Below are 230,686 nucleotides of genomic sequence, written 5' to 3'. Positions count from 1 at the left end.
GCCGGTGACCGATGTCACGTAGTTCGACTGAAAGCGTCGATCGATGCTGTCGCGATGCCCCGGTGCGCTGTCGCGTCGAATGTCGGCGATGACGCTGCGATGGTTCTTCGCCGCCGCCAAGAGGGTTTCGACGGCGGCGTTGACGCGCGCCGAACCGAGGAACGCGACCTGCTCGGCGAGCTCGAGCACGCTGTTCCATTCTCGATTCAGAGTCTCCGGCTCGCTCGGCCAGACCGGGATATTCGCCAATGCGCGACCCGCACCGGCCAAACGGGGATAGACATCGAGCTTGTCGTCCCTGGACAGCCGCAGCCGCTGGGTGCGATTGCTCAGCAGCGTCAGCAGGCTCGCGACGACAACGCCGAAGGCGGAACCGCCGAGCGCGATAATGCTTGTCCCCCACCAGGGCGCTGTGGATCCCACGGAGCTGGAATCTATCAAACCGCGGCGTGCCCACCGCCGTGGCAATCCGCCGGAAGTCCGCTCCGCCGTCGCCCGCATCGAACGCGCCGGAGGCCGATCCCGTGGAGGGCGTGCCCGCCGCTGAGACGCTGGATCGGGGCTCGCGGGAATATCGGCGGGCCCATAGCGGCTTGCACGTCCTGGGCCACTCGGAGAGAAATCGCGAAAACGGAGGTCATACCCCAAAGATGTGCAGGTCAGCGGTGGGATAGGCTGGTTCGGTCATGAAGTCGGGTTTCCCGGGTCCGGTCTACGGTGCTGCGCCCAAGACGGTCTACCTCGATCACGCGGCCACCACTCCGATGGTGCCTGCCGCCATCGAGGCGATGACGGCTGCGTTGGGGCTGGTCGGTAATGCGTCGTCGCTGCACGGTTCGGGACGGGCGGCGCGGCGGCGGGTCGAGGAGGCGCGCGAATCGATCGCCGCCGATCTGGGGGCGCGCCCGTCGGAGGTGATCTTCACCGGCGGCGGTACCGAAAGCGACAATCTCGCCGTCAAGGGCATCTACTGGGCGCGCCGCGATGCCGATCCGCGGTGTAACCGCATCATCGCGAGCGCGGTGGAGCATCATGCCGTGGTCGACGCCGTGGAATGGCTGGAACAGCACGAGGGCGCCCGGGTGACGTGGCTGCCCGTCGACGCCGACGGTGTGGTGTCGGTGACCGCGCTGCGGGCGGAGTTGGCCGCGCATCCGGGCGAGGTCGCGCTGGTGAGCGTCATGTGGGCCAACAACGAGGTCGGCACCATCGAGCCGATCGCCGAACTGTCCGCGGTGGCACAGGAATTCGGTGTGCCGATGCACAGCGATGCGGTGCAGGCCGTCGGGCAGGTGCCGATCGACTTCGGTGCCAGCGGACTCTCGGCGGCGAGTTTCGCCGGGCACAAGGTCGGCGGCCCGCACGGGATCGGCGTACTGCTGCTCGGCAGGCAGGTCCCGTGTGTGCCGCTGCTGCATGGCGGCGGGCACGAACGCGATCTGCGCTCGGGCACCGTCGATGTGGCGGGCGCGGTCGGCCTGGCCGCCGCGATGCACGAGGCCGTCGCCGAACTGCCCACGCGCACAATGGAACTGACCCGGCTGCGGGACGAACTGATATCCGGCGTCCGGGACCTGATACCCGACGTCGTGCTGAACGGTCCGCACGACGAGCGCAGACTGTCGGGCAACGCGCATTTCACCTTCTCCGGCTGCGAGGGTGATTCGCTGCTGATGCTGCTGGACGCCGCGGGCATCGAATGCTCGACCGGCTCGGCATGCAACGCGGGTGTCGCCTCACCGAGCCATGTCTTGATCGCGATGGGTGTCGAGCCGTGGCAGGCGCGGGGCTCATTGCGTTTTTCTTTGGGGCACACCACCACCGGCGCCGATATCGGCGCGCTGCTGGAAGTGTTGCCACAGGTGGTCGAACGAGCCAGGGCCGCTGGTCTGGCCGGTGCGAAGGGAGGTGTCTGATGCGGGTACTCGCCGCGATGAGCGGTGGTGTGGATTCGGCGGTGGCCGCGGCGCGCGCTGTCGAAGCCGGACACGATGTGGTCGGAGTCCATCTCGCCCTGTCGGCGACACCGGGCACGTTGCGCACCGGATCGCGCGGATGCTGCTCGAAGGAGGACGCCGGTGATGCCCGGCGGGCCGCCGATGTGCTCGGTATCCCGTTCTACGTCTGGGATTTCGCCGACCGTTTCAAAGAGGACGTCATCGACGATTTCGTCGCGGCCTATGCGGCGGGCGAGACCCCCAACCCGTGTCTGCGCTGCAACGAGAAGATCAAGTTCTCCGCGTTGGCCGACCGCGCGGTCGCGCTCGGTTTCGACGCCGTGGTCACCGGTCATTACGCCCGGCTGTCCGACGGCGTCCTGCGCCGTGCCGTCGACGCGGACAAGGATCAGTCCTATGTGCTTGCCGTGCTGACCGCCCAACAGCTCTCGCGCGCCATGTTCCCGGTCGGGGACACACCGAAGCCGCAGATCCGTGAGGAAGCCGCCGAACGCGGGCTCGCCGTGGCGAACAAGCCCGACAGCCACGACATCTGCTTCATTCCCTCCGGTGACACGCGTGCGTTCCTCGGCGCCAAGATCGGTATCCGGCCCGGTGCGGTCGTCGACGCCGACGGCACCGAGCTGGCGACACATGACGGTGTGCACGGGTTCACCATCGGCCAGCGCAAGGGCCTGGGCCTGCCCGGCCCCGCCGCCGACGGCAAGCCGCGCTACGTCACCGATATCGACCCCGACTCCGGCACCGTCCGGGTGGGGTCGGCCGATGAGTTGCAGGTGTGGACGATCGAGGCCGAACGCGCGATCTGGACCTCCGGTGCGGCGCCCGACGGCCCGATCGACTGCGTGGTGCAGGTGCGTGCGCACGGCGGCACCGCCCCGGCGGTCGCCGAGGCGGCGGGTTCGGGGCTGACGGTGCGGCTGCGCGAACCGCTGACCGGTGTGGCACGTGGCCAGGCGGTGGTGCTGTATCTGCCGGACGCGGCCGGTGATCAGGTGATCGGCAGCGGCACGATCTCGGCGACCGCGCGTACCGCGCCCTCCGGCGTGCACCGGTGACCGGAGCCGTTTCCCACCCGGTCGACTCCGTGTCGGGCGAGTTCGCGCAGTTCGGTGGCGCGGACAACGTGAGAGGGACGGCGTGAGCGCCGCGGCGGAGGATCGGCGGCTGCCGCAGGGTGTGGCGACCGCGATCGGATCCTGGCCCGGTACCGACGCGCGCGAGGCCGCCGCGATCGCCGTGGGGGAACTGCCGGGTCTGGCGCATCTGGTCGAGCTGCCCGCACGCGGTGTCGGCGCCGATACGATCGGCCGCGCCTCGGCGCTGCTGATCGATCTGCGCTTCGACACCACGCCGCGTGGCTACCGACTGGCGGATCGGCCGGGTGGCGTCTCACGGCGCGCCTGCGACCTGTTGCGCACCGATATCGACGCGCTCGACGAGGCATGGGAGACCGCTGGCCTGCGCGGATCGGGACGGGTGGTGAAAGTGCAGGCCGTCGGCCCGCTGACACTGGCGGCCGAGGTCGAACTGCGCGCCGGGCACCGCGCGCTCACCGATCGCGGCGCCGTGCGCGACCTGTCCGAATCGCTGGCCGAAGGTCTGTCCCGGCATGTGGCCGAGGTGGGTAAACGCCTCGATGCCCCGGTGGTGTTGCAGTTGGACGAACCCGATCTGACCGCGGTGCTCGACGGATCGCTACGCGGCGCCAGCGTCCTGAACACCGTCCGCGCGCTGCCCGAGCCCGAAGCCTTGGCACTGGTCGACGCCGTCATCGCCGCGCAGGACGTCCCGGTCCTGATCCACACCTGCGCCGCGCCGCCCGCGCTCGACTTCCTCCGCCGATCCACCGCATCGGCCGTGGGGTTCGATATGTCAACCATCGGTACCGCCGAGCTCGACGGCATCGGCGAAATCCTGGACGGCGGTAAGGATCTGGTGCTCGGTCTGGTGCCGACCACAGCTCCGGCCACTCCCGTCACCTGGCGCGATATCGCAGAACCCGGCGTCCGCCTCATCGACCGCCTCGGCTTCCCCCGACGCAGTCTCGGCACCCGGATCGCGGTGTCACCGGCCTGCGGTCTGGCCGGTGCGTCGACGGAATGGGCGCGGCGGGCGCTGCGGCTGGCCGTGGACGTGGCCGATGCGTACTCCGACGATCCGGACTCGTTGTCGTTCACCTGATTCGAAGGCCACCGGGCGATCCTTCCGTGATTCGTCACGGCCGGTGCCCTCGTCGGTGCCGCACCGCGCGAATGGGCCGGGCGATGGTGCCGACAGTGCGTGGACGTGCGGGAACGTCGCGAAGATTGTCGGTGGGCTCCGCTAATGTTCGAGTCGTGAGTGACACCGGAAGCCCCGCCACGTCAGCGCCCGAGGAGACCGTATCGGCGATGGATGCCGCCGCCACGGCCGCGGAGTCCGCTAGCTCGCATCAGCGGCTGGAATGGCAGCAGCTGGCCGACGAAGTACGCGAACACCAGTTCCGGTACTACGTGCGGGACGCGCCGATCATCTCCGACGGTGAGTTCGACGCGCTGTTCCAACGGTTGCTGGCCATGGAGGAGCAACACCCCGACCTGCGCACACCGGATTCGCCCACCCAGCTGGTCGGCGGTGGTTTCGCCACCGATTTCACCGCGGTCGACCATCTCGAGCGCATGCTGTCGCTGGACAATGTCTTCGACTTCGACGAGATGCGCGCCTGGGCCGCGCGCGTGGAGGCCGAAACCGGGTCCGGCCTGCACTATCTGTGCGAGGTGAAGATCGACGGTGTCGCGCTGAACCTGGTCTACGAGAAGGGCAGGCTGGTGCGCGGCGCCACCCGCGGCGACGGCCGCACCGGTGAGGACGTCACCCTCAACGCGCGCACCATCGACGACATCCCCGGTGAACTCACCGCACACCCCGATCACCCGATACCGGATCTGCTCGAGGTGCGCGGCGAAGTGTATTTCCGGCTGGAGGACTTCGAAACCCTGAACGCCGCGATCGTCGCCGAAGGTAAACCGCCGTACGCGAATCCGCGCAACACCGCCGCCGGTTCGCTGCGCCAGAAGGATCCGGCGGTCACCTCGCGTCGCCGGTTGCGGATGATCTGCCACGGCTTCGGCCGCATCGAGGGCTATACCCCCGCCTCGCAGCACGAGGCCTACCTGGCCCTGGACGCCTGGGGGCTTCCGGTGTCCTCGCACACCGCGTTGGTGCAGGGCGTCGACGCGGTCCTGGAACGGGTGGCCTACTGGGGCGAACATCGCCACGATATCGAGCATGAGATCGACGGCCTGGTGGTCAAGGTGGACGAGCGGTCGCTCCAACGCCGCCTCGGGTCCACCTCACGCGCCCCGCGCTGGGCGATCGCCTACAAGTACCCGCCCGAAGAAGCGACGACGAAGCTGCTCAATATCGAGGTGAACGTGGGGCGCACCGGCCGCGTCACCCCGTTCGCGGTGATGGAGCCCATCTCCATCGCCGGTTCCACCGTCGCCATGGCCACCCTGCACAATGCCTCGGAAGTGCAGCGTAAGGGTGTGCTGATCGGTGACACGGTCACCATCCGCAAGGCGGGCGATGTGATCCCCGAGGTCCTCGGCCCGGTCGTCGACGCCCGCACCGGCGACGAACGCGAGTTCGTGATGCCGACGCACTGTCCCGAATGCGGCACCGAACTCGCGCCCGAGAAGGAGGGCGACGCCGATATCCGCTGCCCGAACCAGCAGTTCTGCCCCGCGCAGCTGCGGGAGCGGGTGTTCCATACGGCCGGGCGCGGTGCCTTCGATATCGAGGCGCTCGGCTACGAGGCCGCCGTGGACCTGCTCAAATCCGGTGCCATCACCGATGAGGGCGATCTGTTCGATCTCACCGAGGAACGTCTGCTCACCACCTCGCTGTTCGTCAACAAGAACGGCACCCTGTCCACCAACGGGCGCAGGCTGCTCGACAATCTCGCCGCCGCGAAGGACCGCCCGCTGTGGCGGGTGCTCGTCGCACTGTCGATCCGCCACGTCGGGCCCACCGCCGCCCGTGCGCTGGCCGCCGAGTTCGGCAGTCTGGAGCGGATCAGCGAGGCCTCGCAGGAGGAGCTGTCGGCCACCGACGGTGTCGGCCCCACCATCGCGGTCGCTGTCACACAGTGGTTCACCGTCGACTGGCACCGCACCATCGTCGACAAATGGCGGGCCGCCGGTGTGCGGATGGAGGACGAACGCGACGAGTCCATCGAACGCAACCTCGAAGGGCTGTCCATCGTGGTCACCGGCTCGCTCGAAAGCTTCTCCCGCGACGGCGCCAAGGAAGCGATCCTCGTACGCGGCGGTAAGGCCGCGGGCTCGGTCTCGAAGAAGACGGCCTTCGTGGTGATCGGCGATTCACCGGGATCCAAAGCCGCCAAGGCCGAGGAACTCGGCGTCCCCATCCTCGACGAAGACGGTTTCCGCACCCTACTCGAACAGGGCCCCGACGCCGTCCGCCCCGAACCCGCCGAACCAGAGACACCCGCCGAATAACGCACGGTGGGGAAACGACCCGATGACCGAATCCGGCTGATCAGCCCGGTACCCGCACGCGCCGAACAGTTCTCGCCGGATTTCACCCGGTTGTGGGCCGCGTTCACCATCAGCCAGATCGGTAGCGCGCTGGCTGTTCTGGAACGCCATGGTTTTCGGCGGCTCCATCATGCTCGTCACACCACTGCTCACACTTCTCATGCTGCGTGAACTCGGTCTCGCGCCTCGGCGATACCGCCTCTCGCTCGGGCTGCCGTGCCTGGGTGGGCTGATCGGTTCACTATGCGCACCCAGGCGCGCTGCCGCTGTCGTCGTCGCGAGTTCGGTCCTGCTGCCGTGGAGGCACATCGAGCGCTCCGGGGTCGGCTGCTGATGTACGGCCGGTCGGTATCCGTTGTACGAGTGGTACTTCAGTGAGAGGGCTACTCGGTCGATGCGGCAGGCAGGTGCCGCTCGGCGTGGGGGTGGTGTTTGGGGGTGTTCGATCGGGCTCCCGCTGAACGGGCGGGTATCTGCTCGGGTCGATGTGCCGTATCTAGGGTGACCGGCACCATGCTGATGTTCAGTGTCGAGCACAGGAGGACCGGATGAGTGCACGTGTGCCTGTCACACCGATCGACGCAGCCGAAATCGAGGGCTATGACCATGACACCGATGTCCTGATCGTCGGTTACGGCTGTGCGGGCGCCTCCGCGGCGCTCGAGGCGGAGGCCGCGGGGGCTCGGGTGATTCTGCTCGAACGGCAGAGTGGTGGCGGGGGGTCGTCGGCGCTGTCGGGTGGGGAGATGTATCTCGGTGGCGGCACACCCATTCAGCAGGCCTGCGGGTTCGACGACGACGCCGAGGAGATGGAGAAGTTCCTGCTCGCCGCGCTCGGGCCCGACGCCGACCGGGAGAAGGTGGGGCTCTACAGCCGGGACAGCGTCGCGCACTATCAGTGGCTCGTCGGCCATGGTGTGCCCTTCAAACCGTCGCTGTGGGACTCGCCGACCTGGGTGCCGCCCACCGATGACGGGCTGATGTGGATGGGTGAGAACGCCTATCCGTTCCATGAGATCGCCACACCGGCTCCGCGCGGCCACCGCGTCACCTCCGACGGTTTCGGCGGCAAAGTCCTCATGGCGGTGCTGAGCGAAGCCGTCGCGAAGACGGGTATCGCGGTGCACACCGATACCGCTGCGCTGCGCCTGATCGTCGACGGCAACCGGGTGGTCGGCGTCGTGGCCAGACATTTCCAGCAGACCGTGACCTACCGCGCGCGCCGCGGCGTCGTCCTTACCACCGGCGGCTTCGCCGACAACGCCGAGATGCTGGCCCAGCATGCGCCGCAGCTGGTGGGGCTCGGCGTCAACAGCGACGGCGGCGACGACGGGCGCGGCATCGTCATCGCGCAGGCGGTCGGGGCCGCCGTCAAACACATGTCCGCTGGTCAGGTGGGTATCTCGCTGGTGCCGGGAATGATGGTGCGCGGCATGATCGTCAACGATGTGGGGCAGCGGTTCATCAACGAGGACGTCTACCCGGGTCTGGTCGGGCAGGCCGCCCTGTTCGAACACAATCTGCGGGTGTGGGTGATCCTCGATGAGCAGGCCTACGAGGAGGTGCCGGTCGAGGAACGCTGGGGCGTACAACCGCATGTCGTGGCCGAGACGCTTCAGGAACTCGAACACGAGATCGGTATGCCCGACGGCGCATTGCAGACCACCGTCGGCGAGTACAACCGCTTCGCCGCGCAGGGCATCGACCCGTACTTCCACAAGTCGGCCCGCTGGCTGCGGCCGCTGCGCCCGCCGTTCGCCGCGATCGATGTCCGCCGCGGTATGGCGCCACCCGAATACGGTGACGGCGGCACCGCTGGCGGTGGCGCGGAGGTATTCACCCTCGGTGGGCTGCGGACCGGCGTCGACGGCCACGTCCTCGACCTCGACGGCAACCCGATCCCCGGCCTCTTCGCCGCCGGGCGCGCGACGTCGGGGCTGCATTCATGGGGCTACATCAGTGGCACGTCCCTCGGTGACGGCACCTTCTTCGGCCGCCGCGCGGGTGTCGCTGCCGCGGGTGAATAGCGCGAACTGAACCCGCGCCGCCCTGGCGAGGCCGCCGACGGCTGGCCCATAGCGCCCCGGGCCAATCTGAACGCGCTTCACCCCGCAAGCCGCGGCGAACGCCTGGATGCGACCGGTCGGTGGAACCAGCAGCGCTGGTGTTCGCGGAATGTTAGGCGCCACCGCCGCCGGACCAGGTGGGAGGCGGTGTCGCGAGAACGGAGCGCAGCGGGAAGGATTACTTCCATGCTGCGGAGTTTTCAGGTCACCAATCATCGATCGCTGGCCGAACGGCAGGAGTTGCGGTTGAGCCGTGGCGCCGGGCCGGTCGCGGTGCCGGTGACAGCGGTGCACGGGGCCGCGGCGGCGGGGAAGACCAGTCTGATCGACGCGCTCGGCCGGATGCGTGAGGCCGTATTGCATTCGGTGACGGGCTGGGATCCGTATGCGGGCCCGGTGCGTTCACCGCATCTGGGGTTCGTGGAGCAGCCGACGGAGTTCGTCGCGTCCTTCGTCGCCGAGGGCTGCCCGTACACCTACGGATTCCAGCTCGACAATGCCGACGTCGTCGCGGAATGGCTGTACGCGCACCCCCGTTCCCGTAAACGGATCGTCTTCGAGCGGGCCGGTGAGCAGATCAAGATCGGGCCGATGTTCGAGGCCGCCCGCTACGGGATCGCGGCGCTGGCGCCGCTGGTGCGCCCGAATTCGCTGCTGCTGAGCCTGGCCGGGCAGATGTACGCCGAGGCGTTGGTGCCCGCGTATCGCTGGTTCGAGTCGATGCTCGAGGTGCAGCGTGGTCCGGTCGAGGCCGAGCGGGTCGAGCATCTGGTGGGCGGGCACATCTCCCGTTCGGCCGAGAACGCCGCCCGTCTGCTGATGCTGCTGCGCACCGCCGAACTGGGCATCACCGATCTGCTGATCGCCGAGAACGACCCGCTCTACGCCGACTACCTGCGCGAACTCGACGCCGATATCGCCGGTCTCACCGAACAGTCCGAACGCGCGGTGTCCTCGCCCGCCTATGCCGAGGCACTGCTCAGCGATAACGGCGTCACACCGGTGCTGCTCGAACGCGAGCTGACCAATCTGAAGAACGCCCGCGACGCCCTCTACCAGCGGATGGTGGCCCGGCGCGGGGTCGGGCTGCGGCTGGTGCACGAGGGCATCGGCAATCCGTTCCACATCGGCGACGAATCCACCGCGACCCTCACCCTGCTGCGCCTGCTGCCGACCATGCTCGACGCGCTCGACGCGGGCAAGGTACTTGCGGTGGACGATATCGGTGCGCAGCTGCCCGTCGAGGAAACCGATCGGCTCATCCAGCTGTTCCAGAACCCGGAAACCAATGCCCGTGGCGCCCAACTGATCTTCACCACCGGCAACCGCACCCTGATCGATCGCGGTAACGGCCGATCACACCGGACCCGCAGCTCGGTCTGGCAGTTGCGGCGCACCGAGCACGGCACCAGCGAACTCACCCCGCGCTGAACGCCGCCGCGGGTGCCGACCCGATTAGCATGGGGTAATGCTGGAATTCGCGATGCTGGTGATCATGATCGGCGCCCTGGCCGGGATGATCGCGCTGTACCTGCGCGGCCGCCGCGGAGTCCGGTTGTCCGAACCCGAGGTCGGCACGCTGTATGTCACCGGGGTGAGCCCGCGGCCGGATGATCTGACCGGCGAGCAGTACGTCACCATCACCGGCAATCTGACCGGGCCGATGGTGGAGGGCGCCGTGGTCTACGGCCGCTTCGCCTGGGACGTGCACAACTGGCCCGCGATCGGCGACACCTTCACCGTCGCGTACCCGCCGGGTAAACCCGACAAATGGCAGCTCTACAGCCCCGGCGCCTGACCCGGCACCGGCCGGTCCGGCGATGGCAGGATGCGGATATGGGTGTGAACGCCGAGCTGATCGTCCGGGACGCGCGGGCGACGGAGTACGAGACGGTGACGGAGCTGACGCTCGAGGTGTACGTCGGTGAGGGTTATGTCCCGCCGGACAACCCGTACGTCGATGAACTCGCCGATACGGCACGGCGCGCGGCCTCCGCGCAGGTATTGGTCGCGGTGCACGAGGACCTGGTGGTCGGCTCGTCGACGGTAGCCCGCGCCGGTACGCCGTACGCGGAGATCGCGCGGCCCGGCGAGTTGGAGTTCAGGATGCTCGCGGTCGCCAAGCGGGCCCGGGGCCTCGGCGTCGGCAGCACACTGGTGCGAACGGTGATCGATACGGCCGCGGCCGAAGGGCTCGACGCGGTGGTGCTGACCACCATGGCACCGATGGTCGACGCGCGCCGCATCTACGACCGGTTCGGTTTCGTCGCGGTGCCCGAACGGGATTGGCGCACCGACGACGGACAACCGCTCACCGTGCTGCGCTTACCGCTCGATTCCTGAACCTCAGCCGAGGACGGTGGCGACGATCCCTGCCAGATAGCCGAGGCGGGCGACCTCGGAGGGGCGGAAATCGGGTCCGCCGGGGCGGCCGAGCAGCAGCACCTTGCTGGAATCGCCCAACGGCGCCGCCGCGAGTTTGGTGTCCATATCGCGCCAGATCTCGGGCACCCAGTCGGCCTCCGGATCGAGCACGACCGGTTTGTTCAGCGGCATCCACGGCACCGAGGACGCCTGCGTCTCCGGCGCGCTCTGACTGCCGACCACCCGGTAGGCGCCCTGCGGACCCAGATCGAGGACGGTGCTCCAGCCCACGCGCAGCACCCGGGGCGCGCCGTCGACCAGCACCTGTAATCGATCGTCGCGCGCACCGGCGACCTGGTCGATCAGCTCCAGCTCACGATGGGTGTCGAGCACACCGGAGTACGGCCGGATCGAATCGACGACCACGTCACCGATCGATTCGGCGGCGGTGATCAGGGTGTCGGGCAATGCCCCTGGCGACACCTCGACAACGAGATCGTCGACCGCGAAGCCTGCCCCGCGTTCCACGACATCCAACGAGAGGATGTCGGCGCCCACGGAGCCGAGTGCGAGTGCGAGTGCACCGAGGCTTCCCGGACGATCCGGAAGTTGCACGCGGAGCAGGTAAGACACGTGCTGTCCTTTCCTTGGCGGCCGAGCCTGGCGAACGTATACCCGGTCTGGCAATCCTTACACCCTCGAGCGCCGGTTATCGAGTCGAAAGTCGGCGGGAACGGTGACATCGGCCGCCTGATCCCGTTCCCGGACGGTTATGCCGTGGGCCCGGTCAGCCGTGTCCGGGCTGATCGCTAGGCTGGGTGCGCTACTTGCGTATACGGGAGTCGTCTCCACTACACGCAACGCAAGTCATGTCGTCCACGCGCAACTTTCGAAAGGGGTCCGCGGTGCCCGCCATCTCCCGCGACGAGGTCGCACACCTCGCCCGGCTGTCCAGGCTCGCCCTGACCGAGGGCGAACTGGATCAGTTCGCCGGTCAGCTGGATTCGATCCTCAGCCATGTGCGGACCATCTCCGAGGTCGCCGCCGCGGACGTCCCCGCCACCGCCTCGCCGAATCCGGCGATCAATGTCACCCGCCCGGACGTGGTGGTTCCCGGCCTGACTCCCCACGAGGCGCTGTCGGGCGCTCCGGCGGAGGAAGAGCAGCGGTTCATGGTTCCGCAGATTCTGGGAGAAGCGGAATGACCGACCTGACGGCGCTGTCGGCGGCGGAACTGGCAGACAAGATCCACACCCGCGAGGTCACCTCCACCCGGGTCACCCAGGCGCATCTGGACCGCATCGCCGAGGTCGACGGCGAATACAACGCCTTCCTGCACGTGGCCGGTGAGCAGGCGCTCGCCGCCGCCGCGGCCGTGGACACCGCGCTGGATGCGGGCCAGGCGCCCGCCTCGCCGCTGGCGGGAGTTCCGTTGGCGCTCAAGGACGTGTTCACCACGACCGATATGCCGACCACCTGCGCATCGAAGATCCTCGAGGGCTGGGTCTCGCCCTATGACGCGACGCTGACCACGCGGCTGCGTGCGGCGGGTATCCCGATCCTCGGCAAGACCAATATGGACGAGTTCGCGATGGGGTCGTCCACCGAGAACTCCGCCTACGGCCCGACCAAGAACCCGTGGGACACCAGCCGTATCCCCGGCGGCTCCGGTGGTGGTTCGGCGGCAGCCCTCGCATCCAATCAGGCGCCGCTGGCGATCGGCACCGACACCGGTGGTTCGATCCGCCAGCCCGCCGCGGTGACGGCGACCGTCGGCACCAAACCGACCTACGGCACGGTATCTCGTTTCGGGCTAGTGGCCTGTGCGTCCTCGCTGGATCAGGGCGGGCCGTGTGGGCGCACGGTGCTCGATACCGCGCTGCTGCACGAGGTGATCGCGGGACACGATCCCCGCGACTCCACCTCCCGCGATGTCCCCGTGCCGCCGGTGGTGGCAGCGGCGCGTGCCGGTGCGGGCGGTGACCTGCGCGGGGTGAAGGTCGGCGTGGTCAAGGAACTGCATTCCGACAGCTACCAGCCCGGTGTGCTGGAGTCGTTCGACGCCGCCGTCGCGGTGCTGAAGGAACTGGGCGCCGAGGTGGTCGAGGTGTCCTGCCCGCACTTCGAATACGCGCTGGCCTCGTACTACCTGGTCATGCCGAGTGAGGTGTCGTCGAACCTGGCGCGTTTCGATGCCATGCGCTACGGCCTGCGCGTCGACGACGACGGTGCGCACAGCGCCGAGCAGGTGATGGCCGCGACGCGCGCCGCCGGGTTCGGCCCCGAGGTCAAGCGCCGCATCATGATCGGCACCTACGCGCTGTCGGCCGGGTACTACGACGAGTACTACGGGCAGGCGCTCAAGGTCCGCACGCTCATCGCTCGCGATTTCGACGCCGCCTACGAGCAGGTCGACGTGCTGGTCTCGCCGACGAGCCCGTTCACCCCGTGGAAGCTGGGTGAGAAGGTCGACGATCCGCTGGCCATGTACCTGTCGGACCTGTGCACCCTGCCCACCAACCTGGCCGGGCATCCGGCCATGTCGGTGCCGTCGGGGCTGAGCAAGGACGACGGGATGCCGGTCGGATTGCAGATCATGGCGCCCGCACTGGCCGACGATCGGCTGTACCGGGTCGGCGCGGCCTACGAGGCGGCGCGGGGACCGATCGCCTGGGGGTGAGGCCGGTCGCCTGAGTGGGGGCCGATCGTCGGAGGTCGTATCTCGCACCGGCTGGTTCTCCGGCCGGTGCGAGATCATCCGTCTTATCCATCGATACCGATGACGGCTCGGTTCACACCGTCCTCAGGAGGCGTGCAGGCTCTCCGACTGCCGCACGACACCATCGGTCATCCCGGTGAATCCGCGACGCAGCGCTGTGCCGAGCGCGAGTTCGACCGCGGGCTTCAGCCAGCCGCCGAGTTCGAAATGGGATTCGTAGCGGGTGCGGTCCGGGCCGAGGGCGGTGACGGTATGGGTGCGCCTGCTGTGCAGTGCGCCCAACGGCACCGGCTTCATCGAATAGCTGAACTCCCGGCCGGGGGTGTGGCTGCGAATGAATTCGCGCTGGCGTCGTGGTTTCGACCCCGTGAGATGCACGAGCATATCGATCGGTGCGCCGACCTCCAGGGTGGAGCGGCATTCGCTGACGAACGGATTCCACTGCCCGTACCGCTCGAATCCGGTGATCACACCCCACACGACATCGGCGGGTGCGGCTATCTCGACTGTTGCGTCCACGACAAACACACCCAAAACTAGAACCTGTTTCACAGTGGGGTCAACCCCTGCGGCTCAGCAGTCGGGCAGGGCGGTGCCCTGGTCCGCGCCGTACCGGTGTCCGTGCCCCGGCGGGGCGTCGAGAGCGGCGAGCAGATCGGCGGTGGCCTGCACGAACCCGACCACCGGCAGCCAGCGCGGTACCGGCGCGTCCACCCGTGCCCCGCGCAGATCCGGGGCACGCCACAGCAGCGACGGCGACCAATGCACCACCGGATCGGAGGTATTGGCCAGTACGGTCGCACCGGAGCGATGGACGGCGCCCGCCGGCGGACCTGCCCACAGCACCGAGCAGGTGCGACGGTCCTGATCGGCGGCGTCGGTGAAGATGGCGCTGCCGCCGAACGCGCCGAGACTCTGACCGTAGACATGCAGACGCGGCTTCACCTCGAGGGTGGCGATGCGCTGTTCGACGGCGGTGAACAGCGCGCGTGCGGAGCTGACGGCGGCTTCACGGCCGAAGACGAAGGTCGCCCAGCTCGGCGCGTAGGAATATTGCAGACCGACCAGCGCGACGTCACCGTGGAAACGTTGGTCGAGGCCCTCGATCGCGTTGGCGTCGATCCAGCCCGAACCGGTGGGCACCGCGATCACCAGATGAGAACGGCTCAACCCACCGGCCCGCTCCAGCTCCCGAACGGCAAGCGCGACTCGGGATTCCAGATCGGGCGCCGAGGCCAGCCCGACATACACCCGGACGGGCCCCTGTGGCGCGCCGGAGACGAAACGTCGGCCCTGCGCGCCGAGCGAGGGCCAGCTGACCGCCGACTCCGCGCTACCCGATCGCGTCGCCGATACCGGCCGCAGCACAGCGGGATCGATGGCGGCGTTGGCGGTGGCGTAGGTGTGGCGTCGCCAGTCCACGGCCGACGGCATACCGACCAGCCCAAGCACCGCGGCCGCCACGACACCGGCCGCAAGGGCGCGCGTGCGTCCGAGAGTGCGCAACACCCAGCCGATCCCACGGGCGAGGCCGTAGAGCACACCCGCGATCGCCGCCGCCCCGAGGGCGCACCACAGCCAGTAGTCCGGCCCGATGGCCGAGGTCCCCATCGCCGCCCGCAACTTGTTCTGCCAGTGACCGGCATGAGTGGCAGCGCCCACGATCAGCAGTGCTGCCGCGGCGAGTATCGGCGTTCGCCACGTGGGTCGAGTCGCTGTGACGCCGCATCGGCGCACGACGAACCGCACCATCCCGGCGAGGGCGAGCATCACTGCCACCAACAGTCCCGTCAGCACCGCCTGCGCCATCGGCGTGCGTGGCAGCAGACCGGGGGCGAGTGAGATCGCCACACCGAGGGTGATGGCGATCGTCGTGCCGACGCGTGGTGCGCGCGCCGACGCGCGATCCAACAGATCTCGCACTGTGCGACGTCGATGCTGGCCGCCCGCGTGCTCGATGGATCGAGTGGGGTGGGGCGCTGGGCGGTCCGGCCGGTGGAAGTCACGGTGGTCTTCCCGTTCGGCGACGGCGTGTTTCGTGTGGGAGTTCTTCTCGCGCCCACGCCACTCGGTGGATGCGCGCTTGCGGCGCCCGACCGCGGTCGCTTCGGTGCGCGTCCGCGATTGCCCCTCGCCCGGGTCGGGGCCATCTGCTTCGGCATTCGGTTGTTCCGAGACCCATGCCGTCGCGGGCTCCCGGTGGTCCGGCGCCTCCGGAACCGGGCAGCTGCCATTGCCAGGGTGGTCGAGTGTCGCGGAATCGCTCATCGTGAAACCTCTGCTGTGTCGATCGGTATTCGGCGGGCTATGCGCTGCCGCCGGGTGATTCGCGGTGTCGTGCGCCGGTCATCACGTCGCCGGGATGGTCGTGGCGACCCATGACCTGTGTTCGCCCGAGCCCCCCGACCTGCGTTCGCTCGACCGGCCGCGCGCCGCACGACGTCCACGGGTGAGCACGACCGCACCGGCGACGGCGGTGGCGGTCGCGGCGGCACCGCCGATCAACCAGGGGCGGGCATCGGAATCCACGGCCCCCGCACCGAGGAACGATTCGGTGACCGGCACGCCGTAGCCCTGGCGACGGGAGTTGAGGTCGACGACGGTGTCGGCGACGCCCGCCATCACGTGGCATCGGCCGCGGGCGAACGGGTCGGTGCGGGTATCGCAGGCCCGGCCCATGCGGTCGCCGAGTCTCCGGTCGATGGCCTGCCTGGCCCATGGGCCCAGCGATGCGCCCTGCCGATCCGCGTAGCGCAGCAGGTCGTAGCCGAGATCGTGTGCCTTGCAGGCGGTATCGAACTCGGCGGGCAGCGGCACCGGCGAGGAGCAGTCGCCGTGCGGGGCGACCAGCAGTCCGTCCACGACCGCGGGGCGATAGCCCATCACGCGGGCGAAATCATCCGGGATGGCCGCGGCGGATCCGGCGCCGGAGGACAGATCGGCGACGGCATCGGCGGCCGAGGTGTTGTCGGGAACCGGTGCGATATCGGCGGCGTGCGACGCGGGCGCCAGCATGACCGTCGCCGCCATGGTGGTCAACGCGGCGGCGGTCAGGGCGGCGACGCGGCCCATGCGTGGCCGGGTGGTCACAGCGGTCGGATCGGCGTGTTCGGCCGGACTCGACGGGCGGAAACCGCGACGGGTGCTGGTCGGTGTGCTCATGATCATCGACGCTAGGAACGGGCGATCCACCCGGGCGTCCCGCCGCGGAGCGGTTCGGCTCCCGTGCCTTCGGGGGAGCGGTGCGCTGCCCTACCACCGGGGTAGGGGGTCGGAATTCACCCGCGGGTATGAGGCCGCGGCGGGGCCATGGTTTCTAGTGTCGTAGCCATGACGGACCAGACTGTCGCGACGACCGACCTCACCCCCGCCGCCCGGCGCCGCGCCCGGCTGCGGCAGTTGAACGGCCGGATGTGGTTCGACCTGTTCACCGTGTTCACGGCGGTCGTACTGTTCACCGTGGCCTGGCCGACGCTGCACCTCACCCATGACGTGCCAGCGGCGGTACAACCGTTCCTCGCCGCGCTGGCGGCCTTCCCGGTGCTGCTGGTCCGGATCAACCCGTCCCTCGGCTGGGCGATCTCGGCCGGTTCGGCGCTGGTGATCGCGCTGGCCATTCCGCATCAGCCGGGCAATGAGATTCCCTTCCAGGTCGTGCACATCCTCACCCTGCACGTGCTGCTGTTCGCGGTGGCGTTGCGCGCATCGGTGCCGATGATCGCGGTGGTGTGGGGTGCGACCTCGCTGCTGCTCGGCACCACCATGTCCGACGACGGTGGTTTCCGCGAGTCGGTGTGGGCGTGGCCGCTGTCCTTCGGTGCGATCGTGCTGTTCGCCCTGCTGATCCGGTGGCTGATGCAATCGCGCAAACTGCTCACCCAGCAGGAGGAGGCCAACGAACTGGAGCGGGCGCGGCGCGCCATCCTGGAAGAGAAGGCCCGTATCGCGCGTGATCTGCACGATGTGGTGGCCCATCACATGTCGCTGGTGGTGGTCCAGGCCCAGACCGCACCGTATCGGGTGCAGGACGTGACGCCCGCCGCGCGCGAGGAATTCGAATCCATCGGTGCCACCGCCCGCGAAGCCCTCAACGAGATCCGGGGCATGCTCGGGGTGTTGCGCAGTGACGGGCAGCTGCCCGAACACGCGCCGCAGCCGACCGCCGCGGATGTGGAGGCGCTGTTCATCGGTGCCAGCCGCGCCGGAGTGCCGATCGAATGGCAGATCGACGGAGTGCTGTCGGCAGTGTCGGACAGCACCGGGCTCGCGCTGTATCGGATCGTGCAGGAATCGCTGTCCAACGCCTCACGGCACGCGCCCGGCGCCTCCGTCCGGGTACGGATCACCGTAGCGGCCGAGGTGGAGATCGTGGCGACCAATGATCCCGGCGCCACCCCAGCGCGTCCGGTCGGCAACGGCGGACACGGTGTCGCCGGTATGCGGGCACGGGCGCTGGCCGCCGGTGGGGAGCTGAGCGCCGGTCCGCGAGCCGACGGCGGTTTCGAGGTGCGTGCCCGCCTGCCGCTCGTCCCCGGTGGGGCGCTCGGAGCGGTGGACCCGAGCGGTATCCCCTCGGCCGGTTGATCCCGACGTCGGACGGGAGCGGTGGTCCCCGCTGGTGACAGCGGCTCGCCGAGGGGAATTAGGGTGGGCGCGTGGCTATAACGGTTCTGATCGCCGACGACCAGGCGATGGTGCGCCAGGGGTTCGGCGCCCTGCTCGCCGCGCAATCCGATATCAGCGTGATCGGTGACGCGCCCGACGGGAAGGTCGCGGTGGCGGAAGCGAAACGGCTGCGTCCGGATGTGGTGCTGATGGATGTGCGCATGCCCGAGATGAACGGCCTCGACGCGGCCCGCGCCATCCTCGCCGCCGGATTCGATCCACCGGTGCGGGTGCTGATGCTCACCACCTTCGATATCGACGATTACGTCTACGAGGCGCTGAGCATCGGCGCCAGCGGATTCCTGCTCAAGGACGCCCCCGCCGAAGAACTGGTCCGTGCGGTGCGGGTGGTGGCCGATGGTCAGGCCCTGCTCGCGCCGACCGTCACCCGCAGACTCATCGCCGATGTGACCAGCAGACGCGCCGCCACCCGCACCAAACCCACTCCCGCGCTGGCCGGGCTGACCCCGCGCGAACGGGAAGTGCTGGAACTGATTGCCAAGGGCATGTCGAATACCGAGATCGCCGAGGCGCTCTTCGTCGCCGAACAGACCGTGAAGACGCACGTATCGAAGGTGTTCGCCAAACTGGACCTGCGCGATCGGGCACAGGCGGTGGTGCTCGCGTATGAATCGGGGTTGGTCACCCCTGGCTGATCCGGTCGGGCCCGGTGGCGGAAGCGGTGCGTCCTCGGGTCGGTCGCGCGGGGACACTGCTGATCCGATCGAGCCGGAAGCGGTGGTGATGCGTCACCGTACGGGCCTCGGAGCAACGGCGAGCGGACACCGTGGATCCATGGGAACGCATCCGTCCCGATGCCCGGTAGGCTCACGGGGCCGTCTGTCACCGGAAGGGGGTCGCGTTGCTCAACAGCGGTGACGTATTCGCCGGATTCACCATTGAGCGAATGCTCGGCCAGGGGGGGATGGGATCGGTCTACCTGGCCCGCCATCCCCGGCTGGACAAGCAGACCGCGCTCAAACTGCTGAACCGGGACCTGTTCGCCGACGCCTCCGTGCGCGCGCGTTTCGAACGCGAGGCCGATTTGGCCGCGCAGCTCGACCACCCGAGCATCGTGGCCGTCTACGACCGCGGTACCGAGGCCGATCAGCAGTGGATCAGCATGCAATACATCGACGGCGCCGACGCGTCGTCGGTGAACGCGTTGACGCTGCCACCCGAGCGTGCGGTCCAGATCATCGACGGGGTGGCCGAGGCGCTGGACTACGCGCACGGCATCGGCGTACTGCACCGCGATGTGAAGCCCGCCAACGTTCTGCTGGCGCGCTCCGGCGGCGGACATGGGGAACGCGTGTTCCTCACCGACTTCGGGCTGGCCCGACTACGCGCGGAGACCACCCAACTCACCCAGCAGGGCATGTTCACCGCGACCCTCGCCTTCGCCTCACCCGAGCAGATGACCGGTTCGGCGCTCGATCCGCGCTCCGACCAGTATTCGCTGGCGTGCACGCTGTATTGGCTGCTCACGGGCATGGCGCCGTTCGATTCGCCGAATCCGGCCGACATCATCCACGGCAACCTGCAACTGGCCGCTCCGCCGCTGGCGGTCAAACGGCGCGGTCTGTCCCCGGCCTTGGACGCGGTCCTGGCGGTGGCGATGGCCAAACATCCCGCCCACCGCTTCGCCACCTGCGCCGAATTCGCCGCCGCCGCCCGCCATGCGCTCGGTAATCCGGCCTATCAGCCGGTGCCCACCCGTGGTGCGCCCCCGGCGGCCTATGCCGGATACCCGGCTGCGCCCGCGCCGCACGCTGGTGCGGCACCGGCAGGTGTGCCGATGCCGCAGTACCCGCAGCCCGGCACTCCGGGCCACCCGGATGCGCCGACCGGCCAAGGCACAGCGGGTGCTTCCACACCCGGAGCCGGCAACTTCGCCGCCGGTGCCGACGCGCCCCGTGTGGGCGATGGGATCGATACCGACTCGGTGGGTGGCGACACCGCAGACGATTCCGACGGTGTCGGTGGCGCCGGTGGTTCCGACGACGGCAGTGCACATCCGACCACTGTGACCGCGTACGCGGGCGCTGGGGGCTCGTCGCTGCTCATCAAAGGTGAGCAGGTGCAGCCGGTCCCGGCAGATGCTGGTGCGGCAGCGGGCGTCGGTTCGGCTGCCGCACCCACGATGGCACCTCCGCAAGGGCAGCCTCAGCAACCGCCCGCCGACGGCGGCGGGCAGGGGTACGGTGCCCCCGTGCCGCCCTACGGACCCAATCATGGTCTCGGCCATCGCTTTCCGGTGAAGCGCGGTGCCAGCCCCGCCATGATCGCGATATTCACGATCATCGGCCTGCTCGTGGTGCTGTTGGTGCTCGCGGTGGTGGTGATCGTGCTCGGCGGCGAGGACGGCGAGGAAGGCAGCGTCGCGGGCTCGGCCGCCTCGACCTTCACCCCGGCGAAAGACATCACCCCGCAGGAAGATCCGGTGGAACGCAGCAGGCGGATCTTCCCGAGCTTGCTGCCGCAGGGCACCGCCGAGAGCGGACAGGGCTACCAGGGTGCGATGTGCACCGCGTACGAACCCGACGATCAGGTGCGCATCGAGGACGACGCACTCTCCTCGCGTCCGTGGCAGACGGTCTGGGAATGCCGTCGCCGCGTCGAATCCGATACGCATATGAACTACACCATCGTGGTGTACAAGAGCGCCGACGACGCCCGTGCCGTACTCGGTGAACTTCCGCCCAGCTCCCGCAGCACCGGTGCGAAAAGCGGTGCACCGTATACCGCTTACCACTGGATCGAGCCGGAGCCGCCCGGTCCGCTCACCACCACCCATATGGTGGTCGGCTTCGGCGGCGGTGACCCCATCCGCGCGAACGCCCTGCTCACCGTGGGCTATGTGGGTCCGATCGCGGACGAATTCGGTAGCCTGTCCGGCGAGAACGCCGTCCTGCAATGGTGGGCCGACGCACCGCTGTAGCGCGGTCGGTGAGGGTGCTCCGGATACGAGTCGCCCCCGGTGCAAGGCTCGGCGCACCGGGGGCGATTCGATATCGACCTAGTCGACCGCCAGCGCCTCCACGATCGGCATCCGCGCCGCGCGCACGGCGGGCGGGATCGAGCCGAGCAGCGCGAGCAGCAGGGCGATGGTGCCGTACACCAGGAGCAGCGGACTCGGCTGCCAGATGATGTCGATGGTCATGGCGTGGCCGATGGCGGTGGTGGACAGGAACTGCACCACGACACCGACGACCAGCCCGATCGCGGCGCCCGTGATACCGATACCCGCCGCTTCGGCCAGCACCGAGCGCAGGAGGAACTTGCGTCCGGTGCCCATGGCGCGCAGGACGCCGAGTTCGCGGCGCCGGTCGAGCACCGACAGCATCAGGGTGTTCAGCAGCGCCACGGTGGCCACGAGCACCACGATCCAGAGAATGGCGTTGCTCATCGATGTGCCCTGGCGCAGGCTGGCCGAAATCGCCGCCACCGATTCCGCACCGGTCTGGATGCTCGTTCCCGGCGGAACCAGTGCGCCGATGGCGGCTTTCGCCGCGGCGGGGTCGGCGCCCGGTTTCAGATCGATGCCGATGATCGTCTCGCCCGGACGCTGATACCACTCGTGCAGCCGCGAAATATCCATTACGACGATGCCCGAGATGACCGAGAAGTACGGGATCACCTGCACCACCCGCACCGTATGGTCGCCGGTCGGGGTCGGCAGGGTCAGCTCGTCGCCGACCTCGGCGCCGAGCGAACGCGATACATCGCGGGAGAGCACCACGCCCGCACCGGAACCCATCTGTTCGGCGCTGTCCGGGCTGATCGAACTCTGCACCTGGGTGACGACATCGGAGGGATATCCCTGCAACATCACCCGTCCGGTGCCGAGGGTGGCGAACGCCATCTGCCCGGCACGGGCCTGCGCTACCTCGGGCAGCGCTGCGATCTGTTCCACCAGCCCCTCCGGCAGCAGCGGGCCGGTCGGGAACTGTTCCATCGATACCGGACTCACGTACAGGTCGGTATCACCGAGATCGTCGAACGAGGCGGTCGCCGAGTCGACCATATTGCTGGATGCCCCACCCATCGCGACCGTGGCGGCGACGCCGATCATCACCGTCATCATCGTGGCCCACACCCGGCGCGGCGCACGTTCGAGCGTCGTGGCGCCCAACGCGCCGGGTGCGCCGAACCAGCGCGCCACCGCCGCTGCCGCGCGCACGATCGGCCCGGTCGCGGCGAAACACAGTGCCACCGACGCGGCGAATGATATGGAGATGGCGGCCAGCGAGTAGCGGCCGAGATCGGTGCGCGCGATGATCACCGCCGCGACGGCAAGCAGCACACCGAGACCGGCTGCGCCCCAGCGCAATATCGGGCTCGCGGTGTCGCCGCGCCCCACACCGATCGGGACCAGCGCTTCGATCGGCTGCACCTTGTACACCTGACGTGCCGCGATGCCAGCGGCCGCGACACTGGCGAGCACACACGCCGCGATGGCCACCGGTACGGCGTAACCGGGCACCATGTATTCGGTGCGCGCCTCCACCGATTGCACGATGGCCGCTGGCAGCTGCTCGATCGAGACCCGGCCCATGAAGATGCCCACCACGGCGCCCACCGCGCCGCCGAGCAGCCCGAGCAGCGCCGCCTCGACCAGCAGATCACGGACCATGGGTGCGCGTTTGCCGCCGATGGCGCGCAGCAACGACAGGGTGGGTCGGCGCTGCGCCACCGCCATACTCATCGCGTTGTAGATCAGGAACGCCGAGACGATCAACGCCGCCGCCGAGGCCATCAGCGTCGAATAGCGCACGATCATCACCGCGCCACCGGCCTGCGCGGTGCGCAAGCCGGGATCGGCGACCACCGCCCGGCCGCCGACCGCATCGGTCAATGCCGTCCGCAGCGTATCGATATCGGTGCCGGGCGCGGCGAGGATCTGCACCGAGTCCAGGCGACCGGCCCGGTCGGTGATCTTCTGCGCGAGCGGCAGTGGCGCGACGATGATATGGCCGGAGTTGAGCTTGTCGGAGGTCTCGGCATCGAGTACGCCCGCGACGGTGACGGTGGTCGACCCCAGCGGGAACTGTTCACCTTCGGTACGGCCGATCGCGGAGCCGACCAGCACACCGCCGGGCACCGAGAGCAGTTTGCTCGCTTGGCCACTCATTGGTCCGGCGAGTTCGCTGTCGAGCGCGGCGGCCGAGGCGTCGGCGCCGATCAGCAGTGCGCGATCGTCACCGGCGCCGACTTGCGCGCGCACCATCGGCACCGCCCGGTCGACACCGGGTGTGGTGGCGATCGGGGCCAGCAGCACCTGCTCGAAACCGGCATCGGTGACACCGGTGATCTCGAGGACGGCATCGCCGCCGAGGCCACGGGTCAGCTGGTCGACCGATCCGGTGACCGAACCGGAGATGCTGAGCACCGATACCAGCAGACCGGCCGAGACCCCCATCACCGTCAGCGACATCAGGGTGCGGCCACGGTGGGCGAGTAGTTCGCCGATATTGAACAGCCGTAGACGATCCACGGCGGCGCGGATCATGCGTTGACCGTCCGCTCGGCGCGCTCGTCGGACCCGATCCTGCCGTCACGCAGGGTGATCACCCGATCGCAGTAGCGCACCGCGCCCATATCGTGGGTTACCATCACCACCGAGTTGCCCGCGGCGGCGACGTCGCCGAGAAGTTCCAGGATGGCGGCGCCGGTCTTGGAATCGAGGTTGCCGGTGGGCTCATCGGCCAGGATCAGCGGCGGATCCATGATGAGCGATCGGGCCACCGCCACCCGCTGCATCTGCCCGCCGGACAGCTCCGCGGGGCGATGTTCGGCGCGCTCCGACAAGCCCACTCGCTCCAGCAGTTCCAGTGCGCGTGGTTTGGCCTTGCGTAGCCCGGTGCCGTCGAGCAGCTTCGGAATGGCGACGTTCTCCCACGCCGACAGCGTCGGCAGCAGGTTGAAGAACTGGAAGACGAAACCGACGCGATGCCTGCGGAATTCGGACTGACGCTCCTCGTCGAGACTGCCGATCTCCTCGCCCTGGAAGCGGATCGAGCCCGCATCGGGGCTGTCGAGTGCACCGAGCAGATGCAGCAGAGTGCTCTTGCCCGAGCCGGACGGCCCGATGATCGAGGTGAACTCGCCCGCCGCGATATTCAGGCTGATCCCGTCGAGCGCACGTACGACCTGGTCACCGACCAGATACTCCTTGTTGACGTTCGACAGTTCCAGCACGGCTGGTGGTGTCATCGCGTTCCCCGCCCTCTCTCTGACGTTATTCCATTGGGTACGTGCGTCTTCGCTCGCACATCCGGCCTGGGCCGGTGCGACGCTACCGTGCCATCGCTGTCGGTGCGCTGGGGTGGCGTCGGTGCGCTCCCTCGAGCAGGGCGTGCAGTTCGGGTTGTTCGGCACACAATTCGAGGTACGCCTCGACTGACGACTGCCCACGTTCGAAGGCCTCGTCGAGCTTGGTTTCCAGGTGGAGGTTCCACCGGTTGCGCAAGGCCAGCAGCACCCCGGCCGGACCGCCGAAGAGGCGGTCGAGGTCGGGCAGGCCGTCGAACAGATCGTGCCGGTTCGGATCGGCCGCCGCGCGAGCGAGCACGGTGTGCATGATGTCGATGCGGGTGTGCTGGTCTTCCCAGGTCATGGCTTCTGGCCTTTCGTGAGCTGGGCCTTCGGACGGGCCGGTGTGGGAATTGGTCCACGCCACTCGAGAGCGTGGATTTCACGCTACAAACGCGGCTGCCGCGTTGTCGTCGTGCCAGGGACGAGAATCCTTCTCCTACCGTGGGCGGAGGCGAGGCCCGTTTCCGGGACGATGTACCGGGCGCGGTCGGGCGAATATCCTGACAGGATGAGTGCGAGCAGCGTCACACCACCACCGGGCTATGCCGGTGCGGTGGCGCCGTTCCGGGAGAGCGGACGCATCCGCGACCGGATCGCGGCCTTCGCGCGCAGTCCGCGGGCGGTGATCCGCCGCAATATCGACGAGTTGCCGTTCGACTACCCGCCCGCGGTGGTCATCAGTTCCGATCTGGCCTTCCTCGCCATCGGTATCGGCGCGTGTGTGCAGCGCCACGAGTACTTCCCCTCGGCGCTGCCGCTGCTCGCGCTGCTGCTGCTGTTCGTGTCCCTGCCGTTGTTCGCCTTCCTCGGCATCGTGCCCTCACCGCTGCAACTCGGCAGTACCGCGGTCGCGGCGACGGCGCTGTACCTCGTCCAACCGGTGCCCACCGATATCGCGCCGTTCGTGCTGGTCATCTCGGTGGGCGAGGTCGCGGCGATCTCATCGAAACGGGTGAGTGCGCCGTATGCCGCGCTCGCGATCGGTCTGCTCGTCGTCTACGACCTCTTCGGGCGAGTGGGCTGGGACGAGGATCCGCAGCCGCTCGAAGGGCTACCCATGTACTCCCTCGGCATCCTGCTGGGCTGGATGGTCGGCGTGATGCTCCAGTCGCAGCGCCGATTCCTCTATCAGGAACGCGAATACCAGGGCATCCGCGCCGCGCAGGCCGCTGCCGAGGAACGCAGGCGCATCGCGCGTGAGGTGCACGACGTCATCGCCCATTCGCTCAGCGTCACGCTGCTGCACCTCACCGCGGCGCGGCACGCGTTGCAGACCGACCGTGATGTCGACGAGGCCGTCGACGCGCTCACCGACGCCGAACGTCTCGGCAGACAGGCCATGGCCGATATCCGGCGCACTGTCGGCCTGCTCGACAGTGGGCCCACGAAACATCTGGCCGAGCCGAGCGCCGAGGACATCGCCGCGCTGGTCGACGATTTCGCGCGGGCCGGGCTGCCGATCGAGGCCGAGATCACCGGCGATCTCGGTGCGGTATCCGCGGCCGTAGGGCTGGCGCTCTACCGCATCGGGCAGGAGTCGCTGGCCAACGTCGCCAAGCACGCACCCGGCGCGACGGTGCGATTCCGCCTGGTGGTCGATCCGGCGACGGTCACGCTGCGGGTCGCCAACACCGTGCCCGCGGGCGCGCCCGCACAGCTGGGCGCCGGAATGGGCCTGACCGGTATGCGGCAACGGGCCGAACTGCTCGGCGGCCGCATGACCGCAGGCCACGACGACGGCGGCTGGGCGGTCGAGGTCCGATTCCCGCATACGCCCGTACGTAACGGCGCGTTGTGCGAATGGGTGGCCGGTGGGCTTCCGGTCGGCCCGGCGCGGAAAGGCCCTCCGGGCGTGATGTGGCGTTCGCCCAACCGGGCGTGATGAGACGGGAGAACGGGTGACCTCTGCGGCAACGGAGACCACGACGGCGGTGCTCGTGGTCGACGACCAGGAATTGGTGCGCGGCGGCCTGCGCCGCATCCTGCGCCGCCGGGACGGGTTCGTCATCACCGAATGCGCCGACGGCGACGAGGTGCTGTCCGCCCTCTCGGCCGGGCGTCCCGATGTGATCCTGATGGACCTGCGGATGAAACGCGTCGGCGGAATCGAGGCCACCCGGCTGGTCCGTGCTCGGTCCGATGCGCCTCCGGTCCTGGTGCTGACCACTTTCGACGACGATCAACTGCTCTCGGGGGCGCTGCGCGCCGGCGCGGCCGGGTTCATCCTCAAGGACTCACCGGCCGAAGATCTCATTCGCGCCGTGCGCACCGTGGCCGCCGGTGGTGCCTGGCTCGACCCCGCGGTGACCGGTCGGGTGCTGTCGGCCTATCGCACGGTGCGTCCCGCCGCGCCATCGGATGCCAGGCTGGCCGAGCTGACCGCCCGCGAACACGAGGTGCTCGCGCTGATCGGCCGCGGGCGGGTCAATGCGGAAATAGCTCGTGAACTCGGTATCTCCGAGGTGACCGTGAAAAGCCATGTCGGGCATATATTCGGCAAGCTGGATCTGCGTGACCGTGCGGCCGCGATCGTGTTCGCGTTTGACCACGGGGTGGTCTCACCAGGACAATCCACTGTTTGACGGGCAGGTTCCGGTCTCCGGCCGCGCGGTCGAGGCGACAGCGACCACTGCCCGGGAGCGGAGGAATGACACCGGTGGTGGCACCTGGGTCCGAAGTGGGAAAGCGGTTCGGACCGTACGAGTTGCGGTCGTTGCTTGGCAAGGGGGGTATGGGTGAGGTCTACGAGGCCTATGACACGGTCAAGGACCGGATAGTCGCGGTCAAGCTGCTCTCCGATGAGCTGGCACAGGACCCCGAGTATCAGGTCCGGTTCCGGCGCGAATCGCAGACGGCGGCGCGGTTGGCCGAACCGCATATCATCCCGATCCACGACTGGGGTGTGATCGACGGCCGGCTGTTCATCGATATGCGGCTGGTGCCCGGCCCGGACCTGCGCACCATCTTGCAGACCAGCGGCGCGCTGAACCCGCACCGCGCGGTCGCGATCATCGAGCAGATCGCCGCAGCCCTGGACGCCGCGCACGCCGACGGGCTCGTGCACCGCGACGTCAAACCGGCCAACATCCTGGTCACCGAGGCCGACTTCGCCTATCTCGCCGATTTCGGCATCGCCCACACCGAGGGCGACAGCGCCATCACCATGGTCGGCGTCGCCATCGGGTCCTATACCTATATGGCGCCGGAGCGCTTCGATATCGGCCCGGTGACCGGACGTGCCGATATCTACTCGCTGGCCTGTGTGCTGCACGAATGCCTCACCGGCGCGTCACCGTTCCCCGCGGGGAGCATGAGTGTGCTGATCCGATCCCACCTGGCCGAGCCGCCGCCACGTCCGAGTGTGCAGCGCGCCGGTGTGCCCGCGGCCCTGGACGCGGTGATCGCGCGCGGTATGGCCAAGGATCCGAAGGACCGGTATCCGACGGCGACGGAGCTGGCACGCGCCGCACGGGCCGCGCTACCGGCGGCGGGACCCGCTGGCGCCGGATCGGCTGGTGCCGGATCGGCTGGCGCCGCGTCGGCTCCCGCGACCGGTGGATTCGCGCGCCTCGTGGTGCGGCCGCCGGACCCCGCGCGGACCGGTGAGATGAGCGCGGTGACGCCGGAGGCGACCGGTGAACTCTCCCTGCCGGTCATCCGGCCGAGCGGACCGACCGAGGTCAGCCCGACCGAAACCCAGTTCACCCTGCCCACCCAGGAGATCCAGGTGCGGCCACCCGGCCCGCCCGGCACCGGTCCGGTGCCGCAGGTGCGCACCTTCCCGGACGCGCACCTGTACGAGGGTGCGCAACTGCATCCCGCCGTGGACCCGGCCGCGCGACCCGATGTGGACGACTATTCCGGTCCCGCCGCACCGACGCTCCTCGGCGCAGCTCAGTTCTCCGATGGCGGATCGGGAGGCGTCGGCCGTGACGACGCCGCGTATCCGCCCGGTGAGGCGACGCGAGTCTACGGCGCCGCCGAATCCGCGCCGACCACACGCCACACCGGAGCCGGTGCGCCCGGCGATCGCGAAGGCGGTGCGTATCCGGCCGACCAGCAGACACGGTTCTACGGCGCGGACGGATCCGGCGCTCGGTCCGAGGACGACGATCGCGGTACCGATGACGCGCCCGCCGGTGGCTATTCGGCCGATCAAGCGACCAGGATCTACGGCGCGCCCACACCACCCCCCGCCGGGCCCGCCTACGGCTCATCACCCGGCTACCCCCAGCCCGCCGGATACGGTGCACCACCGCCGAATCCGTACGGCGAACCCGCGCTCGGATACGGTGCCGCGCCCGATCCGCGGGCCGGGGGATACGGCGACGATCACGCGGCCGACCACGGCGGCTACGCCGCGGGCCCACCCGGCGGGTATCCACCTGCCGGTGCCGCCGGTTATCCCCCCGACCCGTATGCGCAGGATCCGTACGCCCGCGACCCGTATGCCACGCAGGGCCGTCGCCGTTCGGTCGTACTGCCCATCCTGATCGGTGTGCTGGTCGTCGCGGTCATCGCCGTGGGCGCCGTCGTCGGACTGCACATGTTCGGATCCGACGATTCGGAATCGACCACCGCCAGGACCACCGGCGCCGCCGCCACCTCGGCGGCACCGCGCACCGGTTCTGCGACGGCACCGTCGCGGACGGCGACACCATCGGCGACGCCGCGGCCCATCGCACTACCACCGGGCGCCCGGCCCTGCGGTGCGGCGCCGCCGGCCACCGTCGCGCTCGCCAACGCCGCGGCCGGCACCGAGATGACCAGTTGCGAGTTCGCCGAGGAAGTGCGAAAGGCCTACGCGGAGGCCGCCGGTGGCGGACGGGGCTCCGCGCCCGCCTCCGTGGTCGCCGCCAGCCCGATCACCGGACAGACGTACACGATGAACTGTTCGGAGCGGGACCGGTTGGTCACCTGCACCGGTGGGAACAACGCCGTGGTGTACGTGTACTGACCCCGGTGCGCGCCGCGCGTACCGGTCAGATGTCCAGAATCCGCGATAGGCACGGTCTGCGCTGCACAGGGCATATCGCCGCGAGTCCGAACACCGATCGCCGGTGCGCGATCGGTGTCAGGGCCGCTCGACCCGTGTACTCGCGCGCGTTGCCACCGCACCGAGATCGGTTGTGCGTAACCGGGTTCGGCCGCGCGTGATCGGGTATTCTCGGGCGCCCCGGGACGTCATCGCAGCGACGCAAGAGGCGGACCGGACATCGAACAAGTACGGTTCGGAGATGCTGCACCGACACCGAGACCGGGGGGAGATCGCAACCAGAATGTGTCGAAACATGTCAACTGAACAAGCGGAGCGCTTCCCTACGATGCGACGGAAGGCGGCCGTGTTCGTCGCCGCGGCGACGGCGCTACTCGTGGTCTCCTGCGGGAGCGAGTCCGAGCCCGCCACACCGGCGATGCCGAGTGTCACCGAGGCTGCGGCCAAGGCCGAACACGAAGGTCTGTCGATCACCGTTCCCGGAACGCTGGCCGCCGATATCGCCGACCTGAGGCAGAACCAGCAGGGACGGCTCGGCTTGGCGATCATGCCGGTCGGCGGGCAGAGTGTGGTGACCTTCGGTGATTGGACCACCGGCCCCGCCTGGTCGACGATGAAGGTTCCGCTGGCCATCGCCGCCCTGCGCAAGAGCCAAAGCCCGACGTACTCGACGACCGCGGCGATCACCGCGTCCGACAACTCCGCAGCGGACGCGCTGTGGCAGTCGCTGGGCAGCCCGCAGGAGGCGGCTCAGGCGGTGCAGGCGGTGCTGCGCGAAGGTGGGGACGCCGTCACCACCGTCCCCGCCACCAAGGCGCGGGCGGAATTCTCGGCATTCGGCCAGTCCCAATGGGCGCTGGCCGATCAGGTGCGTTTCGCCTCCCGGCTGCCGTGCCTGCCGGAGTCGGCGGATGTGGTGTCGCTGATGGGGCAGATCATTCCGAATCACCAGTGGGGACTCGGTTCGGTCTTCGACGCCGCCGACTTCAAGGGCGGCTGGGGTCCCGATGCCGAAGGCGCCTATCTGGTCCGGCAATTCGGCCTGGTCCCGGCGCCCGGCGGGCAGATCGCCATCGCGTTGGCCGCCGAACCCGCCTCGGGCAATTTCTCCGACGGGATGAGCACACTCAACAAGATGGCCACGTTGATCTCCCAGCATCTGGGCGAACTCAGCGGCGGGCAGTGTCCCGCCTGAGTCGTCAGGCCCGGAGGCGGTAGCGGAGCGTGGCCACGCAGGGCCCGGCTCAGGCGAAGTCCAATACAGCCTGAGTCGTCAGGCCTGGAGGCGGTAGCGGGGCGTGGCCACGCAGGGCCCGGCTCAGGCGAAATTGGATACCGCCTGAGTCGGACGGTCACTGTTACTCATCGTTCACGGGGGCGAAGCTTCCTCGCGCCCGAATGCCAGGCAAGATAGCGGCCATGCGCATCGGAGTCTTGACCGGAGGCGGAGACTGCCCAGGGCTGAATGCCGTGATCCGTGCCGTCGTACGCACCGCGAACGGGCGGTACGGTGACGCCGTCGTCGGCTTCCAGGACGGCTGGCGCGGCCTACTCGAAGATCGCAAGATCCAGATCCAGAACAATGACCGCACCGACCGGCTGCTCAACAAGGGCGGCACCATGCTCGGCACCGCCCGCACCAACCCCGACGTGCTGCGCGACGGGCTCGGCCGGATTCGACAGACCCTCGACGACAACGGCATCGAGGCCCTCATCCCGATCGGCGGCGAGGGAACGCTCACCGCGGCCAGCTGGCTGTCCGACGAAGGTGTGCCCGTTGTCGGCGTGCCCAAAACCATCGATAACGACATCGACTGCACCGACGTGACCTTCGGCCACGACACCGCGCTCGCCATCGCGACCGAGGCCATCGACCGGCTGCACACCACCGCGGAATCGCATCAGCGGGTCATGCTGGTCGAGGTCATGGGCAGACATGCGGGCTGGATCGCCGTCCACGCCGGTATGGCGGCGGGCGCGCATCTGACGCTGGTGCCCGAGGTTGCGTTCGATGTGCAGCAGGTGTGCGCGATGATCAAGCGCCGTTTCCAGCGCGGTGACAAACATTTCATCTGCGTGGTGGCCGAGGGTTCGCATCCCGCGCCCGATTCCGGGTTCACCCTGCGCGAGGGCGGGATCGACGAATTCGGGCATGAACGTTTCACCGGGGTGGCCCAGCAGCTCGGCGCCGAGATCGAACGCCGGATCGGCAAGGAAGTGCGCACCACGGTGCTCGGCCACGTCCAGCGCGGTGGCAGCCCCACCCCGTACGACCGGGTTCTCGCCACCCGGTTCGGCCTGCACGCGGCGGAGGCGGTGCACGCCGGGCACTTCGGGCAGATGGTGGCCTTGCGTGGCACCGAGATCGGCCTGGTCCCGCTGTCGGAGGCGACCAAGCAGCTCAAGCGGGTGCCCGCCGAGCGCTACCGCGAGGCCGAGGCGTTCTTCGGCTGATCCGGTCACTGCCCGACGCCGCTGCGACGGCATGATCGGCCGGGATCGGGCCGATGATCAGTACTGTGATACCCATGCGGGCTCGACGAGTAGCGATACTGGTGTTGTCGGTAGTGGCCGCGTTGGTGGTCGCCGGATGCTCGGACTCCGATTCCGGCTCGGCGACCGGCGACGAGAATCCGGTCCGCGGTGATTGGCACGGCAAGATCGATATCCCCGGCCAACCGCTCGAGGTCGGCGTGAACTTCCTGTCCGGTGACAGCGCCACCATCGACATCCCGGCGCAGAGCACCATCGATATGCCGCTCGGCGGTGTCGTGGCGGAACCGGATCGGGTGGAGTTCACCCTCCCCGACATTCCGGGCGATCCGAAGTTCCAGGGCCGCTACGACGCCGACCAGGGCAAGATCACCGGCGATTTCACCCAGTCCGGGCAGACGTTCGCGTTGAACATGGAGCCGGGCGCACTCCCGGCGCCGGCCCGGCCGCAGGAACCGAAACCGCCGTACCCGTACTCCTCCGAGGACGTCACCTACCCCAGCGGTGATATCACCATCGCGGGCACGCTCACCGAGCCCGAGGGTGCTGGCCCGTTTCCCGCGGTGCTGATGCTCACCGGCAGCGGCCCGCAGGATCGCAATGAGGAACTGTTCGGGCACAAGCCTTTCCTGCTGATCTCCGACACCCTGACCCGTGCGGGCTATGCCGTGCTCCGCGTCGACGATCGTGGAGTGGGTGGCACCGGCGGCAAGCTCGACGACGCCACCTACGACGACCTGGCTGCCGACGCGGCGGCCGGGCTGGCCTACCTGCGTACTCGCCCCGATATCGACCCCGCGCGTATCGGCCTGTTCGGCCACAGCGAGGGCGGCTATCTCGCACCCCTGATCGCCTCGAAACCCGACAGCGGTGTCGCGTTCGCCATCCTGATGGCGGGTCCGTCGGTCCCCGGCGGCGATGTGCTGATCGAACAGAACCGCGCGCTCGTCGCCGCCGGTGGCGCGCCCCCGGAGGAGGTCGACGCGCAGGTCGCCTACATCACCGAGCTCACCGCGGCCGTCCGTGCCGGTGATCGTGAAGGCGCGAAACAGATCGCCCGCACACGTAACGAGACGCTGCCCGAGGAACAACGGATGACCGAGGAACAGGTCGACGGATTGTTCACCCCGTCGATGACCTCGTTCATGACCTACGATCCAGCGCCCGCGCTGACGGCCCTGCGCATTCCGGTGCTCGCGTTCTTCGGCGGCAAGGATCTCCAGGTGCTGCCGAGCCAGAACGAGCAGCCGATGCGTGAGCTGCTCGCCGCTGATCCGGACGCCACCGTGCACACCTTTCCCGAACTCAACCACCTCATGCAGCCCGCCGGCATGGGCCTGCCCAGCGAATACGCGAGCATCGAGACCACGGTCTCGCCGGAGGTGCTCGACTACGTCGAGGCATGGCTGGCCCAGCGAGTTCCGACCAGCTGAGCGATGGCCGCGCCGGGGGTACCCGTCGTGGCGAAGCGGCACCCGGCCTTACCTAGACTGTTCGCCATGAGCGCACCTACCGTCGAGCTGATGGATTACGCCGATGTCGTGACCCGGTACGAGCCGGTGCTCGGCATGGAAGTTCACGTCGAGCTGTCCACCGCGACCAAGATGTTCTGCGGGTGCCCCACCGAGTTCGGCGCCGAACCGAATACCCAGGTGTGCCCGGTATGCCTCGGGCTGCCCGGATCGCTTCCGGTGGTCAACTCCGCGGCGGTCGAATCGGCCATCCGCATCGGTCTGGCGCTGAACTGTTCGATCACGCCGTGGGGCCGGTTCGCGCGCAAGAACTACTTCTACCCGGATCAGCCGAAGAACTATCAGATCAGTCAGTACGACGAGCCCATCGCCACCGAGGGACACCTCGATGTGGTGCTCGACGACGGCAGCATCTTCCGCGTCGACATCGAACGCGCGCATATGGAAGAGGACACCGGTAAATCGGTGCACGTCGGTGGCGCCACCGGACGCATCCACGGCGCCAGCCATTCGCTGCTCGACTACAACCGGGCCGGTGTGCCGCTCATCGAGATCGTCACCAAGCCGATCACCGGGGCGGGGCAGCGGGCGCCCGAGGTGGCCCGCGCCTACGTCACGGCGCTGCGTGATCTGCTGAAATCGCTCGGGGTCTCCGATGTGAAGATGGAGCAGGGTTCGCTGCGCTGCGATGCCAATGTCTCGCTCATGCCGGTCGGCGCCACCGCATTCGGTACCCGCACCGAAACCAAGAACGTCAACTCGCTGCGCAGTGTGGAGGTGGCGGTGCGGTACGAGATGCGCCGCCAGGCGGCCGTATTGGCCTCCGGCGGTTCGATCGTGCAGGAGACCAGGCATTTCCACGAGGCCGATGGCTCCACCTCGCCGGGCCGCCGCAAGGAGACCGCCGAGGACTACCGCTACTTCCCCGAACCCGATCTGCGTCCGGTCGCCCCCGAGGCCGAATGGGTCGAGCAGTTGCGCACCACGATCCCCGAGTACCCGTGGCTGCGCCGGGCGCGCATCCAGTCCGACTGGGGCCTGTCCGACGAGGTGATGCGTGACCTGGTGAACGCGGGCGCGCTCGATCTGATCATCGCCACCGTCGATGCGGGTGCTCCGGCCAACGAGGCGCGTTCCTGGTGGGTCGCCTACCTCACCGAGAAGGCCAAGGAGCGCGAGGTGGCGCTGGAGGATCTGCCGATCACTCCCGCGCAGGTGGCCGAGGTGATCGCACTGGTCGAGGCCAAGACGGTGAACAACAAGGTCGCCAAGCAGGTCGTCGACTTCGTCCTCGCCGGTGAAGGTGACCCCGCGCAGATCGTGGAGACCAAGGGGCTCGGCATGGTCAGCGATGAGGGCGCCCTCCAGGCCGAGGTCGACAAGGCGCTGGCCGCCAACCCCGATATCGCCGACAAGATCCGCTCCGGCAAGGTGCAGGCCGCGGGCAAGATCGTCGGCGACGTCATGAAGGCCACCCGAGGCCAGGCCGACGCCGCCCGCGTCCGCGAACTGGTGCTGGCCGCCTGCGGCGCCTGAGGTTCCGAAGGACGAACAACTCCCGCCCGCGAGTTTCGTGGGCGGGAGTTGTTGTTCTGTGGTCCACCGGGATCCGGCGATCTCCGATCACGACGCATCGCGCCGTGATCGGAGGGGAGCCGGGATCAGTCCGGTCCGCCACCACCGGCCGACGGCGGCGGGATACGCACCACGCGGTCGTCGAATGGGCCGGGCGCACCGCCCTCGTCCTTGTTGGCGGTGGAGACCCAGATGGTGCCGTCGCCGCCGGCGGCCGCGCCACTGAGGCGGCCGTACTTGTCCTGGGCGACAAGGGTGGGAGCCGCGGTGACCGCATTGGTGTCCGGATCGGTGACCGCCAGCGCCAGCGCCTTCGCACCCGTCAGCGAGATCGCCACCCCATCGGCGGCAGCCGCGCACCCCGCGACGCCGGGCCGATCCGGCCAGGTCCATGCCGTGCTGACCGCGCCGTCGGGAGCCAGCCGTTGCAGCCGATCCTCCACGGGGGTGCGGTCGGTGATCCAGACGCCGTTGCTGCTGTCGAGGCAGATATCGCCCGCGGTGCCGATACCGGAGACCACCACCTCGGGTGCCGCCGAACCGTTCGCACTGGGCGAATTCACCCGCAGCAGCTTGCCCGCCAGCGACGACTGCGCCGCACCCGCGCCGGGATCACCGGTATTGCCGGTCAGCACCAGCATCCGATCCGGTGCGGTGAACTCCACGGCACCGCGATTACCGGTGGCGCCCTTCGGGATTCCGGTCAGCACCGGCTTCGGTGGACCGCCGCCCTGGGCGATACGCACCACCCGGTTGTCGCTCGGGGTGGTGATGTAGGCGTAGAGCAGGCCGTCCTCACCGTAGGTGGGGGACAGGGCGAGGTCGGTGAGTCCGCCGTCGCCGGAACCGTCGACGTCGATCTGCGCGATCTCCACCGGCGGCTGTTCGGGCACCACCTTCATGATCCGTCCGGTGCGGCGTTCGGTGACCAGTGCCGAACCACCGAGGGAGATCAGCCCGCCGGTGGTGTCGAGGCAGGTGGCGACGACCGCCGGATCGGGGTCGATGCACGGTCCGCTCGGACGGGTCGTCGAGGTCGGTGGCTGACCGGGCTTCTTCGGGTCGATATTCGCCCCGTGCAGCGTCGGCTCCGGCGTGAACGGACTGGACGCGGAATCGTCGAACCGCGCGCAGCCACCCAGCAGCAACGAGCCGAGCACCACCCCCACCACCAAGCGCTTCACGCCAACCGACTTCATACCCCAAACGTAACGGAAACCTCCGCGGGCGCGCCTGCCGCGGGTCCACCCCGGTGTGGCCGAAACACGTCAATCGGACACGCCGTCGCGCGAGAGGGTTAACCGCGAGGCCCACGCGGCATAGGCTGAACGGGTGAGCGACAAGTCGAAAGACGAGCCCGAATCCGCCGCGAGCACGGCGGAACAGCGGGCGGTGTCATCATCGGAGGGCGCCGTCGGCAGTCCCTACGATTCACCGACCGGCGAGCTACCGACGGTGGACCGCGCGAAGATGACCAAGGAGATCCCGCGCACCGACGACGAGTTGGGCCTCGATCCCGACGTCGACGCGCAGACCACCACCGGCGCCGCGCCGAAGAGCACCGATCCGGATGCCACGTACGCCTATGCGAGCATCCCGCCCGCCGCCACTCCGCCCGCGGGCGGTGCGACCAACCGCACCCGCCGCCGCAACGGCGAGTACCGGCGCGGCACCCTCGATCTCGGTTTGTTCCTGCTGCGGTTGATCGTCGGCGGCACGTTCCTCTACCACGGCATGCAGAAGCTCGCGGGCTGGTTCGACGGCCCCGGTATCGACGGCACCCGCGACATGATGGAGAAGGGCGGCTGGGACCATCCGTCCCTGTCGGCGGCCATGCTCATCGCCGGTGAGGTCGGCGGCGGCCTGCTGCTGATCTTCGGCCTCGCCACCCCGCTGGCCGCCGGTGCGGTGCTGGCCGTCATCCTCGACGCCTGGGCCTGGAAGCAGGGCATGCACCGCGACTTCCAGTACTCCTCCGGCCCCGGCGCGGTGGAGATGGAGACGATTCTGGCGGGTACGGCCGCCGTCATCATCCTCACCGGCCCCGGCCGCTGGGCCCTCGACCGTAACCGCGGCTGGGCCACCCGCCCGGCATGGGGCTCGTTCGTGGTGCTGTTGCTGGCGATCGCCGCGGCCGCTGGCGCGTGGTGGTACCTGCACGGCGGCAACCCGCTCGTCGGCGTCGGCCCCTTCGACTGAGCCACAGAGAATCACCGAAAGAAGGCGTCCCCCGCAACCGTGCGGGGGACGCCTTCTTCTCGTGTGGCTCGTCTACTTCACGAACCGCACCGCACCCTTGTCGGCCGAGGTCGCCATGGCGGCGTAAGCGCGCAGCGCTGTCGTCACCGGACGTTCCCGCGCCACCGGCTGCCACGGGTGTTCCCGCGCTTCCATCTTGGCGCGGCGCTCGGCCAGCGCGGCGTCGTCGACCAGCAGTTCGAGGCTGCGGCTGGTGACATCGATGCGGATCCGGTCGCCGTTCTCCACCAATCCGATGACACCGCCGCTGGCCGCCTCGGGGGAGATGTGGCCGATGGACAGACCCGAGGTGCCGCCGGAGAAGCGGCCGTCGGTGATGAGCGCGCACTCCTTGCCGAGGCCCGCGCCCTTGAGGAATGCGGTGGGGTGCAGCATTTCCTGCATGCCGGGACCACCGGCGGGGCCCTCGTAGCGCACCACGATCACATCGCCGGGCTCGATCTTCTTGCCGAGGATCACCGACACGGCCTCCTCCTGGGATTCGACCACCACGGCCGGACCTTCGAAGGTGAACAGCTCCTCATCGATACCGGCGGTCTTGAGGATCGCGCCGTCGGGCGCGATATTGCCGCGCAGCACCACCAGCCCGCCCTCCTTGGTGTAGGCGTGCTCGATATCGCGGATGCAGCCGCCCTCGGCGTCGGTGTCCAGCGACGACCAGCGGTTCTCGGTGGAGAACGGTTCGGTGGTGCGCACGCCGCCGGGTGCGGCGTGGAACAGTTCGATCGCCTCGTCGGAAGCCTTGCCGGAGCGGATGTCCCAGGTGTCGAGCCATTCGTCGAAGCTCGCGGTGTGCACCGTGGTGACCTCGGTTTCCAGCAGCCCCGCGCGCCGCAGCTCACCGAGCAGCGCGGGGATGCCACCGGCCCGGTGCACATCCTCCATGTGGTAGTCGGAGTTCGGCGACACCTTCGACAGGGTCGGCACCCGGCGGCTGGTCTCCTCGATGGTGTGCAGATCGAAGTCGATCTCACCTTCCTGCGCGGCGGCAAGGGTGTGCAGCACCGTATTGGTGGAGCCGCCCATCGCCACATCCAGAGCCATCGCATTGCGGAAGGCCTTGGCATTGGCGACATTGCGCGGCAGCACCGAAGCGTCGTCCTCGCGGTACCAGCGGTTGGCGATATCGACGATGACCCGGCCCGCCCGCTCGAACAGGGCGCGGCGCGCGGCATGGGTGGCGAGGGTGGAACCGTTGCCCGGCAGGGCGAGGCCGAGTGCCTCGGTGAGGCAGTTCATCGAGTTCGCGGTGAACATGCCGGAGCAGGAACCACAGGTGGGGCAGGCGCTGCGTTCGACCTCGTCGAGGCCCGCATCGCTGACCGCGGAGTTGGCGCTGGCCGAGATCGCGGTGACGAGGTCGGTGGGCGCCTGTGCGACACCGCCCACGACGACGGCTTTACCGGCCTCCATCGGACCGCCGGAGACGAACACCGCGGGGATGTTGAGCCGCATGGCCGCATTGAGCATGCCGGGGGTGATCTTGTCGCAGTTGGAGATGCACACCAGCGCGTCGGCGGTATGCGCATTGGCCATGTACTCCACCGAATCGGCGATGATCTCGCGGCTCGGCAGCGAGTACAGCATGCCGCCGTGGCCCATCGCGATGCCGTCGTCGACGGCGATGGTGTGGAACTCACGCGGCACGCCGCCCGCGGCGCGCACGGCGTCGGCGACGATCTCGCCGACATTCTTCAGATGCACGTGGCCTGGCACGAACTGGGTGTAGGAGTTGGCGATGGCCACGATCGGCTTACCGAAATCGGAGTCGGTCATACCGGTGGCCCGCCACAGCGCGCGAGCGCCGGCGGCATTGCGGCCGATGGTGGTGGTGCGGGAACGAAGCGGTGGCATGGGTGTCCTCGGTCGGGTCGCGGGGGCTGATGTGCGACGACGCCGAGCGGTGTCGCGGTCCGGCCGGGGTGCCCGGCGGTCCGATGCGATGCGCGGCTCGGCGTGCCTTCACGTTACTCCCGCAGGTGGCACGGGCCGTGTGCCGGTGGCGGGAGCGAAATCAGTTGCCCGGTGTGCTGTCGGTATCGCGTGCGGCCGAGGTGTCGGCCTGGCTCGGCGTCGGTGTGTCGCCGCCCGTGGTCGGGTCGGCGCCCGAGGCGGGCTCGGTGGTGCCGGTGGTGGCGGCATCATCCGATTCGATCGGTTCGGCGGGTCCGGCGAACGGGTCGGGGATACGTCCACCCGAAGCGTCCACCAGTTCGCGCAACCGGTCATAGGTTACCGCCGGTAGTTTGGCCTCACTGTCGTCGTCGAGGTGAACCCGGATATAGCCACGCTTGGGAATGCGGATACCGCGTACCCGGGCCCAGTCGATGTGGCGTGCGCCGAACACCGTCCGCAGATCCAGCCCGGCGCCCGAGACCGTGGTCTGGGTGCGCAGGATCCACACCGATACCGCGATCGGGAGGGCGAACAGCCACCAGAACGCGGCGGGCCAGCCGACGAATGGGAAGAACACGCACAGTACGAGCACCAATACGCCGATGAAGTTCAGCCGTGTGATGCGGATGACACGCGCCGCGGTGTCCTGGCTCGCCCGACCACCCGTATCCGTCGTCGTGTCGGACGTGTGGGACGATTTAGCCGGTGGCACGGACTGATGCGGTGATGACACACCACCATCCTCGCATCATGGTGGACGGACTCGAGCACCCACTGTCGTCCCACATAATGGGACGGCCTTGGCTGGCGGTTTGACTCTTCACCTCACGCACAAATACCGTCATGCGCGTGAATCGAAACGAGTTGCTCGTACTCGGCCGGCGCGTCCAGCGTTGAGCCCGACTACCTGATACGTCAGCTCGCACTGCGACGCGCCACCCTCGAACAGCCCTGTGCTGTCGGGGGCTTTTTTGTGTTCGGACCATGACCGCTGTCCGGACGGGCAGGCACCGCCACACGCGGCTCGCCCGGGGTCATAACGACAAGAGGTAAGGAACCAAGACGGTGAGCGCACCAACCGCCCGGCCCGGGCCCTCGGCCCGCAGGCCCGCGCCTTCGGCGAACCAACCGGCAGCTGCCGGTACTCCCGCGACGAACACGGCCAACCGCCGCCAGCTCCCGCCCGAGCGGGTCACCGGCGCGCAGTCGGTCGTCCGCTCGCTCGAGGAGCTCGGCGTCGACACCGTATTCGGTATTCCCGGCGGGGCCATCCTGCCCGTCTACGATCCGCTGTTCGATTCGACGCGGGTGCGGCATGTGCTGGTGCGCCATGAGCAGGGCGCTGGCCACGCCGCGACCGGGTACGCCCAGGCCACCGGCAAGGTCGGTGTCTGTATGGCGACCTCGGGTCCCGGCGCCACCAACCTCGTCACCCCGATCGCCGACGCCCAGATGGATTCGGTGCCGATCGTCGCGATCACCGGCCAGGTCGGGCGCGGGCTGATCGGAACCGACGCGTTCCAGGAAGCCGATATCTCCGGCATCACCATGCCGATCACCAAGCACAACTTCCTGATCACCGACGGCCACGACATCCCGCGCATGATCGCCGAGGCGTTCTACCTGGCCGCCAGCGGACGTCCGGGCGCGGTGCTCGTCGACATCCCCAAGGACGTGCTGCAAGCGCAGACCACCTTCAGCTGGCCGCCGGAGATGCGGCTGCCCGGCTACCGTCCGGTCACCAAACCGCACGGTAAGCAGGTGCGTGAGGCCGCGCGGCTGATCGCCGAATCCAAGGCGCCGGTGCTCTACGTCGGCGGCGGTGTGATCAAGGCCGACGCCTCGGCCGAACTGCTGGAGCTGGCCGAACTGACCGGCATTCCCGTGGTGACCACCCTGATGGCGCGCGGCGCGTTCCCCGACAGCCACCGCCTGCACTGCGGTATGCCCGGTATGCACGGCTCGGTGGCCGCGGTGGCGGCATTGCAGAAATCGGATCTGCTGATCACCCTCGGCGCCCGCTTCGACGACCGGGTGACCGGGCAGCTGGATTCCTTCGCCCCCGGCGCCAAGGTCATCCACGCCGATATCGACCCCGCCGAGATCGGTAAGAACCGGCACGCCGACGTCCCGATCGTCGGTGACTGCCGTGAGGTGATCGTCGAGTTGATCGAGACCCTGAAGGCCGATCCGGCCCAGAACATGCCGTTCGCGCTCGGCGAATGGTGGACCTACCTCGACGGTATCCGCGACAGCTACCCGCTGGGCTGGTCCGCGCCGAGCGACGGATCGCTGTCGCCGGAATACGTCATCGACGCGCTCGGTCGCCTCGCCGGACCGGACGCCATCTACTGCGCGGGCGTCGGCCAGCACCAGATGTGGGCCGCCCAGTTCGTCAAGTACGAGAAGCCGCGCACCTGGCTCAACTCCGGTGGCCTCGGCACCATGGGCTACGCCGTTCCCGCCGCCATGGGCGCCAAGATGGGCGCGCCCGACAAGGAAGTGTGGGCGGTCGACGGTGACGGCTGTTTCCAGATGACCAACCAGGAGCTGGCCACCTGCGCGGTGGAGGGCGTGCCGATCAAGGTCGCGCTGATCAACAACGGCAACCTCGGCATGGTCCGGCAGTGGCAGACCCTGTTCTACGAACAGCGCTACTCCAACACCGATCTCGGCACGCACACCCTGCGCATCCCCGATTTCGTCAAGCTGGCCGAAGCCCTCGGCTGCCACGGCATCCGGGTGGAGAAGGAAGAAGACGTCGAGGCCGCGATCCGGGAGGCACAGTCGATCGACGACCGCCCGGTGGTCATCGATTTCATCGTCGGCAAGGACGCCCAGGTCTGGCCCATGGTCGCCGCGGGCACCAGCAATGACGAGATCATGGCCGCGCGCGGTATCCGGCCGCTGTTCGACGAGGACGAATCGGCCGCCGAACCCGCCGTCATCCATGAGGCACTGTCCCATGACCGGACCAAGGACCGTGCGAGCGAGGCCGCCGCATCGACCAGCGAGGGGACCACAGAATGAGCAGCACCCACACCCTCAGCGTCCTCGTCGAGGACAAGCCGGGCGTGCTGGCGCGAGTGGCGAGCCTGTTCTCTCGCCGCGGTTTCAATATCGAATCGCTGGCCGTCGGTGGCACCGAGGTCCCCGAGATCTCCCGGATGACCATCGTCGTCACCGTCGAGGACCTGCCGCTCGAGCAGGTCACCAAACAGCTCAACAAGCTGGTGAACGTCATCAAGATCGTCGAGCAGGACGCCGACGCGTCGGTGGCACGCGAGTTGATCCTGGTGAAGGTGCGCGCCGATGCCAGTGTGCGCACCCAGGTGATCGAGGCCGTTACGCTCTTCCGGGCGAAGGTCATCGACGTGTCCCCGGACGCGCTCACCGTCGAGGCGACCGGAACCCGGTCCAAGCTCGACGCGTTGCTGCGGATGCTGGAACCGTACGGTATCCGTGAGATCGTGCAGTCCGGTGTCGTGGCGGTCGGCCGCGGTCCCAAGTCGATCACGGCGACGCGTTAGCTTCCGGCGCTCGCCGATTCTCGTAATTCACATACTGTTCCCGCGTCGCGCGGGGACGATCCGTCAGAAGGGAACCCATCAAGTGGCAGTCGAGATGTTCTACGACGACGATGCCGATCTGTCGATCATCCAGGGCCGCAAGGTCGCCGTGATCGGATACGGCAGCCAGGGCCACGCGCACTCGCTGAGCCTGCGCGATTCCGGCGTCGAGGTCCGCGTCGGCCTCGCCGAGGGCTCGAAGTCGCGGCCGAAGGCCGAGGAAGCCGGACTGACCGTCGGCACCCCCGCCGAGGTTTCCGAGTGGGCCGACGTCATCATGGTGCTCGCCCCCGACACCGCGCAGGCGTCGATCTTCACCAATGACATCGAGCCGAACCTGAAAGACGGCGACGCGCTGTTCTTCGGCCACGGCCTCAATATCCACTTCGGCCTGATCAAGGCTCCGGCCGACGTCACCGTCGCAATGGTCGCGCCGAAGGGTCCCGGCCACCTGGTGCGCCGTCAGTTCGCCGACGGCAAGGGTGTCCCTGCCCTGATCGCGGTCGACCAGGACCCGAAGGGTGAGGGGCAGGCGCTGGCGCTGTCCTACGCCAAGGGCATCGGCGGCACCCGCGCCGGCGTCATCAAGACCACCTTCAAGGAAGAGACCGAGACCGACCTGTTCGGTGAGCAGGCCGTGCTCTGCGGTGGCACCGAGGAACTGGTCAAGACCGGTTTCGAGGTCATGGTCGAGGCCGGTTACGCGCCGGAGATGGCCTACTTCGAGGTGCTGCACGAGCTGAAGCTGATCGTCGACCTGATGTACGAGGGCGGCATCGCGCGGATGAACTACTCGGTCTCCGACACCGCCGAGTTCGGTGGCTACCTGTCGGGCCCGCGGGTCATCGACGCCGACACCAAGAAGCGGATGCAGGACATCCTCCGCGACATCCAGGACGGCACCTTCGTCAAGCGTCTGGTCGCCAATGTCGAGGGCGGCAACAAGGAGCTCGAGGCGCTGCGCAAGCAGAACGCCGAGCACCCGATCGAGGTCACCGGCGCCAAGCTGCGTGGTCTGATGAGCTGGGTCGATCGCCCGATCACCGAAACCGCATAGGGTTTCGTAGCTCGCGAAGGCCCGTCCGCCATCAGCGGACGGGCCTTCGTCTGTTGTCGGTCAGGCGACCGTGCGTGCGCGGCCCGGAGGATCGGCCGCATCGATATGCCAGCTGTGCACCCGGCGTGGGTGGATCCGGATGATGTCGTTGGAGAACCAGTCGGGGGCCACCGGTGGCACGTCGACGGTGAGAGTCTCGGCGACGCCGCGGATCTCGATACCGCGGCCCTTGCCCGGCACCAATTCACCGGGGCGATCCGGGGTCATATCGTCGAACAGCACGCTCACCTTCGGATTGGCGAGCACATTGCGGAAGCGCCTTGTGTTGGCGTGATTCGGTCCGCCGATGTCGATCGTGTCATCGTCGTTGAGTCGAAAGCTGAGCGGTACCGTCATCGGCTGTCCGTCCGGCGTGACAGTGGACAGCCGACACAGCCGGACGGTGTGCAGATAGTCGCGTTCTACGTCGGTGAGAATTCCCATGACCCGAACATAGAACCTCGACCATTGTTCAGGTCAAGCGTGCGGGCGGAACCCGCGGCGGCGATCTCCGCCGCGAGCCCGGCCGCCAACGGTCACCTACCGAACGAACCGCTCGGCGCCAGCTGCTGGAGCAGCCGCCACAGCGGATCCTGGCCGCGGTTGTGGTCCCACCTGCGGTCATGGTCCCATCTGCGGTCGTGATCCCAGCTCTTGTCGCGGTCCCACTTGCGGTCGTGGTCCCACTTGCGGTCGTGATCCCAATCGTTGCGATGGTCCCAGCCCCGCCCGGGACGATCGACCTGCGTGACATCCGGTGTGCCCGCCGCGGGGTCGGCCGCGGCCGGAACCGCTACCGCCGCCAACGGAAACACGGTGATCGCACCGGCAATGGCAACGCGTGCCGCAGTCCGGCGCAACGGTGTTGATGTGGTGTTCGTGAACAACTTCGTATCCTTTCCAGATCCCTGCGAACCGTCGGCCGCGGTCCCTGGCCATGATCAGCGCCTGGTCGGGTCGGGGAATCGGTCGAGCAGCGGTGATATGTCCACTCTCGCGCACTTCGGGGCAAACGTCACGGGTGCGGGCAGGTTTGCGTCCGAGGATCATTCGAATGGATGAGACGGCCCCGGATACGGGCATATCGGGCGGGCGGGCGCAATAGGGGAAACACCGGAGATTCGCCGGTGGTTGTCTGGTCGTCGCGGCGGGACAACACTGTGTAGATGACGAACACCGACGTCGTGGCCGCCCCATCGGGCAAGGATGGACGTGCGATTCGGCGCAAGGTGCCGCGGTCGTCGCTCGGGGAGCTGAAACTCGCACCGGACCGCGACCCGATCGCCATTCTGGAACGACAGGCGGCCACCCGCGTGCCCGAGCTGGTGCCGATCCGCTACGCGCGCATGGTGGCGGGCCGGTTCCCGTTCCTGCGTGGCGCCCCGGCCGTCATGGCCGCCGATCTGGCCGAGACTCCCGATACCGGGTTGACGGTTCAGCTGTGCGGTGACGCCCACCTGTCCAATTTCGGTGTCTTCGCGTCACCGGAACGGTCACTGGTCTTCGATCTGAATGATTTCGACGAAACCCTCCCCGGCCCGTTCGAATGGGATGTCAAACGATTGGCGGCGAGTATCGCGGTCGCCGCGCACAGCAATGGCTTCACCGATGACGAAGCGGATACGGCCGTGCGCGTCGCCGCCTCGTCCTATCGCGAATGTATGCGACGGCTGGCCGGTCTCGATTCGCTCGACGTCTGGTACGAGCAGGTGAACACCGACACCCTCGCCGGTCTGGTGATCACCCCGAAGCGGCGCCGGAATGTCGAGCGGACCCTCGACGCCGCCCGCAAGCGCACCAGCTTGCAGGCGCTGCGCAAGCTCACCGAAACCGGCCCGGACGGTGTCGCGCGGATCCGGCATCAGCCACCGCTGCTGGTGCCGATCCAGCCCGACGACGCCGCCGCCGTCGAAGAGGTCTTCGGCGCGTACCGGCGCACGCTGCCGGAGGAACGTCGAATCCTGGTGGATCGCTACCGAATGGTGGATTTCGCGCTCAAGGTGGTCGGTGTCGGCAGCGTCGGTACCCGGTGTTTCGTCGCGCTGCTCGTCGACCGTGACACCGGCGGTCCGCTGTTCCTCCAGGTCAAAGAGGCCGAGGAGTCGGTGCTGGCACCGCATCTGCGTGCGAGCGTGTTCCGCCATCCCGGCCATCGGGTGGTGCACGGTCAACGGTTGATGCAGACCTCCAGCGATATCTTCCTCGGCTGGGTCACCGGTCCGGGCGGACGCCATTTCTATCTGCGGCAGCTGCGAGATATGAAGGGCTCAGCCGATATCGATGCGATGACCCGCTCCGGTCTGCGCGACTACGCCGCGCTGTGCGGCCACACGCTGGCGCGGGCGCACGCCCGCTCGGGCGACCGTATCGCCATCGCCGACTATCTCGGTTCCGGTGACGCGTTCGACCGCGCGATGGCCGCGTTCGCGCTCGCCTATGCCGAGCAGACCGTCACCGATCATCGAGCGCTGGTCGAGGCCATCGAATCCGGACGCGTCGAAGCTGCGGCGAACCCGTACTGAACCGCGGGGTGCTCGGACCGCGCAGGCATTGCGCGGCGGTGCGGGTCGCGGTCTGGCGTGCGGTGAGGCCCGCCATGTCGAACTGATCCATCGCGGCGTCGAGATCGAACAGATCGTTGTCGCCGAAGACATTCGCCACGGTCTCATGGGTGACGGCGCCGATCTCGGCCGCGCAGATCAGCGTGATCGCATCGGCGCGCTGCGCATCGTTCGGGCGCCCGGTGGCCAGGCAGGTGAGCATCTCGGCGACCGTATCCGTCGTCCACACACCGGGCAGCGCCGCGGCCGCCTGCGCCACCGGCGGTGAGTCCGCCCGGTACCACCGTCCCGCGTCCCACCAGTAGCAGAACGTGATGAGGCCGGTGTCGGCGTGCGGGTTCAGCATCGGGTCGACGGCCCAGTCCGGCGGTTCGGGGTGCACGGGTGGCGGCCCGTCGATCTCGTGGCGTGCCGATCGCGCGATCCACACCCCGCCCGAGAGCACGGCGCGGCCGCCGGGCAGCGCGTACAGCGTCGACCCGCTCTTACCGGAGCTCTCGAACCAGGCCAGCGACGGCAACATCCGCGGGCCCCACTGCGATCCGGCCGCCGCGAATGCCGCGGACATCGCCGCCCACCGGGCCCACAGCTGCGGGAAGGGCGGTAGTTCGGTATCGGTTTCGGTCTCGGGGCAGATCTGCGTCGTGGCCATCAGATCGCCGCGGTCAACTCGAGATGGATACCGTCGGGGTCGTTGAAGCCGAGGATCGCGATGCCGAACTGGTCCATCTCCACGATCTCGCCGTGTTCGACGCCGGCCTCGTCGAAGCGGGCGATGGCCTTTTTCAGATCCTCGCGCGAGTCGACGGTGAAGCTGAGGTGGTCGAGCCCGACGCGTTCGGAATCGAAGTGGTCGTCCGGATCGGCGACCGGGCGCAGGCCGAGCAGCATGCCGCCGGGCGTTTGGAACACGACGCCGCCGTAGAGCTGGAAGCGATCGGCGCGCACCAGGGGATCGGCCGGGTTCCCCGGGGATTCGGCGGCGACCTCGAAGCCGAGCACCTCCTCGTAGAACTCACGCGAGCGGTGCAGATCGGTGACCGTCAGACGAATGTGATGGACGAGGCTGGTGGCGAGCGACATGCGGGGCTCCGATGGGGTGGGCGGTCGGCGGACGACGACTCGGTGCTGTCGCAGATGGACGAGCCGAACAGCTGTGCGAGACGTCACAAATAGTGACAATATGTTGCTGGTAGACGATTACCGAGTGTCGGAAACGACATCTTCAGTACCATTCCCGACATGGATGTCGGAGTGTTCGTGATCGACGGCGTAGCGGACTTCGGTCTCGCCGCATTGCTGGAGACGTTCAATACCGCCAATGCCGCCCGCGGCCAGCTGGAAGCCCCGCCCGAACCGTGGCGGGTGCGCACGCTGTCGTTCGGCGACAGTGTGACCTCCGGCAACGGGCACATCATCCCGACGACGCCGCTGCTCGGCAGCGATGTCCAACCCGACATGATGATCGTGCCCGCCGTGCAGGTCGTGGATCCCGAGCCGCTGGTCGAACTCGTGTCCTCGGCGCGCAGCCGTCCGGTACTCGACCGGATCCGGCAGGTGCACGACAGTGGCACACACGTCGCGGGCGCCTGCTCGGGCACGTTCTTCCTTGCCGAAGCGGGTGTGCTCGACGGCTCGTCGGCCACCACCAGCTGGTGGCTCGGACCCACCTTCCGCCGCCGCTATCCGCAGGTCGCGCTGGACGAGAGCCGGATCCTGTGCCGTGGCCCGCGGGTCAGCACGGCGGGCGCCTCGCTATCGCATATGGATCTCGCACTGGCGCTGGTGCATTCGGCCAGTCCCGCGCTGGCCGAACTCGCCAGCCGGTATCTGGTCGCGGGGAATCGGCGAAATCAGCGTGAGGTCGCGGTGGCCGAGGTCATCGCCCGTGGTAATTCGGTGACCGCCGCGTTCGAACGCTGGGTGCGCGACCATCTGGCCGAACAGTTCCTGATCTCCACCGCCGCCCAGGCGCTCGGCTTCACCGAACGCAGCCTGCAACGCGCCACCCACGCCGAGCTGGGCATGTCACCACGCGATTTCGTCAACGACATCCGCTTGGAACGAGCCGCGCACCTGCTGCGCACGACCGACCTCACCCTGGACGCGGTCGCGGCGCGGGTCGGCTACCTGAACGCCGGAACCTTACGTGGCCTGGTGAAACGACGCCGCGGTATATCGATCGCCGAACTGCGCGCATCCCCACTCCCGTGGTGATCGCGAGGTCGCGAGTGGTACCTGAGCGCGGGGTCGTCTCTCTGTTCGTCGCAGCCGGGTGCCACTCGCGCGGGTACGGCACCCGGCTGGGCGGGGGGATTGCGACTTACACTGTCTACCGATGAGTAACTTCTTTGCCTCGGTGGATGAGGTGACCCGCCGGTTGACCGATGTCGGTTATCTGCCGTCCACCGATATCGCCACCGCGGTGTTCCTGGCAGGGCATCTGGGCAAACCGCTGCTCATCGAGGGGCCCGCCGGTGTCGGCAAGACCGAACTGGCCAAGGCCATCGCCGCCACCGGCGCCGCCGAGCTGATCCGGTTGCAGTGCTACGAGGGCATCGATGAGGCGCGTGCACTCTACGAGTGGAACCACGCCAAGCAGTTACTGCGCATCACGGCCACCGATGGTGAGGGCTGGGACAGCACGCGCGAGCATGTCTTCACCGAGGAGTTCCTGCTCTCGCGTCCGCTGCTGGCCGCCATCCGCAATCCGGACCCCACCGTGCTGCTCATCGACGAACTCGACAAGGCGGATGTGGAACTCGAGGGGTTGTTGCTCGAGGTCCTCGGCGACTACCAGGTCAGCATCCCCGAACTCGGTACCGTCACCGCCGTCCGCAAGCCCTTCGTCCTGCTGACCTCCAATGCCAACCGCGAACTCTCCGAGGCATTGAAGCGGCGCTGCCTGTATCTGCATATCGACTATCCGACCGCCGAACTGGAACGCGCCATCGTGCGGTTGCGGGTACCCGAACTGGATGCCGCGCTGGCCGAACCGGTCGTCCGCACAGTCGGCGCACTCCGGCAATTGCCGTTGCGGAAGGCACCGTCGGTCGCGGAGACCGTCGATTGGGCCAGGACACTGGTCGCGTTGGGGGCGCGGCGGCTCACCGGCGGTGTGGTGCGCTCGACGCTCGGTGTGCTGTTGAAGCATCAGTCCGATCATCGGCTGGCGGTGCGGAAGCTGGAGCTGGACGCACCGGACCCGGTGGATTCGCCGTGACGGCGCCGGGGGAGTCGTAGCCGATGACCTCACCACGATCCGGTGTGCTCGGCACGGGCGAGGAACCGATGACCGACCGCCTCGTCGGCTTCGTCACCGTGCTGCGCGAATACGGCATCAACGCGGGCCCCAGCGAAACCATCGACGCCGCCGAGGCGATCGTCGCGCTCGGTACCGACGATCCCGACCGGCTGCGCTCCGGTCTCGCCGCGACTCTGCTGCGTCGCAACGGCCAACGCTCGGTCTTCGACCAACTCTTCGACCTCTACTTCCTCGGTCGTGCCGGATTCGGCGAAGTGCGCGAACCGAATTCCGCCGCCATCGAATCCTTGCGCGAGGAACTCGTCAGCACTCTCGCCGCCGACAACCCCGACGCGGCAACCGAACTCGCTCGCCGCGCCCTCACCGAACTCGGCGGATACGGCAGCGGGGGACAGGGCGCGGGCGCCTCAGGTGTCGTCACCACGGCGTCCGGTGCGGGCTGGTCGTCGTATCTGACCTCGAGGGCGTTGAGTCCCGAGGATCTGGTGCAGCGCATCGTCTCCCGAATGGGCGCCCCCACCGGCGAATTCGACACCGCCGTGTACACCATCGAGGCCGACCGCCGTCTGCGCGCCTTCCGCACGGCCCTGCAAACCGAGGCCCGTATCCGCTCCGCCGATCTCCGCGGCACCGATTACATCGCCCGCCGCGGCGTCGAATCCAGCACCGACCGCATTGATTTCCTCGGTGCCCGCGAACAGGACATGGCCGAGATGCGCCGCCTCGTCCATCCATTGGCCCGCAAACTCGCCACCCGCCTCGCCGTCCGCCGCCGCAGATCGGTCCGCGGCCGGATCGACCTGCGCCGCACCCTTCGCAGTTCCATGTCCACCGGTGGCGTTCCCATCGACCCCGTCCTCCGCGCTCGCCGACAGGGCCGCCCCGATCTGGTGGTGGTAGCCGATCTCTCCGGCTCCGTCACCGGCTTCGCCGAATTCACCCTGCACCTGGTCCAAGCCTTACAAGACCAGTTCAGTCGGGTCCGCAGTTTCGGTTTCATCGACACCTGCGCCGAGATCACCCCCTGGTTCATTCCCGGCACCCCACCCACCGCGGACCTGACCGCCCGCATCATCGGCGAATCCGGCGTGACCCGCTTCGGCAGCAGCAACTATGGCGAGGCCTTCGCGGGTTTCGTCCACGACCACCTCGACGCCTTGGGTCCCCGAACCTCCCTGCTCATCCTCGGTGACGCCCGAACCAACCGCACCGACCCCAACCTCGCCGCCTTACAGCTCATGGTCGAGAGGGCGAAGCATGCCTACTGGCTGAACCCCGAACCCGCCCGTTCGTGGTCATCGGGGGACTCCGCGGCCCAGGTGTACGCGGAGCGCATCACGATGCACGAATGCAGGAATGTGGTCCAGTTGACGGAGGTCGTATCGCGCCTGTTGCCCGCCTGACCGATGGGTGGCACACGTGATCATCCGGCGGCGCTGTACGCCGTGACACCCCCGTAACCTGGGCAATTGTCCACACTCCATAGTGGAATGTTGTGGGCGATAGTTACCTCACAGTTGTCTCTTTCAGGTGTGGAGGAATCGTGGAAACCATGGCATCGTTGTAGGCGAGACCGGGCTTGACATTTGCTCGGCTCATCTACAGGAAGTATGAAGTACAGAACATGGCTCAAGGCAGCGTGAAGTGGTTCAACAGCGAAAAGGGCTTCGGCTTTATCGCGCAAGACGGGGGCGGCCCTGACGTCTTCGTGCATTACTCGGCAGTTTCCGGGTCGGGTTTCCGGACCCTCGAAGAGGGTCAGCGTGTGGAGTTCGAGATCGGGCAGGGCCAGAAGGGCCCGCAGGCTCAGGACGTCCGCGCTATCTGAACAGCGTGACTTTCGCAAGCCCCGCACCGTACGGTGCGGGGCTTGCCCCTTTTTCGGAGCAGTCGCTGCCCAGTGTGCAGCAGTGCGTCGAGACGCATCGTGCCACCGGTTGTATATTGCAATCGGCAGGGCTGAACGGAAGAGGACGATATGCGTGAGGACGGACGCTCGGGCTGCCCGATCAACGCGACCATCGAGGTGATCGGCGACCGCTGGACACTGCTGGTGCTGCGCGATGTGATGTTCGGCAACCGCCGCCACTTTCGTGAACTCCTGGCCGGATCCGAGGAGGGCATCGCATCCAATATCCTCTCCGACCGGCTCAAACGGCTGGTGGCCGCCGGACTCCTCAGCCGGGAAGACGCCGGCCCCGGACGTAAAGCCGAATATCGGCTCACCGAAGCCGCCATCGAACTGGTGCCGATCATGGCCCAGCTGGGGTCATGGGGGCTGCGGCACCGCGAGACCACCCATCGGCTGAGGGTTCGCGCGCAGCTGCTGGAAGAGGGCGGACCGCAGCTGTGGCGGGAGTTCATGGACGAGCTGCGGGAGCTGCATCTCGGGACGCCACGACCCGATCCGACTGTGGCGCGCGCTAGTGAACGCCTGGCCGCCGCATATGCGGCCGCTGTGCGTGCGGAGAGCTGAGCCATGACCCGTGGCCGATTCCTTGTGCGCGAAAGCGTCAGGCTTCGGGCCGATCCGGCGCGGCGGCCCCGCGTCGGAGCAGGTAGGTGACCGCCCCGACGGCCGTCACCGCCGCGCCCGCGATGACGGCGTCTGCGGGGAGAGTGCACGCCAGGACCAGGCAGCCGATCATGCCGAACGCGGGGATGAGGCGTGGCGGGCGCCCCTCGTCCGGTCGGAGGGTCGCGGCTGAGGCGTTGGCGATGGCGTAGTAGACCAGCACGCCGAAGGATGAGAAACCGATGGCGGTACGGAGATCGGCCACCGCCACGGCTACGGCAACGATTGCGCCCACGGCGATTTCGGCGTGATGCGGAACGCCGGTCCGGGGATGGATTGCGGTGAGTGCAGGCGGTAGATAGCGGTCGCGTGCCATGGCCAATGTGGTCCGGGAGACCCCGAGGATCAGGGCGAGCAGCGATCCGAGCGCGGCGACGGCGGCGCCTGCTCGAACCAGGGGAGACAACCGATCGGCGCCGGCCACCTGCACCGCGGTCGACAGCGGGGCGGCGGATTCGGCGAGACGTTGCGGGCCGAGCACCAGCAGGACCGCCACCGCCACCGCGGCGTACACGATGAGGGCGATCGCCAGCGCGAGCGGAATGGCGCGGGGAATGGTGCGGGCCGGGTCGCGAACCTCCTCACCGAGTGTGGCGATCCTGGCGTAGCCCGCGAAGGCGAAGAACAGTAGGCCGGCGGCCTGGAGGACGCCGCCGACGGTGATGTCGGCGCCGAATTCGAGTCGTTGCGGATCCGCCTCTGCGGACGTGGCAGTGGCGATGACCACCGCAGCCAGCACCGCGAGGACGATGGCGACGATCACTCTCGTCGATGCCGCGGACTTCTGGACGCCGAGATAGTTCACCGTCGTCAACGCCACCACGGCGGCGACTCCCACCGCGTGCGCATGGCCGGGCCACACATACGTGCCAACCGTCAGCGCCATCGCCGCGCATGACGCGGTTTTGCCGACCACGAAACTCCACCCGGCCAGATAGCCCCAGAACGTGCCGAGCCGTTCGCGGCCGTAGACATAGGTGCCGCCGGAGTCGGGATAGCGGGCGGCCAGCCGCGCCGAAGAAGTGGCGTTGCAATAGGCAACAACCGCCGCGACGGCCAGTCCGAGCAGTAGTCCGCTACCCGCGGCTTTCGCGGCCGGTGCCAGGGCGGCGAAAATGCCAGCGCCGATCATCGAGCCCAGTCCGATCAGTACGGCGTCGCCCACACCCAACCGTCTGCGCAGGCGGTCCGGCTGCGGCTGGCCGGAGGAACCGGAGGTGGGCACGGCGACTCCTGGGTGCGGTCCTGAATCGTCGCTCACCCTAATCAGCGCGGTGCGCTGATGCCGGGCGAGCCGATATCGGCCTCGGCCGCTGTCGTCGCGGCGATGGTCTCTCGCACCCATGCGGCCGTCCGCGCTACCGCCGTCATTGCGACGAGTGTGGCCGGGTCGCAATTTCGAGGAGAATAGTTCCTGCTAATTGTTTTGCGATCGGCGGGCGTCGCGTATCCGGGTGACCGCTCATCTCGGTGTATTACTCGCGAAATCGCGCAGGGCATTCTAAGTAAATTCTCAGGTTTATCCGGCTGCATGCCGCACGGCGGTGTCGTGACCTCCCCGTGACCGGATCGATCGCATGTTTTGCCTGATAGAAGCCCTGCGTGACGGCGGTTCGGCTCACATGGCGCTGGTGTTTGTGTCCTGTGTCACTAAATCGTGATTTCCCGTAACCGATTCTCGTCACCCCTCGATGAGTCATGTGTCAGCCAGTTCCACTGGATTGAATTTCGACGAGAGGTATTTCATGATCCCCGTTATCATCGACACCGGTAGCGCCGCCGCGAACGGTCTTTTCGACACCCTGGGTGCGGCCCTGCACGGCCTGGTGAACACCCTGTGGACGGGCTCGTTCGGCGGCTGATCACACGCTGCGGTCGCGGACGCGACCAGACTCCTGCCCCGGTCTTCCTCGTAGAGACCGGGGCAGGTCCGTGTCCGGACGAGAAACGCCCTCCGATCCTGCCCACCCGCTCGACTGAGGACAGCCGCCTACCAGGCGGTAGGGGGCGCGGAAATCCGGCCAACTAAGCTTGACCCCGGTAACTGCCGCCCCCCTTTCTTCCCCAGGAGTAACCCACAGTGAGCCAAGCAGGCCGTCCTGTAGTTCTGATCGCCGACAAGCTCGCCCAGTCGACCGTCGACGCGCTCGGTGACGGTGTCGAGGTCCGCTGGGTCGACGGTCCCGACCGTCCGGCGCTGCTGGCCGCGGTTCCCGAGGCCGATGCGCTGCTGGTGCGTTCGGCCACCACGGTCGACGCCGAGGTGCTGGAAGCCGGTAAGAACCTGAAGATCGTCGCCCGCGCCGGCGTCGGCCTCGACAACGTCGACGTGCCCGCCGCCACCGAACGCGGCGTCATGGTCGTCAACGCGCCGACCTCCAATATCCACACCGCCGCCGAGCACGCCGTCACGCTGATGCTTGCCGCGGCCCGCCAGGTGCCCGCCGCCGACGCCACCCTGCGTGAGCGCACCTGGCAGCGCAGCAAGTTCAACGGTGTCGAGATCTTCGGCAAGACCGTCGGCGTTGTCGGGCTCGGTCGCATCGGCCAGCTGTTCGCGGCCCGCCTCGCGGCCTTCGAGACCCACGTCATCGCCTACGACCCCTACGTCTCCCCGGCCCGCGCCGCTCAGCTCGGTATCGAGCTGGTGACGCTGGAGGAGCTGCTCGGCCGCGCCGACCTCATCTCGGTGCACTTGCCCAAGACCCCGGAGACCAAGGGGCTGTTGAGCAAGGAGAAGCTGGCGCTCACCAAACCGGGCGTCATCATCGTCAACGCCGCCCGCGGTGGCCTGATCGACGAGCAGGCGCTCGCCGACGCCATCAAGTCCGGCCACGTGCGCGCCGCCGGCCTCGACGTGTTCGAGACCGAGCCCTGCACCGACAGCCCGCTGTTCGAGCTGCCGCAGGTCGTGGTGACCCCGCACCTGGGTGCCTCCACCTCCGAGGCGCAGGATCGCGCGGGCACCGATGTCGCCAAGTCGGTGCTGCTGGCGCTGGCGGGCGAGTTCGTGCCCGGCGCGGTGAACGTCACCGGTGGCGTCGTCGGCGATGAGGTCGCCCCGTGGCTGGACATCGTGCGCAAGCAGGGTGCCCTGCTCGGCGCGCTGTCGGACGAGCTGCCGGTGAGCCTGGAGATCCAGGTGCGCGGCGAGCTGGCCGCCAGCGAGGTCGGCGTGCTGGAACTGTCCGCGCTGCGAGGTGTCTTCTCCGCGCAGGTCGAGGATCAGGTGACCTTCGTCAACGCGCCCGCGCTGGCCACCGAGCGTGGCATCACCGCGGAGGTCACCACCGTGTCGGAGAGCCCGAGCCACCGCAGCGTCGTCGACCTGCGCGCCGTATTCGGCGACGGCCGCACCCTCAATGTGGCGGGCACGCTGACCGAGCCCGCCCAGGTGGAGAAGATCGTCAACATCAACGGCCGCAACTACGATATGCGCGCCGAGGGCCTGAACCTGGCCGTGCTCAACTACGAGGACAAGCCGGGCGCGCTGGGCAAGATCGGCATGAAGCTCGGCGAGGCCGAGGTCGACATCCTGGCCGCACAGCTGACCCAGGACGTGGACAAGGAAGGCGCCACCGTGATGCTGCGCGTCGGCAAGGAGGTTTCCGCCGAGGTGCAGAACGCGATCCGCGAATCGGTCGGCGCCACCAAGGTCGTGCTGGTCGATCTGTTCTGAGCCAGCGGGTTCACCGCACAGCGAACTCGACGTACCGAGCCCCGTTCCCCATTAGGGAGCGGGGCTCGGTCGTTCGGGTCTAGTGCTCGTATCCGTCGCGTGCTTCCACCGCCGCCTTCGCTTCCGCCAGGCCCACCTCCGGGTGCAGATCGCGGTACAGCTTGATCGCCTGGATCGTCTTGCCCCGGGCGAGCAATGCGTCGATCTCGGTGTAGGCGATGGTCGATGCCGGGTCCTCGATACCCAGATGGTGCATGATCAGGTCGATCTTTCGCTCGATCCGGCCGATCCGGTGCTCGAGCCCGCTGTTTCCGAACATGCGCCGAGGCTACCCACGGGCGCCGCAATCCCACTGTTCGGGAGAGTTCGCCCTGGTCGCGGCCGGGTTCGGGGCACCGGCTATCGTTGCGATGTTCACGGGCGCCATCATCGGAAACGGAGCACTGCTTTCATGAAACTCGCTGTCATCCCGGGCGACGGTATCGGTCCCGAAGTCATCGCCGAGGCCCTCAAGGTGCTCGATGTGGTGTCGCCGGGGGTCGAGAAGACCGAATACGACCTGGGTGCCAAGCGGTACCACCGCACCGGCGAGATCCTGCCCGAGTCGGTGCTGCCCGAACTGAAGCAGCACGACGCGATCCTGCTCGGCGCCATCGGCGACCCGTCGGTGCCCAGCGGTGTGCTCGAGCGTGGTCTGCTGCTGCACACCAGGTTCGCGCTCGACCATCACGTGAACCTGCGGCCGTCTAAGCTGTTCCCCGGTGTCACCAGCCCGCTCGCCGGCAACCCCGAGATCGACTTCGTCGTCGTCCGTGAGGGCACCGAAGGCCCCTACACCGGCACCGGCGGCGCCATCCGCGTGCAGACCCCGCACGAGGTCGCCACCGAGGTCAGCACCAACACCCGGTTCGGTATCGAGCGGGTCGTGCGCTACGCCTTCGCCAAGGCACAACAACGCCGTAAGCATCTGACCCTGGTGCACAAGACGAATGTGCTGAGCTTCGCCGGATCGCTGTGGCAGCGCACCGTCGACGAGGTCGGCACCGAATTCGGTGATGTCGAGGTCGCCTACCAGCACATCGACGCCGCTACCATCCATATGGTCAACGATCCGGGCCGCTTCGATGTGATCGTCACCGACAACCTGTTCGGCGACATCATCACCGATCTGGCGGCCGCGGTGAGCGGTGGCATCGGCCTCGCGGCCAGCGGCAATATCGACGCCTCCGGCACCAACCCGAGCATGTTCGAGCCGGTGCACGGCAGCGCCCCGGATATTGCCGGCCAGTCCAAGGCCGACCCGACTGCCGCGATCCTGTCGCTGTCGCTGCTGCTGAACCACCTCGGCGACACCGAGGCCGCCGCAAGGGTCGAGGCCGCGGTGGCCAAGGATCTGGCCTCGCGTACCGGCGCCGCCTCGACCGTGGAGGTCGGGGATCGGATCGCTGCCGCGGTCTGAGCCACAGCGTTTTCCGAAGGCCCCGTGCTCGCTCGAGTGCGGGGCCTTCTGCGTGGTGCTCGCTGCGGGGCTTGTGCCTGATGTTCGGTGGAGTGCGGGCGTTCTACCTGGTGTCCGGTGGAGTGCGGGTGTTCTGCCTGCCGGGTCGCGCTCGACCGGGTCTGGGCGCCGGGCCGAGCGAACCATGGTTCGCGGACCGAACTCGCCATGCGCTGTCCAATCGGAGGCGCTTGCGATCCTGATGACAGGTGATCGCCGAAACCGGGCCCGCGGCGGGCTGTTCCGGCTCACCGGGTGGGGGAGTCCTTGGGCACCAAGGGAATCGCGATGACCGCAAGCGCGGCCGCGGCCAGGTAGGTGGCCGGGAAACCGGCGTAGGTGATCAGGGCGCCGAAGACCGGCGGCACCGCTGCCAGTACCAGGTTCTGGCCGGTGTTCTGGATGCCGAGCCCGCGCCCACTCCAATACGGGCCGGCGATCTCGGCGACCGCGGTGAAGGCCAGCCCGTTATCGGACACCGTGACCACCGAGGCGATCACCAGTAGCGGAATGGCCAGCCACCACCATTCGGCCCACGCGGCCAGCGCCAGCGCGGCCATCGTCAGAACCGCGGCGATGGCGACCGACCGCAATGGTCCCAACCGACTGCCCACCCGGTCCGACCACGCGCCCGCACCGATCCGGCCCGCGGCGCCCAGCAATTGGGTCACGGTGACCAGCACCCCGGCCATCGGCAGCGACCAGCCGATATCCCGGTGCAGCCACAGCAGGGCGAATGTCCACACCGTCGCCTGCGGGAACACCAGCAGGATCGAGACCACGTGGATGCGCGGCAGGGTGGTGCTGCCGCGATACGGATTCGCCCGGTCGGCGGCCGAACCCGCCGGGCGGGGCGGATCGACGATCCCGGCCAGACAGCCCACCGCGGCGACCGCCGCCATGAGCGCGGGCACCAGAATCGCCGTTGCGACCCCGTGCGCGGCGGCCACCGCCGGAATCGCCACCGCGCCGATGCCGACGCCCAACGGCTGCGCGGTCTGCCGGATACCCATGGCGAGCCCACGCCGATGTGGCGGGAACCAGCCGACGATCACCCGGCCGCTGGCGCCATTGGTACTCGCCGCACCGACGCCGCCGAGCAGCAGCAGCACACCCAACGCCGGATAGCTCGAGGTGCTCGCCGCTGCCGTGCCGGCGACGAACATCAGCAGCGGCCCGCCGACCAGAACCTTGCGCTCGCCGATCCGGTCGACCACATAACCCCAGGCGATCAGCGTGCAGACCAGGCCGACGGTCGGCATGGCGACCAGCAGACCGGCCGTGGCCAACGGCATACCACCAGCGGTCAGCGCGGGCAGTAGAAACGGGACACCGTGCACGAAAACCGCGCTGGACGCTTGCGCGAAGACGCCGAGACCGAGCATCGACCACCGTCGGAACGCGTCGACCTGCGGTCCGGTTGCTACGGCAGCGTTCACACCCATCGGTGGCCCACCTCTCGAAATCTCAATATGTGGAACTAATATCTCAAGGAATGAACATCTGTGGGCTACCGTACACCCGGTGACGGTGCCGGTCGAACCGATATCGATGTCCGACGGCTCACATCTCGCGCCACCCACCCGCGCCCGTGGCATCGCGCACGCCCGGGATTCGGCCGTGGGCCGTCGGCGCTGTGGAGGACTCGACACGACCCCCCGAGGGGTGGCGTCAGACCGCCCGGTCGGGTGCGTTCGGGCAGGTGGAACCGGGTGGATAGACTCCGACTATGCGTCTAGGTCGAGTTGCCAGTCCGGATGGAGTCGCTTTCGTCAGCATCGAGGGTGACGGTGGTGACAGCATCGCCAAGGAGATCGCCGAACACCCCTTCGGCACCCCGACGTTCACCGGGCGCAGCTGGCCGCTGGCCGATGTGCGCCTGCTCGCGCCGATCCTGGCCAGCAAGGTGATCTGCATCGGCAAGAACTACGCCGCACACGCCGCCGAAATGGGCGGCACCGCGCCCGCCGATCCGGTCATCTTCATGAAGCCGAGCACCGCCATCGTCGGGCCCAATGCGCCGATCATCCTGCCGCCCAGCTCCTCTCAGGTCGACTACGAGGGCGAACTCGCCATCGTCATCGGCCGCCCCTGCAAGGATGTGCCCGCCGCCCGCGCGCACGATGTGATCCTCGGCTATACCGTCGCCAACGATGTCACCGCACGTGACCAACAGCGCCACGACGGCCAATGGACCCGCGCCAAGGGCTACGACAGCTTCTGCCCGCTCGGCCCGTGGATCGAAACCCAGCTCGACCCCGCGGATCTGGAGATCGTCACCGAACTCGACGGTGAGGTGCGTCAACGCAGCCGCACTTCGCTTCTGCTGCACGATATTCCGAAGCTCATCGAATGGGTGACCACCGTGATGACCCTGCTGCCGGGCGATGTCATCCTCACCGGCACCCCGGAGGGCGTCGGCCCGATGGTCGCGGGGCAGAACGTCGCCGTCACCGTGTCGGGCATCGGTACGCTCACCAATCCTGTTGCCGCCAAACGCTGATCGAAAGAGAGCCATGACTGAAGTACGGGTCCGTTTCTGCCCGTCACCCACCGGTACGCCGCATGTCGGCCTGATCCGGACGGCGCTGTTCAACTGGGCATACGCCCGCCACCACGGTGGCAGCTTCGTCTTCCGCATCGAAGACACCGACGCCGCACGCGATTCCGAGGAGTCCTACCGCGCGATCATCGACGCGCTGCGCTGGCTCGGACTGACCTGGGACGAGGGCCCCGAGGTCGGCGGTCCCTACGAGCCCTACCGGCAGTCCCAGCGCCGCGATCTGCACCTGGACGTGGTGCGGCGGCTGGTGGAAGCCGGTGAGGCCTATGAGTCCTTCTCCACGCCGGACGAAGTCGAGGCGCGCCACCTCGCCGCGGGCCGCGATCCCAAACTCGGCTACGACAACTACGACCGCGACCTGACCGCCGAACAGATCGAGGCCTACCGCGCCGAGGGCCGTGCCCCCGTGATCCGGTTGCGCATGCCCGACGCCGACCTCACCTGGAACGACCTGGTGCGCGGGGAAACCACCTTCAAGGCCGGTACCGTCCCCGACTTCGCGCTGACCCGCGGCACCGGAGCCCCGCTCTACACGCTGGTCAACCCCGTCGACGACGCGATGATGCGCATCACCCATGTGCTGCGCGGCGAAGACCTGCTCTCCTCGACCCCGCGTCAGCTCGCGCTCTACGCCGCGCTCCAGCGCATCGGCGTCGCGGAATTCACCCCGGAGTTCGGTCATCTGCCATTCGTGATGGGGCCGGGAAACAAGAAGCTGTCCAAACGTGATCCCGAGTCGGACCTGTTCGCCCACCGGGACCGCGGTTTCATCCCCGAGGGTTTGCTGAATTACCTGGCGTTACTCGGTTGGGGTATCGCCGACGACCGCGACGTCTTCTCCATGGCGGAGATGGTCGCGGCCTTCGACATTTCGACAGTGAATTCGAATCCGGCCCGTTTCGACCAGAAGAAGGCCGACGCGCTCAACGCCGAGCACATCCGTTTGCTGGAGGTGGGCGATTTCACCCACCGTTTGCGTGAGTACCTCACCGAACACGGACATATCGGCGCCGAAATCGACGAGAAGATGTTTGCCGCCGCCGCCGAACTCGTGCAGACCAGGATTGTCGTCCTGGCCGACGCCTGGGATCTGCTGCGTTTCCTGTTCGTCTCCGACGAACAGTTCTCGATCGACCCCGCCGCGGCCGCGAAGAATCTCGGCGCCGACGCCGCGCCGGTATTGGATGCCGCCATTGCCACGCTGGACTCGCTGACGGTCTGGAGCACCCCCGCTATCGAAGAGGCGCTGAAAACTGCGCTGATCGACGATATGGGGCTCAAACCGCGCAAGGCGTTCGCGCCGGTGCGGGTCGCGGTGACCGGCTCACATATCAGCCCGCCGCTCTACGAATCGCTCGAACTGCTCGGCCGCGACCGCACCATGACCCGGTTGCGCGCGGCGCTCGCGCACACCTCGGCCAGCTGATCGCGATAGTGGGCGGCTGCCTCGGAACAGCCGCCCACTGCCCGAAAACAGGGCTTTGACCAGGCGATTTGTAGTTTACCGCCGGTCGTTTGGTACTCTTCTTCTCGGCCGGAACACGGCCTCGGAGTCACCCAGACGCGAGGCCGAATGCGCTGGTCATTGGGGTATGGTGTAATTGGCAACACAGCTGATTCTGGTTCAGCCATTCTAGGTTCGAGTCCTGGTACCCCAGCGGAGAAAGCTCCGGCTTCGACTCATGCCCGAACGGGCCCGAGGAGAAACCCTCTCGCGACGGCGAGCAGGTTCGCCGGACTCTCATCCAGGCGATTTGGTCGCCGAGCTTCGGCCGGTTAAGCTTGCCGAGCCTGATCGAGAGATCAGACCGATCGAAAGATCACCGGATACACCTCAGCCAGAGGTTGATCCAAGTCCTGGCCCCGTCGTCTAGCGGCCTAGGACGCCGCCCTCTCAAGGCGGTAGCGCGGGTTCGAATCCCGTCGGGGCTACGCAGATGGAAGGCTCATGCTCACGGAGCGTGAGCCTTTTCTGCTTCGCATTGTTTTTGGGGGTGCAACCCCCAAACCCCGCCCGGAGGGCTTTGCCCCCGGACCCCCGCCCGGAGGCTTCGCCCCGGGGTCGCTGGGTGTGCGTTGTGTGGCGATGTCGCCTCGGGGGGGTGTTGGTTGTGCGGTGCGATCGATGTACTCGGGGCTTGCTGACGCCTATGGCTGCGACTGTCTACGGAAGTGTGACTGGTTGCAGCGGTTCGAGTGCCACGGTCGAATGCTCCGGCTGTGTGCCGGGTCGTGTCTTATGACGTGTGGTTCGTACCTTGATGAATCGTTCTCGGGCTGGGTGGTTGTCGGCCTGGGCTGGTTTCTGTGCCCAGGCCGACTGGTGTGCCTCTCTAGCCGCTCTTGCGGCGGAACTCCCGCTTGTGGCTGGCATTGGCGTGAGGGCCGGTTGCCTTGGAGCGGCCGTCCAGGTGGTCGGCCGAGCGGGCGTGGTGCTCGTTCTTGCGTTCCAGTGCCTCCCGGAATTTGCGCTTCACTTCATCCGCGCTGTCATGGGAACCACTCGATTCCGGCATGGTCTGCTCCTTGTGGTCGGGCCGAGACCACACCGGCGAACGGGGTGGACGGCGGCCGAAACGTGTCGAACAAAGTCGACGCTAGCCCGCCGGACAGGTCCTGTCAGGTGGAATACGGTCGCCGAGACCGGATCGGGCACAGGCGAGCATCAATCGTCGAGGGCGTTGGCGGTGGTGCCGCCCAGCGGCATCGCGGGCATACCCAGCTTGCGGTGATCCCAGCTGCGGATACGATCGGCCACCACCCGCACCGCCACCCGCTTGTTCAGCATGGTCTCCACGAACGGGCGCATCTCCTCGCTGTACGGGCCCGTATAGCGCTCCCAGACGCTCACGCCGACGGCGAAGAGCTGCTCCGGGTCATCGATGATCTCCGCACGACCCTCGATCGACACACCGCGCAATGTGTCATAGGTCTGGCCCGACTCCACCATGCACGTCACCCGCGGATCGCGGCGCATGTTCACGGCCTTCTGTGATTTGGCCTTGGTCTCGAACCACAGCTCGGGCCTGCCGTCGGGACCGTCGATCAGCGCGTACCACATGGCGGTCAGATGCGGCGCCCCGCTCGCACCGAGGGTGGCCAGCGTGGCCACCCGACTGCGCACCAGGAAATCGGTGATCTCGGTGTCGGACATGACGATCTGCGACCGTTGGTTGACTCCCATGGGGCAACTGTAGTGAGGGCGGGTGCCCTCGGGTAGGGCAAACGTGCCGGACGGTCGGTCAGCGGCCGTGGGACGGGGATTCAGAGCCGCTTGTGCAATGCGTCGGCCGCGGCCACCAGATCCGCCGCCCACCGCGCACCCGGCCTGCGGCCCATGCGATCGATCGGCCCGGACACCGACACCGCGGCCACCACCGCACCACCCGGATCCCGGACCGGAGCCGAAACACTCGCCACACCACTGGCCCGTTCCGCCGCACTCTGCGCCCAACCGCGCTTGCGCACCTCGGCGAGCGCGCGTTCGCCGTAGACGGCGTCGGCCAGAATCGCGCGCTGCAATTCGGGATCGGCCCAGGCGACCAAGACCTTGGCGGCCGAACCGGCGGTGAGCGGCAGCCGCGCACCGATCGGGACGGTATCGCGCAGCCCGGCGGGCGGCTCCAGGGCGAGGACGCAGACGCGCGCGTGACCGTCGCGGCAGTACAACTGGACGCTCTCGCCGGTGATCTCGCGCAGCCGGGGCAGAATGGCCGAGGCGGCATCGTGCAGCGGATCGCTCGCCCCGGAGGCCAGCTCCGCCAGTGCGGGACCGGCGCGCCAGGAACCGTTGTTGTCCCTGCTCAGCAGCCGATGCACCTCCAGGCCGACGGCCAGCCGATGCGCGGTGGCGCGGGGCAGGCCGGTGCGTTCGCACAGTTCGTTGAGGCCGCACGGTTGTTCGGCGACCGCATACAACACGGCCACCGCTTTGTCCAGGACGCCGATACCGCTATGCTGTCTCATAGAACGATATTAGCGTCTCGCATGCTGAGATTCCTAGCCGCCGGTTCCAGGTACCGGGAGTGCGTGGTCACGGGATCGCCGAATGCGAGGTCCCCCTCATGTCGCGCATCCGGTGCCGACAGCCCAGAGCGGCACACCGGATGCCAGCCCGAAAGGTGTTCGATACATGCCACGCACGCTGGCCGAGAAGGTATGGGAGCAGCACGTCGTTGCCCGAGGTGAGGGTGAAGGCGCCGCGCGGGAACCCGATCTGATCTACATCGATCTGCACCTGGTGCACGAAGTCACCAGCCCGCAGGCATTCGACGGACTGCGCGCCGCCGGACGGCCGGTGCGCCGCACCGACCTCACCATCGCCACCGAGGACCACAACGTCCCGACGATCGATATCGATAAACCCATTGCCGATCCGGTCTCGCGCACCCAGGTGGAAACGCTGCGGCGTAATTGCGAGGAATTCGGGGTACGCCTGCACCCGATGGGCGATCTCGATCAGGGCATCGTGCACGTGGTCGGCCCGCAGCTGGGCCTGACCCAGCCGGGAATGACGGTGGTGTGCGGCGACAGCCATACCTCCACCCACGGTGCGTTCGGCGCGCTGGCCATGGGAATCGGCACCAGCGAGGTCGAACACGTGCTGGCCACGCAGACATTGTCGCTGCGTCCGTTCAAGACGATGGCCATCACCGTCGACGGCACGCTGGCCCCCGGCGTCACGAGCAAGGACCTGATCCTGGCCGTGATCGCCCAGATCGGCACCGGCGGCGGCCAGGGCTATGTGCTGGAGTACCGCGGCGAAGCCATTCGGAAGCTGTCGATGGAAGCGCGGATGACCATCTGCAACATGTCCATCGAGGCGGGCGCACGGGCGGGCATGATCGCCCCGGACGAGACGACCTATGAATTCCTCAAAGGTCGTCCGCACGCGCCGCAGGGGGCCGACTGGGACGCCGCAGTGGCCGCCTGGGAGGCGCTGAAGACCGATGAGGGCGCGGTTTTCGACGCCGAGGTGCATATCGACGCCGATCAGTTGACCCCGTTCGTCACCTGGGGCACCAACCCCGGTCAGGGCGCGCCGCTGGGCGATCGGGTCCCCGATCCCGCCCAGATCGCCGATGACACCGCGCGCGAGTCCGCGGAGAAGGCGCTGCGATACATGGATCTGGCGCCGGGTACACCGCTGCGCGAGGTCGCGATCGACACCGTATTCGTCGGATCCTGCACCAACGGCCGGATCGAGGATTTGCGCGCGGTGGCCGATGTTTTGAAGGGCCGCCGGGTCGCCGACGGTGTCCGAATGATGGTCGTACCGGGTTCTATGCGGGTGCGGGCGCAGGCGGAAAAGGAAGGACTCGGCGAGATTTTCACCGCCGCCGGTGCGGAATGGCGCCAGGCCGGATGTTCGATGTGCCTGGGAATGAATCCCGATCAGCTCGCGCCGGGTCAGCGTTGCGCGTCCACCTCGAATCGAAACTTCGAAGGCAGACAGGGCAAGGGCGGTCGGACCCATCTGGTGTCGCCGCTGGTAGCGGCCGCCACCGCGGTGCGCGGAACGCTGTCCTCGCCTGCGGATCTGGACTGACCCGCGAGTAAGTCGCCCCCGTCGAAGCCGAATCAGACTCAGGAGAATCAGATGCAAGCCTTCACCGTGCACAAGGGGATCGGGGTTCCACTGCGCCGATCCAATGTCGATACCGATCAGATCATCCCGGCGGTCTATCTGAAGCGCGTCAGCCGAACCGGATTCGAGGACGGGCTCTTCGCGGCCTGGCGCACCGATCCCGACTTCATTTTGAACACCGAACCCTTCAATCAGGGCAGTGTGCTGGTGGCCGGTCCGGATTTCGGTACCGGATCCTCGCGTGAGCACGCGGTGTGGGCGCTGTCGGACTACGGCTTTCGAGTGGTCATCTCCTCGCGTTTCGCCGACATCTTCCGCGGCAATGCCGGTAAGGGCGGTCTGCTGGCCGCGCAGATGTCACAGAACGATGTCGAAATGCTCTGGAAGTTGCTCGAGGAACAGCCCGGACTGGAATTGGTGGTCGACCTCGAAGCGCGCACTGTGACGGCAGGAACCATCGTGTTGCCGTTCGATATTGATGACTACACCAGGTGGCGTCTGCTGGAAGGTTTGGACGACATCGGGCTGACTCTGCGGCGCGGCGAGCAGATCGACGAGTTCGAAAAGGTAAGGCCAAGTTGGAAACCCACAACCCTTCCGGCGCATATTTCGCAGACGTAATCACCTGTGTCGGTTAGCTGGGCTTAGACCGGGGCGGTAGCTGTACGTGTGCTAAACCACATGAATTTTGGCGTGGCACATAGACTCTTGCTCAAAGTGGGTTTACCGTGGTACCTAGTCGGTCCGACGACGGGCCATTAGTCTGCGGAGGATTCAATGAACAAGGCGGAACTGATCGACGTTCTGACCGAAAAGTTGGGTACTGACAGGCGCACGGCCACCGCGGCAGTCGAGCATGTGGTCGACACCATCGTGCGCGCGGTGCACAAAGGTCAAAGCGTCACCATCACCGGATTCGGAGTATTCGAACAGCGTAAGCGCGCGGCTCGCGTCGCGCGGAACCCGCGTACCGGCGAAACCGTCAAGGTCAAGCCCACTTCGGTGCCCGCGTTCCGTCCCGGCGCCCAGTTCAAGGCCGTCATTGCCGGTAAGCAAAAGCTCGCCGCCACCGGCCCCGCGGTCAAACGCGGTGTGAATGCGCCGGTGGCGGCCAAGAAAGCGGCCGCGAAGAAGACGGCGGCCAAACGCACCGCCGCCAAGAAGGCCACAGCCACCAAGGCGCCCGCCAAGACAACGGCACGTAAGGCAGCGACCAAGGCTCCGGCCAAGACCACCGCGCGCAAGACGACCGCCACCAAGGCGGCCGCGAAGAAGGCGCCCGCCAAGAAGACGACGGCGGCGGCCAAGAAGACCGTCGCGAAGAAGACCACGGTCGCGAAGAAGACCGCCACCAAGGCGGCAGCCAAGAAGGCCCCCGCCAAGAAGACCACGGCGGCCGCCAAGAAGACCACCGCCAAGAAGACCGCGGCGAAGAAGGCTCCGGCCCGTCGCTCGCGCTGATCCGGCGTCAGGCGCGTAACCCAGCCCGTCGCGCGCGGATGCCCGGCACAAGGGTGGATCACCTCCACCCGCGATACCGAACGTGAAACGGCCCCGGGAGATCCCCGGGGCCGTTCGCCGTACGGCGGCGGGTCTCACTCGGTGGCGGCGGGCCCCACATCGATCGACAACGAACGATCCAGATGATCGGCGGCCACCATTCGTCCCGCGACGAACGACACCACCCACACACTGCCCTTGCGATTGCGCGCGGGCGGCAGCGTCACACCGTCACGGTCGGCCCACCACCGCATCAGATCGGGGATCACCTCGCCCTGACTGCACAGCACCCGCACCGCGGTCTCGGAGACCAGGGCACGGGCACGCTCACGCGCCTGGTCCGTGGCCGCGGCATAACCGGATTCCGACAGCAGCGGCTCGAGGACGATCTCCACGCCCAATTCCTCGGCGAGCGGGGTCACCGTCTGCACACAGCGCACCGGATCGGCGGAATGGATCTGCGCCGCGCCGAATGCGCGCAGATTCGGTACGAGGGCCGCCGATTGCCTGCGTCCGGCACGTTCGAGCGGGCGTTGATCGTCCGGGCCGTGGAAACGGTCGCGGCGCCCGGCTTTCGCATGCCGGACCACCAATAGCGTGCTGGTTGCCGCGGGCAAGCGGGTGAATGCGCGCACGACCTGCCGATCCATCGGATACGACAGTTCGTCCATCACCCGATCCAGCCGCAGCCAGATCAACTCGTCGACCTCGGAATTGGCGGCGAACCCACCGTCGATCACCTCGGCGGCCCAGTAATAGACGCGCTTGAGCTTGCGGTGCCCCGGCACCGGATAGGTGACGTGGCCGAGATAGCGTCCGAGCTTGCAGCGCAGGCCCGTCTCCTCGGCGACCTCACGGACCGCGGCGAGCACCGGGGTCTCACCGGGATCCAATTTGCCCTTGGGCAGCGACCAATCCTCGTATTTGGGGCGGTGGATCACGGCGATCTCGATCGCACCGGAACCATCCGGGGCGTACCGCCACACCACCGCGCCCGCGGCGTGGATATTGGCCTGCATCCGGGAATCCCGGAACACTCCACCGCTGGTGGCGAAACCGGTCGTCGCGCTCACTGCTGATCCGGCCGACGCAATCGCATCAGATACGCCTGGTGGTCGCGCACCTGCGCGCCGTCCTCGGTGCCGGCGCGTTCGGGCCAGGCCTGCCAGCTGCCGTCCGGTTGCAGCACCCAGCACCGGGTCATCGGGTCGAGCGCGGAATCGAAAACCGAACCGAGCTGTTCGCGCAGCTTCGGATCCTTCACCTGGGCCATGACTTCCACCCGGCGGTCCAGATTACGGTGCATCATATCGGCGCTACCGATCCAGTACTCGTCCTGCGCCTGGAAATGCATGATCCGGGAATGCTCGAGGAAACGGCCGAGAATGGAACGCACCTCGATGTTGTCGCTCATCCCCGGCACACCGGGCCGCAATCCGCAGATACCGCGCACCACGACCTGCACCGGCACCCCTGCCTGCGACGCTCGATACAGCGCGTCGATGACCTGTTCGTCGACGATCGCATTGGCCTTCAGTCGGATTCGTCCCGGCTGTCCGTTCTGCGCCAACTCGATCTCACGCTGGATTCGCTCGATGATTCCGGCGCGCACCCCGGTCGGCGCGACGAGGATATTGCGGTAGTCGGACTTGCGGGAATAGCCGGTGAGCGAGTTGAACAGATCGGTCAGATCGGCGCCGATTTCCGGTGCGGCGGTGAGTAATCCGACGTCCTCGTAGAGTCGCGCGGTCTTCGGGTTGTAGTTGCCGGTGCCGATATGGCAGTAGCGGCGGATGGTCGCGCCCTCACGCCGCACCACCAGGCAGGTCTTGCAGTGGGTTTTGAGGCCGATCAGGCCGTACACGACGTGCACGCCCGCCTGCTCCAGCGTTCTGGCCCATTTGATGTTGGCCTGCTCGTCGAAACGCGCCTTGATCTCCACCAGTGCGACGACCTGCTTACCCGCCTCGGCCGCATCGATGAGCGCGTTGACGATCGGCGAATCACCGGAGGTGCGGTACAGGGTCTGCTTGATCGCCAGCACCTGCGGGTCGGCGGCGGCCTGTTCGATGAACCGCTGCACGCTGGTGGAGAACGAATCATAGGGATGGTGCACCAGCACATCGCCTTCGCGCAGCGCGGCGAAGACATTGCGCGGGGTCTCGCGTTCGCCGAACGCGGGCGGGGTGGCCGGAACGTACGGCGCGTCCTTGAGGCCCGGCCGGTCGACGCCGTACACCTGCCACAGGCACGACAGGTCGAGCAGACCCGGCACCTGGATCACATCGCCCGGATCCACTTCCAGCTCGCGCAGCAGCAGTTCGAGCATGTGCTCGGTCATATCGTCGGAGACCTCGAGCCGCACGGGCGAACCGAACCGGCGCCGGGCGAGTTCGCGTTCGAGCGCCTGGAGCAGATCCTCGTCGCGGTCCTCGTCGACCTCGAAATCGGCATTGCGGGTGATGCGGAAGGAATGGTGTTCGACCACCGCCATCCCCGGAAACAGTTGATCGAGATGGGCGGCGATGAGCGCCTCCATCGGCAGGAACGCCGCGACCGCGCCGGAACCGGAATCGGTGCGCCGCACCCGCACGAACCGGTCGACATTGTCGGGGACCTTGACGCGGGCGAAATGCTCGCCGCCGGTGGTCGCGTCCTGCACGGTCACCGCGAGGTTGAGGCTGAGACCGCTGATGTAGGGGAACGGATGCGCCGGATCCACCGCGAGCGGGGTGAGGACGGGGAAGACCTGATCCTGGAAATGCGCCGAGAGCCGCCTGCGTTCGGACTCGTCGAGATCGGCCCAGTCGATGATGGCGATGCCTTCGGCGGTGAGCGCGGGAAGAACGTCGTCGAGGAAGACCCTGGCATGCCGGTCGGCGATCTCCTGGGCCCTGGCGGCGATCAGCTCGAGCTGTTCGCTGGGGGAGCGGCCGTCGGCCGAGCGCACCGAAAGACCGGTCTCGGCACGGCGTTTGAGGCCCGCGACCCGGACCATATAGAACTCGTCGAGGTTGGAGGCGAAGATCGCCAGGAATTTGGCGCGCTCCAGCAACGGCAGCGAGGCGTCTTCGGCGAGGGCCAGCACCCTGGCGTTGAAGTCGAGCCAGCTCAATTCACGATTGAGGTAGCGATCGGCTGGCAAACGCTGCGCTGTCGAGCCGGGCTGCAAAGGTGCCGCCGCGGGCGGTGGGGTGGGAAGCACCTGCTGCTGCTTGACGGTTTCCGTATCGCTCACGCCAACGATCATCCCTCACAAACCAGGCGGTGTGCAGCCCGACACCGGGATTGCCACGGGAATCACCCCGGGCGTGGCGACCGGCTAGCACACATGCGGTACCGGCTCGTGAACACGGCCCTGCCAGCCGATGTCACACAGCACCGCGCGGGTCGCGGCGCCGGTGCCGAGCGCGATCGCGCGATCGAGATCGGCGGCGGTGTCGACGTCCAGGCGCAGCCCCGGCCAGTCGCCGTCGAGCCGCACCGCACCGGCGGCGATATGCCGGCGCGCCGAGTCGGGACCGAATCGCGGGTCCAGCGCGTGGGTCGCGGCGCGAGCCAGCAGCGCGGCCGTACCGCGACCCGCGTGATCGACCACGACCGACCGGGCGTCGGCCGGTGCCGTGGCGAGCATCTCGGCGAGTTCGGCCGAGCGTAGCGCGGGCAGATCCGCCTGCAAGGCCAGCAGATCGGCCGGACCGTGCCGCTGCCGCAGCCCGTCCGCGGCGGCGCGCAGGGCGGCGTTGAGGCCGTCGGGGTCACCGGGTTCGCCCGGATCCACGATCGGTTCGGGGTGCACCGCGGCGCCGAGTCGAACCGCGACCTCGGCGACCTCCTGATCCGGGGTGACAACGGTGACCGAGACGATCTGCGGCACCGCCGAGGCGGCCCGCACGGTGTCGGTGAGCATGGCCAGCACCAGGCGCGCACGCGCACGCGGCGGCAGTCGATCGGCCAGGCGGGACTTGGCTCGGTCGAGACTCTTCACCGCGATCACGGCGTGCACGGTGTGCGAACGCATGGCACCGATCTTTCCATGGCATATTGGGCTGATGGCGAGGGTGGCAGTGCTTGGCGCGGGATCGTGGGGAACCGCGTTCGCGAAGGTGTTGGCGGATGCGGGATCGGAGGTCACCATCTGGGCGCGGCGGCCCGAGGTGGCCGCGGCACTGAACACCCAGCATCGCAACCCCGACTATCTACCCGGCATACAGCTGCCGCCGGTGTCGGGCACCGACGATTTCCGGGTCGCACTCGACGGCGCCGAACTGATCGTGCTTGCCGTGCCGTCGCAGTCGCTGCGCGCCAACCTCGAGGTGTTCACACCCGCCATCGGGCCGGATGCCACACTGCTGAGCCTGGCCAAGGGCATCGAGACCGGGACACTGCTGCGGATGAGCCAGGTGATCTCCGAGGTCACCGGCGCCGATCCCGGCCGGGTCGCCGTGCTGTCCGGGCCGAACCTGGCCAAGGAGATCGCCGCCGGTCAGCCCGCGGCGACCGTGGTGGCCTGTACCGACGCCGACCGGGCGGTGGCCGTCCAGCAGGCCTGCGCCACCGGATACTTCCGGCCCTACACCAATACCGACGTCATCGGCTGTGAGATCGGCGGCGCCTGTAAGAACGTCATCGCCCTCGCCTGCGGGATCGCCGCCGGAATGGGATTGGGCGACAACTCCATCGCCAGCCTGATCACCCGTGGCCTGGCCGAGATCATCCGGCTCGGCGTCGCGCTCGGTGCGGAACCGGCCACCCTCGCCGGGCTGGCCGGCGTCGGCGATCTGGTGGCAACCTGCGCCTCACCGCTCTCGCGTAACCGGTCCTTCGGCGCGGTACTCGGCACCGGCGGATCCATGCAGGCCGCGCAGGACGCGACTCATGGCCAGGTCGCGGAGGGTGTGAAGTCGTGCACATCGGTGCGGGCGCTGGCCGCCGCGCACGATGTGGAGATGCCGCTGACCAACGCCGTGCACCAGGTCTGTCATGAAGGAATGCCGGTGCCGGAGGCCGTGGGCAAATTGCTCGGGCGGCGGATCAAACCGGAATAGTCCGACGCGTGTACCCGGTCCGGTAACGGGTACCGTTCCGTGCATGACGAACCGGATCAGGGTGGCTGTTGTGTTCGGCGGGCGCAGCAACGAGCACGCCGTCTCGTGTGTGTCGGCCGGTGCCGTCCTGCGCAACCTCGATCCGCAGCGTTATGAAGCTGTCCCGATCGGCATCACCCCCACCGGCACCTGGGTGCTCGGCGGCGCCGATATGTCCGCACTGGCCTTCGGTGAGCACAGCCTGCCCGCGGTGGACGGCACCGGCACCGAACTGCTGCTCGCCACCGATCCGAGCCGGTCCGGCGACCTCATTGCGCTCGACGATCCCGGCGCCGCGCTCGGAGCGGTGGATGTGGTGTTCCCGGTGCTGCACGGCCCTTTCGGTGAGGACGGCACGGTGCAGGGCATGCTCGAGTTGGCCGGCATCCCGTACGTCGGTCCGGGTGTGCTGGCCAGTGCGGCCGGTATGGACAAAGAATTCACCAAGAAACTTCTGGCGGCCGAAGGTCTGCCGATCGGAACGCAGGTGGTACTTCGCCCGCGCGAGGCCACGGTGAGCGAGGCCGACCGGGAACGGCTCGGGCTGCCGGTGTTCGTCAAACCCGCGCGCGGCGGATCTTCGATCGGCATCACGAAAGTCACCGCGTGGGCCGATCTGGACGCGGCGATCGCGACCGCGCGCGCCCATGATCCGAAGGTGATCGTGGAAGCGGGCATCATCGGACGCGAAGTCGAATGCGGTGTGCTGGAATTCCCCGACGGCCGCGTCGAGGCCAGCGTGGTGGCCGAGATCCGGATGCCGGAGGTCGACACCACCGCGCCCGAGTTCTACGACTTCGAGACCAAATATCTCGACGACGTCTGCGAATTCGACGTCCCGGCCAAGCTCGACGATGCCGTCAGCGACGAGATCCGGGCCCTGGCTGTGCGCGCCTTCGGTGCGCTCGACTGCCAGGGACTGGCCCGCGTCGACTTCTTCGTCACCGCCGACGGACCGGTGATCAACGAGATCAACACCATGCCGGGGTTCACCGCCATCTCGATGTATCCGCGCATGTGGGAAGCCACCGGAATCGACTACCGAGAATTGGTGTCCACCCTGATCGAGACGGCATCGGCTCGGGGCACCGGGCTGCGCTGAACCGCCCGCGCTCGACTCGCTGAATCGGTCCGGGCTCGGGTCAGTTGGGCAGCGGCCCCGGATCCAACGGCTGTGCGGGCAGATTCGCGGTGATCGTATCGGAGACCGCTTGCAGCGGCGTCGGACCGGAGCCGCCGGGCACGGTCAGCGCGATGTAGGTGCCGCGATCCACGGCGAACCAGGTGCTGGCATCGGCATCGGGATCGGGGATCTCGAACCACTGCACCTCGTTGACCATCTGAATGGGGGAGGCGCGGTTGAACTCCAGCGGCCGATCCAGGCCGCAGCGGAGCACGATCGGCTCACCGCCTTCGGGTCGCTGCCAGGCGCGGGTGGCCGGGGGCGCGGGTTCGACCAGCGTCGACTTGGTGAAATCACCCAGATCGGCGGGCAGCGCGGGTAACAGCGTCGTGCAGGCCGCGCTGTCGTGGGCGGGTGCCGGGACCGAGCCGAGGATCAGGGGCTCGCGGTCGACGGGCATATTGCGCGCCATGATCGCAGCGACAAGAACCGCGATCACCAGGGCCACCGGGAGGGCGACGGCGGTCGCTATCAATGCGGGCGGATAGCCGGAGGACGTCTCATCGGGGCCGGGTGCGGTGTCGTCGGCCGCGGGGTCGGTGTTGTCATTCGCTGGTTCGGCGTTGTCGTCTGTGGTCTCGGTGCCGGTCTCTGAGCGCGGCGCCTTCGGGGGCTCGGTGTCGGCCTTCGAGCGAGGCTCCTTTGCTGCCTCGGTGTCGGTATCCGAACGCGCTGCCTCCACCGCCTCGTCTCCGGTCGGCGCTCCTACGTGGCCCGCGGGTTGGTCGGCATCGGCCGCGGTACCCGATTCGCCGGTGTGCTCGGGTGAATCGTGGTCCGGCGTGCTCGCCATGCGCACCGATCCTTCCTTGTTCTCCACTGCCGTCGTCCGGTCGTGCCGTGGTGTGCCTGGCGGCGTGCTCCTGCCCGCCGCGGGTACCGGGCGGTAACCCGATGGTCCGTGCACAGGGTACCGTCGGGGCGAATCCGGCTCGGCAGCGCGCCCGCGCCGGACCGTACGGGTCGCGATCTCGGAAAGGGCCGGTCATCAGCAGCAGCACGCCGCCGCGCACAGTGGGCGAACTCGGGGAGTTCGCCCTGATCGAACGCATCAACACCGGGCGAAGCCAGGCGCCCGCGGTCCTGCTCGGTCCCGGCGACGATGCCGCGGTACTGTCCGCGCCCCGCGGCCGATTCGTGGTGACCACCGACATGCTGGTGCAGGACCGGCATTTCCGGCTCGACTGGTCGAGCCCCTATGACATCGGACGCAAGGCCATCGCGCAGAACGCCGCCGACGTCGTCGCCATGGGCGCCGTGCCGACCGCGTTCGTCGTCGCGCTCGGCTGCCCGGCGCAGACACCGGTGACCTCGGTGGACGCACTGGCCGACGGTATGTGGGACGAGGCCGCGGTCAGCGGCGGTTCGATCGCGGGCGGTGATCTGGTGCGTGACACCCATCTGGTCGTGTCGGTCACCGCGTTCGGCGATCCGCTCGGCCCGGAACCGATCCTGCGCAGCGGCGCCGGACCCGGCGACATGATCGCGGTGGCCGGGCGGCTCGGTTGGTCGGCGGCGGGACTGGCCGCATTGACCGCGGATGCGGGCGATCGCGCCGAGTACGCCGAAATCATTGCCGCGCACCGGGTTCCCCGGCCCCCGTACCGGGCGGTGCTCGATGCGGTGAGCGCGGGCGCGGTCCCGAACGCGCTCACCGATGTCTCCGATGGTCTGCTCGCCGATCTCGGTCACCTGGCCACGGCCTCGCAGGTCGCGATCGATCTCGACTCGGCCGCACTGGCCGACGCCGACCTCACCGCCTTCGCCGCCGCACTGGATGCCGATGCGGCCCAATGGGTTCTGACCGGTGGGGAGGATCATGCCTTCGCCGCGGCCTGGCCCGCTGACGCCGAGTTGCCGCCCGGCTGGGTCGGCATCGGGGTGGTCGGCGCTGGTCAGGGCGTCACCGTCGATGGTGTGCGCCCGGCGGGACGCGGAGGTTGGGAATCGTTCGCCGGGGCGGACTCGGCGCAACGGCCGCGATCACGATAGGTTGTCCGGTCATGGGCGCGAAACCACTGTCGGACGTCGTGGATCCGGGTTGGGCGAAAGCATTGGAACCGGTGACGGATCAGATCACCGCGATGGGCGAATTCCTGCGCGCGGAGAACGCGGCCGGACGCGGCTACCTGCCCGCGGGGGAGAACGTGCTGCGCGCCTTTCAGCGTCCGTTCGACGCGGTGCGGGTGCTCATCGTCGGCCAGGACCCCTACCCCACCCCCGGACATCCGATGGGACTGAGCTTCTCGGTGGCCCCCGATGTGTCACCGGTGCCGCGCAGCCTGGCGAACATCTTCGCCGAGTACAGCAAGGATCTCGGTCATCCCACACCGTCCTGCGGTGATCTGAGCCCGTGGTCGGACCAGGGTGTCCTGCTGTTGAACCGCGTGCTGACGGTATCGCCGGGCCAGCCCGCTTCGCACCGCGGCAAGGGGTGGGAAGCGGTCACCGATCAGGCCATCCGCGCGCTCGTCGCGCGAGACGAGCCGCTGGTGGCGATCCTGTGGGGCCGCGACGCCCAGACCCTGAAGCAGGCACTGACGGAGGCGGAGGTGCCCTATATCGAATCCGCACACCCCTCGCCGCTCTCGGCGTCGCGCGGATTCTTCGGTTCCCGCCCGTTCTCGCGGGTGAACGAGCTGCTCGACGAGCTGGGAGCCGAACCGGTCGATTGGCGTCTGCCCTGATCGGGCGCCGATGAACACACAAGTGAGGAGCTAGAGACATGCAGACCAGAACCGTCCGCGGCATTGTGCGCGGCACCACTGCCACGCTGGCCGTGTGCGCCGCGATCGCAGGCGGCGCGGCGAGCGCGGGTGCGGCGCCGTTGGCGCTCGAACCCGCCGCCGAGACCAGCTCCACGCAGGTCGCCGAGGAGTTCACCTCCTCCGGATCGTCCACGATTTCCGCGTCGGTGCACGCGAAGTTCGCCTGCGTGCTCTTCACCGGAACGTTGGGCTGCTGACACCCGTTCCAGAAAAGTCTGGGGCTCGTTCCGATACCGCCTGGTGACTGTGCGATCCTCAGATCGTGAGTAGTGCGAACAATCTCGTCGATCCCGTCCGACTGCGCTTGCGTGGTTCGGGCGGGATCGAACTCGCTGCCGACCAGTACGGACCCGCCGACGGTCCGCTGGTGCTGTTCCTGCACGGCGGCGGACAGACCCGCCACTCGTGGAAGCAGACCGGCGCCAAACTGGCCGCGACCGGCATGCGGGTCGTCACTCTCGACGCGCGCGGGCACGGCGACAGTCAGTGGTCGGCCGAGCGCGATTACCGGCGCGAAGCCATGGTCGATGATGTGCTCGAGGTGCTCGGGCAGCTCGGCGCTCCGGCCGTGGTGGTCGGGGCGAGCATGGGCGGCATCACCGGGCTGCTCGCCACCGCGGCGCCCGGCGGTGCACAGATCAGCGCGCTGGTGCTGGTCGATATCGTCACCCGTCCCGAACCCGAAGGTGTGCGGCGGGTACTCGATTTTCTCGGCAGGCACCGCGACGGCTTCGACAGCCTCGACGCGGTGGCCGATGCGGTCGCCGAGTACATGCCACACCGCCCCCGCCCGGACAACACCGATGGTCTGCGCCGCAATCTGCGTGAGCGCGACGGTCGCTGGTACTGGCATTGGGATCCGGACATGCTCGCCGACCGCGCCGAGGACCCGTCCGAGATCACCGGCCGGATGGAAGAGGTCGCCCGCGATCTCACCATTCCGGTGCTGCTGGTACGCGGTCTGCAATCGGATGTGGTCAGCGCCGAGGGCGCGGCGGCCTTCAAGGAACTCGTGCCGCACGCGAAGATGGTCGAGATCGGCGGCGCCGCCCACACCGCCGCGGGCGACGACAACGACGCCTTCACCGACGCGGTCGCCGAATTCATCCTCGGACTCGAGGACTGAACGGTTCAGTCGCCGGAGCTGCGCTCGGCCAGCAGCCGGGTCTGTTCCCAATGGACGTCGTAAACCATCTGTAGGAAGTCGAGAATCAGCGCGAGGGCGTCCTCGTCGTAGCGGGTCAATGCCCGCGCGCCCGCTTCGGCGACCGGTCGGAACAGCTCTGCGTCCACCGCTCGCGCCGCGTCGGTGGCGGTGACGAGCACGCGCCTGCGGTTGTCCGGATCCTGTGTGCGGGTGGCGAATCCCGCGCGAACCAGTCGATCGATGACCGTTGTCGTCGCGGCCGGACTCAGCCGTAGCGCCGCGCTCAGTTCACCCGCGGCGCTCGGGCCACGGCCGAGCACGAGGTCGAGGCAGCGCATATCCGTGCGGTTGAGGCCGACGTGCGCGGCCGCCGTCTCGTCGAACGTATCGAAGCTCTGCTGAAGCAGGCGCAACTGCTGAGCGATCGCGCCGATGCTTTCTTGTTTCGACATTCGAATCTTTCTGTTATCGTATATTTCGATCGTAGAAACGATAGCAGAGGGGATACCCGCAATGAACGAGACACTCACCCACGCCGCCGACGACACCGCGATCCGGGCGCTGTTCGAGGAGTTCAAACAGGCCTGGACCGACAATGACGCCGCCGCGTTCGGTGCGTTGTTCACCGAGGATTCCGACTACGTCTCCTACGACGGCACCCGGGCGAGCGGACGGGCCGAACACCAGGACAACCACGACAAACTCTTCCGCGGCGTGCTGGCAGGCTCCGCGCTGGTGGGTGAGGTCGAGTCGATCCGCCACCTCGCTCCCGATGTGGCGATCCTGTACGGCACCGGATCGGTGCTGATGCCGTGGCGTGCGCAGCTTCCCGAGCGCAGACTCTCGCGCCAGACGGTGGTGCTGGTGCGCACGTCGGCGGGCTGGCGGATCAGCGCCATCCACAACGGGCGTGTGCGGCCGGTGACCATCCCGGAGCCGGACGCGTTCCCGTCGAGGATGGCGCAGTTGATGGGCCGGTGGGCCCGGCGGCTCGGATTCGGTCGCGCTCAGGCGAGTCCGCGATAGTCGGGTGCGCGTTTGGCGACGAAGGCGTCGACGCCCTCGCGTCCGGCGGGGGTGCCCGCGGCCGCGGCGATGGCGTCGCGTTCGTCGTCGAGCTGATCGCTCAAGGTGGCCGTGGTCGAGCGGTTCAGCAGGGTCTTGATGCTCGCGTGGGTACTGCGCGGGCCGTTCGCCAGGGCGGTGGCGAGGGCGAGCGCTTCGTCGCGGACGGCGTCATCGTCGACCAGCCGGCTGAGGATGCCGAGTCGGACGGCGTCCTCGGCGCCGAGGACGGCATCGGTGAGCAGGATTTCTCTGGCGCGGCCGGTGCCGACGATGCGGGGCAGTGTCCACGACATGCCGCCGTCCGGGCTGAGGCCGACGCCGGGATAGGCGGGGCGTAGTTTGGTGGACGGGCCGCCGAGGGCGATATCGGTGGCGCAGACCAGGCTCATTCCGGCACCGGCGGCCCAGCCCTGTACACCCGCCACCACCGGGACGGTGGTCGCGTCCAGCGCGCGGACGAACGCGTGCAGCTGATCGGCGAGATCGTAGAGGTGGGCGCAACGATCCTCGGCGGCGGCGAAACCACGGACATTGCCACCGGCGCAGAAATTGGCGCCGGTGCCCGTCAACAGGACGGCCCCCACGGCCGGGTCGAGTGCGCGCAGGGCGGCGGTGCCCGCGGCAATGCCGATGAAGTCCAATGAGGTGCCGTTGGCGGCGGTGGCGATGGTGATCTGCAAGACGCCGTCGACAGTGCTCACGTATTCGGCTTGTTCGGTGGTGGCCATGGCCACGACCCTATCGCGCCCTCCGGACGCACCATTCGGACCTCGGTGACATTGGCGAAGAGTTCGGCGCGGGTGGCGCCGTCGGGAGTGAATCCGTATTTGCGGTAGAAGGCGATCGCGCGCGGATTCTGTTCGAAGACCCAGAGCGAGCACGGGGTTTCGGGGTCGAGGGCGTGCTGGATCAGATCGTCGGCGACGCCGGTGCCATGCCATCGGGCGCGGACGTAGAGGGCGTTGAGTTCGAGATCGGTCACCCTCGGGTGGTAGAGGGCAGGGCCGACGGTGATGAAGCCGATCACGGTGTCGGCTGCGGTGGCCACGATGGTGCGGCCGGGATGGTCGCTCAGTCGGCGGGCCCAGATCTCGGTCCGGTGGTCGATGTCGAAGCCGTCGAGCACATGGTCGGGGACCAGGCCGCGGTAGGCCTCGCGCCAGCACACGATATGGCATTCGGCGAGACCACGGGCATATCCGGCGTCCGCGGGTGCGATGCGGTGGGGACGCGCAGCGGTCATGACCTCATTGTGGCGCGGACTCGGCTCGCCACCGACACGACCGCGCCCCGGTGCACCGAAAAGGTGCCGGGGCGCGGTGGTCTGTATGTATCGGTGATGCGTCGGGCAGATCAGCCGCGAACGACCTTGCCCGCCTTCAGGCAGGAGGTGCAGACGTTCATCCGGCGGGTGTTGCCCGGCGCGACCTGCGCACGCACGGTCTGGATGTTCGGGTTCCAACGACGGTTGGTGCGCCGGTGCGAGTGCGAGACCGACTTCCCGAAGCCGGGGCCCTTGGCGCAGACGTCGCAGACGGCAGCCATAGTCGCGAACTCCTTCATGTCATAGGGGACCGCTGCATCACAACACAGCATGTCCGGAAACAATGTCGTAGCGCCTTGCCGACGGTGATCGGCGAGCGCAAGCCGAAGCGGCCGCGCGAGGCAACCCTGCAAGATTAACCGCCCGCCCCGCGATCCACCAAACCGGTCCCCTCCTGGCCCGGATCGGGTGTGGTGCGCCACGTCGACGTGCGGTCGCCGCGACCGCGGCGATGTCGGTGGATCCGGCTAACCTGGCCAGCAGTGGTGTCGGGTGTCGAGGTGGTGAGAGGAGGAGCCGCGTGCCGGAATCGTGGGAGGTGAGCGGGGCATACGCGGTGCCGAGACCGGATGCGGTCGACGGGACTGCGCTGATGCGGTGGGGCAGGCTCTGCCTCGACGAGCTGACCAACCGGCGCGAGGAGATCAACGCCCTCAACGTCTTCCCGGTCGCCGATTCCGATACCGGCACCAACCTGCTGGCCACCATGCGCGCGGCGGTCTCGTGCGCCGAGGTGGCAGTGCTGTCCGCGCACGGCGGGCCCTTTCCCGGCGGATCGCCGAGCGCGCCGGTGGCACCGGCCGCGCTGGTCGCGGCCGCGATGGCGCGTGGTGCGACCTCGGGCGCGCGCGGCAATTCCGGGATCATCCTGTCGCAGGTGCTGCGGGGCATCGCGGAGGCGACCCACGGCGGTCCGCTGGGCGCGATGTCGTTGCGGGTGGCGCTGGACCGGGCCGCGGTGCTGGTGCGGGAGGCGCTGAGCGTTCCCGTGGAGGGCACCATCCTCACGGTGCTCGAACGCGCGGCGGGTGAGGCCGCGGTCTGCGCCGATTCCGGGCTCGCGGAGGTCGCGCTCGCGGCCGCCGACGGCGCGGCGAAGGCGCTCGGTGAGACCCCGTCGCAGTTGACGGTGCTGCGGGCTGCCGGTGTGGTCGACGCGGGTGCGCGCGGCCTGGTGGTGTTGTTGGACTGCCTGGTCGAGGTGGTGACCGGTGCACGGCCCGCCCGGCCGGTGTATCCGCCCGCGGGTACCGCCTTCGATCCGGCGCCGGTCCTCGCTGCCGCGGCCCCGCCCCGCTACGAGGTGATGTACCGGCTCACCGACTCCGATCCGCACCGGATCGAGACGCTGCGGCATCGCCTCACCGAACTGGGCGATTCGGTGGTCGTCGTCGGTGACGGTGAACGCAGCTGGTCGGCGCATGTCCACTGCGTCGACGCGGGCGCCGCGGTCGAAGCCGGATTGGCGGCGGGGACGCTCGGCGGGGTGCGCGTCGAATCATTCGCCGTGGAGGCCACCGAACCGGATGCGCATCCGGCCGGTGCGGCTGCGGGCGACGGACGCTGCGGAGTCGCGCGGACTGCCGAATCCGGTCGATCGGCCGCGCACGACTCCGGTGCCGCGGGCTCGTCATCCGGCGAGCCGGGCGGGGCGTCGCTCGCCGAGGCCGCCGCGGACCGGGGCATCGTGGCGGTCGCGGCGGGTGAGGGCTCGATCGCGCTGTTCGAGGCCGCGGGCGCGATCGTGATTCCCGGCGAGCCGTTCGTCACCTCGGCGGCCCTGCTCGCCGCCATCCGGCGGATGCCCAACCGCGAGGTGCTGGTGCTGCCCAACGGCGCCCTGGCCGCGCAGGAATTGGTGGCCGTCGGCGTGGCCGCGCGGGAACGGCACCGTGATGTGCTGTTGCTGCCGAGCGGTTCGATGGTGCAGGGGCTGGCCGCGCTCGCGGTGCATGATCGCGGCCGGATCGCGGTGGACGACGCCTTCACCATGTCCGAGGCCGCCGCCGCCACCCGGTGGGGGTCGTTGCGCGCGGCCACCGAGCGCGCGTTGACAATGGTCGGCACCTGCGAACCCGGTGACGGTCTCGGCTTGGTCGGCCACGACGTCATCGTCATCGACGGTGATGTGCGCGCGGCCGGGCAGACACTGCTGGACCGGATGCTCGGCCTCGGTGGTGAACTGGTCACCCTGCTGGTCGGCGCCGCGGCGCCGGAAGGGTTGGCCGAGGAACTGGCCGCGCATATCGCGGAGGATTTTCCCGGGGTGGAGGTCATCGTGTATTCCGGTGGCCAGCATGCCGATCTGATCCAGATCGGAGTCGAATGACGGTGCGCAGTGCGGCGACGGCGCGGACGAAGGCGGCGGGAACGAGGTCATGGCAACACTGAGCGATCGGCTCGACCATCTACTCGGCGCGAAGGCGGCCGCCTCCCTGGCCGACGCGTTCGATATGCAGACCGTCGAGGATCTGCTGCGGCACTATCCACTGCGCTACGCCACCCAGGGCCAGCCCCTCACCGAGGAGGCGCCCGAGGACGGTTCGCACATCACCGTCATCGGCCGGATCACCAAGGCCGAACTCAAGCCGATGCGCCAGCGCCGTGGATCCTTGCTCAAGGTGGTGCTCGATACCGGCACCGGCCGCGGCGTGGATGTCACCTTCTTCAATGGCGACAAGGTGAAATACGTGGTCCGCGAGGGGGCACGGGCGATGATGTCGGGGACCGTCACCTATTGGCGGCCCGGCCAATGGAATCTGAGCCATCCCGGCTATCTGATCCTGCCCGAGAACACCGACGACGCGGAACCGACCCTGACCACGGTGCGCGGTGGCGGTGATCTGCGCGGTATCGCCCAGAGCGCGAAAGATGCGGGCGGGGTGGACATGTCGTTCTTCGAGCGCGAGTTCATCCCGGTCTATCCGGCGACGGCGAAGGTGCAGAGCTGGGAAATCCTGGCCTGTGTGCGGCAGGTGCTCGACCAGCTGGATCCGATCGATGATCCACTGCCGGAACGGATCCGCGAGGAGCGGGAACTGATGGCGGTGTCGGAGGCGCTGCGCAGAATCCACCTGCCGGAGCACAAACTCGATATCGAACAGGCCAAGCAGCGGCTGCGTTTCGATGAAGCCCTCGCCCTCCAGTTGGTGCTGGCCGAACGCCGCCATGAGGTGTCCGGTCGGACCGCGCGCCCGTGTCCGCCGCGCACCGACGGCATCGCCGCGGCTTTCGACAAGCGTCTGCCGTTCGAACTCACCGCCGGTCAGCGTCAGGTGATCGGCGAGATCTCCGCGGATCTGTCGCGTGAGCAGCCGATGCATCGCCTGCTCCAGGGTGAGGTGGGCTCCGGTAAGACCATCGTCGCGTTGCACGCCATGCTCCAGGTGATCGATGCCGGTCAACAGTGCGCGCTGCTCGCGCCCACCGAAGTGCTGGCCGCCCAGCACTATCGATCGCTGTGCGGCATGCTGGGCGAACTCGGCCGAGCCGGTGAACTCGGCGGCGCCGACACCGCGACCAGGGTGACGCTGGTGACCGGTTCGATGTCGTCCGCGACGAAACGCGCGGCGCTGCTCGCCGCGGTGACCGGTGAAGCGGGCATCGTGATCGGCACGCACGCGTTGATCCAGGACGCGGTGGAGTTCTTCGATCTCGGCATGGTGGTGGTCGACGAACAGCACCGCTTCGGCGTGGAACAGCGAGACGCGTTGCGTGCGAAGGCCAAGGCCGGTTCCACCCCGCATCTGCTGGTGATGACCGCGACGCCGATCCCACGCACCATCGCCATGACCACCCTCGGCGATCTGGAAACCTCCACCCTCACCGAACTTCCGCGCGGTCGTTCCCCCATCGCATCCAAGGTGGTGCCGCGCCGGGTGCATCCGAACTGGGTGGAGCGTGCCTGGGAGCGCATCGCCGAGGAGGTGCGCGAGGGCAGGCAGGCCTATGTGGTGTGCTCACGCATCGGCGACGACGAGGACGGCGCGGGTGGTGGCAAGTCACGTGGCGGGAAGTCCAAGGCCGCCGACGGCAAGGAGGGGCCGACGACCCAGGCGGTGCTGGACGTCTTCGATCAGCTGCGCACCGGGCCGCTGGCGCAGCTTCGGGTCGGGTTGCTGCACGGGCGCCTGCCGTCGGATGAAAAAGACCAGGTGATGCGCGAATTCAACGAGGGCGACATCGATGTGCTCGTCTGCACGACCGTCGTCGAGGTCGGCGTCGACGTGCCCAATGCCACCGTCATGGTGATCGTGGACGCGGACCGGTTCGGCGTCAGCCAGCTGCACCAGTTGCGCGGGCGCATCGGCCGCGGCAAACATCCGGGACTGTGTCTGCTGGTCACCGACGCGGCTCCGGGAGGTCCGGCGATGACGCGCCTGGAAGCCGTCGCCGCCACCACCGATGGTTTCGAACTGGCGGTACTGGATCTGCGGCAGCGCCGCGAAGGCGATGTGCTCGGTTCGGCGCAGTCGGGCACCGCGCGTTCGCTGCGGTTGCTCTCACTGCTCGACGACCTCGAGGTCATCACCGTGGCACAGGAACTCGCGCGTGAACTGGTCGAGGAGGATCCTGGCCTGTCCAGGCATCCGGGGCTGGCGGCGATGATGCACGCCGCCGTCGACTCCGAACGCCTGGAGTATCTGGCGAAATCCTGACTCACGCCCGTACGCGCGGATAGGGCAGATCCACCGATATCTCCTCGGTGACCGCCAGCGGGCTGCCGATCTGCGGGAACGCCCGCTGTGGACAGGACGGCCGATCGCAGACCTTGCATCCCGCGCCGATCGGTACCGCGGTGGCCGGATCATCGAGCTGAATGCCCTTGGAGTACACCAGCCGATCGGCGTACTCGATATCGCAGCCGAGGCCGATGGCGAAGTTCTTGGCCATGGTGCCGAACCCCTGCGGCGCCATCATGGCGGTACGCGCGATCCAGAAATACCGTCGCCCGTCGGGCATCTCGGACACCTGGGTGAGGATGCGGCCGGGATGGGCGAAGGCCTCGTGCACCACCCACAGCGGGCAGCTGCCGCCGACGCGGGAGAAGTGGAAGGCGGTGGCGGACTGTCGTTTCGAGATATTGCCCGCCCGGTCGGTGCGGACGAAGAAGAACGGAACGCCGCGCTGACCCTGCCGTTGCAGTGTGCTCAGCCGATGGCAGATGGTTTCGAAGCCGACCTCGAAACGCAGTCCGAGCAGGTCGATGTCGTAGCGCAGTTCCTCGGCCGAGCGCAGAAAGCGCCCGGTACGGCAATACGAGGGCGCCGGCGAAATAGTTGGCCAGTCCGATGCGCGCCAGTGTGCGGGATTCGCCGACCAGCGACGGCGCTTCGGCGAGTACCGCGTCGAGTTCGTTGCCGTAGAGCAGGAATGCCAGGGTGGTGGCGATCTGGAAGGCGCGCTGCCCCGGACGTAGCCGTCTGGCCAGAGTGAGGGTGCGGCTGTCGGGGTCGTAGCGGCGTTTGGGGACCGAGGAATCGGCGCCGTCGCCGCGTACCAGCACCGTCACGCCCGCGCGTTCCTCCGCCACCCGCGCCAGCTGGCGGTCCAGCGATCCGATCGACAGACCGCATTCGTCGAACAGTCGTTCCGCGGCCAGATCGAGGCGGCCGATGTGATTGTGGTGGTCGTAGAAGAAATCGCGCACATCCTCGTACGGCATCGGCATCCCGGCCGCGCCCGCCGGAGCGGCGACCCGCGCCGAGAACAGATCGAGCTGATCGGTGGCGGTACGCAACCGGCGATGCATCGCCACCACCAGGCGCGCGATCTCCGGCTGCCGGGTGGCCAGCTCCTCGATCTCGGTGAGCGGTGCGCTGTCTCCACCGGCGGCGTCGACGAGCACATCGTGTAGATCCGACACCAGCCGGGCATCGGAGTCGGCGGCGAAGAACTGCACATCCAGATCGAAGGTCGAGTTCAGTTTGAGCAGGACCGGGATGGTCAGCGGACGCTGATCGCGTTCCAGTTGATTGAGATAGCTCGGCGACAGGTCCAGCGATTTCGCGAGGGCGGCCTGGGTCATCCGCCGTTCTTCGCGCAGTCGTCGCAGCCGGGCTCCGGCGTACATCTTTCGCACGGCGAGCGATCGTACCGTGCATCTTCGCAACCATTGCAAGAACGCCGGTCGCCACGCACGAAATCTTACTGGTGCAAGGTTTTTCGCCGTAAAAATCGGATGCGTAGCATGCGAAGGATCGGCTGGGATCGCCGGATGCGCGCGGGCGGACGAAGAGCGATATCGTACGCGTTCGCGCCGCACCCGCGGCGGGTTTCGCGCGGGTGCGGCGCCGCCCGCGGCGCTGTCCGGGTGGACGCGGAGTCGGTCGAGGCGGACGACGCAACGCCGGAAACGATCATCGACCATCGACAGATCCATGCTCGTCGGCGTGTCGAGCGGCGTGTTGAAAGTTCTCGGGAGAAAGGGGAACCGAATCCCGCGGCCGGGCGTCCTACCTGGCAAAACGATGACTGTGATGTGTGAGGAGGGGTAGGCGCATGGAGCGGAATCAGGGGTGCCGGGCGGTGTGGCGTGGGGTGGCGGCGCCGGACTCGCGGGAGCGGCCGGTGTTGCGGGTCGCGCGACGATGCCAGGGCTGTGTGGACAAACGCGGACGGCGACGAGAGCCGGGGGCCGCCGGGGAGATGGAGGGCTGAGCAGGCGTGCGGGAGTGGGGGATACGGGGCCGGGCCGCACCCACAGGTGCGGCCCGGCCCGACAGATCCTGCCGATCAGCGCACAGCGCGCGCCGCGGCGACCATATTGCGCAGCGACGCCTCCACTTCGGCCTGCCCGCGGGTCTTCAAGCCGCAGTCCGGGTTGACCCAGAGGCGCTCGGCGGGAACGGCTTTCAATGCCGCACGCAGCGAAGCGGTGATCTCCTCGACGCCGGGGACGCGGGGCGAATGGATGTCGTAGACGCCGGGTCCCACACCGAGATCGAAACCGGCGGCGTTCAGATCATCGAGCACCTCCATGCGTGAACGCGCCGCCTCGATCGAGGTCACGTCGGCATCCAGTCCGGCGATCGCGTCGATCACCTCACCGAACTCCGAGTAGCACAGATGGGTGTGGATCTGGGTCGCGTCGGCGACACCGGAGGTCGCCAACCGGAACGCCTGCACCGACCAGTCCAGATAGGCCTGCTGATCGGCGGTGCGCAGCGGCAGCAACTCACGCAGCGCGGGCTCGTCCACCTGAACGATCCTGATTCCCGCATGCTGGAGATCCACCGTCTCGTCCCGGATGGCCAGCGCCACCTGCCTGGCCGAATCCGCCAGCGGCTGGTCATCGCGGACGAAGGACCAGGCCAGGATGGTGACCGGTCCGGTCAGCATGCCCTTGACCGGCTTATCGGTGAGCGACTGGGCGAAGGTGATCCAGCCGACCGTCATCGGCGCCGGACGGCTTACATCACCGAACAGGATCGGCGGACGCACGCACCGGGTGCCGTAGGACTGGACCCACCCCAGATCGGTCGCCGCGAACCCGTCGAGCTGCTCGGCGAAGTACTGCACCATATCGTTGCGTTCGGGCTCGCCGTGCACGAGCACGTCCAGTTCCAACTTCTCCTGCAACGCCACGACATCGGCGATCTCATCGCGCATCCGGCGCTCGTATTCGCTCTGGTCGATCTCGCCCGAGCGCAGTGCGGCGCGCGCCAGCCGGATGGCCGAGGTCTGCGGATAGGAACCGATGGTGGTGGTCGGCAGCGGCGGCAGTTGCAGCCGCTCCTGCTGTACGGCGCGCCGCTGTTCGGCCGGTGCGCGCCGGGCGGCATCGGGGCCGAGTGCGTCGAGCCGGGCACGAACCTGGGCGTTGTTGATCCGCGGATCGGCCTTGCGGCTCGCCGAAGCCGCACGCGCGGCGGCCAATTCGTCGGCGATCGTCTCGGTGCCGGAACCGAGGCCGGTGGCGAGCACCCGCACCTCGGCGACCTTCTCGGCGCCGAAGGCCAGCCAGGAGCGCAGCGCGTCGTCGAGCTGTGTCTCGACGGCGAGCGAGTACGGCACGTGCAGCAGCGAGCACGACGTCGACACCGCCACCGAACCCGCGGAACCGAGCAGGGTACCGAGGGTGGTCAGGGCGGCGTCCAGATCGGTCCGCCACACATTGCGGCCGTCCACCACACCGGCGACCAGCAGTTTGCTGGCCAACGACGGCACGGAGGCCACCTCGGCGATATCGGTGCCCGAGGTCAGATCGACGGCCACACCCTCGATATCGGTGCCCGCCAGCACCGACAGCGCCGCGGCGGGGGTACCGAAGTAGGTGGCGACCAGCACGGCCGGGCGCTGCTGCTGCGCCGACAGCTCGGTGTAGACCTGCCGCACCACGGCCAGCTCGTCCTCGGTCAGATCGGTGACCAGGGCGGGCTCATCGATCTGCACCCAGCTCGCACCGGCCTCGGCGAGCAGACCGAGCAGTTCCCGGTACAGCGGAATCAGTTCGCCGATGCGGTCGAGCGCGGCGGCGCCGTCGGTCTTGGACAGCTTCAGGAAGGTGACCGGACCGATGACCACCGGCCGGGCGGGCACTGCGAGATCGATCGCCTCGCGCAGTTGGTCGAGCAGCGCCTGCGGATTCAACGAGAAGGTGGTCTCGGCGCCGATTTCGGGAACCAGGTAGTGGTAGTTGGTGTCGAACCATTTGGTCATCTCCAGCGGCTCGACCGAATCGTTGCCGCGTGCCGCGGCGAAATAGCGGTCCAGCGGGTTCTCGATCCCGGCCACCCGCGGCGGCAGCGCGCCCAGCAGTACGGCGGTGTCGAGCACCTGGTCGTAGTAGGAGAAGGTACCGACCGGAATCGAGTCGAGTCCGGCCTCGAGCAGTTCGGCGTACTGTGCGCGGCGCAGTTCGCGAGCCGTCTCGTGCAGCTGATCGGCGTCGAGGCGCCCGGCCCAGTAGGACTCGGTGGCACGTTTGAGTTCCCGGCGCGGCCCCACCCGGGGGAGTCCGAGGACCGTTGCGGTGAACGGGCTTGGCGAAAGAGCAGTCACGGTGTTTCTCCAGTGCTGAAGTTCGACAGCCAGCGCCGTTTCCGGGTGCGCGGACACCGATGAGACCCCGAAGAACCCGGCACTGCGGCCGAGTCGAATGTCACCATTGGCGGCGGCGCCCGATCCACGAGGCGATGGCCGCCGGATACGGCGTATCCGGCACAACGGCAGGTCTTCGGACTCACGGGCACCGGCCGATTCGGCCGACCTACTGGCCGTCGCTTCCCAGGCTGTGCGCCCAGTGCTGATGACGGCGGTCGTTCCCGTTCACCGCTGCGGGACAGTCCCGGATTCCCACCGGGTTCCCTCTCACCCGCCGGGGGCGGGCTTCGACGCCGGCGCGGACGTTCGGGGCTCCTTGTCGTCCGGCCTGGCGAACCAGCTGCGTAGCCCACCTTAGTCGCCGCTTCTTCACCGGTGGCAAGCCGCCGTGTCCTGTCTTAGCCTGTGTGCCTGTTTCATGAGGGAAAGCAGGCAATCATCGTGCAGACAGCGAAGGCCCCGGCGATCTCGGTGGTCATCCCGGCCTACATCACCGGCGACGCCGGACTGGCCCAGCTCGACGAGCAGTTGGCGGCGCTGGCGGCGCAGGATCACGACGGCGAGTTCGAGGTGATCGTGGTGGACAACCACAACCTCACGGGCCTGGCCGGGCATCTGGAGGCACATGCCCATCGTGCCCGGTTGAATCTGCGCTATGTCGCGGCCGCGGAAATCCCGAGCGCGGCCTATGCCCGCAATGCGGGAGCCGAACAGGCCGCCGGTGAGCTGCTGCTGTTCTGCGATCACGATGATCGCGTGCATCCCGACTGGATGCGCCGCATGGTGGAATTCCTGGACGAGGGCTACGACCTGATCTGCTCGGCGGTGGAGGGCGCTTCGCTCAACGCGCAGCATCGGCGCGGGATCGCGGAGATTCCGGCGCCGGAGAACTTCCAGCCGGTGGGCGTTTTCGCGCCGGTGATCGTCGGCACGAGTATGGGCTGCCGCGCCGCGGTCTACCGCAAGCTCGGCGGTATGGACGTCACCTATCCGGCCAATGAGGATCTCGCCTTCGGCTGGCACGCCCATCGGGAGGGTTTCCGGACCGGATATCTGTCCGAAGCACTGGTCGCCTACCGCTATCGCCGCGGCTTTCTGCCCGGATTCCGGCAGGGCAGGGCCCGCGGTATCGGTCTGGCCCGGCTCGAGGCGGAGTTCCCGGAGAACGGACTGCCGCTGATCCGGCTGCCCGAGGTGTCGGTGCGCATCCTTCGTTTGGCGTTCACGCTCGGGTTGACCGGTGAGGAGCGCGGTCTGCTGATGGGCGTCGCGGTCGGTCAGCTCGGCGGTGGTCTGCGCTATCGCACCCTGCGCTGGCGGTAGCCCACGGTTAGCGACCGACCCTACCGACGGGTAGTCCGAACGGTGAGATGTGACGGCCCGATGAACGCAACTTCGCAACCGTGCCACACCCGGTTGTGAAGATTCCTGCGAAGTGGACTTCGGTGTCGGACCATGCCGCGGCGGCGGGTACGTTAGGCCAATGTTCTCGAAAGTTCTGGTTGCCAACCGCGGCGAAATCGCCATCCGCGCCTTCCGTGCGGCCTACGAACTCGGCATCGGGACCGTGGCCGTCTTCCCACACGAGGACCGCAACTCGGTGCACCGCCTGAAGGCGGACGAGGCCTATCAGATCGGTGAGGAAGGCCATCCGGTCCGGGCCTATCTGTCCATCGAGGCCATCATCGAGGCGGCCGAGACGGCAGGCGCGGACGCGATCTACCCCGGCTACGGCTTCCTGTCGGAGAACCCCGATCTGGCCGCCGCCTGCGCGCGTGCGGGCATCACCTTCATCGGGCCCTCCGCCGAGGTGCTCGAGCTGGCCGGTAACAAGGCGCGCGCCATCGCCGCGGCCAAGGCGGCCGGACTTCCGGTCCTCAACTCCAGCGAACCCTCGGCGAATGTCGAGGAGTTGCTGGCGGCGGCCGAATCTATGGAGTTCCCGGTCTTCGTCAAGGCCGTCGCCGGTGGTGGTGGCCGCGGTATGCGCCGGGTCGCCGCGCCCGCGCAGCTGCGCGAGTCCATCGAAGCCGCCTCCCGTGAAGCCGAATCGGCTTTCGGCGATCCGACGGTGTTCCTCGAACAGGCGGTGGTGAATCCGCGCCATATCGAGGTGCAGATCCTCGCCGACACCCAGGGCAACGTCATGCATCTGTTCGAGCGCGACTGTTCGGTGCAGCGGCGGCATCAGAAGGTGATCGAGCTCGCGCCCGCGCCGAATCTGGATCCCGAACTGCGCGAGAAGATCTGCGCCGACGCGGTGGCTTTCGCCCGGCAGATCGGTTACAGCTGCGCGGGCACCGTGGAGTTCCTGCTCGATGAGCGCGGTAAGCACGTGTTCATCGAGATGAATCCGCGGATCCAGGTGGAGCATACGGTGACCGAGGAGATCACCGATGTGGATCTGGTGCAGTCGCAGTTGCGTATCGCGGCGGGGGAGTCGCTCGCCGATCTCGGCCTGAGCCAGGACACCGTCGCCATTCGCGGCGCCGCCATGCAATGCCGGATCACCACCGAGGACCCGGCCAACGGCTTCCGTCCCGACACCGGCCGCATCACCGCCTACCGCACCCCGGGCGGCGCCGGTATCCGCCTCGACGGTGGCGCCAATCTGGGCGCCGAGATCGGTGCCTACTTCGACTCCATGCTGGTGAAGCTCACCTGCCGCGGCCGTGATTTCCCGACCGCCGTCGCGCGGGCCCGGCGGGCGCTGGCCGAATTCCGTATTCGTGGCGTCACGACCAATATCCCGTTCCTGCTCGCCGTGCTCGACGATCCGGATTTCCGGGCGGGCAGGGTCACCACCTCGTTCATCGACGAACGTCCGCAGCTGCTGGATCTGCGCCGCTCGGCAGACCGTGGCACCAAGATCCTCGAATATCTGGCCGACGTCACCGTCAACAAGCCGCACGGTGAACGTCCGACCGCGATCTACCCGCACGACAAGCTGCCCGCCCTCGATCTGTCGGTGCCGCCGCCGGACGGTTCGCGGCAGCGGCTGCTCGCACTCGGCCCCGAAGGCTTCGCGCGGGCGCTGCGTGAGCAGAACGCGGTCGGGGTCACCGATACGACCTTCCGTGACGCGCACCAATCGCTGTTGGCCACCCGAGTGCGCACCGGCGGTCTGCTCGCCGTCGCCGGACATGTCGCCCGGTTGACGCCGGAACTGCTGTCGATCGAGGCCTGGGGCGGCGCGACCTACGATGTGGCGCTTCGGTTCCTCTACGAGGACCCGTGGGAGCGGCTGGCCGCGCTGCGGGAAGCCGTGCCCAACATCTGTCTCCAGATGCTGCTGCGTGGCCGCAACACCGTCGGCTACACGCCCTACCCCGAGAAGGTCACGCGCGCTTTCGTTTCCGAGGCCACCGCGACCGGGATCGATATCTTCCGCATCTTCGACGCGCTCAACAACGTGGATCAGATGCGCCCGGCCATCGACGCGGTGCGCGAAACCGGTACGGCGGTCGCCGAAGTCGCGATGAGCTACACCGGTGATCTGTCCAACCCGGACGAGAACATCTACACCCTCGACTACTACCTGAAGTTGGCCGAGCAGATCGTCGACGCGGGTGCGCACGTGCTCGCGATCAAGGATATGGCGGGCCTACTGCGCGCACCCGCGGCCGCCACGCTGGTCTCGGCGTTGCGCAGCAACTTCGATCTGCCGGTGCATGTGCACACCCACGACACCCCCGGTGGTCAGCTCGCCACCTATCTGGCGGCATGGCAGGCCGGCGCCGACGCCGTCGACGGCGCCAGTGCCGCGATGGCGGGCACCACCAGCCAGCCCGCGTTGTCGGCGATCGTGGCGGCGGCCGCGAACAGCCCGCACGACACCGGCCTGAACCTGCGCAACGTCTGCGATCTGGAGCCGTACTGGGAGGCGCTGCGCAAGGTGTACGCGCCGTTCGAGTCCGGTCTGCCCGCACCGACCGGCCGCGTCTACACCCATGAGATCCCCGGTGGTCAGTTGTCGAATCTGCGTCAGCAGGCCATCGCGCTCGGCCTCGGTGATCGTTTCGAGGAGGTCGAGGCGAAGTACGCGGCCGCCGACCGGCTGCTCGGCCGGTTGGTGAAGGTGACCCCGTCGTCGAAGGTGGTCGGTGATCTGGCGTTGGCGCTCGTCGGCACCGGCGTCGACATCGAGGACTTCGCCGCCGATCCCGGCCGCTACGACATCCCGGACTCGGTGATCGGATTCCTGCGTGGCGAACTCGGCACCCCGGCCGGTGGCTGGCCCGAACCGTTCCGCACCAAGGCGCTGGCCGGACGCGGGCCCGCCAAGCCGGAGACACCGCTCACCCCGGAGGACGAAGCCGGACTGGCCGGAACCTCCGCGCAGCGTCGCGCGACGCTGAACCGGCTGCTGTTCCCCGCACCCACCGCCGAGTTCCTCGCCCACCGCGACAAATACGGCGACACCACCGGACTGTCGGCCAACCAGTTCTTCTACGGTCTGCGCCGCGGTGAGGAACATCGGGTGCAGCTGGAGAAGGGCGTCACGCTGCTCATCGGCCTCGAGGCGATCTCCGAGCCCGACGAACGCGGTATGCGCACGGTCATGTGCATCCTCAACGGCCAGTTGCGGCCGGTGTCGGTGCGCGACCGCTCGGTGTCCAGCGAGATCCCGGCCGCCGAGAAGGCCGATAAGAACAACACCGGCCATATCGCCGCCCCGTTCGCCGGTGTGGTGACCCTCGCGGTCTCCGAGGGCGACACCGTCGCCGCCGGAGACACCATCGGCACCATCGAGGCCATGAAGATGGAGGCCGCTATCACCGCGCCGCGCGCCGGTCTGGTCGGCCGGGTGGCGATCGGCAAGGTGCAGCAGGTAGAGGGTGGTGACCTGCTGATCGAGCTGGCCGCGCGCGAATCCGAATGACGCGCATCGTCGCCGGTACGGCGGGCGGGCGCCGTCTGCGCGTCCCGCCCGCCGGCACCCGGCCGACCTCCGACCGGGTGCGTGAGGCCCTGTTCAGCGCGATCGACGCGCGGCTGGATCTGGACGGCGTCCGCGTGCTCGACCTGTACGCGGGGTCAGGTGCGCTCGGACTGGAGGCGCTCTCGCGCGGTGCGGCGCGGGCGTTGCTGGTCGAATCCGATCGCCGGGCCGCGGCGGTCGTGCGCGGCAATATCACCGATCTCGGACTGTCCGGCGCCGAACTGCGCGTCGGCTCCGTCTCGGCCGTCCTGGCCCACCCCGCGCCCATCGGATACGACCTGGTGTTCTCCGATCCGCCCTACGACATCGACACCGCGGCCGTGGTCGCCGATCTGACCGCCCTGGCCGGGCGGGGTTGGCTCGCGCCCGGCGCGCTGGTGGTGGTGGAACGGTCCAGCCGCTCACCCGAGATCGACTGGCCCGCGGGTTTTCTGGCCGAGAAGCCGCGCCGCTACGGCGAGACCAGAATCGAGCTCGCCGAGTTCGACGCCGCACCGGCCGAACCCGGCGCTGAGCCTGCTAGCGTCTGACTCATGGCAGGAGCGCTGTGCCCGGGTTCGTTCGACCCGGTGACCAATGGACATATCGACGTGTTCAACCGAGTGGCGGCCCAGTTCGACGAGGTCGTCGTCACGGTGATGATCAACAAGAACAAGCAGGGCATGTTCAGCGTCGACGAGCGCATCGACATGCTGCGGGAGGCGACCGCGCATCTGCCGAACATCCGAGTCGAATCCTGGCACGGATTGCTGGTGGATTTCGCCCGCGAGCAGGGCATCACCGCGATCGTGAAGGGTCTGCGCGATGCCGGTGACTTCGGCTACGAATTGCAGATGGCGCAGATGAACAAGAAGCTGTCCGGCGTCGATACCTTCTTCGTCGCCACCAATCCCACCTTCAGCTATCTGTCCAGCTCACTGGTCAAAGAGGTCGCCACCTTCGGCGGCGACGTCACCGATATGCTGCCGCCCGCCGTGCACAAGCGTCTGCTGGAACGGATCGCCGAGCGCGCGAGCTGATTCCGCACCCGACGACGAGTTCGCCCCGGCGCCACAGAGGTGGACCGGGGCGAATCTGTTGGTCCTCGGGTCAGAAGACGAAACCGCGCAGCGCCAGGAAGCGCAGACCGCCGACGGCGGCGGTGATGGCCAGTACGGCAGCGGCCTGGACGGTGCCGCCGAGGCCGGGTGCCCAGAAGTCGAGCGCCGCCAGGCCCGCGGTGGAGATGCCGAGCCCGACCAACGCCAGCCCACCGCCTTCCCACTGCGCGGTGAACCAGCCGACGCGGTCGGCGGCGTGGAAGGTGAGCTGGCGATGCAGTTCATTGGCGATCACCGTGCTGACGACGGAACCGACCACATTGGCCACCAGTGGCCCGATGCCGAGCATGCCCAAGAACAGCAGGACATAGGCCACATTGCTGCATCCACCGACCAGCGCGAAACGGATCAGCTGGGGGAATGCCCGATCACCACGCAGATAGCCGAGCGCGCCGCGCACCCGTGCGGTCGAGACTTCCCGCACATCCGGATACGGCCCGGCCAGCGGGGTGAGCACCCGCGCGGTGGGCAATGCCGGTCGCGGTAGTTCCAGGACGGTCATGGTCATTCCGATCGAACGTGAGCCAACAGGTAAGACAACTGCGAGGGCGTTCGCATTCCCTTCCCGTCGGCGCTACCCGATGGTTTCGAATACAACATGTTCAGTCTGTACTGAACAAGCGAAACCTGTCAACGTCGATGTCGAGGTGTCCTGCTCGTCGGCCTTCCTCAGTGCACGGTCGCAGGGTGCGCCTGCGGTCCGCTTATGAAGATCTTGTGGCTTCCGGATGAATCTAGCACGAAGCGGAGGCCCATTCTCCACTTGATTTCTGTGGTCTCGGAGACACTCACACGACACACCGGAACGGGACTCGGCACGAGCCGTGGTGGAGGGCACACTGGGCGACGACGGAAGTTCACCGTCGATCTGGGAGAGCGGGGTAAGTGAGCATGTATCGCGTATTCGAGGCACTCGACGAGCTGGTCGCCATCGTCGAGGAGGCACGCGGGATCCCCCCGACGCGCAATTGCATCGTGCCGCGCGGTGATGTGCTGGAACTGCTCGACGACGTCCGGGACGCGCTACCGGGAGAGCTGGACGACGCCCAGGACGTTCTCGATCACCGCGACAAGATCGTCACCGATGCGCGCAACGCCGCCGAAACGGCGGTGACCGGCGCCAATGAGCAGGCCGCCGACACCATCGACTCCGCGCGGGCCGAAGCCGATCGCATCCTCGCCGATGCCAAGGCACACGCCGACCGGATGGTCGCCGAGGCCACCGCGCACGCCGACCGCCTCGTCGACACCGCCGAGGCCGAGGCCGCACGCGTGGTCGCCGACGGCAATGCCGAATACGAGGCCCTCACCGGGCGGGCGCGCGCGGAATCCGAGCGCATGATCGAGGCCGGTAAGGCCTCCTACGATCGCTCGGTCGCCGACGGTAAGGCCGAACAGGACCGGTTGGTCGCGCAGACCGAGGTGGTGCGCGCCGCGCATGCCGAATCGGCCCGGCTGATCGACGCCGCGCAGGCCGATTCCGACCGGATGCGCGAGGAGTGCGATCACTACGTCGACTCCAAGCTCGCCGAGTTCGAGGAGACCCTCAACGGCACCCTGCGCATCGTCGGGCGCGGTCGGCAGCAGCTGCGGACCGGGATGGGTATGCCCGACTACGCCTCCGACTACCGGCGCTAGGCCGCACGTCCGGAACCCGCTGGCGTCGCCTGGTCGAGTTGGGTCCGGCGTGCGGTGTCGCGTATTGTGGAGTGGTTGCCCATTCCCCCTGATCGTGAAGGTGAGTTCGTGATGTCCGCCGGTTCCGGTTCCGCCTCGCGTTCGCGTACCGGCTCGCACCCGGTGCCCGATACGGGTTTCCTCCTGGACGTCCGCAACCTCGGCCGCGGTGCCGGGTCGATGCGTGAACTGCATCGCACGGTGACCACGACCGACCGCCTCGGACTCGATCTGATCGCCATCCCGGTGGGCGCCGATGTGGAACTCGACCTGCGGTTGCAGGCCGTCTCCGAAGGCGTACTCATCACCGGGACGGTGTCCGCGCCGCTCACCGGCGAATGCTCGCGCTGCCTCGAATCGTTCGACGACGAGGTCGAGCTGTCGCTGACCGAACTGTTCGCCTACCCGGACAGCGCCACCGAGCAGACCACCTCCGAGGACGAGATGTACCGGATGGTCGACGATCTCATCGACCTCGAACCCGTCATCGTCGACGCCCTCGGCCTCGAGCTTCCGCTCCAGCCGCTGTGCACGCCCGACTGCGCCGGACTGTGCCCGGAATGCGGAGTGCGGATGGCGATTGCGGGTTCTGATCATGGACATGAGATACTTGACCCCCGCTGGGCCAAGCTGGCGAATTTCGCCGCCGATTCGCCCCGCGATGGCAGCCCCGATGCGGGTGCCGCCCCAGACCGTTCCGCCGACCAGGCAGACACTGCCGACCGGGCAGATACACAGACAGAGGAGAAGTAGTCGTGGCCGTTCCCAAGCGCCGGATGTCCCGTTCCAACACCAGGTCGCGGCGCAGCCAGTGGAAGGCGACCGCGCCTACCCTGATCACCTGCCCGAACCGGGCCTGTGGTGAGAAGACCCTGCCGCATATCGCCTGCCCGTCCTGCGGTACCTACAAGGGCCGCCAGGTCACCTCTGCGGTCTGAGTACCAGATCAGCCGTGACCGCCGGTAAGGACGAACTCGGCCCCTCCGGTGACCATGCGAGCCTGCTCGCCGCCCTCGGTGTCGAGGTGCCGTCGGAGCTGCTGACGCTCGCGCTCACCCACCGCTCCTACGCGTACGAGAACGGTGGACTCCCGACCAACGAGCGCCTGGAATTCCTCGGCGACTCGGTGCTCGGGCTGAGCATCACCGAGCGGCTCTATCACGAGCACCCGGACAAGTCCGAGGGCGAACTCGCGAAGCTGCGCGCCAGCGTGGTCAATATGCACGCGCTCGCCGAGGTCGCCCGTGGTCTCGGCGAGGGCGGGCTCGGTGCGCACCTGCTGCTCGGCAAGGGTGAGGAACTCACCGGTGGCCGGGACAAGCCGAGCATCCTCGCCGACGGCATGGAATCGCTGCTCGGCGCCGTGCACCTCGAGCACGGCATCGAGGTCGCCCGCGGGGTGGTCCTTCGGCTGTTCGCCGAACTGCTCGAACGCGGCCCCCGTATGGGCGCCGGGCTCGACTGGAAGACCAGCTTGCAGGAACTCACCGCCGAACGCGGTCTCGGCGTGCCCAGCTACGAGATCACCTCGACCGGGCCCGACCACGACAAGGAATTCACCGCCACCACGGTGATCGCGGGCCGGGCCTACGGTCAGGGTGTCGGCCGGTCCAAGAAGGAAGCCGAGCAGAAGGCCGCGGGCGCCGCCTATCAGGCGCTGACCGCCGAGTCCTGACGTGCCCGAACTCCCCGAAGTCGAGGTCGTCCGGCGCGGTCTGGCCGGTCATGTGGTCGGCCACGTCATCGAATCGGTGGCCGTCACCCATCCACGGTCGGTGCGCCGCCATCTCGAAGGCGCCGCCGACCTGGCCGCCCGGCTGTCCGGGCAGCGGGTGGCCGACGCCGAACGACGCGGCAAATACCTGTGGCTCACCTTCGACGACCCCGACCTCGCGCTCGTCGTCCACCTCGGGATGAGTGGACAGATGCTGGTGCGGCCCGCCGATGCGCCGGTGGAGAAACACGCCCACATCCGCGCCACCCTCGATGACGGCACCGAACTGCGCTTCGTCGACCAGCGCACCTTCGGTGGCTGGGCACTGGCCGATGTGGTCGAGGTGGACGGCACTCTGCTGCCGGAGCCGGTGGCCCATATCGCCCGCGACCCACTGGACCCGAAATTCGACGCCGAGGCCGTGGTGTCCGCGATACGCGCCAAACGGACCGAGATCAAACGGGTCCTGCTCGACCAGACCGTCATCTCCGGCGTCGGCAATATCTACGCCGACGAGGCGCTGTGGCGGGCGCGGATCCACGGTTGCCGAACCGCCGCCGGGCTCACCGCACCCGCGCTGCGCACTCTGCTCACCGAGGTCGAGGCCGTCATGAGCGATGCGCTGGCGGCGGGCGGGACCTCCTTCGACGCGCTCTATGTCAACGTCAACGGTGAATCCGGCTACTTCGAGCGCTCTCTGGCCGTCTATGGCCGCGCCGACCGGCCGTGTTCACGCTGTGGCGCGCCGATCGTGCGGGAGAAGTTCATGAACCGCTCCTCGTACTCGTGCCCGCGATGCCAGAAGAAGGCTCGCCCCGCGACCCGTTAGCGAGCTACCGTTTCTGCATACGGCCCTACTGTGACACCGGCCGTGCAGGAAGGACACATGCGCAAGCTCACCTACTACGTCGCCTCGACCATCGACGGGTTCATCGCCACCGAGGAAGGGTCGGTCGACTTCTTCCCGGTCGGCGGCGACCACGGTCCGGCGATCACGGCGCAGTACCCGGAGACGCTGCCGACCAAGGTCCGCGAAGCGCTCGGCATCGATAAGCGCAACGCCAACTTCGACACCGTGCTGATGGGTCGCAAAACCCACGATTTCGGCGTGCGCACCGGCACCTCCAGCCCGTACGCGCATCTGCGCCAGTTCGTGGTCTCCTCGACCCTGCCGGAGAGCCCGGACCCGGCCGTCGAACTGATCTCCGCCGACCCGCTGGCCACGGTACGTGAACTCAAACGCGACAAAGGGCTCGGCATCTGGCTGTGCGGTGGCGGTGAGCTGGCCCAGGTGCTGCTGCCGGAGATCGACCAGATCTTCCTCAAGCTGTACCCGATCGTGCTCGGACGCGGCCGTTCCCTGTTCGGCGACGGCCCGAAGCTGCCCGAACCGACCCGGTTCCGGGTGATCACCAGCCAGGTCTTCGAGGACGGAGTGGCGTTCGTGAAATACGGCAGGATTCGATAGCCGAGGTGGCGGGCGACGATTCGACCGCGCCACCGGACCCGGCCACCGCGCCGGGACCGGTGGCGGCGCTGCGGGAGATCGGCTTCTGGCTCGAGCGCGAACGCGCGAAAACCCATCGGGTGCAGGCCTATCGCAAGGCCGCCGATATCGTGGCCGCCCTGTCCGATGAGGAACGTGCCGAGCGGCGGGCGGCGGGCAGCTGGCAGGAGCTGACGGGTATCGGGCCCAAGACGGCGGCCGTCATCGAACAGGCGTACTCCGGTGTCGTGCCGCCGTATCTGGCCGAACTGCGTGCCGCCGCCGAACCGATCGGGATCGACGGCAGACCACTGCGCCGGCTGCTGCGTGGTGATCTACACACCCATTCCAACTGGTCCGACGGCGGCAGCCCCATCGAGGAGATGATGCGCACCGCCGCCGCGCTCGGACACGAATACTGCGCGCTGACCGACCATTCGCCGCGACTGACCGTCGCCAACGGGCTCTCGACCGAACGGTTACGCCGCCAGCTCGACGTGGTCGCGGCGCTCAACGCCGAACTCGCGCCGTTCCGCATTCTGACCGGTATCGAGGTCGATATCCTCGACGACGGTAGCCTCGACCAGGACCCAGAACTGCTGGACGCACTGGATATCGTTGTGGCCAGCGTGCATTCGCGCCTGCGCGATGACCGCGACACCATGACGAAACGGATGGTCTACGCCGTCGCGAACCCGCGGGTGGATGTGCTCGGCCATTGCACCGGGCGGCTCGTGATGGGTGGGCGTGGGACCAGGCCGGAATCGGAATTCGATGCCGAGCTGGTCTTCGAGGCGTGCCGCCGCTTCGGCACCGCGGTCGAGATCAACAGCAGGCCCGAACGACAGGACCCGCCGAGCCGACTGATGCGGCTGGCCCTCGATATCGGCTGCGAATTCGCCGTCGACACCGACGCCCACGCCCCCGGACAGCTGGACTGGCAGGGATACGGATGCGCCCGCGCGGTGGCGAACGAGGTGCCGCCGGAGCGGGTCATCAACACCAGGCCCGCCGACGAACTGCTGGAGTGGACGCGGCAATCCAGCGCGTGAGCGAAAGGCCGTTTGGTTAACTGTTTGCGAACAGTACGGCCGTTATCGCGGAATTCGGCGCGCTATGGCCGAATATTATTGCCACGCATATGTGTTGGGGAGGGGTACTCAGTGGGCGGTTTTCCGCTGGAGATCGTGCTCGCGCTCATCGGTATCGCGGTGCCGGTCGGAGCCTTTCTGTGGGAATTCGTCTTCGTGGGGCGCAAACAACTCGGCTACCGGGTGCAGATGGATACACCCGTCACCGGTGAGATCGAATCGGTGTTTCCCGGTGTACTGCCGCAGCTGCGTCCGCAGGCCGATGGGGCAAGCCCGGATCTGAAAGACCTGTCGGTGGTCCTGATGCGGATCGAGAACAGCGGAGCCACCTCCCTCGACACCGTCGACTACGGCGTCCCCGACAACGGCCGCGCCGGACTGCACCTGCGGTTCCCGCAACGCCGCGTCATCGGTATGGCCGTCACCGAACTCAGCGATCCCGCGCTCGGCGATCTGCTCGAGCCCGACTCCGGGATCGCGGTGCGCGAATCCACCGACAACGTCGGCATCATCGACCTGCCCCGTGTGCCGCTCAACCGCGCCGACCATTACAAGATTCTCGCCATCCTGCAACGTTCGGCGGGGACGGGAACATATCCGCCGCCCCGGCTACAGGGCATGATCAAGGGCGGCCGGGTCACCGAAACGCGCAGTCAGAGCGGCATACCGGTGTTCATGATCGCGCTCATCGCCTTTCTGGTGGTGGTGATCGTCGCGCAGTTCATCGTCGCCGCCGTCGAGCGCGGTAAGGCGCCGCTTGGCTGCGCCGACGGGACATTGACCGTTGTCGGATCGACAGCTTTCGACAAGGTCATCCGCGAGGCCGCCGACGTCTACAAACGCAGCTGCCGTGGTGCCACATTCGAATTCGCCTTCGAGGGCAGTGAGCCCGGCATGAACCGGCTGGAATCGGAAGGCAATGAGAATCCGGGGCTGCTGGCGATCGCGGACGGTCCGATGGGGTTGGACTATCCGACGCTGGTGGAGCGGCCACTGGCGCTGTCGCTGTTCAGCATGATCGTGCACCCCAAGACCGATGTGCGGCATCTGACCGTCGACCAGATCCGGGATCTGTACGCCGGGCGGGTGGAGAACTGGAACCAACTGGGCGGGGCGGATCTGCCGGTGCGATTGATCAACCGCCATCCGGGGTCGGGAACGCGACGCACCTTCGAATCCCGTCTGCTCGACGGCGAGCAACCGGCCTATCGCGATGCCACCTGCCGCGAGATCCGCCGCGAACCCGGTCCCGGCCGCTGCGATGTGGCGGTGACCAAGGACATGCTGGCCGCCGTGGCCGAGACACCCGGCGCCATCGGATACGCCGAACACGCCGATGCGGCGGAATCCACGCAGGTGACGACGGTGACCATCAACGGTGAACAGGCCACCAGGGAAGCGGCCGCCAACCGGATCTACCCGTTCTGGGGCATCGAGTACGCCTACAGTTACGGCGATTTCGCGCCCGAATCGCTCGGTGCGAGCTTCCTGCGGTTCCTCACCGAAGCCGGTGGGGAGGACGTCATCCGGGCGGCCGGGAACATGCCGTGCCGGGATCTGGCGTATCCGTCGATGTGCCGCCCGTTCCCGTGAGTTCGGTGGCCGGAACCTGTCGGTGGGGTCGGCCATAATCGACGCTCATGCGGGAGCTGTCGTTACGGGAGTTGAATCGGACCTTGCTGGTGCGGCAGCGGCTGGCCGAACGTGTGCACGACACACCGCTCGAGGTGATCCGGCATCTGGTGGCGGTGCAGGGGCAGGAACCGAACTGGCCGTATGTCGGGTGTGGGCGCGGGTGGCCGGGTTCCGGCACGAGGATCTCGCGGTACTGCTGCGGGAGCAGAAACTGGTGCGTTCCACCATGATCCGCCGCACCATGCATCTGGCCACCGCCGAGGATTACCGCTGGTTGCGCCCCACCGTGCAGCCGTGGGTCGATTCGTTGCTCAAAGCCGCCTATTACCGCGATGAGATCGAGGGCGTCGATCTCATCGAACTCGCCGCCCACGGTAAGCGCCTGCTCACCGGGCGCACACTTGCCCGCAGCGATCTGGGGAAGCTGCTCGCCGAGCATTTCCCGGACCGGCATGCCCGCCGCCTCGCCGATACCGTCGAGGTGCTGGTACCGCTGGCGCACGGCGCCGATACCGGGGCGTGGGGCCGCTGGCGCAACCGCTACGTCACCGTCGCGCTCGCCGACGAATGGATCGGCGCCCCGCTCGCCGACCCCGACCCCGACGCTCTCGTCCTGCGCTACCTGGCGGCATTCGGCCCCGCCACCGTCGCCGATATCCAGGCCTGGTCGGGCCTCACCCGCCTGGCCGCCGTCATCACCCGCCTCCGCCCCGATCTGCGCGTCTTCCGCGACGAAGACGGCCGCGAACTCTACGACCTCCCCGACGCCCCCGTGGCCCCCGCCGACCTCCCCACCCCCGTCCGCTTCCTCCCCGCCTTCGACAACGCCCTGCTCGGCCACAAGGACCGCCGCCGCATCATCGCCGAACACGACCGCCGACGCACTGCAAAGGAAGCCTCCGCAGGCATCCCGATCTACCTGGTAGACGGCTTCGCCCACGGCCGCTGGGCCCTGGAGTCGACCACCATCCGCATCCTGCCGTGGTACCCGTTCACCCCCGCCACGAAGCGGGCGGTACTCGACGAAGCCGAGTCCCTGCTTCCGTTCATCGTCCCGGACGAACAGGGCGACATCGTCATCGATGAGTCCGAACTGAACGCACTCTGAGCGTTAGGGGTGCGGCAGTACCGTCTGGCAGATGGGACCGAGCCACCTCGGGGGTCAGGGGTGGAAGGGGTGGTTGCGGTCGAGGGCGAGGTTGAGTTCGACGACGTTGACTCGGGGTTCGCCGAGGAAGCCGAGGGTTCGGCCTTCGGTGTGGGCGTCGATGAGGGCGCGGACCTCGGGTTCGGGGATGTGGCGGGTGGTGGCTATGCGGGGGATCTGGAGGGTGGCGTAGGTGGGGGAGATGTGGGGGTCGAGGCCGCTGCCGCTGGCGGTTACCGCGTCGGCGGGGACGGCGGGGGTGTCGGGGGCGGTGCCACGGATCGGGACGATGCGGCCGATGGAGTAGTCGGCTCCTGGGTCGGCGCAGTCGACGTCGACGCCCAGATACGTGGTCACGAAGGGCGTGGCAGGGCAGAGTTCGTTGACGCTGACCACGCGGACCGGCGCGCTCACCTCGCCGTCGGCGTTGCGCGGTCCGATCACCGAGAGCACGGCGCCTACACCGTCTTTCGTGCAGAACGGGCGGGAACCGTCGACGCCCTCGCGGTCGGCGATCTCCTTGCTGCGGGTACAGACGGTGGTGAGCAGACTGGTGCGGGCGGCGGTATCCACGATGTCCTCGGGGCCGAGGTTGCTGGCGGAGGTGGACAGGGGGTCGTAGCCGTCGCCCGCGGCTGACGGGCGGCTCTGGAAGTACTGTGGCAGCGCGTTGCCGTCTGCGTCGGTGAACGATTGGCCGATGAGGCTGCTGCCGACCACCTTTCCGTCGGAATGCAGCAGCGAGCCGTCGGCCTTGTCGTTCAGACCGGGCAGCTGGCCCGCCGCGAAGACAGCGAGGGGATAGACGATCCCGGTGATGGCGGTCAGTACGAGCAAGGCCCGCAGCGCCGCCAGATGCTGGCGGATCCAGGTGGTATTCCGCATCGAGAACACAGACATATCAGGACATCCCGGGGAAGAGTTGGACCACGAGGTCGATGAGTTTGATACCGAGGAACGGCGTGACGATGCCGCCGAGCCCATAGACCAGCAGATTGCGGCTCAGCAGCGACGAGGCATCGCTTGGGCGGTACTTCACCCCGCGCAATGCCAGCGGAATCAACGCGACGATCACCAGCGCGTTGAAGATCACCGCCGACAGGATCGCCGACTGCGGGCTCGCCAGCCGCATGATGTTCAAGGCGTCGAGGCCGGGGAACAGCGAGACGAACAACGCGGGGATGATCGCGAAGTACTTGGCGATGTCATTGGAGATCGAGAACGTCGTCAGCGCCCCACGGGTGATGAGCAACTGTTTACCGATCTCGACGATCTCGATCAGCTTGGTCGGATCCGAATCCAGATCGACCATGTTCCCGGCTTCCTTGGCCGCCGAGGTACCAGTGTTCATCGCCACGCCGACATCGGCCTGTGCGAGCGCCGGTGCGTCATTGGTGCCGTCACCGGTCATGGCGACGAGCCTGCCGCCGTCCTGCTCCTGCTTGATCAGCGCCAGCTTGTCCTCGGGGGTGGCTTCGGCGAGGAAGTCGTCGACACCGGCCTCGTCGGCGATGGCCTTGGCGGTCAGCGGGTTGTCGCCGGTGATCATCACGGTGCGGATGCCCATGCGGCGCATCTCGTCGAAACGTTCCCGCATACCGTGTTTGACGACGTCCTTCAGATGCACAACGCCCAGCAGCCGGGCCTGCCCGTCGACGGTCTCGCCCACCACCAGCGGCGTACCACCGGAAGCGGAGATACCGTCCACGATCGCGCCGACCTCCTCGGGCACCGAACCACCCTGTGCCCGCACCCATTCGGTGACCGCCGACGCGGCACCCTTGCGCAGACTGCGGCCGTCGGAGAGGTCCACACCCGACATGCGGGTCTGCGCGGTGAACTCCACCCAGGTCGCCTCGGTCAGCTCGCCGGGAGTGCGCTCACGTTTGCCGTAGGCCTGTTTCGCGTACACCACGATGGACCGCCCCTCGGGCGTCTCATCGGCCAGGCTCGACAGTTGCGCCGCATCGGCCAACGCGTCGGCGGAGATGCCGGGCACCGGAACGAATTCCGAGGCCTGCCGGTTGCCGAGGGTGATGGTGCCGGTCTTGTCCAGCAGCAGCGTGTTCACATCACCGGCCGCCTCCACCGCACGCCCGGACATGGCCAGCACATTGCGTTGCACCAGCCGGTCCATGCCCGCGATGCCGATGGCCGACAACAATGCGCCGATGGTGGTCGGGATCAGGCACACCAGCAGCGATACCAGCACGATTCCGGTGACACCGTGCGCGTCGAGCGCCGAACTGTCCGGCACACCGGGATTGTTCGATTTGGCGAAGATCGCCATCGGCTGCAAGGTCACCACCGCGAACACGAAGATGATCGTCAAGGCGGCGAGCAGGATGTTGAGCGCGATCTCGTTCGGCGTCTTCTGCCTGCTCGCACCCTCGACCAGCGCGATCATCTTGTCGATGAAACTCGCGCCCGGCTCCTGGGTGATCTCGACGACGATGCGATCCGACAGCACCGTGGTACCGCCGGTGACCGCCGAACGGTCGCCGCCGGATTCTCGGATGACGGGCGCCGATTCGCCGGTGATGGCCGATTCGTCGACCGAGGCGATGCCTTCGACCACATCGCCGTCGCCGGGGATCACCTCACCCGCCTCGACCACGACATGATCACCGCGGCGCAGGTCCGGCGCGCCCACCCGTTCCTCGGTGACCCGCGCGCCGGGCGCCCAACCGGGCAGCCGACGCGCGACGGTATCGGTTTTGGCCTTGCGCAGCGTGTCCGCCTGCGCCTTGCCGCGGCCCTCGGCCACGGCTTCGGCGAGATTGGCGAACAGCACGGTCAACCACAACCACGCCACGATCGCCCAGCCGAAGAAGCTCGGGTCCGCCAGCGCGAGCACAGTCGACCAGACCGCGCCGATCTCGACGATCAGCATCACCGGATTCCGCCACAGGGTGCGCGGATCGAGTTTGCGCAGGGCGTCGGGCAGTGAGGACAGCAGCATTGCCGGATCGAGAACTCCGCGCGGCACCGAGCGCGATGCGGCCGGCACCTGCGACGAGCGGGAGGTATCGGTGACAGACGTGGTCATCAGTGGATTCCTTCGGCGAGCGGCCCGAGCGCGAGCGCGGGCAGGAAGGTGAGCGCGACCAGGATCACGGTCACCCCGACGACCATGCCGACGAACTGCGGCCGGTGCGTCGGCAACGTGCCGATCGACGCGGGGGTGGCGCCTTGGCGCGCCAGTGAACCGGCGAGCGCGAGCACCAGGATGATCGGCAGGAACCGGCCGAACAGCATGGCGAGCCCGAGCGCGGTGTTGTACCAGTCGGTATTGCCGGTGAGTCCGGCGAAGGCGGAGCCATTGTTGTTGGCGGCCGAGGTGAAGGCGTAGAGCACTTCGGAGAAGCCGTGCGGACCGGAGTTCAGCATGCTCGCCCGCTGTCCGGGCATCGCCATCGCCAGCGCCGTGCCCACCAGCACGATCAGTGGGCTGACCAGGAAATAGGCTGCGGCGAGTTTGATTTCGCGCGGGGTGATCTTCTTACCGAGGTATTCGGGTGTGCGCCCGACCATCAGCCCGGCTACGAACACGGTGATCACCGCGAGGATGAGCATGCCGTACAGGCCCGCGCCCACACCGCCCGGCGCGACCTCGCCCAGCTGCATGTTGAACATCGTCATCAGCCCGCCGAGGCTGGTGTAGGAATCGTGGAAGGAGTTCACCGCACCGGTCGAGGTCAGGGTGGTGGAGGCGGCGAAGGTGGCCGAATCCGCCACGCCGAAGCGCTGTTCCACACCCTCCATCGACGCGCCGATCGCGGTCGGGACGGTGCCGTGATGCTGGAGCTGGAACAGGTTGGTGAGCGTTACGCTCGCCAACGCGATGGTGCCCATCACCGCCACGATCGCGTAACCCTGTGTGCGGCTGCCCACCATACGACCGAAGGTCCGCGGCAGCGAGAAGCTGATCACCAGGATCAGGAAGATCTCCAGCCAGTTGGTCCAGGTCGCCGGGTTCTCGAACGGGTGAGCAGAGTTGGCATTGTAGAAACCGCCACCATTGGTGCCGAGTTCCTTGATGACTTCCTGGCTGGCCACGGGGCCGCCGGGGATGGTCTGCTCGGTGCCGGTGAGCGTCTGCGCGAGTTGATCGTGCAGGTGGAAGTTCTGGATCGCGCCACCGGCGATCAGCACGATCGCCGAGACGAAGGCGATGGGCAGCAGGATGCGAATGGTGCCGCGCACCAGATCGACCCAGAAGTTGCCGAGGTCACCGGTGCGCCTGCGCGCGAATCCACGCACCAGCGCCACCGCCACCGCCATACCGACGGCCGCGGAGACGAAGTTCTGCACCGCGAGCCCGGCCATCTGCACCAGATGACCCTGGGTGGATTCCCCGGAGTAGTTCTGCCAGTTGGTATTGGTGACGAAGCTGACCGCGGTGTTCCAGGCCAGCGGCGCGGTCATCTCGGTGCCGGGATCGGTCAGATGCCATGGCAGCACGCCCTGGATCAGCTGGAAGCCGAACAGGAACAGGATGCCGACCGCGGAGAACGCGAGCACGCTGCGCGCGTACACCGGCCAGGTCTGCTCCACCTCGGGCTGCGCACCCACCAGGCGGTAGAGCACGCGCTCGACCCGGGAATGCCGGGTGCCGTTGTACACCCGGTACATGTAGTCGCCCAGCGGGACATGCACCACGGCCAGCGCGACGATCAGGGACACCACGAAGAGGATCCCGGCGGTAGTGGTACTCACTAGAACCTCTCCGGGAACAGCAATGCGGCCACCATGAACCCGGCGATCGCGACGGCGAGCACCAGGCCGACGATATTGGCGATCACAGCCGTTCCACCCCCCGCTGGATGAGGCCGAGCACCGCGAACAACGCGATCGTCAGCACGGCGTACAGCACGACAGACATGTGTTTCCTAGACCTCCTTCGCGCTTCGGACATGAAGCGCGCCGGAGATCGAGTCAAGCGCCCGACAGGGCGCTCGAGACCACTCCTTACGACTTCTTGGCGCCCGATGGCACGGCATTTGCGTTTCGTTGACACCTCACCGGTCGCCCGGAAGGAAGCTGTCAAGGTGCGGGGTCGGGCCGTAAGGAGTCCGTAAAGACGCCGCCCACGCCGGGAACCAGCGGTAGAAAGTGGGACACCGGCCGATCGGAATCCCCACGTGACCGGTACATCCGGTGTGGAAGGAGTTCGTTGTGTCGATGGTGACCGTCGCGGTCGTTCTCGGTTTCCTCTGTTGTGCGCTGACCATCCGCATGGTCGGCATGCGGCAGGATCGGCGGCGCCCGCGCGCGGTGCGTGTGCGCACCTACCGGGGATCGGTCGCGACTCGCGCGATGATGGACGAGTGAAGCGCGGGCATCTGCGGATCTACCTCGGCGCCGCGCCGGGTGTCGGCAAGACCTACGCCATGCTCGGTGAGGCGCACCGCCGGCTGGAACGCGGCCGCGATGTGGTGGCCGCGGTCGTGGAGACCCATGGCCGCGCCAAGACCGCCGCCCTGTTGGCGGGCATCGAACGGATTCCGCCGAAGATCATCGAATACCGGGGCACCGCCAGGCCCGAACTCGACGTGGACGCGGTACTGCGACGTCACCCCGCCGTGGTGCTGGTCGACGAACTCGCCCACACCAATACGCCGGGCAGCGCGAACGAGAAACGCTGGCAGGACATCGCCGAACTGCTCGACGCGGGCATCGACGTGATCTCCACGGTCAATGTGCAGCATCTGGAAAGCCTCAACGATGTGGTCGAACAGATCACCGGCATCCAGCAGCGCGAAACCGTCCCCGACGCGGTGGTGCGCAGCGCCGAACAGATCGAACTGGTGGACATCACCCCGGAAGCGCTGCGGCGCAGGATGTCCCATGGCAACGTCTACGCCGCCGAGAAGGTCGATGCCGCGCTGCGCAACTACTTCCGGCCGGGCAACCTCACCGCGCTGCGCGAGCTGGCGCTGCTGTGGCTGGCCGACCAGGTCGATGCCGCGCTCGCCAAATATCGGGCCGATCACCGGATCACCGAACTGTGGGAGGCACGCGAACGGGTGGTCGTCGCGGTGACCGGCGGACCGGAATCGGAGACGATCGTGCGCCGCGCGAGCCGCATCGCCACCAAATCCAGTGCCGATCTGGTGGTGGTGCATGTGGTGCGCGGTGACGGACTGGCCGGTGTGTCCACCGCGCGGCTGTCGCGGCTGCGCGAACTCGCCGCCAGCCTGGACGCCTCCCTGCACACCGTGACCGGTGAGGACGTGCCAGCGGCACTGCTGGAATTCGCCCGCGAGGTGAACGCCACCCAGCTCGTGCTCGGCACTTCGCGGCGCTCACGCTGGGCGCGCATGTTCGACGAGGGCATCGGCTCGTCGGTGGTGCAGCAGTCCGGCAAGATCGACGTGCACATGGTCACCCACGAGGAAGCCAATCGGGGACTGCGCAAACATTGGCCGGTCCTGCGTCGACCGGTGTGGGCGTGGGTGGCGGCGATCGCGGTGCCGGTGCTGGTGTGTGCGATCGGCGCCGGGTTCCTCGACAGCGCGCTCGAACTGGGTGGGCTCAGCGCGATGTTCTTCGTCGCGGTGGTGCTGGTCTCGCTGCTCGGTGGTGTGCTGCCCGCCGCGATGTCGGCGCTGCTGTCGGGTGTGCTGCTGAACTGGTTCTTCGCCGAACCCCGCTACAGCCTCACCGTCGCCGAACCGGACAGTGTCATCACCATCGTGGTGCTGCTCATCGTCGCGGTGGCGATGGCCGCCCTGGTGGACCGGGCGGCGGCGCGAACCAGACAGGCGCGCAAGGCATCTCGGCAGGCGGAACTGTTGACGGTGTTCGCCGGTGCCGTGCTGTACGGTGCGGATCTGCCCAAACTGCTCGAACAGGTCAGGGAGACCTACGGTATGCGCGCGGTGGCACTGGTCGCGGGGGAGACGGTGCTGGCTGCCGTCGGCGCCGAACCGCCGCATCGTCCGGCCGAGGCCGACACCACGATCGAGGCCGGTGACACGGTGCACCGGCTGCTGCTGTCCGGTCGTCCGCTGGCCGCGGGTGATCGTCCGGTGCTCACCGCCGTCGCCAACCAGGCCGTCGGACTGGTGCGACAGGCACGGCTGGCCGAGGAAGCGGGCGCGGCGGCCGCGCTGCTCGAGGCGGACCGGCTGCGGCGGGCCCTGCTGTCGGCGGTCAGCCATGATCTGCGGACCCCGCTGGCCGGGGCGAAGGCGGCGGTGTCGAGTCTGCGCAGCGACGACGTCGAATTCTCGCCGGAAGACACCGCCGAACTGCTGGAGACGGTCGAGGAATCGGTGGACCAGCTCACCGCGCTGGTGGGTAATCTGCTGGATTCCTCACGGCTGGCCGTCGGGGTGGTGTCGCCGCAGCTGCGGCAGGTGTATCTGGACGAGGTGGTGCATCGCGCGCTGGTCGGCGTCGGGATGGGGGCCCGCGGTATGCGTCGCGCGGCGATGGACCGGGTGGAGGTCACCGTGGATGCGCTGTCGGTGCGCGCCGACGGCGGCCTGCTCGAACGCGTGCTCGCCAACCTCATCGACAACGCCCTGCGCCACTCCACGCCCGGTACCCCGGTCAGGATCACCGCCGAACGCGATGCGGACAAGGTCGCCATCGCGGTGGTCGATATCGGGCCCGGCATTCCGGCCGGTGCCGAGGAGCAGTTGTTCGAGCCGTTCCAACGACTCGGCGATCGCGACAACACCACCGGTGTCGGCCTCGGGCTGTCGGTCGTGCGCGGCTTCGTCGAAGCGATGGGCGGGACGGTGCACGCCGAGCCGACGCCGGGTGGAGGATTGACGATGCTGGTCGAGCTGCCCGCAGGCGATGGCCGCGACCACGGAACCGGGAAGGCGTGATGACCGAGAACAAACGCGACGCGCTCGCCACCAAGGTGCTGGTGGTCGATGACGAGCCGCAGATCGTGCGTGCGCTGCGCATCAATCTGTCGGTGCGCGGGTACGAGGTGTTCACCGCCGGGAACGGCGCCGCGGCGCTGCGGGTGGCGGCGGATCGGCATCCCGATGTGGTGATCCTCGATCTCGGGCTACCCGATATGGACGGCATCGACGTGCTGGCCGGGCTGCGCGGCTGGACCTCGGCGCCGGTGATCGTGCTGTCGGCGCGCACCGATTCGGCCGACAAGGTGGAGGCGCTGGATGCGGGCGCCGATGACTACGTCACCAAACCGTTCGGCATGGACGAGCTGCTGGCGCGGCTGCGTGCGGCCGTCCGCCGTGGCGCCACCGACGGCGATACCGGCGATCCGGTGGTGGTGACCTCGTCGTTCACCGTCGACCTCGCTGCCAAGCAGGTCACCAAGAACGGCGTGAACGTCCATCTCACCCCCACCGAATGGGGCATGCTCGAAATGCTGGTGCGCCACCGCGGCAAGCTCGTCGGACGTCGTGAGCTGCTGCGCGAGGTGTGGGGTCCGTCCTATGCCACCGAGACCCACTATCTGCGCGTCTACCTGGCCCAGTTGCGCCGCAAGCTCGAAGACGATCCGTCGCGACCGAAGCATCTGCTCACCGAAGCGGGCATGGGTTATCGGTTCCAGGAATGAGCGCGCGGCCCGCCGGTGTTGGCAGGCGTGAATCGCCTCCGAGACAGATGGCAGGATCGAGCCCATGGCTGAACACACCGCCGCACCCGTGACCGAGGCCGCCGCACCGGCGGGCGCCGCCTCCGCGAACACCGTTGCACCCGGATCCACGACGCTGTGGGTCGAGCGCACCGGAACCCGCCGCTACACCGGACGCAGCTCCCGCGGCGCCGAGGTACTGATCGGGTCGGAGAGCGTGCCCGGCGTGTTCACCCCCGGTGAGCTGCTCAAGATCGCACTGGCCGCCTGCTCCGGGCTCAGCTCGGACTTCCCGCTGTCCCGCCGCCTCGGCGACAACTACGACGCCACCATCCGGGTCTCCGGCGCCGCCGACCGCGAGAACGAGGTCTACCCGCGGCTCGACGAGGTCTTCGAACTCGATCTCAGCGAACTGGACCCGGAGGCCAGGCAGCGGCTGCTGGTCACGGTGCAGCGCGCCATCGACAAGGTGTGCACGGTCGGTCGCACATTGAAGGCGGGCACCGAGGTCACCCTGTCGTTCGACGTGGACACCGCCGACTGATGCCGCCGGGCCCGCAGGAGCCGGTCCGGCTCAGCGCCTGGGTACACGGCATGGTGCAGGGCGTCGGGTTCCGCTGGTGGACCCGCTCGCGCGCACTCGAACTCGGCCTCACCGGGCACGCGACCAATGCGCGCGACGGGCGCGTGCACGTCGTCGCGGAGGGCCCGCGCGCCGATTGCGACCGCCTACTCGAGCTGCTTCGCTCCGGTGACACGCCGGGTCGTGTCACCCTGGTGGTGGACAATTGGGAGCCCGCGCGCGGCGATCTGAGCGGATTCGAGGAGCGGTAGGTTGACCGACCGGGCGAGGCGGGGAGGCCAGACATGAGCGAGCGAAGCGAGCGACGAGTCGACACAGCCGAGCCTTCGTTGGTGACCACGAGCGCCGAGCAGGTGCGGTCATGAGCGAGCAGACGCCGACGGGTGATAACCGACCCGAGGACGGGTGGTCGGAGCCGAATCGACCGGATCGAGGCCAGCCGGAGTCGGACAGCCCGGCACCCAGCGGGGCCGGTGCGAGTGAGCAACCCTCGCCGTCCCTGTCGAAACCCGCGGGCCCGCCGTCGGCACCGCGTCCGGGAAGCATCCATCGCCAGGAACCCGGCCGCACCCAGCCGCGTCCGCCGACCGTGGCCGAAGCGCGGGCCAGGGACAAGGCGCGTCGCAAGGCCGAAGCCGAAGCGCAGGCCGCCATCGCTCGGGAGGAAGCCGGTCGGCGCACCCGCAAGCGGGTGATGATCGGCGGTGCGGCCGTGGTCGGTGTGGCGGCGTTGGTCGGCGGCGGATACCTCGCCTATCGGGCGGTGGCCGCGCCGGATCAGGTCACTGCCTACTGCACCGTCGTCGACGAGAACGGCAACGAGACCGTCGTGGAGGACGACCGTTGCAGCCGGGCCAGTTCGGCCGGGCACGCCGGGGTCGGTGGCATCTTCATCTACAACGGCATGCAGTACCGCTACTACTACGGTGGCAACAACACCGTCGGCAAGCCGCCCGTCGGCGGGACGACGGTCAAACCGAAGGGCGCCGAGATCACCACCAAGAGCGGCACGGTCATCCAGCGCGGCGGGCTCGGCAGCAAATCCGGTGGCGGTTCCTGATGCGGCGAGTCCGCGACACCCCGCGCCCCGGCTGGCAGCAGATCACCGAGGACCAGGGACTCGTCTACGGCGCGCCCGGCCGCGACGCGAGCGGCAATCCACGGCCGTACTGGGACGAATCGGTGCACTACGAATTCGAGATGGACGAGATCCTCGCTCTCGAAGCCGATGTCGAACTACTGCATTCGATGTGCCTGAACGCGGTGGAGCACGTCGTGCTCACCGAACGCTTCGGCGATTTCGGCCTGCCCGAATGGAGTTGGGGTCCGATCGCCGAATCCTGGCGTCGCGGTGACCCGTACGTGTACGGCCGGTTCGATCTGCGCTACGACGCGCGCCGCCCCGCCAAGCTGCTCGAGTACAACGCCGACACGCCCACCTCGCTGCTGGAGGCGGCGATCGTGCAGTGGCATTGGCTCACCGACCGTTATCCCGGTGGGGACCAGTGGAATTCGCTGCACGAGAAACTGGTCGAACGCTGGAGCGCCCTGCGACCGACACTGCACGGCAGCCATCTGCATTTCACCTGGTCCGGCGCCGACGCGACCGGTGAGGACAACGTCACCACCGCCTACATGCAGGAAACCGCCGCCGAGGCCGGATTCGACACCATCGCCCTGCCCATCGAGGAAGTCGGCTACGACACCGAACTGGACCGGTTCGTCGATCTGGCCGAGGCGCCGATCGAGGCGATTTTCAAGCTGTACCCGTGGGAATGGGTGCTCGATGACGAATTCGGTAAGCGGGTGGTCGACAGCCTGCCCGAAACCACGTGGATCGAACCGCTGTGGAAGACCCTGCTCAGCAACAAGGCGATCCTGGCCGTGCTGTGGGAGATGTATCCGGGGCATCCGAACCTGCTGCCCGCCTACCTCGACCAGCCCAATGAACTGACCGAATACATCCGCAAACCCAAACTGGGCCGCGAAGGCGCCAATATGACCATCGTCGGCGCCGGGCTGGAAACCGCCACCGGCGGGGTGTACGGCGAGGAAGGCTATGTCTACCAGCTGCTCGACCCGCTGCCCCGCTTCGACGACATGCGTCCGGTACTGGGCACCTGGCTCGTGGGCGACGAGGCGGCGGGCCTCGGTATCCGGGAGACCGCCGGTCTGATCACCGACGACGGCGCCGCCTTCGTACCGCATCGGATCATCACCGAATAGATTGCGTGGGCGAGCACCCCGCCGCGTTTCCCGTCCTCCGGAAGGATCACGATGACCGCTCTCGCCCTCGATTCGAACTACTGGAGTTCGCTGGGTGACGGCGTGGGAGCCATCCTGCTCTACGCCATCGTCGGTTTGGTGCTGATGGTGATCGGCTTCTACGGCATCGACCTCACCACGCCAGGGCGTTTGCGCACACTCGTGGTCGAGGGCAGGCCGAATGCCGTCGTGGTGACGGCCGCGGGCATGATCAGCATGGCTTTCATCGTGGTGCTCGCGATCTTCGCCTCGGCGGGCAAGCTGGTGGAGGGGTTGATCGCGGCGCTGGTGTTCGGGCTGGTCGGCATCGTCGCGCAGATCATCTCGGTGCGCGTGATCGAGAAGGCGATCGGGATCGATATCGGTGCGGTCCTGCATGCCGATCGGTTCGCCGTGGAGGCGCTGATCGTCGCGGCCGCGCACTTCGCGCTGGGCCTGGTCGTCGCTTTCGCCATTCTCTAGCACCCCGCCCTCTTGACATTCCACTGTGGAAGTCGCATTCTGGACCCATCTTATTCCACTGTGGAATGTGGCTCGCTCGTACGGGCCCTGTCGTTAGGAACAGCAATGGACATCTCGCCGGGCACCAGGGCTTCCGACGCCGAACGCGCGCAGACCGTGGAGCTGCTGAGCACACACCTCGCCGACGGACGCCTCGACCTGGCCGAATACGACCAGCGGGTCGCCCAGGTGTGGGCCACCACCACCCGCGACGATCTTGGCCTCGTCCTGTCGGATCTGCCGACGCTGCCCAAGGCGCCCAAGCCGCAGACCGCTGTGTCGCGAGGGCCGCGCATCCCCATCTGGCAGCGCATCGAGGCCGCGTCCTGGCTGTTCGTCAGCGTGCTGGTACTGGTCATCTGGGGTTCCATCTCGCTGGCCGCAGGTGAATTCACCTATCCGTGGCCGATCTGGGTGATCGGCCCCTGGGGTGCGGTGCTCGCCTTCCGGGCGATCACGGGCTTCGAATCCGGGCGGTTGTGCAGGTCGGCCTGACCCGATCGCGCGGGGCCTGTCCCGGATGCTCACGGTGTGCTGTGCGCACCGCACCTGTGCTCGGCGGCGGTGGTGAAATGCCGGAGATTCGGCGGCGGGTGATTAGCCTGGGGTGGGCCCTGCCCGGTCGCAGGCGGCTACCATGACTGGTCGCCGGAGTACGACCGGGCGGTGCCAGGCCCGTGCTCCCCACGGCAGTACACGGAAAGGTCGCCGGATTTGCATCTGAAGAGCTTGACGTTGAAGGGCTTCAAATCCTTCGCGTCCGCGACGACGCTGCGGTTCGAGCCGGGGATCACCTGTGTGGTCGGGCCGAACGGATCCGGTAAATCCAATGTCGTCGATGCGCTCACCTGGGTGATGGGCGAGCAGGGCGCCAAGGCGCTGCGCGGCGGCAAGATGCAGGACGTCATCTTCGCCGGCACTTCGGGCCGGGCCGCGCTCGGTCGCGCCGAGGTCACGCTCACCATCGACAATTCCGACGGCGCACTTCCCATCGACTACGCCGAGGTCTCCATCACCCGCCGGATGTTCCGTGACGGTGCCGGTGAATACGAGATCAACGGCAGCTCCTGCCGATTGATGGATGTGCAGGAACTGCTCAGCGACTCCGGTATCGGCCGGGAAATGCACGTCATTGTGGGGCAGGGGCAACTCTCGGCGATCCTGGAATCCCGGCCCGAAGACCGCCGCGCCTTCATCGAAGAGGCCGCTGGCGTGCTCAAACACCGCAAACGCAAGGAGAAGGCGGTCCGGAAGCTGGAGGCCATGCAGGCCAATCTGGCCCGGCTCACCGACCTCACCACCGAACTGCGCCGTCAGCTCAAACCGCTCGGCAAACAGGCCGAGGTGGCGCGGCGCGCGCAGACCGTGCAATCCGATCTGCGTGATGCCCGCCTGCGGCTGGCCGCCGACGATCTGGTGACCCGGCGCGGTGAGCTGGAGAGCCAGCAGAGCAAAGAGGCCTACGCCCGCGAACAGCAGATCACCGTGCAGTCCGAACTGGATGCCGCCAATGCCGCGCTCGCCCAGCAGGAATTCCAGCTCGGCAAGCTCACCCCCAGCGCCGATGCCGCGGCCCAGCTGTGGTTCCAGCTCTCGGCGCTGGCCGAACGCGTCAACGCGACCATCAGGATCGCCGGTGACCGCGCCCGTCATCTGGACACCAGCGCGCCGACGGGCACCGGCCGCGACCCCGATCAGCTCGAAGCCGAAGCAGACCGGGTGGAGGCCGAGGAAGCCGAACTGCGCGAAGCGGTGGAGATGGCCACCGAAACCCTGGAAGCCGCGCGCGACGCGCTGGCCGAACGCGAACATGCCGCCAAGGCGGCCGAGCAGGCGCATCTCGCCGCCGTGCGCGCCATCGCCGATCGCCGTGAGGGCCTGGCCCGGCTGTCCGGGCAGGTCGATACGTTGCGGACGCGGGCGCAATCGGTCGACGCCGAGATCTCGCGGCTGTCGGTGTCGATCGCCGAGGCCAGACAGCGCGGTGAGGCCGCCCAGGACGAATTCGATACGGTGCAGACCGAACTCGGTGATCTCGACGCCGGTGAGGCCGGACTCGACGCCCAGCACGAGCATGCCGTACAGGCCTTGAAATTGGCCGATCAGCGCGTCGACGAACTGCGCGAACAGGATCGCGACGCCGGAAAACGGGTGGCCTCGCTGACCGCGAGGATCGAAGCGCTCGGGATGAACCTCGCCCGCCGTGACGGTGCGGGCTGGCTCACCGAACATCACGGCGAAGACCTGGTCGGCCCGCTGTCGACGCTGATCCGGGTGCATCCGGGATTCGAGGCGGCCGTGGCGGCCGTCCTCGGACCGCTCGCCGACGCCGTCGCCGCCGGATCGGCGCGGACCGCATACGCGGCCGTGCAGGCGCTCAAGGCGGCCGATGGGGGCCGTGCGGCGCTGGTATTCGGTGGCGATGGTGAAGCTCCGGCCGATGGCACGCCCACCGACACCGATGGGGTCGCGACGCCCGGTAGCCGCACGCCCGTCCGCGGTGCGGCCTCCGAGACCGACGATCCACTGCCGGGGGACGCACGCTGGCTCGGCGGCGTGGTCGACTGCGCCGCTACCGTGCATTCGGCCGTCGCAGCGCTCACCGCCGACGTCGTCGTGGTCGACGGCCTCGCCGCGGCCGCCGAATTTCTTGCCGTCCGTCCGCAGCTGCGCGTGGTGACCAGGGACGGTGATCTCGCGGGCACCGGCTGGCTGCTCGGCGGCTCCGACCGTGCGCCGAGCCAATTGGAGATTCAGGCCGATATCGACACCGCCGAAGCCGAATTGGTCTCCGCCAAACGTCGCGCGGAGGGACTGGAAGCCGCGCTGGCCGGTGCCCTCGCCGAACAGGCCGACCGCAAGGACGCCGTCGACCACGCCCTGATGGCGCTGCACGAATCCGATCAGGCGCTGGTCGCGATCTACGAACGGCTCGGCAGGCTCGGTCAGACCGCCCGCGCCGCGCACGCCGATATCGACCGGCTCACCGTCCAGCGCAGCGAAGCCGAAGCCGGACGGGAACAGGCGCTCGCCTCGCTCGCCGAACTCGAGGACCGGCTGCGCCACGCCGAACTCGAACACTCCGACAACGATGACGACGGCATGGGCGCCGCGGGCACCGAAGCCGCGGGCCGGGCCCGTGAGGAGGCGGCCGCCGCGCTCGCCGAGGCCCGCTCGATGGAGGTCGAGTCACGCCTGGCTGTGCGCACGGCCGAGGAACGCGCCGAATCGGTCCGCGGTAAGGCGGATTCGCTGCGCCGCGCCGCTCGCACCGAACGCGAGACCCGCGCGCGGGCCGAACGCGCCCAGGCCGCCCGCACACAAGCCGCCGCGGTGGCCGCCGCCGTCGCCGAATCCGGGGCGAAGGTCGCCGCCGAACTCGAACGTGTGGTCGCCGAGGCCGCCGCCCGCCGCGACCAGCTGGTGCGCCGTCGTACCGAATGCGCCGCCCAGGTGGACCAGATCAAGGAGCGGGTGCGCGCGCTGACCGCCCAGCTGTCCCAGCTCACCGACGCCGTGCACCGCGACGAGGTGGCCAAGGCACAGGCGGCGTTGCGGATCGAGCAGCTGGAAGCCACGATCGCCGAACAGTTCGGTATCGCACTCGCCGATCTGATCGCCGAATACGGCCCCGATACTCCGTTGCCGCCCTCGGCGTTGGAATGGCAGGAGTACGAACAGGCCAGGGAGCGCGGCGAAGACGTCACCGCACCCACACCCATGCCCTTCGACCGCGCGACCCAGGAGCGGCGCGCCAAACGCGCGGAGAAGGATCTGGCCACCCTCGGCAAGGTGAATCCGCTGGCGCTGGAGGAGTTCGCCGCGCTCGAGGAGCGCTACAACTTCCTCGCCACTCAGCTCGAGGACGTCAAGAACGCGCGCAAGGACCTGCTGGATGTGGTCGCCGAGGTGGATGCCCGCATCCTCCAGGTCTTCACCGAGGCCTACGCCGATGTGGAGCGCGAATTCGTCGGCGTGTTCGCGAAACTGTTCCCCGGCGGTGAGGGCAGACTGCTGCTCACCGACCCCTCGGACATGCTCACCACCGGCATCGAGGTGGAAGCCCGTCCGCCCGGTAAGAAGGTCAAGCGGCTCTCACTGCTGTCCGGCGGGGAGAAGTCGCTGACGGCGGTCGCGCTGCTGGTGTCGATCTTCCGCGCCCGCCCCTCACCGTTCTATGTGATGGATGAGGTGGAGGCCGCCCTCGACGACACCAACCTGCGCCGCCTGATCGGGCTGTTCGAACAGCTGCGGGAGAAGAGCCAGCTGATCGTCATCACCCACCAGAAGCCGACCATGGAGATCGCCGACGCCCTCTACGGCGTCAGCATGCGCGGTGACGGCATCACCCAGGTGATCTCCCAACGGATGCGCGGGGAGAACCTGGCGACGGCGGGCGCAGCGTCCGGCTGAGGCGGGGGTGGTCGTCTGAGCAACGCCGAGGTCCTACGCCAACGGGCGGCGGCGGCCGGGCTGTCGCTGGAGGAACACGTCCGCGAGCAGTTGATCGCCTCGGCGCGCAGGCAGTACCGGGTCGAAGCGCTGGAAGACATCCGCAAGGCATTGGCCGCCAATCCGCTGCCCGGTGAGAACCCGGACAGGGTCGTGGAGGATCTGCGGCGCGAATTCGAGGACGGCTGAGCCCGCGGGCTCGAACCATCGGCGCACCGGCGGCCCGCTTCGGCCGGGTTGCCGGATCAGCCGCTCATCTCACCCGCTCGACCTCACAGCAGGTCGCTGACGTCGTCGGGGACATCGACGGCGTATTTGCGCAAGATGTCCATCGAGATCACTTCCAGGGCGTTCTCATGGGTGGCCGCGAGTATCACCGGCGCGGCGACACCGTCCTCGTGCGCGTGCAACCAGCGCACCGCGACCACACACCACCGGTCTCCGGGTTGCAGGCCGGGGAAATTGTTCTCCGGGCGCGGGGTGCTCAGGTCGTTGCCGATCGACGCCTGGTGTTCCAGAAACTCGGTCGTGACGACCGTGCACACGGTGTGGCTACCCAGATCCTCCGGACCGGTGCTACAGCAGCCGTCGCGGTAGAAGCCGGTCATCGGATCGGTGCCGCACTCTTCGAGCGGACCCCCAAGCACGTTTCGATCTGTCACAGTCGCCGATCCTATGGGCATGCCGTGAGAAGTTCCGCAGGACAAGAAATCTCGCGGGCTGTGTCCGGGCGTCTTTCCTGGTCCGGGCGGGTCGACGACCGGCGAGAATCGGTTCTGCAAGGATGGGCGGCGTGAGTTCCGAAGCCTGGATTCTGATCGCGGCGATCGCCGCCGTCCTGCTCGTCGCGCTCGTTGTCGGATTCGTCCGGTATCGGAGCGGGCGAGTATCGCTGACGGCGCCGACCGAAGACAAGGAGCTGACCGACAAGTCCGGTGGATACAAGGCGTCGGGCGGATTCAGTTTCAGCCAGGGCGGCACCGCGACCGCCACCCGGCCCGAACCCTTGCCCGCCGAGCGCACCGATACCGAGGGCCAGCCACATATCGGCGACGATGCCGCCATTCCGCGTGACGCCCCTCGACGCGGCATCACCGACGTCCCGCTGCCCGAACCCACCGATCTGGCCGAGGCGCCCGGCGGAGCCACCGACACCGTGGCCGCGGAGACCACGCCCACCGATACACCCGCGACCGGCACCGGAGCCGCGACTACGGCTCCTGCCGACGTGTCCACGGCCCCCGCCGACGCGACCACGGCCCCTGCCGACGAGACAGCGGTCCAGACCGAGGAGACCGCTGCTCCGACCGATGAGACAGCGGCCGCACCGGAAACCCGCGACACGGCCACCTCCGACACCGCCCCCACAGCCACCGCGACAGCCGACTCCGCCCCGCCGGTCGACTCCCTGCCCGAGGCCCCCGCCGTCCCCGATACCGTCGCCGAGGCCGAACCGACCCCCGCGCTCGAGGAGATCGAGCCCACCGAGGGTCGTCTGGTCCGGCTGCGTGGGCGCCTGTCGCGCTCGCAGAACGCCGTCGGCAAGAGCCTGCTCGGTCTGCTCGGCGGCGGCGACCTGGACGAGGACTCCTGGGAAGAGGTCGAAGACACCCTGGTCCTCGCCGATCTCGGCACCGCGAGCACCGCGGCGGTGGTCGAACGGCTGCGCGAGGAGATGGCCGCGCGCAGCGTCCGCACCACCGACCAGGCCCGCGTGGTACTGCGTGATGTCCTGGTGGAGGCCCTTCGCCCGGAACTCGACCGTTCCGTCCGGGCCCTGCCGCATGCCGATCATCCGTCGATTCTGCTGGTCGTGGGCGTGAACGGCACCGGAAAGACCACCACCACCGGCAAACTGGCCCGCGTGCTCGTCGCCGACGGCCGCCGCGTGCTGCTCGGCGCCGCCGACACCTTCCGCGCCGCCGCCGCCGATCAGCTCCAGACCTGGGGCGAACGGGTCGGCGCCGACACCGTGCGCGGTAAAGAGGGCGCCGATCCGGCCGCGGTCGCCTTCGACGCCGTCGCCGCCGGAATCGACCGCGGCGTCGACGCGGTGCTCATCGATACCGCCGGTCGCCTGCACACCAAGACCGGACTGATGGACGAACTCGGCAAGGTCAAGCGGGTCGTGGAGAAGAAGGCCGCGGTCGACGAGGTGCTGCTGGTGCTCGACTCGACCGTCGGTCAGAACGGGCTCATGCAGGCGCGGGTGTTCGCCGAGGTCGTCGACATCACCGGCGTCGTGCTCACCAAACTCGACGGCACCGCCAAGGGCGGCATCGTCTTCCAGGTGCAGCACGAACTCGGTGTCCCGGTGAAGCTCGTCGGTCTCGGCGAGGGCGCCGACGATCTGGCGCCGTTCGAACCCGGCGCGTTCGTGGACGCACTGCTCGGCTGAGCATCCGGTCCGGATCGAGCATCGGCTCGCTCGATCCGGACCGGATGTGCGGAAAACGGGGCCGCCCATGCTCCTGCGCGTGCGCGCGTCGTCGCTACTCCTCGAAACCACCTGTCAGCTGCGAGTTCGCTGCTCCGACACGCCGCTCACACCCGGCAGGAAACCTCCTGTGCACAGTCGGAAACGTGGTAGCAACACGGGAGTGCCATCCGTTCACCCAGGTGAAACACGGGGGCGCCATGGATGAAACACCGAATGAGCAACCTTCTGTGCAGGTCCAATCGCCGGAATCGGCGGGGCCCGAGATGAGGAGGACATTAAGGTGGCATTTCCCGTAATCGGCGCGCCGGACGCCGGTGACACCGCATGGATGCTGGCCAGTTCAGCACTCGTGCTGCTGATGACACCCGGACTCGCGTTCTTCTACGGCGGCATGGTCCGCAGCAAGAACGTGCTGAACATGATCATGATGAGCATCAGCGCCATGGGCCTGGTCGCCGTGCTGTGGGCGCTCTACGGCTTCTCGATCACCTTCGGTGACGACAAGGCCAACCTCATCGGTGATCCGGGTCAGTACTTCGGGCTCAGGCAGATCTTCGGTGGCGCCTACCTCGCCGACGCCGAGACCGGCGCAGCGGCCGGGGTCCCGCTGGCGGGCACCATCCCGCTGACGGTCTTCGTCGCCTTCCAGGCCATGTTCGCGATCATCACCGTCGCGCTCATCTCGGGTGCGGTCGCCGACCGCATGAAGTTCGGCGCCTGGCTGGTCTTCGCCGGTATCTGGGCGACCGTCGTCTACTTCCCCGTCGCGCATTGGGTCTTCGCCTTCGACGGCGTCACCGCCGAGGCGGGCGGCTGGATCGCCAACAACCTGAAGGCGATCGACTTCGCCGGTGGTACCGCGGTCCACATCAACGCCGGTGCCGCGGGCCTGGTGCTCGCGATCGTGCTCGGTAAGCGCAAGGGCTGGCCGAAGACCCCCTTCCGGCCGCACAACCTGCCCTTCGTCATGCTCGGCGCCGGTCTGCTGTGGTTCGGCTGGTTCGGCTTCAACGCCGGTTCCGCGGTGGGTGCCAATGGCATCGCCGGTGCCGCCTTCCTGACCACCACCGTCGCCACCGGCGCCGCGCTGCTGGCCTGGCTGGTGGTGGAGAAGATCCGTGACGGCAAGCCCACCTCTCTCGGTGCGGCCTCGGGCATCGTGGCCGGTCTGGTCGCCATCACCCCCGCCTGCCATTCGGTCAACGTCGTCGGCGCCCTCGCCATCGGTATCGCTTCCGGTGCGCTGTGTGCCCTCGCGGTGGGATTGAAGTTCCGCTTCGGCTTCGACGATTCGCTCGACGTGGTCGGTGTGCACCTGGTCGGCGGTCTGCTCGGCACGCTGATGGTCGGCCTCGTCGCCGCGCCGGAAGCGCCCGCGGCCGTGGAGGGCTTGTTCTACGGTGGTGGCATCGAGCAGTTGAAGTTGCAGGCCGTCGGTGCGTTCACGGTGCTGGCCTACTCGCTGGTCGCCACGGCCGTCATCGCCTACCTGATCAAGTTCACGATCGGCCTGCGCGCCGACGAAGAAGGCGAGTTCGTCGGCATGGACGAGTCCGAGCACGCGGAAACCGCATACGATTTCGCTGCTGTGGGTGGCACGGCACGTTCGGCCGTCAAGGAGGCATGACGACATGAAACTGATCACCGCAATCGTGAAACCGTTCACGTTGGAGGACGTGAAGACCGGTCTCGAGCAGGCGGGCGTGCTGGGCATGACCGTGAGCGAGGTGCAGGGCTACGGCCGCCAGAAGGGGCACACCGAGGTCTACCGCGGCGCCGAGTACTCGGTGGATTTCGTGCCGAAGGTGCGGGTGGAGGTCGTCGTCGACGACGCCTCGGTGGACAAGGTCGTCGAGGTGATCGTCGAGGCCTCGCGCACCGGCAAGATCGGCGACGGCAAGGTCTGGGTGACCCCGGTCGAGACGATCATCCGGGTCCGCACGGGCGAGCGCGGCACCGACGCGCTGTAGCGGGTTCTTCGAATCGAGCGGCGGCCCCGCTCCCGCCGGTTCTCCGGCCGGGGCGGGGTCGCACGCGTGAATGGGTGGTGGGCCAGTGGGTAGCAGTCGGCGAGAACACAGCGGTGGCGCGAAGGCGGGTGGGGACAAGGACGCGGTGGTGTCCAATGGTGCGGCCGATCTGGTGCAGGCCAGGCGGCGGTTGCTCGAGGGCGGGCGCCCGCGCAACCCGCGGCTCGACGCGCAATCGCTGCGGTCGGCCCTGGTCGATCTGTACGAACTGTGGCTCACCAGCAAGGGCACCGAACTCGGCATCACCGCCGACAGCGGGCTCGCCGTTGTCGCCGTCGGCGGTCTCGGCCGCAAGGAGATGCTGCCCTATTCGGATCTGGACCTGGTGCTGCTGCACGACGATGTCGACCCGGCGCGCGTCGCCGAAGTGGCCGATCAACTCTGGTATCCGCTCTGGGACGCCCACATCAAACTCGACCACAGCGTGCGCACCGTCCCACAGGCGTTGCGGGTCGCCAACGACGATCTGATCGCCGCGCTCGGCATGCTCGAGGCCAGACATATCGTCGGTGACGCCGAGCTGAGCAGTCTGCTCATCGGTGGCGTGCGTCGGGAATGGCGCACCGGCATCCGGTCGCGGTTCGACGATCTGATCGCCCAGGCCAGGGCCCGCTGGGAGCGCAGCGGCGAGATCGCCCACCGCGCCGAACCCGATCTGAAGAACGGCCGCGGCGGGCTGCGTGACATCCAGTTGCTCGACGCGCTCGCCATCGCCCAGCTGACCGACGCCATGCCCGGTCTCGGACCGGATGTGCCCGGCGGCGGGGTCCGGCACGCGCATCGCCGCCTGCTCGACGTGCGCACCGAACTGCATCGCGTGGCCGGGCGTTCGCGCGATCAGCTGATGGCGCAGGATGCCGATGAGATCGGTGCGGCGCTACGCATCGGTGACCGTTTCGATCTGGCCCGCATGCTCAGCGATTCCGCGCGTACGGTCAGCTACTCGGTGGACGTCGGGCTGCGCACCGCCGCCAATGCCCTGCCCCGGCGCGGTCTGGCCCGGCTGCGCCGTATGCCCGTGCGCCGCCCACTCGACGAGGGTGTGGTCGAGCACGCCGGTGAGGTGGTGCTCGCGCGGGACGCGCGACCGCAACGCGATCCCGGCCTGATCCTGCGGGTGGCCGCGGCCTCGGCGCAGACCGGTCTGCCGATGTCGGCGAACACGCTCAACCGGCTGTCCGAGGACGCGCCGGAGCTGCGGGAACCCTGGCCCAAGGACGCGCTCAACGATCTGCTGGTACTGCTCGGCGCGGGCCGCGGCACGATCGATGCGATCGAGGCGCTCGATCGCACCGGGCTGTGGGGCAGGCTGCTGCCGGAATGGGGTGCGGTCCGGGATCTGCCGCCGCGCGATGTGCTGCACACCTGGACCGTCGACCGGCATCTGATGGAAACGGTGGCCTATGCGAGTGCGTTGAGCACCAGGGTCGCCCGGCCGGATCTGCTCGCGCTCGGTGCGCTGCTGCACGATATCGGCAAGGGTCGGGCGGGCGACCACAGTGTGGTCGGCGCCGAGCTGGCCACCCATATCGGGCGCAGGCTCGGGCTGTGGCCCTCGGATGTGCGCACGCTCAGCGCGATCGTGCGCCACCATCTGCTGCTTCCCGAGACCGCGACCCGCCGCGACCTCGATGATCCGGCGACGGTGCGGCACGTGGTCGATGCCCTCGACGGTGACGCGCAGCTGCTCGAACTGCTGCACACCCTCGCCGAGGCGGACTCGCTGGCCACCGGCCCCGGCGTCTGGGGCGAATGGAAGGCCTCGCTGATCGGCGAGCTGGTTCGCCGCTGCCGGATGGTCATGGCCGGTGACGAGCTTCCCGAACCCGCGCCGATCGCGCCCGAACTGCTGGCCAAGGCGGCGGCGGGCGGTGTGCACGTGACGCTGGCGCCCGGCGAGGGCAAACACACCTACACCGTGACCGTCATCGCGCCCGATACGCCAGGTCTGCTCTCCGAGGCCGCCGGCGTGCTGGCCCTGCATTCGTTGCGGGTGCTGTCGGCGGCCCTCGGCGGTGCGGGGGAGTCGGCGATCAACACCTTCGTGGTCTCGCCGAAGTTCGGTGACCCGCCCGATCCCGGCCTGCTGCGGCAGGAACTGATCCGCGCCATCGCGGGCGATCTGGATCTGGCCGGTCGGCTGGCCGCCCGCGAACGTGACGCCGTCGGCGCGCAGCTGAGCCCGTACGCGAAGGCGCAGCCACGACTGATGTGGGCCGAGACGGCGACCGCGGGGCAGCTGATCCTGCAATTGCGGGCCGAGGACCGGATCGGCTTGCTGAGCAGGCTCGCCGCCGCGCTCGCCGCCTGCGGTGCCGAGGTGATCTGGGCGAAGGTGGTGACCATGGGTTCCGCGGTCGTCGACGCGTTCTGCGTGGACCTGGGCGCGGATTCGGGTCCGGGACGCCGAGCCGAGATCGAAGCGGCGATCATGGCGGTGGTACCGCGGCCCGCGCCGAAGAAGCCCGCCGATGAGGATGGTACGCACGAAGATTCCTGAGCCGCTGCGATATTCGTGTCTGATCGACCGAACAATGCTGTGACCTCGTCGTAATCCGAAAAGCAGTCCTTTGCACATGATTTGCTGGAAATCCCTACGACGCGATCATCGGCCCTTAGGATCGGTGCGTCGGGCTGTCGCATACGAGGGGAGCAGGTCGGTGGCAATCGAAGTCGTCGCCTCGTCGATCATGACCAGTGATGTGACCCCGCATGTCGCCCGCTGCGTCGGCGGGGATCTCTGGGTGGTGTCCTGGCTACCCGGCCGCACCCTGACCGGACGGCAGGCGGTCACCGCGATGACCATCGCGGCGTCGGTCGCCACGTCCGGGCTGCCGGTGGAAGGTGATTGGACCGCGCTGGACGGTCTGGCCCTCGAACTCGGCCTGACCGGTCGTGAGGCCGCGTTCATGGTGGCCAGGGAAAACCACGACTATCGGCGCACTCGCATCCCGCGCCGGCGCGCGGCGGAGTAACCTCGCGCACCCAGTGCACACCGGCTGCGTGCGCAGTCCGGTGATCCCATTACGCTGGGATGTAGTGACGTCACTCGAGATCAGGAGCGCGATCGGTGTTCGAATCCCTTTCCGACCGGCTTACCGGTGCCCTCAAGGACCTACGCGGTAAGGGACGTCTGTCGCCGGCTGACATCGACGCCACCTGCCGCGAGATCCGCCTCGCACTGCTGGAAGCCGATGTCGCGCTGCCGGTGGTGCGCGGTTTCATCGCCAAGATCAAGGAGCGCGCCAAGGGCGCCGAGGTCTCCGCGGCGCTGAACCCCGCCCAGCAGGTCGTCAAGATCGTCAACGAGGAGCTGGTCGCCATCCTCGGCGGCGAGACCCGCCGCATCACGCTGGCCAAGACTCCGCCGACGGTCATCATGCTCGCCGGTTTGCAGGGTGCCGGTAAGACCACCCTCGCGGGCAAGCTGGCCACCTGGCTCAAGGGGCAGGGGCATCAGCCGTTGCTGGTGGCCTGTGACCTGCAACGTCCGGGCGCCGTCACCCAGCTGCAAGTGGTCGGTGAGCGCGCGGGCGTCCCGGTCTTCGCGCCCCACCCCGGCACCTCGGTCGGTGGCGGCGATAATGCGCTCGGCGTCTCGGCCGCCGATCCGGTCGCCGTCGCCGAGGCCGGTGTGGCCGAGGCCAGGAAGAAGCAGTACGACGTGGTGATCGTCGACACCGCCGGTCGTCTCGGTATCGACGCCGAACTGATGGCCCAGGCCGCCGGTATCCGTGATGCCGTGCAGCCGGACGAGACGCTGTTCGTGCTCGACGCCATGATCGGCCAGGACGCCGTCACCACCGCCGAGGCATTCCGCGACGGCGTCGGTTTCACCGGCGTCGTGCTCACCAAGCTCGACGGTGACGCCCGCGGTGGCGCCGCGCTCAGCGTCCGCAATGTCACCGGCGCGCCGATCATGTTCGCCTCCACCGGTGAAAAGCTCGAGGACTTCGACGTCTTCCATCCGGACCGGATGGCCAGCCGCATCCTCGGCATGGGTGATGTGCTCACCCTCATCGAACAGGCCGAGCAGGTCTACGACCAGCAGCAGGCCGAGGAGGCCGCGCGCAAGATCGGCAGCGGTGAGCTGACCCTCGAGGACTTCCTCGACCAGATGCTCGCCATCCGCAAGATGGGCCCCATCGGCAACCTGCTCGGCATGCTGCCCGGCGCGGGCCAGATGAAGGACGTCCTCGCCCAGGTCGACGACAAGCAGCTCGACCGCGTGCAGGCCATCATCCGCGGTATGACCCCGGCCGAACGCGATAACCCCAAGATCATCAACGCCTCCCGCCGCCTGCGCATCGCCAACGGCTCGGGCGTGCAGGTCTCCGACGTCAACCAGCTCGTCGATCGCTTCTTCGAGGCCAAGAAGATGATGGCCGCGATGGGCCGCCAGATGGGCATGCCCGGCGCGAACCGCCGCAGCAACAAAAAGGGCAAGAAGGGGAAGAAGGGCGGCCGCGGCCCGACCCCGCCGAAGGTGCGTGGCGGTTTCCCGGGCGGTATGCCCGGTATGCCCGCGGGTATGCCCGACCTGTCCGGTATGCCCGCCGGTCTCGACCAGCTCCCCCCGGGACTCGAGGGCTTCGACCTGTCGAAGCTGAAGTTCCCGAACAAGTAGGCCGCGCCCAGCCGTAGCCACGAATGGGTGGCTCGGCCGGGATCGACAGAATACGGTGTCTGCCCCGAGGGTGATCCGCTGCGGCTACTCGCACCTGCGGCTACTCGCACCTGCGGGTATTGCCTGCGGTCGCGGTGCGTATCAACACAGCGTTCCGCACCGGGGTGATTCCCGACATCGTCATCGTCGACACCGATATCAACCAGACCAGCTTTGCACCCGAGAATGTGGTTCTGGCGGTAGAGATCTGGTCGCCCGGCAACACCAGGGAGGAGCGGGACACCAAGATCGCCGGTTACGCATCGGCGCGGGTTCCGTACCTGTGGGTGGTGGAAATGCCGGTGGGAAAGCCTGTCGTCTTCTCGGGGTATTCGATGGGGGAACACGGCTACCGACAGGTGGTTCGCGCCGCGGCCGGAGAGACCGTCAAGGCGCCGGGGCCGGTACCTGTCGTAGTGAACACCGCCGAGCTGACAACGTAGTGCCGCGGCTCGAATCCGGCCCGATCCCGTGTGCCTCGGGCATCGGTCCGGATTCGGTCGTCACCGGCTACGCGGATGCCTGCATATCGGCCACGATCGCGGCGACTCGGTCGCTGGCCTGGGTGGCCATGTTCGGGTGAGTGGTGACATAGAGGCGGTCGGCCTCTACAGCCGCGAGGATGATCTCGGCGGCCTGCGCGGCAGGCATCATCTCGGTCGCCATCCGAGAGATGATGCCGAGGCCGGGCGTGAGACGTTCCCACTGGTCAGGGGTGAGCGTGCCGAACCACCCTTCGGTGGGCTGTACGGGGACACCGTCGCCGAGTAATGATCCGACGCCGTCGGTGACGCCGCGCAGCATCTGGGTGTCGACCGGGCCGGGACACACCACGGTGGCGCCGATGCCGGGTGCAAGGACGGCCAGTTCGCCGTGCAGTGACTCGGTCAATGAGACGACCGCGTGCTTGCTGGCGGTGTAGGGCCCGTTGAACAGGCCCGTGGTCACCCCGGCCAGGGACGACGTGTTGATGATGTGTCCGCGACCCGCCTCGATCATATGCGGGACGAACGCGCGCATCCCGTTGATGACACCCTGGACGTTGACGGCCCAGACTCGTTGCAAGTCATCGGGTTCCACCGCCCAGATCGGCCCGCCTGCGCCCGTTCCGGCATTGTTGAACACCAGATCGACCCGGCCGAAGAGTCGCAGGGTGGTCTCGGCCAATCGCTGGACCTGTTGGGGGTCGGCGACATCGGTCGGGACCGCGGGAGTGTCGTGGCCGATCTCCTCGGCGGCCTTTGCGAGGCCATCGCCATCGATATCGGCCAGCACCACGCGGATCCCGCGGGCATGCAGGGTCTCGGCAATCGCCCGTCCGATGCCATCGGCGGCGCCGGTGACCACGGCGACCTGTCCGGTTTCCAGTTTCATTGCATTCCTTTCGGTGGGAGTTCTGGTGAATCAGGCGGCGGTCGCGCGGTCGAACAGCGTGACGAGTTCGGCGGCGAAGAGCTCGACGTCAGCGGCCTGATCCTCGGCGTATCCGATCGCGATGGTGTCGATGGCCGCGCGCAGCGCCACCGCCATGACGTGGGGGTCGAAGTCACGGAAGGCGCCTGCGGCCTGCCCCTCGCGCAGGGCCTGTTCGAGAGCGTCGAGCGGTGAGCCGACGGCCGCGGCGTCGACGAACTGGTCCCCGAGCGCCGCCCTGGCATTGCTGTTGAGCTCGATCAACGCACGCAGCACTGCCGTGCGGTCGCGCATGAACACCATGTTCGCGGTGATATAGGCGGCCAACCAGGACCGGTGATCGGTGGTGGCCATGATCCGCGGTCCGATGAATTCCACGGCGGCGTCCTTGGCTGCCACCAGCACATCGCGCATCAACTCGTCCTTGCCGCTGAAGTGATACGAGATCAATCGCGTGCTGCTGAGCCCCGCGTGCTCGGCGATCTTCGCGAACGAGGTCTTGGCATAGCCGACCTCGGCCAGCACCTGCATCGTCGCGGCCACGATCTGCCTGCGTCGCTCGGCGGCGGCGGGGGAGATGGCCGCTGATCCGTCTGTTACTTGCACAAGTAAATTGTTACTCGGATGAGTAATTCTTGGCAAGCTTTGCTGTTGTCTCGGCGGGGTAGTGAGCTGTCGGGCCGCGCCATCGACAGCTGGCGCGGCCGAGAGAGGGGCGCCTGAGCCGCTGGACCGATTTCAGGCGCAGCCCAGGCGTCTGGCACAATGGTCGATCGTCCGTATGGACAGTGTCAGCCCGTCTCCGGTCACGTACCGCGCGGCGGTCACACACTTCAACCGCAAAACCGGGCTCGCAGACCATGTGGGTCGCCGAATTGCGCCGTGACCAACCTCGAAAGGTAGATCAGCAATGGCTGTTCGCATCAAGCTCACCCGCTTGGGCAAGATTCGTAACCCGCAGTACCGCGTCGTCGTCGCCGACGCGCGCACCCGCCGTGACGGCCGGGCCATCGAGTCCATCGGCAAGTACCACCCGAAGGAAGAGCCCTCGCTGATCGAGATCGATTCCGAGCGCGTGCAGTACTGGCTGGGTGTCGGCGCGCAGCCGACCGAGCCGGTGCAGCGTCTGCTGGAGATCACCGGTGACTGGCAGAAGTTCAAGGGCCTGCCGGGCGCCGAGGGCACCCTGAAGGTCAAGGAAGCCAAGACCTCCAAGCTCGACCTGTTCAACGCCGCGCTCGCCGCCGCCGACAACGAGCCGGTCGCCGAGGCCGTCACCCCCAAGAAGAAGGCCGCCAAGAAGGACGAGGCCGCTGAGGGCGCCGAGTCGGCCGAGGCCGCCGAGTAATGAGTGCTGTCGTCGCCGATGCCGTCGAACATCTGGTTCGCGGCATCGTCGCCAACCCCGATGACGTGCGCGTCGAGCTGATCACCGGCCGCCGCGGGCGGACGGTCGAGGTGCACGTCCATCCCGATGATCTGGGCAAGGTGATCGGGCGCGGTGGACGTACCGCGACCGCGCTGCGCACCCTCGTTGCCGGTATCGGCGGCCGGGGTATCCGGGTCGACGTGGTGGACACCGACGCGTAATGGAACTCGTCGTAGGTCGTGTCGCCAAGTCGCACGGCGTGCGCGGAGAATTGGTCGTCGACGTACGCACCGATGAGCCGGAGGCGCGTTTCGCGCCCGGTACCACCCTGCGTGGACGGTTGGCGCGGTCGACGGAAGTCCGTGCCTTCACCGTGGAGTCGGCCCGGGAGCACTCGGGCCGACTCCTCGTGCAGGTGGCCGGAGTCTCCGACCGCACCGCCGCCGATGAACTGCGCGGCATGCTGTTCCTGGTGGACAGTGCGGATCTCGGGCCATCGCAGGATCCGGACGAGTTCTACGATCACGAACTCGAAGGCCTACGGGTCGAACTCGCCGACGGCACCGCGGTCGGCACCGTGATCGAGGTATTGCATTCCGCCGCAGGAGAATTGCTGTCGGTGCGCGCCGCCGACGACGACGGACGTGAGATCCTGATCCCGTTCGTCATGGCCATCGTGCCGACGGTGTCGGTGGCCGATGGGCTGATCGTGATCGATCCGCCCGAGGGTCTGCTGGATCCCGAATGAGGCGGTCGGCGTCATGAAGATCGACGTGGTCACCATTTTCCCGGAGTATCTCGAGCCGCTGCGCACGGCCTTGCTCGGCAAGGCCATTGATAAGGGCCTGATCTCCGTCGAGGTCCACGACCTGCGCCGCTGGACCCATGACGTGCACAAATCCGTCGATGATTCCCCCTACGGTGGCGGCCCGGGCATGGTCATGAAACCCACCGTCTGGGGCGATGCCCTCGATGAGGTCTGCCCGGATGACGCCCTCCTCGTGGTCCCCACCCCGGCCGGGGTTCGATTCACCCAGCGGACGGCCGAACGCTGGGCCACCGAACAACACGTGGTGTTCGCCTGTGGCCGCTACGAAGGCATCGACCAGCGTGTCTTCGACGACGCCGCCCGCCGGGTCCGGGTCGAAGAGGTCAGCATCGGCGACTATGTGCTGATCGGCGGCGAGGCCGCGGTGCTGGTCATGACCGAGGCCGTGGTGCGTTTGATCCCCGGTGTGCTCGGCAATCAGCTGTCGCACCAAGAGGATTCGTTCTCGGTCGAAGCGCAGGGGCCAGAAGGTCTCGGACTGCTCGAAGGTCCGAGCTACACCCGGCCGGTGAGCTGGCGTGGGCTCGATGTGCCGCCGATCCTGCTGTCCGGCGATCACGCCAAGGTGGCGGCGTGGCGGCGGGAACAGTCGTTGTCGCGGACCCGTGAGCGTCGTCCGGATCTGTTGTCCGACAACGAATGAGCGGGCTGCTCAAGCCTGCGTGGCGATGCGCCGATCCATCACCGACAATGCGAACTCGGCCCAGCGAATGTTCTCCTGCTCGAAGGAGATTCCGCGCAGCAGCGTGAGATAGGGCCCGATCCGTTCCGCCTCGGCCAGGTACGCCTGTTCGCTGCGACCGTCCAACAGCCGGGAACGCAGGCGCTCGTAGCGGGCCAGCTTCGTCTTGGACCACTCCAGTGTGTCGGCCACCGCCGCGCGCACGACGGATATGTCGTCGGCGTCCATGCCCTGCACCTTCACCATCATCTCGTCCCGGATGGCGGTGGGTTTGGCCGCAGTGGCAATGAACTCGTGCAGTGCCGCCCGCCCGGCGGGGGTGATGGTGTGCAACCGCTTGTTGGGGCGGCGCTCCTGCTGCACGATGCGGGTCTCCACGAGGCCATCGGCCGCCATCCGCTCCAACTCCTTGTACAGCTGCTGGGGCGTGGCCATCCAGAAATTGGCCACCGAGGCGTCGAAACCCTTGGCCAGGTCATAACCGGACGCGTGCGGTCATCGGTGTCCTCGAGGACTTCCGCTACGTCCGCGAGATCGCCGATCCGAACGGTCGCGATCATGCCCTCGTATTCGAGGCCACCGTCGACGGGAAGCAGTTGACCGGCTGCGACTTCCTGCACCTCGGCGACGATGGCAAGATCGACGATCTCATGGTCATGGTCCGCCCGCTCTCGGCCGCCCAAGCGCTGTCCGTCCGCATGGGCGAGCAGTTCGAGCGCATCTCGGCCGAGGCCGCCGCACAGCTCGAGCGAGAGGCGAACCGGGCGTGAGAGACGACGCCCTTCGCGTTCCGGTGCCTCGTGCGGCCCACCCGGGACCTGCACTGAGCCAACCCTCGTCGTCCGCGGCAAACTCGCCGGTCAGGTCCGCGCCGAATAGCTGGACGCCGCCCTGGCGCTACGCCCGGCCTGGCGACCGTCGTCTGTAATGATGTGTCGTATGAGCGCTCCGGATCCACAGAATGAGCTGCGACTGACAGCTGAGGACTTCGCCGACGGCGCGGCAGCCGAACTCGGTGAGATCGAGATCGTCGATGGACGTGTCGTGCGGATGATGGCGCAGAGCCCGCTGCATAGTCGGGTGGTTCGACGGCTGGCGGGCCTGCTCGAGGCTGCCAGGCGTGATGGAGGTCCGTGCATGGTCGTGGATTCCGACGTAGCCGCTCGCTTTCCTGATGCGGATTCGTCTGCTGCGGATCGGCGCTTGAATATCCGGTATCCGGATATCTGGATTCGGGACTGCGAACCTTATGACGTCAATACCGTGCGCGATCACCTGTTACTGGTGGTCGAGGTGACGTCGGAGTCGACCATCGATGCGGATATCACTGACAAGCGAATCCAATACGCGGCCGCCGGTATTCCCCGGTATCTCATTGTCCGGCTCGATCAGAAGGAAGAGCTGATCGAGGAAATCGAGGAATACCGGCTCGACTGGTCGGGTCGTCGCTACCGTGCCCATGCCGTTCACCGGCGGGTACTGCTACTCGATGAACCGGTCGAGGTGACGATCCCGTTCGCGGTATTGGAGCAGGTCTGAGCCGAGGAGGTGCTCAGTCCTCGAGTCCGAGTAGCCCTCTCGCCATTTCGCGCATCTGCGCTTTGCGCACTTTTCCGGTCACTGTCATCGGGAACTCGTCCACCACGTGCACATACCGCGGCACCTTGAAGTGCGCGAGCTTTCCCGCGCAGAACACGCGCACGGCGTCGGCGTCGAGGGGTGCGGTGCCTTCGCGCATGCGGACCCAGGCCATGAGTTCTTCGCCGTATTTGGGGTCGGGGACACCGATGACCTGGGCGTCGAGGATATCGGGGTGGGTGTAGAGGAATTCCTCGATCTCGCGGGGGTAGATGTTCTCGCCGCCGCGGATGACCATGTCCTTGATGCGGCCGGTGATGGCGAGATAACCGTCCTCGTCCATGACGCCGATATCGCCGGTGTGCATCCAGCGGGCGGCGTCGATGGCTTCGGCGCTGCGTTCGGGGTCGTTCCAGTAGCCGAGCATCACCGAATAGCCACGGGTGCACAGTTCGCCGGGTTCACCGCGCGCGACGGTGCGGTCGGTGACCGGATCGATGATCTTGATCTCCAGGTGTGGGCCCACCCGGCCGACGGTGGCGGTGCGGCGGTCGATGCTGTCGTCGCGGCGGGTCTGGGTCGACACCGGTGAGGTTTCGGTCATGCCGTAGCAGATCGACACCTCACTCATTCCCATCCGATCGATGACGCGTTTCATCACCTCCACCGGGCACGGCGATCCCGCCATGATCCCGGTACGCAGCGTGGACAGATCCACCGCGGATTCCTCCAGTTGCGCCAGCATGTCGATGAACATGGTCGGGACGCCGTAGAGCGAGGTGCACCGTTCGGCGGCGACCGCCGCGAGCGTGGCCGCGGGCTGGAACGACGGCGCCGGAATCACGATCGCCGCACCGTGACTCGTGGCCGCAAGGTTGCCCATCACCATGCCGAAGCAGTGATAGAACGGCACGGGGACACAGATCCGGTCCTGCTCGGTGTAGCCGCACAGCTCACCGACGAAATAGCCGTTGTTGAGGATATTGTGATGGCTGAGGGTGGCGCCCTTCGGGAAACCCGTTGTCCCGGAGGTGTACTGGATATTGATCGGATCGTCCATGGACAGCTCGGCGGCTCGGGTCGCCAGCAGATCCTGATCGGCGGTGGTGCGCGCCAACGCATCCCACTGCGCCGTACCGAGGACGAGCACCTGTTCCAGACCGGGGCAATTCGGTCGTACCTGTTCGATCATCGCCACATAGTCCGAGGACTTGAACTCCGGCGCCGACACCAGCATCCGCACACCCGCCTGCCCCAGCACATACTCCAGTTCGCTCGTGCGATAGGCGGGATTGATATTGACCAGGATCGCACCGATCTTGGCGGTCGCGTACTGGATGAGAAACCATTCCGGGCAGTTCGGCGCCCAGATCCCGACCCGATCGCCCGCGGTGATACCGCGCGCGGCCAGGCCGGTGGCGAGCGAGTCGACGGCGGCGCGCAGTTCACGGTAGGTCCATCGTCGCCCGGAAGGATGGTCCACCAGAGCCTCCCGGTCGCCGAACTCGGCGGCGGTCCGGTCCAGGTTGGCGCCGATGGTGTCACCGAGCAGCGGGGTCTCGGAGATCCCCGATGCGTAGCTCGGCAGCGCATTCATCACCGAACCCCCTGCTGCCGCAGCAGAAACCGCTGCACTTTACCGCTGGGTGTCTTGGGCAGGTTCGGCACGAAATGCACCCGGCGAGGATAGGCGTGTGCGGCGAACTTCTTCTTCACCAGCGTTTGCAGTTCGGCTTCCAGTTCCTCGCCACCGGTGCGGCCTTCCCGCACCACGACGAACGCTTCGAGCACCTCACCGCGCAATTCGTCAGGTCTGCCGACCACGGCCGCCTCGGCGACATCCTCGTGCAGCACCAGCACACTCTCCACCTCGAACGGGCCGATCCGGTAGCCGGCCATGATGATCACATCGTCGTCGCGGGCGGAGAAGTGGAAGAACCCGTCGGCGTCCTGGGAACCCGCGTCGCCGGTCAGATACCAGCGTCCGTCCGCGGTGTAGCGTTGCGCGGTCCGTTCCGGCGCGTCGAGATAGCCGAGGAACCACAGCAGCGGACTGCGTTCGGTATCGATGGCGATACGCCCCAACTCTCCGGTGGGCGCTTCGGTATCGGCGTCATCGGCGAGCACGGCGCACGCCCAGCCGGGTAGCGACCGGCCCATCGAACCCGCGGGCGCCTCCGTGTTCAGCTCGTCGTGCCAGGCATTGCAGATCACCATGCCGTGTTCGGTCTGCCCGTAGTGATCGCGCACGGCCACGCCGAGGGTGTCCGCGGACCAGGCGACGACCTCGGGTGTCAATGGCTCACCCGCCGACGACGCCCGCCGCAACCGCACCTCGGGCGCCGCCGAAGTATCCGCGCGCAACGCGCGATAGACGGTGGGCGCGGCCGCGAAATTCGTGACGCCGAACCGCTCCATCACCTGCCAGGTCAATGCGGGGGAGAAACCGGCATGCAACAGCAGGCTGCGGATTCCGCTGGCCAGCGGTCCGAGGATCGCGTAATAGAGGCCGTAGGCCCAGCCCGGGTCCGCGGCGTTCCAGAACACATCGTCCGGGCGCACATCCAGCGCGAACTCCTGATAGGCGTGGAACGAGGCGAGCGCGCGCACCGGGATGGGCACGCCCTTCGGGGTGCCGGTGGTTCCGCTGGTGAACAGCTGGACCAGCAGGCCGTCACCGCCGACCGAGACCGCCGGTTCGACGGGCGCGTCGGTGGCGAGCAGGTCCTTCATCCGCAGCGCGGCGGAGGACGCGCCGTCACCGCTGACGATCGTGCGCCACGGCGGATCCACGGGGATATCGTCTCCGGGCGCCAGCTTGTCGGCCTGGTCCGGGTCGACGACCACCACCGACGCTCCACTGGTCATCAGCCGGAACGCGATCGCGGGTGGCGCGAACGCGGTGAACAGCGGGACGTGCACCGCACCGCGCCGCCAGATACCGAGCAGCGCCACCACCAGGTCCTCGGATTTGGCCATCAGCGTGGCGACTCGATCACCCGGCTCTACGCCGAGCCCCGCCAAGGCCGCCGCGAACCGCTCGGACTTCACGCGCAGTTCGCCATAGGTCAGATCGGTGGACGACAGCTCGCTGTCGATGACGGTGAACGCGACGGCGTCGGCCGGATGCCGGTCACACAGCAGCTCGGCAGCGTTCGCATCGGCGCGGTCATAGCATTCCAGCAGCTCGCGTACCCGCGCGTTCGGGTCGATCCCCATCTCGCATCTCCTCGGTCGTGATCCAGCTCACCGGCTGTTGCCATAGGATGTAGGTCACACCTGGTTCGGCACTACCCCCGAAAAGGGGTGACATTCCATGACCAACCCGTCACCGCTGCTCCGCCCGCGCGACGGCGATGCCGTACGCGCCGAGATCCGCCGGGTCGCGGGCACGACCGGGGTTCCGGTGCTGTTCGGTGGTGAGGTGCATGCCGACACCCTGCTGCTGACCGAGTTCTTCGGGGTTCGGACCAACGGCTTGCGTGGGCTGTCGGTGGTGCGCACGTCTGGGTTGGGTGGTCAGGTGATGGATTCCGGGCGTCCGGGACTGGTCTCCGACTACCGCAACGCACCGACGATCACCCACCATTACGACGGCCCCGTCGTCGGTGAGGGCATCCGCTCGGTCGTCGCGGTGCCGGTGGTGGTCGACGATGCTCCGCGTGCGGTGCTGTACGCGGCCACCCGCGGCACCGGCGCGCTCGGCGACCGCACCGCGGACGCATTGCTGCGAGCCGGGCGCCGACTCGCCACCGAGATCACCATTCGCGACGAGGTGGATCGTCGGCTACGGCTGTTGGAAGCCGCCTCCGCGCCTCCCGCGACTGCGGGCGCGGTGGTCGAGGAACTGCGTGGCATCCACGCCGAACTACGCGATATCGCGTATTCGGTGGCCGATGAGCGGCTCCGGGATCGGTTGCGCGCCGTGGGTGCGCGGCTGACGCGGGCGCTGTCCGGTGCACCGGCCGCCGACGCCCCGCGTCTGTCGCGTCGTGAACTCGACGTACTGGTCCAGGTGGCGCTCGGCTGTTCCAATCATGAGGTCGCCCAACGCCTCTGCGTCGGCCCCGAGACCGTCAAGAGCTATCTGCGCAGCGCGATGAACAAGCTCGACGCCCACTCCAGGCACGAGGCCGTCGTCACCGCCCGCCGTCTCGGCCTGATCCCCTGAGCCCGCGTCGATTTCGCGGTTCCCGCCCCGCGTGGCCCGACGTCGAACCGTGCTCGGTCACGCCTCTATACTCACCGCCGTGCCGCAGTTGCGAGTAGTCGGACTGTCCCTCGACAGTGCCGACCCCGAATCTCTTGCCCAGTTCTACCTGGATCTGCTCGGCGGAAAGACGCTGTGGCGCAAGGAAAGCAGTGTGGGGGTGCGTATCTCGTCGGGCCTGGCGCTGATCGCCCACCGCGTCGCCGACCATCAACGACCGATCTGGCCGGGATCCTCGATCGTGCACCTGGACCTGGCCGCCGACGACGACCGCGACCTCGACGAATGCGTCGACCGCGCCGTGGAATTGGGCGCCACCGTGGCACCGATGCAACCGGGCGACCGGTGGCGCGTCCTACTCGACCCCTCGGGCCACCCATTCTGCATCACTACGGTGACACCGCCGGAATAGCACCCGGCCCGGCCTCGGGCTTCGCGGCCGAGCCCGACGGCTACGGGTGCCGGTCACCTGTCAGCGGGCGACGGTAGTGTGCGGGTCGTGACGACTGCGCCTGAGACCTCGAGTCCCGAGACGATCCGCACCGACCAGACCACCGCCACCGGGGCAGCCCCGGTGGTATCCGGCACCGTCAGCCGTCGCATCGCCGACGAACTGGCGGTGCGGGAGAACCAGGTCCGTGCCGCCGTCGAACTGCTCGACGCCGGTTCGACCGTCCCGTTCATCGCGCGCTACCGCAAAGAGGTCACCGGCGGTCTGGACGACGCCCAGCTACGCACCCTCGAGGAGCGGCTGTACTACCTGCGCGAACTCGACGAGCGTCGGGCTTCGATCCTGGAATCCATTCGCGGCCAGGGCAAACTCGACGACGAACTGCACCGCCAGATCATGCTGGCCGAGACCAAGGCCCGCCTCGAAGACATCTACCTGCCGTACAAGCCGAAGCGGCGCACCAAGGCCCAGATCGCGCGCGAAGCCGGTCATGAGCCGGTCGCCGACGCGCTGATCGGCGATCCGACCACCGATCCGGCGCAGTACACCGGCGAACAGCTCGACGGCGCGCGCGCCATCCTGGTCGAACGGTTCGCCGAAGATGCCGATCTGGTCGGTGAGCTGCGTGAACTCATGTGGCAGCGCGGCCAGGTCAGCTCCACCGTGCGCGCGGGCAAGGAAGAAGCCGGTGCGAAGTTCGCCGACTACTTCGAGTTCAGCGAACCGTTCGACACACTGCCCTCGCACCGAATTCTCGCGCTGCTGCGCGGCGAGAAAGAAGAAGTGCTGACCCTGCATTTGCAGCCCGATGCCGAGGAACCGGAACCGGGGGAGCGCACGATCTACGAAGGTCGCATCGCGATGCGCTTCGGCATCGCCGATCAAGGCCGACCGGCCGACAGCTGGCTGCTCGACACCGTGCGCTGGGCCTGGCGCACCAAATTGCAGGTGAGCCTCGGCATCGATACCAGGATGCGGTTGCGGCAGGCGGCCGAGAAGGACGCCGTCGACGTCTTCGCCGCCAACCTGCGTGATCTGCTGCTCGCCGCCCCCGGCGGCACCCGCACCACGATGGGGCTCGACCCGGGCTACCGCACCGGCGTCAAGGTTGCCGTGGTGGACGCCACCGGCAAAGTGGTGGCCACCGAGGTCATCTATCCGCACAAACCGCAGGGCCAGACCGAGAAGTCCCTCGCGGTACTCGGTGCGCTCGTCGCCCGGTTCGGCGTGGAACTGATCGCCATCGGCAATGGCACCGCCTCCCGCGAGACCGATGCCCTTGCCGCCGAACTGATCTCCCGGATCCCGGAGAACAAGCCGACCAAGATCGTGGTCTCCGAAGCGGGCGCCTCGGTGTATTCCGCCTCGGCGTATGCCTCGCAGGAACTGCCCGATATGGACGTATCGCTGCGCGGTGCGGTCTCCATCGCCCGCCGCCTCCAGGACCCGCTGGCCGAACTGGTGAAGATCGACCCCAAATCCATCGGTGTCGGCCAGTACCAGCACGACGTCTCCGAAACCCTGCTGGCACGTTCGCTCGGCGCCGTCGTCGAAGACGCGGTGAACGCGGTCGGTGTCGATGTGAACACCGCGTCGGTGCCGCTGCTGTCGCGTGTCTCCGGTATCGCCGGATCGCTGGCCGAAAGCATTGTGTCGCACCGCGATCAGCACGGACCGTTCCGCAGCCGCACCGCGCTACTCGACGTGGCTCGGCTCGGGCCGAAGGCGTTCGAGCAGTGCGCTGGCTTCCTGCGCATACGCGAAGGTGACGACCCGCTCGACACCTCCGCCGTGCATCCCGAGGCGTATCCGGTGGTGCGGCGCATCCTGGAATCGACCGGCCGCGGCATCGCCGAGATCATCGGCAACACCGGTGCGCTGCGCGCGCTGAACCCGGGCGAGTTCACCGATGAGCGATTCGGTGTCCCGACCGTCACCGACATCATCAGCGAGCTGGAGAAGCCGGGCCGCGACCCGCGCCCGGAGTTCAAGACCGCCGAATTCGCCGCGGGCGTGGAGAAGGTCGCCGACCTGGAACCGGGCATGGTGCTCGAGGGTGTGGTCACCAATGTGGCGGCCTTCGGTGCGTTCGTCGATGTGGGTGTGCATCAGGACGGTCTGGTGCACGTCTCGGCCATGTCGCACAACTTCGTCAAGGACCCGCGCGAGGTCGTGAAATCGGGCGATGTGGTCAAGGTGAAGGTGCTCGAGGTCGACGTCGCCCGCCAGCGCATCGGTCTGTCGCTGCGTCTGGACGACGAACCAGGGGCGGCCAAGCCGGAACGCGGTCGTGGACCTGGCGACCGCGGTCGTGGCGGTGCCGAGGGACAGACCAAGCAGGGCGGGCAGGGTGGTGCGAACCGCAACCAGGGTCAGAACCGCCAGGGCCAGGGCCAGGGTCGTGGTCAGGGCCAGAACCGTGGTCAAGGGCAGGGCCGCAACCAACGCCGCGATGCCGCACCGACAAACGGGGCCATGGCCGACGCATTGCGCCGGGCGGGTTTCGGAAAGTAGCGACAGGGTCCGGGAGCGGGGGCAGGTATGCGGCGATGGCTCGACGAGGATGTGATCGCGCAGGGCAGGCTCCCGCTGCTGTGCTTCCTGCTCGGGTTCATCCTCGGCTTCCTGGTGATCCGGGTCAGCGTCCGGCTGATCCGGGCCAAGGTGCGATGGTGGCCGGGTAACCTGCGCGCCGGTGACACCCACATCCATCACATGGTGTTCGGGGTGATCCTGGTGCTGTCGTGCGGTGTCGGGATGATCAGCACCTTCGACGACGGCAGCGACGCCACCGGGGCGCTGCTCGCGGCGGGATTCGGTGTCGGTGCGGCGCTGGTGCTCGACGAATTCGCGCTGATCTACTACCTGCGCGATGTGTACTGGGAAGAACAGGGCCGCACCTCGGTCGACGCGGTCTTCGTCGCGGTGGCCGTCACGGGACTGTTGTTGCTCGGCCTGCATCCGCTGTGGCTGCTCGATATCAATGACTTCCGCCAGGATCCGAGCCTGCCTGCCCGGGTGCTCGTCGTCGCGTTCGCGGTGGTGAACCTGGTGCTCGCCGCCATCGTGATCGCCAAGGGCAAGATCTGGACCGGCCTGTTCGGTATGTTCTTCCTGCCGCTGCTCGTGGTCGGCGCGCTGCGGCTGAGCCGGCCGGGAGCGCCCTGGGCGCGGTGGCGCTACGGCGACCGCAGACGGTTGATGTACCGCGCGATCGTCCGGGAGCGGCGCTACCGTCGTCCGGTGATCCGCGCCAAGATCTTCGTACAGGACCTGGTGGCGGGCACACCCGACGTCGCCCACGCGCGCTCGGCCGCCGAAGCCGAACTCCAACGGACCGTGGTGGCCGCGCCACCGGCGCCGCACCACCACCATCCGCTGTGGTCGCACGATCGCAACACGCCGCACTGAGCGGGGCCGGTACTTCCCCCGGACGGCCACGGACACCGGCCGATTTCCGGCCGACCCGGCCCATCTGGCACAATGCACAGGTTGCCCTGGGTGATCTCTGCCCCGGCGCACCCCTTATTCGGAGCATGAACCGGTAGAGCACGTGCCGCCAGGTTCCTCTGTTCGCGCGAACTCCAGAAGGATGAAAATGAACACCCTTGACTTCGTCGACGAGAAGTCGCTGCGCAGCGATGTCCCCGAGTTCCGGCCCGGTGACACCCTCAATGTGCACGTGAAGGTCATCGAAGGCTCGAAGGAGCGCATCCAGGTCTTCAAGGGCGTCGTCATCCGGCGCCAGGGTGGCGGTATCCGCGAGACCTTCACCGTCCGCAAGGTGTCGTTCGGTGTCGGCGTGGAGCGCACCTTCCCGGTGCACAGCCCCAACATCGACCACATCGATGTGGTGACCCGTGGTGATGTCCGCCGCGCCAAGCTGTACTACCTGCGCGATCTGCGTGGCAAGGCCGCCAAGATCAAGGAAAAGCGCTGAGCTGCTGCTCCGCGCGGCTACCCCGGTCCTTCCCGGAGCGGTGGTAGCGCACAGAAGTTCCCGGATAGCCCGGCACCGCACGCTTTCTCGCGGTGCCGGGCTAATCTGTTCGGCGTGGCAGACGAAAGTGGGTCGGTGACCGTGCCCGGTGCAGACGACGGGCAACCGCAGGGGCGTCGCGCACGGCGCGGTCGGCGCGGGCGCAAGGACAAGAAACAGCGGCCCTTCTGGCAGGAACTGCCGATTCTGCTGGTCATCGCGGCCGTGATCGCCGCACTCATGGTGACCTTCGTCGGACGCCCGTACGTCATCCCGTCGCAGTCGATGGAACCCACCCTGCACGGCTGCGCCGGGTGCACCGGTGACCGCATCTATGTGCAGAAGCTCAGCTACTACTGGGGCGATCCGAAGCCCGGCGACGTCGTGGTGTTCGTCGGCCCTGATTCCTGGAACACCCACTACCGCTCCATCCGTTCGGACAATCCGGTGGTGCGCGGTGTGCAGAACTTCTTCTCCTTCTTCGGACTGGTCCCGCCCGATGAGAACGACCTGGTCAAGCGCGTTATCGCGGTCGGAGGGCAGACGGTGGAATGCTGCGATGAGCAGGGCAGGGTCATGGTCGACGGCAAACCGCTGGACGAGCCCTACGTCGAGGACGACTTCCCCTGGGTGCCCGGTCAGAAGAACGCCTCCTACCCCGTCGGCCGGGTGTTCGGGCCGATCACCGTCCCCGAGGGCAACCTGTGGGTGATGGGCGACAACCGCAACGAATCCGCCGATTCGCGCGCCCACGTCGGCGATGAACTACAGGGCACCGTTCCGGTGGACAACGTCCGGGGTAAAGCCGTGTTCAAGATCTGGCCGCCCGGCCGCATCGGCCCGGTGCGTGCGCAGGACCCACAGACCAACTGATGGGTGTACGCGCGATAATCGGTCTGTGGGCTACCTCGACCGGTTCGACAACCACGGCTGGCCCGCGGTGACGCCGATGCCTCGATCTCGACGACGCCTACCGGACGTGGAGCGGGTTGGCTGGCCGCCGCGGGTGGTCATGCGGAAGGCGGCCGGGCTGCGCACCCTCGAAGCGGCCCTGATCCGCAGCGGCCTGGGCCCCGTCGCGGGGGTCGACGAGGCCGGTCGCGGACCGAGCGCCGGGCCGCTGGTGGTTGCGGCATGCATGTTGGCGCCCAAGGCGCACGACGCCCTCGCCGGTCTCGACGATTCGAAGAAGCTCACCGAAGCCACCAGGGAGGCGCTGTATCCGGTGATCACCCGGCTGGCGCTGGCCTGGCATGTGGTGGTGATACCGGCCTGGGAGATCGACGCGATCGGCATCCACGTGGCCAATCTGGAGGGTATGCGCCGCGCTGTCGCTGGACTCGGCCGTACCCCCGGCTATGTGCTCACCGACGGCTTCCGGGTGCCGGGAATTCCGTGCCCGTCGCTGCCGGTGGTGGGCGGCGACGCCACCGCGGCCTGTATCGCGGCGGCCAGCGTGCTCGCCAAGGTCACCCGCGACCGGATGATGGTCGAGCTGGATCGACGGCTGCCCGGTTACGGATTCGCCGCGCACAAGGGCTACAACACGCCCGAGCACAATGCCGCGTTGCAGCAGCTCGGACCGTGTGTCGAACACCGGCGATCCTGGCGGAACGTGCGTGAGCACGAGCCGAAGGGGGCGGCCGGAAGGCCGATTCGCCATGAGGTCGTCGCGACCTCCGGCACGGTGATCGTGGATCAGGTCACGTCGAACCGACTGGCTACCGACACGTTGCATACGCGATGATGTCAGCACACGCAATGCCGCGAGAAGGAGGACGTCCCACCCGATGAGCGCCGAGGACCTCGAGAAATACGAAACCGAGATGGAACTGTCCCTGTACCGGGAGTACAAGGACATCGTCGGCCAGTTCTCGTACGTGGTGGAGACCGAGCGCCGCTTCTACCTGGCGAATTCCGTGGAACTGCGCCCGCAGAACGCCGACGGCGAGGTGTATTTCGAGGTGCGGATGAGCGATGCCTGGGTCTGGGACATGTACCGGCCCGCCCGTTTCGTCAAGCACGTCCGGGTCATCACCTTCAAGGACGTCAATATCGAGGAGCTGGAGAAGCCGGATCTGCGGCTGCCGGAGTAGCCGCGGATCGATAGTTGTCCACAGGCCGGGTTATCCACAGGAATTCTGTTTCCGCTGGTGACGCCGGGCCGGGTGCGTAGCCCGCACCGCATGCTGACCCGGTGGCACACAATTCGGCGCTCGGCGCACACGGGGAAGACCTGGCGGCAGGATTTCTGGAAGCCGCGGGCATGGACATCATCTGCCGTAACTGGCGCTGCCGGTACGGCGAACTGGACCTCATCGCCCGCGAAGGCGATACCACCGCCTTCATCGAGGTGAAGACCAGAACCGGCCTCGGCTACGGCACGCCCGCCGAGGCGGTGACCTACACCAAACAGCAACGGATCCGCAGACTCGCACTGCTGTGGCTGGCCGATCAGGACGGTCCGTGGCGGCGCATCCGATTCGACGTGGTCTCGGTGCTCGTCATCCGAGAGCGCGAACCGGTGATCGAACATCTGAAAGCGGTGTTCTGATGGCGCTGGGGCGGGCCTGTTCGGTCGCGGTGAGCGGTGTGGACGGTCAGCTGGTGGAGATCGAGGCGGATATCGGTCAGGGCCTGCCGTCGGTGCATCTGGTCGGTCTGCCCGACACCTCACTCTCCGAATCCCGCGACCGAGTACGCGCCGCGGTGGCCAACTCCGGGGAGAAATGGCCCGACGGGCGGGTCATCCTCGCGCTGTCCCCGGCGACACTGCCGAAAGTGGGCAGCGTCTACGACCTGGCTCTCGCCGCGGCGGTGATGGATGCGGCCGATGCCATTCCATCCACCAAACTGGTGAACACGGTGCTACTGGGGGAGCTGGCGCTGGACGGGCGGATCCGGCGGGTACGCGGCATCCTGCCCGCGGTGCTCGCCGCCAGGAAAGCAGGGTGGGCCACGGTGGTCGTCCCGGAGGCCGCCCTGCCCGAAGCGGGGCTGGTCGACGGTGTCGAAGTGCTCGGCGCTGCGGATCTGCGCAGCGCGCTGGCCTGGCTACGCGGGGAAGCCGCCCTCACCGAACCGGACCGCGAGCTGCCCGTACAAGCACGCGTGATGGGCGATCTGAGCGAGGTCGTCGGCCAGCACGAGGCGCGCTGGGCGCTGGAGGTGGCGGCCGCGGGCGGACACCACATCCTGCTCACCGGCCCACCGGGAATCGGCAAAACCATGCTGGCCCAGCGCCTTCCGGGGCTGCTCCCACCGCTGTCGGACGCCGAGGCGCTCGAGGTCACCGCGATCCATTCGGTCGCGGGCACACTGTCCGGTGACCATCCGTTGATCACCATGCCGCCGTTCGTCGCGCCCCACCATTCGACCTCGGCCACCGCCATGGTCGGCGGTGGATCCGGTTCGGCCCGCCCCGGTGCCGTCAGCAGGGCGCATCGCGGTGTGCTGTTCCTGGACGAATGCGCCGAAATCGGCACCAAAGTGCTGGAGGCCATGCGGACGCCGCTCGAGGAAGGCGAGGTGCGCATCGCGCGCCGCGACGGTGTCGCGCGCTATCCGGCTCGATTTCAGCTGATGCTGGCCGCGAACCCCTGCCCGTGCGCGCCCGCCCGCGATGTCGACTGCATCTGCGCGCCGCTGGCCCGGCGCCGATACCTGGGCAAACTGTCCGGGCCGCTGATGGATCGGATCGATATCTGGGTGCAGATGTACGGGGTGGCAGGTGGGACCTTCGGCGCCGAAGAATCCGAGAGCAGCGCCACCGTCCGTGAGCGTGTCACGGTCGCGCGGCGGGCGGCCGCGCACCGCTGGCGTGAATTCGGGTGGCTCACCAATGCCGAGGTGCCCGGACATGTACTGCGGCAGCGGTTTCGGCTGCCACCCGAGGTGACGGCACCGGTCGAGGCCGGACTGCGGATGGGCAGACTGTCGGCGCGCGGGGCCGACCGGGCGATCCGGGTGGCGTGGACGATCTGCGATCTGCGCGGCGGCGACATACCGAGCGCGCAGGATGTCATGCAGGCGTTGAATTTCCGGCAGCGAGGCGCGCAATGACCGCGCCGGTGCCCGCCCGCGCGGCCGCCGGGGTGGTCGCCGATGATGCCGAGGCGCGGTTGCTGGCGTGGGTTTATCTGTCCCGGGTGGTACTCGGGCCGTGTGCGGCGTTGACGGCGCTGATCGACTCGGTCGGGGTGCTGGAAGCGGCACGGGCGGTGCGGGAATGCCGCTTGCCACAGGTGTTGCAGGCCGCCACCGCGGCCCGGCGTGGCCTCGACCGGGCCGCGGCGGATATCGAGCAGATCCGGCGACTCGGCGGGCGGGTCGTCACACCCGACGATCCGGAATGGCCCGCATGGCGGCTGCTGGGGCTGAGTCAGCTCGAACCGGGCCGAGACGTCGACGGTGCGGTGCCGTTGGTGTTGTGGGTGCGTGGGCCGCTGTCGCTGCTCGGCGCCAGTGAACGGGCGTTGGCCGTGGTGGGCGCCCGATGCAGCAGCGGCTATGGCGACCGCGCCACCGGCGAGATCGCGGGCGATCTCGCCGCCAGGGGTTGGACCATCGTGTCCGGTGCGGCCTTCGGTATCGACGCCATGGCCCATCGCGCGGCACTGGCGGTCGGCGGGTCCACGATCGCCGTGCTGGCCTGCGGTGTCGACCGGCCGTATCCGGCCCAGCACGAACGGTTGCTCGCGCAGATCGCCGAAACCGGCCTGGTGGTCAGCGAATATCCACCGGGGACCGTCGCGCGTAAACATCACTTCCTGGCGCGTAACCGGCTGGTCGCGTCATTGGCCGATGGAGTCCTCGTCGTCGAAGCGGGGTTGCGCAGCGGGGCGCGCAACACCGTGAAATGGGCTCGGCGCCTCGGTCGTCCGGCGCTCGCGGTGCCGGGGCCGATCACGTCGGCGTCGTCGGTCGGCTGTCACCGCATGATTCGAGAAGGGGAGGCCCTGTTGGTGACCGGTGCGAAAGAGATCATCGACGAAGCGGGGCCGCTGCACCTATCGCTGCCGACCGCGGTAGCGGCTGATCCTGGCGACGGGCTCGCCGGAGATCAGCAGTTGGTCTACGCGGCGCTTCCCACGGCCGGTTCGCGGGTGCCGCAAGAACTCGCGGCCACCACCTCACTACCGATTCCCGCTGTCCGGGCGGCGCTGGCGGAGCTGGAACTCGCCGGATTGGTCGGGCTCGGGGGAGATGGTTGGTTTCGGGTCGGCTTCGATCCGCCTGGTCGACAGTGAGTCGCGTCGGCGGTGTCGGCGGAAATCGTCGGCGGTCCGGTAGCGGTGATTCCACTCGCCGTGCTCCACCAAGAGATTCGATGTCATCCGATGCTCCGGCGCCGACGCTCGCCCGTGGACATCGCAGTGGCCGGATCGTGGAGGTGGTCGGTCACCGGCGCCGGAAGTCTGATCGGGCAGAAGCGATGATCCGAGGGCGGCGGTGTCCCGACCCGCGTTGGTCGTGAACACCGCCGCCGCATGCTCGTCGAAGCTCAGATGAGCGCCCTGTTACTCGATCCTGATGGAGGAACCGAACGCCTCTACGCCGGCGCCGGGCGCAACCTCCTCGGTGACCGGACCTGCGCAACCGGCCTCCAGATACACCGTCGCGACCGCCTCGGTGTCGTTGACGATCTGGAGTGGTGACGGCTGATCAGCGACCGGGACGCAGCCGCTGGGGTTCTCATGCACGGCGTCGTTGACGAGCAGTACTCCTTCGACACCGGTGGCGGTGCCTGCCGCGGTGAGGATCAGTGTTCCTGCGACAGCACACACAGTTGCGATATGACGCACGGGTGGTCCCTTTCTGTGAGCATCGGTGAATCGACTGATCGAACCGGGCCATCGTCGCAGACCGGCCGCCTCATCTGCGGTAGGTCACCGCTGTGATCAGGCAAAACAGCTTATGAGCTGGGGAACGGCGCGCCGACTTGCCACGGGGCGGTGCGGCGGGTGACGGTGAAGTGGTGGATGTGTTGCCCGAAGATCTGGACGCGCTGCTGGCCGAATACGGGCGGACCCTGCGGTTGGGCAGCAATCGCTCACCGCATACCGTGCGCGCCTACCTCGGCGATGCGCGATCGTTGCTGACCCATCTGGTCGCGCGGTCGGCGGATTCGTCGGTGCGGGAATTGGATCTGGCGTTGCTGCGCTCCTGGCTCGCCGAACAGTCCGCCGCGGGCGCCGCACGCACCACGATGTCGCGCCGGGCCTCCGCGGCTCGCACCTTCACCGCCTGGCTCACCAGGACCGGCCGGTTGAACACCGATCCAGGGCTGCGCCTCGGCGCTCCGAAAGCACACCGGGTGCTGCCATCGGTGCTGGGAAAGCAGCAGGCCGCCGCCGCGATGGATGCCGCGGAATCCGGTGCGATGCAGCGTGATCCGATGGCACTGCGTGATCGGTTGATCGTCGAGCTGCTCTACTCCACCGGGGTCCGGGTGAGCGAGCTGTGCGGACTCGATATCGACGACGTGGACCGTGAACGCCGACTGGTGCGAGTGCTGGGCAAGGGCAACAAGGAACGCTCGGCCCCCTTCGGCGCTCCGGCCGACGACGCGCTCGGCAACTGGCTGCGGTTCGGCCGCCCCGGCTTCGCCACCGCGGAATCCGGGCGCGCCCTGCTCCTCGGCCGTCGCGGTCGGCGCCTCGATCCACGCCAAGCCAGAACCGCTGTGCACGAAGTGATCTCGGCGATACCCGGCGCACCGGATATGAGCCCGCACGGTCTGCGCCACACCGCCGCCACCCACCTGCTCGAAGGTGGCGCCGACCTGCGCGTGGTGCAGGAACTGCTCGGCCACGCCAGCATGGCCACCACCCAGCTCTACACTCACGTGTCGGTCGATCGACTCAAGAAGGTGCACGACCAGGCTCACCCACGCGCTTGAGCCTGGCTCGCGGGTCGAGTCATGGGGCCGACTCTGTGCCCGCGCCCGTGCCTGTGGTGCGTGCACGGCTTGCGTGTCGCGTATTCGCCCTCGTGTTCATCGCATCGGCAAGCCCGCAGATCGCAGGGCTGCATACCGGATCGACTACTCCACAGATCATCACCTGAGGGCGGACGACCCACCCTGGGCATGAGCGGGGCGGGTGCCTGGCGAGTGCGCGGGGACCCACCCCGTGGGCGTGGTGCGTGCCCTGCCTGCGGGTCGAAAGCAGACGATTCCCACCCGTGGACGTGGCGGGTGGCTGGCGGGTGGGGCGTGTGCGTGGCTCGGGAGGTCGAGTGTGCGGACGACTCCGCCCGGGAACGTGAGCGCGGCTGATGACCGGTCGGTCATGCGGATGACCCATCGGCGGCGCGAGTGTGGCGTGGCAGTGGGTCAGATGATGCTGACGCTATGCCCATGGGTACGCGAGTACGACTTCGGTGTTCGCATGCGAGACCGTTCCGACTCGGGTTCGCCTGGGGGCGTGCGCCAGCGGTGGGTCGCACGACTGATCGGTTCTGGGCAGAGGATGGGTGACGGGTGTGTCGTGGAGCTTTCGCGCCGCCCGCCGATAGCCTGGGCATGCGGGTACACCCGAGTTGTCCGACAGAGAGCGAGAGCGCAATGCGGGCCGACGACCGTCACCGCATCGACAACCCGCGTGGCCGGAATGGGGGCGGCCCGATACGCGGGGCCAGGATTGTGCTGCGCCGACGAGGCGGACCGTCATGACGCTGCCGAATCCGGACGCCGAATCCGAGGATGGCGAAGAAGAGGTCGACTACCGCTTCACTCTCGCCAATGAACGCACCTTTCTCGCCTGGATGCGCACCTCGCTCGGACTGCTCGCGGGCGGCGTGGCGGTACACACCCTGGTCGAACCGTTTCGCCTGGCCGGATTCCGGCGCGCCATCGTGCTGTGCTGCCTGGCCCTCGCGCTGATCCTCGCGATCGGCGCGTATGCCCACTGGCGTCGGGTCGGCGACGCGATGCGGCGGGGGCACGCGCTGCCGGGGACCGTTCTGGTTCCGGTGCTGTCGGCCGGTATCAGCGTTATCGCCCTCCTCGCGTGTCTGGCGGTGCTGCTGCGATGACCGCCCCCGGCCTCGCCGCCGAACGCACCGCGCTGGCTTGGCGTCGCACTGCCCTGGCCGCGACCGTGCTCACCATGCTGTTCCTGGACGCCGCCGTCGCCGACGGCTGGCGGCCCACCTCACTGGCCCCGCTGGTCGCCGCACTGGCCAGCGCAGCCCTGGTCGCGGTCGGCGCCCTGCGCAGCCACGGCCTGCGCCACGGCCGGTACCAGCACGGTGAGCGCGCCGTCCGGCTCGCCTTGGCCTCGATCGTGGCGGCGGCCCTGGTAGCGGTCGTGATCGGGTTCACCCATCCGATCAGATAGCTATCCGCCGCGATACCGAGCGCCAGCCATTACCGTGCCGTCCGTGCCGTCCGTGCCGTCCGTGCCGTCCGTGCCGTCCGTGCCGTCCGTGCCGTCCGTGCCGTCCGTGCCGTCCGTGCCGTCCGTGCCGTCCGTGCCGTCCGTGCCGTCCGTGCCGTCCGTGCCGTCACTACTGGTCGGAGTGCGGGAGGGCGTCTATGTACTTGCCGGCGATGAAGCGTTGGACCATGCGGCTCACCGGTCCGCCCAGCCGGGTGTACCAGGTCGCGCCGCGGGAGAACGCGGTGACGATGCCGTACACGGAGTGGTCGGCGGGGTCGTACTCGACCGCGAACAGTTCCTCACCGGACTCCGGGTGGCCGGGGAGCGTGCCGTAGGCGAAGCCGCGGCGGTTCGGTTCGTCGAGGACGTAGACGACGCGGCACGGTGCGGTGATGGCCAGCGGGCCGAGGCCGAGCCGCACGGTGAGCAGGGTGCCCGGCTCTGCGGTCGGGGTGCTCGCCGTGTCGAAGATGCCGGTGCCGCGTTGCATCCGGTAGGCATTGACGGCGTCGGCGGCCCGATCGAACAGTGCCCGGCCATGGCCGATGCGGCGGCGCAGGGTGACATGGTGGTATCGAGCCGGAAGCGGCCCGTTCGTGGCGCCGACCTCGGCGTAGGTGAAGGGCGGATCCTGCGGGTTCTGCATGATCTGATCATGGTCGGTGGACAGGCTGCCGGGAAGCACCCGCCGGATGCACCGGCTTCAGACGTAGTGGGCCCAGATGCAGTAGTCCGAGCGGGTCGAGATACTCGCGGCGTTGCCCGCCACCTGCCTCGCGCCGCAGACCCCAATGCAGACAGGCCGCGGCCGAACAGCCCTCGTGCCCGGCCTCCAGCACACCGATCGGAGTGCCGCGCGCGACCCGCCGCCCGACCGGCACATCGGCCGTTACCGGTTCGTAGGTGGTGCGCAGCCCGCCGGGATGGTCGATCGACACCACCGGTTTGCCCGCCACCGAACCCGCGAAGACGACGATCCCCTCGCCCGCCGCGAGCACCGACTGCCCGGGCGAACCCGCCAGATCCACCCCGCGATGCCCGGGCAGCCAATTCTGCGGCGGCTTCTCGAACCGTCGCTCGACCGCGGGCCGCGGCCGCAACGGCCAGTCGAACCGCGCACCCGGCGCCGCCGCGGCCACCGGCCCACCTGCTGTGAGTACCGCCCCGGCCAGCACCAACGACCCGAGCCGCCCGGCCACACCCGCATGCCCCATCGGCGCTCATCGTGACCCGGCAGGTGTCCGCGGCAGTGGAGCCGTCCGCACCAGCCCACGCAGCAACGGCGCAAGCACGCAGGCCGATCCGCTACTGCCCACCGCACACCGTTCGGGCTGCCGGTGCGCACCCGGTGCGGCCGCCGTATCGCGCTCCGAAACGGTCGCGACCAACAAACCCACCAAAAGCCCCAACGGCAGCAGTGCCGAGACGAGCCGTCGCACCGCCCGACCGTATCTGCGCCACCACCCACCCGGCCTGACGCCACAACGGCCGCCCGGGTCGACGGACCTGTCTGCCCATGTATCGACCGTCGCCGCGATTCCACCGCCGGAGCCCGCCACTTCGGCGTTCCCAGGACCGCGACGATCACATTCGGGACCGCCGTGTTCGCGATGCGCATGGGAGCGATGGACCTGTGAACCATGGACCTGCGCGGTGTGATCACCCGAACGACCGCTGTGGCCCCGCATGTGGATGCAATTGCCCGAACGGGCGCGAATGGTCGGACCACCTCGATCGCCAGGCGCTGCCTCGCTGTGGTCGCGGTACCGCTGTCGATGTTCGGAGCGTGCACACCCGGACCGCGGATCGATGCCTTCGACGGAGCGGAGGGGTGGTCGGGCGGAACCACGAGAGGAACCGGGGATCGAGGGACGAGAAGAGCCGGGGATCGGAGAGTGGCAGGCAGGCGTCATGGCTCAACGATGACCGCGACGGAACCCTGGCGATACCCCCGATTCGCCAGCTGTGGATAACCCGAACAGGTGTGGATAAACAGCCTTTCACCAGGACGATTTCAATGGTGGGGCAGCACGCCGTAGACTGTCCGAGCGGTCTGTGTCTTCCATGGACCGACTTCGCGCGCCACCGTGCCCGTTCGTGAGGCGCTGATCGATCCGGCCGCACTTCATCGGAAGTGTGCTCGGCCGCGTCAGCGCAGTGATGGACGGGGAATCGTCGGCTGGTCCCGATCGCCAGATCGGGTCCGACGGTTCGGGGCGCCAGGGCAGCGGGCCACCCGGCTTGTTGCGTCAACCGGCAACGAAAGAGAGATACGGGAGCTATGGCTGTCGTAACCATGAAGCAGCTGCTCGACAGCGGCGCGCACTTCGGGCACCAGACCCGTCGCTGGAACCCGAAGATGAAGCGGTTCATCTTCACCGACCGCAACGGCATCTACATCATCGATCTTCAGCAGACGCTGACCTACATCGACAAGGCCTACGAGTTCGTCAAGGAGACCGTCGCCCACGGTGGCACCGTCCTCTTCGTCGGCACCAAGAAGCAGGCCCAGGAGTCGATCGCCGCCGAGGCCACCCGCGTGGGGATGCCCTACGTCAACCAGCGCTGGCTGGGCGGCATGCTGACCAACTTCTCCACCGTGCACAAGCGCCTCCAGCGCCTCAAGGAGCTCGAGGCCATGGAGCAGACCGGTGGCTTCGAGGGTCGCACCAAGAAGGAAATCCTCATGCTCACGCGTGAGATGAACAAGCTGGACCGCACCCTCGGCGGTATCCGCGATATGCAGAAGGTGCCCTCGGCCATCTGGGTCGTCGACACCAACAAGGAGCACATCGCCGTCGGCGAGGCGCGCAAGCTGAACATCCCGGTCATCGCGATCCTGGACACCAACTGCGATCCCGACCTGGTCGACTACCCGATCCCGGGTAACGACGACGCGATCCGTTCGGCCGCGCTGCTGACCAAGGTCGTCGCTTCCGCCGTCGCCGAAGGCGTGCAGGCCCGTGCGGGTCGCGCCGCCGGTGACGACAAGCCCGAGGCCGGCGCCGGTGAGCCGCTGGCCGAGTGGGAGCAGGAGCTGCTGTCGCAGGCCGCCCCCGCCGCCGAGGCTCCGGCCGAGGCCGCGCCGACCGAGACCCCGGCCGAGGCCTGAGTTTCTCGACTCGGTTCACACTCTGTTCCAGTGGTGGCCACCCGGCCATGCCATCGTGGCCACCACTGCCAGGTACCTACCCTTTTCGAAGGAGGCTCGCCCCCGATGGCGAACTACACCGCCGCTGACGTGAAGCGGCTCCGGGAGCTGACCGGCTCCGGGATGATGGACTGCAAGAACGCGCTGGCCGAGACCGACGGTGATTTCGACAAGGCCGTCGAGCTGCTGCGCATCAAGGGCGCCAAGGACGTCGGCAAGCGTGCCGAGCGCACCACCGCCGAAGGCCTCGTGGTCGCCAAGGACGGCGTCATGGTCGAGATCAACTCCGAGACCGACTTCGTCGCCAAGAACGCCGAGTTCCAGACCCTGGCCGACCAGATCGTGACCGCCGCCGCGGCCGCCAAGCCTGCCGACCTGGAGGCGCTGAAGGCCCTGGATCTGGGTGGTAAGACCGTCGACGCCGCGACCCAGGAACTGGCCGCCAAGATCGGCGAGAAGCTGGAGCTGCGTCGCGTCGTCTCCCTCGACGGCCCGGTCGCCACCTACCTGCACAAGCGTGCCTCCGACCTGCCGCCCGCCGTCGGCGTGCTGGTCGAGTACACCGGTTCCGGTGACGCCGCCGCCGAAGCCGCGCGCGCCGCCGCCATGCAGGTCGCCGCCCTCAAGGCCAAGTACGTGACCCGCGACGAGGTGCCCGCCGACATCGTGGACAACGAGCGCCGCATCGCCGAGCAGACCGCTCGCGAGGAAGGCAAGCCCGAGGCCGCGCTGCCGAAGATCACCGAGGGCCGCGTCAACGGCTTCTTCAAGGACGTCGTGCTGCTGGAGCAGTCGTCGGTCACCGATTCGAAGAAGACCGTCAAGGCCCTGCTGGACGAGGCCGGTGTCACCATCACCCGCTTCGCCCGGTTCGAGGTCGGCGCGAGCTGAGCCCTCGCGCATCAGCGAGCAGGCCCCTCGTCGCACCGATCATCCGGTCGACGGGGGGCCTTCTGCTGCCGCTCCAACCGAATAAGGCAGGATAGGGACGCTCTGAGTTGCTGAATGCCTGATGTCGCCGAGCCCGCCGATCGAGCCCGGCGCCGATCGAGAACACGCCCATCGCCGAAGGAGACCCAGACCGATGACCGACCCGGGGACCGACCGCCCAGGATATCGCCGGGTACTGCTGAAACTCGGCGGTGAGATGTTCGGCGGCGGCAAGGTGGGGCTCGATCCGGACGTGGTCCAGACGGTGGCCGAGCAGATCGCCGAGATCGTCGAGACCGGCGTGCAGGTGGCCGTGGTGATCGGCGGCGGCAACTTCTTCCGCGGCGCCGAACTCGAGGAACGCGGTATGGAGCGGGCCCGTTCGGACTATATGGGCATGCTCGGCACCGTGATGAACAGCCTTGCGTTGCAGGACTTCTTGCAGAAGCAGGGCATCGATACGCGGGTGCAGACCGCGATCACGATGGGTCAGGTCGCCGAGCCGTACCTGCCGTTGCGGGCCAAGCGTCATCTGGAGAAGGGGCGCGTGGTGATCTTCGGCGCCGGTATGGGCATGCCCTACTTCTCCACCGACACCACCGCGGCGCAGCGAGCCCTGGAGATCGGTGCCGATGTGGTGCTGATGGCCAAGGCCGTCGACGGGGTCTTCACCGCCGACCCGCGGGTCGACCCCGACGCCACGATGTATACCGAGATCACCCATAAAGAGGCGATCGAGCGCGATCTGAAGGTCGCCGACGCCACGGCCTTCAGCCTGTGCATGGACAACCAGATGCCGATCCTGGTGTTCAATTTGTTGACCAAGGGCAATATCGCCCGGGCTGTCGCCGGTGAGAAGATCGGCACATTGGTTCGTTCCTGACCCCGCGAGCCCGCGGATCATGACGATGACGACGCTGTGGAGGAAACGGTCGTGATTGAAGAAGCGCTCTTCGACGCCGAGGAGAAGATGGAGAAGGCCGTCTCGGTAGCGAAGGACGATCTCGGCACCATCCGCACCGGTCGCGCGAATCCGGGCATGTTCTCCCGGGTCGTCGTCGACTACTACGGATCGCCTACCCCGATCACCCAGATGTCGAGTATCACCGTGCCGGAGCCGCGGATGGTGGTGATCAAGCCCTACGAGCAGGCACAGCTGGGTGCGATCGAGACCGCGATCCGCAACTCCGATCTCGGCGTGAACCCGACCAACAACGGTGACATCCTGCGCATCTCGGTTCCGCAGCTCACCGAGGAACGCCGACGCGAGATGGTCAAGCAGGCCAAGTCCAAGGGTGAGGACGCCAAGGTCTCGATTCGCAATGTGCGCCGCAAGGCCATGGATGAACTGTCCCGCATCCAGAAGGATGGCGAGGCGGGCGAGGACGAGGTCGGCCGGGCCGAGAAGGAACTCGACAAGACCACCGCCAAATATGTCGGCCAGGTCGATGAGCTGGTCAAGCACAAGGAAGCCGAACTGCTCGAGGTCTGACCCAGATCTTGCGGGCCCGCCCGGGCGGGGGACGAAACGGAAACGACGAGTTGAGCGACGGGACAATCGTGGCCGAGAACACCGCTGCGGCCGGTGCGGCGGGACAGCAGGCACCGGACGAGGACGGCACAGTCGATGCCGCTGCCGCCGGTACACCGGACGCGAAGGCAGGCGTCGGTGATCCGGCCGCCGCGCCCAAGTCGCGGGCGGGTCGCAACTTACCGGCGGCGCTGATCGTCGGTTTCGGTCTCGGCCTCTCGCTCATCGCGATCCTGCTGTTCGTGCCGAAGGTGTTCATCGGGGTGGCCGGTGCCGCGATGGCCGTGGCGACCTGGGAGGTCGCCAAACGGCTGCGTGAAGCCGATGTGCTGGTTCCGCGGATCCCGTTGATCGTGGGCGGTCAGGCGGTGTTCTGGCTGGGCTGGCCGTTCGGTCCCGCGGGTGTGGCGGGCGCGTTCGCGGCGACGGCGCTGGTCTGCATGGTGTGGCGATTGTTCGATCACGGTTTGCAGACCGCACCGCGAAACTTCCTGCGCGACACCTCGATCGCGATCTTCACCCTGACCTGGATTCCGCTGCTCGCCTCGTTCGCGGTGTTGCTGCTGCTCGAACCCGACGGCAACCTGCGCGTGCTCACCTTCATGATCCTGGTGGTCTGCTCCGACGTCGGCGGCTATGTGGCCGGTGTGTTGTTCGGCAGGCATCCGATGGTGCCTTCGATCAGCCCGAAGAAATCGTGGGAGGGATTCTGCGGTTCGCTGGTGTTCAGCGTGATCGGTGGTCTGCTCACCGTGACGCTGCTGCTGGACGCCAACTCGATGATCGGTGTGGTGCTCGGCGTCGGCCTGGTCCTCGTGGCGACCATCGGCGATCTCATCGAATCCCAGATCAAGCGCGAACTCGGTATCAAGGACATGGGCACGTTGCTGCCCGGGCACGGCGGCATCATGGATCGGCTCGATTCGATGCTGCCCTCGGCGTTCGTCTCGTGGCTGGTGCTCAGCACCCTGCTCTGAGCTGCCCGAACCGGTTCATGGACGTTTGGCGGCGCGGCGCAACTGCATGATGCGTACCCCGCCGACCAACGCCATGACCAGGGCGCCCGCGATCACCGACAGCAGCACCGACACCCCGAGCGGTAGCCCGAAGGTCCAGAACAACAGATCGACCTCCACCTGCTCCAGGTTCTGCAAGATGAAGATCAGCAGCACGATACCCAGCAGTGCGGCCACGACCAGGCCGACCCAGGTGTATCCCGTCTTCGACTTCTCCAGTGTGCGGCGGGTGCGTGGCGTGGCGACCGGTTCGGTGCCTGGCACCGGTTCCGGGTCGGGCACCTGGTCAGCGGCATGGGTGGACATATAGCGATCATTGCCGATAGCTATCGCGTATGCACGGATTTCCCGCCGTACGGCGGCGCCTGCTGTCGTGGAGGGGACGTGATGTGGGCGACGGGCCGCGGGATGGGACACTGGAGAAACTATGACCGTCTCCCTGCCCCTGGTATTCGATGCCCCGCGCCGTGGCATGCCGCCGCGCCACCTGGCCGATCTGGACGCCGACGGCCGCCGCGCCGCGATGGCCGAACTCGGCCTGCCCGCGTTTCGAGCCGATCAGATCGCGCGCCAGTACTACGGGCGTTTGCAGGCCGATCCGGAGCAGATGACCGACCTACCCGCGCCGATGCGCGCGAAGGTCGCCGAGGCGTTGTTCCCGCCGCTGCTGACCCCGGTCAAGCATGTCGCCTGCGATGCGGGCGAAACCCGCAAAACCCTGTGGCGTGCGGGCGACGGCACCCTGCTGGAGAGCGTGTTGATGCGCTACCTCGACCGCGCCACCCTGTGCATCTCCAGTCAGGCGGGCTGCGGTATGGCGTGCCCGTTCTGCGCGACCGGGCAGGCTGGGCTGAACCGAAACCTGTCCACAGCCGAGATCGTCGATCAGGTGCGGGCCGCAGCCGCCGCGTTGCGTGATGGCGAGGTCTCCGGCGGTCCGGGTCGGCTGTCGAACATCGTGTTCATGGGTATGGGTGAGCCGCTGGCCAACTACAAGCGGGTGGTGAACGCGGTGCGTCGCATCACGTCTCCCGCGCCGGATGGGCTGGGGATCTCGCAGCGCAACGTCGTGGTGTCCACGGTGGGCTTGGCGCCTGCGATCCGCAAGCTCGCCGACGAGGGTCTGTCGGTGACGTTGGCGGTGTCGCTGCACACTCCCGATGACGAGCTGCGCGACACTCTGGTCCCGGTGAACAATCGCTGGTCGGTGGCCGAGGTGCTCGATGCTGCTCGCTACTACGCCGATAAGACCGGCCGCCGGGTGTCGGTGGAGTACGCGTTGATCCGCGATATCAACGATCAGCCGTGGCGCGCGGACATGCTCGGGGAGAAGCTGCACAAGGCGCTGGGTTCGCGTGTGCACGTGAACGTGATTCCGTTGAACCCGACGCCGGGCAGTAAGTGGGATGCCAGTCCGAAGCCGGTCGAACAGGAATTCGTGCGGCGGGTCAATGCCAAGGGCGTGCCGTGTACGGTCCGCGATACCCGTGGTCAGGAGATCGCCGCGGCCTGCGGTCAGCTCGCCGCGGAGAACTGAGGTGACGCGACGACCGGCCCGGAATGAGAGCGGGCCGGTCGTTGTCGGTGGTCTCAGTGAGGTTTGCGGGCCAGGATGCTCTGTCGGATGAGGATGCCCGCCAGCAGTGCGGCGGAGCCGATGAGGAACAGGTATCCGACATTGCCGGTGCCCGAGGAGGCGCCCTGCGGGCCCTCGAACAGCATGGCGAGCAGCGCGAGGACCACGAACCAGCCCGCGACGCGGAAGGTGCGCTTCGATTCGCCGCTCCAACCCCAGGCCGCCGACGGGACCTCGGCGGGATCCACAGTGGTGACAGCGCGGTCACTGGTGGTGGTTTCGAGTTCCGTGGCTGCCACGATCGCTCCTCAGCTCGAGAATCGGATACTGCCCGATATCGTGGCATACGACCGGGCGTCGTAGCCAGCAGGGTGCGGTGTCCGTAAGAATGTGCGGGTGTCCGATGTCGTAAGAGTTCTCCTGCTCGGCAGCACCGGTTCCATCGGAACCCAGGCGCTGGAGGTGATCGCCGCCAATCCCGGCAGGTTCGAGGTGGTCGGTCTGGCCGCGCGTGGCGGCAATACCGATCTGCTCGCCGCGCAGATCGCGGCGACCGGCACCGGCAATGTCGCGGTCGCCGATCCGGCCGCGGCACAGCGACTCGGGGTGGAACTCGGTGGGCCGGGCGCGGTGACCGAACTGGTGCGCCGCACCGAGGCCGATGTGGTGCTCAACGCCCTGGTTGGCTCGCTCGGCCTGGAACCGACCCTCGCCGCCTTGGACTCCGGCGCGCGGCTCGCACTGGCCAATAAGGAATCCCTGGTCGCGGGCGGATCGTTGGTGACCAGGGCGGCCGCACCCGGCCAGATCGTCCCGGTGGACTCCGAACATTCGGCCCTGGCGCAATGTCTGCGCGGCGGCCGCGCCGAGGAAGTGGACCGGCTGATCCTCACCGCCTCCGGCGGACCGTTCCGCGGCTGGAGCGCCGAGATGCTGGAAGCGGTGAATCCCGCCGAGGCGAAAACCCATCCGACCTGGTCCATGGGCCCGATGAATACGCTGAACTCGGCGTCGCTGGTGAACAAGGGCCTCGAACTGATCGAAACCCATCTGCTGTTCGGCATCCCGTACGACCGCATCGACGTCACCGTGCATCCGCAGTCGATCGTGCACTCCATGGTCACCTTCACCGACGGTTCGACCCTGGCGCAGGCCAGCCCACCGGATATGAAACTGCCGATCGCACTCGCGCTCGGCTGGCCCGATCGGGTGCCGGGTGCGGCGGCGGCCTGCGATTTCGCCACCGCCTCGACCTGGGAGTTCGAGCCGGTCGACAATGAGGTGTTCCCCGCGGTGGAGCTGGCCAGGCAGGCGGGTACGGCGGGCGGCTGTGTGACGGCGGTGTACAACGCCGCCAACGAAGTCGCGGTGCAGGCCTTCCTCGATGGCGCCATCCGGTTCCCGGAGATCGTGCGCACCGTCGGCCTCGCGGTCGCCGCGGCCGACGAATGGCGCACCGAGCCGACGAGTCTGGACGAGGTGCTGGCCGCCGACGCATGGGCGCGCGAGTACGCCAGGAAGCTGGTGCTGGCATAGCGGCGGAGGACACAGCAGGTAGCCGCGCCGGACTGCCGGTACTGTGGTCGAGATGCTCGCGGCCGACCCCGGACGCGTGCGTGCCGGGTACTGACGAGCTGCGCAATGCAGGAGGGCTGTAGAGCAAATGGTGTTCGCGTTCGGTTTCGCGCTGTTCGCCCTCGGCATCACAATCTCGATCGCGCTACACGAGTGCGGGCATATGTGGGCCGCGCAGGCGACCGGGATGAAGGTGCGGCGATATTTCATCGGCTTCGGGCCGCGCATCTTCTCGTTCCGGCGTGGTGAGACCGAGTACGGCGTGAAGGCGCTGCCGCTCGGTGGGTTCTGCGATATCGCGGGGATGACCGCGCTCGACGAACTGGAGCCGGAGGAGCTGGACCGGGCTATGTACCGGCAGGCCACCTGGAAGCGTCTGGTGGTGATGTTCGGCGGTATCGCGATGAACTTCCTGCTCGGCTTCGTCCTGGTGGTGGTGCTCGCCGTCGGCTGGGGTCTGCCGAGCTTCGAGCAGCCGCCGGAGACTGCTCTCGGCGAGATGAGCTGCGTCGCGGCGCAGAACCCGGACGGCACCCTGGCCGAATGCACCGGTATCGGTCCGGCGCAGCGGGCCGGTTTGCAGCGTGGTGACGTGGTGACCGCCGTCAACGGCGTCGAGGTCGACACCTGGCGGGAATTCCAGACCGAGACCCAGAACCAGACCGGCCCGTTCACCTACACAATCGAGCGCGACGGGCAGACCCTCACGATCCCGGTGACGCCCGACCGGGTGGTGCGCTACCCCTCCGATGGTGGGCCGGGCCGTGAGGTGAGCGCCGTCGGCGTCGGCTCCGACTATTACGGGCCGGTCCAATACAACGTGTTGACCGCGATCCCCGCCTCGGCCGCGTTCACCGGCGATATGTTCGTGCGCACCTTCGAATCGCTGGCCCAGATGCCCGCCAAGGTGGCCGACCTGTGGACCGCGGTCACCGGCGGTGAGCGCGATCCGGAAACCCCGGTCAGTGTGTACGGCGCGTCCAAGATCGGTGGCGAGACCGCCGAGCGCGGCCTGTGGGGGCTGTTCATCCTGGTGTTGGCCAGCCTGAACTTCTTCCTCGGCGCGTTCAACCTGCTACCGCTGCTCCCGCTGGACGGCGGGCATATCGCGGTCGTGCTCTATGAAAAGCTCCGCAATACCGTCCGCGGCTGGAAGGGACTCGCGCCCGGTGCGCCGGTCGACTATCTGAAGCTGCTGCCGGTGACCTACGTGGCGGTGGTGATCGGCGGCGCGTACATGGTGTTGACGTTGGTCGCCGACATCGTCAACCCGATCCAACTGTTCCCCTGACCAGCGCACCGGATATTCGGGTGATGGCCGTCGCGCTGTCACGGTGGTCACAGGAGAACGTCGTGTGCGCGCGACTAGACTCGCAGGCGAACGGCCCGAACCAGACGAAAGCAGGCAGTCGAAGGTGACCAGCACAATCGGATTGGGGATGCCGACCGCGCCCGCGGCCGTGCTTGCTCCCCGCCGCAAGACCCGTCAGCTGATGGTGGGCACTGTCGGTGTGGGTAGCGATCACCCGATCTCGGTGCAGTCCATGACGACCACCAAGACCCACGACATCAATGCGACCTTGCAGCAGATCGCGGAACTCACCGCCTCCGGCTGCGATATCGTGCGGGTGGCCTGCCCCCGCCAGGAGGACGCCGACGCGCTGCCGGTGATCGCGAAGAAATCGCAGATCCCGGTGATCGCCGACATCCATTTCCAGCCCCGCTACATCTTCGCCGCGATCGACGCCGGATGCGCCGCGGTGCGCGTCAACCCCGGCAATATCAAGGAGTTCGACGGCCGGGTCAAAGAGGTCGCCAAGGCCGCGGGTGCGGCCGGTATCCCGATCCGGATCGGGGTGAACGCGGGTTCGCTCGACAAACGGATGCTGGAGAAGTACGGCAAGGCCACCCCGGAAGCGCTGGTCGAATCGGCGCTGTGGGAGGCGAGCCTGTTCGAGGAGCACGGCTTCGGCGATATCAAGATCTCGGTCAAGCACAACGATCCGGTGATCATGGTGGAGGCCTACCGTCAGCTGGCCGCCCAATGCGATTATCCGCTACATCTCGGCGTGACCGAGGCGGGTCCGGCGTTCCAGGGCACCATCAAATCGGCGGTGGCCTTCGGTGCGCTGCTGAGCGAGGGCATCGGCGATACGATCCGGGTGTCGCTGTCGGCGCCGCCCGCGGAGGAGATCAAGGTCGGCGGGCAGATCCTGCAATCGCTGAATCTGCGTCCGCGCAAGCTCGAGATCGTGTCCTGCCCCTCGTGTGGCCGTGCCCAGGTGGATGTCTACACCCTCGCCAACGAGGTGAGCGCGGGCCTGGAAGGCATGGAGGTGCCGCTGCGGGTCGCGGTGATGGGCTGTGTGGTCAACGGTCCCGGTGAAGCGCGTGAGGCCGATCTCGGGGTCGCCTCAGGTAACGGCAAGGGGCAGATCTTCGTCAAGGGTGAGGTCATCAAGACCGTGCCGGAGGCGCAGATCGTGGAGACCCTGATCGAAGAGGCCATGCGCATCGCCGAGGAGATGGGCGAGGATGTCGGCGCCGGGGATCCGGTCGTCACTGTCGGCTGAGCGCCGTATCCGACCAGGGGTTTCGAGATACCCGGGGCGCGACGCCCCGGTTCATGGCAGGCTGTGAGACGTGCGGAGTCTGCTGGAGCCGACGCGACGTGGGAAGAACCTTCCCGCGCGTCAGCTCGCCAAGCGGGACCTGGCGCAGGTCCTGCGAGTGCTCGATGCCGATCCGGTGGCCTGCTGTATGGTCGCGGCTCGTCTACAGGAATTCGGGCTGGATACCACGGGTGGTCAGGGCGAGCTGTGGAGTCGTGGCGGTCCGGCCGAATCGCTGTGCTTCTCCGGGGTGAACCTGGTCCCGCTGCTCGGTGATCGGGACGCGCTGCGCGCCTTCGCCGATCGCGCCATCCGCTGGCCACGCATCTGCTCCTCGGTGGTCGGCCGTCAGGAATTGGCGCTGCCACTGTGGGAGATGCTGGCCGAACAGTGGGGTCCCGCCCGCGAACTGCGCGCCGACCAGCCCTTGCTCGCACTGGACGAGCCTGCCGCGGCCACACCCGATCCGCAGGTGCGCCGGGTGCTCGTCGACGAGATCGACCGCTATCTACAGGCGGCGATCGCCATGTTCATCGAAGAGGTCGGGGTCGACCCGCGCGCCGGTGACGGTGGTCGCGGATACCGTAGGCGGGTGGCGGGCCTGATCGAATCCGGGCGTGCATGGGCCAGATTCGAGGACGGCCGCGTGGTGTACAAGGCCGAAGTGGGGTCGCTGTCCCGGCGCACCGGCCAGATCCAGGGCGTATGGGTCCATCCCGACCGCCGCGGCAAGGGAGTCGGCACCGCAGGCACGGCCGCGGTCGCCAATGCGGTGGTGGCTTCGGGACGCACCGCGAGCCTGTACGTCAACGACTACAACGAGATCGCCCGCAAGGCCTATCGCCGGGTCGGCTTCCGGCAGATCGCCACCTTCACCACCGTGCTGCTCGACTGAGATCCACCGCGTCGCCGAACTCCGGTGCGCCACAGGGGTTTGCCCACCGATGGCCGTTACCATCGGTGGCGATGTCGATTCGTGTGTTCCTCGTGCTGTCCGCCGCCGCGCTCGCGGTCGCCGCGACGGGCTGTGCGCCGGGCCCGCAGGGGCCGATCACCGCCGCGGACGCCTTCGTCGGCGCCTTCGCCGCCCACGATGTCGAGGCCGCCGCCGAGCGCACCAGCCAGCCCGAACGGGCAAGGCAGGCATTGACTTCGGCGTGGTCGGGTTTGCAGGCCGAACGGTTGACCGCGCATACCGGCGCGGCCCGCGTCACCGGTGACACCGCGACCGTCGACTACACCTACGAGTGGGCGCTGCCGAAGAACCGGATCTGGACCTACTCCGGGAAGTTGCAGATGGCCCGCACCGATGGACGCTGGACGGTGCGCTGGACCTCGTCGAACATCCACCCCGAACTCGGCGACACCCAGGAAATGGAGCTGCGTTCGGAACCGGCGCCGCGCGCAAGGGTCAACGAACAGTCCGGCAGCGATGTGCTGGTCCCCGGCCAGATATCGCGGGTGAGCTTCCGCGCCGCCGATGCCGCCGACCCGGGCGCGGTGGCCGATACGCTCTCGGCCGCGTTGATCCGGTTCGACAAGAATCTGACCCCGTCGGCGATCCTGGACGCGGCCCGCCGCGCACCGGGCGCCTACACCGTCGCCAAGTTGAGCGAATTCGAATTCGACCAGGTCAGCATTGATCTCATCGGGTTGCCCGGGGTGACGCTGACCCAGGAGTGGGACCTGGTGCCCACCGAGCGCGGTTTCGCACCCGATCTGATGACGCAGGTCAGGCAGACGGTGATCGACGAGGTCGACGGTAAGGCGGGCTGGAGCGTGGTGCTCGAGAACGCCAACGGTGTCGAGACCGGAGTGCTGACGGAGGTGGCCGCGCAGCCAGCGCCCTCGTTCGCGCTCAGCGTCGACCGCAATGTGCAGAACGCGGCCCAGCATGCGGTGTCGCTGCGTAAGGAACAGACCATGACGGTGGTGATCGAGGCCTCCACCGGCGCGATCGTCGCGGTCGCGCAGAACGAGGCCGCCGACCGGGACGGGCCGGTCGCCACCATCGGCCAGTATCCGCCGGGTTCGGTCTTCAAGACGGTCACCGCCGGTGCCGCGATGACCGAGGGCCTTGCCACCCCCGACACCGTGCTGCCCTGCCCGAGCCAGACCATCATCGGTGAGCGAACCATCCCCAACTACGACCATTTCACCGTGGGTAGTGTGCCGATGGCGACCGCCTACGAACGTTCGTGCAACACCACATTCGCGAAGCTGGCGAGCGGGCTGTCGGCGGACGCGCTGCACGATATGGCCGCGGCGTTCGGTATCGGGCCGGTGTACACGGTGGCCGGGCTGCCCACGGCGTCGGGTTCGGTGCCACCCGCCGACGACGAGGTGCAGCGCGCCGAGGACGGTATCGGCCAGGGCCGGGTGGTGGTGAGTCCGTTCGCGATGGCGCTGGTGGCCGCCACGGTCGCGCACGGTTCGGTCCCGGTGCCCTATCTGATCGCGGGACGCGAGACCGTCGTGGACGGTGACCGGCCCGCCATCGATCCGGCCGTGATCGACGGTCTGCGGATGATGATGCGCAAGGTGGTGACCGGTGGTACCGCCGGTCGGATCGCCGACCAGGGCGAGGTACACGGAAAGACCGGTGAGGCCGAGGTCGACGGCGGCTCACATTCCTGGTTCGTCGGCTACCGCGGCGACCTCGCGTTCGCGACGTTGTTGGTGAAGGGCGGCAGCTCCGATAACGCGGTGGCCGTCACCCGGGATATGTTCGCGGTGCTGCCGCCGGGCTACTGAGCGGATCGGCGCCGGACAGGTCGGAACGCAGTTGTACCGCGGCGGTGAGATAGGTGGCGGAGAAGAGCTGGGCGGCCGGGCCTGCGAACACTGTCGCGTTCGGATAACTCTCGGGGGATTCGCGCACCGGTTCGGTCTCGTGCACGACGGCCGGATGAACGGCGCCGCCGGAGGCCGAGGTATCGGTGCCGATGATTTCGACGACCCCGGCGCCGCCCAAAATCATTCCGGCGGTGATGAGAACAAGGGTAGAACGCTTCATGACCGGCTCCCTCGAATCAGGGTGTGCGGGAAGAGCTCGTGATGCAGCCTCGTTGCGGCAGTGAATTCGCCAGATGATGACTGGATGTTTGCTGTTGAGGCCAACCTAAGCGCTGACAGTGGGTCGAGACAAGAAAAATGTGGCCGACCGTATATCCGACCGGAAATCGTGACCCTGGCCACCGCCGATTCGTGACCACCCCGTTATGTATACGCGGGTGTGGGTACGCAGGTCAGGCGCGACGCAAGGTGGCCGCCAGATGATGTTGCAACGGTTGATCGACGGCCGCCATGCGCAGGGTGTAGTCGATGACGTCGCCGGATTGCGCGATGGAGCGTCCGAGCGCGGTCACCGATTTCGCGGTGCCGCTGAGTCCGATATTCGTCGATTCGAATTCGAACCGGATGTCGGTATCGGTGACGGTGAGCCCGCCTTCGCATATTTCGGTGATACCGGTCGGATGCGCCAGGATCAGCTCCACGCGATCCGGGCGCGGGCGCCGCAGGTATCCGGTTTCGGCGTGTAGCGGGCGGTTGTCATCGGCGGCGCGGGTGCGTTGCCGGTAGGTGAGGAACGGTCGTCCGATATGGCCGAAATGGATTTCCTCGAGATAGTCGAACGGTTCGATCGTCGGGTATTCGCCGTGTCCGGTACCGCGCCAGGTGCCGAGCAGTGGGGCCAGCGCTGCGATATCGGGATGGAGTGCGACGGGCGGTTGAGGTTCGACCACGGCGGTCAGCTTAAACCCATGGCGGAAGCGATGTTTCCCGGCTCCCTTGTTTCGCACGCGCTAAGGTGAGCCACGCCCGATGGGTGAGGGGCTGTGTGGTCGGAAGGGACAAGAATGCTGTACGGACACCGGGCCGATTCCGGTAACTGGCGCTCGCGCACGCGCACGAACCTGCTGCGCGTCTCGGCACTCGGTGCCGCGCTCGTGGTCGCCACCGCCTGTACTGATACCGGCTCCGGGACCGACGACATCACGCTGGACGGCAACCGCTATGTACTCACCGCCCTGGCCGCGGGCGATGACGCCGCACACGCCGCGGTGACCGTTTCCGGCATGGTGAACGCGTGGGGCTTCGCCGACCGCGCGGGCGGGCACTTCCTGGTCGGCGCCGGTGGTAAGGCCCACGGCTTCCTCGGTGACGTCCGATCGGCGTCGAAGACCGAACTGCGCACCCTGTCGCAGGACGGATTCGCCGCGATGACCGTGCCGGGCGCCGATTCCGATACCTCGGACAAGAGTGCGGGCACCGTGACCGGCGTCGTGGCGAATCCGGCGCCGCCGAATTCGGATGTGTTCGTGGTGCGTGATCAGCCGGTTCCGTTCGAGGGTGTGCCGCCGCTGCTGCTCAGCGGGTCGGCGCGCAATATCGTGGCCACCGATTCCGGGAAGATCTCCGCGTGGACCGATATCGCGCCCGATGGCGCGGTCATCCGCCATGACGGTCCGGCGAATCTGGTGTTCGATGGTTCCGCGCAGAAGATGGCCTTCTACGGCATCGCGCTGGCGCCTTCGGGCGACGCACTGCTGGCCGCCGATTTCGGCGCCGAACCGCAGGTGCGCACCTTCGACAAGAACTGGCAGCTGGTGGCGACCTCCGGGTTCGTCAATCCGTTCGCCACCGGCGAGGCCGTCGACGCCGAAAAACCCGAACTCGGCCGTAAGGCGGTGCCGGGGGATCCGGCGCCGTTCAACCTCACCACCATCGGCGACCGTGTCTTCGTCACCTACGCGGTGACCAGGCCCGATGCCGATGAGGCCGACGAGTTCGCGGTGGGCGAGCGCGAGGTGGCCGACCTCGACGGCGAGCGTGCGGCCGGGGATACACCGGACAAGGGCAGGATCGCCGAGTTCGCTGCCGATGGCACTCTCGTCCGCATCCTCGACGATGGCGGCAGGCTCAACGCGCCGTGGGCGGTGACCGTCACGCCGTCGACCTTCGGTCCGCTCAGCGGCAAACTGCTCATCGGCAATACCGGGGGTGCGGGCCGGATCCTGGCCTACGACGACACCACCGGTGAGTTCGTCGACTATGTTCGTGACACCGCCGGCGCGCCGCTGTCGGTGCCCGGACTGCGTGGGCTGGAATTCGGCGACGGTGATTCGCTCGGCGATTCGGATGCGCTGTACTTGACCGCCGCGCCGACGCCGACGACGGCACATTTCTCGAGCATTCGCCTCAAGTGAGCCGATGAACTCGCCGGGCGGCGTTCACGCTGAGCCCGGCGAGTCGGGCGCCGTCGGCGTCCAGCGCCGCGACCACGCCCACAACTGTTCGAGCGATTCGCAGAGTTCGGTGCCGGCCTCGGTGAGTTCGTAGGTCTTGTCGACGTTCTTGGTGACCAGGCCCGCGATCTGAAGGTGCTGTAGGCGTGTCGACAACATGCTCGACGAGCAGTTGCCCATGCGTCGGCGCAGCTCCAGAAAGCCGAGACGGCCCGGTTCCAGTTCCCAGATCACCCGCAGCACCCAGCGCTGTCCGAGTAGATCCATGGTCGCCAGCATCGGCGCGTTGGTCGGATCATGCTGTCCGCGCGATGGGGTCGGCTCGCTTGCGCTTCTCATTCAGAACCACCATAGTGATTCTAAATCAGAAGCATTGTGCCGGGTGTTGGCGTGGAAGGAAGGCGTGCCGGATGGACGAATCCGAGACGAGGGCAGCGCGCACGGTCGTGGTCACGGGCGCGTCCCGCGGTATCGGCGCCGAGACGGCCAGGGTGCTGGCGGCGGGCGGCGACCATGTGGTCATCAACTACCGGGAGAAACGCAAACGCGCCGAGACGCTGGCCGCCGACATCACCGCGGCCGGTGGCGCGGCCTCCATCGCGGGCGCCGATATCTGCGACGAGGCCTCGACGCGGGCGCTGATCAGCGAGGTCGTGGAGCGGCGCGGACAGCTCGACGTGCTGGTGCTCAACGCATCGGGCGGGCTCGAACGCGGTGCCGCACCGGAGTATGCGATGACCATCAATCGGGACGCGCAGGTGCGGTTGGTGCGGCTGGCGCTGCCGCACATGCCCGCAGGTTCCCGGATCGTGTTCGTCACCAGCCATCAGGCGCATTTCCATGGCCGCAAACCGGTGCCCGCCGACTACGAGCCCATCGCGGCCAGCAAACGCGCCGGTGAGGACGCCTTGCGCGCGATGATTCCGGAACTGGCCGAACGCGGTATCCGGGTGTTCGTGGTCTCCGGTGACATGATCGACGGCACCATCATCGTGCGGTTGCTCGAGCGGCGGGACCCGGAGGCGGTCTCGGCGCGCCGCGATCATGCCGAGCTGCCGAGCATCGGCGAATTCGCCGCGGCGGTGGCGGCGGCCGCCTCGAGCGCCGCGGAATCCGGTACCACCACCTACGTCGGCGGACCGGACTATCTGGCCGAATCGGGCTCGCGCGTATCTGCCTGAATCGGACACCGGGAAAGCGGCGATTCGCGCAGCGCGCCGATCGGTGGCACCGAGAGTTGCGGAAAACGGTGACGGCTGCCGGGAAGTGGTGGACGCTATCGGGGTGAACGGTGCATCGGGGCAGCGGCAGCGGCGACAGCCGGAGCCTGAGTACCCGGTGCGCGGGCGAGGCGCGGCGATGAGGTGGTGCCGGTGATACCGAGCAAGGAGTTGGTGCTCGCGGCGTGCCGTGGCCTGCCGCACGTCGATCATCCGATGCTGGACGCCGCCGGTGAGCTGACCCAGTTGCACGAACTGCGGGAGCGGACCCCGGTCAGCGCGTTGGCCAAGGTGGATCGGCGGCGTGGGCAGCTGGTGCGCGCGATCGATCGCTGGGTGACGCTGGCGACGCCGATACCGCACGGATCCGCGCGGATGCACACCGAGACGGTCGGCAGCATCGTCGACCGGATGGCGCAGCTGACCGTGCACGCCTTCGTGGCCTCGGCGCACGCACCGGACACCGTCTATTACGACGCGTGGGTGCGTCTGCACGAGGTGGCCGATACCTATCAGGACCTGATCGTGGAACTGCGGGTCGGCAACCGTCGATTGCCCGACGCCGCGGGGGAGTGGTGAGCACCCGAGCGCTCGGTCCGGTCTAGCGCCCGCGGCCGAAGAGCCGGAACGAACGCTGTTTGCGGCGCGGCAGGGTGGCGTAGACCATGGTCATCTCCGCGAACACTCCGGCGTCACGTTCACGTTCGGCGCCGAAATCGTCGCGGCCGAGCACCTGAGCGACCGATCCGGGCGACATCGACGACAGCGCCGAGGCCAGTGTGGGCGACAGTTCCGCCGCGGCGGTGTCGATATCGCCGTGCCCGAGCAGCATATGGCCGACGGCGTGCAACACGATGTGCTCGGCATTGCGGCCGGACGCCGCGGCGTCGTAGACGATGATGTCGTCGTATTTACGCGCGATCCACAACCCGTTACCGCTGCAACCGATATCGGCCAGCGCCGACCGGTGGACCGGCTGGAGCGACAGCGGCCTGCTCCGGTAGGCGGCCACCTGAGCGAGGTAGGCGTTCAGGTCCCACGGGTGCGGGAGCGGTACCGTCCGCGCCGCCTCACCCAACCGGGCTTCCATGCTGTTCATCGCCGGATACGTTACCGATACCGACTTGTCTCGTCACCTTCGTGATCGGGTCGGCGCGACCTCCGGCGCACTGTGGGAGCAGGTCGTCGAAATCGCTGGGCAGCGGCCGATTTCGCTCGGATGACCGGGTGGAACGGAACTCGTCGCCGTCCCGCCTCCACCGCGAACCGCCACTCGATGTGGGGTTTCCCACCTGGAATCGACTCCCACACTGCCTGACCGCACCGCCCTGCCCGTGAGGTGGCGCCGCCTCGTATGAGAGCGTCACCGGCAAGGACGCGGCCCGATGTGATGGCCTCGAGCCCCCCGACGGAGGACGATGGGCGAGTGTCGAACTCGGGACCGAGGTGGTGAGCGCGCCGGTCGCGGTGCATGCGGGCGCCGCGCGGCAATGGTGGGTGCTCACCCGCCGGTTGATCCGCCCGTCCTGGCGTAACGGTGAACTGCTCACCGCGGTGCTGGCGCCGACGGTGTTCACGCTGGGGTTCTACGTTCCGCTGAATCTGGTGATGAGCTTTTATGGTCATGGGCTCAGCAGCTACGCGCAGTTCCTGATGCCGATGATCGTGATGCAATCGGTGGCGTTCTGCGCGGGTTCGGCCGCCCTGCGCGCGGCCACCGACGCCCGCGACGGCTTGGACGCGCGGTTCGGCTCGATGCCGATCACGGCGATCACCCCGCTGGGGGCGCGCATGTCCGCGGCGCTGTTCCGTACCGCGGTATCGCTGGCCGCCGCGGTGGTGTGCGGCACGGTGATCGGGTTCCGGTTCTACGGCGGCTGGTGGCATACCGTTGGCTTTCTCGCGCTGTCCTTACTGATCGCGGCCGCGTTCGCGCTCGGCGCGGACTGGTTGGGACGGTTGACCCGTAATCCCGAGGCCACCACCCAGATCCTGGTGTTACCGCAGCTGATCCTCGGCATGGTCTCCACCGGGTTCGCCCCGGCCGAGCAATTCCCCTCCTGGATCCAGGGTTTCGCGGCCAACCAGCCGATATCCCGGTTCATCGATGCGCTGCGCGCGCTGGCCGGAGATTCGACGGGCGACGCGGGTGCGGTGGACGTGCCGACCATGGGACCGGCGTTGGCCTGGGTGTTCGGGCTGCTGCTGGTGTTCGGCGGATTGGCCGTGACCGAATCGGTGCGCCGACGATGACCACCGCGACACCGCGACCCACCCGAGCGCAGGAGCTGCCGACGGTCACCGGCGCCACCGAGACCCTGCGCCGGGTGGTACCGCAAACCCTCATCCAGACCAGACGCCTGCTGCTGCGCTGGTGGCGCGATCCGCTGACGCTCATGCAGTCGCTGCTGTTCCCCGCCCTGCTGCTGGTGATGTTGCAGACCGTGCTCGGTCGCCAGATCTCCGCGTTCTCCGGCGCCAGCGCGCTCTACGGTTCGGTGCCGATGGTGGCCTTGGTCGGGGTGATGTCGGGTTCGCTGGCCGGTGCGATCACCCTCGGCCGTGAGCGTGACGCCGGTCTGCTCGCGCGGTTCTGGGTGCTGCCGGTGCACCGGGCCTCCGGGGTGGCGGCGCGGATCGTCGCCGAGGGTGTGCGCATCATGACCTGCACGATCGTGCTGTTCGCGGTGGGTGTGGCGCTCGGTTTCCGGTTCGAGCAGGGGTTCGCGGCCGGGGTGGCATTACTGCTGGTGCCCTTGCTGTTCGGGCTCGCCTTCGCGACCGTTGTCACCACCGTCGCGGTGTTCGGGGCCAGAACGGCCGTGGTCGAGGCGATTTCCCTCGGTTCGTCGATGATGATGTTCTTCAGTACGGGTTTCGTGCCCCTGGCCGCGTATCCGGGATGGGCGCGCCCGATCGTGGAGCATCAGCCGATGAGCCATGCCATCAACGCCATGCGCGGGCTGTCGCTGGGCGGGCCGGTCCGTGAACCGCTGCTGGCGACGCTGGCCTGGTCGGTGGGCGCGATCGCGGTGTTCGCCGTCCCCGCGGCCATCGGCTACCGCCGGGCCAGCAGGCGTTAGCCCAGACTGCTCGCGGCCTCGGAGATGAGGGCCGCGGAATCGCGCGGGCTCAGCGCCATGGCGCGCAGCTGATCGAAGATGACCCCGAAACGCCGGATCTCGTTGTGCCCCTCGATCAGCGCATCGCCGGAGATGCTTTCCACATACACCAGTTCCGGATCGGCGGGATCATGGAAATCCAGCAGCGTGAACGCGCCCGCCATGCCCGGATGGGCCCCCGCGTCGAACGGCAGGATCTGGAGGATCACATTCTTTTTCAGCACCTCTTCCAGCAGCCGGTTCAGCTGTCCACGCATGATCTCCGGTCCGCCGACGACGCGCCGGATCGCGGCCTCGTCCAGCACCACCCACAGTTCCAGCGGTTCGTCTTTCGTGAGCACCGCGGCGCGGTCCATCCGGGCGCGCGCCCGGCGTTCCATGACCGCGGCATCGACCTTGGGCATGGAGGTATCGATCACCGCGAGGGCGTACTGCTCGGTTTGCAGCAGACCCGGCACGTAGGAGGTCTGATAGTGCCGCGCCGACAGCGCCACGGATTCGAAATTGATATATGCCGCATACACTTCGGTGAGACTGGCCTCATAAGGCCGTGACATGCCCGGCTTCTGCGCGTCGGTCAGTAATTCCAGCGCGTCCTTGCGTCGGGTGTCGTCGACGCCGTACAGGTCGAGCATTGTCAACAGGGTGCGTCGCTGCGGTCTGGCCTGCGCCCGTTCGATCCGGTACAGCGTGGTGACATTGATCCCGGTCTTGGCGCTGACCTCCTCCTTGGTCAGATTCGCCTGTTCGCGCATCTCCGACAGCAGTACCGACAGCCGCCGCAACCCCGCGGTGAGGATCGTGCGCTTGCCCGCCATGACAACCCCTTCGCTGCGCGCACCCGCGCGGGTCGCGTCGTCGTTCCCGGATCGGTGAGCGTCCGGCACCGATGCGGCGGGCTGGGTGCAACCAGCTCGCGCACCGATGCCGGACGTGCATTGTCTCGAATCTACGACGTCGGACGGAGTTCTACGAGCGTATGGGTGGATGCGGGCTCACGGGTTCGCACGAGACAGAACCCGCCGCCGGTCCGGGGCCACCGGTCAGCTGCGCGGCCGGGTGGTGTGTCCGTTCCCGGTGGCCGTGTTCCCGGTATGGCCTGCGAGCAGCTGTGCGAACGGGGTGGGCGTGGCGAGCGAGTTGCCCGAATGGCGTTGTCTGCGTGGCTCGTCCGGAACGAAACCGGCGACCGAGCTCTGCTGCGCGACGATCAGCGTCGCGAACTCGGCGGCGGCCCGGTGCACCCGTTCGGTGAGCCCGGCCGATCCGAAATCCTCGGTGGCGGCGAAGATTCCGGTGGGCACGACAACCGCCCGCAGATAGCTGAACAGTGGACGCATGGCGTGCTCGAGCACCAGAGAATGCCGTGGCGTGCCCGCGGTGGCGCCGATCAGCACCGGCATACCGTTGAGCGATTCGGGATCGAGCACGTCGATGAACATCTTGAACAGGCCGCTGTAGCTCGCAGCGAACACGGGTGTGACGGCGATGATCCCGTCGGCGGCCGACACCTTCTCCCTGGCCTGAGCCACGGCCGGTGTCGGCAGTCCACCGGTGACGACGGTCGTCGCCAATTCGGTGGCCAGATCACGGAGTTCGACCACCTCGAACTCGACCGCCTCACCGCGGGCGGTCACCGCCGCCGAGACGGCATCGGCCAGTTGATCGGCCAACAGCCTGCTCGACGACGGCTGCGACAGCCCCGCGGTGAGCACTACGACTCGACGTGTCATCGGTTACTCCTCGTTCGCCGCGGCGAGCACGCCCGCACGGGCGGGCTCGACCAATCGATGCGGTGCCTGCGGACCGGCCGCCACCAAGCTCGCGTGGGTGGGCGGATCGCTGGGCACATGCGCCGGACGACGCGCCTCGAACTCCTTGCGCAGCGTCGGGACCACCTCGCGACCCAGGATCTCGATCTGCTCGAGCACCACCTCGAGCGGAAGCCCGGCGTGGTCGAGCAGGAACAGCTGACGCTGGTAATCGCCGACATTGTCGGCGAAGCCGAGGGTCCGCTCGATCACCTGCTCGGGCGTGCCCACCGTCAACGGTGTGAGTTCGGTGAACTCCTCCATCGACGGTCCGTGCCCGTAGACGGGAGCATTGTCGAAGTAGGGGCGGAAGAACTTCTTGGCCGCGGCCTCGGTCTCGGCCATGAACACCTGCCCGCCGAGCCCGACGATCGCCTGATCGGCGGCGCCGTGACCGTAATGTTCGAAACGCTGCCGGTACAGCGCCACCATCTGGGCGGTGTGCTCCTTGTTCCAGAAGATGTTGTTGTGGAAGAAGCCGTCACCGTAGTAGGCGGCCTGTTCGGCGATCTCCGGTGAACGGATCGATCCGTGCCAGACGAACGGCGGGGTCTGGTCCAGCGGCGCGGGCGTCGAGGTGAAGCCCTGGAGCGGGGTGCGGAACTTGCCCTGCCAATCGACCTTGGGTTCGCGCCACAACTTGCGCAGCAGGTGATAGTTCTCCACGGCCAGCGCGATGCCGTCGCGGATGTCCTTGCCGAACCACGGGTACACCGGGCCGGTGTTGCCGCGGCCGAGCATCAGATCCACCCGGCCGTCGGCCAGATGTTGCAGCATCGCGAAGTCCTCGGCGATCTTCACCGGATCGTTGGTGGTGATCAGGGTCGTCGCGGTGGACAGCTGTAGATCGCGTGTGCGCGCGGCCACATAGCCGAGCATGGTCGTCGGCGATGACGGTACGAACGGCGGATTGTGATGCTCACCGGTGGCGAAGACGTCCAGCCCGACCTCCTCGGCCCGCAGCGCGATCGCGACCATGGCCTTGATCCGCTCCGCTTCGCTCGGGGCGCGGCCGGTCGTCGGGTCGACGGTGACGTCGCCGACGGTGAAGATTCCGAACTGCACGATGTCCTCCTCCTCTCGTCCACCAATATGGTGGACATGGCAACCAAAGTAACGTGGTGGTGTGCGGACCTATTCCCGCCCGGGTGTCCGCGCGGCCGGTGTTAGGGTCGGGGGATGAGCATGGCTCGCCGCGAACGGCTGGCACTGGCCGACGCGATGATCGCCGCGGGGCCCGACGCGTCGACCCTGTGCGGGACCTGGACCGTCCGAGATCTGGCTGCCCACTTGGTCGTTCGTGAGCGCCGCCCCGATGCGGCGCCCGGCATCCTGATCAAGCAGTTGGCCGGATACCTCGATCGGGTGCAGGCAGCTGCGGCGCGCCGCCCCTTCCCGGAACTCGTCGAGCAGGTGCGCAGCGGGCCGCCCTGGTGGTCGCCGCTGCGGCCGGTCGACGCTCTGGCGAACCTCTCCGAGATGTTCATCCACCACGAGGACGTCCGGCGGGCCGGAGACGAGTGGGAACCACGGGCGCTGCCCCCCGCTGACCAGGACCAGCTCTGGACGCTGCTGCGGCGCACCGCGAAGATGTCCTATCGCAACTGTCCGGTGGGGGTGGTGCTGGAAACACCGGATGGACGGCGCGTCACCGCCCGCACGGCCGGTGACGAGGAAGTGGTGCTGTGCGGCGAACCGGCCGAACTGCTTCTGCACGCGTTCGGCCGTGACCAGGTGCGGATCGAGGCCTCCGGTGAGCCGATCGCCGTCGAGGCGGCGCTGACCTGCGATCGTAGCGTCTGACCTGGAATTCCGCCGCATCGGGCCACCATGCGGGCATCGCGGCGATTGCTTCCCAGCGGTGGAAAACATGCCGTGTCAAGGCGTCGATAAGGTCCGAGCAAAACACGTTCGGGTGAGGGCCGCGCGGTGCGAGAGTCACCGCTGGATCCGGGGGCCCGGCGGACCGGATCGACCCTGAGAGTGAACCGCCCCCGTATGACTGCCACTCGCTCTTCGGGGCGCCGCCGTACTGCCCATCGCCGCTCCCGGAACCTGCTGCTGGTGCAGCTGCTGACCGCCATGGTCGACACCGCGGCCGATGCGATCGCCATTCGGGACAACCCGTCCGGCGACCCCGCCGACCAGCGCGCCCTCACCTATCGAGAGCTCGATGAGACATCCTCACGCCTGGCTCGATACCTGATCGATCGCGGGCTCGGCCCCGGCGACTTCATCGCGGTGGCCATCACGCGCTCGGCGGAATCGGTGCTCGCGCTGTGGGCGGTCGCCAAGACCGGTGCGACCTATGTGCCGGTGGACCCCGGCTATCCCGCCGAGCGGATCACGCACATGCTGTCGGACTCGGGCGCCGCGTTCGGCATCACCACGGCCGCGCATCGCGGCGACCTGCCGGACGCCGGAATCGAGTGGATCACCGTCGACGACCCGGCGGTGCGCACCGGCGTCGCGGCCCTGCCCGGGCATCCGGTGTCGTATCAGGATCGGGTGCGGACGCTGACCGACCAGCACATCGCGTACGTCATCTACACCTCGGGCTCCACCGGAAAGCCGAAGGGCGTCGCGGTGACCCATGCCGGGCTGGCCGCCCTGGTCACCTCGGAGATCTCGCTGCGTGGTGTCGACCGCGATTCGCGGGTGACGCATCTGTGCACGCCGAGCTTCGACTTCTCGGTGATCGAGATGCTGCTCGCGTTCGCCGCTGGCGCCACCCTGGTCGTGGTGCCGCCCATGGTGTTCGGCGGCGCCGAACTCGCCGAGCTGCTGCGGCGTGAACGGGTGACCCATCTGTGCATCACCCCGGCGGCATTGGAATCGGTCGATCCGACCGGACTGGGCGAGCTGCGCGCCGTGCTGTCCGGTGGCGACCGGCTCCGGGCCGAGCTGGTGGATCGATGGGCGCGCGACGGGCGCCGCGTATTCAACGTGTACGGCCCCACCGAGACCACCATCTTCGCCAGCACCGCGGCATTGCAGGCCGGGGAGCCGGTGCATATCGGCACCGCGGTGCCGGGCATGGCCACCTATGTGCTGGATTCGCGGCTGCGCATGGTGCCCGACGGCACGGTCGGCGAGCTGTATCTGGCGGGGCCCGCGCTCGCCCAGGGATACCTGTATCGCCGTGGCCTCAGCGCCGAACGATTCGTGGCCGATCCGTTCGTACCGGGGGAGACCAGCGGCGCGCGGATGTATCGCACCGGAGATCTGGTGCGGCGCAACACCTCAGGGGTCTTCGAATACCACGGTCGCGTGGATTTCCAGGTGAAGATCCGCGGTCTGCGGATCGAACTGCACGAGATCGACGCCGCGCTGACCGCCCACCCGGCCATCGATTACGCCGCCACCCTCGGCGTGACGCTGCCGACGGGCGCGGCGCTGGCCGCCTATGTGCTGCCGCGCCTGCGCTCGCCCGGTGACCCCGGCGCCGGGCGGGTCGAGGTGGATATCGACGAACTCTCGGAGTTCCTGGCCGAGACGCTGCCGACGTACATGATCCCGGCAGCGATCACCGTCCTCGACGAACTGCCGCTGACCCCGGTCGGCAAACTGGACCGCGCCGCCCTGCCCGCCCCGGTGCTGCGCACCAGGCAGTTCCGCGCGCCCGCCACGCCCATCGAGCAGCAGGTCGCGGCGATCTTCGCCGAACTGCTCGGCTCGGCCGACGCCGGTGACGATCTGCGTGTCGGCGCCGACGACGACTTCTTCGAACTCGGCGGCAATTCGCTGCTCGCCACCCAGGCGACCGCACGCCTGAGCACGGTATCGGGGACACGTGTGCCGGTCGCCTGGCTGTTCGAGGCGCCGACGGTGGCGAAGCTGGCCGCTCGCGTGCACGCCTCGGCCGACCGGCCCTACTCCGCACCGCGTCCGGTCGCCCGACCCGATCGCATCCCGCTGTCGTACGCGCAGCAGCGGATGTGGTTCCTCAACCGGTTCGATCCGGCGGCCGCCACCAACAACATTCCGCTGGCCGTCCGGTTGACCGGACAGCTGGACGAGGCCGCACTGCGTGCCGCGATCGCCGATCTCGTGCGCCGTCACGAGGTGCTGCGGACCAGCTATCCCGAATACGACGGCGTCGGCACCCAGTGCGTGCACGATCTCACCGACCCGCAGGCCGTTCCCGAGCTGCACGTCGAGACCTGCACCGAAGCCGAGCTGGCCGAACGAGTCCTTGCCGCCGTGCTCATCGGATTCGATGTCACCGCGACCCCGCCGATCCGGTTGCGGCTGCTGCGGGTGGGCGAGAACGAACATGTGCTGATCTGCGTCATGCACCACATCGCCGGTGACGGCACCTCCCTCGCGCCGTTGGCGCGCGATCTGATGGTCGCGTACTCCGCCCGCGTGCTGGGTTCGGCTCCGGCCTGGCAGCCGCTGCCGGTGCAGTACGCTGACTTCACGCTGTGGCAGCGGGAGACGCTCGGCGACGAATCCGATTCCGCCGCACTGCTCGCCCGGCAGATCGCGTTCTGGCGCGACCGGTTGGCGGATCTGCCGCAGTATCTGGAGTTGCCCGCCGACCACCCGCGTCCGGCGGTGTTCTCCGGTCGCGGCGCCACCTGCGCATTCGAGATCGACGCCACCGTGCACGCGGCGCTGGAGCGGCTGGCGCAACGTCACGACGGCACCTTGTTCATGGTGGTGCACACGGCGTTCGCGCTGCTGCTCGCCCGGCTCTCGGGCACCCGCGACATCTGTGTCGGTACGCCGGTCGCCGGACGTGCCGACGCATCGTTGAGCGAGCTGATCGGCATGTTCGTCAATACGGTCGCGCTGCGCACCGACGTCGACTCCGAGCACACCTTCACCCAACTGCTCGAGCAGGTCCGCGCCCGCGATATCGAAGCCTTCGGCCACGTCGACGTGCCGTTCGAGCGGCTGGTGGAACTGCTGGATCCGGTCCGCTCGGGTGCGCATCATCCGCTGTTCCAGGTGATGCTGACGTTCCAGAACTTCGCGTCGGAGGCCTTGGAGCTGCCCGATCTGACCGTCTCCACCGTCGATATGGCGGTGCCGCTGGCCAAGGTCGATCTCGATCTGACCATGGTGCCGCGGACCGACGGCCGCAATCCGGCGGGGATCTCCGCGGCGTTCACCTACGCCACCGATCTGTTCGACGCGGCGACGGTGGCCGGTTTCGCCCGGCGGCTGTGCGCGATCCTGGCGAGCGTCGCGGTCTCGGCGGACCGGGTGGTCGGCGATATCGATCTGCTCGACGCCGACGAACGCGTCGCCGTCCTCACCGACTGGAACGCCACCGATCACCCCATGGTCACCGAGCCGGTCCTCGCGGGCTACCGGCGCACGGTCGCCCAGTATCCGGACGCGATCGCCATCAGGTACGCCGACACCGCGCTCACCTACGCCGAGTTCGACGCCAGGGTCAACCGATTGGCGCGGGTGCTCATCAGCCACGGTGTGGGGCCCGAGACGATGGTCGGTCTCGCGCTGCGGCGTTCGATCGACCTCGTGGTCGGCATGTACGCGATCCTCACCGCCGGTGGCGCCTACGTCCCGGTCGACCCGGATCATCCGGCCGAGCGGATCGCGCATGTCCTCGACACCGCGGGGCCTGTCTGTGTGCTCACCACCGGCGCCGACGCGCCGCCGCTGCCGCAGGAGGTCGCGGTGCTGCGTCTGGACACCATCGGCACCGCGCTGCTGTCCGGTGCGCCGATCCAGGACGACGAGCTGCTGCGGCCGGTGCTGCCGCAGCATCCGGCGTACGTGATCTTCACCTCCGGCTCGACCGGACGCCCCAAGGGCGTCATGGTTTCGCACGCCGCGATCGACAACCAGACCCGGTGGATGCTCGCGCAGTATCCGATGGCTCCGGGTGATGTGTACTTGCAGAAGACCGCGACCACTTTCGACGTCTCGCTGTGGGGCTATCTCATGCCGCTGCGGGCGGGCGCCGAACTGCTCGTCGCCGATCACGACGGGCATCGGGACCCCGAATATCTCGCGCGGCTCATCGCCGCCCACCGGGTGACCGTGACCGATTTCGTCCCGTCGATGCTGACGGTCTTCGCCGCGCACGCCCCGGCCGCCGCGCTGACGAGCCTGCGCGACATCTTCGTCATCGGTGAGGCGCTGCCACCGGAGACGGTGCGGGCGGTCGGCGCCGTCACCGACGCGGGCGTGCACAACCTGTACGGGCCCACCGAGGCCGCGGTATCGGTCACCTACTGGCCCGCGGGCGATGGCGCGCAGGCGACGGTGCCGATCGGGCTCCCGCAATGGAATACCCGCGTGTACGTGCTGGATTCGCGGCTGCGGCCGGTACCGGCGGGTGTGCGCGGCGAACTCTATCTGGCGGGCGATCAGCTGGCCCGCGGCTACATCCGGCAGACCGCGCAGACCGCCGGACGTTTTGTCGCCAACCCCTACGAACCCGGCGCGCGGATGTATCGCACCGGTGATCTGGTGGTCTGGCGGGCGCCCAGCGCGGACGCACCGGCGCGCCTCGAATACCTGGGGCGCACCGACTTCCAGGTGAAGTTCCGTGGCCAGCGGATCGAACTCGGCGAGATCGAATCGGCCCTGCTGACCCGGCCCGACGTGAGCCAGGCCGTCGCCCTGGTGCGGCCGTCGGATCTGGGCGACCGGCTGGTGGCCTATGTGGTGCCGCGACCGGGCCGTACGCTCGAGCAGCGCGATCTGCTCGACACCGCCGCCGAATACCTGCCCGCGTACATGGTGCCGTCGGCGGTGGTGGTGCTCGCGGATCTGCCGGTGAACGCCAGCGGCAAACTGGAGCGTCGGGCGTTACCGGAGCCGGTGTTCGAGGCCGGTGAGTTCCGGGCGCCGACCGATCCGGTGGAGCAGGCGGTCGCGGGAGTGTTCGCGGATCTGCTCGGTATGGCGCGGGTCGGCGCCGATGACGACTTCTTCGCACTCGGCGGCAACTCGCTGCTCGCGACCCGGGTCGTCGCCCGGCTGAACGAGGCCCTCGACTCCGAGGTCACCGTGCGCGACCTCTTCGACGCGCCCCGCGTGTCCGCGCTCGCCGCGCGGGTGGGCTCCCGGCGCGGAGGCACACGTATGCCGCTGGTCCGGATGGAACGCCCGGAGCGGGTGCCGCTGTCGCTGGCACAGCAGCGGATGTGGGTACTCAACCGGATCGAACCCGAATCCGGTGCCTACAACATGCCGTTCGCGATCCGGCTGTCCGGCAATCTGGACCGGGCCGCGCTCGGCGCCGCCGTCGTCGATGTGCTCGAGCGGCACGAAGCGCTGCGGACCCGATTCCCCGCCGATGCCGACGGACTGCCCTACCAGCAGATCCTGCCGGTGCGGGAAGTCCTGCCCGACGGTCTGGTCGAGGACGAGACGCACGATCCGACCGGAACCGTCGCGAGCCTGATGGCGACCGGCTTCGATGTCACCGCCACCGCGCCGCTGCGATTGCGGTTGCTGCGTTCCGGTGACGAACATCTGCTCGTCCTGGTGGTGCACCACATCGCCGCCGATGGCGCCTCGCTGGCGCCCCTGGCGCGCGACCTGATGGCCGCCTACCTCGCGCGGACCAACGGTGCCGCACCGGACTGGCCCGAACTGCCGGTGCAGTACGCCGATTACGCGATCTGGCAGCGTGCGGCCATCGGCGATTACGAGTCGGCGACCTCGATCGCCGCCGAGCAGCTGGGGTACTGGCGTGACCAGTTGGCCGGGCTCACCGCGGCACCGGAACTGCCCGCCGATCGGCCACGGCCGCTGATGCCGTCGGGGCGCGGCGGGTCGACGGCGATCACCGTCGAGCCCGAGGTGCATCAGCAGCTGATCGGTATCGCGCGGGCACATAACGCGACGATGTTCATGGTGGTGCACGCGGCGCTCGCGGTGCTGCTGGGACGATTGAGCGGCAGCACCGACACCGTCATCGGCACACCGGTCGCCGGGCGCGGCGAGCGCGCACTCGACGAGCTGGTCGGCATGTTCGTCAACACCCTCGCCCTGCGCGTCGAACTCGCGCCGTCGGCCACCTTCGCAACCCTGCTCGATCAGGTGCGGGAGACCGATCTGTCGGCCTTCGCCCATGCCGATATTCCGTTCGAGCGGGTCGTGGAGGAGGTCGACGCCGCGCGCAGCGGCACCGGTAACCCGCTGTTGTCGGTGGTGCTGTCGTTCGACAATCTCGAGCAGCCGGTCCTGGAACTGCCCGGCCTCACCGTCCGCGCACTCGACACCGGTGAGATCACGGCGAAATTCGACCTCCAGGTGATCGTCGAACCCACCCACGGCGAGGACGGTGCTCCGGCCCGGATCGCCGTGGTCTTCGCCTATGCCGCCGATCTTTTCGACGAGCCGACCGTCGCGGCATTCGCCCGCCGGTTCGCCCGCGTTCTGACCACCGTGGCCGCCGATCCGTCGGCGCAGGTGGCCGATATCGACATCCTGGACGAGAACGAGGCCCGCGTCGTCGGCGGCAGGACCGCGCCGCGTCCGGCGGAGGTCGAGCCTGTCGACATCGCGCTGCTGCCCGATCTGCTCGCGGCCGCCGTCGACGACAACCCCGACGGCGTCGCGGTCATCGTCGCCGACGCCACCCGGACACTGGACGAACTGGACTATTTCGAACTCGACGAACGATCCACCCGGTTGGCGCGGGCGCTGCTCGCGCGCGGCATCGGCCCGGAAGATCTGGTCGCCGTCGGCATACCGCGATCGGTCGAATCGGTGCTCGCGGTCTGGGCGATCGCGAAGACCGGCGCGGCGTTCGTACCGGTAGACCCGGGCTACCCCGCCGACCGCGTCGCGCATATGGTCGCCGATTCCCGTGCGGTCCTCGGTCTCACCCTTGCCGAAGCCAAGGGTTCGCTGCCGGACACGGTCGAGTGGCTGGCGCTCGATTCAGCGGCCTGCGCCGACGAACTCGCCACCGTGACGGCCGATCCGATCACCGACCGGGACCGCCCGCGGCCACTGCGCCCGCAGCATCCGGCCTACGTCATCTACACCTCCGGCTCCACCGGCACCCCGAAGGGTGTGGTGGTCACCCAGGCCGGGCTGGCCGGATTCTGTGCCGAACAGCGCGACCGCTATCGGGTGACCAGCAGTTCGCGCACCCTGCATTTCGCCTCGCCGTCCTTCGATGCCTCGGTGCTGGAACTGCTGCTCGCGGTGGGCGGTGCGGCCACGATGGTGGTCGCCGCACCGACGGTCTACGGCGGGGCGGAGCTGACCGATCTGCTGCGGCGGGAACGGGTGACCCACGCGTTCATCACGCCCGCGGCGCTCACCTCGATGGATCCCACCGGCCTCGATCGGCTGCGGGTGGTGATCTCCGGTGGCGAAGCCTGCCCACCCGAGCTGGTGCGGCGCTGGGTGCTGCCCATCGCGGGCCGGCGGACCAGGGAGTTCTACAACGGGTACGGGCCCACCGAGACCACCATCATGACCAATATCAGCGAACCGCTGGTCCCGGAGGCGCCGGTCACGATCGGCGCACCGATTCCCGGTATGTCCTCGCTGGTGCTCGACACCCGATTGCGTCCGGTGCCCGCGGGCGTCACCGGTGAGCACTACCTCGCGGGCGCCCAGCTCGCGCGCGGCTACCACGACCGGCCGGGGCTGACCGCCGCGCGTTTCGTCGCCGACCCCTACGGCCCGCCGGGATCGCGGCTGTATCGCACCGGCGACCTCGTACGGCACCGTGCCACCGGTGGTGACCCCACCGTGGAGTATGTGGGACGCAATGACTTCCAGGTGAAGGTCCGCGGTTTCCGGATCGAACTCGGCGAGATCGACGCCGTCCTCGCCGCGCGCCCGGAGGTGGATTTCGCCGTCACCCTCGGCCGCACCTCCGGTTCCGGGGCCACCATCCTCGTGTCGTATGTGCTTCCCGCCGCGGGCGCCACGATCGATACGACCGAGGTTCTCGCCGCACTCGGCCGGGTCCTGCCCGCGCATATGGTGCCGACCGCGCTGGTCGTGCTCGACGAGATCCCGCTGACCCCGGTGGGCAAACTCGACCGAAGGGCCCTGCCCGAACCACAACTGCACGCCACCGGATTCCGGGCGCCCTCGGGGCGGGTCGAACAGCTCGTCGCCGCCGTGTTCACCGAACTGCTCCATCCCGAGCGGCCGCTCGGCGCCGATGACGACTTCTTCCAGCTCGGTGGGAACTCGCTGATCGCGACCCAGGCCGCGACCAGGCTCGGAGCCAAGCTAGACGCACAGATCCCGGTGCGGTTGTTGTTCGAGGCGACGACCGTGGCGGCCTTGGCGGCGCGGGTCGCCGAAGAAGCGGGCACGGGCGGCCGGGCGCCGCTGATCGCCACGACGCGGCCCGCGCACATCCCGCTCTCACCCGCGCAACAGCGCATGTGGTTCCTCAACCAGTTCGACACCGACTCGACCGCGTACAACGTGCCGATCGCGATCCGTCTCACCGGCGAACTGGATGTCAGCGCATTGCGTTCGGCCATCGCCGATGTGGTGGCACGGCACGAGATCCTGCGCACCGTGTACCCGCGGACCGAGCACGGTCCCGGCCAGGTGATCCTTCCGGTGGAGCAGGCACTGCCCCGGTTGGACGAGCGGACCGTGCCGGGCGCCGATATCGAATCCACGGTGGCCGAGCTGATCTCGACGACCTTCGATGTCACCCGTGCGGTACCCGTCGCGATGGCGCTGGTGCGGGTGGCCGAGGCCACGCCCGCCGAGTATGTGCTCGTGATGGTGGTGCACCACATCTGCGCCGACGGTTCGTCCTTCGGGCCGCTCACCCGAGACCTGATGTCCGCCTACACCGCACGCCTGACCGGCACCGCCCCCGCCTGGCCGCCGCTGCCGGTGCAGTACGCCGACTACAGCCTCTGGCAGCGCGAACTGCTCGGTGACGACGCGGACCCGGCCTCGATGGGCGCCACCCAGATCGACTATTGGCAGCGGAATCTGGCCGGACTGCCCGACCGGCTCGAGCTGCCCACCGACCGGCCGCGTCCCGCCGTGCAGACCTACGCGGGCGGCAAGGTCGAGGTCGCCATTGACGCCGAAACCCATCGCGGCCTCGCCGATCTCGCGCGTGCGCACAACGCGACGCTGTTCATGGTGGTGCAGGCCGCCTTCGCGGTCCTGCTGTCGCGGTTGTCCCGCGCCACCGATATCGCCATCGGCACCCCGATCGCGGGGCGCGGTGAAGCGGCGCTCGATGATCTGATCGGCATGTTCGTCAACACCCTGGTCTTCCGTACCAGGGTCGAGGCGAGTGAATCGTTCGACGATCTGCTGCTGCGGCAGCGTGACAACGCGGTCAGGGCCTTCGCGAACGCGGACATCCCGTTCGAGCGCCTGGTCGAGGTACTGAACCCGGCTCGCTCCACCGCACGGCATCCGCTGTTCCAGGTGGGGTTGTCGTTCCAGAATCTGGCCGAGGCGTCGCTGGAGCTGCCGGGTCTGACGATCGCTCCGGTGTCGATCGACGCCGCGGTCTCCCAGTTCGACCTGCATCTGATCGTCAGCGACAGCTACACCGGCGAGGGCGTCCCGGCGGGCATCGGCGGCTATCTCACCTACGCACACGATCTGTTCGACGAGACGACCGCACAGCGGATCGTCGCCCGTTTCGCGCGGCTGCTGGCCGCCGTCGCGGCCGACCCCGCCGGACCGGTCGGGGCGATCGAGATCTTGGACGCCGTCGAACGCACCGGGATCGTCGACGGCCGCAACCGCACCGCGCACCAGGTGGACCCGACGCAGACGCTGGCGTCGCTGTTGGACGCGACCGTCGCGGCGGCACCGGATGCGGTGGCCCTCGTCGCCGATACCGACGAGGGCACCGTCGAGGTGACCTACGGCGAACTCGACGCCAGGGTGAACCGGCTCGCGCGCTACCTCATCTCGCGGGGCGTCGGCCCGGAGAGCCGGGTGGCCCTCGTGTTCGAGCGGTCGATCGATCTGGTCGTCGCCATGTACGCGGCGGCGACATCGGGCGCGGCGTATGTGCCGGTGGATCCGAGCCAGCCCGCGCGGCGCGTCCAGTACATCCTGGCCACCACGGCACCGGTCTGTGTGCTCGCGGGCTCCGGCATCGATATCGATACCGATATCGCGCCCGTGGTGCGGCCCGCCGAACTCGATCTCACCGCCTTCGCGACAACACCCGTCCGTGATGCGGATCGGGTCACCGGGTTGCGGCCCGCGCATACCGCGTACGTCATCTTCACCTCCGGGTCCACCGGACAGCCCAAGGGCGTGGCGGTCTCGCATGCCGCCATCGTGAACCAACTGCTCTGGAAGTCGGCCGAATTCGGCCTCGATCCGGCCGACGCGGTCCTGCTGAAGACCACCGCCGCGTTCGATCTGTCGGTCTGGGAGTTCTGGACCGCCGTGGTCTGCGGCGGACGGTTGGTGATCGCCGCGCCCGACGGTCATCGTGATCCGGCCTACCTCGCCGAACTGATGACGCGAGAATGGGTCACCACCCTGCACACCGTGCCGTCCATGCTGGACGCACTGATCACCACCGGGATGCCCGATTCGGTGTGGCGCATCCTCGCCATCGGTGAGGCGCTCCCGGCCGGGCTCGCCCAGCGGGTGCGCCAGGCGCTGCCGCGGACGGATCTGTACAACCTCTACGGCCCCACCGAAACCGCCGTCTCGGTGACCAGCCATCGGGTCGGCGCCGCCGATCACACCTCGGTGCCGATCGGCGTACCGGCCTGGAACACCCGCGTCTACGTCCTCGACGAGCGGTTGCGTCCGGTCCCCGACGGCGTCGTCGGTGAGTTGTATCTGGCCGGTGCGCAGCTCGCTCGCGGCTACCACGACCGGCCGGAGCTGACCGCGGACCGCTTCGTGGCCGATCCGTTCGGCACCGGCGAACGGATGTACCGCACCGGCGATCTGGTCTCCTGGAACGGTGCGGGCGAACTCGGCTATCACGGCCGCGACGATTCGCAGGTGAAGGTCAACGGTTTCCGGATCGAACTCGGCGAGATCGAGGCGGCGCTGCTGGCCGTGCCCGCGGTCGCACAGGCCGCGGCGATGGTGCGTTCGCATCCGCACCTCGGCGATCGGGTGGTCGCCTACGTCGTCGCGGCCGATATCGGCCCGGCGCAGATTGTTTCGGCGCTGCGCGAGGTGCTGCCGTCGTATCTGGTGCCCGCCCACGTCGTGGTGCTCGACGCACTGCCGCTGACCGCGAACGGCAAACTGGATCGGTCGGCCCTGCCCGAACCCGATATCGAGACCATGTCCTCGCGTGCCCCCGCCACGGCGTTCGAAGAGATCGTCGCGGGCGTGTACGCCGATGTGCTCGGCCTCGATCGGGTCGGCGCCGACGACGACTTCTTCGCTCGCGGCGGCAATTCGCTGCTGGCCACCCAGGTCGCGGTTCGGATCGGGGCCGCGCTCGGCACCACCGTGCCCGTGCGGGCCCTGTTCGAGGCCCCCACCGTCGCAGGTCTGGCGGCGCTGGCCGCGCACGGCGCCGACGAGGCGCGTCCGGCGCTGGTGGCGCGTCCACGGCCGGAGCGTATCCCGCTGTCGCTGCCCCAGCAGCGGATGTGGTTCCTCAACCAGTTCGACACCGATTCGGCGGCCTACAACGTGCCGGTCGCGGTGCGGTTGACCGGTGATCTGGACGTCGAGGCCCTGCGCGCGGCCGTCGGGGATCTGATCGCCCGGCACGAAATCCTGCGCACCGTCTATCCGAAGACCAGCAGCGGCCCGGTGCAGGTCGTGCTTCCCGCACACTCGATAGCGCTCGATCCGGTCGACGTCGCGGGCGAGGAGATCGAATCCGCCGTCGCGGCCGTCATTTCGGCGGGCTTCGACGTCACCGCGGAAGTTCCGCTGCGGATCGCGCTGTTGCGCATCACCGACGCCTCGACCGGTACGCCGGAGCATGTGCTGGCCATGGTGATCCACCACATCTGCGGCGACGGCTCCTCGGTCGGGCCGATGACCCGGGATCTGATGACCGCGTACATGGCTCGGTCGTCGGGTTCGGCGCCCGCCTGGACACCACCGGCGGTGCAGTACGCCGACTACAGCATCTGGCAGCGTGAGCTGCTCGGCGCCGAGGACGACCCCACCTCCGCGGCGGCGGCCCAGCTCGCCTACTGGACGAACCAGCTCGCCGATCTGCCCGACCAGCTGGATCTTCCGTCGGACCGGCCGCGTCCGGCCGCGCAGTCCTATGCGGGCGGCAAGGTCGCGGTGCGCATCGACGCCGCCACCCATCGGGCGTTGATCCAGCTCGCCCGCGGTGAGGGCGCCACCCTGTTCATGGTGCTGCACACCGCGTTCGCGGTCCTGCTGGCCCGCCTGTCCGGCAGCGACGACATCGCGATCGGCACCCCGGCGGCGGGGCGCGGTGAGGCCGTGCTGGACGAGCTGATCGGCATGTTCGTCAACACCCTGGTGTTCCGCACCAGGGTCGATGCCGCGCAGACCTTCCCCGAACTGCTCGCGCGGCAGCGGGAAACCGACATCCAGGCCTTCGGTCACGCCGATGTGCCGTTCGAGCGCCTGGTCGAGGTGCTGAACCCCGTACGCTCCACCGCACGCCATCCCCTGTTCCAAGTGGGTCTGTCGTTCCAGAACTTCGCCTCCGCGGCGCTGGAACTGCCCGGCCTGACCGTCGCCGGACTGGATGTCGACACCGGCGTCTCGCAGTTCGATCTGCACCTCATCGTGGCCGACGGCTACGACGAGGCGGGCGCACCCACCGGCATCGAAGGCGTCCTGACCTACGCCAGCGACCTCTTCGACGAGTCGACCGCACGCGGCTTCGCCGACCGGCTGCTGCGCCTGCTGACGGCCATCACCGCCGATACCTCCACCGCGATCGGTGATCTCGAGATCCTGACACCGGACGAGCGCCGTCTCGCAGTGGTGGCGCGAAACTCCACCGCGGCGCCGTTCGACGATGCCGCGACGCTGAGTTCACTGTTCGCCGCCACCGCCGCCGGATCGGTGGATTCGGTGGCCGTCGCCGCCGATGTGCCCGGCCGCGGCCGCGTCGTACTGACCTACGGTCAGCTCGACGCCAGGGTGAATCGACTGGCCAGGTACCTGATCTCGCGCGGTGTCGGCCCGGAGACGCGAGTGGCGTTGGCGGTGCGGCGCTCGGTGGATCTGGTGGTGGCCATGTACGCGGTGGCCGCCGCGGGCGGCGCGTATGTGCCGGTCGATCCCGATCAGGCCGCCGACCGCGTCCACCACATCCTGGAGACCGCCGCGCCGATCTGTGTGCTCACCACGGGCGCCACCGAATTCACCACCGAGGTGGCGCCGGTCGTGATACTGGACGAGCTGACGCTCGACCGATTCGGCACCGCACCCGTCACCGAGGCCGAACGGCTCGCACCGCTGCACCCGCAGCACACCGCCTACGTGATCTTCACCTCGGGATCGACCGGACGGCCCAAGGGCGTCGCGGTATCGCATGCCGCGATCGTCAACCAATTGCGGTATCAGACCGGCCACTTCGGTCTGAGCGCCGCGGACGCGGTGCTGCTCAAGACGGCCGCGACCTTCGATCTGTCGGTCTGGGAATTCTGGACCGCCGCGGCCTGCGGCGGCCGCCTGGTGATCGCCGCACCCGACGGACACCGCGATCCGGTGTACCTGAGCGGGCTGATCTCCCGTGAGCGCGTGAGCACCTTGCACTTGGTGCCGTCGATGCTGGATCTGCTGCTCACCGCCGGTGTCCCGGAATCGGTGCGGCGGGTGCTCGCCATCGGTGAGGCGCTGCCGGCCGCGCTCGCGCGCCGATTCCGGTCCGAGCATCCGCACGCGGAGCTGTTCAACCTCTACGGTCCGACCGAGGCGGCGGTGTCGATCACCGGCCACCTGGTCACCGACGCCGATGAGCACATCGTGCCGATCGGGACACCGCAGTGGAACAACCGGGTCTATGTGCTCGACCGTCGCCTGCGCCCGGTGCCCGATGGTGTGGTGGGCGAGTTGTATCTGGCCGGTGCGCAATTGGCGCGTGGATACCACGCCCGCCCGGATCTGACGGCCGAACGGTTCGTCGCCGACCCCTTCGGCACCGGCGAGCGGATGTATCGCACCGGTGATCTGGTCGCCTGGAATCACGAGGGCGAACTCGAATTCCGGGGCCGCAGCGACTACCAGGTCAAGATCCGCGGCTTCCGCATCGAACCGGGGGAGATCGAGGCGGCGTTGCTCGCGCTGCCGTCGATCGCCACGACCGCGGTGCTCGCGCATACCGACGCATACGCCGGTGACCGGCTGGTGGCCTATCTGGTGCCCTCCGGCGCAGACGGCATCGATATCGCGCAGGTCGTCGCGGCATTGGACGCGGTGCTGCCGTCGTACATGGTGCCCGCCGCGTTCGTGGTGCTGGACGCGCTGCCGCTGAACGTCAACGGCAAACTCGACCGCACCGCGCTGCCCGAACCAGAATTCGCCACCCGCGGCCACCGCGCGCCGTCGACCCCCGTCGAAGAGATCGTCGCCGGTGCCTACGCCGAGGTGCTCGGTCGGGAACGGGTCGGCGCCGAGGACGATTTCTTCGCACTCGGCGGGACCTCGCTGCTGGCGACCCAGGTGGTCGCCCGGATCGGCGCGGCCCTCGACACGACCGTCGGGGTGCGGGTGCTGTTCGAGGCGCCGACGGTGGCCGAACTCGCGGTGCGCGTCGAACGCGACGCCGGTTCCGGCAACCGCCGTCCGCTGGTGGCGGGTCCACGACCGGAACATATTCCGTTGTCCGCGGCGCAGCGGCGGATGTGGTTCCTCAACCAGTTCGAACCCGATTCGGCGGCCTACAACATTCCGGTCGCGATCCGGCTGATCGGCCGACTCGACGTCGACGCCATCCGGCACGCCGTCCTCGATGTCATCGACCGGCACGAATCACTGCGCACCCGCTACCCGCAGACACCGGACGGGCCGATCCAGCAGATCCTCGATCCGGCCGATGCGGCGGTCACACTCGACCCGACCCCGGTCGACCCGGCCCAGCTCCCGGAGGTGGTGCACCGGCTGGTCACCACGGGCTTCGATGTGACCACCGAGGTCCCGTTCCGCATCGCGCTGCTGCACCCGGCCGCCGAGGAATACGTCCTGGTGTTCGTCGCCCATCACGTCAGTGCCGACGGCTGGTCGATGTCCCCGCTCACCCGCGACCTGATGCTCGCCTACTCCGCCCGCGCGGCGGGTATGGCGCCGGGATGGTCCGCGCCCGCGATCCAGTACGCGGATTACGGGCTCTGGCAGCACGAGATGCTCGGCTCCGCCGAGGATCCGGGCAGCGTCATCTCCGGCCAGATCGGTTACTGGCGTGAGGCGCTGGCCGGGCTGCCCGAGGAACTCGCCCTGCCCACCGACCGTCCGCGCCCCGCGGTACAGACCTTCGCCGGTGACCGGGTCCGGTTCGAGATCGACGCCGATCTGCATCGCACCCTGCGTAAACTCGCGCGCGATCAGAACGCGACGCTGTTCATGGTGGTGCACGCGGCCCTCGCGGTGCTGCTGGCCCGCGTCTGCGGCACCGACGATATCGCCATCGGCGCGCCGGTCGCCGGACGCGGGGAGCGTGAACTCGACGATGTGATCGGCATGTTCGTCAACACCCTGGTCTTGCGGACCAGGGTGCCGGGGCAGCTGTCGTTCGAACAGCTGCTGGCCGAGACCCGCAGCACCGACCTCCAGGCCTTCGCCCACGCCGATCTGCCCTTCGAACATCTGGTGGAGCTGATCGAACCGGAACGCTCCACCGGGCGTCATCCGCTGTTCCAGGTGGCGTTGACCTTCGACAACCTGCCCTCCAGCAGTCTCGATCTGCCCGGATTGCGGGTGGAGGCGGTCGATTTCGACACCGAGTCCGCGAAGTTCGATCTCGCGCTGACCATCCGGGAAGCCGGGACCGGCGTCGACGCCGAACACGGTGAGGTCGGGATGTACGCGGAGTTCACCTTCGCCTCCGATCTGTTCGATCCGGCGACGGTGCGCGGCTTCGCCGACCGCTTCGGCCGAATCCTGACGGCGGTGGCGGGTGATCCCACCCTGCCGGTGGGCGATATCGACCTGCTCGCCCTGGGCGAGCGGGCCGCGCTGTTGCCCGGCCGTACGCTGCCACCGGCCCCCGCGCCCGCAGCGACACTTCCCGAGCTGATCGCCGCGCAAGCCAGACATCGGCCCGATGCGGTGGCCGTGCGCTTCGACGGGGTGACACTGAGTTTCGGTGAGCTGTGCCGCCGCGCCAACCAGATCGCCCGCGCACTGGTGGCCGCCGGTGCCGGACCGGAAACCCTGGTGGCGGTGGCCGTCGAGCGCACCGCGGATCTGCCGGTGGCCCTGCTCGGTGTGCTCACCGCCGGTGCCGCCTATCTGCCCATCGACCTCGCCTACCCGGCGCAGCGCCTCAGGTATGTGCTCGCCGACGCCGCGCCGGTCTGTGTACTGACCACTGCCGATCAGCAGTCGGCCGTCCCGGAGATCGACGCCCCGACGGTGCTGCTGGAACAGACGGAGGGCTTCGACGACACACCGATGACCGATCGGGAGCGGCTGGCGCCGCTGCGGCCGGACAACCTCGCCTACGTCATCTACACCTCCGGCTCCACGGGTATGCCCAAGGGCGTCGGCGTCTCCCATCGCAACGCGATCGAACTGTTCACGAGCACCCAGCCGCTGTTCGAGTTCGATTCCCGCGATGTCTGGACGCTGTTCCATTCGTTCGCCTTCGACTTCTCGGTCTGGGAACTGTGGTGCGCGCTGGTGACCGGTGCCAGTGTGGTGGTCGTCGACTACGCGGCATCGCGTTCACCGGAACTGCTGCGTGAACTGTTGATTCGCGAGCGGGTCACCGTGCTGAACCAGACGCCCTCGGCGTTCTATCAGCTGGTGGCCTTCGACCACACCGCGGCGCCCGGCGACGAATTCGCCTTGCGCTATGTGATCTTCGGCGGCGAGGCATTGGATCTGCGGCAGCTGGCCCGCTGGTACGAACGTCATCCGGTGGACGCGCCACGGCTGGTCAACATGTACGGCATCACCGAGACCACGGTGCACGTGTCGTTCCTGGCGCTCGACGAGAAGATGGTGGACGATCCCGCCAGCCTCATCGGGCGCGCCCTTCCCGGCCTCGACACCTATGTGCTGGACCGGCGCCTGCATCCGGCGCCGCTCGGCACACCGGGGGAGATCCATGTGGCGGGCGCCCAGTTGTCGCGCGGCTACCGGAACCGGCCTGGCCTGACCGCCACCCGGTTCGTCGCCGACCCGTTCGGACCGCCCGGATCCCGGATGTACCGATCCGGCGATCTCGCCCGCTGGAGCGGTTCGCTGACCGAGGCGGGTCTGGCCTACGCGGGCCGCGGTGACCAGCAGGTGCAGTTGCGCGGCTTCCGGATCGAACTCGGTGAGATCGAATCGGCCATGCTGCGTTGCGCCGGTGTGCGCCAGGCCCTGGTCGTGGTGCACTCCGACGCCACCCTCGGTGATCAGCTGGTCGGCTACGTCCTGCCCGAGGCGGGGGTGGACCTGGACCCGGTCCAATTGCGTACGCGAGTGGCGGAATTCCTCACCGGCTACATGGTGCCCGCCACGATCATGGTGCTCGACAGCTTCCCGCTCACCGCGAACGGCAAGCTCGACCGGCGTGCGCTGCCCGCACCGCGGTTCCGGGCGCGCGCCTACCGCGCACCGGCCACACCACTCGCGGAGACCGTGGCGGCGAGCTTCGCGACCGTGCTCGGGGTCGACCGTTTCGGCATGGACGACAACTTCTTCGAGCACGGCGGAAACTCGCTGATCGCGGCGAAACTGACGGTGCTGCTATCGGAGGCGCTCGGCACCAGGATTCCGGTGATGCGGGTGTTCACCGCACCGACGCCCGCGGAATTCGTCGCCGACTTCGGTCGCCGCGCCAACGACGGCATCGATACCGAGGCGGCCTTCGATATGCTGCTGCCCCTGCGTGCCGAAGGCTCGGCCGAACCGCTGTTCTGCGTCCACCCGGTTTCCGGGATCTCCTGGTCCTATGCCGGTCTGGCCGCCCATCTCGACTCGGATCGGCCGATCTACGGGCTCCAGACCCCGGTGCTCGCCGCGGCGGCGGCACTGCCGGAATCGATCGAGGACTGGGCGCAGCGCTATCTCGAACTGATCCGCTCCGTCCAACCCAGCGGGCCGTACCACCTGCTGGCATGGTCGTTCGGCGGCGTCATCGCCCACGAGATCGCGGTGCGGTTGCGCGAGGCGGGCGAGCAGGTGGCGGTTCTCGCGGTGATGGACAGCTATATGTCCGATCCGCCGGGCACGGTGACCAGCGATACCGGGCAGGTGCCGGTCGCCGAACTGATCGGCGGTCTGCTCGGCGATCTGACCGGTGATCTCGGCAATGTCGCCGATCTGGATTGGGCGGCGCTGCCACAGCTGGTGGCCGAACTGCCGGAGCCGTTCGCCTCCTTCGGCGCCGAACGGGTCGGCCGGATCCTGGATGCCGCGGTGCATTCGGTGCAGTTGCGCAGCGGCTACACCCCGCCCACCTACCAGGGCGACGTCATCTATTTCACCGCGGCGCTCGACGACCCGACGGGCGCTGTCGGCGCGACCATCTGGGGTGAGGTCGTGGACGGGACGGTGCACAACCACGCGGTGACGACAACGCACTGGCGCATGACCACCGCCGCCGGACTGGCCCAGATCGCCGCGGTTCTGAAGGAGGCGTGGCACACGGAGCGATAGCCGCGCTGTGGCCGCCGACCGGCGGCCACAGCGCCCGATCCGCGCGGCGAGCAGTCAGCAGCGGACCCGGAATCCGTGTGCTAGTAGTTAGGTGTGAAAACAATTCGTGGGGGGATTTTTACGGCTGTCGCCGCCCTTGTACTCGGTGGCTGTACGACAGCCGAAGCTCCTGACTCCGCCGATGACCAGCTGGTGATGCCGCAGGCGACCGCCGTCGACCAGTACGTGGGCAGCGGCCCGGTGCGCTCCGATCCCGAACTCGGGGCCAACCCGGTGCTGGCCGAGCAGGGCCTCGGCATCGCGAGCGTCGAATGCCGGCTGCCCGCCTGGCGCGATACTCCGTCCGCCGCGGCGGCGTTCTACCGGGCCGCCATCCAATGCCATGACGCCGCCTGGGCGCCGACACTGTCCCGCTTCGGCATCACCACCACCTCCGCCGAACTCTGGGCGGGCGCCGATGCCGCCGACTACGACGGCTCGTGCGCCGAATCCGGCAGCAACCGTGAGGCCTTCTACTGCGCCGCCGACCAGATGATCGTGATGCCCTACGACACCATGAGCCCGATCGTTCGCAACGGCGGCCGCGGTTTCGCGTTGGCGGTGCTCTCGCACGAGTACGGACATCATGTGCAGCAGCTCATCGGAGTCATGCCCGCCTTCCTGGCGCGCGCGTCCGCCCTCGACTGGGCCGGGGCCGAAGTGGATCTGCTCAATCGGCAGCTGGAGTTGCAGGCATGGTGCTTCTCCGGGATGTTCTACGGCCGCAACACCGGTCGCGGCTCCATCACCGCCGAACTGGCCGATCTGGCGTATCAGAACAACAGCGGGGCGGGTGACCGTCCCGGCGAACGACGCTGGCACGGCACGAACACCAATATCGCCAACTGGTTCGGCTGGGGGATGCACCCGAGCGACGATCCCGACGTGGCGGCCACCCCATCGCCGTACGAGTGCAATCCGTGGGCGGCTCGTAGCGCCGCATGGCTCGAATAACGGTCGGGAGCCACACATCGGTAGCGCGGAGGTGAACCCCGGCGGAATTCATCGAAGCCATTGGTTTGCAGGAACTCTCGGCATCGCTGCTGCTCGCCGGAACGCGGGTTTCGGCTACCGGTGAGTAGGCGAACCGGATGGCGGTGGATCCGCCCAGACCGCCCGATATGGGGACCATTTTGTGGCACAATGTGTTTCGTGTCTCAGCCCGGCCATAGCAACCCTGTAGCACCGTCGGTGCCGCAGGTTGCCATGATCGTTTCCACGGTCGAGCAGAACGCACAGATCACCAAATCGGAGACCGAGGCCGTCGAGCCGGAGCCTCCGGACGGAGCGAATTCGCGCAGTGTCAGAGTCGGGGTCCGTGATGCCCGGCAGCGGCGCGGTATAGCGGTATTGATGCGGTACCGCGCCGCGGCCTCGGGTACCGGCACGGCTTGGGGGTGGGCAGCGTAGCCGAGCCTTCGGTGCAATCACCAGAAGGCACGTGGTGCATTGATTCGTCGATGTAGACCCTCGCGATCGTTTCGATTTCTCAATTGTGTTTCGAAAGGGATGGACAATGGCACGCACAGCGTTGGCCGAGCTTATTCGGCATGGCAACCCGGAGATTCATGAGCAGTTGCAGGAGATTCTGAGCAACCAGGACTTCGCCGTCACGGAGCAGCAGAGCCAGGAGCAACGGCGTCTCAACGCGTACAACCAATTGCGTTATCTGGTCGGCAAGCTCGGCAGCTCCCGCGCTATCGCCACCGATCTGCCCTCCCTGTTCGCGGTGTTCGACTGGTCGGCCGTGCTGGCCACCGACCTGATCCCGCTGATCTCGGGACACTACAACCTGGCCTCGGGCAGCCTGGCCACACTGACCGATTCCGATTCCGCCGCGCCGTACCTCCAGGATCTCGACGACGCCTCCAGTGTCGGCGTCATGCTGCTGACCGAATACGGTTGCGGTTCCAATATCGGGTTCATGGAGACCACCGCGACCTGGGATGGTGACGGGTTCGTGCTCAACACCCCGCACCCGAAGGCCAGGAAGTTCATGCCGAGCGTGGGTATTCCGGTCTCGCGGGTCTGCGTCATCGGCGCACGCTACATCGATGGCGCGGGCGTCGATCAGGGCGTGCACCTGTTCACGGCCCGACTGCGCGATGCCAACGGCGATCCGGCCCCCGGTGTCACGATCACCCAGCTGGACCATCAGCCGCTGGTCATCATGGACAACTCGATCATCAGCTTCGACAATCTGCGGGTCGAGCGCAACGCCTGGCTGAGCAACGACCTCGCCACCATCGATGACAACGGTGTGCTCACCTGGCGCGACGAGCAGAGTCGCAAACGCGCGTTCCCGTCGGCGATCAGCCAGCTGACCGTCGGCCGGATGGCGCTCTCGTCCTGCCTGAACGCCACCGCCCGTTCCGCGCTCTACATCGCACTGCGCTACGCCAACAAGCGGGTGGTGCCGATGACGGCCGTGGATCGGCCGCTCATGCTCGATCTGCCGCATGTCCGCGACACGCTGCTCACCGACCTGGCCGGAACCATCGCGCGGACCGTCTACGGCAACGAGATCAAGACCTTCCTCGCGGGCAGCGATCTCACCGATCGCGACACCGTGGTGGCGGTGATGCTGGCCAAGTACTTCATCCAGCCGCACGCCTTGCAGACGGTCACCCATTCGCGCATCAAGATGGGCGCGCAGGGCATGTTCAGCGCCAACCGGGTCGCCGATTACCTCGGCGTCTGCCATGCCGCCATCACCGGCGAGGGCGATTGCCATGTCCTGGGTTCGGTGGGCGGTCGCGTACTGGCCAAACAGCTTGTGGGCACGCCGCCGGCCGAGGTGCGGCTGCACGATCCCGCCGACCCGCAGGACCGCGCGCCTCTGCTCGCGGCCCGCACGCTGACGATCGCGCACGAGGCGCAGCCGCGGCTGAGCAATCCGGCGTTGGCCGACCGGCTCGCCGTCATCCCGGACGCACTCGCCGTTGCTGACGCCTATTCCGCCGAACAGGCCCTCGGGATGCTCGACAAGCACGCCGACCATCCCGAGATTGCCGCCGTGCGAGACGTTTTCGCGCTGCACTACCTCGATGAACACTCCACGTGGTATCTCACCCACGGCCTGCTCGACATCGCGGCGGTGCAGACCGTACAGCGGCAGCTGGCCGAGGCCATCGACAGCCTCGCCGCCAACCTGCCCGCGCTGTTGGATGCCTTCGGCTTCGACGACGAGATCCTCGGCGCACCGGTGCTCTCCGATGATCTGGTCGCCGCGTGGGACACCCACTGCGAGACGGTCCGTCGCCACTGACCAGTACGGCAGCTCCGCATCCAGCGCGCCTCGTCGATCCGATGGGGCGCGCTGGATGCTGTTGCGGCAGAGCGGCCGAAGCCGAAACACCCTGCCGGGACACCGCCGGTGGGAGTACCGTACACAAGGCCCCCGGCGATGATTGGTTGAAAAGCCAACCTCGCTGACAGAATGTTGTCGGCAGGAGCGGCCGTGGCAACCCGACGGCCTTCGCTCGGTCCTCGCCTCGAGTACTATGCTGCCGGAACCGATGTCAAGGAGACTACGTGCATTCGCAGCCCACGCAGGGTGCCAGCGCCGACTCATTTTCGCCGATCGAGGGCATCGGTCCGCGGATTCCGATCTACAGCGCGGAGTTCGCGGCCGATCCGCACGGGGCCTACCGGCAGATGCGTCGGGACTACGGACCTCTGGTGCCGGTCGAGATGTGGCCGGGTGTGCCCGCGACGCTGGTGACCAAATATCGCACCGCAGTGCGGATCCTCAACGATCCGGAGCATTTCCCCGCCGATCCGCGCGCCTGGCAGAAGACCGTGCCCGCGGATATGCCGATCCTGCCGATGGTCGAGTGGCGGCCGAACGCGCTGCGCACCAGCGGCGCCGAGCATGCCCGCTACCGCGGCGCGATGAACGATGCCCTGGCCGGGATCGACTTGAACACGCTGCGCTCCATGGTGGAGCGGTCCGCCATCCCGATCACCAACACCTTCTGCGAGACGGGCGAGGCCGACGTGCTGAGTCAGTACGTCCTCCCGCTGGTCTTCTCGATCCTGTGCCAGGTGCTCGGCTGCCCACAGGACATCGGTGAGGAGGTCGCGGCCGCCAGTGCGGCGATGTTCGACGGTGTGGACACCGAAACGGTCAACGCGCAGATGGGCAGTGCGCTGCTCGAACTCACCGCGATGAAGCGCGCGCACCCGGCCGACGATGTCACCACGCGGCTGGTACAGCATTACGTGGGGCTCTCCGATGAGGAGATGGTGCATCAGCTGGTCCTGCTGTTCGCCGCCGGTGTGGAACCTCCGGTGAACCTCATCGCCAACACCTTGGTGATGATGCTGAGCGATCCCCGCTTCACCAGCAACGATCAGAGTCTCCCGCTGTCGACCAAGACCGCGCTCGACGAGATGCTGGCGATCGACCCGCCGATGGCGAACTTCTGCATCACCTATCCGCGCCAGCCGATCCTGATCGAAAAGGTGTGGCTGCCCGCCAATCAGCCGGTGATCATCAGCATGGCCGCCTGCAATAACGACCCTGACATCAATACGGGCGAGTTCGCGGGTAACGGCTGGAATCTGGCGTTCAGCACCGGCCCGCACGCCTGCCCCGCGCATGCGCGGCCGTTCTCGTATCTGCTGGCGCAGGACGCCATCGACCAGCTCCTCGACGCGCTGCCGGAACTGCGCCTCGGAGTCCCCGAACACGAACTCGTCTGGCGGCCCGGCCCCTTCCACCGCGCGTTGACGGCATTGCCGGTGGTGTTTCCGCCGTCTCCGCCGCTGCATCTGTAAGGGCGTAGTTCCTCGTCGTACCCGCTGCCCGTCGCCACGCCGGCCGGCTCGGCTTCATGCCGGGTCCGGTCGGCGTGCCCGGCAGCAACATACCGGCGATCGCTTGGTATCGACGCGGCGTAAGCTCCGGGGTTCGCCAGGCATCCGCGGCAATACGGGCCGGATGGCACCACGGTCGGGCGCTCGATTTCGGCGCGCTCAGCTACCTTCTCTGTGCCGCTCGGCGTACCGTTCGGTACGCACAAAGTAGTTCGCAACATTGCGTTCTGAGGTCTTGTGCAATTGCATCTGTACGTGCAAAATCCACGTAGCCTTGTTGTGAACAAGCGATCCGATCCGGATAACCGAACAGAGAGCCAATCATGTTGGTACGAAGTGTGATGGTGTCGGGTGAGTTCGGGGTGTGGGGATGAGCGCGCCGACAGTGGGGGTACTGCCGACCGCGCCGCAGCTGCTGTGCGCCTTCCAGGGACGGCGGTTCCAGGACCGCGAGATGTTGCGCTCGGCGCATGCGCTGGTGGAACTACATGAACGTCGCGCTCAGGTGCGCGATACGGCATTGGTGGCCGAAATAGACTGTCGCAGAGTGGAACTCGTCGATGACATCAACGAGTGGATCACCCAGGAAGTGCCGCAGCATCGTAACGGCGCCTCGCTGCACACCGAGAGCCTCGGCGCGGTGATCGACCGGATGGCGCGCAGCTGGGTCAACGCCAACCAGGCCATCGACATCACCGGCCCCCGCAGCGACAATACGCACAAGCACTGGTACCACCTGGCCGAACTGGTCGACGGGTACACCGATTTGATCGCCGATGTGACCGGCGGTCGGCGGCGCCTCCCGGAGCAGTAGCGGTACCGAAGCGGTACGGCGCTGTCGAGCCCTCTCGACACCCAACCCTCTCGTTCGGGCGGTGCTCGTCATCGGAGAACACTGACGAGCACCGCCCGAACTGGTCGCTCAGCGCACGGCGGCGCGGCCCTTGACGCGGCCGAGCAGGATGAGCGTCAGCAGGGTGACCGCTACCAAGACGGTGGTGCCCGCGGCGGCGTCGAACACTTCGCCGCGGTCGGTGAGCGCGAAGATGCTGACCGGCAGCGTCTTCCAGGTCGCCGGGTAGACCATGATGGTGGCCCCCAGCTCGCCCATCGACAGGGCGATGGCAAGGCCCGCCGCGGCGCCGAGCGCCGGGAGCAGCAGTGGCAGGGTGATCTGGCACAGCACCCGCACCGGGCCCGCACCCAGCGATTCGGCGGCCTGCCGGTAGGCGGGATCGAGCCGGTCGAGCGCGGCCGACACCGCGCTGAACGCATAGGCCAGCACCAGGACCGAATGTGCCACGACGACAATCCATGTGGTGCCGCCGAGCAGCAGCGGCCGCTCGTTGAACGCGATCAACACCCCGAGGCCGATCGCCACCGAAGGCACCGCGACCGGCAGATGGAAGACCGCATCGGTCAGCCTGCGCCACCAGCCGGGCGCCTCCCGGCCCGCCAGCGCCGCCCAAGTGCCGAGCACCAGCGATACCGCACCGGCCAGGAACGCGGTCTGCACACTCACCGACAGGCTCGCCAATTGCTCACCCGACAGCGCCCGTTCGAGATTGGCGATGCCGAGATTCGAGGGCAGCGGTCCGGTCCAGCTACCGGCCAGCGCCGCAGCAATCACGGTCGCGATGGGCGCTGCGAACACCACGAGCACCACGATCGCGAAGACCGCGAGCACCACCGCGCGCCCGCGTCGGGTCCATACCAGCATGGGTCAGCGCTCCTTCCTGGATGAACCGGTGACCCTGGCGAAGATCAGCCGGTAGCCGAGATACGAGATCAGCGATAGCGCGACCTGCACCGTGGCGAGCACAGCGGCGCCCGGCAGATCGAAGGTGACGATGCCGCGCGTATAGATCAGCGCGGGCAGGGTGATCACCCCTTTCGCGCCGGTGAACAACACGATGCCGAATTCGTTGAGCGTCAACAGCAGGACCAGGCTGCCCCCGGCGGCCAAGGCGGGCCACGCCTCGGGCAGCACCACCTGCCGCAGCACCCGCCACGGGCCCGCACCCAGGCTCGCGGCGACATCGAGTTGTTCGCGCGGCAACTGTGCGAAAGCCGCCAGCAGCGGCCGCACCACGAACGGGGTGAAGAAGGTGATCTCGGCCAGGATCACGCCGGTCGGTGTGGTGAGGAAATCGAGAGCGGGCCCATCGCTTCCGGTGATCCGGCCGATGAGCGCGTTGACCGCGCCCGCGGTGCCGTACAGGAAAGTGAAGGCGAGGGTGATCAGGAACGACGGCAGTGTGAGCACCGTATCGATGAGTCGCCCCACCACCGTCGCACCAGGAAACGGCACGAAGGCCAATACGATCGCCAGGAACGTGCCGAGCACCAGGCAGCCCGCCGTCGAGCACACGGCGATGGATATCGTGCGCCACAGGGCATCACGGAAGGCGGCCGACCCCAGGACCTGGGACCAGGTGTCGGTGCCGCGCCCATCGGGTGTGACCGTCGACTCGGCGAGTACCCGGACGATCGGATAGACCGCGATGACGAGCACGACCAGCACCGGCGGCAGACCCATGAGGATCGGTCGCCACCTCCGTCGCGGGGTGGGCGTCGGCGCCTCGCCGACGGCGGGGGAGTCGATCAGTGCCGTGCTCATCGGCCGCGCCTCGTCTCGATGTCGGTGAACAACGAGCGCTCGGGCTCACGCGGCGTCTCGGTCTTCGGGGCCGACTGTGCTTGCGCAGGAGCGTAATTCGACGGCCGCCATGGGGCGCTGCCCGTCGCGCCGGGTACTCGGGCCGGTAGCTCCGGCACGCTCGCGGGTCGCGGCTCTGCATTCATGCGAGGGCTCCGCTCTCGCCGTCGAGGGCCGGTGGGATGAGGACCCCGGCCGGGTCAGGAAGGTGCACACCGACCACGGAATCGGGTGCGGTCTCCATATGGCCCGCGACATCGGCGGTCAGCTCGCCGGGCAACCCGTCGACGGTCAACCGCACGCGAGTGGAGGCACCACGCCACACCGCGCCGAGCACCGTCGCGCGCAGCGCGCCGCGTTCACCGGGCGCGCCGAGGCGCACGGTATGCGGGCGGATGCACAGCAGTGCGTCGGAATCCGGGGCCGAGGCCGGTCTCCCCACACCGGGCTCCGGCGCCAACGCGCGCAGCGTTCGGGTGCCCGCCGTGACCAGCGCGCTGCCACCGGCCACCCGGTTGACGGTGCACGGCACCAGATTCGCACCGCCGAGGAAGGCGGCGGTGAACTCGGACGGCGGCCGCTGCCACAGGGCGGGCGCGGTATCGATGTCGACCAGTCGTGCGTCACGCATGACCGCGATGCGATCGGCCAGTGCCAGCGCCTCGGTCTGATCGTGGGTGACATACAGCATCGCCGTCTCCGGCAGCGCCTGCCGAAGTTGTTGCAGCTCACCGAGCATGGTGTGGCGCAGTTGCGCATCGAGTGCGGCGAGCGGTTCGTCCAGCAGCAGGACCGGCGGGCGGATGGCGAGCGCGCGGGCGATGGCCACCCGTTGCTGCTGGCCGCCGGACAGCTCACGCGGCAGCCGCTGGGCGTAGCCGCCCATGTCGACCATCTGTAGCGCCTCGTCGACGCGGGTGGCGATCTCGCGGCGCGGCACCCGGCGCGCCTTCAGGCCGAAGGCGACATTGCCGTGCACGGTCATATGCGGGAACAGGGCGTAGGACTGGACGACGACGCCGATACCGCGGGCGGCGGGCGAGACTCGCGTGACATCGCGTCCGGCCAGCCGCACCGTGCCCGAGGTGGGCCGGACGAACCCGGCCAGCGCCTTGAGCGCGGTGGACTTCCCGGAACCGCTCGGTCCGAGCAGGGCGACGGTCTCGCCCGCCGCCACCCGCAGCGAGAAGTCGGCCAGGGCGACGGTCGCGGTGCGGCCGCGGCCGTAACGAACACCTACCCGGTCGAAGACGATCGCGGGTTCGGTCGCGACAGCCCGGGTGGTGGCTGTGCTGGTGGTGGTCGGTGCGTCACCGGTGGGCATGGCGGCTCCTGTCGTCGCTGTGGTCAGCTGCCGGTGGCCCGCTGGTAGGCGGCGATATCGCCGTCCAGCTCGGTCAGGACCGTCTGCCAATCGACCGGAACCACCTCCACGCCCGCGAGCAGTGTGCTCGGCGAGGGCTCGGTACCGGATGGCGCCGTGCGCAATTCGGTGCGCGCGGGCACCGCGAATGCCTCCGGCGCGAGGGTCTGCTGGGTCGGCGCCGACAGCAGGAACTCCATCAGCTGCGTGGCCTCGGCCCGGTGCGGTGCGGTCTTGCTCAGACCCATGACGTACGGGACGGCGACCGTCGACCGGGTGCCGTCGGCCGATGCGGGGAAGAAGATGGAGAACGTCGAACCCTTCTCCGCGATGGTCGCCAGGTTCATCTGGATATCGCCGTTGGCGATGAGCAGTTCGGCCTTGTCCACCTTGGCCTGTAGCTTGCCGGTCGAGGACGACGGCCCGACATTGTTGACCTGTAGCTTCGCCAGATAGTCCAGCGCGCCCTGTTTGCCGAGCAGCTGCTGCAACAGGATCAGTACCGCGGTCCCGTCACCGGCCTGACCGGGTGTCGAATACTGCACCTTGCCCTTGTATTCCGGCTGCAACAGCTCGTCCCAGGTCAGGCTCGACGTATCGACCGAAGGGTTGGCGATGAAGCACAGATAGTTCTCGGCGAGGGTGACGTACTGGCCGTCGGGGTCCTTATCGGCGGCGGGTACCGCGCCGGTGTCGATACCGCTGTCGGCGAGCAGACCCGAACTCTTGGCCTTCTGGATGAACGGCGGCAGTGTGACCACCACGTCGGCCTGCGGGTTGTTCTGTTCCCGGTCGACGCGGTTGACCACTTCGCCGGAACCGGCCTCGACCAGGTTCACCGCGATACCGGTCTGCTCGGTGAACTCGGCGAAACGCTTGCCGTACCAGGCGGCCATGCCGTCGGCGGAGTAGACGGTGACCGATCGTCCGCCGGAGGCGTCGGCGCCGGTGCCGCCACACCCCGCGGTGAACGCGACCATGGTGGTCGCGGCGACCAGGGCGGCGGTCGTGGACAGGGTGCGTGCCAGGCGTCGGCCGGGATTCTTCGAAGTACGCACGGTGACTGCAACTTTCGTCGAGGGAGCGAGTGAGGAGCCGAAGGGACGGGGGATCAGTTCAGGACGAGGTCGGCGAATTCACGCACCGATGGCACGATGTGTGACGCACCCGCGGCCCGCAGGGTGTCCGCGTCATGGGCTCCGGTGAGGGCGCCCGCGACGATCCGGGCGCCCGCGGCGCGGCCGGTGGCGATATCGCTGGTGGTGTCGCCAAGGACCGCGACCCGGTCGACGGCATCGACGCCGAGGCGCAGCAGCGCGGTGAGCACCATGTCCGGATAGGGGCGGCCGCGTCCGGCGTCGGAGGGGGCGAGGATCAGATCGGCGATATCGGTCCAGCCGAGCGTGTTCAGCAACCGGTCCTGGGTGCTGCGGCTGAAGCCGGTGGTGAGCGCGACCGCGACCCCGGCCGAGCGCAGCGTCCGGATGGCGTCGGCGGCACCGGGAATGGGGGAGATGTCGGCGTCGTCGATCAGGTTCTCGTAGGCGGTTTCGAAGGTGCGGTTGGCCAGCTGCGCTCGGTCCTCCTCGCCCAGCAGGGCACGGAAGACGGCGATCTTCGACTGACCCATCGTGTCCAGGACATAGCGGCGGGCGTGTGTGCGTTCCGGGCCGTCGGCGGGGATGCCCGCGGCCGTCGCGGCTTCCTCGAAGGCGCGGACGACGAGTCCGCCGTCGGCGACGGTCGTGCCCGCCATATCGAGGACGGCGAGCTGAATGGTGGTGTCGGGCATGGTGATCCTCACAGGTTCAACAGGTCGGCGGTTTCTTCGCCGAGCGCGGGTCCGAGGGTCATACCGCGCCCGCCGGGGCCGGTCACCACCCAGATGTGGTCGTCGGCGCGGACCCTGGTGACGAGCGCATCGGGATCGACGCTCTGGCTGTACACCCCGGCCCAGCGCCGCACGATCGGTGGCAGCTTGCGGCCGAGCAATTCCTCGGTGACGGTGGTGAGGTGCTCATAGGGCGCCTCGTCCACATCGAAGGGGAACGGTTCGGTGTACTCGTGGGTGTCACCGATGGTGAGGCCGCCGTGTAGACGCTGCACGCACAGCAGCTGCATCTTGTGTTCGGCGGCGGTCGCTGTCTGGGACTGCTCACGTGCGAGGGCCTCCACCGACGGACCGGCGAAACCGGGGTAGTAGCGGAAACTGTCGCCGTCGGCGATGGCGGTGGTGAGCGGTTCGCCCAGTGGTGCGGTCTGCATCATCTGCAAACGCACCCGGCGCACCGGCAGTTGCCCGGCCAGCTCGCGGACCAGGCCGGTGTGTGCGGCGCCCGCGCACACCAGCACGAGATCGGCCTCGAAGCGGCGGTCGTGATCGTCGCGCACGACGGCGCCGCCGCCGGTGCTCTCGACCGCCCTGGCCTCGGTGCCCGCATGAAAGCTGTAGCGACCGGAGCCCGCCAGATAGGCGCGCAGGGCAGGCAGCGCCTGGCGCGATTCCACCGCCGCATCGGTCGAACAGTGCAGTCCCGCAAGGAACTTGCCACGCAGGGCGGGATTGATCGCCCGCACCTGCTCCGGTTCGAGCAGTTCGAAACCGCGCTGCTCGGCGGTCGGGCCCGCAGCGGCGGCCTCGGCCACAGCGAGTTCGGCGGGTGTGCGGACCAGGGTCAGCGAACCGGCGGCGCGGAATCCGACACCCGGTACCCGTCCGCCGATCTCCTCCCACAGTTGCCGCGACCGCAGCGTCGTCTCGAGTTCCGGCGCCGAACGCCCGGACACCCAGACCAGACCGAAGTTGCGTACCGTGGCGCCCCTGGCTTCGGGCTCACGCTCCAGCTGGACGACCTCGTGCCCGCGCCCGATCGCGGCGAGGGCGTGCGCGGTGCCGAGGATGCCGCCGCCGATGATGACCAATCGCATGAGCCCATCGTGCACATTGGTCTAGACCGATGGGTGTGGACCGGGCGAACGCTGGGTTAACAATTGGTATAGACCAATTGCGGGTAGGCTGTGGGTATGGACGCGACGGATGTGGCGGGGGCGGATACCCGGTGGCCCAAGGCTTTTCCGGCGACCGGAGTCGTCGGCAAGGCGTATCAGGTGCGCACCGAGATCGAGCGGCTGCTCGACGAGTTGGATGAAGGCGATCCGGTGCCCCCTGAGCGTGAACTGGCCATGCGGTTCGAGGTCGCCCGCGAGACGGTGCGGCAGGCCATGCGTGATCTCGTGGTGGAAGGCCGGGTGCGCAGGCAGGGGCGCGGCACCGTGGTATCGCGACCGAAGATGGTGCAGCCGTTGGCGTTACAGTCCTACACCGAGGCGGCGCTGAGTCTGGGGCGCGTGCCGGGCCGTCTGGTGGTCGGCTGGCAGGACGTACCCGCCGACGCCGACACCGCGCGCGAACTCGGCATCGAGGTCGGCGTGCCGGTCATGAATCTGGAGCGGGTGCTCTTGGCCGACGGGGAACGCATCGGCTTGGAGGCCACCTTCCTGCCGCTGCACCGCTTCGCCGGACTGCGCGGTACCTACGATCCGACCACCTCGCTGTATGCCGCCATCCGTGCCACCGGCGTCGAATTCGCCACGGCCACAGAACGAATCGAAACCGTCCTCGCCTCGCCCCGCGAGGCCGCCCTGCTGGAATGCAGCACCGCGCTGCCGCTGATCCTGCTGAACCGGCGCAGTGTGGACGACGCGGGTCTACCCATCGAACGGGTGCGGTCGCTGTATCGCGGCGATCGCATCGCCTTCGAAGCGCGATTGACCAGATGACCCGTTTCGGCCCGGTGGATCGGAGCGCGCCCGGCCTGGTCTATCCAGCTGTGAACGTTCGCTCGGCGAACATCCTCGGTACGGTGAGAATATGCCCGAGACGACCTCGCCCCGCGTGGGCCGCCCGCGCGATCGTGAGTTGGATGCGGCCTTGCTCGAAGCCGCCGCGCGCCTGGTGGTCGAGCGCGGATACGGTGCGCTCACCTTGCAGGCGGTTGCCGCTGAGGCGGAAACCAGCAGGCCAGCGCTGTATCGCCGCTACGCCGACCGTGCCGAACTCGTCATGGCGGTGCTGATCGATCGATTCGGTTTGCAGCCGGGTGGGCAGGATCTCGGCGGGATCGAAGCCGAGATGTTGGCGATTCAGCAGCATCAGCGGGAAATGTTCAACGAGCCAGTGCTGTGCAGAGCGCTACCCGGACTGCTGACCGATCTGGCGGGTAATCCCGAGGCGGCACGTCGATTGCAGGATCAATTCCTCACGCCTCGTCGGGCCTCCACCGCGTCGATCCTGGAACGTGCGGTCGTTCGTGGGGAGATCGAGCCGGGCGCGGATCCGGAATGGATCTGCGATCTGATCACCGGTCCGATGCTGATGCGGGCGCTGGTACCGACGCTCGGTCCGATCGATGACGAGTTGGTGCGGCTGACCGTCCGATCCGCGCTGGATGCGGTCGGGTATCGAGGCGCGCACTCCTGATTCGACTGATGTGGTTGACGCCACATTCTCGCGGCTCTATCATCAATTACGTTACGGATCGTAATTTAATTGGAGGCGCCATGCGGGTCGACACGTCATTCCTCAGCAACGGTGTGACTTTACGCGGCTGGCTGTACCGGCCGGAGGTCAGCGCGCCGACCGGTGCGCCGCTGGTGGTCATGACACACGGATTCGCCGGGGTGAAGGAATGGGTGGCGCCGTTCGCCGAGGTGCTCAGCGCCGCGGGCCTGGCCTGTCTGGTCTATGACCACCCCGGCTTCGGCACCTCCGACGGCGAGCCCCGATACGAGGTGGACCCGCAGGCTCAGATCGCGGGCTACCGCGATGCCATCACCTTCGCGCAGACGCTGGAGGGCATCGACCCGGACCGGATCGGCATCTGGGGCACCAGCTACGCGGGCGCTCACGTGCTCGTCGTCGCCGCGACCGACCGCCGGGTCCGCGCCGTCGTCGCCCAGGTGCCACTGACCGCCGGGTGGTCGACCTTCAGCCGAGTAGTGCCACCGACCGTGCTGCCGATCATGCACGAGGCGATTGCCGCCGATCGGCTCGCCGTCGCCGCGGGCAAACCGCATCAGCTGATCAAGGCGGCCTCCGACGATCCCACCGATATGGTCGCCATGCCGGGTATCGAGGTGTACCAGTGGCTGATGGAGAACGGGCCGCAGATCGCCACCTGGCGCAACGAGGTCACCCTGTCCAGCGTCGACAAGTTCCAGTCCTACGCGCCGGAAGCGTTCGTGCGCCGGATCTCGCCCACCCCGTTGCTGATGATCGTCGCCGATCACGACACCCTCACCCCCACCGATATCGCGCTGGCGAGCTATCACGAGGCTCTCGAACCCAAACAGCTGGAACTCGTTCCCGGCGGACACTTCTCGGTCTACGGCGAACAATTCGATCGGGCGGCGGGCGCGGCACGGGACTTCCTGAGCGCCAAGCTGATCCGATGACCACGGTGACCATCCGCCGCCGAGATCCGGCGGCCGAGCCTGCGATGGAGGTCGGTCCATGACGGTGCTGGCATTGGCAATCGGTTCGGAGAGGCTGACCGCGGGCCGGGTGCGCGCCGGGCGCACCCACGCGATCCGGTACAAAGCCTTGCCTGTCACCGAGGCGTGGTGGTCGTGCCGTGATCTGCTGCTCGACGTCGCCGGTGACGACGAGATCACCGCGGTCGGCATCGCCTGCGCCGGGCGGATCGGTGATCCGGTGGGCACGGTCACCTGGGCGGGAATCCCCGGACGCTGCGGTGGATTCGGGATGGTCGCCGCCGTGCGGAAGATGTTCCCCGCCGCCGTGGTGCGCATGGGCACCGAAGGACTGTGCGCGGCATTGGCCGCGCGCCAGTCGTGCACCGGAGGCCGGGTGGACCCGGTGCTGGCCGGGGCCGAGGTGCTCGCCACGATCGCCGAGGAACGCTCCATGCTCAGCTGGCCGCCCGAACAGGACGACGGCCGCCGCGCGCTGGCACACGGACTGTGCGAGCGGCGCAGGTGAGGATGCGGGCCGCTAGGGTGGACCCCATGTCCGTCCGCACCCGTCAGCCGCTCGTTCCCGGTACCCAATCGCCGATCCGGGAGGTCCCGCGCACCATCGAGCGCCCGGAATACGCCTGGAAGAAGACCGTGAACGAAGGGCACGAGCCCTGGGTTCAGACACCGGAGACGATCGAGAAGATGCGCGTCGCCGGTCGGATCGCGGCGCAGGCGCTCGCGGAAGCGGGCAAGGCGGTCGCACCCGGTGTGACCACCGACGAACTGGACCGGATCGCCCACGAATACCTGTGCGACCACGGTGCCTACCCATCGACGCTCGGCTACAAGGGCTTCCCGAAGTCGTGCTGCACCTCGCTGAACGAGGTCATCTGCCACGGCATCCCGGATTCGACCGTCATCGAAGACGGCGACATCGTCAATATCGACGTCACCGCCTATATCGACGGCGTGCACGGCGACACCAACAAGACCTACCTCGCCGGTGACGTCGACGAGGAGGTGCGATTGCTGGTCGAGCGCACCGAAGAGGCCACCATGCGCGCCATCAAGGCGGTGCGGCCCGGGCGTGCGCTCAATGTCATCGGGCGCGTCATCGAGTCCTACGCCAACCGGTTCGGCTACGGCGTGGTGCGCGATTTCACCGGTCACGGCGTCGGCCCCACCTTCCACAGCGGTCTGGTGATCCTGCACTACGACCAGCCCGCCGTGGAATCGGTGATCGAGCCCGGCATGACCTTCACCATCGAACCGATGATCAACCTCGGCGGCATCGACTACGAGATCTGGGACGACGGCTGGACCGTGGTCACCAAGGACCGCAAGTGGACCGCGCAGTTCGAGCACACGCTGGTGGTCACCGATACCGGCGCGGAAATCCTGACGCTGCCGTGAACCCGGCGGTCGGCGCCCACTGCGAGACGCACGGTTCCGGCCGGGCCGGTCTGCTCGCGGTCGGACGCCGCCGCGCACCCGCGGATGCCGGATGAAGGGCGCGCTGCTGGTCGCGGGAACCACTTCCGACGCCGGTAAGAGCGTCGTCGTGGCGGGCCTGTGCCGGATGCTGGCCCGGCGGGGTGTGCGGGTGGCGCCGTTCAAGGCGCAGAACATGTCGAACAATTCCGTCGTCACTCTCGACGGCGGCGAGATCGGGCGAGCCCAGGCCTTGCAGGCGCACGCGTGCGGGCTCGAGCCCAGCGTCCGCTTCAATCCGGTGCTGCTCAAACCGGGCAGCGATCGGCGCTCACAGCTGGTGGTGCGCGGCCGGGCCGTCGACACGGTCGGGGCGGGCGACTACTTCCGGCATCGTCGGTGGCTGCGCGGAATAGTCGCGGAGGAACTGGCGGCCTTGCGCGCCGAGGTCGATGTGGTGATCTGTGAGGGCGCCGGATCGCCCGCCGAGATCAATCTGCGCGCCACCGACCTGGCGAACATGGGGCTGGCGCGTGCGGCCGAACTGCCCGTGCTGATCGTCGGCGATATCGATCGCGGCGGTGTGCTGGCCCATCTGTTCGGCACGCTGGCGATCCTGGAACCGCAAGACCAGCAACTGATCTCCGGGTTCGTGATCAACAAGTTCCGCGGTGACGTCGAGTTGCTGCGCCCCGGCCTCGACCAGCTCACCGCGCTCACCGGCCGCCCGACCCTCGGCGTCGTCCCGTTCAGCGACGAACTGTGGATCGACGCCGAGGATTCGCTCGGCACCGTCGCCGACGCGCCGGTCGGTCGTCCGCGTCCGCCGGTGGGCAGCGAATGGTTGAACGTCGCGGCGATCCGGCTGCCCCGTATCTCCAACTCCACCGATGTCGAGGCCCTGGCCTGCGAACCCGGTGTGTCGGTGCGCTGGGTGAGTGAGCCGTCGCGATTGACCGGGGTCGATCTGGTGGTGGTGCCGGGCAGCAAGGCGACGGTGGACGATCTGCGCTGGTTGCGCCGCACCGGGCTGGCCGACGCGCTGAAGGCCCGTGCCGCCGTGGGCGCACCGATCCTGGGGATCTGCGGGGGATATCAGATGCTCGGGGCGCAGATCGTCGACGAGGTGGAATCGGCGGCAGGCGCGATCGACGGACTCGGTCTGCTCGACCTGACGATCGAATTCGGCGCGGACAAAATTCTGCGGCGGGTCGTCGGTGTCGGTCGGACCGGAATCCCCCTGCACGGCTACGAAATCCACCACGGGAGGGTCCGCCGCACGGGGGATCCGCACTGGCTGCACCTGCGGCCCGACGGTGCCCCCTACCCGGCTGATCACCTCGGCGAACAGCGGTCCTCATCGGCGGGCCGGAGGCCGTCAGAGATGGTCGAGGGCAGCGCCCGCGACGCGGTCTGGGGCACCCATGTGCACGGCCTGATGGAATCCGACGAATTCCGTCGCGCCTGGCTCACCGAGGTCGCCGCCCGCGCCGGGCGCACCGGATTCCGCATCGCGCCCGACACCTCTGTGGCGGAGATCCGCACCGCCCAGCTCGACCTGCTCGCCGACCTGATGGAGCACCATCTCGACCAGAGCGCGCTCGAACGACTGATCACCACCGGCGCGCCGAAGGGCATGCCGAACATCGTGACGAGCCGCGCCACCATGGACCTCACCCACTGACCCGGCCGTGACGTTCGCCACGGCCGAGGCGGTCGTCGTGGACATCGCGGCCGCAGCCGCGCGGACCGCGCCCCGGTCACCGTGATCCGCATGCGATCAGCGAATTCACGTTGGGCCAGCGGTTTCGGCCGACAAGTCGCTACCGTTCGCGCCGCCGGTGTAGCGTCCTTGCGCATGAAGTCTCGGCGGATTGCGGTCGGCGACCGGGAATGGACGGTACGGGTCGACGGCCCGGAAACTCAGCACAGCGTCTTGCTGCTACCCGACGCGGGCGACCCGCCCGATGTCTACGACCGGGTGTGCGCCCGGCTGCACAACTCCGATCTGCGCACCATCGCGGTGGAGACCGTCGACCGACTCGACACCACCGGCGTCTACGCCATCCTGGACGAACTCGGCGTGCCCTGGGTGAACGTGGCCGGACGCGGCGCCGGGGCCAGCGTCGCCTGGCAGGTGTGCGCCACCGGGTTCGGGCGCTTCATCAGCCTGGTCGTCGCCGATCGCGGCCATCCCGCGGTACCCGATGCCGAGGGCGCGGTGCTCGACCCGGAGTGCCGGGCCGTCGAGCTACCGACCACGGTGCTGGTCACCAAGGCGCTACCGCGCTCGGTGGCCGACACCTCGGGACGCTATGTCTACGGCGAGTTCCGGGTGGTCGGCGTCGACGTCGACAATGTGGCGCTCGAAGCCGACCACGAACTGGCCACCGAGATCGTGCTACGCACCAGCCTCTGGTGAATCGGCCAGGCCGCGCCGGTAGGCGGCCAGCCAGTCCAGCCAGGCATCCAGTTCCTCGAACGCCCTGGCCAGCGGTTGCGCCGAGGACAGGAACACGTCATGGCGGGCGCCGTCGATCGGCACGATGGAGGTGCGATCACCCAGGCAGCCCGCCCAGCGCTGGATCTGCCTGACGTCGAGCACCGCGTCCGCCACGTCGACGGCCGGGCCGTACTTGCGGGCGAACGTCGTCAACCGCGAACGCAACAGCAGCGACGGCACCCCGATATCGAGACCGGCGTGCAGCCGCGCCTGCCCGCGCCGGATGGCACGCAGCCATCCGAAGCGGACCGGGAAGCCGTGCAGTGGCTTCCAGTCGAGGTTGTAGTCCCATTCCCCGGACGCGGTGTGATGCAGACTCGCGCCGTAGGCGTCGGTCTTGGCCAGCGGCAGCTCGTCCCTCGACCGCAACCGGCCGAGCGCGTGGATGAGCGGTGTGCCGACGGTGCGGTAGTAGGACGGGCCCTGGAGATCGAACCAGGGGCTGTTGAGCACCAGCCCGGTGATACCCGCCGCCGCGGTGCCACCGGCCCGGTTCAACCGGTCCAGCCACAGCGGTAGTACGAGGCCACCGGTGGAGTGCGCGACCAGCAGCACATCGTCGCCGGTCTCGGCGCGGACGACGCGCAGCGCCTCGTTCAGCTCGTCGTCGTAGAGCGCCAGATCGCTGACATAGTGCGGCGTCTGGCCCTCGCGCAGCGACCGACCGCATTTGCGCAGGTCCAGCGCGTAGAAGCGGTGGCCGCGGGCGGCGAAATGCTCGGCCAGATGCTGCTGGAAGAAGTAGTCGGTGAAACCGTGGACGTAGAGCACCGCGCTCTCGGTGGTCGCCGTACCGGTGGGGACGTGGCGTACCAGGGTGGCCACCGCCTCGCCCTCGCCGTCGGGGTCCGGCCCGAGGTCGAGGGTGCGCTGCTCATAGCCCGCGCCGAGGATGTCGGGCTGCCAGTCGGCGGTCCGGGTCGTGGTGGGCGAGCCGAGTGAGGTCTCGTATGTCACCACCTCAATCTAAGCGACGTCCGCCCGTCGGGTGAAGGCCCGCCCGGTGAGCGGGCGCGGCGGCGCGCCGGGAGGAATCTTTGTCACATTCGGCAGGTTCGTTGCTGGTCTGCGCGGTGGTGAGGTGCACAATTGGCGGTAGGTGAACGGCGGGTAACCTACATTCCGCCGACGCCCGTGTCGGTGACGACGCGGGATTTCGTTACAACCGCATAGTGCCCGTGCCCCTGGCGGAGCCACCGCAGCCGGTGGGACCGCGCACAAGGACAAGGAAGTCGATCTACCCGTGCCGAACGCTGACCTGACTGAAAAGACCGATGTAGTACTCATCGGTGCCGGGATCATGAGCGCCACCCTCGGTGCGCTGCTTCGTCAGTTGCAGCCGGAGTGGTCGATCTCGGTGTTCGAGCGCCTCGACGCCGCCGCCGCCGAGAGCAGCGATCCGTGGAACAATGCGGGCACCGGCCATTCGGCGCTGTGTGAGCTGAACTACAGCCCGCAGAAGCCCGACGGTTCGGTCGACGTGAGCAAGGCCGTCGACATCAACGAGCGCTTCCAGGTCTCACGGCAGTTCTGGGCCTACGCCGTGGAGAACGGGGTGCTCGACGATCCGTCCCGGTTCATCAACCCGATCCCGCACGTCAGCTTCACCCACGGCGCCGACGACGCGCAGTACCTGCGAAAGCGTTATGAGGCGCTGGCGCCGCATCCGCTGTTCGCCGGTATGGAGTTCATCGACAGCCCCGACGAGTTCTCCCGCAGGCTGCCGCTGATGGCGCGCGGGCGCGACTTCTCCGAGCCCGTCGCGCTGAACTGGACCGATGCGGGCACCGATATCGACTTCGGCTCGCTGACCAAGCAGCTGCTCGCCTACATCGGCTCGACCGGCGCGGACATCGCCTTCGGTCATGAGGTGCGCGATCTGAGCAAGCAGTCCGACGGCACCTGGCGGGTCAAGGTGCGCAATCTGCGCAATGGCAAGACGCGCACCGTGATCAGCAAGTTCGTCTTCGTCGGCGCCGGTGGTGGCGCGCTGCCGCTGTTGCAGAAATCGGGCATCAGGGAGATCAAGGGCTTCGCCGGGTTCCCGGTCAGCGGCCAGTTCCTGCGCTGCACCAACCCCGAGCTGATCGCCAGCCACGACGCCAAGGTCTACGGCAAGGCGGCGGTCGGCGCCCCGCCGATGTCGGTGCCGCATCTGGACACCCGCGTCATCAACGGCAAGCCCGGTCTGCTGTTCGGCCCGTACGCGGGCTGGACCCCGATGTTCCTCAAGGACGGTAAGTACACCGACCTGTTCAAGTCGATCCGGCCGGGCAATATCGCCCCCATGCTCGGCGTCGGCGTCACCGAACTGGGCCTGGTCAAGTACCTGGTGTCCGAACTCGCCAAATCGCAGGCGGGCAAGGTGTACACGATGGAGGAGTTCATCCCACGCGCCGACGGCAACGACTGGGAGATCATCACCGCCGGTCAGCGTGTGCAGATCATCCGCCGCAAGGGCATCGGCGGTGTGCTCGAACTCGGTACCGCCGTCATCGCGGCGCAGGACGGCACCATCGCCGGTCTGCTCGGCGCTTCCCCCGGCGCCTCCACCTGCGTTACCGCCATGCTCGACGTCTTGCAGCGCTGCTTCCCGCGCGAGTACGCCGACTGGACCCCGAAGCTGAAGGAAATGGTGCCCTCGCTCGGGGTGAAGCTGTCCGAGAATCAGGCCCTGTTCCAGGAGGTCTGGGACTGGACCTCCAAGGCCTTGCAGCTCGATTCCGTCGCCACGCCGAACCCCGTGGGGGTCGCGCCGACGGCGTAGGTGTGATAGCAAGACGCGATGATGTCAACGGTTGCTCTCAAACGGTCATGGGCGCAGGATCTCGATACCGCCACCCTGTACCAGCTGTTGAAACTTCGCGTCGAAGTGTTTGTCGTAGAACAGAAATGCGCGTACCCGGAACTGGACGGACTGGATCTGCTACCGGAGACGCGCCATCTGTGGCTCGACGACGAAGGTGAGGTCATCGCGACCCTACGGCTGCTCGAAGAGCACCACGACGGGGTGAAGTCGTTCCGCATCGGACGCCTCTGTACGGCGGTCCCGGCCCGCGGGCACGGCTACACCACCCGTCTGCTCCAGGCGGCGCTGGCGGAGGCGGGTTCGTTCACCGTCCGGATCAACGCGCAGACGTATCTGATCGACCTGTACCGCAAGCACGGCTTCGAAGTCGACGGCGAGGAATTCGTCGAAGACGGTGTCGCGCACGTGCCCATGCGCAAGGGGTAGATCGCTCGAGACCTTCGGGGTGGCTACGGTGCGCCTGTGCCACCCGGTGCGTGCTCGGCCCCCGCGCGTGGTCACCCGTCGGCTGTGCACCGCGGTCGCCGGACCGACCCGGCGACCGCGCTGACCGGGCCGTCCCGGCCGAACACAGCGGTCGGAGTAGGCGAGGCACGTCGCGCGGCCTAGAGTCGAAGCGTGTCCGTGTCGCATGCCGAAACCGCAGTGTCGTCCGCCGAGCCCGGTGCGGTGCGCCCGCCCGGTGGCGTCGGCGACGAGGCCGGGTTCCCGTTCTCGGCGGTCGTCGGGCAACAACAGCTGCAACTGGCATTGATCCTGTGCGCGGTGCATCCGGGGATCGGCGGTGTGCTGGTCCGAGGTGAGAAGGGCACCGCCAAATCGACGGTCGTGCGCGCGCTGGCCCAGCTGCTGCCGCCGGTGGTGGACGATACCGGCGCGCGTCCGGCCCGGCTGGTGGAACTCCCGGTCGGCGCCACCGAGGACCGCGTGGTGGGTTCACTGGATCTGGAGCGGGTCCTGCGCGACGGTGAGCAGGCGTTCCGACCGGGCCTGCTGGCCGCCGCCCACCACGGCGTGCTGTACGTCGACGAGGTGAACCTGCTGCACGACCATCTGGTGGACGTGCTGCTCGACGCCGCCGCCATGGGCCGGGTGCACATCGAACGCGACGGCGTCTCACATTCGCATCCCGCCCGGTTCGTGCTGGTCGGCACCATGAACCCGGAAGAGGGCGAACTGCGGCCGCAACTGCTGGACCGCTTCGGCCTGACCGTCGACGTGGCCGCCTCCCGCGAGGTCGACGTGCGGATGGCGGTGGTGCGCCGCCGCCTCGACTACGAGGCCGACCCTGCCGGATTCGCCGCCCGCTACACCGCCGCCGACCGCGAGGTCGCCCAGCGCATTCTCACCGCCCGCGACCGGCTGCCCGAGGTCGCGCTCGACGATGTGGAGCTGCGCCGGATCGCCGCATTGTGCGCGGCCTTCGATGTGGACGGTATGCGCGCGGACCTCGTCGTTGCCCGCACCGCCACCGCGCACGCCGCGTGGCGTGGCAGCGATACCGTCACCGAGGACGATGTGCGGGTCGCCGCCGAACTGGCTCTGCCGCATCGGCGCAGGCGCGATCCGTTCGATGAGCCGGGTATCAGCGAGGAGCAGCTCGACGAGGCCATGCGCGATGCCGCCGAGGAAGCCGAACGGGCACCCGAACCCGATAACGACGAGCGCGGACCGCAGTCCGACGCCGAAGGCGAGCACGCCGCCGACTCCGGCTCAGCCAAGGACGACCCCGACGACGATCCCGACGGTGGACCGGATTCACCTGGCGGCGGACAGGATTCGCCCGAAGGCCGCGACGGACCGCGCGGTACCGGCCGCACCAGCGCCCCCGCCCAGTCCTCGGTGCGGCCGCCGCGCTGGGAAGTGCCGGGTGTCGGTGAGGGCGCGCCCGGCCGTCGCTCCCGCGCGCAGACCCGGCAGGGCCGGACGGTGCGCCCGGACACCGAGACTGCGGGCGGACTGCATCTGCTGGGCACGGTTTTCGCCGCCGCACCGCATCAACGGGCGCGCGGCCGGGCCAACGGCCCGCTGCGGCTGGAATCCGACGACCTGCGCGGTGCCTATCGCGAAGGGCGCGAAGGCAATCTGGTGGTGTTCGTGGTCGACGCCTCCGGTTCGATGGCGGCGCGGGATCGGCTGTCGGCGGTCACCGGCGCCGTGGTCGCGCTGCTGCGCGACGCCTATCAGCGCCGGGACAAGGTCGCGGTGATCACCGTGCGCGGCGCGGAGGCGGAGCTGGTGCTGCCGCCGACATCGTCGGTCGATATCGCTGTGCGGCGACTGTCCGGGATGCGTACCGGGGGAAAGACTCCGCTGGCCGCCGGTCTGCTGAAGGCGCGCGAGGTCGTCCAGCGGGAACGGGTGCGCGATCCGCGCCGCCGCCCGATGCTGGTGCTGCTCACCGACGGTCGCGCCACCGGCGGTACCGATCCGGTGATCCGCGCCCGCATCGCCGCGCGGCTGCTCGCCTCCGATGCGGTGACGGCGATGATCGTCGACTGCGAACGCGGCATGATCCGATTGGGTCTCGCTGCCGAACTGGCCCGTGAATTGCGGGGGGAATGTGTGCGGTTGGGCGAGCTGACCGGCGATGCGGTGGCCGGTGCGGTGCGCGAATCGGCGCGGTCGACCGGCGCGGGGGTCGGCCGCGCGGCGTGACCGCACGAAGCGCGGAGCGGCGGGGGCGGCCGCGTGGAGTTCGGCCCACCGGTATTCAGCGATCAGTTGAGGAGATTCGATGCCACAGGGAGTGCCGGAGACCATTCCGGACGACGGTCTGACGACCCGGCAGCGCCGCAATCAGCCCGTGCTCGCCGTGCACACCGGGCCGGGGAAGGGCAAATCCACCGCCGCGTTCGGGATGGCGCTGCGTGCCTGGAATCAGGGCTTCGATGTGGCGGTGTTCCAGTTCGTGAAGAGCGCCAAATGGAAGGTCGGCGAGGAAGCCGCCTTCCGCACCCTCGGCCGACTACACGAGGAAACCGGCGCCGGTGGCGCGGTCGAATGGCACAAGATGGGCGAAGGCTGGTCCTGGACCCGTAAACACGGCACCGAGGAAGATCACGCCGCCGCCGCGCTGGCCGGATGGCAGGAGATCGCCCGCCGGCTGGCGGCCGAACAGCACCGCTTCTATGTGCTGGACGAGTTCACCTACCCGCTGAAATGGGGCTGGGTCGAGGTGGACGAGGTCGTCGACACCCTGCGCAACCGGCCCGGTAACCAACATGTCGTCATCACCGGCCGCGACGCCCCCGCCGCCCTCGTCGAGGCCGCCGATCTGGTCACCGAGATGACCAAGGTCAAACACCCGATGGATGCGGGGCGCAAGGGCCAGCGCGGTATCGAATGGTGAGTACCGCCGTGCCCGGTGCCGGAGCACACCCCGGTTCGTCCGGTCCCGCGCGAGGGGCGGCATCCGAGGTGACCGCCACATGGGGGTGCGCGATATCGGTCGTACGTCCAGGATCTCCCGCAGCTTCCCAGCCTCTCGTACGGCGTGCGAGCGGTCTCGGTGTGCGTGGCCGCGCCCAGATCGGCGGGGTCGACGTGGGCGACGGGATGCTCGGCCGGGTCGGAGAAGCCGCGTGTGGTCCCGCTGATCGTGGGCGAACCGTGGATCGCAGTGGAACGCGGCCGTATCGACGCCGTGATCGAACCGGCCGCCACCCGGCTCGAGATCAGGCGCGGCCGGAGCAGTCGCGGCGGCCGAACGGGCGGCGGTGATGAGTGCGCCCGCGGTGGTGATCGCGGCGCCTGCCTCGGGGAGTGGGAAGACGACCGTCGCGACGGGCCTCGTGGGGGCGCTGCGGCGGGCGGGGCATCGGGTCGCGCCGTTCAAGGTGGGACCCGATTACATCGACCCTGGATACCATGGGCTGGCGGCGGGGAGACCTGGACGCAATCTGGATCCGGTGCTGGTGGGCGTCGAACGGGTGGTGCCGATGTATCGGCACGGTGCGACGGGATGCGATCTGGCGGTGGTGGAGGGGGTGATGGGGCTGTTCGACGGCCGCATCGACGCTGCCGACGCCCGCCCGGTCGCCGAAGGCTCGACCGCGCAGGTCGCCGGGCTGCTCGGTGCGCCCGTCGTGCTGGTGGTGGATGCCAGGGGCCACAGTCAGAGCCTGGCGGCCCTGCTGCACGGATTCGCCACCTACGACAGTTCGATCCGTCTCGGTGGGGTGATCCTCAACCGTGTCGGCAGCGAACGTCATGAACAGGTGCTGCGCGCCGCATGCGACCGTGTCGGTCTGCCGGTGCTCGGTTGTCTGCCGCGCATGCCTCAGCTCGAAGTCCCGTCCCGGCATCTGGGCCTGATCCCGGCCGTCGAACACGGCGCCGCCGCCACCGCCGCCGTCGACGCCATGACCGAACTCGCCGCCGCCCACCTCGACCTGCGCGCCATCGCGGCCCTGGCCGCCTCCTCGACCACCGGCCCGGCCTGGGATCCCGCCACTGCGCTCCGTGCCGGGGCCGATACCGCCAGCCTTGGCCCGGCGAGCCTCGGGCTCTCGTCCGAGCCGCCGGGTGGCGGGCCGGTGATTGCTATGGCCGGGGGAGCGGCGTTCACCTTCGGGTACGCCGAGCATCGTGAACTGCTCGTGGCGGCGGGGGCGCGGGTGGTGGTCTTCGATCCATTGCACGACGAATTGCCGAGGGGGACAGCGGGCCTGGTGCTGCCCGGCGGGTTCCCGGAAGAACATGCCGCTGATCTCGCCGCCAATACGCGCCTGCTGGCGGCGGTGGCGGCCGCCGCGCGGCGGGGGATGCCCATCCATGCCGAATGCGCGGGCCTGCTGTATCTGACCCGCGCGCTGGACGGACACGCCATGGCCGGAGTCATCGACGCGACAGCCGAATTCGGCCCCCGTCTCACCCTTGGCTATCGCGATGCGGTCGCCCTGGTGGATTCACCGCTGTGGCAGGCGGGGCAGCGCGTGCGCGGCCACGAATTCCACCGCACCCGCCTACTCGGCACCGGCGCCGACGCACCCGCCTGGGGCTGGCACACCGCCGGTGAACGGGTCCGCGAAGGCGCGATCGTGCACCGCGTCCACGCCTCCTACCTGCACACCCACCCCGCCGGTAACCCCGAATCGGTCCACCGCTTCGCCACCGCCGCCGCCGATTTCGCCCACGCCGATGCCGTCGGTTGAGTCGGTCGACGGATCGGTGGCTGCGTCTGCGTTGGTGTCGCTGGGTGCGTCGGCGGCTGGGTCGGTGCGGGCGTCGTCGGTTGAGTTGGCCGACGGTTCGGCAGCTGTGCCTGCGTCGGTGTCGTCGGGTGAGTCGGCCGATGGGCGGGTGGCTGTGCCCGCACCGACGTCCGTCGAGCCGGTCGACGCGCCTGCATCGGCGGCCGATTCCGAACTGGCCGTCGGGCTCGGTCTGCGTCCGGGGACGTCGGCGGCGCGGATCGTCGCCGCTGTGCGGGCGGTGGTCGGTGCGCATCCGGTCGCGTGTATCGCGACCGTCGATCGGCGCGCGGCCGAATCCGGTGTTCGGTCCGCCGCCGATCAGCTCGGGGTACCGGTCCGTTCGTTCACCACCGCGGAGCTGGCCGCGGTGCCGGTACCCAATCCATCGGCCCATGCCGCGACAGCGCTCGGGGTTCCGGGCGTCGCCGAAGCCGCGGCGCTGCTGGCGGGGCGAGGGTCGCTGTTGATTCCCCGCCAGGTGGTCGGCAGCGTGGTGGTTGCCGCAGCGGTGGTCCTTCTACCACCGAGACGAGCCGCCGGTGGCTACTCCGGCGCGGGCGCCGACGGTACGGAAAGCAGGTCGGCGTAGTCGTCGACCTCCTCGGCGTCCATATACGCCTCGGTCACCAATTCGGTGAGGTGGGTCCACCGTTCGACCCCGCGACGCCACCAGCGGGCGTGGCGCCGAGCGTGTGCGGCTTCGCGTTCGTTGCCGGTCGCCTCCGCCGTGGCCAGCGCTCGCGCGGCCGACACCAAGGTGTTCTGCGCGACGGTGAGCTGCTCGCGGCAGAAGTCGAGCGTGGGGACGTCCTCACGCAATGAGGCCGCGGCGATTCGCAGGGAACTCACGACCTTCTGGATGTGCGGATCGAGCGGGACCGGCTCGCCCGATACCGTGAGCGCACGTGCCGCCGCCTCGGTCTTCTGGCGGCGGACCTGACGCGCCGCCTCCCACTTCGCGCTGGCCTCGGTCTCGCGGCGGTGGGCCGCAACGGCTTTGGCGGGCACTCGAGGGTAGGTCAGCTCGGCCGACATGGTGACCTTGTCGGCGCCGGTGTGATCGCGCACCACGAACCGGGTGGAGTCGGCGGGCCGTTCGGGGTCGGGTTGTCCGGCCACCCGCGCGTCGAGCACCGCATAACGGTGATCGGCGACGATGTCGTCGCACAGCAGATCGAACACCGCCGTGGCGACCTCGGCATAGGTCGCGCAGGTTCGCCCGCTGAGCGGGTCCGGCTTACCGAGCACCCCGGTCCCGCTCTCACTTCTCGGTTCGCGCCCGACGAACGCGATCTCCCAGCTGTAGCACTGATCTTTCGATATCTGCCTCTGGTTCAACAGTTTTCACAACCTCCACGGCTCGACGGCATGCGGGGTGGAACGGCGCCTATCGCCTTCAGACGCTATAGCGCCGGGCCGGTACGCGGCAGGTCGGGACGCAAGGTCGTCGAAAACGCCAGGACCGCATCCACGTGGGGCTACCCTTGGCCCATCGGACCGGTCACACGCTTCGGCAGGTGGTGCAGGATGAGCGAGGAATCCGTGGGCGCCGAGGGCGCCGATCCCGGTGCGCTACCGGCGCCGAAGGAACGCGCACGTAACCCGTTCACCCACTCCCCGCGGGGCGGCCGCACGCTCAGCGCGTTGCAGGCGCCGTTCTTCCGGATCAAGACGCCCACCAACTTCGCGATCCTCACCACGACCGGCCGTACCAGTGGCAAGGCGCGGCACCGCTGCGTGCGCGCCGTGCTCGACGGCGACCGCGCCTATCTGGTGATGCTCGGCCCGATCATGACGGGCCTGCCCAAGGAACAGGCCATCGCCGACTGGCTACGCAATGTGCGCGCCGACCCGAACGTGCGGCTGAAGGTGCCGGGCCGAACCCGCTCCGGCCTCGCCAGGGAGATCACCGACCCGGCCGAGGCTGCCCGGGCCAGGCAGGTCTACACCAGCGCGGTGAAACCATTCGATTTCGCCGAGTGTCGTTTCCACACCGCCGGTAGGCCGACGCGCGCCAAGATCCAACGCCTGCATCAGCATTGGTTCGACAACGGGGTTCCGGTCGTCATCGAACTGGTCTAGTCAGGGCGCCACGGACAGGAAGTCGGCGAACCCGGTCGGATCATGGCGTCCGATGCTCGCATGTTCGAACAATCCCCATCCCTCGGCATCGCCGCAGCGTGCGTGCGCGACATGGTCGATGACGCCGTACGGGATGCGACCGGCCACTGCCGGGTCGGTGAGGTCGTAGCGGTCGCTCGAGGTCCAGTCGCGGCCCTTCCACTGTCCGTGCTGCCAATCGGGGTCGCCGCCGTACCCGCAGCCGACATGCAGCGGGATATCGGTCACCGTGCGGATCTCCACCTCGAGCGGCTTACCGTCGGGAGTGGTGAGTTCGATACGGGCCGCGGTGGGCAGCCGGGTGCCGGACCGGTAGTCGATGCGGATGCGCGGCCAGCCGAGTTGTTCGATGCGGCCGTCGGGCCAGACGCGGGTGGCGTCGTTGAGGGTGCGGCGGCCGTCGGGCTCCTCCTGCACGATGACGATGATCGCGAAGTCGTCGAACCGCAGCGGCATGTACAACCACCAGAATCCGCCCGACGGTTCCGCCGCCGCCCGCCCCGGCGGCTCGGACTCACCGACCGGCCGGATGCCCCATGATCTGTCCCGGGTGCCGGTCCACACCGCCGGGTCGACGGTGATCTCGCGGTCGTCGAACCGGAGCGTCCCCGACCAGGACCCGACCTGCGCGAACCGGGAGGCCTCGATGATCGGGCGGTTGCCGTTGAGGATGAGATGCGGCTGCTCCTGCACCGTGGGGAACGCGCCGGTCCAGGTCAGGTCGGCGGCCAGCGCATCGTGCTCGCACACCACCCGGATCCGCTGGAGCGGTTCGAGCACCTCGATCCGATAACCACCGACGCGCATGTCCAGGCTCCGGTCGCCGAGCGCGTCGGAGAACCGCACGGTGCGCACCGTCTGCGCCTCGCGCACCGCGACATAGGCGTCGGTGACACCGAGATTGGGATAGACGCCGAATCCGGTGACCAGCATGGTGGCGCCGTCACGGTCGTGGGCGTTGAAATAGCTGCGGTCGTAGAAGTTACGGTCGCTGCTGGCCACCCTGGCCAGCGACAGCGGTGTCTGGTGGATCGGGAATTCGTCCAGCGGCGCCGGTGACGATCCGGGAATCCGGCCGGAGACATCGGTCATGGTGTGCTCAATCCCAGTCGTAGGTTCCGTCGAGCAGAGCTTCCAGGCTCGCCCGGTGCATCACGTAATCGTCGCGATCGGCGGTATCGGTATCCTCGCCGAAATGGATCATGCGACGTTTGATCCTCGCCATCACGATGGCGTGCCGCAGGGCGGTGTAGACCAGGTAGAAGTCGAGGTCGCGCACCGTATGTCCGCTGGCCGCTTCGTATTTCGCCACCACATCGTCGCGCCGCAGGAAATCCGGCAGACCCGGCTGGTCGAAGCGGGTGGCGATGTCCTGGAAGAACCGGTGCAGGAAGATGATCCAGGCCACGTCCAGTTCGCGCGGGCCGATGGCCGCCATCTCCCAGTCCAGTACCGCCGCCGGTTCGAAACCGCGGTAGATGATATTGCCGGGCCGGGCATCGCCCCAGGTCAGCACATCGGGGCCGGGGTCGGCGGGCCAATGCGCTTCCAGCCAGTCGAAGCCGCGTTCGATGATCGGGATCTGGTAGCCGTCGTCGGCGAGCGCCCACCGGTACCAGGCGCGCTGGGCGTCGACGTGGCGGCGCAGTGAGTCACCGGGTCCGGCGAGCATCGGGAACCGCCGCTGCGGATCGGGGATGGCGTGCACCTTCGCGATGACCTCGATGGTGGCATCGGTCAACCGCGCCCGTTCCTCGGCTGTGGCGTCGAACAGCCAGCCGACGAAGACGTACGGCGGATTGTCGGTGGGCACCCGGCCCTCGATGCGATCCATCACGAAGAACGGCGTGCCGAGCACGCCCGGATCGTTCTCCAGCCAGCGCAGCGGCGGCACCGGCAGGTCGGTCGCCTCGGCGACACCGGCCATGACCTGGTATTGCGTTGCCAGATCATAGGTTTCGAAGACGGGGAAGGATTCGTCCTCCGGCGCCATCCGCGCCACGAACGAGCCGCCGTCGCGCTGTCCGGCCACACTCCATTCGGCGTCGAACAGTACCGACGAACTCGACATCCCACCCGCTTGCGGCCGCGACAACCCGACGATCTTCGGCGGCTCATCGGCCCCGACCCGTTCGCCCAGCCAGCGGGACAGGTCCGCGGTGAGGGTGTCGAGATCACGATCGCTGGTGGTCAGCCGACGTTGTTCGGTGGGTGCGGGATCGTCGGCCATCATCGTCCTCCTGATGCCGTACAGCGGTGTCGCGCGGGCGTCGGGTCGGCGTTCGAATGCCGCGGACGGCCCGTGTCCGTGGCGTCATGCCACGGATGCGGTGACTGTAACGCGTTTCAGGTTTGCCGGGCGGGAAAGTGTGAAATACGTCCTTGACCACGCTGTCGGCGGGCCGGTGTACGCCAGAAGGATGACCCCGAATACATCCTACGAATGACCTGGAATGGGGGTTTCACTCAGGGATCATCCGGTTACGGTGGGTTCGCCGCGGCGATACCTTCGGCCCATAGCATCGGATCGGCACAGCGAAGGGGCTGCCACGTGGTCGGAGTCGAAGTTCTCGAACGGCAGGACGATGCCGCTCCCCCCGAGGCGGCGCGGCACCGCCCGTGGCACCCGTTGACGCGCATCGCCTTCCGTTTCGGCGTGGTCTATTTCGGCCTGTTCTGCCTGCTGTTCGCGCAGATCACTTTCGCGTTCACCGGTATCGCCGGGCAATGGCTGCCGGACCGGGCGATCCTGTGGCAGATGCATATGCTCGCCCCCGGTCTGGAATGGGTGGGGCGCACCGTGTTCGGCGTCGACGCGGTGCTGCGCGAGGATTCGGGCAGCGGCGATCAGACCGTCATCTGGGTGATGGTGTTCTGCTTCCTCGTGATCGCCGCGGTGGCGACGCTGATCTGGTCGGTGCTCGACCGGCGCCGCACCGGCTATCCACGGCTGAGCGCCTGGTTCCTCACCTTCCTCCGGCTCTGCCTGGCCGGGCAGATGCTGTTCTACGGCATCGCCAAGGCCATCCCGTCGCAGATGCCGTCGCCGCCGCTGAACGCGCTGCTCCAGCCCTATGGCGATTTCAGTCTGATGTCGGTGCTGTGGTTGCAGGTGGGTTCATCGCCCGCGTATCAGGTACTGCTCGGTGTCGCCGAGCTGGTCGCCGGTCTGCTGCTGTTCCTGCCGCGCACCGCCACACTCGGCGCGTTGCTCGGTGTGGTGAGCATGGCGCAGGTGTTCGTGCTCAATATGACCTTCGATGTGCCGGTCAAGATCCTGTCGTTCCATCTACTGCTGCTGTCGTTGCTGCTGCTGGTGCCGCAGGCGCAGCGGCTGGCGAACATCCTTGTGCTCGAGCGACCATCGGAACCGGCGACGCAGCCGCGCTTGTTCGACAGCGCCCGGTCGAATCGGATCGCGGCCCTCGTCCAGGTGCTGATCGGGGTATGGGTGCTGGTGGGCACGGTGCACCTCGGCTGGACGGCATGGAACGACTTCGGCGGCGGCCGGGAGAAATCGGAGCTGTACGGCATCTGGACGGTCTCCGAGTTCACCGCGGCGGGGCAACCGGTTCCGCCGCTGCTGACCGATGAGAATCGGTGGCAGCGTGCGGTGTTCGATGATCCCGGCGCGATGTTCTATCAGCGGATGGACGGCGCTGTAGTGCCGGTCGCGGCCACGATCGATACCGGGGCGCACACGCTCACCCTGACCGCACCACCGGCCGCGCCCGAGGCGACGCCGGTTCCGGTCGCCACCTTCACCTTCGAACAGTCGGCGCCGGGCCAGCTGCGCCTGCGCGGCGAGCTGAACGGCACGCCGACGACCATCGTGCTCGATCGGATGGACCTCGACGCCTTCCCGCTGCGGAGCGACCGCTTCCACTGGGTGCAGGACTATCCCAGCAATCGTTGAGGGACGGTCCGATGCCCCCGACTCCGGTGCAGTCAGCGTCGGGGGCACAGATATTCCCAGACGCGGGGACCGCCAGATCTGCCCTAGCGTTGTTCCGGCAAACGTCGGCTCGTGCACGGAAATAGCGAAAGGTGAACAGTGGCAACCCTGGTTGAGTCGGAGGCACCGGATCGGGAACCGGACGCGCTCTCCCCGGCCGTGTTACCGGCGCCGTGGCATCCGGCCACGCGCGTCCTGTTCCGCTTCGTGTTCGTCTACCTGGGCGTGGGCACCGCGGCGCACTGGCTACTCGCCCAGCTGCTGCGCTCGGTGGGCACGCCGGAGTCGGTTGTGCGCACCCTCGGCGAGTGGTGGAAGCTGCCGCCGCTGACCGATTGGTTCGCCGCGAACCTGTTCGGTATCGACGAGCCGCTCATCTACGAACCCACCGGCAGCGGTGACACCGTTACCTTCTGGGTGGCGGCCTTCACCTGGCTGATCGTGGCCGCGGTGGCGACCGGGATCTGGAGCGCGCTGGATCGGCGCCGACCGCACTACCGGCGGCTCGACGGCTGGTATCGGGTGGTGCTGCGCTTCGCGCTCGCGGGCTCGCTGCTGCTGTACGGAATGGTGAAAGTCATGCCGTCGCAGATGGTCTTCGCGCTGCACCGGTTGATCGAACCGTTCGGCGATATGACGCCGATGGGCGTGCTGTGGTCGCAGACCGCGGCGTCCAAGCCCTATGAGATCGCCCTCGGCTGCGCGGAGATCGGCGCCGGACTGCTGCTGATCCTGCCCGCCACCGTCACCGCCGGCGCGGCGCTGTCGACCGTGGCGATGGCGCAGGTCTTTCTGCTCAATATGACCTTCGATGTGCCGGTCAAGCTCTTCAGCTTGCAGATGCTGATCCTGTCGATCGCGCTGCTGGCCCCCGAAAGCCGCCGTCTGGCAACGGTTCTGTTCTCCGGCGGATCGGTGCCACCCGCCACCAGCCCCGAACTGTTCACCACCGCGCGGTCGAATCGGTTCGCCTTGGCCGGGCAGGTCCTGCTCGGGCTGTGGCTGCTGGTGACCACGGCCATCGAAGGTTGGGACGCCTGGCACGCCTACGGTGACGCGCGACCGCGCTCGCCGCTGTACGGCATCTGGAACGTCGCCGAATACTCGGTGGCAGGTCAACCGGTGCCGCCGCTGGTGACCGCGCCGAATCCCTTCGCCGATCCGACGACGGCCCGCCTGCGCCGGATCGTCTTCGATACCGTCGACGGCATCCACCTGCAAGGAATGGACGACAAGCTGACGCCGGTGCCCGCCGCCGTCGATCCCGAACAGCGCACCATCACCCTGTTCCGTGACCCCGCCGGGCAATGGCGCCTCGGCAGTTTCACCTATGAACAGCCCACGCCGGATCGGCTGATCCTGGACGGCACCCTCGGTATCCGGAAGGTGCACATGGTGCTGGAGGCGATTCCGCTCGAGCGGTTCGCGCTGGTCGAGCGCGGATTCCACTGGACCCAGCAGACACCGCACCTGGAGTAGACCGGCAGTGGCGGGGTCCCCACAAGGGCTCGCCGCGCCGGACGCGGTGGGGGTTCCCCGCGCCAACGCCCCCGGCAACGTACCCCCCCCCCAAACCGCACAATAAGCCCACGCGTAGGTGAGCAACTTCCTCACGTACGCGAGCGCAAAGGGAACAGGAATCATAGTTTAATATGCATATGCGCGACGCCTGGTTCTGACACCACTATTAGATACACATCCATATAGATGTATCATTTGTGGGTGACCAGCGATGAGCCTACCGCACCCCGCCCACCAGGGCGTCCGGCCTCCGCGACCCGGGAAG

Annotated in this window: 196 protein-coding genes, 2 tRNA genes, 3 pseudogenes and 1 riboswitch (1 of these 202 cut by a window edge); of the genes and pseudogenes, 137 read left to right on the top strand and 64 right to left on the bottom strand. The window is 68.1% G+C overall.

Annotation, left to right across the window (positions count from 1 at the left end):
• Nucleotides 1–423, bottom strand: the 5' portion of a protein-coding gene (locus QH168_RS16400; RefSeq protein ID WP_280235507.1) for a hypothetical protein. 114 nt of this gene lie to the left of the window's left edge; only the first 423 of its 537 coding nucleotides appear in the window; the start codon lies at nucleotides 421–423; its stop codon lies beyond the left edge, outside the window.
• A gap of 263 nt (nucleotides 424–686) precedes the next feature.
• Between QH168_RS16400 and QH168_RS16395 the strand changes: the two genes are divergently transcribed.
• The 8 genes from QH168_RS16395 to QH168_RS16360 all read left to right on the top strand — a co-directional run bounded on the left by QH168_RS16395 (nucleotide 687) and on the right by QH168_RS16360 (nucleotide 10,911).
• Nucleotides 687–1,916 carry a cysteine desulfurase family protein gene (locus tag QH168_RS16395; RefSeq protein WP_280235506.1) on the top strand — a complete coding sequence of 410 codons (1,230 nt, stop codon included), beginning with the start codon at nucleotides 687–689 and terminating at the stop codon, nucleotides 1,914–1,916.
• Complete coding sequence (gene mnmA / locus QH168_RS16390; RefSeq protein ID WP_280235505.1) at nucleotides 1,916–3,016, top strand: tRNA 2-thiouridine(34) synthase MnmA; 1,101 nt, start codon at nucleotides 1,916–1,918, stop codon at nucleotides 3,014–3,016. Before QH168_RS16395 ends, mnmA begins: the two co-directional genes overlap by 1 nt.
• 82 nt (nucleotides 3,017–3,098) lie before the next feature.
• A complete protein-coding gene (locus QH168_RS16385) occupies nucleotides 3,099–4,142 on the top strand; it encodes a methionine synthase (RefSeq protein WP_280235504.1) in 1,044 nt (347 codons plus the stop codon).
• Nucleotides 4,143–4,351: 209 nt separating this feature from the next.
• Nucleotides 4,352–6,463: an NAD-dependent DNA ligase LigA gene (ligA, locus tag QH168_RS16380; RefSeq protein ID WP_280235523.1), complete on the top strand. Its 2,112-nt coding sequence runs from the start codon at nucleotides 4,352–4,354 to the stop codon at nucleotides 6,461–6,463.
• A gap of 587 nt (nucleotides 6,464–7,050) precedes the next feature.
• A complete protein-coding gene (locus QH168_RS16375; protein WP_280235503.1) occupies nucleotides 7,051–8,529 on the top strand; it encodes an FAD-dependent oxidoreductase in 1,479 nt (492 codons plus the stop codon).
• A gap of 225 nt (nucleotides 8,530–8,754) precedes the next feature.
• Nucleotides 8,755–9,999, top strand: coding sequence for an AAA family ATPase (locus QH168_RS16370; protein WP_280235502.1), 1,245 nt, complete (start codon nucleotides 8,755–8,757; stop codon nucleotides 9,997–9,999).
• Nucleotides 10,000–10,036: 37 nt separating this feature from the next.
• Nucleotides 10,037–10,366 carry a hypothetical protein gene (locus QH168_RS16365; protein ID WP_280235501.1) on the top strand — a complete coding sequence of 110 codons (330 nt, stop codon included), beginning with the start codon at nucleotides 10,037–10,039 and terminating at the stop codon, nucleotides 10,364–10,366.
• Between the two features lie 38 nt (nucleotides 10,367–10,404).
• Nucleotides 10,405–10,911 carry a GNAT family N-acetyltransferase gene (locus QH168_RS16360; protein WP_280235500.1) on the top strand — a complete coding sequence of 169 codons (507 nt, stop codon included), beginning with the start codon at nucleotides 10,405–10,407 and terminating at the stop codon, nucleotides 10,909–10,911.
• 3 nt (nucleotides 10,912–10,914) lie between these two features.
• On the opposite strand, the gene QH168_RS16355 is transcribed toward QH168_RS16360, so the two are convergent.
• On the bottom strand, nucleotides 10,915–11,565 hold the full coding sequence (locus QH168_RS16355; RefSeq protein WP_280235499.1) for an amino acid-binding protein: 651 nt from the start codon (nucleotides 11,563–11,565) through the stop codon (nucleotides 10,915–10,917).
• A gap of 272 nt (nucleotides 11,566–11,837) precedes the next feature.
• Between QH168_RS16355 and gatC the strand changes: the two genes are divergently transcribed.
• Together gatC and gatA are read left to right on the top strand one after the other, a co-directional pair.
• Complete coding sequence (gene gatC, locus QH168_RS16350; protein WP_280235498.1) at nucleotides 11,838–12,137, top strand: Asp-tRNA(Asn)/Glu-tRNA(Gln) amidotransferase subunit GatC; 300 nt, start codon at nucleotides 11,838–11,840, stop codon at nucleotides 12,135–12,137.
• Nucleotides 12,134–13,612 (top strand): Asp-tRNA(Asn)/Glu-tRNA(Gln) amidotransferase subunit GatA, encoded by a 1,479-nt coding sequence (gene gatA / locus QH168_RS16345; protein ID WP_280235497.1) that lies wholly within the window; start codon nucleotides 12,134–12,136, stop codon nucleotides 13,610–13,612. The genes gatC and gatA overlap by 4 nt, the downstream gene beginning before the upstream one ends.
• Nucleotides 13,613–13,735: 123 nt before the next feature.
• Here gatA and QH168_RS16340 read toward each other — a convergent pair whose 3' ends face one another.
• From QH168_RS16340 to QH168_RS16330, 3 genes are all read right to left on the bottom strand, one after another.
• Nucleotides 13,736–14,170, bottom strand: a complete 435-nt coding sequence (locus QH168_RS16340) for an SRPBCC domain-containing protein (protein WP_280235496.1) — start codon at nucleotides 14,168–14,170, stop codon at nucleotides 13,736–13,738.
• Between the two features lie 54 nt (nucleotides 14,171–14,224).
• The gene (locus QH168_RS16335) at nucleotides 14,225–15,919 is read right to left on the bottom strand and encodes an alpha/beta-hydrolase family protein (protein WP_348537590.1); all 1,695 of its coding nucleotides are present in this window, start codon (nucleotides 15,917–15,919) and stop codon (nucleotides 14,225–14,227) included.
• 81 nt (nucleotides 15,920–16,000) lie between these two features.
• On the bottom strand, nucleotides 16,001–16,813 hold the full coding sequence (locus QH168_RS16330) for a hypothetical protein (protein ID WP_280235495.1): 813 nt from the start codon (nucleotides 16,811–16,813) through the stop codon (nucleotides 16,001–16,003).
• A 168-nt stretch (nucleotides 16,814–16,981) separates the two neighbouring features.
• On the opposite strand from QH168_RS16330, the gene QH168_RS16325 reads away from it, so the two are divergent.
• From QH168_RS16325 to QH168_RS16315, 3 genes are all read left to right on the top strand, one after another.
• Nucleotides 16,982–18,235 (top strand): sensor histidine kinase, encoded by a 1,254-nt coding sequence (locus QH168_RS16325; protein WP_280235494.1) that lies wholly within the window; start codon nucleotides 16,982–16,984, stop codon nucleotides 18,233–18,235.
• Nucleotides 18,236–18,306: 71 nt separating this feature from the next.
• Nucleotides 18,307–18,972 (top strand): response regulator transcription factor, encoded by a 666-nt coding sequence (locus QH168_RS16320; RefSeq protein ID WP_280235493.1) that lies wholly within the window; start codon nucleotides 18,307–18,309, stop codon nucleotides 18,970–18,972.
• Between the two features lie 251 nt (nucleotides 18,973–19,223).
• Entirely contained in the window at nucleotides 19,224–21,257 is a 2,034-nt protein-coding gene (locus QH168_RS16315) for a serine/threonine-protein kinase (RefSeq protein WP_280235492.1), read from the top strand.
• Nucleotides 21,258–21,335: 78 nt separating this feature from the next.
• Here the strand turns inward: QH168_RS16315 and QH168_RS16310 are convergent, their stop codons facing one another.
• The 3 genes from QH168_RS16310 to QH168_RS16300 all read right to left on the bottom strand — a co-directional run bounded on the left by QH168_RS16310 (nucleotide 21,336) and on the right by QH168_RS16300 (nucleotide 24,935).
• Complete coding sequence (locus QH168_RS16310; RefSeq protein WP_280235491.1) at nucleotides 21,336–23,828, bottom strand: ABC transporter permease; 2,493 nt, start codon at nucleotides 23,826–23,828, stop codon at nucleotides 21,336–21,338.
• Nucleotides 23,825–24,532, bottom strand: a complete 708-nt coding sequence (locus QH168_RS16305; RefSeq protein WP_280235490.1) for an ABC transporter ATP-binding protein — start codon at nucleotides 24,530–24,532, stop codon at nucleotides 23,825–23,827. The genes QH168_RS16310 and QH168_RS16305 overlap by 4 nt, the downstream gene beginning before the upstream one ends.
• An 82-nt stretch (nucleotides 24,533–24,614) precedes the next feature.
• Nucleotides 24,615–24,935 (bottom strand): hypothetical protein, encoded by a 321-nt coding sequence (locus QH168_RS16300; RefSeq protein WP_280235489.1) that lies wholly within the window; start codon nucleotides 24,933–24,935, stop codon nucleotides 24,615–24,617.
• Nucleotides 24,936–25,142: 207 nt separating this feature from the next.
• Between QH168_RS16300 and QH168_RS16295 the strand changes: the two genes are divergently transcribed.
• The 7 genes and pseudogenes from QH168_RS16295 to gatB all read left to right on the top strand — a co-directional run bounded on the left by QH168_RS16295 (nucleotide 25,143) and on the right by gatB (nucleotide 35,131).
• Entirely contained in the window at nucleotides 25,143–26,516 is a 1,374-nt protein-coding gene (locus QH168_RS16295; protein ID WP_280235488.1) for a sensor histidine kinase, read from the top strand.
• 49 nt (nucleotides 26,517–26,565) lie between these two features.
• Nucleotides 26,566–27,216: a response regulator transcription factor gene (locus tag QH168_RS16290; protein WP_280235521.1), complete on the top strand. Its 651-nt coding sequence runs from the start codon at nucleotides 26,566–26,568 to the stop codon at nucleotides 27,214–27,216.
• 65 nt (nucleotides 27,217–27,281) lie between these two features.
• Nucleotides 27,282–28,145: pseudogene (locus QH168_RS16285) on the top strand (serine/threonine-protein kinase); the annotation flags it as partial.
• A gap of 1,813 nt (nucleotides 28,146–29,958) precedes the next feature.
• Nucleotides 29,959–30,825 (top strand): hypothetical protein, encoded by an 867-nt coding sequence (locus QH168_RS16280; RefSeq protein ID WP_280235487.1) that lies wholly within the window; start codon nucleotides 29,959–29,961, stop codon nucleotides 30,823–30,825.
• Nucleotides 30,826–31,049: 224 nt separating this feature from the next.
• Nucleotides 31,050–32,084 carry an ATP-dependent 6-phosphofructokinase gene (locus QH168_RS16275; RefSeq protein ID WP_280235486.1) on the top strand — a complete coding sequence of 345 codons (1,035 nt, stop codon included), beginning with the start codon at nucleotides 31,050–31,052 and terminating at the stop codon, nucleotides 32,082–32,084.
• Between the two features lie 74 nt (nucleotides 32,085–32,158).
• On the top strand, nucleotides 32,159–33,556 hold the full coding sequence (locus QH168_RS16270) for an alpha/beta hydrolase family protein (protein WP_280235485.1): 1,398 nt from the start codon (nucleotides 32,159–32,161) through the stop codon (nucleotides 33,554–33,556).
• Nucleotides 33,557–33,622: 66 nt separating this feature from the next.
• Complete coding sequence (gene gatB / locus QH168_RS16265; RefSeq protein ID WP_280235484.1) at nucleotides 33,623–35,131, top strand: Asp-tRNA(Asn)/Glu-tRNA(Gln) amidotransferase subunit GatB; 1,509 nt, start codon at nucleotides 33,623–33,625, stop codon at nucleotides 35,129–35,131.
• 125 nt (nucleotides 35,132–35,256) lie between these two features.
• Here gatB and QH168_RS16260 read toward each other — a convergent pair whose 3' ends face one another.
• Nucleotides 35,257–36,369 carry a PQQ-dependent sugar dehydrogenase gene (locus QH168_RS16260; RefSeq protein ID WP_280235483.1) on the bottom strand — a complete coding sequence of 371 codons (1,113 nt, stop codon included), beginning with the start codon at nucleotides 36,367–36,369 and terminating at the stop codon, nucleotides 35,257–35,259.
• 133 nt (nucleotides 36,370–36,502) lie between these two features.
• Here QH168_RS16260 and QH168_RS16255 point away from each other — a divergent pair, with 133 nt between their 5' ends.
• The gene (locus QH168_RS16255) at nucleotides 36,503–37,369 is read left to right on the top strand and encodes a DoxX family protein (protein WP_280235482.1); all 867 of its coding nucleotides are present in this window, start codon (nucleotides 36,503–36,505) and stop codon (nucleotides 37,367–37,369) included.
• Nucleotides 37,370–37,441: 72 nt separating this feature from the next.
• On the opposite strand, the gene ilvD is transcribed toward QH168_RS16255, so the two are convergent.
• Together ilvD and QH168_RS16245 are read right to left on the bottom strand one after the other, a co-directional pair.
• On the bottom strand, nucleotides 37,442–39,283 hold the full coding sequence (ilvD, locus tag QH168_RS16250; protein WP_280235481.1) for a dihydroxy-acid dehydratase: 1,842 nt from the start codon (nucleotides 39,281–39,283) through the stop codon (nucleotides 37,442–37,444).
• Nucleotides 39,284–39,443: 160 nt separating this feature from the next.
• Entirely contained in the window at nucleotides 39,444–39,917 is a 474-nt protein-coding gene (locus QH168_RS16245) for a PH domain-containing protein (RefSeq protein WP_280235520.1), read from the bottom strand.
• Nucleotides 39,918–40,390: 473 nt separating this feature from the next.
• On the opposite strand from QH168_RS16245, the gene QH168_RS16240 reads away from it, so the two are divergent.
• The 3 genes from QH168_RS16240 (at nucleotide 40,391) to ilvC (ending at nucleotide 43,951) form a co-directional block, all read left to right on the top strand.
• Nucleotides 40,391–42,355, top strand: coding sequence for an acetolactate synthase large subunit (locus QH168_RS16240; RefSeq protein ID WP_280235480.1), 1,965 nt, complete (start codon nucleotides 40,391–40,393; stop codon nucleotides 42,353–42,355).
• On the top strand, nucleotides 42,352–42,855 hold the full coding sequence (gene ilvN, locus QH168_RS16235; RefSeq protein WP_163825533.1) for an acetolactate synthase small subunit: 504 nt from the start codon (nucleotides 42,352–42,354) through the stop codon (nucleotides 42,853–42,855). Before QH168_RS16240 ends, ilvN begins: the two co-directional genes overlap by 4 nt.
• A 94-nt stretch (nucleotides 42,856–42,949) precedes the next feature.
• Nucleotides 42,950–43,951 (top strand): ketol-acid reductoisomerase, encoded by a 1,002-nt coding sequence (gene ilvC, locus QH168_RS16230; RefSeq protein WP_280235519.1) that lies wholly within the window; start codon nucleotides 42,950–42,952, stop codon nucleotides 43,949–43,951.
• A 60-nt stretch (nucleotides 43,952–44,011) separates the two neighbouring features.
• Here ilvC and QH168_RS16225 read toward each other — a convergent pair whose 3' ends face one another.
• Nucleotides 44,012–44,434, bottom strand: coding sequence for a PPOX class F420-dependent oxidoreductase (locus QH168_RS16225; RefSeq protein ID WP_280235479.1), 423 nt, complete (start codon nucleotides 44,432–44,434; stop codon nucleotides 44,012–44,014).
• 92 nt (nucleotides 44,435–44,526) lie between these two features.
• Nucleotides 44,527–44,877, bottom strand: a complete 351-nt coding sequence (locus QH168_RS16220; protein ID WP_280235478.1) for a hypothetical protein — start codon at nucleotides 44,875–44,877, stop codon at nucleotides 44,527–44,529.
• 279 nt (nucleotides 44,878–45,156) lie between these two features.
• Here QH168_RS16220 and QH168_RS16215 point away from each other — a divergent pair, with 279 nt between their 5' ends.
• Nucleotides 45,157–46,512, top strand: coding sequence for a DUF2252 domain-containing protein (locus QH168_RS16215; protein ID WP_280235477.1), 1,356 nt, complete (start codon nucleotides 45,157–45,159; stop codon nucleotides 46,510–46,512).
• Here the strand turns inward: QH168_RS16215 and QH168_RS16210 are convergent.
• Together QH168_RS16210 and QH168_RS16205 are read right to left on the bottom strand one after the other, a co-directional pair.
• Nucleotides 46,442–47,203 (bottom strand): hypothetical protein, encoded by a 762-nt coding sequence (locus QH168_RS16210; protein WP_280235476.1) that lies wholly within the window; start codon nucleotides 47,201–47,203, stop codon nucleotides 46,442–46,444. The genes QH168_RS16215 and QH168_RS16210 overlap by 71 nt on opposite strands.
• A complete protein-coding gene (locus QH168_RS16205) occupies nucleotides 47,203–47,634 on the bottom strand; it encodes a VOC family protein (protein ID WP_280235475.1) in 432 nt (143 codons plus the stop codon). Before QH168_RS16205 ends, QH168_RS16210 begins: the two co-directional genes overlap by 1 nt.
• 159 nt (nucleotides 47,635–47,793) lie before the next feature.
• Here QH168_RS16205 and QH168_RS16200 point away from each other — a divergent pair, with 159 nt between their 5' ends.
• The 5 genes from QH168_RS16200 (at nucleotide 47,794) to QH168_RS16180 (ending at nucleotide 52,292) form a co-directional block, all read left to right on the top strand.
• On the top strand, nucleotides 47,794–48,768 hold the full coding sequence (locus QH168_RS16200) for a GlxA family transcriptional regulator (RefSeq protein ID WP_280235474.1): 975 nt from the start codon (nucleotides 47,794–47,796) through the stop codon (nucleotides 48,766–48,768).
• 121 nt (nucleotides 48,769–48,889) lie between these two features.
• On the top strand, nucleotides 48,890–49,774 hold the full coding sequence (locus QH168_RS16195; protein WP_280235473.1) for an AAA family ATPase: 885 nt from the start codon (nucleotides 48,890–48,892) through the stop codon (nucleotides 49,772–49,774).
• A 23-nt stretch (nucleotides 49,775–49,797) separates the two neighbouring features.
• Nucleotides 49,798–51,219 (top strand): vWA domain-containing protein, encoded by a 1,422-nt coding sequence (locus QH168_RS16190; protein ID WP_280235472.1) that lies wholly within the window; start codon nucleotides 49,798–49,800, stop codon nucleotides 51,217–51,219.
• Nucleotides 51,220–51,440: 221 nt separating this feature from the next.
• Nucleotides 51,441–51,644, top strand: coding sequence for a cold-shock protein (locus QH168_RS16185; protein ID WP_030521844.1), 204 nt, complete (start codon nucleotides 51,441–51,443; stop codon nucleotides 51,642–51,644).
• A 150-nt stretch (nucleotides 51,645–51,794) separates the two neighbouring features.
• Nucleotides 51,795–52,292, top strand: a complete 498-nt coding sequence (locus tag QH168_RS16180; protein ID WP_280235471.1) for a winged helix-turn-helix transcriptional regulator — start codon at nucleotides 51,795–51,797, stop codon at nucleotides 52,290–52,292.
• A gap of 37 nt (nucleotides 52,293–52,329) precedes the next feature.
• On the opposite strand, the gene QH168_RS16175 is transcribed toward QH168_RS16180, so the two are convergent.
• Complete coding sequence (locus QH168_RS16175; RefSeq protein ID WP_432421106.1) at nucleotides 52,330–53,616, bottom strand: APC family permease; 1,287 nt, start codon at nucleotides 53,614–53,616, stop codon at nucleotides 52,330–52,332.
• A gap of 855 nt (nucleotides 53,617–54,471) precedes the next feature.
• On the opposite strand from QH168_RS16175, the gene serA reads away from it, so the two are divergent.
• Nucleotides 54,472–56,070 carry a phosphoglycerate dehydrogenase gene (gene serA, locus QH168_RS16170; RefSeq protein ID WP_280235470.1) on the top strand — a complete coding sequence of 533 codons (1,599 nt, stop codon included), beginning with the start codon at nucleotides 54,472–54,474 and terminating at the stop codon, nucleotides 56,068–56,070.
• A 79-nt stretch (nucleotides 56,071–56,149) separates the two neighbouring features.
• Here the strand turns inward: serA and QH168_RS16165 are convergent, their stop codons facing one another.
• Complete coding sequence (locus QH168_RS16165; protein ID WP_280235469.1) at nucleotides 56,150–56,389, bottom strand: hypothetical protein; 240 nt, start codon at nucleotides 56,387–56,389, stop codon at nucleotides 56,150–56,152.
• A 132-nt stretch (nucleotides 56,390–56,521) separates the two neighbouring features.
• Here QH168_RS16165 and QH168_RS16160 point away from each other — a divergent pair, with 132 nt between their 5' ends.
• Nucleotides 56,522–57,529, top strand: coding sequence for a 3-isopropylmalate dehydrogenase (locus tag QH168_RS16160; RefSeq protein ID WP_280235468.1), 1,008 nt, complete (start codon nucleotides 56,522–56,524; stop codon nucleotides 57,527–57,529).
• 287 nt (nucleotides 57,530–57,816) lie between these two features.
• Here QH168_RS16160 and QH168_RS16155 read toward each other — a convergent pair whose 3' ends face one another.
• Nucleotides 57,817–59,013, bottom strand: a complete 1,197-nt coding sequence (locus tag QH168_RS16155; protein ID WP_280235467.1) for an MFS transporter — start codon at nucleotides 59,011–59,013, stop codon at nucleotides 57,817–57,819.
• Between the two features lie 284 nt (nucleotides 59,014–59,297).
• On the opposite strand from QH168_RS16155, the gene QH168_RS16150 reads away from it, so the two are divergent.
• From QH168_RS16150 to QH168_RS16135, 4 genes are all read left to right on the top strand, one after another.
• Complete coding sequence (locus tag QH168_RS16150; protein ID WP_280235466.1) at nucleotides 59,298–60,071, top strand: fumarylacetoacetate hydrolase family protein; 774 nt, start codon at nucleotides 59,298–59,300, stop codon at nucleotides 60,069–60,071.
• Between the two features lie 13 nt (nucleotides 60,072–60,084).
• Nucleotides 60,085–61,557, top strand: coding sequence for a glutamate--tRNA ligase (gltX, locus tag QH168_RS16145; RefSeq protein WP_280235465.1), 1,473 nt, complete (start codon nucleotides 60,085–60,087; stop codon nucleotides 61,555–61,557).
• A 160-nt stretch (nucleotides 61,558–61,717) separates the two neighbouring features.
• Nucleotides 61,718–61,789 (top strand) — tRNA-Gln (locus tag QH168_RS16140).
• A gap of 201 nt (nucleotides 61,790–61,990) precedes the next feature.
• Nucleotides 61,991–62,063 (top strand) — tRNA-Glu (locus QH168_RS16135).
• Nucleotides 62,064–62,464: 401 nt separating this feature from the next.
• On the opposite strand, the gene QH168_RS16130 is transcribed toward QH168_RS16135, so the two are convergent.
• From QH168_RS16130 to QH168_RS16120, 3 genes are all read right to left on the bottom strand, one after another.
• Nucleotides 62,465–62,647 (bottom strand): DUF5302 domain-containing protein, encoded by a 183-nt coding sequence (locus QH168_RS16130; protein ID WP_280235464.1) that lies wholly within the window; start codon nucleotides 62,645–62,647, stop codon nucleotides 62,465–62,467.
• A gap of 149 nt (nucleotides 62,648–62,796) precedes the next feature.
• Nucleotides 62,797–63,315: a pyridoxamine 5'-phosphate oxidase family protein gene (locus QH168_RS16125; RefSeq protein WP_280235463.1), complete on the bottom strand. Its 519-nt coding sequence runs from the start codon at nucleotides 63,313–63,315 to the stop codon at nucleotides 62,797–62,799.
• Between the two features lie 80 nt (nucleotides 63,316–63,395).
• The gene (locus QH168_RS16120; RefSeq protein WP_280235462.1) at nucleotides 63,396–64,097 is read right to left on the bottom strand and encodes an IclR family transcriptional regulator; all 702 of its coding nucleotides are present in this window, start codon (nucleotides 64,095–64,097) and stop codon (nucleotides 63,396–63,398) included.
• 166 nt (nucleotides 64,098–64,263) lie between these two features.
• Between QH168_RS16120 and leuC the strand changes: the two genes are divergently transcribed.
• The 3 genes from leuC to QH168_RS16105 all read left to right on the top strand — a co-directional run bounded on the left by leuC (nucleotide 64,264) and on the right by QH168_RS16105 (nucleotide 67,179).
• Entirely contained in the window at nucleotides 64,264–65,679 is a 1,416-nt protein-coding gene (gene leuC, locus QH168_RS16115) for a 3-isopropylmalate dehydratase large subunit (protein ID WP_280235461.1), read from the top strand.
• Nucleotides 65,680–65,730: 51 nt separating this feature from the next.
• Nucleotides 65,731–66,339: a 3-isopropylmalate dehydratase small subunit gene (gene leuD / locus QH168_RS16110; protein ID WP_280235460.1), complete on the top strand. Its 609-nt coding sequence runs from the start codon at nucleotides 65,731–65,733 to the stop codon at nucleotides 66,337–66,339.
• A gap of 156 nt (nucleotides 66,340–66,495) precedes the next feature.
• The gene (locus QH168_RS16105) at nucleotides 66,496–67,179 is read left to right on the top strand and encodes an HU family DNA-binding protein (RefSeq protein ID WP_163827565.1); all 684 of its coding nucleotides are present in this window, start codon (nucleotides 66,496–66,498) and stop codon (nucleotides 67,177–67,179) included.
• A gap of 134 nt (nucleotides 67,180–67,313) precedes the next feature.
• On the opposite strand, the gene QH168_RS16100 is transcribed toward QH168_RS16105, so the two are convergent.
• The 3 genes from QH168_RS16100 to cofC form a co-directional block, all read right to left on the bottom strand.
• Nucleotides 67,314–68,237: an NUDIX hydrolase gene (locus QH168_RS16100; RefSeq protein ID WP_280235517.1), complete on the bottom strand. Its 924-nt coding sequence runs from the start codon at nucleotides 68,235–68,237 to the stop codon at nucleotides 67,314–67,316.
• 50 nt (nucleotides 68,238–68,287) lie between these two features.
• Nucleotides 68,288–70,468: an RNA degradosome polyphosphate kinase gene (locus QH168_RS16095; protein ID WP_280235459.1), complete on the bottom strand. Its 2,181-nt coding sequence runs from the start codon at nucleotides 70,466–70,468 to the stop codon at nucleotides 68,288–68,290.
• Nucleotides 70,469–70,540: 72 nt separating this feature from the next.
• Nucleotides 70,541–71,239 carry a 2-phospho-L-lactate guanylyltransferase gene (gene cofC / locus QH168_RS16090; RefSeq protein ID WP_280235458.1) on the bottom strand — a complete coding sequence of 233 codons (699 nt, stop codon included), beginning with the start codon at nucleotides 71,237–71,239 and terminating at the stop codon, nucleotides 70,541–70,543.
• Between the two features lie 31 nt (nucleotides 71,240–71,270).
• Here cofC and QH168_RS16085 point away from each other — a divergent pair, with 31 nt between their 5' ends.
• Together QH168_RS16085 and QH168_RS16080 are read left to right on the top strand one after the other, a co-directional pair.
• The gene (locus QH168_RS16085) at nucleotides 71,271–72,266 is read left to right on the top strand and encodes an NAD(P)H-dependent glycerol-3-phosphate dehydrogenase (RefSeq protein ID WP_280235457.1); all 996 of its coding nucleotides are present in this window, start codon (nucleotides 71,271–71,273) and stop codon (nucleotides 72,264–72,266) included.
• Nucleotides 72,267–72,309: 43 nt separating this feature from the next.
• On the top strand, nucleotides 72,310–73,407 hold the full coding sequence (locus tag QH168_RS16080; protein ID WP_280235456.1) for a D-alanine--D-alanine ligase family protein: 1,098 nt from the start codon (nucleotides 72,310–72,312) through the stop codon (nucleotides 73,405–73,407).
• 40 nt (nucleotides 73,408–73,447) lie between these two features.
• Here QH168_RS16080 and QH168_RS16075 read toward each other — a convergent pair whose 3' ends face one another.
• Nucleotides 73,448–74,170, bottom strand: coding sequence for a DUF3515 domain-containing protein (locus QH168_RS16075; RefSeq protein WP_432421112.1), 723 nt, complete (start codon nucleotides 74,168–74,170; stop codon nucleotides 73,448–73,450).
• Nucleotides 74,171–74,382: 212 nt separating this feature from the next.
• Here QH168_RS16075 and QH168_RS16070 point away from each other — a divergent pair, with 212 nt between their 5' ends.
• The 4 genes from QH168_RS16070 (at nucleotide 74,383) to QH168_RS16055 (ending at nucleotide 77,382) form a co-directional block, all read left to right on the top strand.
• Nucleotides 74,383–75,480 (top strand): thiamine-phosphate kinase, encoded by a 1,098-nt coding sequence (locus QH168_RS16070; protein ID WP_280235455.1) that lies wholly within the window; start codon nucleotides 74,383–74,385, stop codon nucleotides 75,478–75,480.
• Between the two features lie 11 nt (nucleotides 75,481–75,491).
• Complete coding sequence (locus QH168_RS16065) at nucleotides 75,492–76,175, top strand: uracil-DNA glycosylase (RefSeq protein ID WP_280235454.1); 684 nt, start codon at nucleotides 75,492–75,494, stop codon at nucleotides 76,173–76,175.
• A 38-nt stretch (nucleotides 76,176–76,213) separates the two neighbouring features.
• Complete coding sequence (locus tag QH168_RS16060) at nucleotides 76,214–76,453, top strand: hypothetical protein (RefSeq protein WP_280235453.1); 240 nt, start codon at nucleotides 76,214–76,216, stop codon at nucleotides 76,451–76,453.
• A 65-nt stretch (nucleotides 76,454–76,518) separates the two neighbouring features.
• Nucleotides 76,519–77,382, top strand: coding sequence for an alpha/beta fold hydrolase (locus QH168_RS16055; protein WP_280235452.1), 864 nt, complete (start codon nucleotides 76,519–76,521; stop codon nucleotides 77,380–77,382).
• A gap of 5 nt (nucleotides 77,383–77,387) precedes the next feature.
• On the opposite strand, the gene QH168_RS16050 is transcribed toward QH168_RS16055, so the two are convergent.
• On the bottom strand, nucleotides 77,388–77,933 hold the full coding sequence (locus QH168_RS16050) for a MarR family winged helix-turn-helix transcriptional regulator (RefSeq protein ID WP_280235451.1): 546 nt from the start codon (nucleotides 77,931–77,933) through the stop codon (nucleotides 77,388–77,390).
• On the opposite strand from QH168_RS16050, the gene QH168_RS16045 reads away from it, so the two are divergent.
• Nucleotides 77,917–78,429 (top strand): SgcJ/EcaC family oxidoreductase, encoded by a 513-nt coding sequence (locus tag QH168_RS16045; RefSeq protein ID WP_280235450.1) that lies wholly within the window; start codon nucleotides 77,917–77,919, stop codon nucleotides 78,427–78,429. The genes QH168_RS16050 and QH168_RS16045 overlap by 17 nt on opposite strands.
• On the opposite strand, the gene QH168_RS16040 is transcribed toward QH168_RS16045, so the two are convergent.
• The 3 genes from QH168_RS16040 to rpmB all read right to left on the bottom strand — a co-directional run bounded on the left by QH168_RS16040 (nucleotide 78,411) and on the right by rpmB (nucleotide 80,016).
• A complete protein-coding gene (locus tag QH168_RS16040) occupies nucleotides 78,411–79,199 on the bottom strand; it encodes an enoyl-CoA hydratase/isomerase family protein (protein WP_280235449.1) in 789 nt (262 codons plus the stop codon). The two genes, QH168_RS16045 and QH168_RS16040, sit on opposite strands and share 19 nt — an antisense overlap.
• On the bottom strand, nucleotides 79,169–79,714 hold the full coding sequence (locus QH168_RS16035; protein WP_280235448.1) for a GNAT family N-acetyltransferase: 546 nt from the start codon (nucleotides 79,712–79,714) through the stop codon (nucleotides 79,169–79,171). Before QH168_RS16035 ends, QH168_RS16040 begins: the two co-directional genes overlap by 31 nt.
• 110 nt (nucleotides 79,715–79,824) lie before the next feature.
• Nucleotides 79,825–80,016: a 50S ribosomal protein L28 gene (gene rpmB, locus QH168_RS16030; protein WP_011210730.1), complete on the bottom strand. Its 192-nt coding sequence runs from the start codon at nucleotides 80,014–80,016 to the stop codon at nucleotides 79,825–79,827.
• 371 nt (nucleotides 80,017–80,387) lie between these two features.
• On the opposite strand from rpmB, the gene QH168_RS16025 reads away from it, so the two are divergent.
• On the top strand, nucleotides 80,388–82,124 hold the full coding sequence (locus QH168_RS16025; protein WP_280235516.1) for a DAK2 domain-containing protein: 1,737 nt from the start codon (nucleotides 80,388–80,390) through the stop codon (nucleotides 82,122–82,124).
• A 49-nt stretch (nucleotides 82,125–82,173) separates the two neighbouring features.
• Entirely contained in the window at nucleotides 82,174–84,453 is a 2,280-nt protein-coding gene (gene recG, locus QH168_RS16020; protein ID WP_280235447.1) for an ATP-dependent DNA helicase RecG, read from the top strand.
• A 1-nt stretch (nucleotide 84,454) separates the two neighbouring features.
• Here recG and QH168_RS16015 read toward each other — a convergent pair.
• Nucleotides 84,455–85,877, bottom strand: a pseudogene (locus QH168_RS16015) (short-chain fatty acyl-CoA regulator family protein).
• A 653-nt stretch (nucleotides 85,878–86,530) separates the two neighbouring features.
• Nucleotides 86,531–88,798 (bottom strand): 5-methyltetrahydropteroyltriglutamate--homocysteine S-methyltransferase, encoded by a 2,268-nt coding sequence (gene metE, locus QH168_RS16010; protein ID WP_280235446.1) that lies wholly within the window; start codon nucleotides 88,796–88,798, stop codon nucleotides 86,531–86,533.
• A gap of 149 nt (nucleotides 88,799–88,947) precedes the next feature.
• A riboswitch (cobalamin riboswitch) is annotated at nucleotides 88,948–89,145 on the bottom strand.
• 136 nt (nucleotides 89,146–89,281) lie between these two features.
• Between metE and QH168_RS16005 the strand changes: the two genes are divergently transcribed.
• From QH168_RS16005 to coaD, 4 genes are all read left to right on the top strand, one after another.
• A complete protein-coding gene (locus QH168_RS16005; RefSeq protein ID WP_280235445.1) occupies nucleotides 89,282–90,163 on the top strand; it encodes a glycosyltransferase in 882 nt (293 codons plus the stop codon).
• Between the two features lie 160 nt (nucleotides 90,164–90,323).
• Entirely contained in the window at nucleotides 90,324–93,722 is a 3,399-nt protein-coding gene (locus tag QH168_RS16000) for a pyruvate carboxylase (protein ID WP_280235444.1), read from the top strand.
• A complete protein-coding gene (rsmD, locus tag QH168_RS15995) occupies nucleotides 93,719–94,312 on the top strand; it encodes a 16S rRNA (guanine(966)-N(2))-methyltransferase RsmD (RefSeq protein ID WP_280235443.1) in 594 nt (197 codons plus the stop codon). Before QH168_RS16000 ends, rsmD begins: the two co-directional genes overlap by 4 nt.
• Before the next feature lie 3 nt (nucleotides 94,313–94,315).
• On the top strand, nucleotides 94,316–94,801 hold the full coding sequence (gene coaD, locus QH168_RS15990) for a pantetheine-phosphate adenylyltransferase (RefSeq protein WP_280235442.1): 486 nt from the start codon (nucleotides 94,316–94,318) through the stop codon (nucleotides 94,799–94,801).
• Between the two features lie 70 nt (nucleotides 94,802–94,871).
• On the opposite strand, the gene QH168_RS15985 is transcribed toward coaD, so the two are convergent.
• Nucleotides 94,872–95,384: a GtrA family protein gene (locus tag QH168_RS15985; RefSeq protein WP_280235515.1), complete on the bottom strand. Its 513-nt coding sequence runs from the start codon at nucleotides 95,382–95,384 to the stop codon at nucleotides 94,872–94,874.
• A 389-nt stretch (nucleotides 95,385–95,773) separates the two neighbouring features.
• Between QH168_RS15985 and QH168_RS15980 the strand changes: the two genes are divergently transcribed.
• The 9 genes from QH168_RS15980 (at nucleotide 95,774) to QH168_RS15940 (ending at nucleotide 103,593) form a co-directional block, all read left to right on the top strand.
• Complete coding sequence (locus tag QH168_RS15980; protein ID WP_280235514.1) at nucleotides 95,774–96,520, top strand: DivIVA domain-containing protein; 747 nt, start codon at nucleotides 95,774–95,776, stop codon at nucleotides 96,518–96,520.
• Nucleotides 96,521–96,631: 111 nt separating this feature from the next.
• A complete protein-coding gene (locus tag QH168_RS15975) occupies nucleotides 96,632–97,312 on the top strand; it encodes a YceD family protein (RefSeq protein WP_280235441.1) in 681 nt (226 codons plus the stop codon).
• Between the two features lie 2 nt (nucleotides 97,313–97,314).
• Nucleotides 97,315–97,497, top strand: a complete 183-nt coding sequence (gene rpmF / locus QH168_RS15970; protein ID WP_109529679.1) for a 50S ribosomal protein L32 — start codon at nucleotides 97,315–97,317, stop codon at nucleotides 97,495–97,497.
• 14 nt (nucleotides 97,498–97,511) lie between these two features.
• Entirely contained in the window at nucleotides 97,512–98,234 is a 723-nt protein-coding gene (rnc, locus tag QH168_RS15965; protein WP_280235440.1) for a ribonuclease III, read from the top strand.
• A 1-nt stretch (nucleotide 98,235) separates the two neighbouring features.
• Complete coding sequence (mutM, locus tag QH168_RS15960; RefSeq protein ID WP_280235439.1) at nucleotides 98,236–99,102, top strand: bifunctional DNA-formamidopyrimidine glycosylase/DNA-(apurinic or apyrimidinic site) lyase; 867 nt, start codon at nucleotides 98,236–98,238, stop codon at nucleotides 99,100–99,102.
• Between the two features lie 57 nt (nucleotides 99,103–99,159).
• A complete protein-coding gene (locus QH168_RS15955) occupies nucleotides 99,160–99,741 on the top strand; it encodes a dihydrofolate reductase family protein (RefSeq protein ID WP_280235438.1) in 582 nt (193 codons plus the stop codon).
• A 5-nt stretch (nucleotides 99,742–99,746) separates the two neighbouring features.
• The gene (locus QH168_RS15950) at nucleotides 99,747–100,811 is read left to right on the top strand and encodes a PHP domain-containing protein (protein ID WP_280235437.1); all 1,065 of its coding nucleotides are present in this window, start codon (nucleotides 99,747–99,749) and stop codon (nucleotides 100,809–100,811) included.
• A 111-nt stretch (nucleotides 100,812–100,922) separates the two neighbouring features.
• Nucleotides 100,923–102,443, top strand: a complete 1,521-nt coding sequence (locus QH168_RS15945) for a PstS family phosphate ABC transporter substrate-binding protein (RefSeq protein ID WP_280235436.1) — start codon at nucleotides 100,923–100,925, stop codon at nucleotides 102,441–102,443.
• A gap of 202 nt (nucleotides 102,444–102,645) precedes the next feature.
• On the top strand, nucleotides 102,646–103,593 hold the full coding sequence (locus QH168_RS15940; RefSeq protein ID WP_280235435.1) for a winged helix DNA-binding domain-containing protein: 948 nt from the start codon (nucleotides 102,646–102,648) through the stop codon (nucleotides 103,591–103,593).
• A 54-nt stretch (nucleotides 103,594–103,647) separates the two neighbouring features.
• Here the strand turns inward: QH168_RS15940 and QH168_RS15935 are convergent, their stop codons facing one another.
• From QH168_RS15935 to kdpF, 4 genes are read right to left on the bottom strand one after another with little or no spacing between them, the layout of a single operon-like run.
• Entirely contained in the window at nucleotides 103,648–104,517 is an 870-nt protein-coding gene (locus QH168_RS15935) for a potassium-transporting ATPase subunit C (RefSeq protein WP_280235434.1), read from the bottom strand.
• A gap of 16 nt (nucleotides 104,518–104,533) precedes the next feature.
• On the bottom strand, nucleotides 104,534–106,681 hold the full coding sequence (kdpB, locus tag QH168_RS15930; RefSeq protein ID WP_280235433.1) for a potassium-transporting ATPase subunit KdpB: 2,148 nt from the start codon (nucleotides 106,679–106,681) through the stop codon (nucleotides 104,534–104,536).
• A complete protein-coding gene (gene kdpA, locus QH168_RS15925; RefSeq protein WP_280235432.1) occupies nucleotides 106,681–108,351 on the bottom strand; it encodes a potassium-transporting ATPase subunit KdpA in 1,671 nt (556 codons plus the stop codon). Before kdpA ends, kdpB begins: the two co-directional genes overlap by 1 nt.
• Nucleotides 108,351–108,437 carry a K(+)-transporting ATPase subunit F gene (gene kdpF / locus QH168_RS15920; protein WP_280235513.1) on the bottom strand — a complete coding sequence of 29 codons (87 nt, stop codon included), beginning with the start codon at nucleotides 108,435–108,437 and terminating at the stop codon, nucleotides 108,351–108,353. Before kdpF ends, kdpA begins: the two co-directional genes overlap by 1 nt.
• A 373-nt stretch (nucleotides 108,438–108,810) precedes the next feature.
• On the opposite strand from kdpF, the gene QH168_RS15915 reads away from it, so the two are divergent.
• The 11 genes from QH168_RS15915 (at nucleotide 108,811) to QH168_RS15865 (ending at nucleotide 120,191) form a co-directional block, all read left to right on the top strand.
• Nucleotides 108,811–108,966 (top strand): hypothetical protein, encoded by a 156-nt coding sequence (locus tag QH168_RS15915; protein WP_280235431.1) that lies wholly within the window; start codon nucleotides 108,811–108,813, stop codon nucleotides 108,964–108,966.
• Nucleotides 108,963–111,476 carry a sensor histidine kinase KdpD gene (locus QH168_RS15910; RefSeq protein WP_280235430.1) on the top strand — a complete coding sequence of 838 codons (2,514 nt, stop codon included), beginning with the start codon at nucleotides 108,963–108,965 and terminating at the stop codon, nucleotides 111,474–111,476. The genes QH168_RS15915 and QH168_RS15910 overlap by 4 nt, the downstream gene beginning before the upstream one ends.
• The gene (locus QH168_RS15905) at nucleotides 111,476–112,183 is read left to right on the top strand and encodes a response regulator (RefSeq protein ID WP_280235429.1); all 708 of its coding nucleotides are present in this window, start codon (nucleotides 111,476–111,478) and stop codon (nucleotides 112,181–112,183) included. The genes QH168_RS15910 and QH168_RS15905 overlap by 1 nt, the downstream gene beginning before the upstream one ends.
• Before the next feature lie 64 nt (nucleotides 112,184–112,247).
• Nucleotides 112,248–112,745 carry an OsmC family protein gene (locus QH168_RS15900; protein WP_280235428.1) on the top strand — a complete coding sequence of 166 codons (498 nt, stop codon included), beginning with the start codon at nucleotides 112,248–112,250 and terminating at the stop codon, nucleotides 112,743–112,745.
• A complete protein-coding gene (locus tag QH168_RS15895; protein WP_280235427.1) occupies nucleotides 112,745–113,035 on the top strand; it encodes an acylphosphatase in 291 nt (96 codons plus the stop codon). Before QH168_RS15900 ends, QH168_RS15895 begins: the two co-directional genes overlap by 1 nt.
• Nucleotides 113,036–113,145: 110 nt before the next feature.
• Nucleotides 113,146–113,844: a hypothetical protein gene (locus QH168_RS15890; protein ID WP_280235426.1), complete on the top strand. Its 699-nt coding sequence runs from the start codon at nucleotides 113,146–113,148 to the stop codon at nucleotides 113,842–113,844.
• Nucleotides 113,844–115,010 carry a glutathionylspermidine synthase family protein gene (locus QH168_RS15885; protein WP_280235425.1) on the top strand — a complete coding sequence of 389 codons (1,167 nt, stop codon included), beginning with the start codon at nucleotides 113,844–113,846 and terminating at the stop codon, nucleotides 115,008–115,010. The genes QH168_RS15890 and QH168_RS15885 overlap by 1 nt, the downstream gene beginning before the upstream one ends.
• A 51-nt stretch (nucleotides 115,011–115,061) precedes the next feature.
• Entirely contained in the window at nucleotides 115,062–115,511 is a 450-nt protein-coding gene (locus QH168_RS15880) for a DUF350 domain-containing protein (RefSeq protein WP_280235424.1), read from the top strand.
• A 105-nt stretch (nucleotides 115,512–115,616) separates the two neighbouring features.
• Entirely contained in the window at nucleotides 115,617–116,045 is a 429-nt protein-coding gene (locus QH168_RS15875) for a DUF1707 SHOCT-like domain-containing protein (RefSeq protein WP_280235423.1), read from the top strand.
• A gap of 219 nt (nucleotides 116,046–116,264) precedes the next feature.
• Nucleotides 116,265–119,963, top strand: a complete 3,699-nt coding sequence (smc, locus tag QH168_RS15870; RefSeq protein ID WP_280235422.1) for a chromosome segregation protein SMC — start codon at nucleotides 116,265–116,267, stop codon at nucleotides 119,961–119,963.
• Between the two features lie 90 nt (nucleotides 119,964–120,053).
• A complete protein-coding gene (locus tag QH168_RS15865) occupies nucleotides 120,054–120,191 on the top strand; it encodes a hypothetical protein (RefSeq protein WP_280235421.1) in 138 nt (45 codons plus the stop codon).
• An 83-nt stretch (nucleotides 120,192–120,274) separates the two neighbouring features.
• On the opposite strand, the gene QH168_RS15860 is transcribed toward QH168_RS15865, so the two are convergent.
• Entirely contained in the window at nucleotides 120,275–120,664 is a 390-nt protein-coding gene (locus QH168_RS15860; RefSeq protein ID WP_280235420.1) for a DUF2237 family protein, read from the bottom strand.
• Nucleotides 120,665–120,795: 131 nt separating this feature from the next.
• Here QH168_RS15860 and ftsY point away from each other — a divergent pair, with 131 nt between their 5' ends.
• The 7 genes from ftsY (at nucleotide 120,796) to QH168_RS15825 (ending at nucleotide 129,581) form a co-directional block, all read left to right on the top strand.
• A complete protein-coding gene (ftsY, locus tag QH168_RS15855; protein ID WP_280235419.1) occupies nucleotides 120,796–122,400 on the top strand; it encodes a signal recognition particle-docking protein FtsY in 1,605 nt (534 codons plus the stop codon).
• Nucleotides 122,401–122,722: 322 nt separating this feature from the next.
• Nucleotides 122,723–124,069, top strand: a complete 1,347-nt coding sequence (locus QH168_RS15850; protein ID WP_280235418.1) for an ammonium transporter — start codon at nucleotides 122,723–122,725, stop codon at nucleotides 124,067–124,069.
• Nucleotides 124,070–124,073: 4 nt separating this feature from the next.
• Complete coding sequence (locus QH168_RS15845) at nucleotides 124,074–124,412, top strand: P-II family nitrogen regulator (protein ID WP_014352094.1); 339 nt, start codon at nucleotides 124,074–124,076, stop codon at nucleotides 124,410–124,412.
• A 70-nt stretch (nucleotides 124,413–124,482) separates the two neighbouring features.
• Nucleotides 124,483–126,972, top strand: a complete 2,490-nt coding sequence (locus tag QH168_RS15840; protein WP_432421105.1) for a [protein-PII] uridylyltransferase — start codon at nucleotides 124,483–124,485, stop codon at nucleotides 126,970–126,972.
• Nucleotides 126,973–127,132: 160 nt separating this feature from the next.
• The gene (locus QH168_RS15835; protein WP_280235416.1) at nucleotides 127,133–127,447 is read left to right on the top strand and encodes a hypothetical protein; all 315 of its coding nucleotides are present in this window, start codon (nucleotides 127,133–127,135) and stop codon (nucleotides 127,445–127,447) included.
• 95 nt (nucleotides 127,448–127,542) lie between these two features.
• On the top strand, nucleotides 127,543–129,099 hold the full coding sequence (gene ffh, locus QH168_RS15830; protein WP_280235415.1) for a signal recognition particle protein: 1,557 nt from the start codon (nucleotides 127,543–127,545) through the stop codon (nucleotides 129,097–129,099).
• 134 nt (nucleotides 129,100–129,233) lie between these two features.
• Nucleotides 129,234–129,581, top strand: a complete 348-nt coding sequence (locus tag QH168_RS15825; protein WP_280235414.1) for a Uma2 family endonuclease — start codon at nucleotides 129,234–129,236, stop codon at nucleotides 129,579–129,581.
• 67 nt (nucleotides 129,582–129,648) lie between these two features.
• Here QH168_RS15825 and QH168_RS15820 read toward each other — a convergent pair whose 3' ends face one another.
• Together QH168_RS15820 and QH168_RS15815 are read right to left on the bottom strand one after the other, a co-directional pair.
• Nucleotides 129,649–130,512: an SDR family oxidoreductase gene (locus tag QH168_RS15820; protein ID WP_280235413.1), complete on the bottom strand. Its 864-nt coding sequence runs from the start codon at nucleotides 130,510–130,512 to the stop codon at nucleotides 129,649–129,651.
• A 30-nt stretch (nucleotides 130,513–130,542) separates the two neighbouring features.
• Nucleotides 130,543–131,157, bottom strand: coding sequence for a TetR/AcrR family transcriptional regulator (locus QH168_RS15815; protein WP_280235412.1), 615 nt, complete (start codon nucleotides 131,155–131,157; stop codon nucleotides 130,543–130,545).
• Between the two features lie 304 nt (nucleotides 131,158–131,461).
• On the opposite strand from QH168_RS15815, the gene rpsP reads away from it, so the two are divergent.
• Genes rpsP through trmD form a run of 4 tightly spaced genes read left to right on the top strand, consistent with a single transcriptional unit; the run spans nucleotide 131,462 to nucleotide 133,392 of the window.
• The gene (gene rpsP / locus QH168_RS15810) at nucleotides 131,462–131,899 is read left to right on the top strand and encodes a 30S ribosomal protein S16 (RefSeq protein WP_280235411.1); all 438 of its coding nucleotides are present in this window, start codon (nucleotides 131,462–131,464) and stop codon (nucleotides 131,897–131,899) included.
• A complete protein-coding gene (locus QH168_RS15805) occupies nucleotides 131,899–132,141 on the top strand; it encodes an RNA-binding protein (RefSeq protein ID WP_014352088.1) in 243 nt (80 codons plus the stop codon). Before rpsP ends, QH168_RS15805 begins: the two co-directional genes overlap by 1 nt.
• Nucleotides 132,141–132,668, top strand: coding sequence for a ribosome maturation factor RimM (gene rimM, locus QH168_RS15800; protein ID WP_280235410.1), 528 nt, complete (start codon nucleotides 132,141–132,143; stop codon nucleotides 132,666–132,668). Before QH168_RS15805 ends, rimM begins: the two co-directional genes overlap by 1 nt.
• A 13-nt stretch (nucleotides 132,669–132,681) precedes the next feature.
• Nucleotides 132,682–133,392 carry a tRNA (guanosine(37)-N1)-methyltransferase TrmD gene (gene trmD, locus QH168_RS15795; protein WP_280235409.1) on the top strand — a complete coding sequence of 237 codons (711 nt, stop codon included), beginning with the start codon at nucleotides 132,682–132,684 and terminating at the stop codon, nucleotides 133,390–133,392.
• A 9-nt stretch (nucleotides 133,393–133,401) separates the two neighbouring features.
• On the opposite strand, the gene QH168_RS15790 is transcribed toward trmD, so the two are convergent.
• A complete protein-coding gene (locus QH168_RS15790; RefSeq protein WP_280235512.1) occupies nucleotides 133,402–133,905 on the bottom strand; it encodes a PadR family transcriptional regulator in 504 nt (167 codons plus the stop codon).
• Between QH168_RS15790 and QH168_RS15785 the strand changes: the two are divergent.
• Both QH168_RS15785 and QH168_RS15780 read left to right on the top strand, forming a co-directional pair.
• Nucleotides 133,896–134,201 (top strand): annotated as a pseudogene (locus QH168_RS15785) (nuclear transport factor 2 family protein); the annotation flags it as partial. The gene QH168_RS15790 and the pseudogene QH168_RS15785 sit on opposite strands and share 10 nt — an antisense overlap.
• 169 nt (nucleotides 134,202–134,370) lie before the next feature.
• Nucleotides 134,371–134,970 carry a Uma2 family endonuclease gene (locus QH168_RS15780; RefSeq protein ID WP_280235408.1) on the top strand — a complete coding sequence of 200 codons (600 nt, stop codon included), beginning with the start codon at nucleotides 134,371–134,373 and terminating at the stop codon, nucleotides 134,968–134,970.
• 13 nt (nucleotides 134,971–134,983) lie between these two features.
• Here QH168_RS15780 and QH168_RS15775 read toward each other — a convergent pair whose 3' ends face one another.
• A complete protein-coding gene (locus QH168_RS15775) occupies nucleotides 134,984–136,606 on the bottom strand; it encodes an AMP-binding protein (protein WP_280235407.1) in 1,623 nt (540 codons plus the stop codon).
• Entirely contained in the window at nucleotides 136,606–138,228 is a 1,623-nt protein-coding gene (locus QH168_RS15770; RefSeq protein ID WP_280235406.1) for an AMP-binding protein, read from the bottom strand. Before QH168_RS15770 ends, QH168_RS15775 begins: the two co-directional genes overlap by 1 nt.
• Before the next feature lie 97 nt (nucleotides 138,229–138,325).
• Here QH168_RS15770 and QH168_RS15765 point away from each other — a divergent pair, with 97 nt between their 5' ends.
• The 11 genes from QH168_RS15765 (at nucleotide 138,326) to dprA (ending at nucleotide 148,898) form a co-directional block, all read left to right on the top strand.
• Nucleotides 138,326–139,180 (top strand): helix-turn-helix transcriptional regulator, encoded by an 855-nt coding sequence (locus QH168_RS15765; protein WP_280235405.1) that lies wholly within the window; start codon nucleotides 138,326–138,328, stop codon nucleotides 139,178–139,180.
• Nucleotides 139,181–139,259: 79 nt separating this feature from the next.
• Nucleotides 139,260–139,631 carry a VOC family protein gene (locus QH168_RS15760; RefSeq protein ID WP_280235404.1) on the top strand — a complete coding sequence of 124 codons (372 nt, stop codon included), beginning with the start codon at nucleotides 139,260–139,262 and terminating at the stop codon, nucleotides 139,629–139,631.
• Between the two features lie 123 nt (nucleotides 139,632–139,754).
• On the top strand, nucleotides 139,755–142,184 hold the full coding sequence (locus QH168_RS15755; protein WP_432421111.1) for a Tex family protein: 2,430 nt from the start codon (nucleotides 139,755–139,757) through the stop codon (nucleotides 142,182–142,184).
• A gap of 27 nt (nucleotides 142,185–142,211) precedes the next feature.
• Entirely contained in the window at nucleotides 142,212–143,081 is an 870-nt protein-coding gene (locus tag QH168_RS15750) for a hypothetical protein (RefSeq protein ID WP_280235403.1), read from the top strand.
• 187 nt (nucleotides 143,082–143,268) lie between these two features.
• Nucleotides 143,269–143,610: a 50S ribosomal protein L19 gene (gene rplS, locus QH168_RS15745; RefSeq protein WP_014352079.1), complete on the top strand. Its 342-nt coding sequence runs from the start codon at nucleotides 143,269–143,271 to the stop codon at nucleotides 143,608–143,610.
• Nucleotides 143,611–143,724: 114 nt separating this feature from the next.
• Nucleotides 143,725–144,522, top strand: a complete 798-nt coding sequence (gene lepB / locus QH168_RS15740) for a signal peptidase I (RefSeq protein WP_280235402.1) — start codon at nucleotides 143,725–143,727, stop codon at nucleotides 144,520–144,522.
• Nucleotides 144,523–144,598: 76 nt separating this feature from the next.
• Entirely contained in the window at nucleotides 144,599–145,396 is a 798-nt protein-coding gene (locus QH168_RS15735) for a ribonuclease HII (protein ID WP_280235510.1), read from the top strand.
• A 43-nt stretch (nucleotides 145,397–145,439) separates the two neighbouring features.
• Nucleotides 145,440–145,745 (top strand): DUF2469 domain-containing protein, encoded by a 306-nt coding sequence (locus QH168_RS15730; RefSeq protein ID WP_011210678.1) that lies wholly within the window; start codon nucleotides 145,440–145,442, stop codon nucleotides 145,743–145,745.
• A gap of 101 nt (nucleotides 145,746–145,846) precedes the next feature.
• Nucleotides 145,847–146,203 carry a YraN family protein gene (locus QH168_RS15725; protein ID WP_280235401.1) on the top strand — a complete coding sequence of 119 codons (357 nt, stop codon included), beginning with the start codon at nucleotides 145,847–145,849 and terminating at the stop codon, nucleotides 146,201–146,203.
• The gene (locus QH168_RS15720) at nucleotides 146,203–147,711 is read left to right on the top strand and encodes a YifB family Mg chelatase-like AAA ATPase (protein ID WP_280235400.1); all 1,509 of its coding nucleotides are present in this window, start codon (nucleotides 146,203–146,205) and stop codon (nucleotides 147,709–147,711) included. Before QH168_RS15725 ends, QH168_RS15720 begins: the two co-directional genes overlap by 1 nt.
• Nucleotides 147,708–148,898 (top strand): DNA-processing protein DprA, encoded by a 1,191-nt coding sequence (gene dprA / locus QH168_RS15715; RefSeq protein WP_280235399.1) that lies wholly within the window; start codon nucleotides 147,708–147,710, stop codon nucleotides 148,896–148,898. The genes QH168_RS15720 and dprA overlap by 4 nt, the downstream gene beginning before the upstream one ends.
• A gap of 270 nt (nucleotides 148,899–149,168) precedes the next feature.
• Here dprA and QH168_RS15710 read toward each other — a convergent pair whose 3' ends face one another.
• Nucleotides 149,169–149,435, bottom strand: a complete 267-nt coding sequence (locus QH168_RS15710) for a hypothetical protein (protein ID WP_280235398.1) — start codon at nucleotides 149,433–149,435, stop codon at nucleotides 149,169–149,171.
• A gap of 191 nt (nucleotides 149,436–149,626) precedes the next feature.
• Here QH168_RS15710 and QH168_RS15705 point away from each other — a divergent pair, with 191 nt between their 5' ends.
• The 3 genes from QH168_RS15705 to QH168_RS15695 all read left to right on the top strand — a co-directional run bounded on the left by QH168_RS15705 (nucleotide 149,627) and on the right by QH168_RS15695 (nucleotide 151,991).
• Nucleotides 149,627–150,550 (top strand): tyrosine recombinase XerC, encoded by a 924-nt coding sequence (locus QH168_RS15705; RefSeq protein ID WP_280235397.1) that lies wholly within the window; start codon nucleotides 149,627–149,629, stop codon nucleotides 150,548–150,550.
• A gap of 770 nt (nucleotides 150,551–151,320) precedes the next feature.
• A complete protein-coding gene (locus QH168_RS15700) occupies nucleotides 151,321–151,686 on the top strand; it encodes a YidH family protein (RefSeq protein ID WP_280235396.1) in 366 nt (121 codons plus the stop codon).
• Nucleotides 151,683–151,991 carry a DUF202 domain-containing protein gene (locus QH168_RS15695; protein ID WP_280235395.1) on the top strand — a complete coding sequence of 103 codons (309 nt, stop codon included), beginning with the start codon at nucleotides 151,683–151,685 and terminating at the stop codon, nucleotides 151,989–151,991. The genes QH168_RS15700 and QH168_RS15695 overlap by 4 nt, the downstream gene beginning before the upstream one ends.
• 169 nt (nucleotides 151,992–152,160) lie before the next feature.
• Here QH168_RS15695 and QH168_RS15690 read toward each other — a convergent pair whose 3' ends face one another.
• Together QH168_RS15690 and QH168_RS15685 are read right to left on the bottom strand one after the other, a co-directional pair.
• The gene (locus QH168_RS15690; protein ID WP_280235394.1) at nucleotides 152,161–152,679 is read right to left on the bottom strand and encodes a DUF1990 family protein; all 519 of its coding nucleotides are present in this window, start codon (nucleotides 152,677–152,679) and stop codon (nucleotides 152,161–152,163) included.
• Between the two features lie 7 nt (nucleotides 152,680–152,686).
• Entirely contained in the window at nucleotides 152,687–153,247 is a 561-nt protein-coding gene (locus tag QH168_RS15685) for a M23 family metallopeptidase (protein ID WP_280235393.1), read from the bottom strand.
• 1,067 nt (nucleotides 153,248–154,314) lie between these two features.
• Between QH168_RS15685 and rpsB the strand changes: the two genes are divergently transcribed.
• The 5 genes from rpsB (at nucleotide 154,315) to QH168_RS15660 (ending at nucleotide 158,622) form a co-directional block, all read left to right on the top strand.
• Entirely contained in the window at nucleotides 154,315–155,145 is an 831-nt protein-coding gene (gene rpsB / locus QH168_RS15680) for a 30S ribosomal protein S2 (protein WP_280235392.1), read from the top strand.
• A gap of 105 nt (nucleotides 155,146–155,250) precedes the next feature.
• Nucleotides 155,251–156,075 (top strand): translation elongation factor Ts, encoded by an 825-nt coding sequence (gene tsf, locus QH168_RS15675; RefSeq protein WP_280235391.1) that lies wholly within the window; start codon nucleotides 155,251–155,253, stop codon nucleotides 156,073–156,075.
• Nucleotides 156,076–156,268: 193 nt separating this feature from the next.
• Nucleotides 156,269–156,997 (top strand): UMP kinase, encoded by a 729-nt coding sequence (gene pyrH / locus QH168_RS15670; protein ID WP_163822834.1) that lies wholly within the window; start codon nucleotides 156,269–156,271, stop codon nucleotides 156,995–156,997.
• Nucleotides 156,998–157,048: 51 nt separating this feature from the next.
• Complete coding sequence (gene frr / locus QH168_RS15665; RefSeq protein ID WP_280235390.1) at nucleotides 157,049–157,606, top strand: ribosome recycling factor; 558 nt, start codon at nucleotides 157,049–157,051, stop codon at nucleotides 157,604–157,606.
• A gap of 68 nt (nucleotides 157,607–157,674) precedes the next feature.
• Nucleotides 157,675–158,622, top strand: a complete 948-nt coding sequence (locus QH168_RS15660; protein WP_432421110.1) for a phosphatidate cytidylyltransferase — start codon at nucleotides 157,675–157,677, stop codon at nucleotides 158,620–158,622.
• A gap of 15 nt (nucleotides 158,623–158,637) precedes the next feature.
• On the opposite strand, the gene QH168_RS15655 is transcribed toward QH168_RS15660, so the two are convergent.
• Nucleotides 158,638–158,967: a LapA family protein gene (locus QH168_RS15655; protein WP_280235388.1), complete on the bottom strand. Its 330-nt coding sequence runs from the start codon at nucleotides 158,965–158,967 to the stop codon at nucleotides 158,638–158,640.
• A 121-nt stretch (nucleotides 158,968–159,088) separates the two neighbouring features.
• Between QH168_RS15655 and rlmN the strand changes: the two genes are divergently transcribed.
• Nucleotides 159,089–160,198 carry a 23S rRNA (adenine(2503)-C(2))-methyltransferase RlmN gene (gene rlmN / locus QH168_RS15650; RefSeq protein WP_280235387.1) on the top strand — a complete coding sequence of 370 codons (1,110 nt, stop codon included), beginning with the start codon at nucleotides 159,089–159,091 and terminating at the stop codon, nucleotides 160,196–160,198.
• Nucleotides 160,199–160,251: 53 nt separating this feature from the next.
• Here the strand turns inward: rlmN and QH168_RS15645 are convergent, their stop codons facing one another.
• Complete coding sequence (locus QH168_RS15645; RefSeq protein WP_280235386.1) at nucleotides 160,252–160,536, bottom strand: DUF2631 domain-containing protein; 285 nt, start codon at nucleotides 160,534–160,536, stop codon at nucleotides 160,252–160,254.
• 97 nt (nucleotides 160,537–160,633) lie between these two features.
• Between QH168_RS15645 and dxr the strand changes: the two genes are divergently transcribed.
• From dxr to QH168_RS15620, 5 genes are all read left to right on the top strand, one after another.
• Nucleotides 160,634–161,773, top strand: a complete 1,140-nt coding sequence (dxr, locus tag QH168_RS15640; RefSeq protein ID WP_280235385.1) for a 1-deoxy-D-xylulose-5-phosphate reductoisomerase — start codon at nucleotides 160,634–160,636, stop codon at nucleotides 161,771–161,773.
• A 127-nt stretch (nucleotides 161,774–161,900) separates the two neighbouring features.
• A complete protein-coding gene (locus tag QH168_RS15635) occupies nucleotides 161,901–163,103 on the top strand; it encodes a M50 family metallopeptidase (RefSeq protein WP_280235384.1) in 1,203 nt (400 codons plus the stop codon).
• Between the two features lie 124 nt (nucleotides 163,104–163,227).
• The gene (gene ispG, locus QH168_RS15630; RefSeq protein WP_280235383.1) at nucleotides 163,228–164,385 is read left to right on the top strand and encodes a flavodoxin-dependent (E)-4-hydroxy-3-methylbut-2-enyl-diphosphate synthase; all 1,158 of its coding nucleotides are present in this window, start codon (nucleotides 163,228–163,230) and stop codon (nucleotides 164,383–164,385) included.
• A 70-nt stretch (nucleotides 164,386–164,455) separates the two neighbouring features.
• Nucleotides 164,456–165,319: a GNAT family N-acetyltransferase gene (locus QH168_RS15625; protein WP_280235382.1), complete on the top strand. Its 864-nt coding sequence runs from the start codon at nucleotides 164,456–164,458 to the stop codon at nucleotides 165,317–165,319.
• A gap of 71 nt (nucleotides 165,320–165,390) precedes the next feature.
• Complete coding sequence (locus QH168_RS15620) at nucleotides 165,391–167,178, top strand: penicillin-binding transpeptidase domain-containing protein (RefSeq protein ID WP_280235381.1); 1,788 nt, start codon at nucleotides 165,391–165,393, stop codon at nucleotides 167,176–167,178.
• On the opposite strand, the gene QH168_RS15615 is transcribed toward QH168_RS15620, so the two are convergent.
• Both QH168_RS15615 and QH168_RS15610 read right to left on the bottom strand, forming a co-directional pair.
• The gene (locus QH168_RS15615; RefSeq protein ID WP_280235380.1) at nucleotides 167,138–167,440 is read right to left on the bottom strand and encodes a hypothetical protein; all 303 of its coding nucleotides are present in this window, start codon (nucleotides 167,438–167,440) and stop codon (nucleotides 167,138–167,140) included. The genes QH168_RS15620 and QH168_RS15615 overlap by 41 nt on opposite strands.
• Before the next feature lie 232 nt (nucleotides 167,441–167,672).
• The gene (locus tag QH168_RS15610) at nucleotides 167,673–168,170 is read right to left on the bottom strand and encodes a peroxynitrite isomerase (protein ID WP_280235379.1); all 498 of its coding nucleotides are present in this window, start codon (nucleotides 168,168–168,170) and stop codon (nucleotides 167,673–167,675) included.
• 114 nt (nucleotides 168,171–168,284) lie between these two features.
• On the opposite strand from QH168_RS15610, the gene QH168_RS15605 reads away from it, so the two are divergent.
• A complete protein-coding gene (locus tag QH168_RS15605) occupies nucleotides 168,285–169,634 on the top strand; it encodes a TIGR03118 family protein (RefSeq protein ID WP_280235378.1) in 1,350 nt (449 codons plus the stop codon).
• Nucleotides 169,635–169,658: 24 nt separating this feature from the next.
• On the opposite strand, the gene QH168_RS15600 is transcribed toward QH168_RS15605, so the two are convergent.
• Nucleotides 169,659–170,012: a winged helix-turn-helix transcriptional regulator gene (locus tag QH168_RS15600; protein ID WP_280235377.1), complete on the bottom strand. Its 354-nt coding sequence runs from the start codon at nucleotides 170,010–170,012 to the stop codon at nucleotides 169,659–169,661.
• Between the two features lie 71 nt (nucleotides 170,013–170,083).
• Between QH168_RS15600 and QH168_RS15595 the strand changes: the two genes are divergently transcribed.
• Nucleotides 170,084–170,854, top strand: a complete 771-nt coding sequence (locus tag QH168_RS15595; protein WP_280235376.1) for an SDR family oxidoreductase — start codon at nucleotides 170,084–170,086, stop codon at nucleotides 170,852–170,854.
• A 192-nt stretch (nucleotides 170,855–171,046) separates the two neighbouring features.
• Nucleotides 171,047–171,472: a DUF4254 domain-containing protein gene (locus tag QH168_RS15590; RefSeq protein WP_280235375.1), complete on the top strand. Its 426-nt coding sequence runs from the start codon at nucleotides 171,047–171,049 to the stop codon at nucleotides 171,470–171,472.
• 22 nt (nucleotides 171,473–171,494) lie between these two features.
• On the opposite strand, the gene QH168_RS15585 is transcribed toward QH168_RS15590, so the two are convergent.
• Complete coding sequence (locus tag QH168_RS15585; RefSeq protein ID WP_280235374.1) at nucleotides 171,495–171,992, bottom strand: hypothetical protein; 498 nt, start codon at nucleotides 171,990–171,992, stop codon at nucleotides 171,495–171,497.
• A gap of 350 nt (nucleotides 171,993–172,342) precedes the next feature.
• Here QH168_RS15585 and QH168_RS15580 point away from each other — a divergent pair, with 350 nt between their 5' ends.
• Together QH168_RS15580 and QH168_RS15575 are read left to right on the top strand one after the other, a co-directional pair.
• Nucleotides 172,343–173,146 carry an ABC transporter permease gene (locus QH168_RS15580; protein WP_280235373.1) on the top strand — a complete coding sequence of 268 codons (804 nt, stop codon included), beginning with the start codon at nucleotides 172,343–172,345 and terminating at the stop codon, nucleotides 173,144–173,146.
• A complete protein-coding gene (locus QH168_RS15575; protein WP_280235372.1) occupies nucleotides 173,143–173,976 on the top strand; it encodes an ABC transporter permease in 834 nt (277 codons plus the stop codon). Before QH168_RS15580 ends, QH168_RS15575 begins: the two co-directional genes overlap by 4 nt.
• Here the strand turns inward: QH168_RS15575 and QH168_RS15570 are convergent.
• The 3 genes from QH168_RS15570 to QH168_RS15560 form a co-directional block, all read right to left on the bottom strand.
• On the bottom strand, nucleotides 173,973–174,833 hold the full coding sequence (locus QH168_RS15570; protein WP_280235371.1) for a helix-turn-helix domain-containing protein: 861 nt from the start codon (nucleotides 174,831–174,833) through the stop codon (nucleotides 173,973–173,975). The genes QH168_RS15575 and QH168_RS15570 overlap by 4 nt on opposite strands.
• Before the next feature lie 225 nt (nucleotides 174,834–175,058).
• Nucleotides 175,059–175,748: an FMN reductase gene (locus tag QH168_RS15565; RefSeq protein ID WP_280235370.1), complete on the bottom strand. Its 690-nt coding sequence runs from the start codon at nucleotides 175,746–175,748 to the stop codon at nucleotides 175,059–175,061.
• Between the two features lie 3 nt (nucleotides 175,749–175,751).
• A complete protein-coding gene (locus tag QH168_RS15560) occupies nucleotides 175,752–176,891 on the bottom strand; it encodes an LLM class flavin-dependent oxidoreductase (RefSeq protein WP_280235369.1) in 1,140 nt (379 codons plus the stop codon).
• A gap of 114 nt (nucleotides 176,892–177,005) precedes the next feature.
• Between QH168_RS15560 and QH168_RS15555 the strand changes: the two genes are divergently transcribed.
• From QH168_RS15555 to QH168_RS15530, 6 genes are all read left to right on the top strand, one after another.
• On the top strand, nucleotides 177,006–177,629 hold the full coding sequence (locus tag QH168_RS15555) for a TIGR03085 family metal-binding protein (RefSeq protein WP_280235368.1): 624 nt from the start codon (nucleotides 177,006–177,008) through the stop codon (nucleotides 177,627–177,629).
• Nucleotides 177,630–177,908: 279 nt separating this feature from the next.
• A complete protein-coding gene (locus QH168_RS15550; RefSeq protein WP_432421109.1) occupies nucleotides 177,909–196,523 on the top strand; it encodes a non-ribosomal peptide synthase/polyketide synthase in 18,615 nt (6,204 codons plus the stop codon).
• A 195-nt stretch (nucleotides 196,524–196,718) separates the two neighbouring features.
• Nucleotides 196,719–197,516, top strand: a complete 798-nt coding sequence (locus QH168_RS15545) for a neutral zinc metallopeptidase (protein WP_280235366.1) — start codon at nucleotides 196,719–196,721, stop codon at nucleotides 197,514–197,516.
• Nucleotides 197,517–198,078: 562 nt separating this feature from the next.
• Nucleotides 198,079–199,830: an acyl-CoA dehydrogenase gene (locus QH168_RS15540; RefSeq protein WP_280235365.1), complete on the top strand. Its 1,752-nt coding sequence runs from the start codon at nucleotides 198,079–198,081 to the stop codon at nucleotides 199,828–199,830.
• Between the two features lie 266 nt (nucleotides 199,831–200,096).
• Nucleotides 200,097–201,344, top strand: a complete 1,248-nt coding sequence (locus QH168_RS15535; protein WP_280235364.1) for a cytochrome P450 — start codon at nucleotides 200,097–200,099, stop codon at nucleotides 201,342–201,344.
• A gap of 493 nt (nucleotides 201,345–201,837) precedes the next feature.
• Nucleotides 201,838–202,197 (top strand): DUF4254 domain-containing protein, encoded by a 360-nt coding sequence (locus QH168_RS15530; protein ID WP_432421108.1) that lies wholly within the window; start codon nucleotides 201,838–201,840, stop codon nucleotides 202,195–202,197.
• 108 nt (nucleotides 202,198–202,305) lie between these two features.
• On the opposite strand, the gene QH168_RS15525 is transcribed toward QH168_RS15530, so the two are convergent.
• The 6 genes from QH168_RS15525 to QH168_RS15500 all read right to left on the bottom strand — a co-directional run bounded on the left by QH168_RS15525 (nucleotide 202,306) and on the right by QH168_RS15500 (nucleotide 208,333).
• Nucleotides 202,306–203,103, bottom strand: a complete 798-nt coding sequence (locus QH168_RS15525) for an ABC transporter permease (protein WP_280235362.1) — start codon at nucleotides 203,101–203,103, stop codon at nucleotides 202,306–202,308.
• 3 nt (nucleotides 203,104–203,106) lie between these two features.
• A complete protein-coding gene (locus QH168_RS15520; protein WP_280235361.1) occupies nucleotides 203,107–204,003 on the bottom strand; it encodes a 2-aminoethylphosphonate ABC transporter permease subunit in 897 nt (298 codons plus the stop codon).
• 181 nt (nucleotides 204,004–204,184) lie between these two features.
• The gene (locus QH168_RS15515) at nucleotides 204,185–205,366 is read right to left on the bottom strand and encodes an ABC transporter ATP-binding protein (RefSeq protein WP_280235360.1); all 1,182 of its coding nucleotides are present in this window, start codon (nucleotides 205,364–205,366) and stop codon (nucleotides 204,185–204,187) included.
• Between the two features lie 23 nt (nucleotides 205,367–205,389).
• Nucleotides 205,390–206,385 carry a 2-aminoethylphosphonate ABC transporter substrate-binding protein gene (locus QH168_RS15510; protein ID WP_280235509.1) on the bottom strand — a complete coding sequence of 332 codons (996 nt, stop codon included), beginning with the start codon at nucleotides 206,383–206,385 and terminating at the stop codon, nucleotides 205,390–205,392.
• Nucleotides 206,386–206,516: 131 nt separating this feature from the next.
• On the bottom strand, nucleotides 206,517–207,197 hold the full coding sequence (locus QH168_RS15505) for a phosphonatase-like hydrolase (protein WP_280235359.1): 681 nt from the start codon (nucleotides 207,195–207,197) through the stop codon (nucleotides 206,517–206,519).
• 8 nt (nucleotides 207,198–207,205) lie between these two features.
• The gene (locus QH168_RS15500) at nucleotides 207,206–208,333 is read right to left on the bottom strand and encodes a TIGR03364 family FAD-dependent oxidoreductase (protein ID WP_280235358.1); all 1,128 of its coding nucleotides are present in this window, start codon (nucleotides 208,331–208,333) and stop codon (nucleotides 207,206–207,208) included.
• A gap of 96 nt (nucleotides 208,334–208,429) precedes the next feature.
• Between QH168_RS15500 and QH168_RS15495 the strand changes: the two genes are divergently transcribed.
• The 7 genes from QH168_RS15495 (at nucleotide 208,430) to QH168_RS15465 (ending at nucleotide 214,736) form a co-directional block, all read left to right on the top strand.
• Nucleotides 208,430–209,185 carry a GntR family transcriptional regulator gene (locus QH168_RS15495; RefSeq protein ID WP_280235357.1) on the top strand — a complete coding sequence of 252 codons (756 nt, stop codon included), beginning with the start codon at nucleotides 208,430–208,432 and terminating at the stop codon, nucleotides 209,183–209,185.
• A 91-nt stretch (nucleotides 209,186–209,276) separates the two neighbouring features.
• Complete coding sequence (locus QH168_RS15490; protein ID WP_280235356.1) at nucleotides 209,277–209,885, top strand: TetR/AcrR family transcriptional regulator; 609 nt, start codon at nucleotides 209,277–209,279, stop codon at nucleotides 209,883–209,885.
• 80 nt (nucleotides 209,886–209,965) lie between these two features.
• Complete coding sequence (locus QH168_RS15485; protein ID WP_280235355.1) at nucleotides 209,966–210,859, top strand: alpha/beta hydrolase; 894 nt, start codon at nucleotides 209,966–209,968, stop codon at nucleotides 210,857–210,859.
• 58 nt (nucleotides 210,860–210,917) lie between these two features.
• Nucleotides 210,918–211,406, top strand: a complete 489-nt coding sequence (locus QH168_RS15480) for a hypothetical protein (protein WP_280235354.1) — start codon at nucleotides 210,918–210,920, stop codon at nucleotides 211,404–211,406.
• Between the two features lie 26 nt (nucleotides 211,407–211,432).
• Nucleotides 211,433–212,296, top strand: coding sequence for a type I methionyl aminopeptidase (gene map, locus QH168_RS15475; protein WP_280235353.1), 864 nt, complete (start codon nucleotides 211,433–211,435; stop codon nucleotides 212,294–212,296).
• Between the two features lie 91 nt (nucleotides 212,297–212,387).
• Nucleotides 212,388–213,998: a cobyric acid synthase gene (locus QH168_RS15470; protein WP_280235352.1), complete on the top strand. Its 1,611-nt coding sequence runs from the start codon at nucleotides 212,388–212,390 to the stop codon at nucleotides 213,996–213,998.
• A gap of 174 nt (nucleotides 213,999–214,172) precedes the next feature.
• Complete coding sequence (locus tag QH168_RS15465) at nucleotides 214,173–214,736, top strand: alpha/beta hydrolase (RefSeq protein WP_280235351.1); 564 nt, start codon at nucleotides 214,173–214,175, stop codon at nucleotides 214,734–214,736.
• Here QH168_RS15465 and QH168_RS15460 read toward each other — a convergent pair.
• Nucleotides 214,716–215,774, bottom strand: coding sequence for an alpha/beta hydrolase (locus QH168_RS15460; protein ID WP_432421104.1), 1,059 nt, complete (start codon nucleotides 215,772–215,774; stop codon nucleotides 214,716–214,718). The two genes, QH168_RS15465 and QH168_RS15460, sit on opposite strands and share 21 nt — an antisense overlap.
• 286 nt (nucleotides 215,775–216,060) lie before the next feature.
• On the opposite strand from QH168_RS15460, the gene mqo reads away from it, so the two are divergent.
• The 6 genes from mqo (at nucleotide 216,061) to QH168_RS15430 (ending at nucleotide 223,413) form a co-directional block, all read left to right on the top strand.
• Nucleotides 216,061–217,584 (top strand): malate dehydrogenase (quinone), encoded by a 1,524-nt coding sequence (gene mqo, locus QH168_RS15455; RefSeq protein WP_280235349.1) that lies wholly within the window; start codon nucleotides 216,061–216,063, stop codon nucleotides 217,582–217,584.
• Nucleotides 217,585–217,602: 18 nt separating this feature from the next.
• Nucleotides 217,603–218,052: a GNAT family N-acetyltransferase gene (locus QH168_RS15450; RefSeq protein WP_280235348.1), complete on the top strand. Its 450-nt coding sequence runs from the start codon at nucleotides 217,603–217,605 to the stop codon at nucleotides 218,050–218,052.
• A gap of 219 nt (nucleotides 218,053–218,271) precedes the next feature.
• Nucleotides 218,272–220,284 carry a magnesium chelatase subunit D family protein gene (locus tag QH168_RS15445; RefSeq protein WP_432421107.1) on the top strand — a complete coding sequence of 671 codons (2,013 nt, stop codon included), beginning with the start codon at nucleotides 218,272–218,274 and terminating at the stop codon, nucleotides 220,282–220,284.
• 79 nt (nucleotides 220,285–220,363) lie between these two features.
• Nucleotides 220,364–220,978, top strand: a complete 615-nt coding sequence (cobO, locus tag QH168_RS15440) for a cob(I)yrinic acid a,c-diamide adenosyltransferase (protein ID WP_280235347.1) — start codon at nucleotides 220,364–220,366, stop codon at nucleotides 220,976–220,978.
• A 370-nt stretch (nucleotides 220,979–221,348) separates the two neighbouring features.
• On the top strand, nucleotides 221,349–222,782 hold the full coding sequence (locus QH168_RS15435) for a cobyrinate a,c-diamide synthase (RefSeq protein WP_280235346.1): 1,434 nt from the start codon (nucleotides 221,349–221,351) through the stop codon (nucleotides 222,780–222,782).
• A 106-nt stretch (nucleotides 222,783–222,888) separates the two neighbouring features.
• Nucleotides 222,889–223,413, top strand: a complete 525-nt coding sequence (locus QH168_RS15430; RefSeq protein WP_280235345.1) for a cobalamin biosynthesis protein — start codon at nucleotides 222,889–222,891, stop codon at nucleotides 223,411–223,413.
• Here the strand turns inward: QH168_RS15430 and QH168_RS15425 are convergent.
• Nucleotides 223,368–224,162, bottom strand: coding sequence for a hypothetical protein (locus tag QH168_RS15425; RefSeq protein WP_280235344.1), 795 nt, complete (start codon nucleotides 224,160–224,162; stop codon nucleotides 223,368–223,370). The genes QH168_RS15430 and QH168_RS15425 overlap by 46 nt on opposite strands.
• Nucleotides 224,163–224,351: 189 nt before the next feature.
• On the opposite strand from QH168_RS15425, the gene QH168_RS15420 reads away from it, so the two are divergent.
• Nucleotides 224,352–224,906 carry a nitroreductase/quinone reductase family protein gene (locus QH168_RS15420; protein WP_280235343.1) on the top strand — a complete coding sequence of 185 codons (555 nt, stop codon included), beginning with the start codon at nucleotides 224,352–224,354 and terminating at the stop codon, nucleotides 224,904–224,906.
• Here QH168_RS15420 and QH168_RS15415 read toward each other — a convergent pair whose 3' ends face one another.
• Together QH168_RS15415 and QH168_RS15410 are read right to left on the bottom strand one after the other, a co-directional pair.
• Complete coding sequence (locus tag QH168_RS15415; RefSeq protein ID WP_280235342.1) at nucleotides 224,907–226,037, bottom strand: DUF7064 domain-containing protein; 1,131 nt, start codon at nucleotides 226,035–226,037, stop codon at nucleotides 224,907–224,909.
• Between the two features lie 7 nt (nucleotides 226,038–226,044).
• The gene (locus QH168_RS15410; RefSeq protein WP_280235341.1) at nucleotides 226,045–227,175 is read right to left on the bottom strand and encodes a phosphotransferase family protein; all 1,131 of its coding nucleotides are present in this window, start codon (nucleotides 227,173–227,175) and stop codon (nucleotides 226,045–226,047) included.
• A 321-nt stretch (nucleotides 227,176–227,496) separates the two neighbouring features.
• On the opposite strand from QH168_RS15410, the gene QH168_RS15405 reads away from it, so the two are divergent.
• Entirely contained in the window at nucleotides 227,497–228,861 is a 1,365-nt protein-coding gene (locus tag QH168_RS15405; RefSeq protein ID WP_280235340.1) for a DoxX family protein, read from the top strand.
• Nucleotides 228,862–228,999: 138 nt separating this feature from the next.
• Entirely contained in the window at nucleotides 229,000–230,379 is a 1,380-nt protein-coding gene (locus QH168_RS15400; protein ID WP_280235339.1) for a DoxX family protein, read from the top strand.
• Nucleotides 230,380–230,686 lie beyond the last annotated feature (307 nt).

This window comes from Nocardia cyriacigeorgica (assembly GCF_029868385.1).
GTDB lineage: Bacteria > Actinomycetota > Actinomycetes > Mycobacteriales > Mycobacteriaceae > Nocardia > Nocardia cyriacigeorgica_F.
This window is presented reverse-complemented; position numbering and strand designations above follow the sequence as displayed.

Bases quoted from the DNA above. Each gene is read 5' to 3' on its own strand.
- QH168_RS16395 (WP_280235506.1), top strand. From the start codon at position 687: ATGAAGTCGGGTTTCCCGGGTCCGGTCTACGGTGCTGCGCCCAAGACG.
- mnmA (WP_280235505.1), top strand. From the start codon at position 1,916: ATGCGGGTACTCGCCGCGATGAGCGGTGGTGTGGATTCGGCGGTGGCC.
- ligA (WP_280235523.1), top strand. From the start codon at position 4,352: ATGGATGCCGCCGCCACGGCCGCGGAGTCCGCTAGCTCGCATCAGCGG.
- QH168_RS16375 (WP_280235503.1), top strand. From the start codon at position 7,051: ATGAGTGCACGTGTGCCTGTCACACCGATCGACGCAGCCGAAATCGAG.
- QH168_RS16370 (WP_280235502.1), top strand. From the start codon at position 8,755: ATGCTGCGGAGTTTTCAGGTCACCAATCATCGATCGCTGGCCGAACGG.
- QH168_RS16365 (WP_280235501.1), top strand. From the start codon at position 10,037: ATGCTGGAATTCGCGATGCTGGTGATCATGATCGGCGCCCTGGCCGGG.
- QH168_RS16360 (WP_280235500.1), top strand. From the start codon at position 10,405: ATGGGTGTGAACGCCGAGCTGATCGTCCGGGACGCGCGGGCGACGGAG.
- gatA (WP_280235497.1), top strand. From the start codon at position 12,134: ATGACCGACCTGACGGCGCTGTCGGCGGCGGAACTGGCAGACAAGATC.
- QH168_RS16335 (WP_348537590.1), bottom strand. From the start codon at position 15,919: ATGAGCGATTCCGCGACACTCGACCACCCTGGCAATGGCAGCTGCCCG.
- QH168_RS16330 (WP_280235495.1), bottom strand. From the start codon at position 16,813: ATGAGCACACCGACCAGCACCCGTCGCGGTTTCCGCCCGTCGAGTCCG.
- QH168_RS16325 (WP_280235494.1), top strand. From the start codon at position 16,982: ATGACGGACCAGACTGTCGCGACGACCGACCTCACCCCCGCCGCCCGG.
- QH168_RS16315 (WP_280235492.1), top strand. From the start codon at position 19,224: ATGCTCGGCCAGGGGGGGATGGGATCGGTCTACCTGGCCCGCCATCCC.
- QH168_RS16310 (WP_280235491.1), bottom strand. From the start codon at position 23,828: ATGATCCGCGCCGCCGTGGATCGTCTACGGCTGTTCAATATCGGCGAA.
- QH168_RS16305 (WP_280235490.1), bottom strand. From the start codon at position 24,532: ATGACACCACCAGCCGTGCTGGAACTGTCGAACGTCAACAAGGAGTAT.
- QH168_RS16300 (WP_280235489.1), bottom strand. From the start codon at position 24,935: ATGACCTGGGAAGACCAGCACACCCGCATCGACATCATGCACACCGTG.
- QH168_RS16295 (WP_280235488.1), top strand. From the start codon at position 25,143: ATGAGTGCGAGCAGCGTCACACCACCACCGGGCTATGCCGGTGCGGTG.
- QH168_RS16280 (WP_280235487.1), top strand. From the start codon at position 29,959: ATGCGACGGAAGGCGGCCGTGTTCGTCGCCGCGGCGACGGCGCTACTC.
- QH168_RS16275 (WP_280235486.1), top strand. From the start codon at position 31,050: ATGCGCATCGGAGTCTTGACCGGAGGCGGAGACTGCCCAGGGCTGAAT.
- QH168_RS16270 (WP_280235485.1), top strand. From the start codon at position 32,159: ATGCGGGCTCGACGAGTAGCGATACTGGTGTTGTCGGTAGTGGCCGCG.
- gatB (WP_280235484.1), top strand. From the start codon at position 33,623: ATGAGCGCACCTACCGTCGAGCTGATGGATTACGCCGATGTCGTGACC.
- QH168_RS16260 (WP_280235483.1), bottom strand. From the start codon at position 36,369: ATGAAGTCGGTTGGCGTGAAGCGCTTGGTGGTGGGGGTGGTGCTCGGC.
- ilvD (WP_280235481.1), bottom strand. From the start codon at position 39,283: ATGCCACCGCTTCGTTCCCGCACCACCACCATCGGCCGCAATGCCGCC.
- ilvN (WP_163825533.1), top strand. From the start codon at position 42,352: ATGAGCAGCACCCACACCCTCAGCGTCCTCGTCGAGGACAAGCCGGGC.
- ilvC (WP_280235519.1), top strand. From the start codon at position 42,950: ATGTTCTACGACGACGATGCCGATCTGTCGATCATCCAGGGCCGCAAG.
- QH168_RS16225 (WP_280235479.1), bottom strand. From the start codon at position 44,434: ATGGGAATTCTCACCGACGTAGAACGCGACTATCTGCACACCGTCCGG.
- QH168_RS16215 (WP_280235477.1), top strand. From the start codon at position 45,157: ATGACGAACACCGACGTCGTGGCCGCCCCATCGGGCAAGGATGGACGT.
- QH168_RS16210 (WP_280235476.1), bottom strand. From the start codon at position 47,203: ATGGCCACGACGCAGATCTGCCCCGAGACCGAAACCGATACCGAACTA.
- QH168_RS16205 (WP_280235475.1), bottom strand. From the start codon at position 47,634: ATGTCGCTCGCCACCAGCCTCGTCCATCACATTCGTCTGACGGTCACC.
- QH168_RS16200 (WP_280235474.1), top strand. From the start codon at position 47,794: ATGGATGTCGGAGTGTTCGTGATCGACGGCGTAGCGGACTTCGGTCTC.
- QH168_RS16195 (WP_280235473.1), top strand. From the start codon at position 48,890: ATGAGTAACTTCTTTGCCTCGGTGGATGAGGTGACCCGCCGGTTGACC.
- QH168_RS16190 (WP_280235472.1), top strand. From the start codon at position 49,798: ATGACCTCACCACGATCCGGTGTGCTCGGCACGGGCGAGGAACCGATG.
- QH168_RS16185 (WP_030521844.1), top strand. From the start codon at position 51,441: ATGGCTCAAGGCAGCGTGAAGTGGTTCAACAGCGAAAAGGGCTTCGGC.
- QH168_RS16180 (WP_280235471.1), top strand. From the start codon at position 51,795: ATGCGTGAGGACGGACGCTCGGGCTGCCCGATCAACGCGACCATCGAG.
- QH168_RS16165 (WP_280235469.1), bottom strand. From the start codon at position 56,389: ATGTTCGGAAACAGCGGGCTCGAGCACCGGATCGGCCGGATCGAGCGA.
- QH168_RS16160 (WP_280235468.1), top strand. From the start codon at position 56,522: ATGAAACTCGCTGTCATCCCGGGCGACGGTATCGGTCCCGAAGTCATC.
- QH168_RS16155 (WP_280235467.1), bottom strand. From the start codon at position 59,013: ATGGGTGTGAACGCTGCCGTAGCAACCGGACCGCAGGTCGACGCGTTC.
- QH168_RS16150 (WP_280235466.1), top strand. From the start codon at position 59,298: ATGCGTCTAGGTCGAGTTGCCAGTCCGGATGGAGTCGCTTTCGTCAGC.
- gltX (WP_280235465.1), top strand. From the start codon at position 60,085: ATGACTGAAGTACGGGTCCGTTTCTGCCCGTCACCCACCGGTACGCCG.
- QH168_RS16130 (WP_280235464.1), bottom strand. From the start codon at position 62,647: ATGCCGGAATCGAGTGGTTCCCATGACAGCGCGGATGAAGTGAAGCGC.
- QH168_RS16125 (WP_280235463.1), bottom strand. From the start codon at position 63,315: ATGGGAGTCAACCAACGGTCGCAGATCGTCATGTCCGACACCGAGATC.
- QH168_RS16120 (WP_280235462.1), bottom strand. From the start codon at position 64,097: ATGAGACAGCATAGCGGTATCGGCGTCCTGGACAAAGCGGTGGCCGTG.
- leuC (WP_280235461.1), top strand. From the start codon at position 64,264: ATGCCACGCACGCTGGCCGAGAAGGTATGGGAGCAGCACGTCGTTGCC.
- leuD (WP_280235460.1), top strand. From the start codon at position 65,731: ATGCAAGCCTTCACCGTGCACAAGGGGATCGGGGTTCCACTGCGCCGA.
- QH168_RS16105 (WP_163827565.1), top strand. From the start codon at position 66,496: ATGAACAAGGCGGAACTGATCGACGTTCTGACCGAAAAGTTGGGTACT.
- QH168_RS16100 (WP_280235517.1), bottom strand. From the start codon at position 68,237: ATGCAGGCCAATATCCACGCCGCGGGCGCGGTGGTGTGGCGGTACGCC.
- QH168_RS16095 (WP_280235459.1), bottom strand. From the start codon at position 70,468: ATGATCGTTGGCGTGAGCGATACGGAAACCGTCAAGCAGCAGCAGGTG.
- cofC (WP_280235458.1), bottom strand. From the start codon at position 71,239: ATGCGTTCGCACACCGTGCACGCCGTGATCGCGGTGAAGAGTCTCGAC.
- QH168_RS16085 (WP_280235457.1), top strand. From the start codon at position 71,271: ATGGCGAGGGTGGCAGTGCTTGGCGCGGGATCGTGGGGAACCGCGTTC.
- QH168_RS16080 (WP_280235456.1), top strand. From the start codon at position 72,310: ATGACGAACCGGATCAGGGTGGCTGTTGTGTTCGGCGGGCGCAGCAAC.
- QH168_RS16070 (WP_280235455.1), top strand. From the start codon at position 74,383: ATGGTCCGTGCACAGGGTACCGTCGGGGCGAATCCGGCTCGGCAGCGC.
- QH168_RS16065 (WP_280235454.1), top strand. From the start codon at position 75,492: ATGGGCGCGAAACCACTGTCGGACGTCGTGGATCCGGGTTGGGCGAAA.
- QH168_RS16060 (WP_280235453.1), top strand. From the start codon at position 76,214: ATGCAGACCAGAACCGTCCGCGGCATTGTGCGCGGCACCACTGCCACG.
- QH168_RS16045 (WP_280235450.1), top strand. From the start codon at position 77,917: ATGAACGAGACACTCACCCACGCCGCCGACGACACCGCGATCCGGGCG.
- QH168_RS16040 (WP_280235449.1), bottom strand. From the start codon at position 79,199: ATGGCCACCACCGAACAAGCCGAATACGTGAGCACTGTCGACGGCGTC.
- QH168_RS16035 (WP_280235448.1), bottom strand. From the start codon at position 79,714: ATGACCGCTGCGCGTCCCCACCGCATCGCACCCGCGGACGCCGGATAT.
- rpmB (WP_011210730.1), bottom strand. From the start codon at position 80,016: ATGGCTGCCGTCTGCGACGTCTGCGCCAAGGGCCCCGGCTTCGGGAAG.
- QH168_RS16025 (WP_280235516.1), top strand. From the start codon at position 80,388: ATGCGGTGGGGCAGGCTCTGCCTCGACGAGCTGACCAACCGGCGCGAG.
- recG (WP_280235447.1), top strand. From the start codon at position 82,174: ATGGCAACACTGAGCGATCGGCTCGACCATCTACTCGGCGCGAAGGCG.
- QH168_RS16000 (WP_280235444.1), top strand. From the start codon at position 90,324: ATGTTCTCGAAAGTTCTGGTTGCCAACCGCGGCGAAATCGCCATCCGC.
- rsmD (WP_280235443.1), top strand. From the start codon at position 93,719: ATGACGCGCATCGTCGCCGGTACGGCGGGCGGGCGCCGTCTGCGCGTC.
- coaD (WP_280235442.1), top strand. From the start codon at position 94,316: ATGGCAGGAGCGCTGTGCCCGGGTTCGTTCGACCCGGTGACCAATGGA.
- QH168_RS15985 (WP_280235515.1), bottom strand. From the start codon at position 95,384: ATGACCGTCCTGGAACTACCGCGACCGGCATTGCCCACCGCGCGGGTG.
- QH168_RS15980 (WP_280235514.1), top strand. From the start codon at position 95,774: ATGTATCGCGTATTCGAGGCACTCGACGAGCTGGTCGCCATCGTCGAG.
- QH168_RS15975 (WP_280235441.1), top strand. From the start codon at position 96,632: ATGTCCGCCGGTTCCGGTTCCGCCTCGCGTTCGCGTACCGGCTCGCAC.
- QH168_RS15955 (WP_280235438.1), top strand. From the start codon at position 99,160: ATGCGCAAGCTCACCTACTACGTCGCCTCGACCATCGACGGGTTCATC.
- QH168_RS15935 (WP_280235434.1), bottom strand. From the start codon at position 104,517: ATGCGGAATACCACCTGGATCCGCCAGCATCTGGCGGCGCTGCGGGCC.
- kdpB (WP_280235433.1), bottom strand. From the start codon at position 106,681: ATGACCACGTCTGTCACCGATACCTCCCGCTCGTCGCAGGTGCCGGCC.
- QH168_RS15905 (WP_280235429.1), top strand. From the start codon at position 111,476: ATGACCGAGAACAAACGCGACGCGCTCGCCACCAAGGTGCTGGTGGTC.
- QH168_RS15900 (WP_280235428.1), top strand. From the start codon at position 112,248: ATGGCTGAACACACCGCCGCACCCGTGACCGAGGCCGCCGCACCGGCG.
- QH168_RS15895 (WP_280235427.1), top strand. From the start codon at position 112,745: ATGCCGCCGGGCCCGCAGGAGCCGGTCCGGCTCAGCGCCTGGGTACAC.
- QH168_RS15890 (WP_280235426.1), top strand. From the start codon at position 113,146: ATGAGCGAGCAGACGCCGACGGGTGATAACCGACCCGAGGACGGGTGG.
- QH168_RS15885 (WP_280235425.1), top strand. From the start codon at position 113,844: ATGCGGCGAGTCCGCGACACCCCGCGCCCCGGCTGGCAGCAGATCACC.
- QH168_RS15880 (WP_280235424.1), top strand. From the start codon at position 115,062: ATGACCGCTCTCGCCCTCGATTCGAACTACTGGAGTTCGCTGGGTGAC.
- QH168_RS15875 (WP_280235423.1), top strand. From the start codon at position 115,617: ATGGACATCTCGCCGGGCACCAGGGCTTCCGACGCCGAACGCGCGCAG.
- QH168_RS15845 (WP_014352094.1), top strand. From the start codon at position 124,074: ATGAAACTGATCACCGCAATCGTGAAACCGTTCACGTTGGAGGACGTG.
- QH168_RS15840 (WP_432421105.1), top strand. From the start codon at position 124,483: ATGGGTGGTGGGCCAGTGGGTAGCAGTCGGCGAGAACACAGCGGTGGC.
- QH168_RS15820 (WP_280235413.1), bottom strand. From the start codon at position 130,512: ATGAAACTGGAAACCGGACAGGTCGCCGTGGTCACCGGCGCCGCCGAT.
- rpsP (WP_280235411.1), top strand. From the start codon at position 131,462: ATGGCTGTTCGCATCAAGCTCACCCGCTTGGGCAAGATTCGTAACCCG.
- QH168_RS15805 (WP_014352088.1), top strand. From the start codon at position 131,899: ATGAGTGCTGTCGTCGCCGATGCCGTCGAACATCTGGTTCGCGGCATC.
- rimM (WP_280235410.1), top strand. From the start codon at position 132,141: ATGGAACTCGTCGTAGGTCGTGTCGCCAAGTCGCACGGCGTGCGCGGA.
- trmD (WP_280235409.1), top strand. From the start codon at position 132,682: ATGAAGATCGACGTGGTCACCATTTTCCCGGAGTATCTCGAGCCGCTG.
- QH168_RS15780 (WP_280235408.1), top strand. From the start codon at position 134,371: ATGAGCGCTCCGGATCCACAGAATGAGCTGCGACTGACAGCTGAGGAC.
- QH168_RS15775 (WP_280235407.1), bottom strand. From the start codon at position 136,606: ATGAATGCGCTGCCGAGCTACGCATCGGGGATCTCCGAGACCCCGCTG.
- QH168_RS15770 (WP_280235406.1), bottom strand. From the start codon at position 138,228: ATGGGGATCGACCCGAACGCGCGGGTACGCGAGCTGCTGGAATGCTAT.
- QH168_RS15765 (WP_280235405.1), top strand. From the start codon at position 138,326: ATGACCAACCCGTCACCGCTGCTCCGCCCGCGCGACGGCGATGCCGTA.
- QH168_RS15750 (WP_280235403.1), top strand. From the start codon at position 142,212: ATGCGGCGATGGCTCGACGAGGATGTGATCGCGCAGGGCAGGCTCCCG.
- rplS (WP_014352079.1), top strand. From the start codon at position 143,269: ATGAACACCCTTGACTTCGTCGACGAGAAGTCGCTGCGCAGCGATGTC.
- QH168_RS15735 (WP_280235510.1), top strand. From the start codon at position 144,599: ATGCCTCGATCTCGACGACGCCTACCGGACGTGGAGCGGGTTGGCTGG.
- QH168_RS15730 (WP_011210678.1), top strand. From the start codon at position 145,440: ATGAGCGCCGAGGACCTCGAGAAATACGAAACCGAGATGGAACTGTCC.
- QH168_RS15720 (WP_280235400.1), top strand. From the start codon at position 146,203: ATGGCGCTGGGGCGGGCCTGTTCGGTCGCGGTGAGCGGTGTGGACGGT.
- dprA (WP_280235399.1), top strand. From the start codon at position 147,708: ATGACCGCGCCGGTGCCCGCCCGCGCGGCCGCCGGGGTGGTCGCCGAT.
- QH168_RS15700 (WP_280235396.1), top strand. From the start codon at position 151,321: ATGACGCTGCCGAATCCGGACGCCGAATCCGAGGATGGCGAAGAAGAG.
- QH168_RS15695 (WP_280235395.1), top strand. From the start codon at position 151,683: ATGACCGCCCCCGGCCTCGCCGCCGAACGCACCGCGCTGGCTTGGCGT.
- QH168_RS15690 (WP_280235394.1), bottom strand. From the start codon at position 152,679: ATGCAGAACCCGCAGGATCCGCCCTTCACCTACGCCGAGGTCGGCGCC.
- QH168_RS15685 (WP_280235393.1), bottom strand. From the start codon at position 153,247: ATGGGGCATGCGGGTGTGGCCGGGCGGCTCGGGTCGTTGGTGCTGGCC.
- rpsB (WP_280235392.1), top strand. From the start codon at position 154,315: ATGGCTGTCGTAACCATGAAGCAGCTGCTCGACAGCGGCGCGCACTTC.
- tsf (WP_280235391.1), top strand. From the start codon at position 155,251: ATGGCGAACTACACCGCCGCTGACGTGAAGCGGCTCCGGGAGCTGACC.
- pyrH (WP_163822834.1), top strand. From the start codon at position 156,269: ATGACCGACCCGGGGACCGACCGCCCAGGATATCGCCGGGTACTGCTG.
- QH168_RS15655 (WP_280235388.1), bottom strand. From the start codon at position 158,967: ATGTCCACCCATGCCGCTGACCAGGTGCCCGACCCGGAACCGGTGCCA.
- rlmN (WP_280235387.1), top strand. From the start codon at position 159,089: ATGACCGTCTCCCTGCCCCTGGTATTCGATGCCCCGCGCCGTGGCATG.
- QH168_RS15635 (WP_280235384.1), top strand. From the start codon at position 161,901: ATGGTGTTCGCGTTCGGTTTCGCGCTGTTCGCCCTCGGCATCACAATC.
- QH168_RS15620 (WP_280235381.1), top strand. From the start codon at position 165,391: ATGTCGATTCGTGTGTTCCTCGTGCTGTCCGCCGCCGCGCTCGCGGTC.
- QH168_RS15615 (WP_280235380.1), bottom strand. From the start codon at position 167,440: ATGAAGCGTTCTACCCTTGTTCTCATCACCGCCGGAATGATTTTGGGC.
- QH168_RS15605 (WP_280235378.1), top strand. From the start codon at position 168,285: ATGCTGTACGGACACCGGGCCGATTCCGGTAACTGGCGCTCGCGCACG.
- QH168_RS15600 (WP_280235377.1), bottom strand. From the start codon at position 170,012: ATGAGAAGCGCAAGCGAGCCGACCCCATCGCGCGGACAGCATGATCCG.
- QH168_RS15595 (WP_280235376.1), top strand. From the start codon at position 170,084: ATGGACGAATCCGAGACGAGGGCAGCGCGCACGGTCGTGGTCACGGGC.
- QH168_RS15585 (WP_280235374.1), bottom strand. From the start codon at position 171,992: ATGAACAGCATGGAAGCCCGGTTGGGTGAGGCGGCGCGGACGGTACCG.
- QH168_RS15575 (WP_280235372.1), top strand. From the start codon at position 173,143: ATGACCACCGCGACACCGCGACCCACCCGAGCGCAGGAGCTGCCGACG.
- QH168_RS15570 (WP_280235371.1), bottom strand. From the start codon at position 174,833: ATGGCGGGCAAGCGCACGATCCTCACCGCGGGGTTGCGGCGGCTGTCG.
- QH168_RS15565 (WP_280235370.1), bottom strand. From the start codon at position 175,748: ATGACACGTCGAGTCGTAGTGCTCACCGCGGGGCTGTCGCAGCCGTCG.
- QH168_RS15555 (WP_280235368.1), top strand. From the start codon at position 177,006: ATGAGCATGGCTCGCCGCGAACGGCTGGCACTGGCCGACGCGATGATC.
- QH168_RS15550 (WP_432421109.1), top strand. From the start codon at position 177,909: ATGGTCGACACCGCGGCCGATGCGATCGCCATTCGGGACAACCCGTCC.
- QH168_RS15545 (WP_280235366.1), top strand. From the start codon at position 196,719: ATGCCGCAGGCGACCGCCGTCGACCAGTACGTGGGCAGCGGCCCGGTG.
- QH168_RS15540 (WP_280235365.1), top strand. From the start codon at position 198,079: ATGGCACGCACAGCGTTGGCCGAGCTTATTCGGCATGGCAACCCGGAG.
- QH168_RS15530 (WP_432421108.1), top strand. From the start codon at position 201,838: ATGTTGCGCTCGGCGCATGCGCTGGTGGAACTACATGAACGTCGCGCT.
- QH168_RS15525 (WP_280235362.1), bottom strand. From the start codon at position 203,103: ATGCTGGTATGGACCCGACGCGGGCGCGCGGTGGTGCTCGCGGTCTTC.
- QH168_RS15520 (WP_280235361.1), bottom strand. From the start codon at position 204,003: ATGAGCACGGCACTGATCGACTCCCCCGCCGTCGGCGAGGCGCCGACG.
- QH168_RS15515 (WP_280235360.1), bottom strand. From the start codon at position 205,366: ATGCCCACCGGTGACGCACCGACCACCACCAGCACAGCCACCACCCGG.
- QH168_RS15510 (WP_280235509.1), bottom strand. From the start codon at position 206,385: ATGGTCGCGTTCACCGCGGGGTGTGGCGGCACCGGCGCCGACGCCTCC.
- QH168_RS15505 (WP_280235359.1), bottom strand. From the start codon at position 207,197: ATGCCCGACACCACCATTCAGCTCGCCGTCCTCGATATGGCGGGCACG.
- QH168_RS15500 (WP_280235358.1), bottom strand. From the start codon at position 208,333: ATGCGATTGGTCATCATCGGCGGCGGCATCCTCGGCACCGCGCACGCC.
- QH168_RS15495 (WP_280235357.1), top strand. From the start codon at position 208,430: ATGGACGCGACGGATGTGGCGGGGGCGGATACCCGGTGGCCCAAGGCT.
- QH168_RS15490 (WP_280235356.1), top strand. From the start codon at position 209,277: ATGCCCGAGACGACCTCGCCCCGCGTGGGCCGCCCGCGCGATCGTGAG.
- QH168_RS15485 (WP_280235355.1), top strand. From the start codon at position 209,966: ATGCGGGTCGACACGTCATTCCTCAGCAACGGTGTGACTTTACGCGGC.
- QH168_RS15480 (WP_280235354.1), top strand. From the start codon at position 210,918: ATGACGGTGCTGGCATTGGCAATCGGTTCGGAGAGGCTGACCGCGGGC.
- map (WP_280235353.1), top strand. From the start codon at position 211,433: ATGTCCGTCCGCACCCGTCAGCCGCTCGTTCCCGGTACCCAATCGCCG.
- QH168_RS15470 (WP_280235352.1), top strand. From the start codon at position 212,388: ATGAAGGGCGCGCTGCTGGTCGCGGGAACCACTTCCGACGCCGGTAAG.
- QH168_RS15465 (WP_280235351.1), top strand. From the start codon at position 214,173: ATGAAGTCTCGGCGGATTGCGGTCGGCGACCGGGAATGGACGGTACGG.
- QH168_RS15450 (WP_280235348.1), top strand. From the start codon at position 217,603: ATGATGTCAACGGTTGCTCTCAAACGGTCATGGGCGCAGGATCTCGAT.
- cobO (WP_280235347.1), top strand. From the start codon at position 220,364: ATGCCACAGGGAGTGCCGGAGACCATTCCGGACGACGGTCTGACGACC.
- QH168_RS15435 (WP_280235346.1), top strand. From the start codon at position 221,349: ATGAGTGCGCCCGCGGTGGTGATCGCGGCGCCTGCCTCGGGGAGTGGG.
- QH168_RS15420 (WP_280235343.1), top strand. From the start codon at position 224,352: ATGAGCGAGGAATCCGTGGGCGCCGAGGGCGCCGATCCCGGTGCGCTA.
- QH168_RS15415 (WP_280235342.1), bottom strand. From the start codon at position 226,037: ATGACCGATGTCTCCGGCCGGATTCCCGGATCGTCACCGGCGCCGCTG.
- QH168_RS15410 (WP_280235341.1), bottom strand. From the start codon at position 227,175: ATGGCCGACGATCCCGCACCCACCGAACAACGTCGGCTGACCACCAGC.